The following is a 176178-nucleotide window of genomic DNA, read 5'->3' as shown; positions in this document are numbered from 1 at the left end:
CGCGCTTCCGGCATCGTCAGGTCGCCGCGCACCCACGCTCGGGCGGCCTCGATCGCCGAGGCCGGTCGCGGATCCTGGGGTCGCGCGCGCTCGAAAAGCGGCAGCACATGCTCGGCGCATGCGGCCGCCCACAGCGCCAACGCTGTGTGGTCGACCCTGTTGAGGGTCACCGACCCGCTCTGATCGCCTCGGTCCGCACAGGCTTTTCCCCTTCTCGACGCAAGTGGTCGCCGATGCCGGGCCACGTCCAGTTACCTTGTGCCGCAAGGGCCATCACTACCAGCGCAGCACTGCGCCGCTAAGTCATCCTACGACTTTCTGCCCCGTCGCGCAGCCCCCGCGTTCGTCCCCGGTTCACGGTTGCAGATAGCGCACCTGACGCGGTTTGGCCGCGGTGTAGGCGGCGCGGCCGGACAGGTATTCGGGAACACCGACCTCCCACCAGGCACCCGCCTCGGTCCAAGACGACGGCTGAGTGCGGATCACCAGCACGGCTGGGCGAGATTCACGGACCGCGGCCTCCCGCGCGCGGGCGTAGGCGTCGCGGAACTCGGACAGGTCGGCGGCGGTGAAGACGGCACAGCCCAGCGCGCGAGCGTGCGCGGCGAAGTCCACCCGCGGCGGCTCGTCGTGGGCGCTGCGGCAGTCGGCGTAGAAATTGTTGAACGGCGCGCCGCCTTGGCCCTCCTGAAGACGGGCTATCACCGCGTATCCGTCGTTGTCGCAGACGACCGCGACGAACGGGTGTCCGGCGAAGGCCGCGGAGAACAGTTCGGAGTTCAGCATGAGGTATGAGCCGTCGCCGAGCATGGTGGTGACCAGGCCGTCGGTGTGCGCCATGGCCGCGCCCCAGGCGCCGGCGAGTTCGTAACCCATGCAGGAGAAGCCGTATTCGACGTCCATACTCGGGGCGCCGCCGGTGGCGCGCCAGCCGCCGACGAGTTCGCCGGGCATGCCGCCCGAGGCGGTCATGACGTAGTCGTTCGGTCCGCTGAGATCGTTGACGATGCCGACGACCTGGGCGTAACTGGGTGTGCCCGGGGTGTGCGCGCGCAGTTTGTCGATGTGGGCGTCCCAGGTGCCGCGCTGGGCTGCGGCCCGGGCGGACCATTCGGATTCGACGCGCCATTCGCGCAGGTGATCGGCCAGATCGCGGACCGTCGCGGCCGCGTCGCCGACTACCGCGAGCGCGCCGTGCTTGACGGCGTCGAACCGTGCGGCGTTGATCGTGACGAGGCGAACTTCTGGTGCGAAGACCGTCCACGAGGCGGTGGTGAAATCCTGCAGGCGGGTGCCGACGGCGAGGACCAAGTCGGCTTCGGCGGCCATCGTGTTCGCCGAGGTCGAGCCGGTGACGCCGAGCGGACCGGCATAGAGCGGATGGTCGTGCGGCACCAGGGTCCGGCCCGCCGTCGTCTCCACGATCGGAATCCCGTGGCGCTCAGCGAATTCGAGAGCTGTGCGTCCCGCACCCGAGTAGCGGACACCGCCGCCGAGCACCAGCAGCGGACGCACCGAGTTACGCAGTGCCGCAGCGGCGTCGGCCAGCGAGCGCTCGTCGGCGCGCGGGCGCAAGATGCGATGCACGGTCGGTTCGAACAGGGTGTCGGGGAAGTCGTAGGTCTCGGCCTGGACGTCTTGGGGTAGGGCGAGGGTTACCGGACCGACCTCGGCCGGGTCGGTGAGCACCCGAACCACCTGGGGCAGTGTGGAAATCAGCTGTTCAGGGCGGGTGATCCGATCGAAGTACCGGCTCACCGCGCGGAAGGCATCGTTGACCGTGGCGGTGGCGTCGCCGAAGTGCTCGACCTGCTGGAGCACTGGATCGGGGGCGCGGGTGGTGAAGGTGTCACCCGGAAGCAGCAGCAGCGGAAGGCGATTGGCGTGCGCGACACCGGCGGCAGTCACCATGTTCAGCGCGCCGGGCCCGATCGACGAGGTGGCCACGCCGACCTGCCGCCGATGGGTCGCCTTGGCGTAACCGACGGCCGCGAGAGCCATGCCCTGCTCCGTGTGCCCGCGCCAGACCGGGATATCGTCTTTGCGCTCTTGCAGCGCGGTGCCGAGGCCGAGCACGTTGCCGTGCCCGAAGATGCCGAAAACCGCAGGGAACAGCGGCACTTCGTGGCCGTCGAGGGTTTCGGAGCGTTGGGCGACCAGCCAGGCCACCAGCGCCTGTGCCGCAGTCAGTTTCATCCGAGCCGTCCTTCGTGGTTGGTGATCGGGCAGCGCGGATCGCGGACTTCGGTGTCCCAGGTGCCGCGCACCCAGCTGTGCACCGGGTCGTCACAGAAGGCCATCGAGCGCTCCGGGGCGGGGCCGGCGAGCACGTTCAGGTAGTACATCGGGTAGCCCGGCGCGGCGATGCACGGGCCGTGGTAGCCGCGTGGGACGAGGAAAACATCGCCGTCGCGCACCACGACGTTTTCGTCCAACTCGCCGTCCGAGGTGTAGGTCCGGTGGATTCCGAATCCGTCACGTGACGGAGTGGTGCCGTCCCGTCCGGCGATGCGGAAGTAGTAGATCTCCTCGTTCACTACCTCGCAGTCGCTCGCTTCGTCGTGCTTGTGCGGCGGATAGGACGACCAGTTGCCGTCCGGGGTGATCAGCTCGCAGGCGTTGAGTTTGTCGGCGTGGTCCCAGATGCCGGGGACACCGAAGTTGGTGACCTGACGGGTGGCTCGGCCCGCGCCGCGGATGTCGATCGGGACCTGTTCCGCAGGGCCATATTTCGGGTCGAGCCGGTTGGCGCAGCGCGCCATGGGCAGGGCGAGCTCCACCGCCGCGTCGGCCGTCAGTTCGACCTCGGCGTCGCGCGGGATGTACGCGAAGTCAGTCACCCGGGTGAATACCGATTCCCGGCCGGACAATTCGAACGTCATGCCGTCGACACGGACGGTGCACGCGCCGGCCAGCGGCAGTACGAACGCTTCGTACTCGCCGGTCTCCAGCTTTCGGGTTTCCCCGGCGGCCAGGCGCAGCACCCGCAGGCCCGTGTACGTCCACCCGGCGTCCTCCGGGGCCAGGCGGACCGGATCGCCGCCGTCGCTCAGTGTTCCAGCTGGTCTATGCAGCCTCATCGCAATTCCCGCCTCGATTCAGGACGATCAATTCTCATCGCGTCTCCTTCAGCATCTTGGCGGCTGCGTCGACGGCTGCGCCGACGTCACCGTCGGGCGGATACAGCAGGGTCCGGCCGACGACCAGGCCGCGCACCACGTCGTGGCCGAGGGCGCCGTCCCAGAACGCCAGGTCGGCGACCGGGTCGCCGGAGGGGGCACCGCCGAGGACGACGACCGGTAGCGTCGTCGCGTCGAGGACCGAAATATCTTGCGGGGCAGGAATCTTGAGCCAGGTGTAGGCGGAGGTGACGCCGAGGCCGGAAGCCACCGTGATCGCCCGGGACAGGGCAGGCGCATCCTTGGCCATCACCAGGGCGCCGGATTCGTCGCGGTGGTACGGCAACGGCTCGACCATGGCCATGAGCCCGTTCGCCGCGAGTTCGGAGACCGCTTGTGCACACGCCTGCAAAGTCGGGACCGTGCCCGCGTCCGAATCGACGAGGCGCAGCAGCATTTTCCCGCCGTCGAGGCGGAACCGGGCGAGCGAGTCGGCGTCGTACCCGGTGAAGCGGTCGTCGATCTCCCACTCGGCGCCCGCGAGCCCGCCCCGGTTCATGGATCCGATGACGACCTTGTCGTCCAAGGCATCCAGCAGCAGCAGCTCCTCGACCACGTCCGGCGAGCCGAGCACGCCGTCGACGTCCGGGTGGCCCAGCGCGATCAGCAGCCGCTCCAGCAGCGTCCGCCGGTCCGCCATGGCGGTCAGGTCCGAGCCGACGCCGAGGGCGCCGCGGGCCGGGTGGTCCGCGGCGACCAGGAACAGAGTGTCCTTGTCCGCCAGCAGGTTCGGGCGGCGGACGCGTTTCGCATAAGCCCGTTCGACCGCCGCCGGGTCCGTCGCGCGGACGCGCAGCAGCTCACGCCAGCGTTCGTCGGTCAAATGCACCGTAGGTTCTCCATTTCTGTCTCGTGCGCCGCCTCAGCGGCACAGCAGGTCCTCGATCTCCGCATCCGTCGGCATGGCATCCGCGCATGCCAGCCGCGACGCCACCAGGGCGCCTGCGGCATTGGCGTAGGTGGCGATGCGGTGCGGATCCCAGTCCGCGAGCAGGCCGTGGATCAGCGCACCGCCGAAACCGTCGCCCGCACCGAGTCCGCAGACCACCTCGACACGGCACGGCGGCACCGTCCACCGTTCGTACTCGGTGGCCACGAGCACGCCCTCGGCGCCGCGCTTGATCACCGCGAGCCGGACACCGCGCGCGAGCAGGCGGTCGGCGGCCTCGTCGGGATCGGCTGTCCCCACGGCGACTTGGACCTCGGCACGGTTACCGACGACCACATTGACGTGGTCGACCATCCAGCCGATCTCGGCTCCGGCGGTGTCGACATCCGGCCAGAACATCGGCCGATAGTCGAGGTCGAGCACGGTGTGCCCGTGGCGATTCCGCCGTTCGAGAATGCGGCGCTGGGTGCTGCGTCCGGGCTCCGCGCTCACGCCGGTGCCGGTAACCCACAGCAGCGGAACCGAATCCACCACGTCCCAGGGCACCTCGTCCTCGGTGAGGGTGAGGTCCGGGGCGATGGGCGCGCGATAGAACAGCAGCGGCGGGTCGGCGGGCGGCTTCAGCTCGCAGAAGACCACGGGCGTCAGGAGATCCGGCGCCGTGCCCACGTAGTCCGCCGAGACACCGAAGTTCGCCAAGGCCGTTCGCACGTAGTCGCCGAAGCCGTCCGGGCCGACTTTGGTCAGTACGGCGCTGCGGCGGCCCAGTCGCGCGGCGGCCACCGCAACATTGGTCGCGGTGCCGCCCAGGAACTTCGCGAAGGACTCGACCTCGGCCAGACCGACGCCGCTCTGTTGCGGGTAGAGGTCCACGCCGACGCGTCCGATGGTCAACGCTTCCAAACCGGTCACGGCAGCACCTTTCGCCGCGGTGCGCTGTTCACGACACGACCCGCTGCAGTTCGTGCTGCAACGCGTCCAGCTCGGCGCCGCCCGCCATCTGCCTCGTCAGCTCCGACAGGTCGATCTCGTCCTTCTCGTACGAGCCGAGCATCGTGCCGCGTTTCAGCAGCAGGAAACGGTCGCCGACCGGGAAGGCGTGGTGCGGATTGTGGGTGATCAAGATGACACCCAGGCCCCGATCACGGGCCTGCACAACATATTTGAGCACGACCCCGGCCTGCTTCACGCCGAGCGCGGCGGTCGGTTCGTCCAGGATCAGCACCTTGGCGCCGTAGTGCACCGCCCGCGCGATGGCCACGCATTGGCGCTGCCCGCCGGACAGCGTGCCGACCGGCTGCTCCATATCGCGGATCTCGATGCCCATGTCCGCCAGCCCTTGCCGGGCGATCTCGCGACCCTTGCGACGGTCGAGCAGCCGGAGGAAGCCGGTGGTCGGCTCCGAACCCAGCACGAAGTTGCGCCAGACGCTCATCAGCGGCACCACCGCGAGATCCTGGTACACCGTCGCGATGCCGTGATCCAAAGCCATCCGCGGCGAGGACATCCGGACCGGTTGTCCGTCGATCCGCAGCTCGCCGCGGTCGTGCTGGTGCACCCCGGCCAGGATCTTGATGAGCGTGGACTTGCCCGCACCGTTGTCGCCGAGGATGCAGGTGACCTGGCCCGCGTTGACCACGGTCGACACGTCCTCCAAGGCCACGACGCCGCCATAGCTCTTGCCGATATCGACGGCCTCGATGAGGGGGGTCGGCCCACTCGCTGGTGCACTCATCGGCGTACCCTTTCGGCTCGCTTCTGGAATCTGTTGTTGACCAACACCGCCGCCAGCAGCAGCACGCCGAGGAACAGCATGAACCAGTCACTGTCCCAGCGCGCGAACACAATTCCCTGACGTGCCATGCCGAAGATGAGGGCGCCGATGGCGGCGCCGATCGCCGAGCCGAACCCGCCGGTCAGCAGGCAACCGCCGACGACAGCGGCGATGATGTAGTGCAGCTCCAAGCCCACCCCTTGGTTCGCCTGCACGCTGGCGAAACGCAGAATGCCGCAGGAGCCGACCACCCAGCCGGCGAACGCGGTGGTCATGAAGAGCACGATCTTCGTCCGGTCCGCGGGGACGCCGACTGCCCGTGCGTTGGTGAGTGAGCCGCCGACCGCGAAGATCCAGTTGCCGAACTTGGTGCGCACCAGCACGATCGCGGCGATCGCGGTCAGCACGATCCACCAGATGACCGAGGCTTGGATGCGGGCCTCACCGATGTTCAACGTCGAGGCGAAGACCCAGCCTGCCGAGTTGTAGCCCTCGGCGCTCCGAATCCCGGACACCTGAACGGTTCCGGTGACCAGTCGAGTCACGCCGAGGTTCAGGCCTTGCAGTGCAAGGAAGGTACCGAGCGTGACGATGAAACTCGGTAGACCCGTGCGCATCACGAGCCACCCGTTGAATGCGCCGACCAGCAACGCCAGTAGCAGCGAGGCCAGCAGTGCGAACCAGACGTTCCAGCCCGCGTGTACCGCGAGCAGCGCGGTGACCAGCGCGGTCGACGCGGTCATCACGCCGGCCGACAGATCGAATTCACCGCCGATCATCAACAGCGCCACCGCGACCGCCATGATGCCGAGGGTGGACGAGTCGTCGAGCCAGGTGGCGATGCCCAGCGGGCTCAGGAACCGCTCGGTGATGATCGAGAAGAACACGAATACGAGCAGCGCGCCGAGCGCGGCACCGATCTCCGGCCGGACGATCAGCCGCTGCATGAGCGTCGGCCCTTGGGATTGCGAGGCCTCGGATGGTTTTGTGGCAACAGTCATTTCATCTACTCCCTGACCTCAGCGGGTGCCCTGTGCCACGAGCGCGGCGACGGCATCGACGTTGTCCTTGTCGACGAAGGCCGGACCCGTCTGCACCGGTGCGCCACCACCGACTGTGTTCAAATTCGTCCGGTAGGCCTGCAACAGCACCACGGGCAGATAGCCCTGCTCGTACTGCTGCTGGTCGACGGCGAACAGCAGCTTGCCCGCCCGGATGGCCTCGACCACATCGGTATTGAGGTCGAACGTCGCAACCGTCGCGCCGGACTGCGATTCCTTCACCCCGTCCACCGCACGCGCGGCGACCTGCGAATTCAGCGTCAGCACCGCGTCGATGGTCTTGTCGGCCTCCAGCGCGCCCTTGATCCGGGACTGCGCGTCGGTCGGGTTGTTGATGTCGACCTGCAGCGTCGTGCCGTTGCCGAAGGCCTTGGTCGCGCCGTCGCACCGCTGGGTAGCGCCGATATTGCCCGCCTCGTGGATGACGCAGAGCAGCTTGGTCTTCTTGGCATCGGCCAGCCGCTTGCCCGCCGCCTGGCCGGCCAGCGACTCGCTCTGCCCCACATGGCCGATGGCGCCGTACTTGACGCTCTCGTTCTCGCCGGAGTTGATGGTCACCACCGGAATGCCTGCGGTGACGGCCTTTTCGATCGAGGGTCGCAACGCGTCCGGGTTGGCCATCGAGACGACGAGCCCGTCCACGCCCTGCGCCACCGCGTTGTCGATCAGCTTGGCCTGCTGGCCGGGATCACCGGCCGAGTTGTACTCGACCCGGACGCCGAGATCCTTGCCCGCCGCCTCCGCGCCGTTCTTGACGACGTTCCAGAACGCGTCGCCGGGGCTGCCGTGCGTGACCACCGCGACGGAGTTCAATTTTCCTGCGGCCACCGGGGAGTTGGTCGGGGCAGGCACGTCGGCGCCCGGCCCGCTACAGGCGGCCAGCACCGTGGCGGCGGCGAGCCATGGCAGCAAGCGGCGCGAGCGCTGCCATCCTCGGCCGAGTCGTAGAGACATCGTTGTCATCACTTCCCCACTAGATTCGTGCGGCCACGAGGCCCGCGAGATGCCGCAGGCTGCGTTCGGTATCCCGGCTCGGCATCTCCGCCGAGTCGGTCGGTCGCAGGGCGGTGTCCTGCTCCATGACATACCAGCCCCGGTATCCGGCGGCGTGCATGCTGCGCACCAGGGCGGCGATGTCGACGTCGCCCTCTCCCAACGGGGCATACAGTCCGCGCCGCACGGCCTCGCTGTATTCCACTGTGCCGCCGCGTACTTCGTCGGCGACCGCGCTGCGGACGTCCTTCAGGTGAATGTGCCCGATCCGACCGGCGTGTCGCTGTGCGAGCTGCACCGGGTCGGTGCCGCCGATCAGCAGGTGACCGGTGTCGAGGCAGATGTCGAGATCGGAATCGGCAAGGAACCGTTCGACTTCGGGCTCGGTCTCCACATGCGTGCCGACATGCGGGTGCAGCACTGTGCGCAGCCCGCACTCGGCGGCGACGTCGCGGATCGCGGCGGCGGTGCCGATGAGCGTGCGCCACTCGGACTCGCTGAGTTCCGGGCGGGCGTCGTAGCCACCCAGACCGGTCGCGGCGGCGAGCACCAGCACGTCGGCGCCGGTGGCCGCGAACAACGCGGCAGTCTCCTTCGCCGCCGCTATCGCCCGCTCCGGCTCCGCGTGCAGCACCTGCGCCAGGAACCCGCCCACCGCGGCGATGCCGAATGTTTCGAGCAGCGACCGTAACTCGTCCGGGTCACGCGGAAGATAGCCCGGCGGGCCCAGTTCCGTCGCGGCCAAGCCGAGTGCGGCCATCTCCGAGAGCACGGTGCGCGCGTCGAGGACATGACCCCAGCCGGGAACTTCGCACACTCCCCAGGAGATGGGGGCGGCCGCGATGCGCAGCGGGTAGAGCGGTTCGGTCATCAGGACTTCTCCGACCTTCGATGTCGAGTTGGAGCGCTCCAAGCGATTGGAGCGCTCCAACTATGTAACGTGGGTCATAGCGTGTCAAGAGGTTCCACGTTGTCCAGAATATCGCTACTACCAGGTAATATCCGCACTTCCAGCAGATATGCCGGGAACTCACCGACGAAGATTGTCGGATTAGAGCGCTCTATTGATTAGCGCGCGCCGACCTTGTAACGTCCGACACGGCACGGCTCATCGAACGCGGAACGGAGGCGACATGGCGCGACCCACCATGGAAGACGTCGCTGAACGCGCCGGCGTCTCCCGCGCCCTCGTCTCCCTCGTCATGCGCAACTCACCGAAGGTCAGCGATCATCGGCGCCGCGCCGTGCTGGAGGCCGCGAAAGACCTCGGCTACCAGCCGGACATCATGGCCCGCTCGCTGGCCAGCCGAACCTCGAACATCGTCGGCGTCATGGTCTCCGACCTGCGCAACGCCTTCTTCGCCGATGTCGTCGAGGGAATGGACACCGCCGCACAGGAATCCGGCCTCGAGCTGATCCTCAACACCGGCCGCCGCAGCGCCGCCCGCGAACGCACCGCACTGGAAAGCCTGCTCGCCTTCCGCCCCGGCGGCATCATCCTGCTCTCCCCCATCCTGCCCGCCGCCGCCATTCGCGATGCGGCACAACAGGCTCCGCTGGTGCTGGTGTCGCGCAGCACCGCCATCACGGACGTCGACACCATCAACGACGACGGCGAAACAGGTGCCGCGCTCGCCGTCGATCACCTTGCCTCCCTGGGCCATCGGCGCATCGTGCACCTGGACGGCGGCACCGCGTTCACCGCCGCCCCCCGTCGCAGGGGCTATCGCGCCGCGATGGAACGGCACGGCCTCGAACCGATGGTCATCCCCAGCGAACACACCGACTCCGCAGGCCTGGCCGCCGTCCAGAAACTGCTCAATCTCTTCACCCGCGACAACTTCCCCACCGCCCTGGTCTGCGGCAACGACTTCAACGCCGTCGGCGCCATGTCCGCACTGGAAGAAGCCGGATTACGCGTCCCCGACGACGTCTCCATAGTCGGCTACGACAACACCTCCCTGGCCGCCCTCCGCCACGTCTCCCTCACCACGATCGACCAGCCCCGCGTCCAAATGGGCCGTCTCGCAATCGAAGCCCTCGTCGAACGCCTGCGCGCCGACCGCACCGCCCCGGTCCGTCGCCGCCTACAGCCTTCCCTCGTCGTCCGCGCGACCACGAGCGCCCCCACCCACTGAAACTTCCACTGCCCCAGGCAGTTCCGCACCGCACGTTCACCAGGAGGAAAGTCGATGACATCCCACAAAGCCGTCACCCTCGGCCTCGCAGGCACCGGCCGCATCGGCACCTCCCACGCCGAAACCCTCAAAAACCTCCCCAACGTAGCCAACGTCCTCCTCGCCGACGCCGACCCCGACCGAGCCCGCACCACCGCCACCAAACTCGGCCTCGAATTCACCCCCGACCTCGACACCCTCTTCGCCGCCGACCTCGACGGCCTCATCATCGCCACCGCCACCGACTCCCACCCCGACCTCATCTGCCGCGCCGTAGACGCAGGCATCCCCGTCTTCTGCGAAAAACCAGTAGCCGCCGACATCGAAGGCACCCTCGCAGTCCTCGACCACATCCAAAACTCCCCCACCCCAGTACAAATCGGCTTCCAACGCCGCTTCGACGCCGGCTACCAAGCCGCCCGCACCGCCATCACCTCCGGCTCCCTCGGCTGGCTCCACACCCTCCGAGCCACCACCCTCGACCCCACCCCACCCCCCGCCGACTACATCCCCCGGTCGGGTGGCATCTTCCGCGACTGCGGAGTCCACGACTTCGACATCATCCGCTGGGTAACCGGTCGCGAGATCGTTTCGGTGTACGCCACCGGATCCAACCGCGGCGACTCCTTCTTCACCGACGCCGGTGACGTCGACACCGCTGCGGTGCTGTTGCGTCTGGACGACGATTCCCTCGCCACCGTCTCTTTGACCCGCTACAACGGCGCAGGTTACGACGTCCGCCTCGAAGCCCTCGGCTCCAAAGGCAACGCCATCGTCGGCCTGGACGACCGCTCCCCCTTGACCTCAGTCGAACCCGACTACATCCCCTCCACCTTCCCCGCCTACCCAGGGTTCATGGACCGCTTCCGTCGCGCGTACACCGACGAACTGGTCGCGTTCGTCTCCGTAGTCAACGGAGATCTCGAAAACCCCTGCAGCCCAATGGATGCCCTCGAAGCCTTCTACGTGGCCGAGGCTTGCGAACTCTCCCGCCGTGAAAGCCGTCCCGTAAAGGTCACGGAAGTTCGACACTGATTACTCGATCGCAGGTTGACCGGCGCTTGTGAACAACTGCTGGCGACCTCGTTCGAACATGGTCCGAAACAGCTTGGTCATATTTTCCAAGCGTCGTATGGCGGCGGCCGCGCCTAGTCACCGCGCCAGCATGTCGTGTGCCGCCCACCATCAGGTCGGGTATCGTGCCGCGGACTCGGCTATTGCCTCAAAGACGTTCCGGGTGCATCGCTCGTATCCGAACAAGAGTGATACACGTTTGATGACATCATCCAGCTCAACATCTGGCTCGGCTTCCTGCAACATACGGACAGCAGCCGCGATCTCACGCTCCGGTATCTCGTCAAGTTCCCGTGGCCCACGCTCACGGAGGACACAGATCGGATGATCGGGGAGCCTCAACGTGGCGCCTGCGAAGCCGTTGCGGCCCAAGTGGTTCTCCGCGTCAATCATGTTCTCGCGCTTCGCGTACTTGGTCGCTTCGACTAGTGCAGTCCGGGCATTGTCCCGTAGCCTGCCACCGTTCAGGCGGGTGATCAGCCGATATACACGCTCCGCCCGGACAGGGCCTTCCACTGACACTACTTCGGTGACGGCGTCAGCGAGGGCCCTCAATCCGAGCTCTCGTGGATCTCCGAACGACTGCCCTTCGTATGCCTTATACGACTGAAGCGGTTCGACCTCCGGCACAACTTGCTGCCAGATCGGTTGCGGTTCTGCGGCTGCCGCGTGCTCGGTCGATGCGACTGGATCAAGCGAGAACATGGACCTGGAGACAGAACTGTCTCGTCGACGACGCATAGTACGGACAGAATCTGGTAGCGGCGAGATCTGAGGGGCACTTCCGGCGTCCGTCAAGACATGAGCTACCCGAACCACTGCCTCTTCTTCCGGCATTCCCGCGTTCACCAACATTGCCGAGAGTGCTTCCTCGGCAACGGCTCGAAGCTCCGTGACCAGCGCCTGTTCTTCTACCGCTTCGAAGATGACAAACGGTGCCAGCCGCAACAACCGCTTGAGGAAGTCCTGAAGAACCGCACGTTCGGAAACGCCGGTCACACCGCGCGAGAAGTCTTGGAAGTCAAGACTGTTCCACACCCGCAGGATCGACTTGACTAGATGTGGACTGCCGCCCAGGGCAGTGCGGCGAGCATAAATCTGGTCGAACGCTGCCTCGCCCAAAACGGTCAAGGCCGCATACGGTTCCTCATCCTCAGGTGCATATATCAGGTAAGCGCGCCACCACAGCCGACCGAAGACGTGGCGTGTCAGGTCAGTGCCGCGGACCCGGTCCCCGGGCGGGTTCGGATACCTCCAATGGGCGACGTCTGGTAGGACGATCAAGGCGAGGAATGCCCAAATATCTCCTGCAGCGGCTTCAGCGGGATCGATCCCCATCTCAGAATGCAGCAGAACGGCAAGTGCAAGGTCGAACGACGATTTTTGTTGTGCGGAAGGTTCATTGGGGAATCCTGAACTGTGTGCCAGATCGACCACCAGTTCGCGTAGGTCAGCGAGCTTCGCGGCAGGCACCCGATCCCCGCCGGTAGCAACATAGACAGCCGACTCATCACTTGTAGTCCAGCTGCCGGCCAACTCGGCCGCTGAGAGTTCTCTGTACTGCTTTGCCAGCTCCCTGGCAGGAACTCTGAGTAGCCGCGGATAAAGGAAGCTCACTCGACATCCTCAAAAATACGGACCGCAGACTGCAACTCGGACGCGAACAGGCTTGGGGACTGTTGGGCGCGCAGGCGCACATCCTCGATCGATCTATCCGGAAACAGCCGCCCGAACAGCTCGAGCAATGTCGCGCCCAGCGTTTCATCGTGGACCGTCATGTCATCGTTGAAGTCTTGAAGACTCAAGGCATGCTCAACCATCACCCTGGCAACGTCACCGTAGATCATCGACAGCACGATCTTGTCTTGGAGTCGTGGGTTTCCTGCATTTTTCAGGGCTTCTGCCGCTATGTTCTTACTCTCGTTGACAAGTAGCAGGAGGGAGCCCATTGTCGCTGCTTCCAGGTTGGTGCCGATATCCAGATGCCAAGCAGCGCCCTCGGAGTAATTTGTCTTGGCAAAATCGATGACGGCCATGGGAAACTGAGGCGCATCCCCTTGCAATCGCATTTGGCGACGGTCGCCCCACAGCACTGAACCAGCGCGCCGCGCGGCGACCGGACGATCTGCACCGACCCGGCGCTTTGCCAGAACAAGCGCTGTATCCAACAGCAGCACACCGCCGAGATCCGATCCAGGCAAATGTGTTTCGAGCGTTATCGAACCGGACTGGCGCACGGTTGTCCTGGCCGCCGTACCCTTGAGCTTCGATCCGGTGGCAGTCCATACAGCGGCGAGGGCGAGCTCCGTCCCCGGGGCCAAGCGGGACTCCGCGAGAGCACGATCGAGATCGATCTGCACCTCTCGCCGTAGCGTGAGGTCCGTCTGATAATCCCAGTGCGGCAACGCTTCAGGCAACGGAATCTCTCCGTCGTCGATGACCAAGAACCAATTCTTGGCCGTCACAACCGCCTCCGACGGAGTGCGATACGGAAGTGCACGCTGCACCATCAGCCCTTCACCGCCTCTACACCGAGAGAAATATCAGTCACAGTGTCGGCAGCGGGCTTAACGACCGCTTTCCATATCCTGCCGTCGCCCCCGGCGATCACGAAGGTCGGAGACGCAATCAGGACGCCGCTGTCGTCCTCCCATCCGACGAGGCCCGGCATCTCCGCGCCGGCAGGAGGATCTGTCTCGCGTCCCCCATCGGTCGTCAAGGCCACAGCCACTTCGGCTTTGACGCGTTGAACGATCTGGACGGGTAAGCGAAAAGGCTGGATCAGAACCGCCGCTCCCGAATACTCATCGAGGTACGGATCACCCACGTACTCGACCTTGGGCCGCCGGAACCGCGGTGCTGACGGCTGGCTCCCATCTGTTGCATTGCCACTCCCTTTGCCGTCATATCCACCGGGACCTGCAGGCGTGCTTCCGACCTCAGCCTCTGGTGATCCAGAATCGTCGTCGCGCCCTCGCGGAGCCGGACCGGGCCTCGGCCGTGGAGTCGGCGCTTGGACGTCACCCGGGCGCCCGTAATCGGTCGCGGCGCCGATACCCCAGGCACCACCTATCAGCGGGGACAACTTACTACTTGCGGCCCCAAGTGATACCTGCGCGGCGCCAACCCCCACGCCACCGCGGAGGTCGAGCAAGCCCTCGATCGCTTCACCGAACCGCTTGAAGGTGGTCCTGACGTAGGTGCTGTCCGGATGCTCGAGGGACTGATGATTCCAACCATCATGAGTCGGTGGTTCAGCCGCTGCATAGATCTCGTCCATTGCGTCATCAGCTCGGAAGACACCAGCATAAGACACCAGCTCGCTGGGCGGCTTCGGGCCCCTCCAGTAGTTGACTACCAACTCTGCCGGCCGCATGAGACAAACATGATGAGTCAGTCCCGACACCCCCACCATCTCGGCTACGTCGGAAGGCTCAAATTTCGGAACAACCCGTTTTTCCAACGCCATTTTGCCGAGCAGCTTCTTCGGCTTGCCACAATACAATTCTCTACTCTCGACCTCTGCCAGCTTTCGGTACGCGGCCACGAAAAGACTCAGCGGGCGAGTTTCAGCAGGATCAGGCACGGGGTAACTGATGCCGTCACAGGTCACGGCGAACCGCATAGGTAGGACCCCCGATCGGTTCTCGAGCATCTTCGGCCACAAGTGCCAAGCGATGGTGTCTGCCAGATATCCTGCCGCACGCGCGGGCTCTCGTTCTTCCAGATTGGGATCGATCACGAGGATCGTCGTGCCGGTTTCCGATGCACCGAATGCCTGAAGCCCGAGTGCACGTGCCATCGACTCCGCTGCCGCTCCAGTCAATGGCTCTACAACATCGCCTGTCGTGTCCCCCCACCAGTGCCGTCCGGTGTATCGACGATTATCTGCCAGCCGAGTGAAGTCATAGCTTTTCCATAGCGCGGCACCCATGAGTCGGGTTTCGAATCCTCCATCTACCTGGCACCGCGTATGTACGAGGATCACGCCCGGGCGTGAGACAAGGTAAAGAATCCCCTTCCCGAATCCATACGTACCACCGCCCAGTGCTCTGTCTCGTGGCTCACCGATGTTGCGCATAAAGGTGACGAAGTCCCGGCGAGTGCTGGAAATGACATCCGCCCGAGTCGGACCACCGAGTCCTCGGGTGCCCCGGTCAGAGATCGACATGACACGGATTGTTGGCTGTGTCAAAGCCTTTCGCAATGGAAGGTGGTCCTCAGCCGGTACCCCCCGCAGGAATTGCTCTCGCCATGCAGGCGCGTCCGCTGCGCTGATTGTTCGAAGATCAATCCGATAGTCGACCGTACGATCGTCGGATATCCTTGCATCCCAACTGTTTTGAGCTGACTCGCGGACCAGAATCGTGAGGTGGTCCAGTTCAGGCTTGCCCAGCTGGTTTCTGATTCCCTCTGCGGCACTGGCACCCTCCGGTGGGTACGGCTGGGAGAACCATGCAGGTGCGATCATGCCGGCTCCTCGATCATCGCACGGAGATGCCGACTGACCGACTGCTCGTCCAATGGGAAAGGTGGTTCCGAAGTCAACTCGATCGTGTACTCGACGTCCTGTACTCGGATCACGACCCCCGCAGCGATAAGGTCACCTCTGGTCAGCCTTGGAAAGGCGATATCGACTCCATACCAACGCGCTTCGACTACCTCGAATCTGCACTGCCGATAGTGTTCAGCATCAACTGGACGGTAGCCTGCGGCAGCCAGCAAGCTGAGTACCGCATACTCGTCATCGCATTGCTTCAGCACCTGGTTTACTAGATCCTGGAACCCGACACCTCTACTGGACGTAGATTCTAGACGCAACCAAACGAGCTCGAGAGCCCCGCCAGGAGGTGGATCCAGTTGCTCCAAGCCGTGAATTCGCACCCACCTTCCCTCGGTGATCATGGAGGTTTTGACCTCCACGGCCGACCCACCGGATGCGAAGTCGTGGCGGCCACCGAGCGGCCCTCGCCACAGGCGATGAGCACTACGATCTATGTCGAGCATCTGTTGCAGCACAATGAGTTCTCCGAAAAGGCCGGCAAGCTTTTGGGGCCCTAAGGGAACGCCGACTCCTTGGAACAACGCTTTCCACTGGTCCAGAACCCGATACAGTCCCTTGATCGGATTGTCAGCCGAAACCTGGACTGCCTGCAAGATTTCCGCACTCAGTGACGTGAACACCTCATTCAGATCCGTCTGCAAACAGCCGAGGTCAGCGAACTGTTGATACGACTCCTCGGTTTCCAGCGCTCGCTTTCTCAGCTGCAGTGCCGGACCGTTCAACCCTTTCCTGACCGACTGATGGGAGTCCACCGGAACCAAGATGTGGCGGCCACCGTCGAAATCCACGGCGGCCACCAGCGGGCCGCATACTGTCTCAACCGGTAGCTCGGATGTCCGCACAGCACTCTCAGAGGTGACAGTCTCCGCTTCCAGAAGTCGCCAGTGCTCGTCGATGATGTCTCGGAGTGCATCTGTCATTCGGAATCCTCGGCTTCGAGAACGCTGTAGTCCTCCTCTTCGCGCTCCACACCTGACAAATCTGCAGATATATATTTGACCTCTCCTTTGACTTCACTGTCTCGCTCGCCCGGACGTGGGAATACCAAGCCGACACCGATCACATGCTCTTCGACATCGAGGGCCAACCGGAATTCCTCCCTGCCCTTGCTGGGTCGAGATGCCTTATCGATGGGATAAAGGACAACGAGGCCAGTGTTAGGGAGACGTTTTGCACGCTCAGCTACGATCTTCTTTTCTTCCCAATCTTCCACATCATCATCGTTGATATCCACTACAGCGTCACGTCGACTCATGAGAGTTTTTATGTCTGCGAAGTTGGCCTCCGAAGTCCGCATACGAGCGCGAGAAATGCGCCTCACGGCTACACCTTCAGCAAATTCGAAGTTTTCATCAGGCTCGCCGACAGGCCTACCGACAATGGCCACATTCCATTGACGCAACGAACCAGCGACTCGTATTCGTTTCTCGATATAGTCAACGATAAGTTTTGAGTCACACTCCAACGATCGTTCATGGAACTGATAGTCACGAAGGAAGCGAAGAACAAAATCGCTGGCTACGTTATGGAATATGTAGCGACCTTTGTTCGGATGCGCCTCTGTTCTCTGCCCGCTCCTGAGAGCATCCACAACTAGCCGGCTGGTGGCTCGTTGGTTCGCAAGCAGCCAATCCGATTTGGTATGGAAGTAGTGTGTCTGAATTCGCAATCCACCGTAGGCAGAAGCCGCCACCACCGCATCTTTCATTTTGGCGGCGGCTGTCACCCTGAGGGCGGGATGCGTACGAATCCGTACAGCAAATTCACGAGGAGATTTGTTTTCCGTGAGATATATATCAATATCACGGCGCATTTCCGTCTCCACAGTCGCCAGGTGCCGGAACCAATCTTCGATCTCCGCCGTCATCCAGATCCTCGGCAAATCAGCGTATCCGTTCCGATAGCCGAACCAACGACCCATCTGCAACAGGGTGTCATATGCCGATACAGCGCGCACAAAATAGCTAACCGACAAGCCTTCGAGGGTCAAACCACGTGACAATGTATTTCCGCCGACGACTACGGCGACCACGGGGCCGTTCTCATAGTCCAGGCGGTCAATACTCTCCGAGTTGTCCATAACAACCCGGGAGTCAGCCAAGACACCTGGGAGCTCGAGGAGCAGCTGGTCAAAGCCGACGGGTGACTCTCCGAAATCTTCTGCGAGCACCCGCTTAGTCTCGCTGTCCCAGAGAAATTTCAAATCGTCCCTGATATCAGAGTCGGACAGGTTCCTTGCGAGTTCACTGCGAAAATTTTCGAGCGGACTTCGGAAGCTATTGTGAACCGAGGTACGAACACTGGTATGGATCAACATCGTTGAATGTGGGTTTCCGGACCCGCGAACACGACGGGCCGCCGTTGTCATCCAAAAGTACTGCAAAGCGCTGGTCAGTGTCTGAGTCAACTCAGGTGCGAATCCGTCTACATCAGCCTTGGTTTTAGGTCTGACGAACTCGACATCCCTATCTGGAATGATGCGTATCATATCAAACCCATCGTCGACCTCCGAAGGATCCTCGCCATCCAGCGCATACCGGCCGAAGAGAACCTCCGTACCAAAATGACCACTCGGCTTGGGCAAGCTTACGATGAAATGCTCCGGATACAAATCCTTTACGGAAGGGTCGATAAGTAGATTCGCGAAGGGCGAAGCCGTATAGCCAACGTACGCAGACTTGGGCAGCCGGTCGAGAATTTGCCTGATCAATGGGTTGATCGACTTCGTGGCCACAGTAGCTTGGTCTGCTTCATCATCAATGATCAGTGCCGGACAGTCGATCAGATAGCCCGAGGCGTTCTCCAGCCATTTAGTCAGCTTCCGCAGTACTGGAGCATTTTTCTTAACTACACACAGCACGTGCGTTTTGTTTGCTTTGCCGAAGAAGCTTGCCGGATTGGCCGTAGGTCTGAAGTCTCGGTCCAGATCGGTAATCTGGGTCCAGCGACTAGGATTCGGCTCGACAAGCTGCTGTATCAACCTGGCCTGGGTCTGACGTCGCAAGCCATTATGGATACCAGCCAGTACAATAAAGAGCTTATAACCCCGGTCGGCCGCTTTCGCCATGACTGCGGTGAAATTTGTGGTCTTACCGGACTGGACGTAGCCGACGACAAGACCTCGAGTTGAGAAGCTTTTTTCCTTCGGATGGCTCAGCAGCGAGACGATACGAGTCGAACAGTCGTTCAAGTCGCTGATCGAGGGCACCGCCTCCCAACCCTGGGCGTGAAGTATGTCCACGACGGCCGGCCAGCACTTGTCGCCCGGACGAGGGCCTGCATACCAAGTGTCCCGGTTATCCATAACAACGGACCGGGGCTCGTCCATCTCTCTGATCCGGATCATCTGCTGCTCATGGCGTTCAACGATCTGCTGGATCGTAGCCTCGCCGACGCCCAGTATCGAAAGCTGCTTGACAGCATCGGCCGGAGTGGTGGAATCCAAAAGCATCTTGAAGACTTCGTACTGATCATCGATTTGGTCTGCCATCGGTTCTCCCCACGCCTCGGACTACTACCTCAAGGAGGTGAGTCTCGAATGGCCCCCTGAGTGTTACGGCTAACACTAGGCGTCGAGGCGGCCAGGGGGACGGTGTCCGCGGTAAATCACTCGCAGTACAGGCGTTTCACATTGATGGCGACGTTAGCGAAGGCAGCTGCTGAGCTGCTCACGAGTGGTTTTGAATCTGAAAGAATGATTGTCCAGACTTTGGCTGATCTACGCGAGCCGTTGCGCCTACTTGGAGATCGTGGCCGAATCGATATCAAACAGCGTCGCCGCATCTTCGTCGGCCCGGAACTCGGGCAGCTCCAAGTCGTCGTGATCGGGAAGCAACCGATATGAACCTTGCTTCGCGAGCATCCACGTCCCAGCCACTGCAGCATCGAGGGCTTGCGCCTCCGGCTTCCGTCCGAATATCGCCTCGCACAACACATGAGCGGCCAGGCGGGGAGGTATGGCATTGCCGATCTGCTGAGCGATGTCTCTGCCCGACCATGGGTAGTCGCGCGGGAAGGTTTGCAATAGACCGGCATCTTCGGTCGTGAGGTTGCCCAAATGGCTTCCGTCGACGCTGAACTTATTCCGTGACACTTTCCCTGTAACGGTAAAAGCTGGCTCATCGTGCCTGCGTTCGCCCCTGGCTTCGGGCACGCCACCCGTGCCGTAGTTCGAGACGACGATGAACTCGTCCTCTCGACCCAACGCGTCCCCTATGGAACGCCATTCCAACAGGTTCTGTTTTCCATCACTGCGTCTCAGACCTTTTTGAAACTTGCGATGGGTTGGTTCCAGTCGCTTTGGTGCACGGTGTAGGTGGGCTATGAGTACAGCTCGACGGCGAGTTTGCGGCACACCGAACTCTTCGGTACGGAGGATCTGGCATTCGACCTTGTAGCCTCGCGCACTCAGCGCTTCACCAACTTCCATCCACACCGGCAGCACGGTCGGAACCTGCTCCAGCACTATCACCTCAAACGGCCGAGTCCACTCGATCGCTTCCAGTGCCCATCGCAGGGGTTCGAGCACTAAGCCCGTCCGCTCGTCCTCTAGTTGCGCAAGGTCTGCCCGGACATCGTCACCTGCACCCATCCGCTTCACAAAAGCAAGCACCTGGTCGAGAGCTCGACGTCCCGCGCCTGATCCGGCCACCGAAAAGGTCTGGCACGGCGGCCCTGCCGTCAACACCCGCGCCTTCGGAAAGTGGCAGGGATGCAGCTTACGAACATCCGTCTGCCTCGTCGTCAACCCAGCCTTACGGCGCGTCGCGCATGCGTTACTGTCCAGCTCGATTCCCACCGCTGGCACCCCGAGCCAACTCGCTGCAACATCCAGTCCCCCCGGTCCCGCGAACAGATCGATCATCTCTGCTCGCGCAGGGTCCACAGCATCGAAGGGCATCGTGGAATCCTAGCCGGCCGAGCAAATTTGCGGACACCGCACCGCCGAAGCCCTCGAGCAAGAATCGTCCACTGCTGCCAAGATCACGATGGGGACCATCCAACTCTGTGACACGGGCACTCGATCATCACCATGAATCTACGGCGCCGCGTGCTCGAACGTTCAGTTTTCGACAGCGGATCTGCCTTGTATGCCACTAAAAGCGATACAGGTCATACAGGTAGGAGACGGGACACTACCTCGGCCAACTGCTTGACGTTTCGGCACTCGTGCATGGTGATGTGCTCGGCGTAGACGTGGGCGGCGGAGTCGCCGGTGGACCAGGAGCGGGCGGGTTCTGGGTTGAGCCAGTAGGCGTGTTTGGCTCTGTCGCACATGGCCTGCAGCGCATCGAGGTTCGGGGCAGTGCGGTTGGTGCGGGCGTCGCCGAGGATGAGGAGAGAGGTGCGGGGGCCTAGGGCGTCGAGGTAGTTGTCGGTGAAACCCTGGAGGGCTTCGCCGTAGTTGCTGCTGCCGTAGCAGGCGACGTTGGAGTCGCGGATGATGTGGGCGGCTAGGCCTGGGGTTGGCGGTTCACCTGGGGTGAAGAAGTCGGTGATCTCGTCGCAGGTGTCTATGAAGCCGAAGCTGCGGACCTTGGTGAATTGGTCTTGGAGAGCTTGGATCAGCTGGAGGGTGAATTCGGCGAAGCCGGTTACTGAGCCGGAGAGGTCGGCTAGGACTACCAGGTCGGGGCGGCCGTGTTTGCGGGAGCGGAGGACGGGGGTGATGGGGACGCCGCCGGTGGACATGGAGCGGCGGAGGGTACGGCGCATGTCTATTTGGCCGCGGACGGATTTGCGGCGGCGGGCGGCTAGGCGGGTGGCTAGTTTGCGGGCCAAAGGGGTTACCAGGCGGCGCATTTCGGCTAGGTCTTGTTCGCGGGCGCCTAGGAAGTCGACCTGGTCGGGGCTGGATTCGACGCCGCGGCGGGCGATGTATTCCGTGCCGCGGAGTTGGGCGGAGCGGAGGCGGGCTTCGGTTTGGACGGCGGTGCGGAATTGGGTGAGGCGGCGGTTGGCTTCGATGGTGCGGACGGCGGCGTCGAGGGGGGATGCGGCGGTTGTGGCTGCGGTGATGCGGTCGATGAGGTCTTCTGTGCGTAGGGATCTCATGGTCAGGTAGGAGGACCAGCCTGCGCCGGAGGCGGTGGTGACGGGGGCGGAGGTTTGGCCGGTGCCTGCTCCGCCGTAGGCGCCGAGTTGGGTCAGAGCTTGGCGGGCCAGGTCGGCTGTGGCGGCGGGGTCGTCTTCGGTGAGGGCGGTGGTGAGGCGGTCTCGAAGCGACTCAATGGATTCCGGGGTTGCAGCAGGTGCTGGTTGAGGCTGTTCGGTGGTCAAGAAGTAGAGGTCGAAGAGTTGGTTGAAGACTGCGCGTTGGCCGTTGCGGCGGAGGAGGCAGGCGGCCATTCCGGACCGCAGTCGGTTGCGGTCGGATAGACCGAGGGCGAGCATTGCTTCTGCGGCGTCGATTGTTTCGCTGGGGCCGGCGTTGATTCCGTGGTCACGGAGTAGGCCGACGAATTCGACGAGGCGGTCGGTGATCGTGTCGGAAGGCTGTTGGGGGACAGAGTTACGGCGCGACGGTGTCATGCCGCGGTCCCCTTCCAGGCCAACACATTCGGAGCGGAGAACATGGAGCCGTCGGTGATCGTGGCGAATGCCTGCTGTGGAGCACGGCGCGACGGTGTCATGCCGGTGCTGCTTTCCGCGCCGCAAGGGTCAATGTGAATAGCACGAAGCGCTCGGTGCGGCTGATAGTCGCCTCCTCGGCCGGGACCAGGCGAAAATCCGACGCCGGCGATCGGAGTCGAATCCGGTGACGCATCAACATCACGGTCGGTCGATAGATGTGCGCACAGCGGCGGGCGGGATTCGGAACTCGCTGTCCGCTCACTCCCCCGGTCCCTCATCGGTATCCAAAGACAGACGCTCAGCCGCAATTCGATGGTCCGCTTGATACTTCAGCAGTACACCGAGGGTCGAGCGCACGACACCGCCGGTCAAGGAGCGGGTGCCGAGCGCTACGAGAGTTCTTGCCCAGTCGACGGTTTCGGCGATAGACGGCGGTTTGCGAAGGGACAGTTCGCGTAACGCGCCGACGACTCGGACTACGGGTTCGCCCAATGCCTCGTCCAGCTCCGGGACCTTCATGCGGACGATGGCTCGCTCCAATTCGGCTGTGGGGTAGTCGATGTGGAGGTAGAGGCAGCGTCGCTTGAGCGCGTCGGAGAGGTCGCGGTTGGCGTTGGAGGTGACGAGGACGAAAGGTTCGCGGACGGCGGTGATGGTGCCGAGTTCGGGGATGCTGACCTGGTAGTCGCCGAGGACCTCCAGCAGCAGACCTTCCAGCTCGACGTCGGCCTTGTCTAGTTCGTCGATGAGCAGCACGGTGGGGTTCGGGTTGCGGATGGCGGCGAGGAGGGGGCGGGCGAGGAGGAACTCTTCGGTGAAGACGTGGTCGCGGGTGGTGTCCCAGCCTTCGCGCTCAGAGGTGATGCGGAGGAGTTGTTTGGCGTGGTTCCACTCGTAGAGGGCGCGGGCCTCGTCGATGCCTTCATAGCACTGCAGGCGGACGAGGTCGGCGGTGGTCGCGGTGGCGACGGCTTTGGCGAGCTCGGTTTTGCCCACACCGGCCGGCCCCTCGATCAGGAGGGGTTTGCCGAGGTGCCCGGCTAGGAAGACGGCGGTGGCGATATCGAGGGACGGGAGGTACCCGGCCTCGGTGAGCCGCTGCGTGACTTCGTTGACGGAGCCAAAGAACTTACTCATCAGTAGACAGTGTAGATCGCCCGGCTACCAGGCCTTCGTCCCGCGACCCACATGTCCGACTTGAACTGAACAGCACTTAAGGTTTTATGGTCGGCCCATGATCTTTACCGACGTCGAACGCGCTTATCTCAGCGGGCAGGGGCTCGCCCGGCTCGCCACCGTATCGCCCAGCGGTGCACCGCAGCTCGTGCCGCTGGCCTTCCGCCTCAACCCGGACGACACGATCGATATCGGCGGGCCGAATCACGCGGCGACACAGCGCTATCGGAACATTCTCCAGAACCCGAAAGTCAGCCTGCTGATCGACGACATGACGCCGGATGAGCCCGGCGCGGTCAAGCCGGGTTGGGGCCGGGGCGTCGAGATCCGCGGCGTGGTGGAGACGCTCACGCTGGACTCTCCCCCGGTCGCCGAGTGGTTCTCCAACGATGTCATCCGGATCCACCCGCGCCGCATCAAGAGCTGGCACATCGACCCGGCTAACCCGGACGGCAGCAGCCGCACCGTCGCGTAGCGGGACCACGACAAGTCGGTCGCCCTCTCACGTTGATCATGAACTCCCGAGTTGAACCAGCCAGGATCCACCACCCCGCGTAAGCTCTGCGTTTGCTGTCAGCATGCCGACAGCAAACGCAGGAGGTCGAGGTCCACCAGGGCTGTCCGAATCGGGAGACTCATGTTAATTGCGATCGCCGCGACGATGACGGTCATCCTGGTCTGGTCATGCCTGTCGCGATCGATGGCGCGTTGGAAGGTGACCGCCCCACTGGCCATGGTCGTGGTCGGCGCGCTGATCAGTTGGGGCAGCGACCACTGGCTGGCCAACGCGATCAACACCGACACGGCGCAGCGGATCGTCGAATTCATCTTGGCGCTGTTCCTTTTCACCGATGCAACCGAGGTGCGCGACGGACTGTCCGGTCGTCGGCACACGGGCATCTTCCGGCTGCTGTTCATCGCCTTCCCGCTGAGCCTCGCCGCCGCGTATCTGCTGGGATTCGCGCTGCTGCCGGGTGTTTCGTGGACGGTGCTGCTGTTGATCGCGTGCATCGTGATACCCATCGATCTGGTGCCCGCCCAGGCGATCGTGCGGGATCTGCGTGTGCCGGAACGGGTTCGGCATGCGCTCAATGTGGAGAGCGGGTTCAACGACGGACTGGTCGCGCCGATTTTCCTGTTCGCGCTGGCGGCGGCGGAGGCCAGTGCCGAGTCGGATCAGGCGGTGCACGCGCTCGGGCAGGCGGTGCCCGCGGTGCTGAAGTCGATAGTGATCGGCCTGGCGGTGGGCGCGCTGGCCGGATACTGCATGTCCTTCGCCATCCGTAAACGCTGGACCGACGCGCGGGCGGTGCGCATCGGGACGATCGCGATCCCCGTGCTCACCTACAGCATCGCGGTATGGGTGGACGGCAACGGATTCGTGGCGGCGTTCCTCGCGGGCATCGCCTACAGCACCACTCGGCGCGAATTGCCTGGTGAGCCACTGCAATCGACCGAGGACGTCGCCGAATTCTGTGGGCTGGCAATGTGGTTCGTGGTCGGTAACGTCGCGGCGGCGAGCTTCGGCTGGCTCAGTTGGCAAGTGTTCGTCTACGGTCTGCTCGCGTTGACGGTGGTGCGGTGCGTTCCGGTAGCGATCTCGTTGCTGGGTTCACCTTTCACGCAACGTGAACGGCTCATGCTCGGTCTGCTCGGGCCACGTGGCGTGGCGTCGATCGTGTTCGCGCTGCTCGCTTTCAACGGACTGCACAAAGACGACGACGCGTACCTCGTGATCGGTGTGACCTTGGTGGTCGTCGTCGGCAGCGTCGTCCTGCACGGCATCGGCGCACCACTCACCGCGGAATACCTCGGAAAACGCCGCCGAGACAAAGCAATAGGCGACGCCTAGGGTCTGTCGCAAAATCCGGCCGGTTGCCTCCCGGGCGCTGGATCCGTCGCCTGGCAAGGCGGAGTAGTTGCCGGTACCGGGTTGTATCGGCAACGACGACAACGCGGCGATCCAGCCCCCGGAGGCGCCGATCAGACTTTGCACCAGCGTGAGTGGCACATGGTCGCGGCATACTTCGAGAAGGTCACTCCATGGTGTGCCACTCAACGCGAATCAGTCGGGTGCCGTTGCGTCAGTGGGGGTTAACCCCTAGTACCAAGGGTGGAAATCTTCCGCAGACCTGCCTGCACCCGTGACCTTTCGGGCGAAATGCGTAAGAGTGAGACCGTGCAGTCGGTGTTGTGCCGGGCGGGGGCCCGCAAAGCAGCGGCGACACAGTCGATCCCGACCTGCCGACGAGGTGCAGTACGCCACGTGGGCAGACCACAGCGGGGGATGGTGAACGAGCAGTTCACCGCAGAGTGAAAGGATCCACGTTGTTCTCCACAACCAAGTCCACGACTTCGCGCCGCATGCTGGCCCGAGTGGCTGTCGCCGGTGCGATCGTCGCGGTTCCGTTGACCGCCTTGGCCATTCCCGCATCGGCAAGCCCGAGCGTCGGCGTGCCCGGCGTCACCGACGTCCGGCATCCACACCACGATCGCAACTGCGACTTCGGCCCGTTCAAGAACTGGAGCTGCAACAACGGCCCGTTCGACCGCGGCCACCACGACGATCCGTTCTGGCAGTTCCGGCAGAACCGCCCGCACGGGTTGTTCGGCAGCAGCTAACACAGCGCGGCCCGGCATCACTATGGTGCCGGGCCGTTCCGTACCCACCGGCAGCCGCACACTTCCTGATTTCCCGCACCGGGAATCGCATGCGATTTCGTATGCGCGAAATCAGAAGGTGTGCGGGGTGGCCGTGCGAACTGCGCCTGACGATCGCAACGCCGAACCTGCCACACCTACCGACGACAACGGTCCGGCACCAATCGGTGCCGGACCGTTAACAGTTGAAACTCAGGCGGTCTCGGTGATCGGCCGGTCGACCCAGCTCATCAGCCCGCGCAGCTTGGCGCCGGTGACCTCGATCGGGTGCTCGGCGTTCTGCTTGCGCAGACCCTCGAGCTCCTTGTTGCCACCCTCGACGTTGGCGACGAGACGCTTGACGAAGCTGCCGTCCTGGATGTCCTTGAGGATGTCCTGCATGCGCTTCTTGGTGTCGGCGTCGATGACCCGCGGGCCCGACAGGTAGCCACCGAATTCGGCGGTGTCGGAGACCGAGTAGTTCATCCGGGCGATGCCACCCTCGTACATCAGGTCGACGATGAGCTTGAGCTCGTGCAGCACCTCGAAGTACGCCATCTCGGGCGCGTAGCCTGCCTCGACCATGACCTCGAAGCCGGTCTTGACCAGCTCTTCGGTGCCGCCGCAGAGCACGGCCTGCTCGCCGAACAGGTCGGTCTCGGTCTCTTCCTTGAAGGTGGTCTTGATGACGCCGGCGCGGGCACCACCGATCGCCTTCGCGTAGGACAGGGCGAGCGCCTGGCCCTCACCCTTCGGGTCCTGGTCGACGGCGATCAGGGCGGGCACGCCCTTGCCGTCGACGAACTGACGGCGCACCAGGTGGCCGGGGCCCTTCGGGGCGACCATCGCGACGGTGATGAACTCCGGCGCCTTGATCAGGCCGAAGTGGATGTTGAGGCCGTGGCCGAAGAACAGCGCGTCGCCGTCCTTCAGGTTGGGCTCGATGTCGTTGGTGAAGATCGACGCCTGCGCGGTGTCGGGGGCCAGCACCATGATCACGTCGGCCCAGGCCGAAACCTCGGCGGGGGTGCCGACGGTGAGGCCCGCCTCTTCGGCCTTCGGCCGCGACTTCGAACCCTCCGCGAGGCCGACCCGGACCTCGACGCCGGAGTCGCGCAGGCTCAGCGAGTGCGCGTGGCCCTGGCTGCCGTAGCCGATGACAGCGACCTTGCGGCCCTGGATGATCGACAGGTCGGCGTCGTCGTCGTAGAACATCTCGACTGCCACTTGGTTGGTTCCCTTCTGGATTCTTCTGTTTAGGTCTGAAAGTCGCGTCCCCGTCCCGGTTTTCACCGAAACGCTGTGGCGCGATCCTCGCGTCGAGCCCACATCGGTTGCGGGCGCACGCTATTCAACTGTTCTGCTGCGGTCGGCCCGAAGGCGCGATGCCGGCGAGCGCTATCGCGTCGCCGTGATCGACTTCGGTCCGCGACCGACGGCCACCACACCGGACTGCACGATCTCCCGGATTCCGTACGGCTCCAGCATGCGCAGCAACGCGTCGAGCTTGGACCGGGTTCCGGTCGCCTCGACGGTGAGGGCGTCCGGCGAGACGTCGATCACTTTCGCACGGAAGAGCGTAACCGCCTCGATCACCTGGGTCCGCACGCTGGCGTCGGCGCGGACCTTCACCAGGATCAGTTCGCGGGCCACCGAGGTGTCGGAATCCTGCTCCACGATCTTGATGACGTTCACCAGCTTGTTGAGCTGCTTGGTGACCTGCTCGAGCGGCAGATCCTCGACGGTGACGACGATGGTCATCCGGGAGATCTCCGGGATCTCGGTGCCGCCGACCGCGAGCGACTCGATATTGAAGCCGCGGCGGGAGAACAGCGCCGCGACCCGCGCCAGCACGCCAGGCTTGTCCTCGACAAGCACGCTCAGCGTGTGCGTAGTACTCATGCCTCCACCTCGCTAGCGCTCGGCTCCAGCACGAGCACTCTCGTAGCTGTGTCGATTGTTCGCTCGCTGCGCTCGCTCATTCCGTCACCTTGTTCTTCTCATGAGACATCGCTTCGTGGATAACGGCGGGCTCCGCGGCCTGCTCGTCGTCGTCGAACAGCGGGCGGATGCCGTGGGCGGCCATGATCTCGTCGTTGCTGGTGCCCGCGGCGACCATCGGCCACACCTGGGCGTCCTTGCCGACGATGAAGTCGATCACCACCGGCCGGTCGTTGATGGCCTGCGCCTCGCGGATCGCGGCCTCCACGTCCTCCTCGCGCTCGACCCGGATGCCGTGGCAGCCCAAGGCTTCGGCGAGCTTCACGAAGTCGGGGATGCGCAGGGTGTGCGTGCCGAGATCGGTGTTGGAGTAGCGCTCCTGGTAGAACAGCGTCTGCCACTGGCGGACCATGCCGAGGTTGCCGTTGTTGATCAGCGCGACCTTGATCGGCACGCCTTCCACGGCGCAGGTGGCCAACTCCTGGTTGGTCATCTGGAAGCAGCCGTCACCGTCGACCGCCCACACCTCTTTGTCCGGCGCGCCCATCTTGGCGCCCATGGCGGCCGGGACGGCGTAGCCCATGGTGCCGAGGCCGCCGGAGTTCAGCCAGGTACGCGGCTTCTCGTACTTGATGAACTGCGCGGCCCACATCTGGTGCTGGCCGACGCCGGCGCAGTAGATGGCGTCGGGTCCGGCCAGGCGGCCGAGCGCGTCGATGACGAACTCGGGCGAGAGCGAGCCGTCGCTGGGGGCGGTCCAGCCGAGCGGGTAGCTCTTGCGCACACCGTCCAGGTACTTCCACCATTCGGTGAGGTCGAGCAGTGGAGACTTGGCCGCCGGATCGGCCTTCAGGGTCTCGATCAGCTCGATGATCACCTCGCGGCAGTCGCCCACGATCGGAACGTCCGCGTGCCGGTTCTTGCCGATCTCGGCCGGGTCGATGTCGGCGTGGATCACCCTGGCGTCGGGTGCGAACGAGTCGAGCTGACCGGTCACCCGGTCGTCGAAGCGGGCGCCGAGGGTGATCAGCAGATCCGAGCGCTGCAGTGCCGCAACGGCTCCCACGGTGCCGTGCATGCCGGGCATGCCCATGTTCAGCTGGTGGCTGTCCGGGAACGCGCCGCGCGCCATCAGCGTGGTGACCACGGGGATGCCGGTCATCTCGGCCAGCTCGAGCAGCTCGGGCGAGGCGTCGGCCTTGATCACGCCGCCGCCGACGTAGAGCACGGGCGACTTGGCTTCCAAGATCATCCGGGCGGCCTCGCGCACCTGCTTACCGTGCGGCTTGGTCACCGGGCGGTAGCCGGGCAGGCGCATCTCCGGCGGCCAGCTGAAGGTCGTCTGCATCTGCAGCACGTCCTTCGGGATGTCCACCAGCACGGCGCCCGGACGACCGCTGGCGGCGAGGTAGAACGCCTCGGCGAGGATGCGCGGGATGTCGACGCCCTCGGTGATGAGGAAGTTGTGCTTGGTGATCGGCATGGTGATACCGGAGATGTCCGCCTCTTGGAAGGCGTCCGTGCCGATCAGGCCGCGGCCGACCTGGCCGGTGATCGCGACGATCGGCACCGAGTCCATCTGCGCGTCGGCGATCGGCGTGACCAGGTTGGTTGCACCCGGACCCGAGGTCGCCATGCACACGCCGACCTTGCCGGTGGCCTGCGCGTAGCCGGTCGCGGCATGACCCGCGCCCTGCTCGTGGCGGACCAGCACGTGGCGCACCTTGGTCGAATCGAACAGCGGGTCGTAGACCGGAAGGATCGCGCCGCCGGGAATGCCGAATACCGTGTCGACGCCGAGCTCCTCGAGCGACCGGACGACCGACTGCGCGCCGGTGACCCGCTCGGGCGGGACCTGGCGGCGGTTGGCCGACGTCGTCGAGCTGCCAGTGCTCGGCTGATTCGCCGAAGGCGCTGGCCTGCGGGCCGATGGCCCGGGCCGTGCGGTAGGTGCACTCACCGTCTTCGTTCCTAACTGCTTGTCGTTCTGACCCCGGATTTGTGTCTGACATGCGGTGTCTTGCGACTCGCCCATGCCGGACATTTGTCCGAACACAAAAAAGCCCCCGTCAGCCCATGGCTGATCGAGGGTGGCGCGTCGCAACGCGAGCTGACGTATTCGACTCAGATAGTCAGGCTCAACGCTGGACGCGCCGGCCGATTACGAGAAGCTCGTTTCGATTCACGCGCATGACGGTATGTGTGCGTGAGCCGAAGAGTCAAACAGGTCCCATTATGTGGGATAGTGCGGCTGCTTGGGTCCTTCACCAGGATGCGAGGATGGTGGTGTGTCATCACCGCATCAGTCCGTGCCACCGGCTAAATCGTCCCACACCGCGCCCGAGGGATCGGACACGGGTGGCGGCTCGGCCGCCACTGTGATCCGCATCCCACGCCTGGCCTTCCTAGGTGTGTTCATCCTGTTCATGTGCGTGTTCTTCATGTTCGTCGGCTGGCCCTCCGGACTGTGGTGGATGCTGCTGATCCCCATGGCGGTGAGCGTGTGGGTGCTGCGGACGCAGACGACGGTCTCCGAGAGTGGGCTGGATTTGCGGACCGTGTTCAAGTCGCGGCATCTCGACTGGTCTCAGTTGAAGGGGGTGCGTATCCCGAAGCGTGGATACGTGCGAGCCGATTTGGTCGACGGGACCGAGGTGAAACTTCCCGCGGTGAGTTATGACCGGGTGCGGGATTTGGCGATTGCGTCGCAGGGGCGGATTCCGGATCCGTATGCGGTGCCGCCGGGTGATGCCGGTTCGGCGAAGTCGGCGGACGCGAGTGCGGCGGGCGCTGACGCGGATTCGGCGAAGTCGGACGACGCGGGTACTTCGACCACCGACGCGGCTGCGACCGAGACGGACGACGCAGAGGCAACGACCGCCGACGCTACGGTGGCGGACAGTGGCGCCCAGGGCGCGACGGACGAGGCCGGGACTGACCGCGACGAGGGCGAAGCTTCCAGCAGCATTGCCGAAGACGATGACACTCGCGGCAAGGACAGTAACAAGCAGTAGGCGCACACGCGGGAGCAGGAACAATCGCCGACGCTAGGATGTTGTCGGCGATGTGTCGGCAGACCGATCTCCGACTCGCACAGCGCGGCCCGACGCCTCCGGCAACTCCGGTGACACCGTCAGCGTCGACGAGAACCACTCGCGGCGACACCGGCACGCGGCACCGACTGACACCAGAACGGACCGGGACGACGGCCACGAGCCGCGCTGACCGGCAGGCCGGCCGATACCCACGCGGGAGTACCGTGGAGCGGCCGCCGAGCTGACTCTGCGCAGTCGCATCCCAGCCCCCCGCGACCAGACCGAGGACCATCAATGCCACCGCTTCGTTCACGCACCACCACCGTCGGCCGCAATGCCGCAGGCGCCCGCGCACTCTGGCGCGCCACCGGCATGACCGACTCCGACTTCGGCAAGCCGATCGTCGCCATCTCGAACTCGTACACCCAGTTCGTGCCGGGTCACGTGCACTTGAAGAACGTCGGTGACATCGTCGCCGACGCGGTGCGCGCCGCGGGTGGCGTGCCGCGCGAATTCCACACCATCGCCGTCGACGACGGCATCGCGATGGGTCACGGCGGCATGCTGTACTCGCTGCCGTCGCGCGAGATCATCGCCGACTCCGTGGAATACATGGTGAACGCGCACACCGCCGACGCGCTGGTGTGTATCTCCAACTGCGACAAGATCACTCCGGGCATGCTGAATGCCGCTATGCGACTGAACATTCCGACGGTGTTCGTCTCCGGCGGGCCGATGGAGGCCGGCAAGGCCGTGGTCGTCGGTGGCGTCGCGCAGGCGCCGACCGACCTGATCACCGCGATCTCGGCGAGCGCGAATCAGGCTGTGTCCGAAGAGGGTTTGAGCGAGGTCGAGCGGTCCGCCTGCCCGACGTGTGGCTCCTGCTCGGGCATGTTCACCGCGAACTCGATGAACTGCCTCACCGAAGCGCTCGGACTCGCGTTGCCCGGCAACGGTTCCACGCTGGCCACCCATGCCGCGCGCCGGGCGCTGTTCGAGCGCGCGGGCACCGTGGTCGTCGACATCGCCAACCGCTGGTACCGCGAGGACGACGCGTCGGTGCTGCCTCGTAATGTCGCCAACGCCAAGGCTTTCCGCAATGCGATGGCGCTCGACGTGGCCATGGGCGGGTCGACCAATACGGTTCTGCACACCCTCGCCGCCGCGCAGGAGGGTGAGGTCGACTTCGATCTGCACACCATCGAGGAGACCAGCCGCCGGGTGCCCACCCTGTCGAAGGTGTCGCCCAACTCCGATTACCACATGGAGGACGTGCACCGGGCCGGTGGCATCCCCGCCATCCTCGGCGAGCTGCGCCGCGCCGGTCTGCTGGAGACCGACGTGAGCACCGTGCACACGCGCAGCTTCGACGAGTGGCTCGACACCTGGGATATCCGCTCCGGCAAGGCTTCCGAGGAAGCCATCGAGCTGTTCCACGCCGCGCCGGGTGGGGTGCGCACGGTCGAGCCGTTCTCCACCGAGAACCGCTGGTCCTCGCTCGACACCGACGCCGCCGGTGGTTGCATCCGCGACTTCGAGCACGCCTACACCCGGGAGGGTGGGCTGGTCGTGTTGCGCGGCAACATCGCTCCCGACGGTGCCGTGCTCAAGACCGCGGGCATCGACGAGGAACTGTTCACCTTCCAGGGACCCGCGCTCGTCGTGGAATCCCAGGAGGAAGCCGTCTCGGCCATTCTCAACAAGAAGATCAAGGCTGGTGACGTGCTGGTCGTCCGCTACGAGGGTCCGGCGGGCGGGCCGGGCATGCAGGAAATGTTGCACCCCACCGCCTTCCTGAAGGGCGCCGGGCTCGGCAAGCAGTGCGCGCTGATCACCGACGGCCGCTTCTCCGGCGGCACCTCGGGCCTGTCCATCGGCCACATCTCCCCCGAGGCGGCCAGCGGCGGCACCATCGGCCTCATCGAAAACGGTGACCAGATCCGCATCGACGTCAGCACCCGCACCCTCGAGGTCCTCGTCGACGATGCCGTCCTCGCCGAACGCCGCGCCAAAATGGAAGCCTCCGAACGCCCCTGGCAACCCCTCAACCGCGACCGCCCCGTCACCACCGCCCTGCGCGCCTACGCCGCCCTCGCCACCTCAGCCGACAAGGGTGCAGTCCGCTATGTGCCGTAGTGGTTGCGGGTTTCGCCCAGACCAGCTGACCGGTAAACCCTAGCTGGACTTTGACGGGGCACCTCCCCGTCGTTGGCCGCCACCATGTCCCGTTCGCCGCAACCAACCGCCACACGTAGCGGCGAACGGGACATGACGCAGCGCCCACCCGACATTCACCGCCACCACGTCCCCCAACTGCCCGCGCATAGCAGCGAGCGGGACCTGACGGAGCGGCCACTCGACATTCGCCGCCACCACGTCCCATTCGACCCCTCACGTAACGGCGCACGGGGACATGACGGCACGCCCCTCGACACTCGCCGCCACGATGTCCCGCTCGAGGCAACCACCTCACATAGCGGCGAGTGGGACATGGGGCGCGGCTACTTCGGCAACTGCCGCCAACGCGTCCCGCTCGACCCCTCATGTTGTCGCGAACGGGACATGTGGGCGCGCCCACTCGACATTGGCCGCCACCACGTCCCCCAGCTGCCCGCGCGTAGCAACGAACGGGACCTCACGGCACGGACACTCGAAGATCGCCGCCACCACGTCCCGGCAACCGCCCGCGCGTAACAGCGAACGGGACCTCACGGCGCGCCCACTCGACATTCGCAGCCCCCACGTCCCGCAACTGCCTCGCGTAGCAGCAAGCGGGACCTGACGGCGCGGTCACTCGACAACCGCCTCCGGTCGCGGCATGCAAACAAGACTGCGCCCCTCGGAAGTCCGAGGGGCGCAGGGGGTTCGGGGTCAGTCGAAGGGGCCGATGCCGGTCAATGGGTTGCCGCCGTGCAGGTACCAGTAGGTGAAGATGGCGGCGGCTATGGCCAGGAGCAGGACTACGAAGGAGCCGGCGAAGGGGCGGGTAGCCCAGCCGCGGTTGCGGTCGAGGGCCCAGCGGCCGGGACCGGTGAGGATGATGACGGCGGCGACGCCCGCCAGGATGCTCTCCATTTCGACGCCGGTCGGGACGGAGGCCTTGTATTGGAAACCGGGGATCATGCCTTGCTTCCAGGCCCAGGCGTCGAGGATGACGGCGAGGACGGCACCTGCGGCGAGCGGGGTGGCGAGGCCGAGGACCAGGAGTGCGCCGCCGCCGACTTCGCCGATGGTGACCAGGATGGCCGACACGGTCGGGTGGTCCCAGCCGCCTTTCTCCATCATGTCGCGGGTGCCGTCGAGGCCGGGGCCGTTGAACCAGCCGGTCAGCTTCTGCAGGCCGTGGTAGATGAAGGTGCCGCCGACGATCAGTCGCAGCAGGAACAGACCGAAATCCAATGTGCCGCGGCGGTTCTCGCCGTTGCGGCGACGCAGCCTGCCGGTGTCGGTCGGCGCGTTCGCGGCGGGCGGGATGCTGGCGTAGGCATAGGCGGGCGACGCGTCCGGCGCGGTGCCGCTCGCGCCGACCGGCGGAACATCGGGATCCAGGCCGAGCTCGTCGTCGGTGCGCGGCACGTCCTTGGACAGCCTGGGGAACTGCTCGGTCGGCGAATCGAACGGGCTGCTGACGCCTCGACCGGTGGACGACACCGCCGACTGCTCGGCCGTGGACGGCGCTGAACGCTGGGCCGCCGAGGGGTCGGATGTGTCTTTCGGCTTCTCGGTCACGGCCAATACCCTATGCTGCGCCGCGCAACAGCGGGCACCAAACACTATTGGCGTGTCAGTTCCCGACAAAATACAGGTGCGCGGCCGGAATTCGGGGGCGCACCGGACCCGGGAGCGGCGGTGTCGGACGGTTTTCCGTAACGTCTGAGCTATGAGGTTGGTTGTCGTGGGTCGCGTTGCGGCGAGCTTGGTGCTCGGGTCCGTGCTGGTGTCCGGCTGCGCGCGGTTCGATGATTCGGCGTCGAGCCCGTTCACGCCGGAGCCGACGCTGCACGGGGCGAACATCGACCCGAAGAAACCGGGACAGGAGCAGACGTCGACCACCCGGCCCAGCGGGCCGTGCATCGACCCGGATCCCGCGGTGGTGGCCACCTGCCTGGACACCACGGGTGGACTGGTCGCGCTCGGCGACGGCGCGCTGGTCGCCGAGCGGCGCACCGGCCGCATCCTGAAGGTCGCGCCGGAAACGCCGCCGAGCGAGTACGCGCGGGTGGAGGTGGACGGCTCCGGCGACGGCGGTCTCAGCGACCTCGCGCTCTCCCCGACGTTCCGGGAAGACGGCCTGATCTACGCCTACATCACCACGCCCAGCGACAACCGGGTGGTCCGCATCGCCCAGGGCGGCGGCCCGCCGAAGGACATCCTCACCGGAATCCCCAAGGGCGCCACCGGGAACCACGGCGCCATCGACTTCGTCACGCCCACCCAGATGCTGGTGCTGACCGGTGATGCGGGCAACCCCGACGCCGCGAACTCCCCGTCCTCGCTGGCGGGCAAGCTGCTGCGGGTCAACTCCCCCGCCCCGGGCGCCGCCGCGGAGATCGCGGTGTCCGGCATCGGCGTCGCCGGCGATATCTGCCGGGACAGCAAGGACAGCGTCTGGATCACCGATCGCACCCCCGTCGAGGACCGGTTGCAGCGGCTCGGCGGCGACGGTGCGGTCACTACGGCGTGGACCTGGCCGGACCGCCCGGGCGTCGCAGGCTGCGCCGCCGCGACCGACGGTGTCGCGATCGCGCTGACCAAGGGCAAGGCCCTCGCCATCGCGGCGGCCGACGCCAACACCCACGAGGTCACCTCGGCGCCGACCCTGATCGCGCAGGACAAGTACGGACAGCTCGGCGGCGCGACCGTCGGCGCGGACGGCGCCATTTGGGTGGGCACCGTCAACAAGACCGACGGCCAGCCAGGGCCGAATGACGATCGGGTAGTACGCATTCCGCCGCCGCAGTCCGGTGGGACCGGACCGGACTAGACTCCGGCGAACGGTAAACGGGCCGACTCCACGGAGTCGGCCCGTTTACATTGCGAAGGTGGTTGCGTCCGAACAGGTCCGGCGGATGAGCCGATCCCCGCGCAGCAGACGCAACGGAGAGTCGGCAGTGCCCGACTACAGCCCAACCGTTGCGAGGCAACGCAACCCGTCGATGCGCCTGACTGCCGCGCCGCCGAACCTTCGCGAGGCAACTCAACCAGTCGGCAGCCCACGTCGTGTCGAACTGCCTAGCGGCAAACCTCGTCAATGCCTGCAACCCCCTGCAGGCCAGCAGGTTCAGCTGCAGGCCGCCAGCACGAGCTCCCGCACGCGCGCCGCATCCGCCTGTCCGCGAGTCGCTTTCATCACGTCGCCGACGATCTTGCCCGCGGCCTGCACCTTGCCGGAGCGGATCTTCTCGGCGATATCCGGGTTCGCGGCGAGCGCCTTCTCCACCTCGGCCTGCAAAGCGCTGTCGTCGCTGACCATGCCGAGCCCCTTGGACTCGACGATCTGGGCGGGCTCGCCCTCGCCGGCCAGCACGAAGTCGACAACCTGCTTGGCGACCTTGTTGTTCACCGTCTTGGCCTCGACCAGGTTGATCACCTCGGCGACCTGGGCGGGGGTGATCGGCAGATCCTCCAGCGCGACCTCGCGCTCCTTAGCCTTCTCGGTCAGGTAGGCGACCCACCAGGAGCGCGCCTCGTTGGCGGGGGCACCCGCGTCGACGGTGGCGATGATGAGGTCGAGCGCGCCCGCGTTGACGAGGTCGCGCATCACCTCGTCCGACAGTCCCCAGTCGGACTGGATGCGGGACCGGCGCAGCCACGGGTACTCCGGGATGGTGCCGCGCAGTTGCTCGACCCATTCCGCCTCGGGCGCAACGGGTTCCAGGTCGGGCTCAGGGAAGTAGCGGTAGTCCTCGGAGGTTTCCTTGATCCGGCCCGGCGAGGTGGTGCCGTCGGTCTCGTGGAAGTGCCTGGTCTCCTGCACGATGGTGCCGCCACCGGCCAGCACGGCGGCCTGGCGGCGCATCTCGAAGCGGACGGCGACCTCGACGCTGCGCAGCGAGTTCACGTTCTTGGTCTCGGTGCGGGTGCCGAATTCCTTGGCGCCGATCGGCATCAGTGACACGTTGGCGTCGCAGCGCAGCGAACCCTGCTCCATCTTCACGTCGGAGACGTTGAGCGACCGGAGCACCTCGCGCAGCGCGGTGACGTACGCGCGGGCTACCTCGGGGGCGCGCTCCCCTGCGCCGGTGATCGGCTTGGTGACGATCTCGACCAGCGGCACACCGGCTCGGTTGTAGTCGAGCAGCGAGTGGCTGGCGCCGTGGATGCGACCGGTCGCGCCGCCGACGTGGGTCGACTTGCCGGTGTCTTCTTCCATGTGCGCACGCTCGATCTCCACCCGGAAGGTGCTGCCGTCGTCGAGCAGCACATCGAGGTAGCCCTCGGTGGCGATGGGCTCGTCGTACTGGCTGATCTGGTAGTTCTTCGGCTGATCCGGGTAGAAGTAGTTCTTGCGCGCGAACCGGCCCCACGGAGTGATCGAACAGTTCAGCGCGAGCCCGATGCGGATCGCCGACTCGACGGCCTTCTCGTTCACCACCGGCAGCGAACCGGGCAGACCGAGGCACACCGGGCACACCTGGGTGTTCGGGCCAGCACCGAATTCGGTCGGGCACCCGCAGAACATCTTGGTCGCGGTGGACAGCTCGACGTGGACCTCCATGCCAAGCACCGGCTCGAACCGGGCGATGACATCGGAGTAATCCATCAAGTCGAGTGTGGGTGTGCTCATGGCTGACATTCTATGTAAAGCCCCGCACGGGAACGCACGGGCTCACACCCACGCCTACTTCGGTTGGACCCGCTGGGTCAACCAGCCAGTGACATAGGTGAGTACCTCCGGCGAGACAGTCGTCTCGATCTCGCTGTACTCGTCGGGACGCCCGGTCTCGGTGGGTTGCATCAGGTGATTCAGACCAGGGAACACATGAACGGTCGCATCAGGGTTGGCGGCGAGGGCGGCTCGCATCGCGGGCTCGCTCTGGCCGGGCGGCACCTGCAAGTCCTTTTCGCCGAAGAACGCGAGCACCGGAACGCGCAGCGCCGACAACGCCGGGGCCGGATCGTAGGCGACCAGAGCGGCCAGGTACGGCGTGATCCCGGCGGTGACCTGGGATTCCGGGGCACGCTGGTCGGCGGGCTTGGCCTCGTTCTGCTTGCGCACCAACTCCTTCGCCCCCGCCAGGTCACCCGCTTTCAGCAGTGCCGCCAGTTCGGCGGTTTCCCGGACCTGTTTGTCGACGGCGTCGGCGGGGGCGCCGCTGGCGGCGGTGATCAGCCGGGTTTGCTCGACGAGCACGTCGGCACCCGAGACGCCCGGTCCGGCCATCAGGATGAGGAAGGCGACACCGCTGTCGGGCCGCGCGGCGACCATCGGCGCGAGGTAGCCGCCTTCGCTGTGCCCGAACAGGCCGACGCGGGCCGGGTCGATGTCCGGGCGACCACGCAGGAAGCCGACGCCCGCCGCGGCGTCATTGGACAGATCGGTGTAGTTCGCGTCGTCCAGCTTGCCGCCGGTGCCGCCGACGCCGCGGTCGTCGACCCGGAGGACGGCGTATCCCGCCCTGGTCAACGTGTCGGCGATCAGCAGGAAAGGCTTGTGGCCGAGCAGTTCTTCGTCACGGTCCTGTGGTCCGCTGCCGGTGATCAACAGGACCGCCGGGAAAGGTCCGGTGCCCTCGGGCTTGGTCAGGGTGCCCGCGATCGTCAGGTCACCGTTGCGGTAGGTGACGTCCTCGGCCTTGTACGGGAACGGCGGCTTCGGCTCCTGCGGGCGGACCGGCGGAGGCAGTTTGCCGCGCTGCAGCACGAGCCGGAACGTCTCGCCGCCCTGGAGGAAATCGCCGGTGATCTGGTCGGGGCCTTGTTCGTACTCGCCACGGAACTTCGGGTCGCCTGGGACATCGGCGATCGCGAAAGACACCCCGCTCCGATCGGACTTCACGTCCTTCAACTCCACCGACTTGACGCTCTGCGACGGGATGTCGATGGTGGCCGTGCCTTTGTCGGTGAACGTCACGCCGATCTGAGTCGGCCGCCCCGGCACCTCGATCGCACCGTGCCAGTCACCGGTTGTCGGCTCTGGTGGATTCGAGTCCGATCCCGAAGAGCAGCCCGCGACCAGCGTCGCAATCACGAACAGTGCCAACGCGATCAGTCGCCCAGTGCGCATGTCCCAACAGTACCGATCCCCGGTGACACCTTCGGCGTGGCGCGGGCGGACGACCAGACTCGTGCCAAGTCCAGCAGCTGGCGGAGTTCGGTGTCGAAGTCCTGCGCGGGCGGAAAGGGTTGCTGCACAAGGCCTGTGTTGGAGGGCGGAACTCCGGCCCGCCGGGCACCGGCCGCCAGTGCGAGGCGGTTCGCGTAGTCCCTCAGCTGTACGTCCTGGTGAGCCGCCGGAGACCTGATGTGCGCGGGAGGCAGGTAAGGCCCGAGATGCAGTAGCGCCGTCCCGTATCTCGACGGTCATCCGTAGGAGACGGGCGGTCGTGTCGCGCCGAGTCAGCCCGTCACCCGCGGGGAACATCACGATCTCCGGCACGGCCGCGGTGACGTCGCGCCACAGCGGACGCAAGCGACAGCAGATCCGTCCGTCACGGTCCAGGCCCGCGTATTCCAGCAGATGTCCGACCACCGGACCCGCGACGAGTGTGCTAGCGAGAACGGCCGCGAAGGTGAAGGCGATCTCCGCCCGGCCGACCGGTGGATACCCCAGGTCCCACCCGAGGACTATTTCGCCGGCCATGAGCACCAGTGCCACGTACGTCGGCACATAGGCCAGCAGCATCAGCGCACCAACCGCTTTCGCAAGCGGTTTCCGGTTTTCCCGCCGGAGTTCTCGAAGAGCCAGCCGGGTCTGCACCAGGGTTGTCGCCGCCAGGGGAACTCCCTGTGCGGCCCAGACGACGAGCCCACCCCAGTTCAGGTTCGGGTCGGGCAGTTGTTCGGCACGTCCGGCGGTCGGCCCGGCGATCAGTGTCAACACCGCCGCCAGCAAGCCGACCGCACTGTAGATCCGCTGACGCCGCCAGGTCACCGCCGGGTCGGCGCCGGGTTCCCACAACCGGGCGAGGCCGTAGAGGTGCATGACGAACATGACGATGCAGCCCAGCGCGAGCTGGTTCGCCACACTGCTGATGCTCGTGGTCTGCGTGCAGCGAAACAACACCAAGCCGCTCAGGCCCCACAGGAACGAACGATTGACCAACTGGTCGGAGATGGTGTTCCTGGTGAAGAGCAGTCTGCCCGCGCCGACGATGGCGATGTAGCCGATTACCGGCCACGCGATGAGCCCGGAGATCGGCGATGTCAACACTGCCCCTTACTGACCGACCAGTCCGTCGGGGGCGGAGTTTACCTACCGGTTCCGTACAGAGTCGACCGTACGGAACTCGTCATTCCCCGCGCGCGTAGCGGACCGAGGCGGCGACGGCGTCCATGTCGAGGTTCAGACTCGGGTCGCGATCCTGGGCCTCGTGGAATTCGAGCATGACGTCGTCGAAGGTGCTGCGTCGGGCGGAGGTGATCAGCGACTGGCGGACGTAGTCGCTGAGCGGCAGGCCGGTGGCGTAGGCGCGGCGACCGAAGGTACCGAGGGCGTCGGCGGGCAGGTCGTAGACGTCGATGAGGGCGACGGCGGCGGCATCGATCTCCGGGATGAGCTCGCGGCCTTCGGACTCCAGGAACTCCACGACCGTGTCGTCGGCGGTGCGCTTACGGGCCAGCGCGATGAGCTCTTCGCGCACGTAACCCAGCAGCGGGAGTCCGGCGGCGCCTGCCCGACGCCGCAGCACGGCGACGTCGGCGTCCGGCAGGTCGTTCACGTGTAAGTCGGCCATGCCCGCCAGCGTAACCCGGCGGCCCCGGCCGCACCGCCGAGCATCCGCTGATCGGCTGGGTCCCTGGCGAATTCGGGTCAGCCGAAGAAGGCCTCGGCCTCGCGATAACGCTCGTCCGGCACCCGCTTGAGCTGCTTGGTGGCCTCGGCCAGCGGCACCAGCTCGATGGCGCTGCCGTGCAACGCCACCATCTGCCCGAACTGACCCGCGTGCACGGCCTCGGCGGCGTGCAAGCCGAATCGAGTGGCCAGCACCCGGTCATATGGGGTGGGGCTGCCGCCGCGCTGCACATGGCCGAGCACCGTGGTGCGGACCTCCTTGCCGATGCGGCGTTCGATCTCCGCGCCGAGCTGCTGGGCGACACCGGTGAACCGTTCGTGCCCGAATTCGTCGATACCGCCCGCCCGCAATGCGAACCCGGAATCCTCGGCGGGATGCGAGCCTTCGGCGACGACGCAGATGAAGTGCTTGTCCCCGCGCTGGAAGCGGCGCTTGATCATGGCGCACACCTCGTCCACGTCGAAGGGCACCTCGGGCACCAGCGTCAGGTGTGCGCCCGCCGCCATGCCCGCGTTGATCGCGATCCAGCCCGCGTGCCGGCCCATCACCTCGACCAGCATCACGCGCTGGTGCGACTCCGCGGTGGTGTGCAGCCGGTCGATCGCCTCGCTGGCGATGCTCAGCGCCGTGTCGTGGCCGAAAGTGACGTCGGTGCAGTCGATGTCGTTGTCGATGGTCTTGGGCACGCCGACGACCGGCACCCCTTCGTCGGCCAGCCAGCTGGCCGCGGTGAGCGTGCCCTCGCCGCCGATCGGGATGAGTGCGTCGATGCCGTTGTCGTCCAGGGTTCGTTTGATCCGGCCGAGCCCGGCGCGCAGCACGTCGGGATTGGTGCGGGCGGTGCCGAGGATGGTGCCGCCCTTGGTGAGCAGCCGGTCGGTGCGGTCGTCATTGTGGATCTGGATCTTGCGATCCTCCAATAGACCGCGCCAGCCGTCCTCGAACCCGACGATCGCGTCGCCGTAACGTCCGTTCGCGGTGCGAACGACAGCACGAATGACCGCGTTCAGTCCGGGGCAGTCTCCGCCTCCGGTCAAGACTCCGATGCGCATGGCCGCTATCTTGCCCCGCCCGGCCCGGTTCGGCAGGCCGACCCCCGGGTGGGCCAACCTCTTTCGCGAAACTCAGTAGATGTAGACGATCGCGTTCTGCCCGCCGGTGCAGGTGACCAGGCCGTCCAGGGTGACGCACTCCATGGTGAAGTTCTGCCGCAGGGGCGGGCTGAACGCGGTCACCTGGCGGGTGCCCGCGGCGTCGGATCCCTCGCCGTAGGCCTTGCGCAGCTCCTCGGCGAACTCACACGAGGTGACCTCGGTGCCGATCGCCGAGTAGAGGAAACGGCCGGCCGGCGGATATTTCGTCTCGCAACCCCTGGCGGTGGCCGGGACCGGGGCGAGCGTCAGCGACGCAGGGCCGGAACTGAAGGAGCCTCGACCCAGCCAGCCGACGACACCGGTCAGCGCGAGCACGACGATGAGCGCACCGACCACCGGCAGCCACCTGCGCCGCGACCGGCGCTGCCGCGGCGCGACCTCCTTTTCCGGGGTCACTACGGATTTCGCGCCGGTATCCGCGTCGGGGCTCGGCTCGAGAACGCGATGTGGTTCGCGCAGCACGACTTCGCCGCGCGGGCCCTGCCCTCGATTCGGTTCCGGCCGCATGATCCGGCCGGCACCGGGCCGCCCATTGACCGGCGGCCGCACGATCGCGTCCGTCGGCAAGGCGTTCGGACTCCGCTGTTCCGGGCCGACATTCGGAAACACCACGGTAGGCGGCGCTTTCGGCAGCACGGCGCCCATCTGGTCGGTCGGCAACTCGGTGACCGCGACGACCGGCCGACCGGTGAGTGCCGACTTCGCCGCCGACGCCAGCCCGCCCGCGGTCGAGTAGCGGTCCGTCGGCCGCTTGGCCATGCCCCGCGCGATCACCTCGTCCAAGGCGGCGGGCACCCCCGCCCGGACCGCACTCGGGCGCGGCGGCGGCATCGAAAGATGTGAGTGGATCAGCACACTCATCGCCTCGGCCCGGAACGGTGTTGTGCCGGTGAGGCATTCGTAGAGCACACAGGCCAGCGAGTAGACGTCGGCGGTGCCGGTGACCGGACCGTTCTCGAAGCGTTCCGGCGAGATGTAGCTGTAGGAACCGACCGCGGCCTCGCCGGTGCCGGTCATGTTGGGATCGTTGGCGGACCTGGCGATGCCGAAATCGGCGAGGTACGCGAAGTCCGAGGCGGTGACGAGAATGTTGGCAGGCTTGACATCCCGGTGCACCAACCCCTCCGCGTGCGCGGCGTCCAGCGCGGCGGCGATCTGCTCGACGATGCCGATCGCGCGCGCCGGTGTCAGCGGTCCCTCGCCGCGCAGCACCGAGCGCAGATCGTGGCCGCGCACCAGCCGCATGTCGATGTACAGCACGCCGTCGATCTCGCCCCAGTCGTGGATCGGGATGACGTGCGGCTCGGCCACCCGCGCGGCCGCCTGCGATTCCCGGCGGAACCGCTGCTGGAACATCGGATCTTGCGCGAGCTCGGTCGGCAACAGCTTGACCGCGACGACCCGGTCCTTCACCGTGTCGTAGGCCTCATAGACCTCGCCCATGCCCCCGCGGCCCAGCAGCGAGCGCAGCTCGTAGGGACCGAATCGAGTTCCGATTCTGGTCCGCGGTCCGTCCACCCGTCACCTCCACCTCACATGCGCGACCCGGCGCACTGTAAGCCCGGTGGCCTACATCCGATACGTCGGGATTTTCAGGGGTTGCCGTTACCCGGTCGAACTCGGCTGATCAGGCAGGACAGCGACCGCCGGACAGCTCGTCCAAGTGCTGGGAGATAACGGTGGACAGCTTGTCCAGCATCGTCATCCCGTCGGAGAACGCACCGGAGTCCGGCTGTGCCGCGAATGCGATCGCGATCTGTCCCGACGGCGTCGAGATCAAGCCGAACTGCCGGACCAGGTACGCGCCCGAGGCGTCCGGACCCCAGCCACCCTTGAACTCGGCGCCGCTGAACGCGCCGAGGCCCCAGCGCTGGGCCGATTGGACCTGCTCCATCAGGTTGATCACGGTCGCGGACTGCGGCAGGCAGGGCAGTCGCGAGGCGAACCGAACCTGTTCGGCCAGTGACCATTCCGCCTGGCCGAAGGCCGAATGCTCGGACCTGGTTCTGGCGGCGGGCACGGTGGTCTTGCTGTCGCCGCCCTCCCGGAGCACCGACTGAACCGCCTGCGCCGCTTCCTGATTCGTGCCGAGCGATTGCCACAGCGTGTCGGCGGCGGCGTTGTCGGACGCGGTGATGGCGGCCGACACCGCGTAGGAGGCGTTACCCGGGTTGCGCCGCAGGGCGGCAATGGTCAACGGCACCTTCATGGTCGACCAGGCGGGGCCGGTGGTCCAGTCGCCGAAGCTGACCACCTGGTCGCCGCCGACCGGCATGATCGCCAGACCGAGGTGTCCGCGCACCCCGGCCTGTAGTTCCGCGACGCTCGCGGCCAGGGTGCCGGGGACGGTGATGGACAGGCCTTTTTGGTCCGCATGCGACGCGGCCTCGGTAATGCTGGTCTCGTCCGCGTCCGAACGGTCGGCGCCCGACCCGCATCCGGCCACCAGGAACATGGCTAATGCCGCACAGCTCAATGCTTTTCGGACACGAGCCGCGCGGGATCGATCAATATACATACACCACCGCATTTTCGCCGCCACTGCACGTGACGAGCTGGCCTTCACTGAGGCAATTCATCGTGTAGGTCCGGCCGGTCACCGGGCTGGTCGCCACCACGGTGCGCGGTGCGTTCCGCGAGGTGGTGCTTCCGGGGCTCGCCTCGGCGTATGCCCGCCGGACTTCCTCGGCGAACGCACACGTCGTCGCGGCGGAGCCGGTGGCGGACTTGGTGAACGCACCCGAGCCCGAATCGCCCTGGGTACACGGCTTCGCACCGGCGGGCAGCGGAACCGCCGTGGTCGTCTTGGCCGGGGCGGAGGAGGTGACCGGCGGTGCCGACGGACTGCCCGGCGCCTGCGGTTGCGGACTGGCCGTCGGTACCGGAGCGCCGGCCTGCTGGTCGGTGGGCTTCGCGACATTGGTGGAGGTGAACACCTGCCAGCCCACCACTCCGACGACCGCCACCACGACGATCACCACCACCGCGATCAGGATGGGCAGCACGATGGACCGGCGCTTGCCGGTCGAGTAGGGCTCTTCCTCCGGGTCGTAGTCGTCGTACTCCGGCGCGTAGCCCTGCTCCGGGTACTCGCTGCGGCTTGCATAGTTGCTCTGCGGCGGATAGTCGACGCGAGCGTGACCGCCGGGCTCGGAAAACCTTGCGGGATCGTAGTAGTCGTCCGGTGCGGAATAGGCTTCCGGCGGCGTGTACCCGCCCGGTGCCGCGTAGACCTCGGTGGGCTGGTGATCGTCGGGATAGTCGTCGGAGGGATAGTCGCCGGCGCCCGGGGGTCGCCCGAAGCCGGGTTCATCAGGGAAGCGCGTCGTCTCGTATTGCTGGGCGGCCGAGTATGCTTGACCGCCGACGAAGGGCTTGTCCTCCGAATATGCCTGCGCCCCAGGGTGTTCCGCATACGGCTGGCCGGGCTCGGCCGAATAGGCTTGCGCACCTGGATGCCCCGGATACGGCTGTCCCTGGCTGTCCGAATACGGTTGGCGACCCGGCTGACCCGAGTAACCCGGCCCCTCCGAAGGATCCGAGAACTGCCGCCCGCCCGGCTGATCCGAGTACGGCCGGCCCTCAGGTCGATCCGAGTCCGGCGGTCCCTGAGGCTGGTCCGGATACGGTTGCCGGCCGGGCTCGTCCGAGTACCTTTGCCCCCCGGCCGCACCTGAATAGGGCAGTGCTCCGGGCCGACCCGAATACGGCTCGCCACCGAGCGGCTCCGCGTCATTCCGGCCGGGCTGTTCCGAGTACGGCTGTCCGCCAGGCTGATCCGAGTACCGCTGCCCACCGGGCCGCTCCGAGTAAGCCGGTCCCCCGGCAGGACCCGGATACGGCTGTCCGGACTGATCCGGATACTCCGGTCCCCCACCATGCTCCGAATACACCTGTCCCCCGGACTCCTCCGAGTACAGATGCGCGTCGGGGAACGGCCGCACCGGCGGCAGACCCTGATCGGGTGTCCACCGCGGCGTCGGTCCGAGCGGCGGCGTGGGTTCCTGCGCGGACGACAGCGTCGTGAACTGGATCTCGGTCGGCCGCACCACGGTCGGCGCGCTGGGCAGGATCACGGCGGAGATCTCCCCCGTCGACTCCGGCGGCACCCCACCCGCGCCGGGCGCGCGAACCACCAGCATCGGACCGGTAGGCGGCGGTACGTTGGGCGCCCCGATCGGCGGCGACACATTCGGCGCACCCGCCGAATTCGCACCCGTCGACGGCGCACTCGCCTGCGGCACGCCGGTCGAGGGCGCACTGCTGAGCGCGGCCCGCGCCGCCAGCGCCATGGCGGATGCGGTCGGCCACCGATCGGCCGGATCCTTGGCCATGCCGCGGCTGATCACCGCGTCGAGTCCGGCCGGGATGCCCGCCTGCTGGGAGCTCGGCCGCGGCGGTGTCTCGGAAAGATGCGACCGGATCAGCACGTTCATGCTGGCGGCCGGGAAAGGTGAAGCACCCGTCAGGCACTCGTGTAGCACGCAGGACAGCGAATAGATGTCGGCCCGGCCGGTCACCTGGGCGACGTCGAAGCGTTCCGGCGCCATGTAGATGTAGGAGCCAACGGCCATGCCGACCATCGTGACGGCGCTGTCGCCTTCGGTGTGCGCGATGCCGAAGTCGGCGAGGAAGGCGTGATCGGCGGCGGTGACGAGAATGTTGGCCGGCTTGACGTCGCGGTGCACCAGTCCGCCCGCGTGCGCAGCGTCCAGCGCCGAGGCGATCTGTTCGACGATGCCCACCGCGCGAACCGGACTCAGCGGTCCTTCCTTGCGCAGCAGGGTGCGCAGATCGACGCCGGGCACCAACTGCATGTCGATGAACAGCACGCCGTCGATGACGCCCCAGTCGTGGATGGGCACGATGTGTGGCTCGGCGACCCGCGCGGCCGCCTGCGATTCGCGCCGGAACCGCACCTGGTACGCGGGGTCACCGGCGAGTTCCTCGTGCAGCAGCTTGACCGCCACCACTCGGTCTTTCACCGTGTCGTAGGCCTCGTAGACCTCGCCCATGCCCCCCTTGCCCAGCAGTGACCGCAATTCGTACGGCCCGAACCGTGTACCGGTTCTGGGCCCAGGTGCCTCCACCCCGTCAATCCTCCACATCCCGGGCCGGATGTGCACGCATAACTCTCACAACACCGGCCCGTCAAAGAGTGGATTCTCCGGGTGTCACCACCCCGTGGTCAAACGCAAAGACGATCGCGGCGGCCCGATCCCGCAGCTCTAGCTTGCCGAATATGTGTCCGACATGGCTTTTCACGGTCACTTCCGAGATACCCAGTTCGCGGGCGATCTCCGCGTTCACCCGGCCGCGTCCGATCAATTCGAGCACCTCGTACTCGCGCGCTGTGAGATCGGACAACCTCGCGCTCGTGCGTGTCGCGCTCGGCCGCACGGTGCGATAGGCCGACAGCACCCGTTCGGTGACCGACGGGTCGAGCCAGGCGCCACCACCGGCGACCATCCGCACCGCGCGAATCAGATCCTCGGCCGGCGAATCCTTGAGAATGAACCCCGCCGCGCCTGCGCGCAGCGCACCGGACAGCAGCTGATCGTCGTCGAAGGTGGTCAGCACCAGCACCGGCGGTGATCCGTCGCGCGAGCGCAGCAGGCGGGTGGCGTCGATGCCGCCGACGCGTTTCATCCGCAGATCCATCAGCACCACGTCGGGCCGCGCGGCCGCCACCGCGGCGACCACCTCGTCGCCGTCGGCGCATTCGCTGACGATGAATCCGTCCCGGCGGCGCAGGATCCGGCGCAGTCCGCCGCGAACCAACTCCTGGTCGTCGACTACCAGGACGGTCACCGCGTCTTCCGCGGGTGATGCCGCTGTCACAGGGCCTCCCGTACGTTGCGGGGAGCGCACCCCGTCTGTGGAGTGCGGCGGGCCGTCATCCCGCCTCCCGGTTCACCGCCGCGCCGCCGAGCGGAATGCCCGTCAGGAGGCACGCACCGCGCACCGGAGCCAGCGGGATGGACGCACGGACCGACCAGCCGCCGTCGCACTGGCCCGCAATGATCCGGCCGCCGAGCAGTTCGGCCCGCTGCACCATCCCCGACAGGCCCATCCCGGTGCCCGGTTGTGCGGGCAGGCCGGCGGGCAACGTGTTGTGCACCGTCAGTGTCACCGCGGCCGAGTCCACCACCACCTGCATGAGCGCGGACCCGCCCGGCGCGTGTTTGACGACATTGGCCAGCGACTCCTGCCCGATCCGATACAGCGCGAGCCCGACCGCGGGTGAGACCGCACGCAGGTCCTCGGCGCACACGTAGCGCACGTCCAGCCCGGCTCTGGCGAAGTCGCCGACCAACGTCGCGATGTCCTCCACACCCGGTTCCGGCACGTGTTTCGACGGTCGCGCGTCGAGCAGCCCGACGGTGCGCCGGATATCGGCCATGGCCTGACGGCCGAGTTGCTCGGCGTCGGTGAGCGATTCCACCGCCTCGTCGACCTCGCGGTCGGTCTGCAGCGCGTGCCGTGCCGCGGTGAGATGCAACAGCGTGATGCTCAGCGAGTGCGCGATCACGTCATGCACCTCGCGGGCGATTCGGCGGCGTTCCTCGTCGGCGGCCTGGGCCGCGCGGATGTCTTGGTAGCCGCGCTCCTGATAGAGGAAGCGCCGCTGATATTGCAGCAGCACACCGACCATCCACCCGAACGCAACGGTGACGAGATAGGTCGGCAAACCCTCCGACAGGTTCCCGTAGATGTCGAACAGGACCAGTTCGAGCATCATCGCGGCGGTCACCGGCACGCTGATCCGCTTGGCCGTGATCGCCGACACCTCACCAGCCGCGGCGACGAGCACGAAAGGTGCGAGATCCGGCGAGACCGGCTGGAGGAGAAACAGCGCCTCGGCCGCCATCGCGAACAACCCGAGCGTCACCGGCCGTGGCATCACCCCGAGGAACGCGTACATCGGGCCGAACGCGGAGGTCAGCAGCACGGCCAGGATCGGAAGGGCGGTCGGAAAGTAGCTGTGCCGCTGGATCGCCGCGCCGATGGCGACGATGACCAACGCCAGATCGACCGCGATGATGACCGACGGCGGATAGTCGAAGGGCAGTTCCTCGACCCGCCGCTGGAACGAGGTCACCGGTTGTCTGGCGAACTCGGCGATCCGTTCCCCGCTGCGGCGCAGACCGACAACCACGCGCCGCCACACGCGGGTCACCAGCCTCGGCTCGCCGGCCGGGGCGGAGACGCCGATCACACCCATGCGGTAAGGCTAACCGCCCGCTCGCGGCCCGTACATCGTTCCTGAAGCGGGTCGCTTCTCCTACCGTGGGCGGAGATCTATTCGGGTCCGTGGCACGAAGACAGGTGGACCGGCTCGTCCGTAACGTGAGTTGCAGCGTCACAGGGAGGCGAGGCTCATGTCCTGGAAAGATCAGCACGCCCGCACAGAAGTTGTGCACACCGTCCTGGCCCGGGCCGCCGTCGATCCGGGCGATCCGCACCTGTTCACCGGGATTCCGGAGCTGGAGCGGCTGTTCGGCGGCGCGGAGGGTTTGCTGCTCGCGCTGCGCTATCGCTGGAATATCCACCTCGACGCGAAGCTGGACCAGGCGATGGCCCAAGGACAGTCGGCCATCGATGCTTATCTGGAGCTGGCCGCCGAGCAGCCGGTGCTGCGCGCAGTCCTCGACGCACAGTATCGTCGCCGCCACCACGCGCCGGAGGCCATGGCGCGCTAGCGCGGCGGACGAACATCTGACCGACCGAACAGAGTGGGGGCAGCGATGCCGGATCCGGCGATGCTCGAATTATCCGACGTGACCAAGGAATACCGAGTCGGCGGGCAGGCGGTCCGCGCGCTGGACACGATCAGTCTGCGCATCGAGCCGGGCGAGTTCACCTCGATCATCGGGCCGTCCGGCTCCGGCAAGAGCACGCTGCTGCACCTGCTCGGTGCGCTGGACACTCCGGACGCGGGCTCGATCCTGTTCCAGGGCACCGAGATCGGCGGGATGGACGACGAGCGCCAGTCCGAGTTCCGCCGCCACCGGGTCGGTTTCATCTTCCAGTTCTTCAACCTGCTGCCCACATTGTCCGCGTGGGAGAACGTCGCGATCCCGAAGCTGCTGGACGGCACCGGGTTACGGAAAGCCAAGCCGCGCGCGCTGGAGCTGCTCGACCGCGTCGGGCTGAGCGATCGAGCGAGCCATCGGCCCGCCGAACTGTCCGGCGGTCAGATGCAGCGGGTCGCGGTGGCCCGGGCGATGATCATGGATCCGCCGTTGATCCTGGCCGACGAGCCCACCGGCAACCTGGATTCCAAGACCGGCGCATCCATCCTGGAGCTGCTCGGCGAGATCGCCGGTTCGGGTAATTCGGTGGTGATGGTGACCCACGACATGAGCGCGGTGACCTACTGCGACCGGGTGATCACGTTGCGCGACGGCAGGATCGGGTCCAACGATGCCGCCGAGCGGTCGGTCAGCGCATGATCGGCGCCGCATGGGATCGCTTGCGGCTGTTCAATATCGGGGAACTCCTCGTCCACCGCGGGCGCACCGCCCTGTCCCTCGTGGTGATGGGGGTATCGGCGGGGCTGCTCGTCGCGGTGCTGAGCATCTCCGGCTCGGTCACCGGGTCGGTGGATCGATTGACGCACAGCCTCGGCGGCCGGGCCGCGCTCGAGGTCACCGGCGTCACCGACGCGGGCTTCGATCAGCAACTGCTGCAACGTGTCGCGGCCACGCCCGGGGTGGACAAGGCGGTGCCGATGGTGCGCGCGCAGATCGGTTCGGGCGCGGACCGGGCCCTGCTGATCGGGGCCGATCAGAATATCGGCGCGCTGGGTGGCGAGCTGGCCGGGCCGATGACCGCGCACGTCGGCAAGCTGCTCACGGTGCCCAACGGTGTCCTGGTCGGTGCCGCCATGGGACATGCGGAGGGTGCGCGGTTCGCCCTGGGCTCCGAAACCGTCACCGTCGCAGGCGTTCTCGACGAGGAGACGTCTGAGCAGCTCAACGGCGGTCATCTCGTCGCCGCACCGCTCGGGCTCGCCCAGCAGGTCACCGGGCGGAGCGGCCGACTGGATTCCATTCAGGTCGTTCCGGCGCAGGGCATCTCGGTCGAGGCCTTGCGTGCCGAGCTCACCGAGGCCGTCGATGGTCGCGCGGTGGTCGCCGACCCGAGCCTGCGCACCGCCCAGGCAGGCAGCGCCGTGCAGCTGGTGCGGTACTCCACCATGATGGCTTCGGCTGCGGCGCTGATCGTTTCGGCCTTCCTCATCTACAACGCCATGAGCATGGCCATTGCCCAGCGCAGACCCATGCTGTCGCTGCTGCGGGCCATCGGCGGCAAGCGCGGGCCGATGGTGCGGGATCTGCTCGCGGAGGCCGCGCTGCTCGGCCTGCTCGGCGGCGCCGTCGGCGCGGTGCTCGGTATCTTCATGGGGCGCCTCGCGATCGACCAGTTGCCGGTCGCCATCATGTCGTCGGTGGAGGCGCGCACCGAGTATCTGGTGCCCGGCTACGCGATTCCGGTCGCTATCGCCGCCTGCGTGATCGCCAGCGTGATCGCCGCCGGGTTGGCCACCCGCCAGGTGTACAAGGTGGAGCCCATCGAGGCGTTGGTCCCGGTCGGTGTCAACAGTGCGGATACGACGAGCCCGCTGCTGCGCTGGGCCGCGGTCGTCGCGGGTCTCGGGCTGGCCGCGCTGGCGGTCGCGATCGCCACGGCGGACCTCGGCCGCTACTCGCTCGGCGCCATCTCGACCGCGTTCGTCGCGGCCATCGCGCTCTGTTTCGCCGCCACCGGTCCGCTCGTCCGAGCGGCAGCGACCATCTCGCGTGCGTTCGGTGCGCCCGGTGCGCTCGGCGCGACCACGCTGGAACGCGCACCGCGCCGGGTGTGGGCGACCGCGATGACCGTGCTGATCGGGGTTGCGGCGACCGTCGCGATGAGCGGGGCGTCGAACAATATGGTGGATTCGGCCACCACCACGTTCGACGACCTGGCCAGAACCGATCTGTACGTCAGCCCCGCCTCGAGGGCACAGTTTCCGACCGGCCCGCTGCTGCCCGCCGGACTAGCCGACCGGATCGCGGCGGTCCCCGGCGTGGCCGAGGTCAGTCCGGCCCAAATGGCTTTCGCCACCCTCGGCAGCGGCCGAGTGATGTTGCAGGGCTTCCCGCCCAGCGCCCGGCAGACCCGAATGCGCATGCTGGACGACGCGGTCGCCGCAGGGCTGTCCGCCGGTGCGGGCGTGGTGATCTCGCGTGACGTGGCGAAGTCGCTCGGCGTGGACGCCGGCGCCCAGCTGACCCTGCCCACCCCCACCGGCCCACGCACCGTCACTGTGCTGCAAGTGATTCCGTACTTCTCGGCGATCTCCGGCGTCGTGATGATGGATCTCGACCTGCTGCGCACGTGGTACGAGCGACCCGGCGAAACTATCGTCGCGGTGAACATCGCATCCGGCGCGGATCCCGCGGCCGTGCAGGCGGCGATCCGGCAACTGGTACCGCCGGAGATGCACGTGGACACCGGAGCCAACGCGGTCATCGCAGCCACCGCCAGCATCGAACAGGGCTCGGCGATGAGCAATGCCATCCTCTGGATCGTGGTGCTGGTGGCCACGGTGGCCCTGCTGAACACCTTGATGCTGTCGGTGCTCGAACGCCGCAGGGAACTCGGCGTGCTGCGGGCCATGGGCACCAGCCGCCAATTCCTGATGCGTTCGGTGCTCGCCGAGGCGGCGGGCATCGGATTGACCGGCGCGGCACTGGGTCTCGTCGTCGGCATCGCCGTGCAATACCTGGCTACCCTCGCCATGGCGCAAGCGCTCACCATCGACGTCGTCTACCAGCCGAGCCCGATGCTGCTGGTCTACGGAACCATCGCGCTCGCGCTCGCACTGCTCGGTTCGATCCCGCCCGCACTGCGGGCGGGACGGCTGCCGATCGTGGCGGCGCTGGCGGTCGACTGAATACCGTTGACTACAGCGGCAATCCGGTGAACCAGGTCTTGAACTTCTGCTGGGTCATGCCGAATCCGGATTCCGGCTGGCTGTCAGTGAGCGTCACCTTGGCGAAGAACAGGTAGTTCGACCGCGCCGGATCGGATTCGAAGCTCACCAGCAGGAACCCGTCGGGGAAGCCGCCGTCGGCCTTCTGCCACCGATAAGTGGTGTAGGACTTGCCGCCGTTGCGTTCGGTCGCCTTGGTGTTGGACGGCAGATCGCGCACTGCAGCCTTGGCATCCTCAGGCGTCTTGAAGGCGACCACAATGAAGTCCGGCTCGGCGATCGGCACGCCCCAGCAGTTCCAGCCCGTCTCCCACTTCGGGAAGGCGGGCACGTCGTCGTCGCTGGAGATCTTCTCGCCCGCCTTGGCGGTGTCCAGGAAGCAGGTCTTGTCGTGATAGCCCTTGCCGGTGCCGATTCCGTACTGGGTGTCGACGCCCTGCGGGAGGATCTTCGGGAAGGCCTTGGCGACGAGGGACGGATCGGCGGACGTGTCCGCCGTGGGGGGCTTACCGACGTCCAGCGGGGCCGCCGAGTCCGAATCCAGCAGTTTCATCAGCACAACCCCGGCGACCACCAGCACGACCACGACGGCCAGGGCGATCACCGCGACCAGGCCGGTGTTCGAGCGCCGGGCTTGCGGGCCGGGGTAGCCAGGGGCGGCACCCGACGGGCCGTAGCCCATCGGCGGGAAAGCTTGCCCGGCACCGGAATTGGGCGGATAGCCACCACCGGCCTGGCCCACCGGTGGAAACGACTGGTCAGCGCCGGAACTGGGCGCGTAGCCGCCGGCCTGACTCACCGGCGGGAAAGTCTGTCCGGCAGCGGAATTAGGCGGCGGATAGCCAACGCCGGCCTGGCTGACCGGCGCGAACGACTGTCCAGCAACGGACTGCTGCGGCGGCGTCGAATAGCCGGTTCCGGCGGACGGGAACTGTTGCCCGGCAACAGCACCCGCCGTGTACTGCGGCACAGCGTAGGTCGGGGCCGGGCCTGCGTACGAGGGTGGTGCCTGGTACGAACCCTGGCTCGGCGGCTGCGCCAGCACCGTCGGGGCAGGCGGCGCGGTGTACTGCACCGCGGTGGGCAACTGCGGCAGCTGCCCGGCGAGCGCTTGCTTTGCGGCAGTGGCGAAGTCGAGGCACGACGCGAACCGCTGATCGGGACGTTTCGCCATCGCCACCGCGATGACCGCGTCCAACGCGGGCGGCAGACCGGCCCGCAGCGCGGACGCGGACGGCGGCGGTAACTGCAGGTGCCCGCGGATGATGTCGGCCGGGGCGGGCGCGTCGAACGGCGCGACCCCGGTGAGCAACCAGTACAGCGCGCACGCCAGCGAGTACTGGTCGGAGCGGTGATCCAGGTGCGCGCCGGTCATCTGCTCCGGCGAGGCGTAGGCCAGGGTCGCGGTGAACATGCCGGTCTGCGTCAGGTGCGTGGAATCCTCGCGCAGCCGGGCGATGCCGAAGTCGGTGAGGAACACCCGCTCGCGATGCCCGCCGCTGGACCGGGCCAGCATGATGTTGGCCGGCTTCACGTCGCGGTGCAGCACGCCCATGCCATGCGCGTAATCCAGCGCCCCGGCGACGCCTTCGATGATCTGCACGGCCCGTTCCGGCGGCAGCTTCTGCGGCGTCACCGTCGCCGCGTCGATGCCGTCGACGTACTGCATGGAGATCCACAGCTGGTCGTCCTCGGTGCCGCGGTCGTACACCGCGACGATATTCGGATGATCGAGCTGGGCGGCCAGATCGGCTTCCCGCTCGAACCGCGCCCGCACCTCGGTATCGGTGAACAGCTCACGGTTGAGCAGTTTCAGCGCGGTCTGCCGTGGCAGCCTGGGATGGCGGGCCAGATACACCGAGCCCATGCCGCCCTGCCCGAGCAGCTTCTCGATGGTGAATCCGGCGAAAACCTCACCGCTGGTCAGCAACACGTTCCCTTCAGGTCGACCGCGGCCCCCGGATGTCACGTCCGAGCGCGTCACACAGAGCTTGGAGCATAACCGGTAACCCCGTGGCCACGCCGTTTCGAATTCTTACGGGAAATCGGTGAAACTATGGTGGAGACATCATGGTCACGTCAACGATCTATGACGCGTTCATAATGTCCGCACGCCCGGTTACCGATCGGGTCGACCGGATGAGCTAAATTTTGCACCGCCGACTGACAGCGATGACACGCAGAGCGGGTGGTGGGGAGGACGCGTGGTGAAGTCGACGGGAACCGGATCTGTGCTGCGCAGATTACTGCGCGGCACCGCCCTGGTCACCTTGCTCGCCTTGACCTCGTGCGCACTGCTCCCCGGCGACCGCAACCACAACGATCGGCCCGCTGTCGTCGTCGACACCGCCGGATCCTTCCGGCCCGGCCTCTCGGTGTCCATCCCCGATTCGCTGGCCGCCGACTTCACCCAGCTGCAACCGAGCCTCGGCGGGCAGGTCGGCCTGGCGATCATGCCGGTCGGCGGCGGCCGGATGACCATCTTCGGCGACTGGACCAGCGGCATCGCCTGGTCCACCATCAAGGTCCCGCTGGCCATCGCGGCGCTGCGGCACGACTCGGACCGCAGCATCCTCGAGGAGGCCGAGGCGGCCATCACCGTCTCCGACAACGATGCGGCCGAGCAACTCTGGCAATCGCTCGGCGACGGTCTGGAGGCCGCCCAGGCGGTGCAGGACGTGATCGACGAGGGCGGCGACTCCACGACCGGCGTGGCCGGGCCGCGAACCAGGTTGGACTACACGGCATTCGGGCAGACCGAGTGGACGCTGGCGAACCAGGTGCGGTTCGCCTCGCGGCTGCCGTGCCTGCCGCAGACGTCCGAGGTGACCGCGCTGATGTCGGAGATCACGCCCGAACAGTCCTGGGGGCTGGGCACTTTGCCGGGTGCCGCGTTCAAGGGCGGCTGGGGTCCCGACGACGACACCGGCATCTACACGGTCCGGCAATTCGGAGTGGTGCCGACGGAGTCCGGGATGGTCGCCGTAGCCCTTGCGGCGCAAGCCGATTCGGGGACCTACGACGACGCCACCGCCATCCTGAGCCGGCTGGCCGTGCTGCTCGGACGGCACCTGAACGAACTGCGCGGCGGCAGCTGCACGCCATGACCCGTCAGCCGGGCGTGACCAGTCCGGATTCGTAGGCCAGCACCACGGCCTGCGCCCGGTCGCGCAGGTTCAGCTTCGAAAAGACCTTGGAGACATGCGTTTTCACGGTCTGCTCGGCGACGAACAGCGATTCCGCGATCTCGGTGTTGGACATGCCCTTCGCGATCAACTCCAGCACCTCGCGCTCACGGGGCGTCAGCGAGGTCAGCGCGGGGGCCGGCTTCGCGCGGGCGGCGGAGCGGCGGCGGGTCACGTCGGCGATGAGGCGCCGGGTCACCGTCGGCGCCAACAAGGCCTGGCCGTCGGCGACCACCCGGACTGCACGCACCAACTCCTCGGCGGGCGCGTCCTTGAGCAGGAAGCCGCTGGCACCGATGCTCAGCGCCTCGTACACGTAGTCGTCGATGTCGAAGGTGGTGAGCATCAGCACCCGCACCGGCGGCTCGAACCCGGCGGCCAGGATGAGCCGCGCCGCGTCCAGTCCGTTCATCTCCGGCATGCGCACGTCCATCAGGACCACGTCGGGGCGCAGGCGCTTGGCCTCGGCCACCGCGATCTTCCCGTCCTGCGCGTCCCCCACCACGCTGATGTCGGGCTGGGCCGCGAGCAGCGCACCGAAGCCCTGCCGCACCATTGCCTGATCATCAGCGATCAACACCGTTATTGCCACCGCCCTACCCTAAGGGGAGGTAGTGCTCGACAGCGAGACGGTTCAGTTGGCGGCTTGCTCGACCAGGACCGGGTCCAGCGTCGTCGTCGGGTTGAGCGGAATCCGGGCGTGCACCTCGAAACCGCCGTCGGGGCGCGGACCCGCGGTCAGGTCGCCGCCGACGGCGAGTGCCCTGGCCTGCATGCCCGCGATGCCGTGGCCGCCGTTGCCGACCGGGCGAGCGACCGTGGCGGTGGGGCCGTTGCCGACGACAAGCTCCACGAGCGGGCCGACGCGCAGGTGCACCTGGACCGGCGCCTCCGGTGCGTGCCGTGACGCATTCGACAGCGACTCCTGGGTGATCCGGTACAGGGCCAGGCCTGCGCCGTCGGGGACGGTCTCGAGCTCGCCGTCGATCGTCCAGGCGATCCGCACCCCCGCCCGCAGCGCGCCCTCGAACAGGCTCGGCACATCGGTGGCCTTCGGCTGCGGGGTGTGCTCGGGCGCCTGGCCGTCGCTGCGCAGCACGCCGAGCATGCCGCGGATCTCGTTGAGCGCCTCGCGGGCGGTGGCGCCGATGGATTCGAATTCGGCACGAGCGGCCGGGGTTACGCCCTCCACCCGGTACGGCGCGGTCTGCGCCTGCACCACCACCAGCGACATGTGATGCGCGACCACGTCGTGCAGGTCGCGGGCGATGCGCGCCTTCTCTTCGAGGATCACCCGGCGGGCCCGCTCGACCTCGTTCTCCTCTTCCTGGCGCACCAACTGCTTGCGTGACTGCACCAGCCACCGCACGAGCAGGCCGAACAACACCACCGCGCCGAGCGCGATCGGCCAGCCCCACACCGAACTCGCCACACCGCCCTCGTTCGACATCGTGGTGCCGAGCAGCAGCGAGGTCGCGACCCAGGCGACGCCGATGATCGGCACCGTCGTCCGCACCGCCACCGCGAGCAGCAGCACGAACAGCGACAGGATGTGCACGACCTGCATCGGCATGTCGTTGTTCGGCTGGTGCGGGATCGCCAGGGCGATGAGCATGCCGGAGCCCGCCGAGATCGCCCAGCCCAGCGCCGGATTGATCCGGACCAGCAGCACCGGGAACGCGGCGAGCGCCGCCATGAACGGCTGCACCGCGGGCGGCACCGCATGGGTGATGTGCAGGGTCGGCCAGGCCACCGTGAAGAAGATGAGGGCGACGACCACGGTGGCGGAGTCGAACCACATCTGGGCGCTCATTTGCCGGACCCAGGCACGGCTCTGCTGCTTCATAGTTACGACCCTAGAAAGTCCAGCGTGCTACCACGTCATACCCCCGGGTGATTTCGCACCCCGTACCCAGGTGGGAGGGCATGGCCGGGCTCCCCCGGGGGCATGTCCCCGTAAACCGGTCTCCGGCGTGAGGCCCACGAGCGGGTCGGATTCCTAGCGTCTAGCTCATGAGCACACCGACCACCGCAGGACCCGCAACGGCGCGGTCCGCACAGGCCGCAGGCGCCCCCCGTTCTTCCTCCGCCGCAACCGGTTCCGTGACTTCCGCGACGCGGCGGGCGGCGGCACTGACCGCCGCGGCACTGACCACCATGGCCGCCGCCGTGTTCCTGGCGCCCGCACCGCACGCCGCGGCGGCGAGCGCGTCCGCACCGGTCGAGAACGCGGTGGCGGGTGCGGCGGTGGCCGACCTGACCTCGGGCGGTCCCGGTTCCCCCGCCGCCATGCCGGACGACTTCGCCGCACAATTCGGGTATCGGCCGAGCGCCGTCGACGGATTGCTGGCGAACCCGCAGGGTGACTGCTCATCGCCGGTGACCTTGCCCGTGGAGTTCGAGACGGCGTGCAAGGCGCACGACCTGGGGTATGACCTGCTGCGCTATGCCGAGCAGCGCGGTGAACCGCTCGGGCCGTGGGCGCGGCAGGCGTTGGACAGCACGCTCGATCGGCATATGCACGAGTCGTGCGAGAGCCGGGCGGATCCGTTCTCGCGGACCAGGTGCAATGCCATGGCGGCGATTGCGAGCACGTTCGTGGATCTGAATTCGCGTCGGCAGGGCTATGGGGCGCCCGTAGTGGAGTCGACGTTCGGTGCGGCCGACGCCGATTCGGCGACGAACTGGCAGTTGCTCGGGGTGGTCGGTGCCGGGGTGGCCGGGCTCGGTGCGGTGCTCACGATGCGGCGGGCGACGCAGACTGCCGGTGTTCCCTGGTCGATGAAAGCTACTGCGGTACAGGGGGTTCAGTGATGACCAGCACACTGTCGAGAGCTGTCGACACCGAAGTCATGGACGATGCGCTTGCCGACGGGGCAGTGCTGGGCTTCGATGACCTGCGGGCACGCAGGCGGCACGGTGCGGTCCGCCGGAAGTTGAGCACCGCGCTATCGGCTGCGGCACAACGGTTCTCGGTGCCGCGTGCCGGTACTACGGTGGCGATCGGCGTGGGCACGCTGGTCTCCCTCGCTCCGGGACTGCTGCCGCGGACGCCTGGGGCGCAGGCGATATTGACCGGATTACTCGTGGTGCTTTCGTTGGGTATTGCCGGGCTCGCTCGGTTCGTGGTGCGGCGCTCCGGTTTCGATGTCGATCACAAGCTGGCGCGGGCCCGGCTACCGTTGCTGATCGGGACCGTCTCGCTGGTTCTCGGCGCGGTAGTACTGGCCGGGGATTGGCAGAACTCGTTGCGGGCGGCCATGAGTACGGCGCCGATCGGGGCAGGTTACTGGCTGCGGTGGCTGATCGAATCGGTGCTGATCGTCGGCGTGCTGCTGGGAATCACCCGTTCGATCGGGTGGGTACTCCGCAAACTCGGCTGGGCGCGGGGGTTTTCGCTGGCCGTGGTCGTGGCGGGGTTCCTGTATCTCGTCGCGGCACCAGCGGCGGTGGGTTGGCGGCAGGCCGCCTACGCCGGTGCCAATGCCGCGCTGGATCCGGCTCTGGTGCAGCCGGACTCGGGCGCCAGGTCCGGTAGTGCGGCATCGGCCGTGAGCTGGTCTTCGCTCGGTGCCGAGGGACGCAAATTCGTCAGTGGTGCGCCTGCCGGGCCGCCCCGGGTATACGTCGGGGTGGAGTCGGCGCCGGATCTGGATTCCCGTGTCGCGCTGGCCGTTCGGGAGTTGGAACGCTCCGGCGGTTTCGAGCGGTCGAACCTGGTGGTGATGGTGCCGACCGGTTCGGGCTGGATCGACAGCAACGCGGTGCGCGGCTTCGATCAACGCTTCGGTGGCGACGTCGCCCTCGTCGGCTTGCAGTACTCCTACGCACCCAGCTGGGTGACCTTCGTCTTCGGCCGCGACGATGCCGTCGATGCCGCGCGGGCGCTGTTCACCGCCGTGGAGGACCGGATCCGCACGCTCGAGCACAAGCCCGAGCTCTACCTGTACGGGCAGAGCCTCGGCGCGATCGGCGGCAGCTCGGTCTTCGCCGACGACGCCGATCAGGATCGTCGCACCTGCGCCACGCTCTGGGCCGGACCGCCCGCCGGGCAGGTCCATCGCGCAGGCGCGACCGTGCTGGCCAACACCTCGGACCCGGTGGTCCACTGGTCCCCCGCCTTGCTGTGGCGCGCACCCGACCTGACCGGCGCCCGCACGGATGCGCCACTGCCCCAGTGGCTTCCGGTGGTCAGCTTCGTGCAGGCGACCGCCGACCTGCTCGCCGCACTGAACGCGCCCGCGGGACACGGTCACCGCTACGGCACCGATCAGGGCACCGCCATGGGCAGCTGCTGACATAGAACGTGTTCTAATTGGACATGGCCTTTGTCATCGACGCCACCGTGGACATCGACGCGCCCGCCGAGCTCGTCTGGCAGGTGATCACCGACTTTCCTCGCTACGGCGAGTGGAACCCCTTCGTCAGCGAATGCCGCAGCTCGCTGGTGCCCGGCGAGCCGATCGACATGGTCGTCCACCTCGGACCGCGACCGCGTCGGCAGCGCGAATGGATCCGCTCGCACACACCGGGGCACGAGTTGAGCTATTCGATGAAGCCGGTGCCGCTGGGCACGCTCAGCAGTCTCCGCTCGCACACGATCACACCGATCGACGGGGACCGCACTCGGTACGAGTCCCACTTCGAGCTGAACGGCTGGTTGCGACCGGTGGTGGTGGCGTTGCTCGGCAAGCACCTCCAGCGCGGTTTCGCCGGGATGACCGCGGGGGTCAAGGAGCGCGCGGAGTCTCTGCGCGCCAGCTGAACCCGCCCAGCACGGCCACATGGGGCCCGCTATGCCCTGCACTGGGTGGCCCGCAGAGCTCGCCGGACCTGACGCTCAGCGCGCCAGTTCGCGGAGCGGCCAGGCCGCCGAACTGCGGAGTCGCGAGACATTACCCCCGGCGCTCGGCGCAGTCAGGCGCGGAGGTGGGCGAAGGCCGCGGCGAGGGCGGCGTCGACGTAGGACTCGGTGAGGCCGCCCGAGGCCTAGGGACCAGCGGCTCCGGATCGGGCCGAGTAGGAGGTCGGTGGCCAAGGCGTCCGCGGTAGCCGGCACCGATTTCCGGGTCCTGCTGGATCTCGATGCACGCCGAGCGGAGGAAGATTCGAAGCCGGGCTCAGTGGAGGGCGGTGATCGAGCCGCACAGCTGGGCGCGCAGGTCGGCGGCGATGTCGCCGGTGTTCGGGAGAGCCAGACCGTGCGGGCCCGCGTCGAGTTCGAGCATGGCGTCGAAGACGACCGCGCCCTGTGCGGCCACCAGCGGTAGATGGCCTGTTTGCCGACGCCCGCGCGGGCCGCGATCGCCTCGACGGTGAGCTTCGCGTAGGACACCTCGCGAAAGTGCTCGGTGGCGGCGGCGATGATCGCGGCCCGAGCGCGTTCGCTGCGGCGGGTGGCGCTGGGTGTCCGGCATGCGACCAGGCCAACACGAACGAGACGATACGTCTCGTATTGACAACGTCGAATCGGCGATGCATTCTCTTCAAACGAGACGGAGCGTCTCGCGACGAAAGGATCTCCCCATGACCAGAACTTGGCTCATCACCGGCGCCAACCGCGGACTCGGCCGGGCCTTCACGCTGGCCGCGCTCGCCGAGGGTGACCGCGTCGTCGCGACCGCTCGCGACCCGCGGTCCATGGCCGATCTGGCCCAGGATCGACTGACCGTGCTGCCGTTGGACGTTCGCGGACGCGAAGACGTAATCGACACCGTGGACGAAGCTTTCGCACTGATGGGCACGATCGACGTGATCGTGAACAACGCAGGCTACGGCCTGGTCGGCGCGATCGAGGAATTGACCGAGTCCCAGATCCGCGATCAGATGGACACCAATTTCTATGGTGCCCTGTGGGTTTCGCAAGCAGCCGTGCCGCACCTGCGCGCGCAGGGCTCCGGCCACATCGTGCAGATCTCGACGGTCGGCGCGGTGGGCAGCCTTCCGCTGTTCGGCATGTACAACGCGAGCAAATGGGCACTGGAAGGATTCAGCGCGTCGCTCGCCGACGAGCTGCGTCCTTTCGGCATCGCCGTAACCCTCGCGCAGATGGGCGGTTTCGACACCGACTGGGCGAAGACGAGCATGAAGTTCGGCACCGCGCTACCCGCCTACGAGCAGGTGCGCACCGCGATCCTCGGCATGCCGGACTACCCGGACCCGAGCGCGCCGCCGCCGGCCACCGACTATGAATCCGAATGGCAGGAGGCCGCACCGGAAGTCGGCGCGGCGGGGCTCATCGAGCTGGTGAACATGCCCAACCCGCCGATCCGCAAGATCATCGGGCCCGGCGCGCAGCAGATGGTCTCGATGGCGTTGGATCAGCGCCGTCAGGACTATCTGACGGATCCCGAATTCACCTGGCCTGTCTAACTATTGAGCGCCAGGACTTCGCACACCCGGCAGCTGGCTGTCCGGTGTGCGAAGTCCTAGGCGGGTGAAAGCAGGTCAGGCGATGGCGCCGCGGGCAGCTTCGTAGGCGGCACCGACGCGGTACAACCGGTCGTCGGCCAGTGCGGGAGCCATGATCTGCAGGCCGACCGGCATGCCGTCGTCCTTGCTCAGCCCGGACGGCACCGACATGGCGGGGTGGCCCGCCATGTTGGTGGGCAGGGTGCACAGGTCGGACAGGTACATGGCCAGCGGGTCGTCGACCTTCTCACCCAGTTTCCACGGGGTGAACGGACTCGTCGGGGAGACCAGCACGTCGACCTGTTCGTAGGCCTTGTCGAAGTCGCGCGCGATCAGCGTGCGGACCTTGAGCGCCTGACCGTAGTAGGCGTCGTAGTAACCCGCGGACAGCGCATAGGTGCCGATCATGATACGGCGCTTGACTTCCGGGCCGAACCCGGCGGCACGGGTGGCCGCCATGACCTGCTCGGCGCTGTGCTGCCCGTCGTCGTCGACGCGCATGCCGTAGCGCATCGCGTCGAACCGGGCCAGGTTCGAGGACACCTCCGACGGCATCACCAGGTAGTAGGCCGACAGCGCGTAATCGAAGTTCGGGCACGACACCTCGATCACCTCGGCGCCGAGTTCCTTCAGCACCGCTACGGCGGCGTCGAAGGATTCGAGCACGCCCGGCTGGTAGCTGTCGGAGTGAAGTTCCTTCACCACACCGACTTTCAGGCCACTCAGGTCACCCTTGGCGCCCTCGCGAGCGGCGGCGACCACCGCGGGCACCGGCACATTGCGCGAGGTGGAATCGCGTGGATCGTGTCCCGCGATCACCTCGTGCAGCAGGGCCGTGTCCAGCACGGTGCGTCCGCAGGGACCACCTTGATCCAGCGAGGACGCACACGCGACCAGCCCGTACCGGGACACCGTGCCGTACGTCGGCTTCGTACCGACCGTGGCGGTGACCGAGGCGGGCTGCCGGATCGACCCGCCCGTGTCCGTGCCGATCGCCAACGGCGCCTGATGCGACGCCAGCGCCGCCGCCGAACCACCACCCGAGCCACCCGGAACCCGGGTGACATCCCACGGGTTGCGGGTCGGGCCGTAGGCGGAGTTCTCGGTGGACGAACCCATCGCGAACTCGTCCATGTTGGTCTTGCCGAGGATCGGGATGCCCGCCGCGCGCAACCGGGTGGTCAGCGTCGCGTCGTAGGGCGATACCCAGCCCTCGAGGATCTTCGACCCGCAGGTGGTCGGCATGTCGGTGGTGGTGAAAACGTCCTTGAGCGCCAACGGAACTCCGGCCAGCGGCGAGGCGGGCGCGGTGCCGGAGCCGATCGCGGAGTCCACGGCTGCGGCGGCTTCGAGAGCCTGCTCCCCCGCCACGTGCAGGAAAGCGTGGTACTCGCCGTCGACCTCGGAGATCCGATCCAGGTGCGCCTGGGTGACCTCGACCGAGGACACCTCGCCGCCGTGGATCTTGTCGGCCAATTCGGCAGCCGACAGACTGGTCAAGTCGGTCATTCGGCCTCTCCCAAGATCTGCGGAACCACGAACTTCTGCTCCTCGGCCGCGGGCGCGCCGGACAGCGCCTCCTGCGGGGTCAGGCAGGGCACGACCACGTCGGGACGGGTCACGTTGGTCGTCGGGTTCGGCGACGCGGTGGCCGGGACATCGGCGGCGGCGACCTCGGAAATGATCCGCACGTGGCTCAGGATCGAATCCAGCTGACCGGCGAACTGATCCAGTTCGGCTTCGGACAGCGCGAGCCGGGACAGCCGGGCGAGGTGTGCTACCTCGTCACGGGAGATGGCGGGCACCGCGGGACCCCTTTCGGCTTCGGTTTCAACAGTTGGGATCGCGTCACAGAGACGCAATAGGATACGACGCATCCGATCGGCTACATCTGATCCGATCCCACAGCCTAGCCACCGACAGCGCGGCCACACCGGCCGCCCATGTCTCGGCCAGCGAGATCGCGTCGCAGGGACGCAATACGATACGACGTATCCGATCGGATATGACCTATCGGATCGAGGCGGACCGACCATCGCGACAGCGGGACACCCGCCGCCGATGTCTCCGCCCAGCGGTAGGCTGGTCGGGCCTCCCACGGTGCTGATCCGATTACCGGATTCGACGACACGGTTTCCCAACTAGCTCGACACGCCGTATTGTCACGAAATCGCCGCGTGGCGTACATCACTGGCCGCACTTCCAGTCGATTACTGGGGCGGGGGAGTGTAAGGATTGCGTGACCCGGGTATTCGTTCAGAGCCTCGGCCGCTTTAGGAAAGGAACGCACGTGTCGTATCTGCTCCGCGTGCAACTTCCGGATCGACCGGGAAGCCTCGGCGCACTCGCGCTCGCACTCGGCTCCGTCGGCGCCGACATTCTCTCGCTGGATGTGGTCGAACGCGGCGCCGGTTTCGCCGTCGACGACCTCGTCGTCGAGGTGCCCCAGGGCGCGCTACCCGACACCCTCATCACCGCCGCCGAATCGATCGGCGATGTGCGGGTCGACTCCATCCGTCCGTACTCCGGCGTGCTCGACACCCACCGCGAACTCGAACTCATCGACCAGGTGGCCAGCGCCAAGGACGACCGGCTGCAGGTGCTCGTCGACGGCGTGCCCCGGGTGCTGCGCGTCGGCTGGAGCACCATCATCGACATGGGTCCGCAAGGCGCCTACCGCGTGGTCGGCAGCCCGAGTGCCCCGGAGACACAAGCAGGTTCGGCACCATGGATGCCGCTGGAGAAGCCCGCCATCCTCGACCCCGAATCCGAATGGGTCCCCGAGATCTGGCGCGACATGGACACCAAACTCGCCGCCGCCCCCCTCGGCAACACCGGCAAGGTTTTGCTCCTCGGCCGCCCCGGCGGGCCGGATTTCCGCCCTTCGGAAGTTGCCCGCCTCGGGTACCTCGCCGGAATCGTCGCCACCGTTCTGGGGTAGCTCCCGCGAGTGGCACATGGCTGCGGCGAAACGCGGGAAGCACTCAACATCGTGTGCCACTCACCAACCAGTTCAGCCCACAGGCAAACAGCGTGCGCGAGTACCACATGGCTGCGGCAAATCGCGAGATCCACTCACCGTGGTGCGCCACTCATCGGTTCAGCCTGTACGCAATCCACGCGCGAATGGGACGTAGCTGCGGCACAGTACGAGTAGCGGCGACCCGGCGCAGGAAATGCTGCGCCGTACGGGACATCAGGGCGCGGAAGTGCGAGTGACGATGACGTCATGTCCCGTTCGGCACCACAGCGCGCGCACCTCGGGACATGGGGGCGCGGACGTGTGGGTAGCGACGATGTGATGTCCCGTTCGGCGTCAGGGTTGCAGGTTTAGGCGGAGGACGTTGAGGAGTTCGCCTGCTTCGGTGCGCCAGTCACGGTCGGGGGTGGGGACGAAGCCGAAGCGGTCGTAGATGCGGCGGGCGTCGGACATGGCGGCCATGGTGGTGAGGGCGACGGCGCGGAAGCCTTCGGCCTCGGCCATGTCGATCACGGTGCGTACCAAGGCGGTTCCGGCGCCGAGACCACGGGCCGACTTCGACACCGCGAGCATCCGGAATTCGAGTTCGCCGGGGCGGGCGATCTCCGCGTACGGCGTGCCGGGGCGGGCGACGGTCAGCGATCCGACGATGCGGTCGGCGTGAATCGCAACCAGAATCTGCGCCGAGGCGCCGCGATGCGCGGTGTCCGCAAGGGCCGCCGCGTACGGACTCCCTTCTTGCACAAAGCCTTCGCCGACGTAGACGTCCACGGTCAGCGCGCCCACCGCCGCGTACTCGTCCGGCTCGGCCGTCCGGATGACCAATCCCGTGTCCTTCGCATCCATACCCGGCATCGTGCCATTCGCCGTAGAACGGTCTACGTCACACATGCCGTTGGCGCGGGTGAGGAGCCGGGAACCGAGACTCGGGACTTGCCCGGCATGGGCGCGCAGCACCAGCACCGATGGCTGGAACCCGGTTCGAGCAGGGGTTCGCGACACTGAGGACCGACACTCGCGATCCGCCGACACGCAGCGTCAGGAACCGAGACCTGGGCGGGCGCCGGGGTGCGCGATCTGCCAGCGTTCGGGCTTGCCCGACGGGTAGACGACGGTGAGCAGATCGCCGATGGACGGCCATGCGTTGACGTCCCAGGCGAACCGGCCGTAGACGACGGTGCCGGGTTCTGTCGGGCCGGTCAGGTTGCCGGTGATCGTCACGTATTGCTCGCCGACGGCGCCGTCGGGTGGCGGGCTCACGCCGGTGACGTAGAGGGTGCCCGTCTCGCCCTGTGCGGGGCGCATCTTGCCGCGCCCGCGCAGATAGATCATGGCGATGCCGACGGCGGCGACGATCATGATCAGCAGCATTCCGAACTCCAGCATGGCCCCATGCTATTGCGCCGGGCGGGCAAACCCGGCACACCGCCTACACCGTGGCGAGCTCGCTGGTGCCGTGCTCGGTCCGGCGGATCTGCCAGACCGCGCTGCGGGTGCGCGACGACCGCCCGTTGCCGCGATCGATCAGGGCACGATTGTTCGTGGTGTAGATCAATTGGGCGCCACGGGAATTGGTTTCCGGGTTCTGGAACAGCTGGATGAGCCGGTCGGTCTCCTCGGCGGGCAGGTGCGCGCCGATGTCGTCGACGGCCAGGACACGGCCGGAGTCGAGGGCGTCGAGCATGGTCGGCAGGACACGCAGCAGCGACTGTGTCGCGGTGGATTCATCGGTGATGTCGAACGGGTTGGCAATGCCGTCGTGGACCAGGCCGAGCCCGACGCCGCGCCGGGCCACCATCCGTGCGTACAGCGCGTCCCTGGCAGCTTTCAGATTGGTCAATTCGCGTTCCAGCAGCATCGGGGTGAAGCCGTTCTCCTGCAACAGCCGATCGGCGAAATCGGGCGAGGTGGCGCACAGTTCGATCTGCTTGCCGAGTGCGGCGATGTCGGCGTCCAGCTCGCGCAGATAGTCGGCGTACATCGGATCGTTCTCGGCGAGAAGCAGATCGGTGATGCCGAGGCCCGCGGTGCGCAGCAGCAGGAGCAGCCGCCCCGCGTTCTCCGGCGACCGCGAGAGATGACTGCCGAGCCGGTGCGCGATGGCGGCCGGATCGGCCGGGCCGAGCTGCACTTCCAGCATCGATTCGAACCAGCGGTAGGCGGGCACCAACGCGTCGGCGTACATCTGCCCTGCGAGGCTGAGCAGCAAGGCATTCGGGCGTACGAGCGGCACCAACGCGGCGATCCCGTAACGCGCAGCTTCGAACATCGGACCGATCTTTATCTGTTCGCCGTTGCGCTCGAACACGATTCGCTTACGCGAGCGCGGCTGGGTGTACAGCCACTCGGCGGTGACGTCGGCGTTGTCGAGCCGGAAACCGTAGGTGTAGGGCACGCCCTCGGCCACGAACCCGACGACGAATTCCGAAGGGCGGTCCGGGAATCCGAGGTGCGGTGCGCGGACCGGTCCGGCGTAGGGATCCCAGCCGGTGACCGAATGCAGCACGGCGTCGCGCATCTGCGCGAGCGCGTCGATCAGGTTCGTCTTTCCCGCCGCGGCGGCACCGTGGATCGCGGTCACCGGCACGGCCACCGGCCCACTCCCCTTCGTCAGCCGTAGTTCCTGCCCCTCGGCCAGCGATCTGTGATTCGTCACCTGAAAACTGCGCAGCATCCCGCCATCCTTTCGTCCCGGCCGCCACGCCGCGACGGCAGGGCTTATCCGCGCGCCGAACAGGTCGGAAACAATTCATAGCGAATGCGTATAGCGCGAGCGTCGGCCGGTGCTGCCCGCCGATCGCCCGACAAAGACGCTGGTTACGGGTTAGCATGCTGGGCGCCACGACTTGTTCGTGTGCCGTTATTGCTGGAAACGTTCGAAACTGATGGGTAACGATAGGTATGACGGTTCGTCGTATTGCAGTCCGAAGCTCCGTCGCCGCCGCCATCGCCTTGGGGTCGATCGTGGTCATCGCGCCACAGGCCGCCGCCGAGACGTGCGCCGACGGCTCCGCTCGCATCTTCTTCTCCAACAGCGAGCCCTCGTGCCAGACGGGCAGCGCGAGCTATAGCGAGCAGACGGTCGCGAAGGTGTGCTCGATGGCGGGCGCCGACGTGGTCGCCGAGGCCACCTACCTGAACGCCAGGAAGAAGACCGTCACCCAGCGGCTCGAACTGAGCAACGGGCGCTGCGGGCGATTCGAGATCGCCGGCCAGCAGAGCGCCACCGTCTCGGTCACCCCGAACTGAGTTAGCCGGCACAGCCTTCCGCGCAGCTCAGCCGCGCAGCAGCAAGGCACTGTCGCCGAATTCGTGCCAGAGGTATCCGGTGTCCAACGCCACCGAGTAAGCCGCGTGGACGGTGGTCTCCCCTGCCACTGCGACCAGCAAATCCAAATGTGAGGCGCCGGGTGCGTGCCAGCCGGTGATCAGGCCGTCGACCACGCGGGCCGGGCGATCTTCGCCGAGGACCAGTTCGGTCCACCCGTGCGCCGGATGAACTCGGCCCGACGGGTCGGCAGCGGTTTCCAGGGCTCGGGTAACCGTGGTGCCGACCGCGATGACGCGGCCGCCGGCGGCTTTGGTGTCGTTCACTGTGCGGGCGGTCGCATCCGGGACGGCGAAACGTTCCGGGCTCGGGGGTTCACCCGCTTCGGGCGAGGACACCCCGGTATGCAACGTGATCGGCGCGATCCCGATGCCCGCGGCAATCAGGTCCAGCACCAAGTGTTCAGTGAACGGTCTTGCGGCGCTGGGCATTTCCGCGCTTCCTAGGATGCGGCCGAAGACGGTTGAGTAGTAGGAAGCGGACCATCGTTGCGGCACATAGGAATAGGTGATCGGGTAGCCGTAGACGTCCAGTAGGCGGCGCGGATCAGTGGTGACATCGGCGATCCACAGGCGGCGGGCACCGGCCAGCCACGGTTCGCGCAGCGTCGCGTGCGCCCCCTCCGGCAGCTGAATCCGCATACCTGCCGAAAGCTCTTCTGCGGGAACGGGAGTGCGTGCAGTGGTGCGGAGCTCGACCACCCAACCACCGTCGTCCAGCCACGTCGCGAAATGCACAGCGATCGGCCCGCTGTCCATCCGCCCGTCGATTGCCGCCGCGAGGGTCGCCGAATTGTTCACCACCACGAGGTCGCCTGGTGTCAGATGCTGCGGCAGCTCACAAAAACGCGCGTGGGTCAAGCTATCTCCCGCCACGAGCAGCCGAACCCCGTCCCTTGCCAGCCCGCGCGCCTCCGGCGGGGCGACCGCATTGCGTTCGGGTGGCAGGACGAAGGACGGCTGCGCCAGCGTGACCGTCATGACGGGCGTCCGACCGCGAAATCGGCGGCGGCATACCGTCCGTTCTTGGGCTTCTCCGCCAGCAGCCGCAGCAGCGCGGGCACCACCGTGCCGGGTTCAGGACGGTCCGAGATGTCGTCACCGGGGAACGCCGCCTGATGCATCTCGGTGCGCATATCGCCCGGGTCGAAGGCATAGACCGACAGCTCCGGATGCTCTGCACCCAGAATCGCGGTCAGCTGATCGAGCGCGGCCTTCGACGAACCGTAGCCGCCCCACGCGGGGTACGGCTCGACGGCGGCGTCGGAGCTGATGTTGACCACGCCGGCACCCGGCGTCAGCAGCGGCAAGGCGAATTGCAGAATCGCCAGCGGGGCGAGGACGTTGGTCCGGTACACCAGTTCTAGCTCATCGAGCGGATAGTCGGCGAGCTTGCCGAGCGGGCTCGGCCCGAGTCTGCTCGCATTGTTCACGACCAACGCGAGTTCCCCGGGGCCGCTTACCGTTTCGGCCAGCAGCGACCGGTGCGCCGGGTCGGTCACGTCACCGGGGACCGCGATGAATGCGGCGCCGAGCTCCTCGGAGACCCGCGCCAACCGATCGGTCCGCCGGGCGGTGCCGATCACGCGCCACCCGCGTTCGACGAGTGCGCGAGTGAGCGCCAGCCCGAACCCGGCGGACGCGCCGGTGACCAGTGCGGTGGAACGAGCCATGAGAACCTCCTGGTAGTTACCTACCGCTCAATCCTCATACCTGAAGTGAGGTTCAGGTCAAGCCCTCACTATCGACCGCACACATCGATCACCGAAAACCGTTGGCTCGCCTACTCTTCCGCTTCAGCATCGGCGCCTGCCGCAGCCGGCGCGACCGCCTCCGGCCCCGATTCCAGCAGCAATCGGAAGCCGGCTTCGTCGAGAATCGGCACGCCGAGCTCCTCCGCCTTCGCCGCCTTCGTCCCCGGCGAATCACCGATGACCACGAACGCAGTCTTCTTCGACACCGATCCGGCGGCCTTCCCGCCGCGCAGCAGGATCGCCTCCTTGGCCCCGTCACGCGAGAACCCCTCCAGCGATCCGGTCACCACGATCGACAGACCTTCGAGCGTGCGCTCGATGGATTCGTCGCGCTCGTCGGCCATTCGCACGCCCGCCGCGCGCCACTTGTCCACGATCGCGCGGTGCCAGTCGACGGTGAACCATTCCGCCACTGCGGCCGCGATAGTCGGTCCGACCCCGTCGGCGGCGGCCAGTTCCTCTGCCGAGGCATCCTGGATCCGGTCGAGACTGCCGAATTCGCGGGCGAGAACCCGGGCGGCGGTGGGACCGACGTGCCGGATGGACAGTGCGACGAGCACCCGCCACAGCGGCCGATTCTTGGCCGTCGCCAGGTTCTCCAGCAGCCGTTTGCCATTGGCGGACAGGCCGCCGTCCTTGTTGACGAACAACGTGGTGGTGAGCAGCGTCGCCTCATCGAGGTCGAACAGGTCACCCTCGTCGGTGATCGCACCTGACTTCAGCAGATCGTTCGCGGCCTCGTAGCCGAGCGACTCGATATCGAACGCACCGCGGCCTGCGACGTGATAGACCCGCTCCCGCAGCTGCGCGGGGCAGTACTGCTGGTTGGGGCAGCGGATGTCGGCGTCGCCCTCTTTCTGCGGTGCCAGCTCGGTGCCGCATTCCGGACAGTGCGTGGGCATCACGAATTCGTGTTCGTCACCGGTGCGGGCGTCGACCACCGGGCCGAGCACCTCCGGGATCACGTCGCCCGCCTTGCGGATGGTGACCGTGTCGCCGATCAGCACGCCCTTGCGTTTGACCTCCGAGGCGTTGTGCAGCGTGGCCATCGAGACCGTCGAGCCTGCGATGGAGACCGGCTCCATCACCGCGAACGGGGTGACCCGGCCGGTGCGACCCACGTTCACCGCGATATTCAGGAGCTTGGTCGTCGCCTCCTCCGGCGGATACTTGTAGGCGATCGCCCAGCGCGGGGCTCGTGAGGTGGAACCGAGGCGGCGTTGCAACGCCATCTCGTCGATTTTGATCACCTGGCCGTCGATCTCGTGCTCGATATCGTGGCGGTGCTCGCCCCAGTATTCGACGCGCTCGATGACGGCGTCGATGCCCTGCACCAGCTTGGTGTGCTCGGACACCGGCAGACCCCACGCGGCGAGCGCGCGGTAGGCCTCGTGCTGCGAGGACGGGGTGTAGCCCTCGATCCGGCCGAAACCGTGGCAGATCATCCGCAGCCTGCGGCGCGCGGTGACCGACGGGTCTTTCTGTCGCAGCGAGCCCGCCGCGGTGTTGCGCGGATTGGCGTACGGCGGCTTGCCCTCGGCCACGATCGACGCGTTGAGCGTCTCGAAATCCTCGAGCCGCATGTATGCCTCGCCGCGCACCTCGAGCAGCGTCGGGAGGGGAAATTCGTCGGTGGGTGTCAGCTCGCCGGGGATGTCTTCGATGGTGCGCGCGTTGAGGGTGACGTCCTCGCCGGTACGCCCGTCGCCACGGGTGGCGCCGCGCACCAGCCGACCGTTCTCGTAGACCAGGTTGAGCGCGACGCCGTCGATCTTCACCTCGCACAGATAATGCAGGTTCGGTCCGGTCTCGGCCTCCACCCGGCTCGCCCAGGTGCGCAGCTCGTCGAAGTCGAACACGTTGTCCAGCGACAACATCCGCTCGAGGTGATCGACGGCGGTGAAATCGGTGGCGAACCCGCCACCGACCAGCTGGGTCGGCGAGTCCGGCGTGAGCAGATCGGGATGCTCCTCCTCCATCGCCTGCAACCGGCGCAGCAACGCATCGAACTCCCCGTCGGAGATGATGGGTGCGTCCCGCACGTAGTAGCGGAACTGATGCTCACGCACCTCGTCCGCCAGCCGCTGCCACTCGACGCGCTGCTCCGCCGTCGCCGGGCTCGCGTCTTTCCCTACCGCACCGCTCTCACTCACCCAACGCACATTAGCGCAGCCCACCGACATCCCCCGGCACTGTTCCCGCACGTCGCCGCACTGGATATGCAGTTGAGTCGTGCCGGCTGTCAGACCGGCCGGGTGCGTGTGAAGGGGTGGGTCAGGCGGTGCTCGAGGGTTCCTCGAAGGTGAGGGATTCGGGGTCTTCGGCGTAGGCGCGGGCTACCTCGGTGGCGAGGGTCAGGGCCTTGCGGGCCCAGGTGAGGGGGGTGTTGCCGAGGCCGCAGGCGGGGGCGACGAGGACTTGGGTGGCGAGGGTGGTGCGGGGGAAGCCGAGGCGGTCGATGAGGCGGACGCCGGGTTCAGCGATGTCGCGCCAGGTGGGTGGGGTCGCGGGGGCGGTGGTGGGGACCAGGCCGAGTACCAGATGTTTGCCGGCGTCGAGGAGTTCGCCGATGCTGTCGAGTTCGCGGGTGCCGATGGTGGCGATGTCGAAGCCGACGGCGGCTGCGGTAGTGCCGCGCAGGAGGGCGAGGGCGGGTGGGGCGGCGCAGCTGTGGATCAGCACCGGTGCGGACTGGGTGGCGATCACGGTGTTGAGCACGGTGAGTGCTTCGGGTTCGGGCATCGCGCGGACGCTGTCGAGCATGCTGACCGCGCTGAGCGAACCCTCGAGCACCGCCGACAGGGACGGTTCGTCCAGTTGCAGAACGACTTCCGCGCCGAGGCGTTTACGCACCTCGGCGACGTGGCTACGCAACCCCTCGGCGAGGGACTCCGAAAGGTCGCGCAGCGCACCGGGATCGGTGAGCGCGAGATGCCCGCTGGGCAGCTCGACCTGCGCGGCGAGCGTCAGCGGACCGGCCACCTGCAACTTGATCGGGCGGCCCGTGCCGGCCGAACCCGCTGCCTCCCAAGCTTCTTCGAGCGTGTCGAGGTCCGCGCGGAGCAGATCACGGGCCCGCCGGGACACGCCGCCGGGGCGTGGGGCGAGCCGGTATCCCCGGGTGGTGGTGTCGAATCGCATGTCGACCAGCAGCGCCGACATCCGCCCGATCAGATCCGCGCCGACGCCGCGGCCGGGCAGTTCCACCAGGTGCGGCAGGTCGGGCAGCTCACCGAGGATGGTCGCGGCCGATTCCCGCGGATCGGTGCCGGGCCACGAGCCGACTGCGGTCGCGGTGCCACCGCGCAACAGCTCGCTGTTGTCCGTGACGACGGAATCTTTATCCACTGTGCCGTCTTGCTTCACCGTAGTCCGCTCCGTTGGTCGATCGTCGTGCGCACCAACTGCCCGGATGCGCGCTGACCACTATGCGCACCAGGCAGATTCGCCGAGCCGGCGGAATCCGACCCGGATCACCGCGTCCGGACCGAATCGGTCCGGCTCACCCTCCCACACCGGTACACCGGCGCGGCTCACCGCGTGGCGGAACCCGCGTCGCTGCCCACCGGAGTGCTGTCGACGCCGCCGGTACCGGAGATGGTTCCGCTGCCGATCACCTCGTCCCCCAACGGATCCGGGCGATACAGCACGACCGCCTGGCCGCGGGCGACGCCGGTCAGCGGTTCGCGCAGGCGAACCGAGAGCCCGTCGCCGACCGCCTCGGCGATCGCGGGAGCGGTGCCGCCGTGCGCGCGCACCTGCGCGACACACTCGATCGGCCCGTCCGGCGCGGCGCCGGAGGTCCAGATGGCGCGCTCCGCCGTAACGGTCCACACCTGCAGGTCCTCGACCGAGCCGACCCGGACGGTGCCGGAGTCGGGATCGATCCCGGTCACGTAGCGCGGCTTGCCGTCAGCGGCGGGCCCGGGCAGCCCGAGCCCCTTGCGCTGACCGATCGTGAACCCGTGCACGCCTTCGTGATCCGCGAGCTTCTGACCATCGGCATCCACCACCGCACCCGGCCGGATGCCGATCTTCGCGCCGAGGAACGCCTGGGTGTCGCCGGACGGGATGAAGCAGATGTCGTGGCTGTCCGGCTTGTTCGCGACGGCCAGCCCGCGCTCGGCGGCCTCCTCGCGAATCCGCGGCTTCGGGGTGTCGCCGACCGGGAACATAGCGCGGGAGAGCTGCTCGGCGTTCAGCACGGCGAGCACGTAGGACTGGTCCTTGTCGGCGTCGACGGCCCGGCGCAGCACGCCGTCGTCGAGTCGCGCGTAATGACCGGTGACCACGGCGTCGAAGCCGAGTGCGCGGGCGCGGTCGGCGAGGGCGGAGAACTTGATCTTCTCGTTGCAGCGCAGGCACGGGTTCGGCGTCTCACCGGCCGCGTAGGCGGCGACGAAATCGTCGATCACGTCTTCCTTGAAGCGATCGGCGAAATCCCAGACGTAGAACGGGATGCCGAGCACATCGGCGGCCCGCCGGGCGTCGCCCGCGTCCTCCTTCGAGCAACAGCCACGCGACCCGGTCCGCAACGTCCCCGGCGACGCGGACAGCGCCAGATGCACGCCTACCACCTCGTGACCAGCGTCGACAGCACGTGCCGCCGCTACCGCCGAATCAACACCACCGCTCATCGCGGCAAGTACTCGCATCAAACACCTCCCTTCGCACCGGCCAGACCCGCGGCCCTGGCCCGATCAACCACCTGGGGCAGGACACCCAACAGCGCGTCCACATCGGCGCGAGTCGAGGTGTGCCCCAACGAAAACCGCAGCGACCCGCGGGCCTGCCACTGCTCGACACCCATCGCGATCAGCACGTGACTCGGCGACGCGACGCCCGCGGTGCAGGCCGACCCGGTCGAACACTCGATCCCCGCCGCGTCCAGCAGCATCAGCAGCGAATCTCCTTCGCAGCCAGGGAAAGTGAAGTGCACGTTGCCGGGTAGCCGCCGCTCGCCGGGTGCGCCGTTGAGTACGGCGTCCGGCTCGATGGCCAGCACACCGTCGATCAGCGCGTCCCGCAACGCGATCAGTTCCGGAGTGCGCGTCGGCAATTCGGTCACCGTCTGGTGCAGCGCGGTGGCCAGGCCGACCGCCGCCGCGGTGTCCGAAGTACCCGAGCGCAGGTCGCGTTCGTGTCCGCCGCCGTGCAGCAGCGGCACACACGGCACCTGCCTGCCGAGTAGCAGCACGCCGATCCCGTGCGGCCCACCGACCTTGTGCCCGGCGAAACTTGCTGCGGACAACCCGCTCGCGGCGAAGTCGATCGGCAGCTGCGCCGCGGCCTGGACCGCGTCGCTGTGCATGGGTACGCCGAATTCCTGTGCCACGGCAGCCAATTCACCGATCGGCTGGACGGTGCCGACCTCGTTGTTGGCCCACATGACGGTCACCAGGGCGACATCGTCGGGATTCGCCGACAGCGCGGATCGCAGCGTGCGCGGCGAGACGGTGCCCTCGGCGTCCACCGGCAACCAGGTCACCCTGGCGCCCTCGTGCCGCTCCAGCCACTCGACCGCGTCGATCACCGCGTGATGCTCGACCGAGCTGGCGATGATCCTGGTCCGGCGCGGCTCGGCGTCGCGGCGCGCCCAGTAGATGCCCTTGATCGCCAGATTGTCGCTCTCGGTCCCGCCGGAGGTGAAGATGACCTCCGAGGGCCGGGCGCCCAGATCGGCGGCGATCGACTCCCGCGCCTCCTCCAGCGTCCGCCGGGCGGCGCGACCCGACCCGTGCAGCGACGACGCGTTCCCCACGATGCCCAGCGCAGCCGTCATCGCCTCGATGGCGGCCGGGAACATCGGGGTGGTAGCCGCATGATCGAGGTAGACCGTATGGGCCGCCGCACCGTGGACCGGACCCGCAAAAGCCGCCTTCATGACCGATAAAGCCTATCCCACCGTTGACCTGCGCTTCTTTGGGGTAGCCCCCCGGTTTCTGCGAATTCTGCAGAACTTCGCTTACGAGTCGTAACCCGCTGAGCGCAGCGCGGTATTCCCGCGGCAGGGTGTCGCCTGGTTCGGCGCGGCGTGCAGGTCACCACCAGGACATCGCGGCACCCCGATGAATTCGGCTGTGTGTGCGCGCCGGGGGAAACGACGCAGGACCGTGCTTACCGGCTAGGTGAGCGACATTATTCGGGTGTCGGCTTCCGGAGTACCTCGATCAGCGCCGTGATGCTGTGCTCCCCGTGTCCCGCCGCGACCGCGCGCCGCAGCAGGTCATCCATCGGTTCGTGCCAGGACATGTCGACCCCCGCTTCCGCGCCGAGTTCGGCCTCGTTGCCGATGCCCTCGTGGAACAGGCCGACCGACGACCCGAGCTTCGTGTAGTCGACGGTGTCGATCTCGTCGGCCATGATCGGCAGCAACGACTCGATCATCTGCAACCATTTGGTCGCGTAGGGGACCATCGACCCGGCGGTCAGGCCGCGCGCTGTCAGTACGGCGGCACCCTCGAAGAAGCCCAGCAAGGCCGGAAGCAGCGTCGCTCCGACCGCCGACTCGTACAGTGCCGCGAGGTCGGGCTCCGGACCGAGGTGGACGGTGTCGCCGCCGAGTACGCGCAAGGTCGCCACGTGCTCATCGAAGGTCGTCCGGTCACCGCCGTAATAAAGCAGGGTGTCCGGCTTGCCTACGGCCGTAGGCACGTTCTTCACCGCGCCGGCAAGGTAGCGGGCACCGTGCCCGGCCACCCAGTCGGCGAATCCCCTTGCCGCTGCCGGGGTTCCGCTGTTCAACGTGACCACTGTCCGGCCGGACAACGCCGCACTCGCCGGGGCCAAGGCCGCCTGTGTAGCGGTGAATGTGGTCAAACAGGAGACGACGAGCGAGCTCTCGCGCACCGCGTCCTCGATCGTGGACCGGTGGATCGCTCCCGCGGCGATCAAGGGTGCCGCCTTGTCCGGGCTCCGGTTCCATACGGTGGTCGGATGCCCGGCCGCGAGGAACGCCTCGGCCAGCGCCCGCCCCATCGATCCCAATCCGAGAACTGTCACCGGTACCCGCGTGCCATCGGTCATCGTGGTCGCCTTCCAAATCGTTTGCCCCCGTGCGGGACAAGCCTCGGCGGCGCCGGAACAGCCGACAAGTACGCACTTTTCGGTCGAATACGCACGTCGAGGTAAGCAACCAGCTCGCCCGCTGCCCGCTGCCGCGCCGCATGATCAGCGTCACTCCGGGCGTGCTTCTCTCGAAGTGCATGTCACACCTCTGCAGGCTGTGTCGTCCATCAGGCGAACGGGCAGAAAGCCTGATGAGGAAAGAGGATTGCAATGAACGTCGCCTACTACATCGTCGGTGTGCTGGCTGCCCTGTGGATCGGGTTCTCCGGGTACTCGTTGTTCTCGCAGCAGCAGTTCGTGGTCGAACCGCTCGAGCAGTACGGGGTGCCGCGGGCGTGGTGGAACTGGTTGGCGATGGCGAAATCGGCTGGGGCACTCGGCTTGGTCGTCGGGTTCTTCGTGCCCGTCATCGGTGTTGCGGCGGCGGTCGGCCTGATCCTGTACTTCGTCGGCGCGTCGGCGACCGCTATTCGGGCACGCTCGTACCAGACTGCGGTGTTCCCGGTGCTGTATCTGGTGCCGGCGGCGGCCACGCTCGCGCTGCAATTGGCCAGATAGTCAGCGAACGACAGAGCAGCCGCAGGTCACTGACCTGCGGCTGCTCGTGTGTCGAAGATCAGGCGCTGCTATCCGCCGATTCGACCTTGCGACTGCGACCACGCAATACGGGCCGGAGGCGTCGAGAAGGTCTGCGAACCTCCGGTGCGTCCGAGGCCACCGTCGGGTCCTGCACTCGAGTCTTGCCCGCCTCGATCCACACCGTGGCATCGCGCACGCCGTGCCGCGACAGTTCGGTACCGCGCACCGCGGCCTCACAGCGGCGCGCGAGATCTCGCCGATCACTGCCCGGCTGCTGAACCTCTTCCAGCACGATCTCCGCGACCATGCCGCGCGAGCGAAGCACCCGGCGGGCGGACGAGCCGAACGAGTCCGCACCGACGAATCCCGGCACAGTGCACTGAGCCCCATGCCGATCCAGGTAGCGCAACCGCACCGGCTGCACCGGAGTCTCGGTATCGATCGCCGCCTGGAACAACGCGGGCCGCATGCTGCCGTACGCGCGGCCACACCAGGTGGTCCCCTCGGGGAACACCGCGATCCGATCGCCCGCCGTCAACCTGGCACCGATCTGCGCCACCACGCCGGGCAGCGCACGCAACTTCTCCCGTTCGATCGGGATGACTCGCATCAGCGTTGCCAGCTTGCCGAGCACCGGCCAGTCGACCATGTCCGCACGGGCGACGAAGCCGAGCGGCTGCACCGCGGCGAGCGCGACGATATCGGTCCAGCCGATATGCCCGACGACGACCATGACACCGTTTCCGGGCTCCCCGTAAACGGAACGCGCGGTGCTGCCCTCACCGACAGCACCGCGCGTGTTCTGGTCGATCCGGCGATCGACGATCCGCAATTCCATTCCGAGACAACTCAACAATGTGCGCGCGTACCCGCGCTGCACGCTTTCCCGTTTGCTTTGTGGCGTCACCAGATTCACCATCGGAAAGCTGATCAACAACCCGGCGACGCCGAGTAGCCGGCCGAGCACCCGGCCGGTGCCGACCTCATCGATCGACTCGATGCAGCCGGCCCCACACGGGCTCGACGGCATCCACGCGTGTGCGGAGGCCTTTGCGGGCGGCGCGTCGAAGACCATGGTCCTCACCGTCCCCCGTCGAAGGTCGCGGCGGCGTCTTGTAATCGGTTCAGGTAGCGGGTGTTGATGGTGTCCAGGCCGAGGATGGCGACGAAGTCGGCGACGCCGAAGTCCGGATCGTGCGCGGGTTCGCCGCAGATCTCGGCGCCGAGGCGCAGGTAACCGCGCAGCAGCGGCGGCAGCTTGGGGCGTGCGGGCGGGGTCATGTCGTCGAGGGTCTTGCCGTCGACCACCACCGGGCGCAGCGGGTGCACCCGCTGTTCGGGATCCGAGGCGTGCCTGCCGAGCAGCATGTCGCGGACGCCGCGCACGTTCACGCCGGGCTCGTCGGCGGGGCTGTCCTGCATCGGCACCGAGACGCAGCCCATCACCCAGTCGTAACCGGTGAGCTGGATGTAGTGCAGGATGCCCGCCCACATGAGCGTCAGCACCGAACCGTTGCGGTGATCGGGCACCACGCAGGCGCGACCCATCTCGACGATCCGGCGGCCTGCCGGATCCAGTTGGGTCAGATCGAATTCCGTGGCCGTGTAGTAGCCGCCCGCCGCGGCGACCTTGTCCGGCGGCAGCATCCGGTAGCAGCCGACGAAGTCTTCGGTCAGGTCGTCGCGGACCAGCAGGTGGTCGCAGTGGTCGTCGAATCGGTCGGCATCGAGGCCGGTGCCGTTGTCGGGGATATGGAACCCGGGCTCGCCGGCGAACACGCCGTAGCGCAGTCGCTGCGCCGCCGCGCGATGCTCTGCGTCGGACGAGACGACCAGCGAGTACCGTGACCGTTCCACCCCGGAGTCCGTCGAGCGCGCCGGGGCTGTCAACACGGACGTAATAGTCATATTGCTGATGAAGCCAGTCCGAGACTGCGCTGGAGCAACCTCGAAGTGTCTCGATGATGCCGACTCGGTGAACGAGGTAGGGATCACACCGTGCGTTCATCCGACCGTCGCGATGTGTTCGCGCGGTAGCGCCGAAATCGCGTTCTCCGGTTGATCAATGGCTTCACGTCGAATGCATTCCGAGCGCGAGTTGCCGCTGACCAACCTTCGCGGCGAGCGTACTCCACATGTGTCGTGCTGCCGATCAACCTTGTCGGCGAACGCATTTCGAGCGTGTCCTGGCGCCGATCACTCCTCTCAGCGGCGTATTTCGAGCGCCCGGACAGCGCGAAAGCCGCGTCGCACGGTTATCGCGACGCGGCTTTCGATGAGCGAACGGCGCTAAGCGGCCGTACGTTCGGACACCGGCGACAGCTTGGCTGTCTTCTCCACCTCGGCGAACCCGGGCCGCCCGGTGCCGATGAAGGCGACCAGCCACGACGCCACAGCGGCGAAGCGGTTACGGAAACCGACCAGGTAGAACAGGTGCACCGCGAGCCACATGAACCAGGCGATCAGCCCGCGGAAGGTGATCTTGTCGTTCAGCTTGGTCACCGCGCTGAACCGGCTGATCACCGCCATGCTGCCCTTGTCCCAGTACTTGAACGCGGTGCCCGCCTGCTTCTTTCGGCGAATGATGTCGGCGGCGTGCCTGCCCTCCTGCATGGCCACCGGCGACTGGCCCGGGTAGCCGTTCAGCGAGGTCATGTCGCCGATCGCGTAGATGTCGGCGTAGCCGCCGACGGTCAGGTCGGGGTTGATCAACAGCCGTCCGGCCCGGTCGGTTTCGACGCCGGTGGCCTCGGCCAGCACCTTGGCGAACCCGCCCACCTGCACACCGGCCGACCAGACGATGGTCTCGGCCGCGATGTCGCGTTTGACGCCGCTCTTGTCCTTGACGGTGACCTTGCCGTGCTCGATGTCGGTGACGAAGGTGCCGAGCAGCACGTCGACGCCGGTGCGGGTCAACGACTTCTTCGCGTACTCCGACAGCCCGCCGCCGAACGGTGGCAGCACCTCACCGGCACCCTCGACCAGGGTGACCGAAACTTCTTGGTGGTAGTACCTTTTCGCCAGTTCCTTCAGCTGCCCGGCCACCTCGACGCCGGTCGCGCCCGCTCCGACGACCACGAAGCTCAGCAGCCTGCGCCTGGTCTCCTCGTCGGCGCCCGCGGCCTCGGCGAAGACCCGCTGGATCTGCGCGCGCAGCAGTTTCGCGTCGTCGATGGTCTTGAGCGAGAAGGTCTTCTCGGCGAAATCGTCACGGCCGAAGTAGGACTGGCTGGCGCCGGTGGCGGCGATCAGCGAGCCGTACCGGATGCGGCGCTGCTCGCCGTCGTGCTCATAAGTGACGATCGCCTTGTCCGGGTCGATCGCCACGACCTTGCCGAGACGCACATCGGCCTCACGGTGACGGCGCAGAATGGAGGCGATCGGCGGCGCGATCTCCTCCGATGCCAGCACACCGGTCGCTACCTGGTACAACAACGGTTGGAACAGGTGCTCCGGCGTGCTGGAGATCAGCACGTAATCGATACCCGACTTGGCAAGTTGCTTGGCGGCGGAGAGTCCGCCGAACCCCGATCCGACGATGACGACACCCGCGGTTTCGATTCCCGCATCCACGTACTGCATGACAGCCTCCTTCTCTCATTACCAACCGTCATCGGGAAGCGAGATATTTCAGGTGTTAGGGCGCATAATGCAGATGACTCTTATCTCGATCCGTCATTAATCGGAGGCGCTGTGGAACTTCGGCAGCTCACCTACTTCGTCGCCGTCTGCGAGGAGCTCAGCTTCAGCGGTGCCGCCGCACGGTGCTTTATCTCACAGTCGGCGATCAGCCATCAAATCTCCCGGCTCGAGCGCGATCTGGGCGTCTCGTTGTTCGAGCGCTCCACAAGATCAGTCGTACCCACCGACGCCACTGCACGGCTACTTCCCCTTGCGAAACAGATGCTGAGCCTCGAGTCGGCCATCCGGGCCGCGGTACGCACCGTCGGGCCGCGCATCCGGCTCGCCGCGAACATGTCCTTCGCGACGAGGTCGCTCTCGGCGATCGCGGGCGCCCGCGCCACGCATCCCGAGGCGGAGATCGAGTTCGTGATCAAACCGTTCCGGCAGCGGATCACCGCGGTCGCCGACGGCGACTGCGATCTCGCACTGATCCGCGGCAGCGTCGATCAGCCCGGCCTCGAGGTCGAGCAACTGTGGGTCGAGGATCTGGTCATCGCCACCTCGAGCGCCCACCCGCTCGCCACCAGAGAAACCGTCACCCTGTCCGACCTCAGCCGGTATCCCCTACTGCTGCCGCCGGAGCAGGAACAAGTCTTGCTACACACCGTGATTCGGTCCGCGTTCGCCGAGCTCCCCACCGGCCCCACCTTCGGCCCCCCGATCCCACCCGACCACACCGCAACCATGGAACTCATCAACCGCCCCGACGCCTGGACGGTCCTCTACGCCGAAAGCCCCACCGAGGGCCTCGTCGTCCTGAAACTGGCCGAACACAAACTCCGCATCCCCGTCTCCGCCGTCCTCCGCAGCGACGCCCGCCGCTCCCCCATCCTCACCACCCTGCTCGCCGCCCTACACCGCACCTGACCCACCGGTGCGGGCGTGAGTGTCAGGGCTGGCGGTCTATGAAACTCGGGTCCACGCTGATGTCTCCGGTAAGCCGCCAAACACCACGTTCGAAGATCAAATCACCCGACACAACGATCGGTTGCCTGCTCTGGTGCGCACGAATCGCCCAGCCGTATTCCTGGCCCGCCAGTGGGACATGGACCTTCCGCGGGCGGCCGTCCACATGTGTCGACAGCACAATGCTGGTGGCTTCCTGATCCTCGTCACCGAGGTCATCCCGGTTGAGTGTGCGCACAGTGCCGAGCAGCGTCGTGTAGCGCGGCGGCTCCTCGCGTCGGACCAGCCGTTCCCGGACGCGAGGCAAGCCGGCCATTGCATTGCGATCGACGATGATTCGCGACGTGCTGACCTCCGGTGGCGGCTCCGCGGCCGCCCAATCGAACGATAGGTCAAGTGCGCGTAGCGTTTCCGGCTGAGTCAACTCCAGCACCGACTCCACCAAGCCGGCGCTGAGCCCCAGCTGCCCGGACCGGTCGAGCGCGCTCTCGTCCCAATCGAGCGCCAGCTGCTTGGTGGACTGCAGACCCGTGGCCAACGTTGTCATCACCTTGCGCGGGAAAGGTACGGTCGGCGACCCGTCTTCGTGTGGCGGCAGGACATCACCGAGACGGGTTACGACTGTGAATACGAAGCTGCCGGGTTTCGTGTGCCCGAGACGGACATCCTCTTCCAGGAATTCGGTGACCTTAGCCGACCTTCTACCGCGGTGCGAATGAGTCGGGTCGTCAGCAGTTGTCGCGGCGGCCCGCATCATGATTAGTAATGCTTCCAGCGTCGCTTCTCCCTGCCGAAACGGGATCGTCCCGTCGGTCATTTCCTGGTCGAGCCGCACGAAGAAGAGATCGGCACGCGCTGCGGTGATGCGTTCCGCCAGATGCGCGGGATCCCAATCGTAGATCGCGGCCAGAGCTTGGAGGGTGTCCCGAAAACGCGTTGGAAAGTCGACGTAATCGGTAGCCAACGGCAGCATCACCCGACCGAGGAGGCCGTCCTCTCCCGGCAACCGCCAGATCTCCTTGACATTGTGGTCGCGAGCTTCCAGCTGCCAATCGTGGCTCGCAAGGTATTGGGACACGGCCGGAGGCGACAAAGAGGACGCGATCTCCTGGAGAGCATCGAGCGGGATCTTCCTCACCACTGACCTCCTTCGCCGATTACCTGCATGATGCCCCGAAGACTGCCCACGTCGAACAGATTGCTTCGGGGCAGGTGGACCGTTTTGCTGGCCTTCCCATCCTCGATCCCGCCGAGCTTCTTCGCATGTTCCCAGTACATGCGGCTCGAAGTGGTCAGGCCTGCCTCGGAAAGGTCGAGTAGTTGATCAGGATCCTCCGGTATGAGCAGGACGCCGAGTATCGCCGGCGTGAAGCGCTTGGGGCTCCCCAGTTTGAGGAAGTGGTCGCGCTTCATCGACCATGCCAGATGGTCGGCCTGGAGCAGCCGACTCTGCGTGGTGCACTTGAGCTGCATCTCGAATTCTGGACAGTAGTATCTCGCATATTCTGCGGACGCGACGATCGTGATGTCGACTCCGTCGTAGTCGGTCTCATGGCCCTTGATCGAACAGCCCGCAGCGGCGGCAACCATACGAATAAAGGCCAGACTGAATTGTTCCTGTCGAGCAGACATCGGCAGGCCACCGTCCAGTGTCGGTGCCGCCGACTCCGTTTGCAGACTTCCCCCGCCATCGACATCAACCATGCAGCCCTCCCCCGATGTCCGCAGAACCCGCGCAGCGCGTGCCCCCCGAAAACACTAGCTGCTCTCGTCATCGGATCACCCAGCAACGACAAGGTGGCCCCGACTGAATTTCAGTCGGGGCCACCATGTTCGAGCGAGCTGAGGTTATCTCAGCCCTTGTGCGACTTGACCGCTTCGGTCAGTTGCGGGGCGACGTTGAACAGGTCGCCGACGATGCCGTAGTCCGCGATCTCGAAGATCGGGGCCTCTTCGTCCTTGTTGACCGCGACGATGGTCTTCGAGGTCTGCATGCCTGCCCGGTGCTGGATGGCGCCGGAGATGCCGAGGGCGATGTAGAGCTGCGGCGAGACGGTCTTGCCGGTCTGGCCGACCTGGAACTGGCCCGGGTAGTAGCCCGAGTCGACCGCGGCACGCGAGGCGCCGACGGCGGCACCGAGCGAGTCGGCCAGTTCCTCGACGACCGAGAACTTCTCGGCGGAACCGACACCACGACCACCGGAGACGACGATGTTCGCCTCGGTGAGCTCCGGGCGGTCACCGGCGACGATCGGCTCGCGCGCGGTCACCTTGACCACGCCGTCTTCCTGCGCGGGCACCTCGACGGTGACCTTCTCGCCGGCACCGGCCTGCGCGGACGCCTCGATGGCACCCGGGCGCACCGAGATCACCGGCACGTCGCCGGTGGCCTTGGCGTCGACGGTGAACGCGCCACCGAAGATGGAGTGCACGGCGGTGCCGTCGGACTTGACGTCGATGACGTCGACCAGCAGACCGGAGCCGATGCGCGCGGCGAGGCGGCCCGACACCTCCTTGCCGTCGGCCGAGGCGGCGACGATGACGGCGGCCGGGGAGACCTGCTCGGTCAGCGCGGCGAGCACGTCGATCTTCGGGGTCAGCAGGTAGTTCTCCACGTCGTCGGATTCGGCGATGTAGATCTTCTCCGCACCGGCCGCGGCGAGCGCGTCGGCCAGCTTCTCGCCGGTGCCCGCGGTGCCGAGCACAACGGCGGCGGGCTCACCCAGGTTGCGGGCGGCGGTCAGGAGCTCGGTGCTGACCTTCTTGAGCGCACCGTCTGCGTGCTCAACGAGCACAAGTACTTCAGCCATTTGTGTTCTCTCCTAAGCAGTCTCGGACCGGCGAACTCAGATGATCTTCTGACCGACGAGGTACTGAGCGATCTTGGTGCCGCCGTCGCCTTCGTCCGCGATCTTCTCGCCCGCGGTCCGCGGCGGCTTCGGGGTGGCGCCGGTGACGGTGGTGCCCGCGTTCGCGACACCGACGGTCGACGGGTCGACGCCCAGATCGGCCAGCGTGAAGGTCTGCACTTCCTTCTTCTTCGCGGCCATGATGCCCTTGAAGGAGGGGAAGCGGGGTTCGTTGATCTTCTCGGTCACGCTGACGATGGCCGGGAGGGTGGCCTCCAGCTTGAAGACGCCATCGTCGGTCTCGCGCTCGCCGGTGACCTTGTCACCGTCGACGGTGAGCTTGCGCAGGTGGGTCAGCTGCGGCAGGCCGAGGTACTCGGCGATGATGGCGGGCACCGCACCGGCGCGACCGTCGGTCGCCTCGTTGCCCGCGATGACCAGCTCCACGCCCTCGACCTGGCCGAGCGCGCTCGCCAGCACCCAGGCGGTCTGCACGGCGTCGGAGCCGTGGATCGCCGGGTCGTTGATGTGGATGGCCTTGTCGGCGCCCATGGACAGCGCCTTGCGGATGGCCTCGGTGGCCCGGTCCGGACCGGCGGCCAGCACGGTGACCTCGCCGCCCTGCGCCTCCTTGATCAGCAGCGCTTCTTCGACGGCGCGCTCGTTGATCTCGTCGAGGACGGCGTCGGCGGCTTCGCGATCGAGGGTGTAGTCACCATCGGTCAGCTTGCGCTCGGACCAGGTGTCGGGAACCTGCTTGATGAGTACGACGATGTTCGGCATCGGTCTTCGTCGACCTCCTGTTCTGGTTACACGTATGGGCGGTCGCACGAGCGGGCCGTACGTCCGTGTGAGTAGCTCAGGGCGTGACACTACCCTACGTTAAGTTACTCATGGGTAACTTAGTCGCTTCTCTCTCACAACGCCAGTCCCGGCGATATCGTGCCGGGCTGGAGCCCAGCCTCGCGACCCCCGCATGACGGCGCATCGGTACTGGGTAGGGGTGTCCCGGTGACCGGGTGCGGGTATCCCGCGAACCTCCGGTACCAGTAACGTCGGAACGATGAGCGAGGCTGTGATCCCTGCCGCATTGCACGACTTGACGGGCATGACCGACGCCCCGGCGACGACCGGCGGTGCCGTCGAACCGCTGCCGTTGACCGGCGAGCGCACCGTCCCCGGCATCGCCGAGGAGAACTACTGGTTCCGCAGGCACGAGATCGCCTATGCCCGGCTGCTCGACCGCTGCGCCGGAAAAACCGTGCTGGAGGCGGGATCCGGCGAAGGCTACGGCGCCGACATGATCGCCACGGTGGCCACCAAGGTCACCGGCGTGGACTACGACACCGGCGCCGTCGAGCACGTGCGCGCGAGGTACCCACGCGTGGAGATGATCCAGGGCAACCTCGCCGCGCTGCCGCTGCCCGACGCCTCGGTCGACGTCGTGGTGAATTTCCAAGTGATCGAACATCTTTGGGACCAAGGTCAGTTCCTCCGGGAGTGCCTGCGGGTGCTGCGCCCTGGCGGCGAGCTGCTGATCAGCACGCCGAACCGGATCACCTTCTCCCCCGGCCGCGATACCCCGCTCAACCCGTTCCACACCCGCGAGCTGAACGCCGCCGAGCTCACCGAGCTGCTGGTCGAGGCCGGGTTCGAGGTCGCGCAGATGACCGGCGTGCACCACGGCCCGAGCCTGAAAGCGTTGGACGCCAAGCACGGTGGCTCGTTCATCGATGCGCAGATCGAGCGGGCCCTGGCCGGCGAGCCGTGGCCCGCCGACCTCACCGCCGACGTCGCGGCCGTCACCATCGACGACTTCGTGCTGATCGCCGAGGACATCGACGCGAGCCTCGATCTGGTCGCCATCGCGGTGAAGCCTTGAGTAAGGCGGTTCCCGGCCAGTTCACCCTGGTCCTGCACTCCCACCTGCCCTGGCTGGCGCACCACGGCCGCTGGCCGGTCGGCGAGGAGTGGCTCTACCAATCCTGGGCCGCCTCATACCTTCCGCTGGTCCAGGTGCTGAGAACCCTTGCCGCCGAAGGACGTTCACATCTGCTCAGCCTCGGCATCACGCCGGTGCTCGCGGCCCAGCTGGACGACCCGCACTGCCTGGCCGGGATGCACCACTGGCTGGGCAACTGGCAGCTGCGCGCCGACGAGGCCGCGATGGCGGGCAACATCGCCCTCGGCAGACACGAACATCGTTTGGCCACAGCGGCTTTGGCGGACTTCGAGCAGCGCTGGCGGCACGGCGCCGCCCCGGTCTGGCGCGAGCTCATCGACGCCGACACCATCGAACTGCTCGGCGGCCCGCTCGCCCATCCGTTCCAGCCGCTGCTCGATCCGCGACTGCGGCAGTTCCAGCTGGTCGAAGGCCTGGACGACGCGCAACATCGCTGGGGCCACACACCCACCGGCATCTGGGCTCCGGAGTGCGGCTACACCCCGGGCATGGAGCTCGGCTACGCCGCCGCCGGTGTGACCCATTTCATGGTCGACGGTCCCGCGCTGCGCGGCGACACCACCCTCGGGCGACCGGTGCGCGAGTCCGATGTGGTCGCGTTCGGGCGCGATCTCCAGGTGAGCTACCGGGTGTGGTCGCCGAAATCGGGCTACCCGGGCCAGAGCGCCTACCGTGACTTTCATCACTACGATCACGCGACCGGACTCAAGCCGTCCCGGGTCACCGGCAAGACCGTCGACGGTCCGGACAAGGCACCCTACGACCCGGAACTCGCGGCCGCGGCGATCGGCCGCGATGTCGACGACTTCGTGCAGACGGTGCGCCAGCGACTGCTCAGCGAATCCGAGCGCATCGGTCGACCCGCGCTCGTGGTGGCCGCTTTCGATACCGAATTGTTCGGTCACTGGTGGCACGAGGGGCCGCAGTGGTTGGCCCAGGTGTTGCGGGCGCTGCCCGAAGCGGGCGTCACGATCGGCACGCTGGCCGACGCGCGCGAACGCGGATTCGTCGGTGCGCCGGTGCCATTGGCCGATTCGTCCTGGGGCTCGGGCAAGGACTGGCGGGTCTGGGCCGGCGACCAGGTGAGCGACCTGGTGGAACTCAATGCCGACATCGTGCGGCTCACCCTCGACACGATCGACAAGATGCGCGCCGCCGACGGCGGGCCCGGCCTGCGCGACAACGTCGCCGACCAGTTGCTGCGCGAAGCCATCCTCACCGTGTCCAGCGACTGGGCCTTCATGGTCAGCAAGGACTCCGCCGCGGGTTACGCGCGCGACCGCGCACACCGGCACGCGCACGCCGTGCGGGAGATCGCGGCCGCCGTCGGAGCGGGCCAACTCGCGAAAGCACAGCAGTTGGCGGCAGGATGGGGGGCGGCTGACGGACTCTTCCCCGGTGTGGATGCGCGACGGCTCGGCGGCGCCGGGTCCGGAGGAAGCTTCGCCGTGGCTGCTCAGCACGCCGCGTCCAGCGCAGAAGGACATGCATGAAGATTTTGATGGTGTCGTGGGAGTACCCGCCGGTCGTGGTCGGCGGGTTGGGCAGGCATGTGCACCACCTGGCGACCGAGCTGGCGGTGGCCGGCCACGAGGTGGTCGTGCTGGCCCGGCGCCCCTCCGGCACCGACTCCTCGACCCATCCCACCCACTCCTTCATCGCCGAGGGCGTGCTGGTGGTCGCGGTCGCGGAGGATCCGCCGGTCTTCGACTTCGGCGAGGACATGCTGGCCTGGACGCTGGCCATGGGCCACGCGATGGTGCGGGCGGGCATCGCGCTCGGCAAGCCGGGCATCGGTGACGGCTGGGCGCCCGACGTGGTGCACGCGCACGACTGGCTGGTCGCCCACCCGGGTATCGCGCTGGCCGAGTACTACGACGTGCCGCTGGTGTCGACCATCCACGCCACCGAGGCAGGCAGGCACAGCGGCTGGGTCGCGGGCAAGGTCAACCGGCAGGTGCACTCGGTCGAGTGGTGGCTCGCCAACGAATCCGACGCGCTGATCACCTGCTCGGCCTCGATGCAGGACGAGGTGGAGCGGCTGTACGGCCCGGAGCGGGTGCCGATGACGGTGATCCGCAACGGAATCGACGTGGGCGCCTGGACATTTCGGCCGCGCGCGCCGCGCACCGGGCCGCCGCGGCTGCTGTATGTCGGCAGGCTCGAATACGAGAAGGGCGTGCAGGACGCGATCGCCGCGCTCCCGCGCATCCGACGCGCGCACCCCGGCACGACGCTCACCATCGCCGGTGTCGGCACCCAGTTCGAATGGTTGCGGGAACGGGCGCGGGTGCACCGGGTGGCCCGTGCGGTGAACTTCGCCGGCCAGCTCGACCACGCCGAACTACTCGGTTGGCTGCACGGCGCCGACGCGATCGTGCTGCCGAGCCGGTACGAACCCTTCGGCATCGTCGCGCTGGAGGCGGCCGCCGCGGGTACCCCGCTGATCACGTCCTCGGCGGGTGGGCTCGGTGAAGCGGTCATCGACGGCGTCACTGGCGCGTCCTTCGCACCCGCGGACGTCGACGGCCTGGTCGAGGCCGCGCGTGCCACCCTCGATGATCCCGTCGCTGCTCAGGACCGCGCGTACGCCGCGCGCGAGCGCCTCACCGCGGACTTCTCGTGGGACGTGGTTGCGGCCGAGACCGCGCAGGTCTACCACTCCGCCAAGCGCCGAGTCCGCAATCCGCTGGGCCGCCCGACCATCATCGAACGCCCGCTCCCGGAGCGCGACCCTAAGTAGTCGCACCGCGCGGGAGTCAGCGTCTGAGCTAAGTCGCGCGGAACTGACGCCGCGCGACAGTCAACGTTTCGAAGTAGATCGCGCCGAGCTGCGGGCGTGCGGGAGTCTGCGTCCCGAAGTAACTCGCGCCGTCCCGCGCCGGAGTCACCGCCTGAATCAGGTCGTCGCCGAGCCGATCTCGCGCCGGGGTCAGCGTTCGGGCTCGAAAACGAAGAGCTCACCGATGCGGGTGGCGACGACGACCTCACCCTGCGCGCCGACGGAGGTGCCGGTCGTGCTGCCCTGCGCCCCGGGCAGCACATCGGAATCGATGGTGGCACCGGTCTTGGTGTCGAAGGTGATCAGGTTCAGGCCCTCGCCGATCGCGGCGGGGGTATAGCCGGTACCGCCCGCGGTCTGCACCGGGACACCGCGCAGTCCCAAATCCTTACGCTCCCAAGCGAGTTCGGCGACATCGCCCTTGTCGCGCAGCGCGAGCAGATAGCCGTCGTCGCCGGACGGGATGATCAGGCCGTCGCCGGACACCGAAATACCGCCGCGCGGCGTCCATTCCAGCGGCTGCACCCACTTGGTACGACCGTCGGCGGCGTCGACGGCGATCAGCCGGTTGCTGTTGTCTCCCACGTAAACGGTCTTACCGTCGGGCGAAAGGGTCGGGCTGGTCGCGCTACCGCCGAACAGCAGGTCGGCGCTCCACTCCTGCTCGATCTTGTTGTCCGCGTAGCGAAGTGCGACGAGCGCGGCGGTCGGCTTACCCGGCTTCCATACCGTGACGAAGAAGCGTCCGCTCGCGGTGTCGACGGCCGAGATGTTCGCGACCGGGCACTGCGGTTCGCCGGCGTGGCAGTCGTCCAAGCCCTGTCCGGCGGCAGGCCAATCGAGGTTGGGGTTGTCCAGGAAGTCGGGCTGACCGAGCAGTTGCACCGTGGGCACGATGCGCTGGCCGGTCTGGCGCGAGAGCACGTCGATCTGGCCGGATTGGGTGACCGTCAGCAGGTTTCCGTCGCCGGTGAACTGCGAGGAGACCGGGGCACCGGCGACCGGGGTGCGCCACCTCGGTTGCCCGAGGTAGTTGAAGGACATGACCGCGCCGACGTTGTCCGTGTCGTCGCCGACGTAGACGTTCGTCATGCCGTCCACCACCGACGGTGTCGCGACGGCGGTCGCGCCGAGCGGAGTGCAGAAACGCTTGCGCCCGGTGGCCATCTGGAAGGAGAAGATCGAGCAGCCGGGCGCTCGGGTGGTGAGGAACATCTGCCCGTCGGGGCCGATGGTCACCGGCTCGGCGACCGGCCCACCGATCGGGCGTGACCAGCTCAGCGCGACTTTCTTGGCGCCGACCACCGGACTGCTGCCACCATTGCGGCCGTCGTGGTACGCGGCGGGCCAGCCCTTGCCCGAGCCGACCGTGATGTCGTCGACGTCGGTGCCGCACCCGGTCAACGCCAGCGCACCGACCGCGGCCAGCGACGCAACTACCCGCAGCCGGGACGGTCGCCACATGGAACTAGCCAGTACGCCGCTTCGCACCTGCTGCACTCCTGTCGTCGTTTCCGCTCGCACGAGACTAAAGCGTGCCGAACCACCGCGCTGGCGCGACCCGGTTCGGGTGTACGCGTGGTGGATTCGCCGGGCGCCGCCCGCGGCGCCGCAGTCACTGTACGGTAGGGGCCCGCGCGGGTGTGCGAGTCCCGCCGTTGCGCAGCGCGGGTTGCCCGCACCCGCGTGCGCGGATCGCCCTCGAGCGCGCCCGTTATGCTCTACCCGTCGCCCGCCGAGGCAGGCGACGAGCCGTTGGACCACGACAGGAGAGCCGTTCGTGACGAGCATGTGGGGCGCACCGTTGCGCTCGCGCTGGCGGGGATCGCGTCGCCGGGATCCGCAGCAGGCGCGCTTTCTGACCGTGGCGTCGCTGCGCTGGGTGCTCGCGAACCGGGCGTACACGCCCTGGTATCTGGTGCGCTACTACCGGCTGCTCAAGTTCCGGCTGGCCAACCCGCACATCGTGCTGCGCGGCATGGTGTTCCTCGGCAAGCGGGTGGAGATCCACGCGACCCCCGAGTTGGGCCGGATGGAGATCGGCCGCTGGGTGCACATCGGCGACGGCAACGCCATCCGCTGCCACGAGGGTTCGCTGCGCATCGGCGACAAGGTGGTGTTCGGCAAGGACAACGTGGTCAACACCTACCTCGACATCGAGATCGGTGAATCCACCCTGGTCGCCGACTGGTGCTACATCTGCGACTTCGACCACAAGATGGACGACATCACGCTGCCGATCAAGGATCAGGGCATCGTGAAGAGCCCCGTCCGGATCGGCCCCGACACCTGGATCGCCGCCAAGGTCACCGTGCTGCGCGAGACCCGGGTCGGCCGCGGCTGTGTGCTCGGCGCGCACGCCGTGGTCAAGGGGGAGATCCCGGACTACAGCATCGCGGTCGGCGCGCCGGCCAAGGTGGTCAAGAACCGCAAGGACGCCTGGGAGGCGAGCGCCGAGGAGCGCGCGAAATACCTTGCGGCACTGGAAGATATCGAGCGCAAGAAGAACGGCGCCAAAACGGCGTAGCGCGTCGGTTCGCGCCGACTGTCCGTGGCGTTGGGTAGGTTCCCCGATATGAATCGCTATGCCGCACTGTTGCGGGGGATCGCGCCGAGCAATCCGAACATGAGCAACGAGAAGGTGCGCGGCGTCTTCGAGGGGCTCGGGTTCGAGCAGGTCGCGTCGGTGCTCGCCAGTGGCAACATCGTGTTCCAGAGCGCGGAGACCGACGTCAGCGAGCTGGAGGCCCGGATACAGCAGGCGCTCAATGCGCAACTCGGCATCGCAGGCGGCACGATCATCCGCAGCTACGAAGAGCTGCGCGCGCTGCTCGACACCGACCCGTTCCCCGGCCTCACCCATGGACGCGGCACCTACCTGGTGGCCACGTTCCTCAAGAAGCGCAAGAAGGCCCCCGGCAAGCTGCCCGAACAGCCCGACCCGCTCACCCGGGTCGTCGGCTACGACAAGGCGTGCGACGCGTTCCTCGCGGTGGTCGACAACAGCGAACCCGGTAAGACCCCCGACTTCATGGCCTGGCTCGACAAGACCTACGGCAAGGACATCACCACCCGCACCTGGCTCACGGTGCAGCGCGTGGTCAAGAAGATGGAGTAGTAGGCGGCACCGGTGCGACAGCGGTGCACAGGAAAGCCGTCGGTGTGCGGCCGATCCGGGTGATCACCAGGGTGAAAGGTTGGCTGCCTTGGGGTTTGAGGGCGCGGCGGAGTTTGTCGGGGTCGACGTCGACGCCGCGCACCAGGATTTCCAAAGGCCCGCAGCCGTGGCGGCGCAGTTCGGTGCGGAGGGTTTTCTCGCGGTAGTCGAGGCGGTCGACGATGCGGAAGCCTCGGGTGCCGGGCGGGACGGCATTGCCGGTGAGGTACGCGATGCGCGGATCCAGTTGCCAGAGGCCATGTTTCGCGGCGTAGTGGCGGACCAGACCGGCCCGTACGACAGCACCGTCGGGATCGACGATCCAGTCGCCGGGTTCCTGTTCGGGAATGTCGTCGGAGTCCGCGTCGGTGAGGGTGAAAGACGTTCCAGCCGAGGACGTTACGGTCGCGCGACGGGCGACCGACGGACCGCTCAGGCCGGCCGACCACAGGCACGCCTCGCGAACAGCTCCGTCCAGGGAGACGACTTCGACCTCACCGGACCAGTCGAGTCGATCGAAATCCAGTCCAGGAGCGCACTTCACCGCGATGTCCCGACCGGGATAGGCGGCGAGCAGGTCCGGCAGCGGCGGTTGCAGTTTGGCCGGATCGTGCGTGCGCCTGCCGTCCGCTCGTCGGGCCGGATCGGCGACTACGACGGTGTCCCTGCTCACCGGCACCAGCGCATCCGCCTTGGCCAGCAATACATTTCGAGATCCGGCGAGGTTGTGCGCGGCCATCGACAGCCGCGCATCGTCCAGGTCGCTACCGAGCACAGCGGGACAGACTCGCGCCAGCTCGGCGAGCTCCGCCCCGATCGAACACGTCACGTCGTGCACCGCGCGACCGGCCAATCGGGCGGCCCGGTGCCGGGCGACCAGCGTCGGAGTCGCCTGCTGCAACGCATCGTCGGTGAACAGCCACTCCCCCGCGCCGACGAGCTTGGCACCCGCCTTGCGCCGCAAACGCACCGTTTCGACGAGCGCCGCCGCCCGATCCCCGTGGTCGCGCCGCACCCGCGCCAGATCGCGCAGGTGCGTCGCCTGGGTCAGCTCCAGCCGGTCTACCTCGGTCAGCGCGGCTGTGCCCGCCGAACTGCCGAGGTATGCGACATCCTCGCGACTGAAGCCGTAACCCACTACTTGGCAGACGTGCCCGGCTTCACGCCGGTGATCATCGCGTTGTAGAAGAACTGCCGCGGCACCACCCGGCGCATGATGTTCTCGTCCAGCCAGCTCAGTCGCAGCCACGCGTTGTACATGGCCAGCCGGTAGCCCATGGTCAGCTTCTCGTCGGGCACGGCCGCCTCGAAGGTGCGCACCGGCCAGCCCCACAGCGCGGCCGCGAACTCTTCGGTGGTCGCCTTGACGTCGACGGCACCGGCCGAGCTCGCCATCCGCTCCAGGTCGCTGGGGTCGAAGGTGTGCAGGTCGACGACCGCCTCGAGCGCCGCGGCCCGCGAGGACTCGTCGAGCTCGGTCTGCGGCCGCCGCCAACCGGCCAGCTGCGGCAGCTTGGTGACGGTGGTGGTGGCCTTCCAGGTGATCCGGCCGAGCCAGCGAGCGTAGAAGTTGCCCGCGGTGGTCGGCTCGCCGGCGAAAACGAAGCGCCCGCCGGGCTTGAGCACGCGCAGGCATTCCTTCAGCGCGAGCTCGACATCCGGGATGTGGTGCAGCACCGCGTGGCCGCATACGAGATCGAAGGTGTCGTCCTCGTACGGGATGGTCTCGGCGTCGGCGACCCGGCCGTCGACGTCCAGGCCGAGGTGCTCGGCGTTGCGCAGCGCGACCTTGACCATGCCCGGCGACAGGTCGGTGACGGAGCCGGTCTTGGCCACGCCACCCTGCATCAGGTTCAGCAGGAAGAAGCCGGTGCCACAACCGAGTTCGAGGGCCCGCTCGTACGGCAGCGGGGCGGGGCCGACGGCCGCGTCGAACCGGCCGCGGGCGTATTCGATGCAGCGTTCGTCATAGGAAATCGACCATTTGTCGTCATAGGTCTCGGCTTCCCAGTCGTGATAAAGCACCTGGGCGAGCTTCGTATCCTTGCGCGCTGCCTCGACCTCGGCCTCGGTCGCATGCGGGTTAGGCGCTGGGTCGTCGGGACGTACCGTCATGGAGGCTAAGCCTAGCCGACCCTTCGCTCCGCGATTTAGGCCATACGAGTAAGAGCCACGCCCGTCGTGCGGCGGACCGGCGGACCCGAACATGGTCCGGTTCGGGCGGACCCGACGAGTTACCCATGTACTGCCGAAACCCGTGGTCACCCCCGCATATCGACGGCCGACAACCCAGCCGTGGCGCGTATCCGGGACTCCGGCCGGAGACAGGAACGCGTGCCATTTTCAGCGCACCCGCGTGATCAACACCACACAGCTGTCGCGTCGGCCGCGAGCAAGGCTCAGCGGCCGACGAAGGCCGCCGAGCCGGGGCCGTCGGCCAGGTAGGACTCGGTCCCGATGCGACCATCTTCGGTGGCGAACAAAGCAGACCACTCGGTCTGGGCGCGGTCCAGGCCGTGTGGGCCCGCCTCGAAGACGGCTTTCGCAGCGGCCAGGGCGCGGGCCGGGCCGTCGGTGAAGCGTTGCGCCCAGGTGAGCGCTGCGGTGTAGACGTCGTCGGGTGGGACGACCTCGTCGACCAGGCCGAGGGTGCGGGCCTCCTCGGCTTCGACGAAGCGGCCGCTGTAGACGAGATCCTTGGCCGGGCCCGGCCCGATCAACAGGGCGAGGCGGCGGATTCCGGCGAGCGGGATCAGCCCGGCCTTGATCTGCGGCAGACCCAGCTTGACGTTGTCGCCGATGATGCGCCGATCCGCACCGAGCGCGAGTTCCAGCCCACCACCGAGGCAGTAGCCGCTGATCGCCGCGACCGTCGGCTGCGGCAGCCGGGCCAGGCAGCCGAAATCGCGCTGCACATCGGCCGCCATCGCCCGCGCCTGATCTTCGCTCAGGCCGGCCAGCTCGGTCAGGTCGTCACCTGCCGAGAACACCCGCTCGTCGCCGTAGAGCATGACCGCAGCCACCGTCGGGTCCGCGGCGACCGTCTCGGCCGCTGCCGCCAGCTCGCGCACCAGCTGTGCGTTCAGCAGGTTCATCGGCGGACGGGCGATCCGGAGGACGGCGACGCGGCGCGCGCCGGCACCCTCGAGCAGATCCAGGGTCACGAATTCGGCCATGGGACGCCACGCTACCGGTCGCCGGGCGACTTACTTGCGGACGGATCCCTTGAGCCTGCTCGCATCCGGGAGACCGGCGAAGTACTGATCATTACCCGGGAAGGCCAGCCCGCGCCGCCCCTCGCCTTCGCGCAGCACCGGCATGATCGGCTCGATCACCACGTCGGCGGCGAGAATCTCTGCGGTGGAGCCGAACTCGGCGAGTGCGAACAACTGCGACCAGGTGGGCGGCAGCAGAATGTCGGTACCGGCCCGCCATCGGTCCAGTGCCTCCGCGGGCGTGCGCCAGTGCACTTCCGCGGCCTCGGAGGTGGCACCGTCGGCCAGCTGCCCCTCGGGCAGTACGGCGACGAAGAACCTGGTGTCGTAGCGCCTCGGCTCGACCACCGGGGTGATCCAATTTGCCCACGGCCGAAGCAGATCCGCGCGCAGCACCAGCTTTTCCTGCGCGAGGAAATCGGCCAGCGAGAGCTCGCGCCGCTCCAGCTTGCCGCGCGACTCGCGGTAACCGGCGGTGTCGGAGACCACGCTGTCGGCGGTCGGACCGGCAAGCAGCACACCGCATTCCTCGAAGGTCTCGCGCACGGCGGCGCAGACCAGCGCCTTGGCCCGCGGCTCGGTGGTGGCGAAACGCGCTGCCCACCAAGCAGGTTCGGGCCCGGCCCACTCGATCTCGGCGGTCCCGTCGGAGGGGTCGACGCCGCCGCCGGGGAACACGGTCATCCCCGCCGCGAACGCCATCGCACCGACCCTGCGCTGCAGGAAGATCTCCGGCCCGGCAGCGCCGTCGCGCACCAGCATCACCGTCGACGCGTCCTTCGGCGCCGACGGCTGAGAGTCGGCCTGCGGGTTTGTCTCACTCACTCCTGCACACTAACCCGCGCACGGTGAGCGCCGTCACGGCGGCGGGTCAGCGGGTGCGGTGCTTGCCCGCGCGACGTGCGCGGCGGGCGAAGTAGCGGCCGTCCACCCGGTCGAGGGCGATCGACTGACGGAAGGCGTCGCTGAGGTTCTCCGAGGTCAGCACGTCGGTGAGCAGACCTTGCGCGACCACTTCACCCTCGTTGAGCAGCAGGCCGTGGGTGAAGCCGGGCGGGATCTCCTCGACGTGGTGGGTGACCAGGACGATGGCGGGTGAGTCCGGGTCGGCGGCCAGATCACCGAGCCGCTCCACGAGTTCCTCGCGCCCGCCCAGGTCCAAGCCGGCCGCCGGTTCGTCGAGCAGCAACAGCTCGGGGTCGGTCATCAGCGCGCGGGCGATCATCACCCGTTTGCGCTCACCCTCCGACAGCGTGCCGTAGGTGCGGTCCGAAAGATGTTCCGCGCCTAGGCTTTCCAGCATGTCCACGGCGCGGTCGGTGTCGATGTCGTCATAGCGTTCGCGCCAGCGGCCGAGCACCGCGTAGCCCGCCGACACCACCAGGTCGCTGACCTTCTCGTCGCGCGGCACCCGGCCGGCCACCGCGGCGGAGGACAAGCCGATCCGCGGCCGCAGCTCGCTGATGTCGACCTTGCCGAGCACCTCACCGAGCAGATGGGCGGTGCCCGAGGTCGGGTGCAGCTCGGCGGCGGCCATCCGGAGCAGGGAGGTCTTGCCCGCGCCGTTGGGGCCGAGCACGACCCAGCGTTCGTCGAGCTCTACCTGCCAGTTAACGGGGCCAACGAGGGTGTGGCCGGAGCGGCGAACGGTGACGTCGGTGAAATCGATGAGCAGATCGGGATCGGGTTGCGGCACGCGGTCCATCTTGGCCCACTCGACGGGCTGCTCGCCAACGCGGGCGGGGTGCGGGCAGCGTGTCGCTCGGGTCAGCGGCGACGATCGAGTACGAAGTCGTCGTGGAGCTGCTGGTCGTCGCCCTGATCGGGCTCCGGATGCTCCTCGCCGTCGGACTTGTGTAGCAGTCGGGCCACGAGAAGGGCCAGTGGAACCGAGAGGAGCACCCACAGGACGAGAATCACCAGCAACGTCGTCATAGCTGGTCCTTCCTTCGGTCGGCGAGGCCGCAATGCCTCGATACGACGAGCCTCCGCCTGGAGAGCTCAGCGCGGGTAGGGCACAACGTCCTCAGAGGAGTAGACCGAAGACATACCCCAATCGGCCCTGCGCAACGCGCATTCCATGCAGGTGATTTTCCGGTGTGCGGCAGTCGCGACCGGCAAGCCCGCCCAGCGGCCGCACGCATCCGCGACGCACCAGGGCTCCCCTCACCAGGATCGCGCGAGGACCGCGATCACGGTCATCGAGCCGGGCGCAACCTCGGTGAACCCGGCATCGCGCACCGCCACCGCCGTGCCACGCGCGACTTGATCGGCCAACGTCCGCCATAGTCGTTCGTCGGCATCCCGTACCGAGCAACGGAATTCCCGCTCGGCCCACCGCAGCGCCTGCGCCGCGCTCAACGCCCCCGCGAGCAACATGCTCGCGTGACCGACCTGCGCGGCCGCCTTGCCCACGGTCATGCCGAGCGCCGAATTCACCCACAGCACCGGCAGTTCCGGGTCGGCGGGGCCGGGGTTGTCGTGCTCGAGGTCGGTGCCGCCGATCTGCAACCGCTTGATCCGCGGATCCACCTCGCCGACCGGCCCCGGGACCAGCGCCCTGGCCTGCGCGCCCTCGACCTCGACCGTGACGCCGTCCACCTCGTTGGCCGCGAGCCACTGAGCACCGCGGGCACGCCTGCTCACCTTGCGAATACGTGAGCGCTTCCACGCCAGATAACGCTCCGCCCACTCGCCGCCGGGCCCGACCCGCTCGTCCAGGCACAGCGCCACCGACGCGGTCGCCGCCGCGGCCAGCACCGCGCTGCGCGGCGGCGGGTCCACCTTGGGCAGGTGCAGCACCATCTGCATGGCCTGCACCATGGCCGGGTCGTCGGGATCGCCCGCGCCGCCGTAGCCCTGCGCGAGTTCCGCGTGCCGGACGCGGAAGCCAGCCTCGTCGAACTCGGCCGGCTCGATCGGGTCTGCCACGGCGTCCCGGACTCCGGCACCACATTCCGGGATGCTCGACATCACTCCACCTTGATCGTCAACGAATACGTCTGTGCGGGTTCGACACCCTGTTCCCACGGTCGCAGATACTGCATCGAGAGCTTGGTGCTGCCCGGGGCCTTACCGGCGAAGGTCCACACCGAACTGCCACCGGCACCGGGGGCGACCGGCACGTTCGGGTCCGTCTCGAACCCTGGGTCACCTTGCGCCTGAAGCACATTCGCATCGACCTCGGAGATCTGCCACAGGTATCCGGTGGACGGATTCGCGGGCAGCGTCACCACCAGGTGCTGTCCGACGGCGAGCCGGCGTTCCTGACCGTTGTCGGCCTCGGTGGCCGTCACCGCGGCAGGCCCGGGAGCCGACGTCGGCGCGGCCGAGGAGGTCGCGTCCGCGTCGGTCGAATCGTTGTTGCCGCAACCCACTACAGACAAGCCGAGCAGCAGCACAAGCAGAGATTTCCGCAACGCACCCTCCGATTCACCCGACGATCCTGGTCGGCGCCAGCCTACCGACGGCGGCCACCGGACCAGGTCTACGACACCGGGTACGCCGTGGTCAGCTCAGCGGTACCCGGCGCAGCAATCCGTCACGGGCGTCGGCGGCCTCCACCTCGTGCCGGGTGACGCCCAGGACGTACAGCACCGCGTCCAGGAACGGATGCGACAGCGCCGCGTCGGCGATCTCGCGCAGTGCGGGTTTGGCGTTGAACGCCACCCCGAGCCCCGCCGCGTTGAGCATGTCGATGTCGTTGGCGCCGTCGCCGACCGCGACCGTCTGTTCCATCGGCACGCCCGCCTCGGCCGCGAACTTGCGCAGCGCGGTGGCCTTGGCCGCACGATCGACGATCTCACCGACGACCCGGCCGGTCAGCTTGCCGCCCTTGATCTCCAGGGTGTTGGCCTGCACGAAATCCAGCTCGAGTTCGTGCGCCAACGGCTCGATCACCTGGCGGAACCCGCCCGACACCACGCCGCAGCGGAAACCGAGCCGACGCAGGGTGCGGATAGTCGTGCGCGCGCCGGGGGTCAACTCGATCTGGTCGGCCACCTCCTCGATCACCGACTCGTCCAGACCCTCGAGCGTCGCGACCCGCTGCCGCAGCGACTCAGCGAAGTCGATCTCGCCGCGCATGGCGGCCTCGGTGACCTTGCGGACCTCTTCCTCCACCCCGGCGTGGGCGGCGAGCATCTCGATCACCTCGCCCTGGATGAGCGTCGAGTCGACGTCGAACACGATGAGTCGCTTGGCCCGGCGGGCCAGTCCGGCCCACTCCACCGCGACGTCGACCTGCTCGGCGACCGCGATCTCCGCCAGTGCCGTGCGCAGCCGTGCGTCGGTGTCCGCGCTGGTGTCGGCCGCGGTGACCAGCAGCTCCATTCCGGTGACCGGGTAGTCCGCGATGCCGCGAATGGAGTCGATATTGGCGCCGAGGGCAGCAAGCCGCCGGGAGACCGTGCTGAACGCGTGCGCGGTGACCGGCGCGCCAAGGACGACCACCGCGTGGGTGGACATCGGCTGCCTGCCGATCGCCGCGTCGACCTCGACGTCGACGTGCATGCCGACGGTAGTCATCGCCTCTTCGAGTTCGTCCTGCAACGACTCGGGGTCACCCGGACAGGTGACCAGCACGCCGAGGGTCAGCCGACCGCGGATGACGACCTGCTCGACGTCCAAAAGACTCACCTGGTGCCGGGACATCGCCGCGAGCAGTACGGACGTCACACCGGGACGGTCGGGCCCGGTGACGGTGACGAGAACGGTTGTGTCGGCCAACTGTGTGTACTCCAGATTCGAAGTTGCCGTAGCTGTTGCTGGACCTCGTTGTCACGCGCTCCGGTACTGCACAAACGAGTGTGCACCCGCTGGTCACCAGCAGGTGCACACTCGTCGTCGTTACTGATTCCTACTTCGTTGCCACTGCGCCTTCGTGCACTTCGGTGGCGTGCTTACCCGAACCCCAGCCGACGTGCGCCTCGGCGCGCATCCGGTCGATCATGTGCGGGTAGTGCAGCTCGAAGGCCGGGCGCTCGGACCGGATCCGCGGCAGCTCGTAGAAGTTGTGCCGCGGCGGCGGGCAGGTGGTGGCCCATTCGAGCGAGTTGCCGTAGCCCCACGGGTCATCCACGGTGACGACCTCGCCGTACCGGAAGCTCTTGAAGACGTTCCAGACGAACGGCAGCATCGAGGCGCCCAGGATGAACGCGCCGATGGTGGAGATGGTGTTCAGCACGGTGAAGCCGTCGCTGGGCAGGTAGTCGGCGTAGCGGCGCGGCATGCCCTCGGCGCCGAGCCAGTGCTGCACCAGGAAGGTGGTGTGGAAGCCGACGAAGGTGGCCCAGAAGTGCCACTTGCCCAGGCGCTCGTCCATCATCCGGCCGGTGATCTTCGGGAACCAGAAGTAGATGCCCGCGAAGGTGGCGAACACGATGGTGCCGAAGAGCACGTAGTGGAAGTGCGCGACCACGAAGTACGAGTCGGTGACGTGGAAGTCCAGCGGCGGGCTGGCCAGGATGACACCGGACAGACCACCGAAGAGGAAGGTGACCAGGAAGCCGATCGACCACAGCATCGGTGTCTCGAACGTCAACTGACCTCGCCACATGGTGCCGATCCAGTTGAAGAACTTCACACCCGTCGGGACGGCGATCAGGAACGTCATGAACGAGAAGTACGGCAGCAGCACGGCACCGGTGGCATACATGTGGTGCGCCCACACCGCGATCGAGAGCGCCGCGATACCGAGCGTCGCGTAGACCAGCGTGGTGTAACCGAAGATCGGCTTACGCGAGAACACCGGGAAGATCTCGGACACGATGCCGAAGAACGGCAGCGCGATGATGTACACCTCGGGATGGCCGAAGAACCAGAACAGGTGCTGGTAGAGCAGGATGCCGCCGGTCGCCGGGTCGTAGATGTGGCCACCGAGGTGTCGGTCGAAGGCGAGTCCGAACAGCGCGGCGGTGAGCAGCGGGAAGGCAAGCAGGACAAGCACGCTGGTGACGGCGATGTTCCAGGTGAAGATCGGCAACCGGAACATGGTCATGCCGGGCGCACGAAGGCAGACGACCGTGGTCAGCATGTTGACGCCACCGAGGATGGTGCCCAGACCGGAGACGGCCAGACCCAGGATCCACAGGTCGGCGCCGACGCCGGGCGAGTGCAGGATGTCGGTGAGCGGGGTGTAGGCGGTCCAGCCGAAGTCCGCGGCACCACCCGGGGTGATGAAGCCCGCGGTCGCCATCGTGCCGCCGAACAGGTACAGCCAGTAGCTGAACGCGTTCAGTCGGGGGAAGGCGACGTCGGGGGCGCCGATCTGCAGCGGCAGCACGATGTTGGCGAAGCCGAACACGATGGCCGTCGCGTAGAACAGCAGCATGATCGTGCCGTGCATGGTGAACAGCTGGTTGAACTGCTCGGGCGAGAGGAACTGCAGGCCAGGGCGCGCCAGTTCGGCCCGCATCAACAGCGCCATCAGACCACCGATGAGGAAGAAGCTCATCGCGGTCACCAGGTACATGGTGCCCAGGACCTTCGGGTCGGTGGTGGTGACCATCTTGTAGAGATACGAACCCTTCGGCCCGGTCCGCGCCGGATACGGCCGAGTCGCTTCCAACTGCTGGACTGGCTGGGGCTCTACCGCAGTCACTGATCCTCCTGAAGGTGCCTTTAGGTCGCTCCGCAGGCTCCGCTGCTTGCATCCATCCCCATGTCGGAACAGACGACAGTTCGCTTGCGCTTCTGGAATCGTAAACCGTGCTGCCGCAGCAATCCGCACGGGTCCTACTCTGTGTCGTATTTCGTTGGTCCGGGTGGACCGGGCCGCCGCGATGAGTTTCGGGCGCGGCAGGCGTCTATATCGGTGATCAGTCTTCCACCCTTGTCCAGGAGACCAGCTATGACCGACCAGAACCAGCCCAAGCCCGGCGATCCCTGCTGGGTCGATCTCTACTCGTCCGACCTCGACCGCAGCATCACCTTCTACAGCGAACTGTTCGGCTGGACCGCCGAGCGGGCCGGCGCGGAGTTCGGCGGCTACGTCACCTTCCGCAAGGACGGCCTCGCCGTCGCGGGCGCGATGGGGCGGATGGACGGCGACGTCGACAGCCCGGAGCTGTGGACGATCTACCTCGCCAGCCCCGACGTGGAGGCCACCGTGGAAAAGGCGGTCGCACAAGGCGCTTCGGTGGCCTTGGCGCCGATGCCGGTCGGCGATGTCGGCAAGATGGCGGTCCTCGGCGATGTGGGTAGCGCGAGCATCGGCATCTGGCAGGCAGGCCAATTCGCCAGTTTCGAGACCCGAGCCTTGGTCAACGACGGGAAGTGGCGCGACCACGCGGGCGCGCCGTCCTGGTTCGAACTGCACACCCGCGCCTACGACGCCTCGCTCGACTTCTACCGCACCGTGTTCGACTGGCAGGACCCGTTCACCATCTCCGACGCACCGGAGTTCCGCTACACCACGATCCACTCGCAAAGCCCGATGCTCGGCGGGGTCATGGACGCTGCCGCGTTCCTGCCCGAGGGTGTGCCCGCGAGCTGGACCGTGTATTTCGGTGCCGAGGATGTGGACAAGGCGACCGCGAAGGTCGTCGAGCTCGGCGGCACGGTGCTGTCCGCGCCGCAGGACACCCCGTACGGCCGGATGGCGTCGGTCGCCGACGTCACCGGCGCGCGCTTCAGCATCGGCGGGGACAGCGCCTGAGGCAGCGGCACGGAATCCTTTGGCGCATCCAGGGTTCCGCGCGGCCGTCGGCGCGGCCATCGCTATAGGCACGCGGGCACGGTGGGCACTTCCCGCCGCGCTCCCGGCACGCATGTACCCTCACCCGCATGCCGCTGAGCGCCTACGTTCGCACCGGAAACCGCACAGCCTCTCCCCGATCCGGCACCGCCCGCGTGGCGCGGCGCCGGATCGGCGCCGTCGTCGCGTTGTGCGCGACGGTCGTCGTGGCGGGGTGCAGCAGCACGCCCGACGACGCGAGCAGCATCGTGCGCACCACCACGAACATCGCCGGCGCCGGCGTGGTCGGGCTCGAACGCGACACCAGCAAGGCCTGTGCGCTGCCGAGCGCGCCCGATCCGGCCAACGGCAGCACGCGCACCGTCACACACGCCGCGGGCGTCTCGGAGGTGCCCGCCGACCCGCAGCGCATCGTCGTACTCACCACCTCGGCGCTGGACGCGGTCTGCGCGGTCGGTCTGTGGGAACGCGTCGTCGGCGCGGTCACTCTGGACGGCCCGAGCCCGCAGCCCGCCTATCTCGGCACCGGCGTGCTGAAGATCCCGGGCGTCGGCTCCGCCGCGCAGCCCGATCCGAAGCTCATCGCCGACCTGCACCCGGACCTCATCCTCGGCGATATCCCCACTGCCACCGCGAGTTTCGACGCATTGCGGGCCATCGCGCCCACTGTGCTGGTCGGCGCGAACAACAGCTGGCAGGCCGAATTCACCGCGCTCGCAGCGGGATTGGGTCGGCGCGCGGCCGCGGACACCGCGCTCGACGACTATCGCACCCAGGCGACCACCACCGGCAACGACATCGCCGCCAATCAAACTCAGGCCTCGCTCATCCGATTCACCGCCGAGACCAACGAAGTTCAGGGCAACAACAGCTTCGCGGGTCAGGTCATCGGCGACGCGGGTGTGCAGCGGCCGACCGCGCAGCGCGGCGCCTCGTTCGATGTCACTCCGGACCAGTTCGCCACCAAGGTGGAAGGCGATCTGATCTACGTGCTCCTGGCCGGTGAAGAGGGCAAGAAGCGCGGCGAGACGGTGCTGCGCACCGAGGAGTGGAAAGACCTGGGCGCCGCGACCGACAAGCGGGTGTTCGCCGTCGAGGACACCGTCTGGCACGGCAATGGTCTCACCGCCGCCCGCGCGCTGCTCGCCGATCTGAGCGGCACGCTCAACGGGTTCGTCACCGACTGAGCCTGTCCAGCTCCGCAGTACCCCCTGGGGTGAAAATTTCCCCACCCTGGGAGGTACCTCGACCAGCGCTTGGGTTGCTGTCGAAGTTTCGCCTCGTAGACGAGATTTAGAGGTACGCAAGAGAACCTCTTCACCGAGACTTCGAGGAACAACCACCATGCATACGCTGACCGAATCGCTCGACAACATCCGCCTGCTGCCGCTCGCGCGGCCCGTCGCCGAGGTCGATCCGAACGCGGTTGTGGTGTCCACCGGCGACTGCACGCTCACCTACGCCGAACTGGACAGCTGGTCGAACCGGCTGGCTCGGCTGCTGCTCGGGCTCGGCGCCACCGCCAACACCCGGATCGCGATCGCGATCACCGATGAGATCGAGTCCGTGGTCGCCGAGCGGGCCATCGTCAAGATCGGCGCCACTCCCGCGCCGATCACCGACGACGGATCGTTCGCGCTGGGTACCGCCCTCGGTGTGACGACCAAGTCGCAGCGCGGCGAGCTCACCGACGCGATCTCCTGGCTGGTGCTGGACGACCGCTCGACATTGCAGCGCTACCTCGCGGGCTCCGATGCACCGCTTACCGCGGCCGAGTTCGCACTGCCGAAGTCGGCCTGATTTCCCCACGCGCGCCCCGGACGGTGTCCGTTCGGGACGCGCCTGTCGGCATGTTCGGACCGCATGTCGGCAATCGCCATCGGTGCACACGTCATCGGTTCAGAATGAATCTTGTCGCGAGCTGTGCGGCAAGTACTACCACTACCGCGGTGGCTCAGCGGCGGTCACTCCGCGGCAGCTGCGGGCGGTAAAAACGTAGGACTATTCATGCAACAGCCTCTCCCCTCGCCCACCGAATCCGGCAGCGCTCTGCCCATCGACGCCCGCGCCCTGCCCATCGACGCCTTCGAGCTGTCCGCGGCGCAACGCGGCATCTGGTTCGCCCAGCACATCGCCGGCGACACTCCGATCTCCATCGCCCAGTACGTCGAGTTGAGCGGACCGATCGACCTGGACCGGCTCGCCGATGCGGCGCGCCAGGCGGGCCGCGAGTTCGGCACCGGGTATCTGCGGCTCGTCGAGGTCGACGGCCATCCGTACCAGTTCGTGGACACCACCCTCGACGACACCCTGGACACCCTGGATCTGCGCGGTGACCGTGATCCGGTGGCCGCCGCGCACGCGTGGATGCGGGCCGAATACGACGCTCCGCTCGACCTGACCCGCGACCGGTTGGTACGCGTCGTCATGCTGCGGGTCGCCGAGGACCGCTGGTACTGGTACTCCCGGATCCATCACATCGTGCTGGACGGCATGGGCGCGCTGACCATGGTGCAGCGCACCGGGGAGCTCTACAACGCGGCGATCGAGGGCAAGGAGCCGCCCGCCGCGAAGGCCGAGGATCTGCGCCGGATCGTCGAGGCCGATGCGGCGTACCGCAGTTCGGATCGGTTCGGCACCGACCGCGAGTACTGGCTCGAGCATCTGCACGGGATGGCCGACCCGGTGAGTCTCGCCGGTCGCACCGCCGCTGTCGACGCGCATCCGAGTCGCGTCGCGGGTGCGCTGCCCGCGGCGACCACCGCGCTGATCGACGACGTCGCGAAGGCGGCCTCCTCCGGTGTCGCGCCGACGGTGGTCGCCGCATTCGGGGCGTATCTCGCCGCGATGACCGGTGCACCCGAAGTTGTGCTGAGCCTGCCTGTTTCGGCGCGCACCACGGCGGTACTGCGCCGGTCCGGCGGGATGATCGCCAATGTCGTTCCGCTGCGGTTGACCATGACGCCGACCACCACGGTCGGCGATGTCATCCGGGCGGCCCAGGGTGAGCTGACGGGGGCGCTGCGGCGGCAGCGTTACCGCCAAGAGGACATCTTCCGGGATCTGGGCTGGCCGATGGACGAGACCGCGTCGTTCGGGCCCTCGGTGAATTTGATGATGGTGGACACCAGGATTCAGCTCGGTGCGGTCACCGGCCGCTTGCACGTGCTGACGTCCGGGTTGATCGATGATCTGTTCGTCAACGTATATCCGGGCGTGGGCGGCGAGAGCACCCACATCGACTTCCAGGCCAACGGAAACCTCTACACCGACGCGGAATTGGCGGCGCACCATCGCCGGTTCCTGCTGTTTCTGCACGAATTCCTCGCTGCGGGAACGGAAGCCGCGCTGTCGACGGTGCCGGTGGTGTCCGACGACGAGCGGGCCGAGCTGATGCCCGCCCGCGGGCCCGCCGGGGTCACGCCTCGCACCCTGCCGGAAATCCTCGCGGCCGGTGCGGCACTCGATCCCGATGCGGTGGCGATCCGAGCCGGGGCTACCGCATTGACCTACCGTCAGGTCGACGAGTACACGAACCAGCTGGCCAGGGTGCTCATCACGAACGGCGCCGGACCGGAACGCGCCGTGGCGATCTCGATCCCCCGCTCGGCAGAGTCGGTGCTGGCGATGATCGCGGTGGCCAAGACCGGTGCGGCGTTCGTGCCGATCGATCCGACCTATCCCGCCGACCGGATCGAGCACATGGTCGGCGACAGCGGCGTGGTCGCCGGGGTGACCGTCGCGGCCGCCCGGAAGTCGTTGCCGGAGCGGGTGACCTGGCTGATCCTCGATGACGAGGCGACCACTCGCAGCGTGCGCGAGCAGGAAACGACGGCCGTCACCGTCGCCATGCATCTCGATCAGGTCGCGTACGTCATCTACACCTCGGGATCGACCGGATTGCCCAAAGGCGTGCTGGTTTCGCATCGCGGATTGGCCAACCTCGCGACCGGTTCCGGAGCCGGATTCGGCGTGACCGCCGATTCCGTGGTGGCGCATGCGGTCTCGCCGAGCTTCGACATTTCGGTCGAAGAGATACTGGTGACCTTGGCCTGCGGCGCCGCGCTGGCCGTCGTGCCGCCCGCCGCGTACGCGGGCGAGGAGATGGCCGAAGTGCTGCGCAGCCATCGCGTCACCCATCTCAATGTCACACCGACAGTTGTGGGATCGCTCGATCCGGCGGCCCTGCCGGAGCTGCGCACCGTGATCGTCGGCGGCGATGCCTGCCCGCCCGAGCTGGTGGCCAAGTGGTCCGGTCGCACCCTGCTGAACGGGTATGGCCCGACCGAAGCCACGGTGACCGCGACGTTGAGCGAAGGGCTCGTCCCTGGCGCACCGGTCACTATCGGCCGTCTGGTGCCCGGTGTCGAGGCTGTGGTGCTCGACCCGTGGTTGCGGCCGGTACCACTCGGCACCATCGGTGAGCTCTATTTGGCTGGTGCCGGACTCGCGCGGGGCTACCACCGGCGCAATGGGCTCACCGCGGAGCGTTTCGTGGCGAACCCCTATGCAGCCGGGGCGCGCATGTACCGCACCGGCGACCTGGTGCGCTGGCGCAGTCACGGCGGCCGCCTCGAGCTGGAGTACCAGGGACGCAGTGACTTCCAGGTCAAGGTCCGCGGCTTCCGCATCGAGCTCGGGGAGATCGATGCCGCGCTGCAACGGCATCCGGATGTCGACTTCGCGATCACGGTCGGGGCCGAGACGGGATCCGGTGCCACCGCGCTCGTTTCATACGTACTGCCGAAGCCTGACGCCGAGGTACATCCCGAGGCGCTGAAAGCAGCTGCCGGAGAGACTCTTCCGGCATACATGGTGCCTGCGGTGGTGATGGTGCTGGACAGCATCCCGCTCACACCGCTCGGCAAGGTGGACCGCAAAGCCCTGCCCACACCGGATTTCGGGGCGCGGGAGATCGTCAGCCGCGCGCCGTCCACCCCGCGCGAAGAGGCGCTGGCCGCGCTGTTCGCCGAGGTACTCGGGTTGGAGTCGGTCGGGGTCGACGAGAGCTTCTTCGCGCTCGGCGGGGACAGCATCGTGTCCATCCAGCTGGTGTCGCGGGCCAAAGCCGCGGGAATCGGGCTCAGTGCGCGGGATGTGTTCGAGCGCAAGACCGTTGCCGCGCTGGCCGCCGTCGCCACCGAGGTGCAGGCGCAGGTGGTGCACGAGCTGCCCGGCGGCGGGGTCGGCGCGGTCGCGCTCACGCCGATCGTGCACGCCATGCTGGATCAGGGCGACAGCTGGCGACGATTCGCTCAGGCGGTGCTCGTCGGACTGCCCGCCGGGTTCGAGCGGACTCGCCTCGTCACGGCGGTGCAGGCGCTGCTCGACCAGCACGATCTGCTGCGCTCGTCGCTGCGGCACACCGCGGGGAACTGGGAATGGGTGGTGGCCGAGCGTGGTTCGGTGGCTGCCGAATCTTTGGTGGATGTCGTCGCGGCCGGACCGGATATCGAGGAAACGTACGAGCGCGAGTTGCAGCGCGCCGCCGATCTGCTCGATCCCGCCGCAGGGATCGTCGCCCGCTTCGTGCTGATCGAGCACAGCGCTGCGGAGCCCGTGCTCTGGCTGGTGCTGCACCACCTGGTGACCGATGGGGTCTCCTGGCGCATCCTGCTGCCCGATCTGGCCACCGCCGCGCTGGGCGGCACCCTCGCACCGGTCGGCACCTCGTTCCGGCGCTGGGCCCACGGCCAGGTGGCTCAGGCGGGCGAACGGGCCGCCGAATTGCCGCTCTGGCAACGCATCCTGGCGACCCCCGATGCCGCGCTCGGTTCGGATATTCTGGACCCGGCCGTCGATGTCGTCGCGACCATGGCGCACCGGCAGACCGTCGTCACGCCCGATATCGCGCACACCGTGCTCAGCACGGCACCCGATCGATTCCATTGCAGCGCAGACGATGTGCTGCTCGCCGCGCTCGCCATGGCGATCGGGCGGTGGCGCGAGCGGACCGCGACGCTGTTCACCCTGGAAGGGCACGGACGGACGGAGGCGATCCTGCCCGGCGCCGATGTCGCGCGCACGGTGGGCTGGTTCACCAGCGTGTATCCGGTGGCCGTCGATCTGACCGGGATCGATCTCGCCGACGCGTTCACCGGTGGCGCCGCGGCGGGCACCGCCATCAAGACCACCAAGGAACAGCTGCGGGCGGTACCGGACAAGGGTGTCGGCTTCGGCATGCTGCGCTACCTCACCGACGACACCGCCGCCGTCCTCGCCGAAGGGCGCACGCCGCAGATCAGTTTCAACTACCTGGGCCGGGCGACCACCGGCGCCGACACCGGACCCTGGCTGCCGCAACGCTTCGCGGCCACCCAGGACGATCGGGCGCCGCTGGCCGCCGTCGTCGATATCAACGCGGTACTCACCGACACCGGCTTGGAAGTGACCTGGGCGTACGCATCTCGGCTGCTCGACGCGGCCGACGTCGAGCAGCTCGCCGAGCTCTGGACCGAAGCACTGCGAGCACTCGCGGCGCATGCCGAGTCCGCAGGCTCGGGCGGGCGCACACCGTCCGACTTCGAACTCGTCCCGATGACTCAGTCGCAGATCGACACCTGGGAACGCGACTATCCGAATCTCACCGACGTGTGGCCGCTCTCGCCGCTGCAATACGGCCTGCTGTTCCACGCACTCTACGACTCCGATACCGCCGACGGTTACACGGTGCAGTCGCTGCTCACCCTCGCAGGCACCGTCGACGCGACCCGGTTGCGGACCGCCGCACAGGCTTTGGTGGCTCGGCACGAGAACTTGCGGGTCGCCTACGTGGAAACCGACGACGGTCCACGCCAGCTCGTCCTGGCCGACGCCGAAATACAGTGGCAGGAAGTAGATCTGGCCGGCATCGACGATGCGGAGCTGCGGCAGCGCGAACTCGACCGGGTGATCGCGCTGGACGCCCGCACCCGCTTCGAGCTGACCCGGCCGCCGCTGGTGCGCTTCACGCTGATCCGCACCGCCGCCGACGCTTACCGATTCGTGCTCACCAATCACCATCTGGTGCTGGACGGTTGGTCGACGCCGCTGCTGGTGCGCGAGCTGCTCGCGCTCTACGTCACCGCGGGTCACGTCTCGGCCCTGCCACCTACGCACTCCTATCGCGAATTCCTGTCCTGGCTGGACGAGCGGGACGACGCCGAATCGATTGCCGCGTGGCGGGAATCGCTCGCCGGCATCGATACGCCCACCCGCGCGGTGCCGACCTTGGCGGGCATCGAATCGACCGAGACCGGCATGCTGTCCACCGAGCTGTCCGCCGCCACCGTCGCCCGCTTGGAAGCGACCGCTCGCGAATCCGGCGCCACGGTCAACACTCTCGTGCAGGCGAGCTGGGCGATGCTGCTCGCCATGCGCACCGGCCGCACCGACGTGGTGTTCGGCGGCACGGTCTCCGGTCGGCCGCCGGAGCTGGCCGGTGTCGAAGAGATGGTCGGCCTGTTCATCAATACTTTGCCGGTGCGGGTGCGCCTGGATCCGGCGGAGAAGGTGGTCGACCTGCTCGCCCGCCTGCAAGCCGAGCAGGCGCGGCTGATGGATCATCAGCATGTCGGACTGGCCGCCATCCATCAGGCCGTCGGCCTCGCCGAATTGTTCGACACCCTCACCGTTTTCGAGTCCTACCCGATCGACCGGGAGGCGCTGTCGCAGGCGCTGGACATCGCGGGCATGCGGGTGCTCGACGTCGAAGGCACCGACGCGACGCCATACCCGTTGAACCTCATGGTCATTCCGCTGCGCGGCCCGGACGGTCGCGACACCTTGCGCGTCAGCCTGAAATTCATGGCCGATCAGCTCGATGCCGCGGACGCGCGACCGCTGCTGGATCGCTTCGTCCGGTTGCTCACCCAACTCGCCGACAATCCGCGCGCCTTGGTCTCGCAGGTGCAGTACTGCGACGACGCCGAACGTGCCGCGCTGCTGCCGGTGCGGGGGCCGGAGTCGCTGCCCGTGCGCACGCTGCCCGACATCCTCGCCGCCGGTGCGGCCATCGACGGCGATGCCATCGCGGTCAGCGCGGGCGAGCTCACCATGTCCTATGGCGAGCTCGACGCCTGGTCGAACCGGTTCGCGCGGCTGCTGCTGAGCCGGGGCGTCGGGCGGGAGGTGTTCGTCGTGCTCGCGCTCACCCGCTCGCTGGAGTCGGTGGTCGCGGTGTGGGCGCTGGCCAAGTCGGGCGCGGCGTTCGCGCCACTGGACCCGCACTATCCGGTCGAGCGGATCGAGCACATGCTCACCGACTCGAAGGCGCCCATCGGCGTGACGGTCACCGCGACCGGTGAGACGCTGCCGGGCAGCATCGACTGGCTGCTGCTCGACGACCTCAACACCATCCGCCGGGTGATGACGGTGTCTGCCGATCCGATCACCGACGAGGAGCGCGGCGGCCCGATCGATGTCGATCAGACCGCCTACCTGATCTATACCTCCGGTTCCACCGGCAAGCCCAAAGCCGTGCTGCTCAGCCATCGGGGTATCGCGAATCTGGTCGCCACCCAACGGGACTCGCTCGCGTTGGATCCGACGGCGAGTGCGTTGCAGGTGGCGTCGCCGAGCTTCGATGCTTCGGTGTTCGAACTGCTGACCGCGCATGGCTCGGGTGCCAGGTTGGTCGTATCCCCGCCGGATGTCTACGGCGGTAGCGAACTCGAACAACTGCTGCGTATCGAGCGGGTCACCCACGCGGTGATCACGCCGTCCGCGCTGGCCACCATGGACCCGACCGATCTCGACCACCTGCGGGTGCTCTCGGTCGCCGGAGAGGCGGCCACGCCCGAGCTGATCGAGCGCTGGTCCGCCGGGCGGCGGATGGTGAACCTTTACGGTCCGACGGAGTTCAGCATCTGGGCCACCGGTCCCGCGGAACTCGTTGCGGGCGAGCCGATCACCATCGGCGGTCCGATCCGCGGCGCGGCGAACATGGTGCTGGACACCTGGCTGCGGCCGGTGCCCGTGGGGGTCGCCGGCGAGCTCTACTTGGCCGGACCTGCCCTTGCCCGCGGTTACTTCAACCGGTTCGAGATGACCGCGAGTCGCTTCGTCGCCGATCCGTTCGGCGAGCCGGGCGAGCGGATGTACCGGACCGGCGACATGGTGAGCTGGGTGGTCGGCCGCGATGGCGGTTACGAGCTGGAGTACCTGGGGCGCAGCGACTTCCAGGTCAAGATTCGCGGTCTGCGCATCGAGCTCGGTGAGATCGACGCGGTGCTCTCGCGTGACGAGCAGGTCGAGTATGCGGTGACGATCGGGCGGACCGGGCCGGCGGGCGCGACCGTGCTGGTGTCGTATGTGCTGCCCGCCGAGGGGGTCGAACTGGATACCGAGCGATTGCGCGTCCAGGTGGCCGCCGAGCTGCCCGGGTATATGGTGCCCGGCTATCTCGTCGTGCTGGACTCGATTCCGTTGACGCCGGTCGGCAAGCTGGACCGCAAAGCCCTTCCCGTGCCCGACTTCTCGGACACCAACCGGCCCTACCTCGCGCCGCGCACACCGGTCGAGCAGGCGGTGGCCGAGGTGTTCGGTGACGTGCTCGGCCGCGAGCGGGTCGGTGTCGACCAATCGTTCTTCGAGCTCGGCGGCAACTCGCTCAGCGCGACCAAAGTTGTCGCCCGGGTCAATTCGGCGCTGGGTTCGACGATCGCACTGCGTGACCTGTTCGACGCGCCCACCGTCGCCCAACTGTCCGGGCGCGTGGTCCCGGCGACCGACGGCAAGCCCGGCCGCTTCGCGCTCGCACCGCGGATCCGGCCGGACCGCATCCCATTGTCCCCCGCGCAGCAGCGGATGTGGGTGCTCAACCGGCTCGACCCCACCTCGTCGGCGTACAACATCGCGGTCGCGCTGCGGCTGACCGGCATGCTCGACGTGGACGCCATGCGGTCGGCCCTCGCCGACGTCGTCGACCGGCACGAAAGCCTGCGCACGATCTACCCGGCCGACTCGGATGGCCCCCGACAAGTAGTGATGAGCACCGAGATGGCCGCTCCTGCAATGACATTGGTCGATAGCGAAGACGGCGCGCCGCTGCGCGCGCGAATCAACGCATTGGCAGGCAATGGATTCGACATCGCCAAGGAGCCGCCACTGCGCGTCGGGTTGTTCCGGATCGTCACGGCGGACGCAGACAGCGCAAATTCCGCCCCGGCCTCGGCCAGCACGTTCGCGGGTTCCGCACCGATGGCGTCAAGTCCTTCCGCAGACGGCACTCCGGTCACGCCCGGTCCCTCGGCAGGCGCCGCACCGGTGACGTCCAGCCCGTCGGCGGGCGGCTCACCCGTGCCGTCCGGCCCATCCGCAGGCGTTCCACCCATCACGCCCAGCCCATCGGCAGGCGGCCCAGCCGTGGCGTCCAGCCCCTCCGCAGGCGGCGCACCAGTCACTTCCAGCCCATCAGCGGGCGTTCCACCGGTGACCTCCAGCCCATCGTCGGGCACCCCACCGGTATCGTCGGGCCACTCGATGGCCACAGCTCCGGTGGCAACCGACCACTCCCCCGGTACCAATACTCCTGCCGTGCACATCGTCGTCCTGGTGGTGCACCACATCAGCGCGGATGGCGCGTCCATGGCACCGCTGGCGGCCGATCTGGTCGCCGCGTATTCGGAGCGGGTCAGTGGCGCGGAGACGACCAGGGTTCCGATGGGCGTGCAGTACGCCGATTTCGCGCTGTGGCATCGCGAACTGCTCGGTAGTGAGTCGGATCCGGACTCGATGGCGGCGCGGCAGCTGCGGTTCTGGAACGACACGCTTACCGGGGCGCCGGATGTGCTGGAGTTGCCCAGCGATCGGCCGCGACCTGCGGTGCAGACCATGCGTAGTGCCGACGTCGAGTTCACCATCGACGACGAATTGCACCGCACCCTGGTCGAATTCGCGGCGGCGCACAATGTCAGCCTGTTCATGGTCGTGCACGCGGCGCTCGCGGTGCTGCTGGCGCGGCTCGGCGGTACCGACGATGTGGTGATCGGCACGCCGGTCGCCGGGCGCGGGGAGCAAGCGCTGGACGAGTTGGTCGGGATGTTCGTCAATACCCTGGCGCTGCGCACACCGGTCGACCCGGGCGCCGGCTTCGGCGACTTCCTGACCGCGGTGCGCGCCGTGGATCTGGATGCGTTCGCGAATGCCGACGTGCCGTTCGAGCGCCTTGTGCAGGTGTTGAATCCGACCCGCTCGACGGCGCATCATCCCTTGTTCCAGGTGTCGCTGACGTTGCAGAACTTCGTCGAGCCGGTGCTGGAGCTGCCAGGACTGCGGTTCGAGGTGGAGGACTTCGACCGGCGCACTTCACAATTCGATCTGACCCTCGATCTGCGCGAGCGCTTCGGCGAGACGGGTCCGGCCGGACTGTCCGGGGTGCTGACCTACGCAACGGACCTGTTCGACGCGGCAACGGTAGCGGCGTTCGCCACTCGATGGCGGCGCGTACTCGCGACCGTGCTGGCCGAGCCGGACACAAGGCTCGCCGATATCGACATCCTCGACGATACCGAACGCGCCACCCTGGTGCCGGTGCGCGGACCCGAGAGTGCCGGGACGGCAACGCTTCCCGAGCTACTCGCACGGACAATGGACCGGCACCTGGACCGGCCCGCCGTGGTCGCCGCCGGACACACCACGACCTATCGGGAACTCGACGCACACACCAACCGACTGGCCCGCCTGCTGCTGGAAGCCGACGTGGGCGCGGAATCCGTAGTCGCCCTCGGCCTTCCCCGTTCGGCCGAACTGCTGACCGGCATGTGGGCGGCGGCGAAGGTCGGCGCGGCCTTCCTGCCGGTCGACCCGAAGCATCCGGTGGAGCGCATCGACCACATGCTCACCGATTCCCAGGCCCGCGTGGGTCTCACGGTGGCCGCCTACCGGCCGCTGCTGCCGGACAGCACGCACTGGCTGGTGCTGGACGATGTGGACCTGGTCGGCCGCTGGTGCCAGGCGAGTGCGAGTCCGCTGGACGACGGAGATCTGCCGAGCCCGATCCGGCCGGACAACCCGGCGTGGATGATCTACACCTCCGGTTCGACGGGGACACCGAAGGGCGTCTCGGTGTCGCATCGCGGCCTCACCGACTTGATGGTCGCGCAACGTGAGTCGCTCGGACTCGATGAGCACTCCCGGGTATTGCAGGTGGCTTCACCGAGTTTCGACGCGTCGGTCTTCGAGGCGCTCATGGCCTTCGGCTCCGGCGGCGCCTCGGTGGTCGCGCCACCAGAAGTATTCGGTGGCAGCGCGCTCGCCGAACTGATTGCGGCAGAGCAGGTCACCCACATGGTGATCACACCGTCGGCGCTGGCCACCCTCGATCCCGGCGAGGTATCGAGTGTGCGGGTGCTCGCGGTGGCGGGTGAGGCGGTCGGCACCGAACTGGTCGAGCGTTGGGCCGCCGATCGCACCATGGTCAACCTGTACGGGCCGACCGAATTCACCATCTGGGCAACGGGTTCCGCGCCACTGGTAGTCGGCGAGCCGGTGTCCATCGGCACGCCGGTGCGCGGGGCCGCCACCCTGGTCCTCGACGATCGGCTGCGTCCGGTGCCGGTCGGCGTCGCGGGTGAGCTGTACCTGGCCGGACCCGCCTTGGCCCGCGGTTACCACGCTCGACCCGGTTTGACGGCGGGCCGCTTCATCGCCGATCCGTTCGGCGAAGCGGGCGAGCGGATGTACCGTACCGGCGACCTGGTCCGCTGGACGCGGACCACCTCGGGCTTGATGTTGGAGTACCTCGGCCGCACCGACTTCCAGGTCAAGGTGCGTGGTCAACGCATCGAACTCGGCGAGATCGACGCGGTGCTCGGCCGGGTCGACGGTGTCGATTTCGCGGTGACGCTCGGTGTCCCCGGCCCGACCGGTGCGACCGCGCTGGCTGCGTATCTGGTGCATACGCCGGGCGTCGAGCTCGATCTCGCGCAGGTCCGGGCCGTCGCCGCCGACACGCTGCCCGCCTACATGGTTCCGTCCGCCTTTGTTGTGCTGGATGCGATCCCGCTTACCGCGGTCGGCAAGCTCGACCGAAAGGCGCTGCCCGCACCGGAGTTCACGGCCGATCGCACCGAGTACCGTGCGCCGTCCACGCCGACCGAGGAGACCTTGTCCGGGATCTTCGCCGAGCTGCTCGGGCTCGACAAGGTCGGCGCCGACGACTCGTTCTTCGCGCTCGGCGGCGACAGCATCCTCGCCATCCAACTCGTCTCCCGCGCAAAGCAACACGGCGTGCACTGCACACCGCTGCAGGTGTTCGAGCACCGGACTGTGGCCGCACTGGCCGCGGCGGCCGACGCCGCGGGCGCGGTAGTCATACTGGACGAGCTGCCCGGTGGCGGTGTGGGCGAGCTGCCGTTGACGCCGATCGTGCGCTACATGCTCGAACGGGGCGGCGACTACCGCCGCTTCGCACAGACGGCGGTGCTGGAGCTGCCCGTCGGCATCGATCGAGCGCAGATCGTCGCCACGCTGGCGGCGGTGGTCGACCGGCACGACATGCTGCGTGCCCGGCTTTCCCCGGACGAGCACGGTGCGCCGTGCCTGCGGGTCGGCGAAGTCGGATCGGTCGAGGTGGACGCGCTCGTGCACCGCATCGAGTTCGACGCCGCCGCCGACTCGGTCGAGCTGCGCGAATACGCGGTGACCGAGCTGGATGCCGCGATGAACCGGCTCGATACGGCCGACGGTGTTGTGCTCCAGTTCATTTGGCTCGACCCGGTGGGCGATGGCGGAACCCGCACGCGCGCCGGACGTTTGATCGTCGTGGCACACCATCTCGTCATCGACGGTGTCTCCTGGCGCATCCTGGTGCCGGACTTGGCCGCCGCGTGGGCGCAGGTGTCGGTCGGCAACACCCCGGTGCTCGCCGAGACCGGTACGTCGATGCGGCGGTGGGCGCATGCCCTGGTCGACGAGGCGCACACGGACAAGCGGGTTTCCGAGCTCGGCTACTGGCAGGACGTCATCACCGGCGCCGATCCGCTGATCGGTTCCCGCCCGCTGGACCCCGCCGTCGACCAGGCGCACACGTTGCGCATGCTCGACCGCGAGGTCCCCCCGCAGGTCACCAACGCGCTGCTCACCACATTGCCCGGGTTGTTCCAGGGCGGGGTGAACGACGGGCTGCTCGCCACGTTGGCGATTGCGCTGGTGCGCTGGCGGTCTCGTGCCGCCGGAACCGCCGAGGCACTGATTCGGCTCGAAGGACATGGCAGGCAAGAGGAAGTGATCCCCGGTGCCGATCTGTCCCGCACGATCGGCTGGTTCACCAGCATCTATCCCGTCCGGCTGAGCCTGGATGGCATCGACCTCGACGACGTGCTCGCCGGTGGTGCGGCGATGGGCACGGCTATCCGCGCAGTGAAGCATCAGCTGCTGGCGGTGCCGGACAAGGGCATCGGCTTCGGACTGTTGCGCTACCTTAATCCGGCTACGGCCGAACAACTTCCGGCTGGACTGCCGGGCCAGGTCAGCTTCAACTACCTCGGCCGGTACTCGACCGGTGACATCCCCGCCGGGCTCGAAGGACTCGGCTGGCTGCCCACCGACGAACTCGGCGACCTACACGCCACCGAACACCCCACTGTGCCACTGCAATCGGCGATCGACGTGAACGCCGTGGTGGTCGGTGACCGGTTGCAGGCGAGCTTCGGCTTCCCCGCAGAGCTCTTGTCGCAGGACGAGGTCGCCGAGTTGGCCGATTTGTGGGTCGAGACGCTGCGTGCCGCCGCCGAATTCGCGCAATCCCCCGCCGCACGCACCGCGGCGGACGACGAGACCGCCGCCATCGCCGCGCAAGCCGCGGCACAGATCACCACGGCGGCACCCACCGGGCTCGGTCTGGACGTGGTGCTGCCGATCCGCCCCGACGGCGCCGAACCCGCATTGTTCTGCATCCACCCGTCCTCCGGGATGTCTTGGACCTATTTGGGATTGGCGGACGCGCTGCGGCCGGGCAGGCCGATCTACGGTCTGCAAGCGCCCGATCTCGGCGGCCACGAACCACCGGCCCGCTCGATCGAGGAGTTCGCCGACCGGTACGTGCGCGAGATCCGCGCCATCCAACCGAGCGGCCCGTACCACCTGCTCGGCTGGTCGTTCGGCGGACTCATCGCGCACGCCATCGCGGCCGAGCTGCAACAGGCGGGCGAGACCGTCGGCGTTGTCGCCCTGCTGGACGCCGACACCGCCGATATCGACGGCGACAGCATCGAACGGCTCAGCGCCGGCGCGTTCGTCAACTCCTTCGGCTCGGTCTTCGGCATCGACGACGTTCCCGCCGAGGCGACCGCACAGGAGGCCGCCGACCTGATTCGGGAACGGCTGGGCGGTGTTTCGCTCATCGACGCGGACACCATCGAGCGGATGGCCGCCTCCTACAACGCGTCGGCGCGGACCCGCACCGGCTATCGACGACCGGTATACGACGGCGACATCGTGTATTTCAGCGCGACCGTCGATACCTCCGACATCTTCGGTCCGGACGGCTGGCGGCCGTACGTGACCGGTGAGATCAGCAACCACGACGTCGAGGTCACCCACGACGAACTGACCGCACCGCACGTGCTGGCGATCATCGCGCGCGTGCTCGACGAACATCTGGGAGGCCGAGGATGAACCCCGAACAAGGAGTCGTCGTCGAAGGAATCGAGAAGTCCTTCGGCGCCGTAAAAGCTTTGCGTGGCGTCGATTTCGTCGCCGATCCGGGCGAGGTGCTCGGTATCCTCGGCCCGAACGGCGCCGGGAAGACGACCATGGTGAACGTCCTGTCGACGCTCATCACCCCGGATCGGGGACGCGCGGTGGTCGCCGGGCACGACGTGGTCGCCGACCCGGCGGCGGTGCGCCGGTCCATCATGCTGACCGGGCAGTACGCCGCCCTCGACGACATGCTCAGCGGTTACGAGAATCTGGTGATGTTCGGCAGGCTGATGGGTTTGCGCAAGCGCGCCGCCCGGGCCAGGGCGGACGAACTGCTCGCCGAGTTCGATCTCGTGGGCGCGGCGGGCCGCCGGGTCGGCACGTACTCGGGCGGCATGCGGCGGCGCATCGACATCGCGTGCGGGCTCGTTGTTCGCCCGGATGTGGTGTTCCTGGACGAGCCGACCACCGGCCTGGATCCACGTAGCAGACAAGGGGTTTGGGATCTGGTGACCAGCTTCAAGAAGGCGGGCATCACCACCCTGCTCACCACACAGTACCTGGAGGAAGCGGACGCGCTCAGCGACCGGATCATCGTGATCGACCACGGTGTGGTGATCGCGCAGGGCACCGCCGACGAGCTGAAGTCCAGGACCGGTGGAAGTTACTGCGAGGTGGTGCCGCTGGATCTCAAAGATCTGCCGGTCATCGCCGATGCACTCGGTTCGCTACTGCCGGAGGACATTCGGGCCGCGATGACGCCGGACTCGGACCGGATCGCGATCCCGGCGCCGGACGGTGCGAAGACCCTCGCGGAAGCGTTGCGCCGCCTCGACGGCGCGGACGTCGAACTGGTCGATATCGCGCTGCGCAGGCCGTCGCTCGATGATGTGTTCCTCCAGCTGACCGGTCATCTGGCCTCCACTGATGGAGCCGACGCCGACATGAAAGCTGTTGATGCGGAGCGGGTCTCATGACCGCAGGCACCTGGCTGACGCAGACCCGGGCCACGCCGGCGCGGGCACAGCAGTGGTGGGTGCTGACGACGCGACTGATCGTGCCGTCGGTGAAAACCGGTGAGGTGCTCGCCTCGATCCTGGCACCCGCGGCCTTCACGGCCAGCTTCTACATTCCACTGAAGACGGTGATGACCTTCGCGGGCACCGGATTCAGCAGCTATGCCCAGTTCATGATGCCCATCGTGGTGTTGCAGGCCGCCGCGTTCACGGCCATCTCGGCCGCGTTCCGGGCGGCGACCGACTCGGTTGCGGGGCTCAATCGACGCTTCGGGTCCATGCCGGTCGGGCCGCTGGTGCCCGTTGCCGCGCGCATGTCCGGCAATCTGTTCCGGCTGGCGATCGCGCTGGTCACCGCGGTTATCTGCGGTCATGTGATCGGCTTCCGGTTCCGTCTCGACACCGTGCACACCATCGGCTTCCTGCTGTTCGCAATGCTCGTCGGGCTCGCGCTGATGCTCGGCGCCGACGTGATCGGCACGGTGTCGCGCAGTCCGGAGGCGACGACCCAGGCGTTGGTGTTGCCGCCGTTGATCTTCGGCATGCTGTCGACGGGATTGGCTCCGGCCCATCAGTTTCCGGCCTGGGTGCAGCCCTTCGTGCGCAACCAGCCGGTGTCCCAATTCGCGATCGGGTTGCGCGCGCTGGCCGGTGACACGGTGGGCAACGCCGGCCAGGTGACCTGGTCGTTGATGGGGCCGCCGCTGGCGTGGGCGATCGCCATTCTCGCCCTGTGCATTCCGCTGACCATCCGACTGAGTTCGAGGAGGGCGTGATGACGCTGCTGGCTCAACCCACCACAGATACCCGCACCGGTTCGGAGGTGTCGGTCGCGTCCTTGGTGCAGCACACCATGATTCAGACCCAGCGGTTACTGCTGCGCTGGACGCGCAATCCGATCACCCTGCTGGAAACCCTGATCATCCCGTGCCTGCTGCTGATCATGCTGGAGACCGTCATCGGCGGCCAGATCCGTAAGTTCACCGGGGAGAGCGCACTCTTCGGTTCGGTACCGATGGTCACCCTCGTCGGTGCGCTGTCCGGCGCGGTCGCCGGTGGTGTCCTGCTCGGCCGCGAGCGGGACGCAGGTCTGCTCGCCCGGTTCTGGGTACTGCCGGTACACCGCGCATCCGGCCTCGCCTCCCGCATCCTCGCCGAGGGATGCCGCATCTTCGCAGGGACCCTCGCCATCATCCTCGTCGGCTACCTGCTCGGCTTCCGCTTCCACCAGGGCATCCTCGCGACGCTCGTATTCCTGCTCATCCCAGTACTTTTCGGGCTGGCCTTCGCCACCGTCGTCACTGCCGTGGCCGTCTTCACCGCCAAAGCCACCCTGGTGGAAGCCATCACCATCCTCACCTCCCTGATGATGTTCTTCAGCACCGGCTTCGTCCCCCTCGCCGCCTACCCCCAATGGATCCAACCCATAGTCCGCAACCAACCCATGTCCGTCGCCGTAGACGCCATGAAAGCCCTAGCCCTCGAAGGCCCCCTCGCCCGCCCCCTCACCCTCACCCTGCTCTGGTCCCTCGGCGCCATCCTCCTCTTCGCCATCCCCGCCACCATCGGCTACCGCCGGGCCAGTAGGCGCTGACACTGCCGCGATAACTCGACCGGCTACACAGCAGAGTCCCAGCGGGCACGCAGGCAGACCCGAGGTGGCGTTCCTATCGTCGGTGGAATGATCCGAAGGACAACCCAGTGAGCAGACATTTCGCACCTCGCGGCGACAACGAGGTACCCGAGCACGAGCGCGGGCTCACCCACGATCTGGGCGTCATGGTGTCGCGGCGGCGAGCAATGTTCTTCCTCGGTGCCGCCGGTGCCGCGACCGTCGCGGCAGGGTGCGCGCCGGCGACGACCACGGAGGTCGGCTCGACCACTGCGACCGCCTCCGGCGCGACGAACGGCACCGCGGCCGCGCCACAGGAGACCGCGGGACCGTATCCGGGTGATGGATCGAACGGACCGAATGTCCTCATCGAGTCCGGCGTGGTGCGCAGCGACATCACAACCAGCTTCGGCTCGTACTCCGGTACCGCCCAAGGCGTTCCGATGAACTTGCACATGACACTGCACGATCTGGCGAAGGATGGCGCAGCCGGTGCCGGCATGGCCGTCTATGTGTGGCACTGCGATCGAGCGGGAACCTACTCGCTCTACAGCGAAGGTGTCACCGACCAGAACTACCTGCGCGGCGTCCAAGTAGCGGATGCCGCAGGCAAGGTCGCCTTCACCTCGATATTCCCGGCCTGCTACGCCGGCCGCTGGCCCCACATCCACTTCGAGGTCTACGACTCCCTGCAAACCGCGGTTGCAGGCGAAAACGCCCGCCTCACTTCACAAATCGCCATCCCGCAAGACGCCTGCACCCAGGTCTTCGCCTACGACCCAGGCTACCAACAAAGCATCAGCAACCTGTCCCACATCACCCTCGCCTCCGACAACGTCTTCGGCGACGGATGGGACGCCGAACTAGCCACAGTCTCAGGAAATCCCGCAACCGGCATGACGGTCGCCCTGACCGTTGGTGTAGCGGAATAGCCGACAGATACCCAGTCCGGCAACTGCTCTGCCGGACAACCAGGTCCAGGCTCCGGACCCGTCGGCGATCGACCACCAACTCCCGGATAGAACCACACGTTGTCCCCCGCTGTGCTGAAATCCGTTGCTCGCGTCGCCCCGCCTCGATACCGTTGCGGCATGCCAGGTTGACGCTAGAGATTTCGATTCGTCCGGGGGCCCCGGGCTCCGCCTTTTCGTCCGTTCAGTCGCTGACCGATGGAACGAGACGAAGGGATTGCTATGGAAATCAGGCGGATTGCACGAGGTGAGGGTGCTGCGGTCGGCAAGCTGTGGGATCGCATGTGCCGGGAGTTGGTGGACGGCGGCCCGCTGACCGAGCGGGGATTGGTCGAACTGTCACGAATGCTCGATATGAGTGCGTGGCATCGGGACGCGTTCTGCCTTGTCGCGGTGGTGGATTCGACGATTGTCGGGTTCGTCAACGGGCGGGTCGACACAGGTGACGGGCTGCTGCCCGGGATGTGCGGCGAGATCGACTCGCTGTATGTGGTTGCCGGGCACCGCGGTTCGGGAATCAGCCGGGCGCTGGCGGAGGCCGCTGTCGCCTGGTTGCGCGACCGGGGCGCCGCCCCGATTCGCTATCTATCCTGCGCTGAGGCCCATGATGACCACCGCTTCTGGGTCGGTCTCGGATTCGAACCGGACATGATCTGCCTATCGCTCTATTCCAGCGAATAGTAGGCCGCAGTCGCTCGGCGAGTGGCACGTGGCTGTTTGGTTCACCGAGAAGACCTCTCCGTGGTGTGCCACTCGACGAGCAGGCGAGGACGTGAATCGGCCCCGGCACGCCGAAAGGGGTGCCGGGGCCGCGGGATTCGAGAGTTACCGGGCGGCGAGTTGGCGGGCCAGTGCCCAGATGACCAGGACATCGATGGCGATGATGACCAGCGCCCAGAAGGGGTAGATGGGGGCGAAGAGGAAGTTGTCCAGGATGCTGACCGACGCCATGACGATGCCGGCGAGGTAGCCCCAGGTTTTGCCGGTGACGATGCCGAAGCCGGCGATCAGCACGAGCACGGCGATCACCAGGTGGATCCATCCCCAGGCCGAGACATCGACCAGGAACACCTGATCCTCGGTGACCACGAAGATGTCGCGGCCTGCGATGGCGGCGACGGCGGTCAGCAGGTGCAGCACGCCGGTGATGAGGATCAGCACACCGGCGAAGATGGTCATGTCGTTGAGCACCGGGCCGGTCCGGACGGGGCCGGGACTAGTCATAACACACACTCCTTCCGAAACGCGTGGTACTTCTATCCGCCCAACGTAGCCCCTGATCAGGCAAAACCTGAGCAGGTGGGCGGGTGGGTCATCGGCGAGCGCTAACTACCGGGCCGGGCCGGGCAAACGTGCCGCGCCCCGATCAGGTCGTGGTGCCCCGCACGCGCCGAGCCACGGGCGGACGATTGGCAAACAATTGGCGATCTCACGCGGCGCGCCAGCACCGATGTGGCTGTTCGCGCGATCGTGCCGCAGAATAGGGGGCCGCACGCGATGGCTCCCGGCGTTTCTCGCCTCGGTGACACGCATCGCTGCGACACAAGGTGTTGTGCTGCACGGACTTGTCACCCACTAGGAGTAGTGTCCGGTGGAGAGAAGATCCGTCACGGCAGCGGGCTCGGGAAAGGTGTGGAGGCAGGATGAAACTGATCGATCGGGTATCGGCCATCAACTGGAATCGGGTGCCCGACGAGAAGGATGCCGAGGTCTGGGACCGGCTGACCGGCAACTTCTGGCTGCCCGAGAAGGTTCCGGTGTCCAACGACATCCCCTCGTGGGGCACGTTGACCACCGATGAGAAGCAGCTGACCATGCGGGTCTTCACCGGACTCACGCTGCTGGACACGATCCAGGGCACCGTCGGCGCGGTGAGCCTGATCCCGGACGCGCTGACCCCGCACGAGGAGGCGGTGTACACCAACATCGCGTTCATGGAGTCGGTGCACGCCAAGAGCTACAGCTCGATCTTCTCCACGCTGTGCTCGACCAGGGAGATCGACGACGCGTTCCGCTGGTCGGAGGAGAACCGAAACCTGCAGCGCAAGGCCGAGATCGTGCTGGACTACTACAACGGCGACGATCCGCTCAAGCGCAAGGTGGCCTCGACGCTGCTGGAGAGCTTCCTGTTCTACTCCGGCTTCTACCTGCCGATGTACTGGTCCTCGCGGGCCAAGCTCACCAACACCGCGGACCTGATCCGGCTGATCATCCGCGACGAGGCCGTGCACGGCTACTACATCGGCTACAAGTACCAGAAGGGTCTGGAGCTGGTCAGCCAGGCCGAGCGCGACGAGCTGAAGAACTACACCTTCGAGCTGCTGTTCGAGCTGTACGACAACGAGGTCGAGTACACCCAGGACCTCTACGACGAGGTCGGCCTCACCGAGGACGTCAAGAAGTTCCTGCGCTACAACGCGAACAAGGCGCTGATGAACCTCGGCTACGAGGGACTGTTCCCGAAGGACGAGACCGAGGTGAACCCGGCCATCCTGTCGGCCCTGTCCCCGAACGCGGACGAGAACCACGACTTCTTCTCGGGTTCGGGTTCGAGCTACGTCATCGGCAAGGCTGTGAACACCCAAGACGAAGACTGGGAGTTCTGAGCGATACCCCACTCGGCACGGCGGCGGATGCTTTCCGCCGCCGTTCCGCGTTTCGGGGATGGCGTGCGACGACGCAAACCCCTTGGCGTACCCCAGCTGCCGATCCACATCGGCGGCTCGAGTCGCGCCGCCGCGCGCCGGGCAGGCCGCCGCGGCGACGGATACTTTCCCGGCGGCATGCTCGGGCCGCACGAACGGGCGCGGCAACTCGACCTTGCCCGGACGGAAGCCGTTGCCGCGGGCCGTGATCCGGGAGCACTCGAGTACACCCGTTGGGGTTCGATCGACATGCCTGCCGAACGCGTCGACGGTCTCGCCACGGAAGGGGTGACCCGGATCGTCGTCGGCAGCACCGATCCCGACAACCCGTTCGACGAGCTGTCGCGCTTCGCCGAACGATTCGAGCTCGGCGGCTGACCCGCCGACCTCCCGGCCGCCGTCCTGCACCAGGGCGGCCGGGAGTTGGTGTGCACCGCGACGGTTTCGCCCCTGCCGCGCCTATGCCGAGTCGCGTTCCTCGAACCACCCCTCGCCGTAGACACTCCGGAGAATGTGCAGCACGTCCGCGCTGTCCGCGGCGAGGCCGTCGACGGCGAACCGGATAGCACCGACCGCGACGGTCAGCGAGCGCAGTTGCTCATCCATTCTTCGTGCTCGGTCGGCCAGTGTCGACAGTCCGAACTCCATGTGGGCCTCGCGATTTTCCATGGCTTCCAGTTGCCATTTCAGGTCCGCGTCCATCGTTATACAGCGCCTTTCCTGGAAGGAATTTATATTCTGGATTGTTCCTGTTGTGTTGTCGCACTGAGCAATTCGGCGAATCCGTAAACCTCCATTACAGTCTGCTGGTTGGATGAGCGCGGAAACCGATTCGCCGGGCGTAGGGGCTGGTCGGCTTTCCGAACACATGCAGTGCAACACCGCAGCCACACCGTCGGCACCCTTCCGAGACTGAGCTCTGTCGGTATTTCGGTGAGGTTCCACAGTCGCTGCCGCACTTGGGTTCCAAAATAGACCGCCATTCTTCAGCGACCCCTCGGAGATACAGCTATGACGACTGGCTCGACCCTTCCCCGTAGGCTATTGGCCCGCGAGCTCCGCCGAGCTCGCGCAGCGGCGGAGGTCAGCTCGGAAACCGCGCGGAACGCCATCGGCGTCAGCAAGCAAACGTTCTGGCGAATGGAGAGCGGGATTCCGATCAGGTTGAATCCGTTGTTCGTCAAACGGTTATGCGAGCTCTACGAGGTATCACCGGGGCTGACCCAGGTGCTACTGGCGCTGACCGAGGAGACGAAGACCAAAGGGTGGTGGCACACCTTCGACGAGTCGATACCCAGGGACTTCGGGCTGTTCGTCGGCTTGGAAGACGCGGCGCACCACATCATTTCGTATCAGACAACGTTTATACCTGGAATGTTGCAGACCGATGAGTACCGGCGCGCAATGATTTGGGTGGAATTTCCCAATATGCCGTCGCCAGAGGTGGAGACGACAATAAGGATTGCCGCACTGCGCCGGGACCGGCTGCACAGTGATACCAATCCCGTGACCCTGGATGTGCTGATCGATGAGTCGGCGCTGCGTCGTCCTACCGGCGGCACTGCGGTTATGGCCGGTCAATTGCGGCATCTCGCCGATGTCGCACAGCTGCCGAATGTTTCGGTGCGCGTGATGCCGGCATCGACTGGAACGTATCAGGGTTTGACAGTTGGAACATTCGTATTGCTGGAGTTCCCGCCGCACCCGACCGCGTATTTGACTGAGCCACCGGTGGTTTACGTCCAAGGTTTCACCGGAGATTTGTATTTAGAACGCCCGGAGGAGATTGCGGCGTATCGTGTTGTGTACACAGACCTCAAGCGTCTGGCGTTGGGTGAGACCGAAAGTCGCACTCTCATTCGAGAAATAGCAGAGGAGTTCTCCGCATGTACGATATGACTGACGCACACTGGTTCAAGAGCACCCACAGCAGCGCTGTGAAAGATTGTGTCGAGGTAGCACATCTCGACGGCGGATCGGTCGGCGTTCGCGACTCCAAGAACCCCACCGGCCCTGCCCTCGTCTTCAGCCCCGCCGCATGGGACACCTTCACCTCCAGCCTCGCGCAAGGTGATCTCGACAATCCGTAAATCCACCGTTCCACGAGACCCCCACTACCCGTGGGGGTCTCGCGCTGTGCGCTGTACACAGGCGTGCTCGCATCCCAAGTACCGACACATCTCGGCGATCACGTCTCGGTCCGCCACCACAGACCGCCCACTGAAGAGCGAGCCGCCGACATCCGAACCCTGCTGTCGCCGAGGTCAGATGCTCAGATCGTTCGCTTCCCGCATCGCATCGGCGGCGGCTTCCTGACCGTCGGCACCCATCCCTGAGATGACCCCACCGATGTCTGCGGCAGCACGGTTCTGGCTGAGCTTGAACTTGGCCTCCATGCGGGTGATCGACAATTCGATTCCGACAATGGCGTGCAACTGACCCGCGATGAACCGCTCCGGGGCGTCGTCGACCGACCATGGTTGTGGCCGCCCGGCCTCGTGGCGATCGGTAAGGTCACGGACAAGCCGCTCTACCCAGCCAGGGTCGTCGTGCACGGTGAGCTCCCCGTAAACGTGTGCCGTGACGTAGTTCCAGGTGGGCACCACGCGCCCGTGCTCGGCCTTGCTCGGGTACCAGGCCGGAGAAACGTACGCATCCGGGCCGCGCACTATGGCCAGCGCCTCGCCGATCACAGGTCGCCGCCACTGATCGTTGTTACGGGCGAGGTGACCACGAAGTTTCCCTGCTGCGCCGTCGTAGACGAACGGCAGCATGGTGGCGACCATGCCGTCAGGTGTCACGGTGATCAGATCCGCGGCACCCTGCTGGGTCAGCAGGGCGTCGACGGCCTGTTCGTCGGCGGCGAAATGTGCGGGTACGTACATTTTTCCAGCCTCATCCGCCGAGCTCCCCTACGCCAGTGCCGCTTCGACCACAGTGGACTGACGAATCGGTGAATCAGCCGATGGCGGCGAGGTATTCACCGTAGAACAGCATCAGCCCGACGGCGGCGGCGACGCCGGCCAGCAACCAGAAGCGGATGATCACGGTGGTCTCGGCCCACTTGCTGAGTTCGAAGTGGTGGTGGAACGGTGCCATCTTGAACAGTCGGTTGCGGGTGGTGCGGAACACCACGATCTGGAGGAGCACCGACAGGATCTCGGCGAAGAACAGGGCGCCGACCACCGCCATCAGCAACTCGGTACGGGTGGTGATGGACAGACCGGCCAGCAGGCCGCCCAGCGCCAGCGAACCGGTGTCGCCCATGAAGATCTTGGCCGGAGCGGCGTTCCACCACAGGAATCCGGTGCAGGCGCCGACACCGGCGGCACAGACCACCGCCAGATCGAGCGGATCGCGCACGTTGTAGCAGCCGGCGCCGGGCGTGACCGCGCAGGCATTGGTGTACTGCCAGAAGGTGATGATCACGTAGGCGCCGAGCGCGAAGCTCATCGATCCGGCGGCCAGTCCGTCCAGGCCGTCGGTGATGTTCACCGCGTTGGACCAGGCCACCACCAAGAAACTGACCACCAGCAGAAACCCGATCACGCCGAACGACACGGTGGCCACGTCCCGGACGTAGGACATGTGCCTGCTGCCCGGCGTCAGACCCGAACTCGCGGGGTAGCGCAGCGCGAGCACACCGAAAACCACTGCGGCGGTGAGCTGGCCGATGTACTTGCCGGTCGCGGTCAGGCCGAGATTGCGTTGCCTGCGCAGCTTGATGAGGTCGTCCAGGAAGCCGACCACGCCCAGCGCGGTGGCCAAACCGAGCACGAGCAACCCGGAGGCGGATACCCCCTCCCCGTCGTGCCGGATCCCGATCAGATGCGCCCCCAGGTATCCCGCCCACATGCCGACCAGGATCGCGATGCCACCCATCGTGGGCGTGCCGCGCTTGGCCTGGTGGCTGACCGGTCCGTCGGCCCGGATCTCCTGCCCGACATTTCGCCTGGCAAACAGCATGATCAGCAATGGTGTCAAGGTGATGGAAACCGCCAGCGCGATCATCGCCGAGAACAAGATCTGTCTCATTCGCCCCTCATGCGGCCGTCATCGAACTCTTCGTTCATTGAAACATCAACGCGCGGACTCGCTTTCACTGCCCAGCCGCCCGGCCACTGCTGCGGATCGCACCGCACAGCGCCGAGCGTCCAAGATCGCCCTCGCGAATGCACGACGTTAGCAAGCGTGCGAGATATGTGCTGTCACGTGAAGTTCCGCTACATGCCGAAGCCGCGGCCACCTTGGTACGGGTGGCCGCGGCTTGCCTGGGAGATCCGGTCAGCGCGAGTCGAACATGCGCCGACCAGCGCTCAGATACCGAGGACCAGCTTGGCGGTGGTGAAGTAGATGATGAGCCCGGTGGCGTCGACCAGGGTGGTGACCATGGGTGCGGACACCACTGCAGGGTCGATCCGCAGCTTCTTGGCGAGCAGCGGCATGGTGCCGCCGATGGTGGCGGCCCACCCGCAGATCAGCACCAGCGTGATGCCGACGACCAACGCGACGCGCAGGTCGACGAACAGCCCGCCGATCACCAATCCCGCCGCGGCGAGCATGGATCCGAGCACCAACCCGACCCGGCACTCGCGCCAGATCACCTTCAACAGGTCGGTGACCCGCACCTCGCCGACCGCGAGCGCCCGCACACAAGCGGTGGCGGCCTGGGCGCCCGCGTTGCCACCCGCGCCGATGAGCAGCGGAATGAACAGCGCGAGATGGGCGGCCTGCTGCAGCGTGCCCTCGAACATGTCGGTGACGCTGACCGTGAGGGTGGCGGCGAACAGCAACAGCAGCAACCACATCGCACGGTAGCGGGCCAGCTGGAACACCCCCGCCGCCATGTAATGGCCCTCCCACGGCGCCGAGCCGGCCTGCCTGGCCACGTCCTCGCTGTCCGCAGCCTCGATGACCTCGACGGCGTCGTCGATGGTGAGCAGGCCGACGAGCCGGTTCTCGCTGTCGACGACGGGCATGTTGATGTCGTTGGTCTCGCGCATCAGCCGGGCCGCCTTCTCCGCGGAGTCGGTGGCGCGGGCGCAGACGGGTTCGGTGACGACCAGCTCGGCGATCATCGTGTCCGGCTTGCTGAGCACCAGCTCACGCAGTTCGACGATGCCGGTGAGCCGCCTGCCCGCGTCCACCACGGGCAGCGTATAGACGGTTTCGGCGTTGGCACCCTTGGCGCGCACCATGCTCAGCGCCTCGGCGACGGTCAGGTTCTGCGGCAGCGCGACCACCTCGGGGGTCATGTACTGGCCCGCCGAACCCTCCGGGTAGCCGAGCAGCGCGGCGGTCATCCGGCGCTCGCGCGGGCTCAACCCGGCGAGTACCTTCTTGGCGACCTTGGCGGGGGCCTCGCGCAGCATGCGGGCCCGGTCGTCGGGCGCCATGCCCTCGATCAGGTCGCGGAAGCTCTGGTCGCGCAGGCCCTGCAGGATCTGCTGCTGGTCGACCGGTTCGAGTTCTTCGAAGACGGCCAGCGCCAGGTCCTTGTCGAGCAGCCGGAACGCCATGCCCGCCTGGACGGCGTCCATCCGGGCCAGCTGGTCGGCGATGACGTGCGGCGGATGGGTGTCGAGCCAGGCCAGCGCGGCGTCGACGCGGTGGGTGTCGGCGATGTCCTGCAGCGATTCGGACAGCGACGGACGTACTTCGATGACATCGGTCTGCGACATGGGGTGTCCTCAGCAATAAGCGTGAGTGAATGGGAGCGCGAAAATTCACACCGCGCGGGCGTCGGCCCCCACCGTCGCTGACTACTCAGGAATGCGAAGGGGCGACGCCGCGCGGCCTTCGACTGGGAGGTTCGCTGCGCATGGCAACCCCACCTCCTTCTCGTCGCTGCCGCAGACCTGACGTGTCCGCACCATCACTGAAACGTTGATCGGATGCGAAAGCATCCCTGTGCAGGATACAGCCAATCGGTTGAAGTGCTCACCACGAACGATCGTGCTGGTCAGTTGACCACTCCGGCGTGAGCGTGGCGGTGACGGCGGTCTCCGTGGCTAGCCAAGTGGGCACGTGATGCACCCAGTCGGGCACCGGACCTGCCTGCGCGCCGAAGAGGAAGAGGTGTGGCACGTGGTCACGCAGATGGTTGTGTACCTCGATGCGGTCATCGATCATGTGTGTGATGCCGAGGTCCGCGCAGTGCCCCGCCTTGTCGGCGCGCTTGCGGCAGAAGCGCAGGTTGTCGCGCGGGATTCCGGTGTGGTCATAGAAGTCGTGGTGGTCGAGCCATTGCCGGGTGCGCTGTTCGATCCGCACCCCGCACTTGGAGATCACCCACGCTCGACCTCCGAAGCGCCGGACCAGCCGGGGCAACACGTCGAAGGCGTCGGGGCTGGGCGGTGTGCGCAGTGCCTCGCCGAGGCCGCCGGAGAGGAATACCGTGTCGTCATCCCCCGGTCGCAGGGCTGCCCCCTGGATGACTCGGCCGAAATCGACGCCGAGTCGAGGTTGTTTCGCTGTTTTCATGTGCGTTCGAGCATGACTCGGACTACCCGGCCGACGCCAATGAATTTCGGGCCGCAGCGACGGCAGCGGTTCATCGACAGCAGCGGTCCGTGAAACCGACATGCCCAGCACGGGCAGCCAGTGATTTGCTGAGGACGAGTCATGCGTTCGAGGACTTTGCGGACCATGCGCCTCCTCCGCCGACAGCCAACAGACCGACTACTGGTCAAACGGTCGAAAACCGGTCTCATCAAGCGCAAAGTCCTCATCAAACCACATGCAACGATCCGGCTCTATGGCCGATAACGCATGGCCAGACGGGTGACGAAGCTATTAGCTACAAGTTAGCCTGTCGTATGACCAAAATACTGGCGTTCACGTCACCGGCCAAAGGACACCTGTATCCGGTCGCACCGGTTCTGGCTGAGCTGGTATCGCGCGGCCACGAGGTGACCGTGCTGACACTGCCCGGCAGCCGAGAGGCCTTGGATCCGTTCGGCATCACCGTGCGCGAACTGCCGCCCACGCTGGCGGCGAACACGCTCGACGACTGGGCGACCACGTCGCGGATCCCGGCCCTGCGCGCAGCCGTCCGCGCGCTGGTCGCCCGCATCCCGGACGAGATCCAGGCCCTGCGCAGCGCGATCATCGCCGAGCGGCCGGACGCGCTGCTGATCGACGTCACCGCACCCGGCGCGCAGATCCTGGCCTCGGCCAGTGGGCTGCCGTGGGCATCGTGGGCCGCGATGCTGCTGCCGATCCCCTCGCGCGACTCGCCACCGTTCGGACCTGGGTTGAGACCGCAGACGGACCTGCTCGGCCGGGTCCGCGACCGCAGCTTGCGCTGGTTTCTCACCCGGCGATGGAACGAAGTGCTGCCGCAGCTCAATCACATGCGCCAGTACTACGGACTGGATCCGCTGGACAACACCGAGGACTACCTGCGCCAGCCCACGCTGACGCTCAACTTCACCGCGCCGCCGTTCGACGACGTGCACAGCGACTGGCCGCCGACGGTGCACCAGATCGGGCCGGGCCTATGGGCGCCGGACGCCGAGCCACCGAGCTGGCTCGACGAGATCGACCGGCCGCTGGCAGTGGTCACCTGTTCGACCGAGTTCCAGGACGACGGCAGACTCGCGCAGGTCGCGATGGACGCGCTGGCCGACAGTGGGCTGTACACCGTCGTCACCGCGGGCGCCGTCGACGCCGCGACGTTGACTGTTCCGCCGAACGCGCGGGTCGAACAGTTCGTGCCACACCATCTGTTGCTGGATCGGGCTGCTGTCGTGGTCACACACGGCGGTATGGGCATTACCCAAAAGGCTTTGGCCGCAGGGGTTCCGGTGTGTGTGGTGCCGTTCGGGCGGAGCCAGTCCGAGGTCGCGCGGCGGGTGGTCACCAATGCGGCGGGCACCTGGCTGTCCGCCAAGCGGCTCACTGTCGCGCACCTGCGCGCCGGGATCGAAAAGGCGATGACCTGCCGGGACGGTGCGGCCCGGGTGGCCGCCGGATTTGCCGCTGCGGGCGGCACATTGCGCGGTGCCGAGCTGCTGGAACTGCACTTCGCCGGGCACGCGATCGAACACACCGCGTGGACCGGAACTACGCCGACGCACAGTTCGCACGTTTATCCGACGAACGAGGTGGCGCCGGAGATCACGCCCGAGCCGGACCCGATTGTCCTGCCGCCCAAGGATTCTCCGCCTACCGATGATCAGTACTGGACGACTTGGCAGCGTCGTGATCGTTGATCGGTCGGGATCGAACGCATAGTCGCACACCGCTGACCGTTCGGCGCGCTGCGATGTAACCGTATGAACCTACTGCCCGTTCGGCGGCCGCTGCACGCAGTCGGCTCGCCACACCGACGACATAGCGGTCGGCACACCGACGTCGCGGGGCGAGTGGATACCCGCGAGCCGGGCACCCTCGACACGACCGCGTGAAAAGCACGTGCGCCGTGCGCATTCGGCGCGGTACGTTCCGGCTATGGACGATCACTTCGGCGAGCAGGTAGCGGCACGGTACGACGAGTCGTCTGCAGCGATGTTCGAACCGGACGTCGTCGGACCGGCTGTCGACCTCCTCGCGGAGCTCGCCGACGGCGGCCGAGCCTTGGAGTTCGGCATCGGCACAGGCCGCATCGCGCTACCGCTCGCGCGCCGCGGCGTCCCGGTGCACGGCATCGACCTGTCGCAGGCGATGGTCGCCCGGCTGCGCGCCAAGCCCGGCGGCGACGCGCTCGATGTCACGATCGGCGACTTCGCGACCACCCGCGTGGACGGCCCATTCTCCGTCGCCTACCTCGTGTTCAACACCATCATGAACCTGACCACCCAAGCCGATCAGGTCGCCTGCTTCGCCAACGCCGCAACCCATCTCGCACCCGGCGGCTGCTTCGTCATCGAGGTCGGCGTTCCCGACCTGCGCAGTCTGCCACCCGGCCAGACCATGGTCCCGTTCCAGCGCAGCCCCACCCGCTGGGCCTTCGACCACTACGACGTCGCCACCCAGCAGATGAGCTCCAACTACATCGAAGTGATCGACGGCCGCGGCGAATTCCGATCCATCCCGTTCCGCTACGTATGGCCCGCCGAACTGGACCTGATGGCCCAACTCGCCGGCCTCCGCCTACGCCACCGCTGGACAGACTGGACCCGCACCCCCTTCACCCACGAAAGCCGCAAGCACGTCTCCGTCTGGGAGAAACCAGCAGCTTGATCAACCGGCCGACCGCTCCCCCACCCCGTCCCGCGCGACCAGCGTTGCGCCTGTCACCGCGCCTCGGTCGGCCCATCACGGGATGATTGGTTAGGTTTGGGGTACATACACGAAGGAGAAATCTGTGCGCTTCGGCATCTTCATCCCGCAGGGCTGGCGGCACGACCTGGTTGGTATCGAACCGGCGGAGCAGTGGCGGGTGATGCGGGACCTCGCGCAACGCGCGGACGCCGGTGACATCTGGGAGTCGCTGTGGGTGTACGACCACTTCCACACGGTTCCGGTGCCGACCGAGGAGGCGACGCACGAGGCGTGGACGCTCATGTCGGCGTTCGCGGCGTCCACCTCGCGGATCCGGCTCGGGCAGATGTGCACCGCGATGAGCTACCGCAATCCGGCGTATCTGGCGAAGGTCGCCGCGACCGTCGACCTGATCTCCGGCGGCCGGGTCGAGATGGGCATCGGTGGCGGCTGGTACGAACACGAATGGCGCGCTTACGGTTACGGGTTCCCGACGGCAGGCGAACGGCTCGCCCGGCTCGACGAGGGCGTGCAGATCTTCCGGCAGGCCTGGACCGAGGGCAAGGCCACGTTGAACGGCGTCCACTACCAGGTCGACGGTGCCATCGTGCGGCCACTTCCGTTGCAGGAAGGCGGGATTCCGCTGTGGATCGCGGGCGGCGGTGAGAAGAAGACGCTGCGGATCGCGGCGAAGTACGCCCAGTACACCAACTTCAGCAATGTGCCGGAAGAGTTCACGCAGAAGTCCGAGATCCTGCGCGCCCACTGCGCCGACGTCGGCACCGATTTCGACGCCATCGTGCGCTCCTCGAACTTCAACGCGGTGCTCGCTGCCACGGAAGCCGAGGTCGAAGAACGTCTTTCGGCGATCCAGGCAAAGTTGGTCCCGGCGATCGGCGACGATCAGGCCAAGGGTTACGTCGACGGCATGTTCCGCACCTCCGCCGCCACCGGCACCCCGGAGCAGGTCATCGAAAAGCTGTCCGCCATACGGGATCTCGGCCTCGGCTACGCCATCTTCAACTTCCCCGAGTCGGCCTACGACACCTCGGGTATCGAGCTGTTCGAGCGCGAGGTCGCGCCCGCTCTGCGCTGAGTGTGTGCGTTAGGCGGTCGCCCCGGAGGTGACCGCCTAACGCGTTCGCGCGACGAGGCAAGAGCAGACCGTCAGGAATGTGACGCCGGACACATTCTCCATCGCCATGGAACCGTCTCGGATGCTGCACGTCTAAAGCCATGAAAGACAACAGCATTCGAGACAGGAATTTCTATGAGACTCCGCACGGCCATCGTCGTCGCGTCCGCCGCGATCATGGGCTCCGGCCTGATCGCCGCCGGATCGGCCGCCGCCACCCCCGCCGCACCAGGTCTGCACGTACAACTGGACCAGCAGGCCGCCCCGTCGAACAACGGATGCGTGCCCCCACCGCTGGGCGCCGACGGCAAGCCCCTGCCCCCACCCCTCGGCCCCGACGGCCGCCCGCTGCCGCCCCCGTCCGACCTCGACGGCAAGCCCTGCCCGCCCCCTCCTGCCTGAGTTCCTGACCGCAACCGCTAGCGGGGGAAACAGGCGTGCCCCGGCCGTTGGCTCACGGCCGGGCCGCACAATTTCTCCGCCCAGGTAGGTTTCTCCACTCGTGCGCGGGAACGCTCAGGGTCGCGGGGTCTTCGCTCCGTGGACACGGAGGTACTCGATCGCCAACCAGTCGGCGAGGTCGTCGATGAGGAGATCCAGAACGGCGCAGTCGGCGGTCGGAGTGCGTGCGGTGGTAGCAGCAAGCCGCATCTGCGTTCCGCGTTCCGGGTAGTAATGGGCGAAGATCTCGGCCGATAGTTCGAGATCACTTGTCCAGCCGCCCCATTGCGGCATCACCAGGGTCAAGCCGGTGCGCACGATTCGGCGGGCGGCGGATCGGCTGAGACGCAAGGACTGGGCGGTGGTAAGTCCTGCGACGCGCTGGTCGCGCCAGGACGCGATCGCGTCGGGGAGATCCCCGTTGGTCTCCCGGGCCAGCATCGTGGTCGGCCGATATCGAGGAAGTTGCCGGGCAAGATCCTCGCCGAGTAGCGGAGTGCACAAGCACGCGACGAACCAACCAAGGTTGTACCGTTCCAGCTCACTCAACAACTTCGACGTGCTGGCGAGCTCTATTCCGACGCCATTGATCTGAGAGAAGGCATCGAGGGCTACGGCGAGATCGTCGGCGGCCGAGCGGTCACCGTCAGTGGGTTCGTCACGTAGCGCGATCAGCAGATCGAGGTCCGAGAGTGCCGGTATGGCGGTGCCGCGGGGGACGCTGCCGTACAGGTAGGCGCTGTGCATCCGGCGAACGCTGAAGCTCTCGGCAATCAGCGAACGTGCCCGATCCACGACCGGGACGAACTCAGGCTGCACCGCGCTCAGCGACCCTTCTCGCACAATGAATCCCGCATCGTCCACCCCTACCGCTCGCACATTGTCACCATGCAGGTGATCGTCTTTCCAGGCAACCGTATTGATGTGTCCAGACCCCGGTAACCGAGGCATGGAGATCACGGGAAATCACCATGCATTGGCACTGCTGAGTGGCGGCCAGGCGCGGCCATGACGATCGTAGTTTTTGACTGGCGGTATTCGAGAGACCCTGTTGGACAGGGGATCACGGCCTGGTGGCGGCGCCGTGCCACCACCAGGTCTCCGTGATCGGTCGACCGACGGCTCATGGGTTCGGTGTGCTGCCCAGCCGTGTTTCCGCTGAATTCCTCAGCGCGACATGCTGCTCAGTGCGGAACCTTCTGCGTCAGTGCCGAGAGGGAAGGTGGGGGTGGTTTTCTTGCTGTCACCGAGGATAAGGAAAGCACCGCATAGCAGGAGGGCCCAGGCGGGGGACGCGGGGACTGCGGTGGTCAGGAGTAGGGCCCAGATGAGGATTAGCCAGCCGATCCATCCTGGTACGCGGTGGTTTTGGCGGGCTGACCAGAGGATGTAGCAGCCGAGGACGAAGATGGGGACGCCGAAGCTGGCGAGGGAGATCCAGAGTGCTTCGGAGCGTTCGTATTGGGCGAGGGTGGTCGACTCATCGAGGGTGAAGGTGTTCCACCAGCCGTCCGACACGGCCTGCGACCACGTGTCGCGGACGCCCACCGGGGAGAGAACGATGTGCACGGCGCCGAAGGCGGTGGCTATCCAGCCGGCGACCTTGGTCGATCGCATGCCTCTCCAGCCGGCGGAGATGCGCTGTTCGGTGAGTTCCATGTGTCCTCCATCTGTCTGACCAGGCAAACGCCGCGATCAGATACGAGACTGTCAGTATCGATACTGACAGTCTCGTATGATGCCAGCATGTCGAAACCGAAACAAGCGGGAGGGCGTCCTCGGGATAGTCGGGTAGATCACGCCATCGCCGCTGCGGTCCGATCGCTGCTGGCCGAGCAGAGTTACGCGACGCTCACCGTCGATGCCGTGGCCGCGCGCGCCGAGATCAGCAAGGCGGCGATCTACCGCAGGTATGCGACCAAACAGGAGATGATCTTCGCTGTCCTGCTGCACGACCTGGACGAGGCCCCACCGGCCGATACCGGCTCACTACGCGGCGACATCACCGAGTTGGTCACCCGAATCAGCGACCAGCTCGCCCAGTCCGCCGCCGGTGTGATGGCCGGGCTGCTCGCCGACATCCACGCCGATTCGGCGCTGGCGGTCCGCTTCACCGATTCCTATCTCGCCGTGGAACGTTCGGTCATCACCACACTGCTCGACCGTGCGGTAGCGCGCGGCGAACTACCGCACCGCCCCGACCCCGCCCTCGTGCACGCCCTGCTCTTGGGCCCGCTCTTCGCCTGGCAGATCATGCTGGACGAAGACCCCACCCGCACAACAGTTCTCGCCAACGCGGTCGCACAGTCCGCCACCGCTGCCTTGACTTCAGGTGCCTTACCACCCAGCTCTACCTAGCGCCCGTGCCGAAATCGACTGGCAGGATGTCCACGACGGCGGGCTAAGGCAGGCATGAGGAAAGGTTGAACGTGGGCTGGAAAGTGAACGGCTTGATCGTCGAGGGATCGTTGGATCCGGCTCGGCTACCCGGACAACCACAGGACACCGGTGAAACCGTCGACCTGGACACCGTGCATCGGCGACCCTGCGACTATGGCATCACCGAGCTCGACGGCTGGACCTTCATCGCCGATCCTGCCCTTCGCGCGGCCTTCAATGATGAAGCAGCACTGGCACTTACATCCACCGGCCGCACGCTGGCCTGGGTGACGAACAGTGTCGCGACATTGCACGGCTTCGCGTGGTACGTCGACGGGAAACCCGTGCGCCGAATCATGTATGCCGAAGGCGTGCCGGTCGACGAGTTCGGCGACAGCCTCTCCGAGGAGGTCGCGGCGCCCGCCCCGCTCGGTGAGGACTACGTCTTCGAGATGATGCAGCGACTGACCGGGCGGGCGTGGGGCGACGCAGCGGACGCTCCGTACCACGTCTGGACGTGCACCGCATAGACCGTTCGACCGCGAAAGCCTCAGTGCGGCAATGGCACTGAGGCTTTCGCGAGTTACGGATCGGGTGTGTCTCCTACAGCATGCAGGACACGCAACCCTCGACTTCGGTTCCCTCCAAGGCCATTTGGCGCAGGCGGATGTAGTAGAGGGTCTTGATTCCCTTGCGCCACGCGTAGATCTGCGCGCGGTTGAGGTCGCGGGTGGTGGCGGTGTCCTTGAAGAAGAGGGTCAGCGACAGGCCCTGGTCCACGTGCTGGGTGGCGGCGGCGTAGGTGTCGATGATCTTCTCGTAGCCGATTTCGTAGGCGTCGTCGTAGTACTCGAGGTTGTCGTTGTCGAGGTAGGGCGCCGGGTAGTAGACGCGGCCGATCTTGCCTTCCTTGCGGATCTCGATCTTCGACGCCACCGGGTGGATGGAGCTGGTGGAGTGGTTGATGTAGGAGATCGACCCGGTCGGCGGGACGGCCTGCAGGTTCTGGTTGTAGATGCCGTGCTCCATGACCGAGGCCTTGAGCTCGAGCCAGTCGGCCTGCGTCGGGATCTGCACCCCGGCGTGGGCGAAGAGCTGGGCCACCCGCTCGGTTTTCGGCTCCCACACCTGATCGGTGTACTTGTCGAAGTACTCACCGCTGGCGTACTTGGACTCGGGGAAGCCACCGAAGTAGGTGCCGCGCTCCTTCGCGATCAGGTTCGACGCCCGAATCGCGTGGTAGACCACGGTGTAGAAGTAGATGTTGGTGAAGTCGATGCCTTCTTCGGACCCGTAGTGCACCCGCTCGCGAGCCAGGTACCCGTGCAGGTTCATCTGGCCGAGGCCGATGGCGTGCGACTCGTTGTTGCCCTGCTCGATCGAGGGCACCGAGTAGATGTGCGTCTGGTCCGACACCGCGGTGAGCGCCCGGATCGAGGTCTCGATGGTCTGCGCGAAGTCGGGTGAGTCCATCGTCTTGGCGATGTTGAGCGACCCGAGGTTGCACGAGATGTCCTTGCCCACCTTGGCGTAGGACAGGTCGTCGTTGAACACCGACGGCGTCGACACCTGCAGGATCTCCGAGCACAGGTTCGAGTGGGTGATCTTGCCCGCGATCGGGTTGGCCCGGTTCACCGTGTCCTCGAACATGATGTACGGGTAACCGGATTCGAACTGCAACTCGGCGATGGTCTGGAAGAACTCGCGCGCCTTGATCTTCGACTTGCGGATCCGCTTGTCGTCGACCATCTCGTAGTACTTCTCGGTGACGTCGATGTCGGCGAACGGCTTGCCGTAGATGCGTTCCACGTCGTACGGCGAGAACAGGTACATGTCCTCGTTCTTCTTCGCCAGCTCGAAGGTGATGTCGGGGATCACCACGCCGAGCGAGAGGGTCTTGATGCGGATCTTCTCGTCCGCGTTCTCCCGCTTGGTGTCCAGGAACCGGTAGATGTCGGGGTGGTGCGCGTGCAGATACACCGCGCCGGCGCCTTGGCGCGCGCCGAGTTGGTTGGCGTAGGAGAACGAGTCCTCCAGCAGCTTCATGATCGGGATGACGCCCGAGCTCTGGTTCTCGATCTTCTTGATCGGCGCGCCGTGCTCGCGAATGTTGCTGAGCAGCAGCGCGACACCGCCGCCGCGCTTGGACAGCTGCAGCGCGGAGTTGATGGAGCGCCCGATGGACTCCATGTTGTCCTCGATGCGCAGCAGGAAGCAGGACACCGGCTCGCCGCGCTGCTTCTTGCCCGAGTTGAGGAAGGTCGGGGTGGCGGGCTGGAAGCGGCCGTCGATGATCTCGTCGACCAGCTTGCCCGCGAGCACCTCGTCACCGGCGGCGAGGGTGAGCGCGACCATGCAGACGCGGTCCTCGAACCGCTCCAGGTAGCGCTTGCCGTCGAACGTCTTCAGCGTGTACGAGGTGTAGTACTTGAACGCGCCGAGGAAGGTGGGGAACCGGAATTTCTTGGCGTACGCCTGCTTGAACAGCTGCTTGACGAACGGACGGCTGTACTGGTCCAGTACCTCCGGCTCGTAGTAGTTCTCCTTCAGCAGGTAGTCCAGCTTCTCCTCCAGGTTGTGGAAGAAGACGGTGTTCTGGTTGACGTGCTGCAGGAAGTACTGATGCGCGGCCTCGCGGTCCTTGTCGAACTGGATCTCGCCGTTCGGGCCGTACAGGTTCAGCATGGCGTTGAGGGCGTGGTAGTCCATGACCTCGGCGGTGTCCGCACTGCGGGCGGCAGACTGCTCTAAGCGAGCCGTTTTTCCGGCCGGTGCTGTCGTTGTTGTTGCCAAAACAATCCCAATCCTTCTCGGACGCGCTCGACGTCCTCGGCGGTTCCCATGAGTTCGAAGCGATACAGGTACGGCACGCCGCATTTGCGGGAGATCACGTCTCCCGCGTAGCAGTAGGTATCGCCGAAGTTCGTGTTTCCCGCCGCGACCACGCCGCGCAGCAGGGCGCGGTTGTGCGGGTCGTTGAGGAACTTGGCGACCTGCCGCGGCACGAAATCCTTGTCGGATCTGTTCCCACCCAGAACGTGCCGACCGCCCCCGTAGGTGGGGACGATCAGCACGAAGGGTTCGTCGACGCGCAGCGAATCGGCGGTGTGCAGTGGAATGCGAGTTGCCGGGAGACCCAGCTTCTCGACGAAGCGATGCGTGTTCTCCGAGGCGCTGGAGAAGTAGACCAGTGCCGGAGCGGCGGGACCGTAAGCATTGTCGTCGGACACGGTCACCTCTCCTCTCGGAGGACGGAGTGCGCGAGCGGTCAGGCCGCCACGGTGGCGAGCGACTTGATGCGATCGGGCCGGAAACCGGACCAGTGATCCTCACCGGCCACGACGACCGGGGCCTGCAGGTAGCCGAGGGCCATGACGTAGTCACGTGCCTCGTCGTTCTCGGAGATGTCGATCACCTCGTAGTCCACCCCGGCCTTGTCGAGCGCCTTGTAGGTGGCATTGCACTGGACGCAAGCGGGCTTGGTGTACACGGTGACGGTCATTGGTCTCCCTCTTCTCCTTGTGCCTGATCCACAGCCTGTGATCCGTATGTGCACGATCCGACCTTGCTGCGCAAACTCCTGGATCTGGCCGCGAATCCCCTGCTCAGCCCTTTCGGGCCGAGGCTCGCAGAGCGGGGTGTCATGCCGTCTTCCAGTACCGAAGACACTACACCTAGTGGCCGACAGATTCATCCGACACGACATGTTGCGAGTCACATTGGTGAAATTCGAACGCGGTAAGTACCTGGATGCTCGATTCGCAACCCGACACGACCGTGGTGCAGATCACAATTTCGTACCGTAGCTGATTTCCAGCAAACTCCCTGCGCAGACGAAGAGGGCCACCTCCACCGCGTGGAGATGACCCTCGAGAAGACCGGAGCGGAAGCTTACACGGCGGCCAATTCACCGCGAGTGGCCTGGACCAGCTCGTGCACGGTGGCGGCCAATTCCGTGAGCGCTTCGGCATCCTCACGCGGGTGTGTCGTGCCGAATCGCTCGCCGATCGTGGCGAAGTGCAGGTGCGCGGACTCCACCACGCGGGCACCCGCGACGCCGAGCACCTTGACCGTGTCGCCGTGCGCCCACTGCGCGGCGTTCGGGCTGATCGACGCGCTCACCACGGCGGCAGGCTTGTCCTTGATCGCGCCGACGCCGTACGGACGGGAGACCCAGTCGATGGCGTTCTTCAGCGCGCCCGGCAGGCTGCCGTTGTATTCGGGAGTCACGACGAGCAGACCGTCCGCTGCGGCGACAGCGTCACGCAGCGCCTGGGCCGCGGCGGGCACGGAACCCTCGGCATCGATGTCCTCGTTGTAGAAAGGAATATCGGCGAGACCTTCGAAGAGGGTGATCTCAACGCCCTCCGGCGAGGTTTGCACAGCGGTCTCGGCGAGCTGACGGTTGATAGAAGCGGCACGCAGGCTTCCGACGAGAGCGAGGATGCGGGTCTGACTCATGACGACTCCTGGTGTACTGAGTGGGTAGTGTCCGAACTTTCACTGACAGATAACCGGACCACGGTCCGATTACTTCCCGCGGAGATTGCGTGAGTGCTGTGAGCTACCCCATATCGGATCTCCCCGCCCCAGGGGAGCGTCCGCTGCTCGGCATCGGCGCGCCCCTTCCCGGCACGTCCGAACCCACCGAACGCGCCGACGCGGCACGCAACCGGCAGTTACTGCTCGACGCCGCGCAACAACTGGTGCGCGAGCAGGGGGTCGACGGGCTCACGATGGACGCGCTGGCCAAGCGGGCCGGGGTCGGCAAGGGCACCGTCTTCCGCCGGTTCGGTAGCCGGTCCGGACTGCTGATGGCGCTGCTGGATCACTCCGAACGCAAAGCCCAGCAGGCGTTCATGTTCGGGCCGCCGCCGCTGGGACCCGGTGCGGAGCCGGTGGAGCGGCTCGTCGCGTTCGGCCGCGCCCGCCTGCTCGACATCGATGTGGAGGGCGAGCTGTACCGAGCCGCGGAGATCGGCGAGGCGGGCGACCGCTACTCCGGCGCGCCCTACATGCTGCTCAAGGCGCACGTGACGGTGCTGCTGCGCGAGGCGAAAGTGCCCGGCGAGCTCGCGCTGGTCGCCGACAGCCTACTCAGCACACTCAGTGCCGCGCTCGTCATGCATCAGATGCGCGCGCAGGGGTATAGCCGCGATCAGATCGGCGACAACTGGGAAGCAATCGTTCGTCGCGTTGTCTCACGGTGAATCGACAGTAAAGTGGGCTGCCATGCGGAACCTGCGCGAACAGATCATCACCGAGTTGGGCGTTCAACCGAGCATCGAGCCGAAGGACGAGGTACGGCGCCGGGTCGATTTCCTCAAGGACTATCTGAACGCCACTCCCGCAAAGGGTTTCGTGCTCGGCATCAGCGGCGGGCAGGACAGCTCGCTGGCGGGCCGGTTGTGCCAGCTCGCGGTCGAGGAACTGCGGGCCGACGGCGCGGACGCGACGTTCGTCGCCGTGCGCCTGCCTTATGGCGTGCAGTCCGATGAGGCCGATGCGCGCGCCGCGCTGCGCTTCATCCAGCCGGACAAGACGGTATCGGTGAACGTGCGGCCGAGTGCGAACGCGACCGCGGGCGAGGTGGCCTCCGCCCTCAAGATCGACAAGCTGCGCGATTTCGTGCGCGGCAACATCAAGGCGCGCGAGCGCATGGTGATCCAGTACGCGATCGCCGGGCAGCAGAATCTGCTCGTGGTCGGTACCGACCACGCCGCGGAGGCGGTCACCGGTTTCTTCACCAAGTACGGCGACGGCGGCGTCGACCTCACCCCGCTGACCGGGCTCACCAAGCACCAGGGTGCGGCGCTGCTGCAGGAGCTCGGCGCTCCGGAGAGCATCTGGTCGAAGGTGCCCACCGCCGACCTGGAGGACGACAAGCCCTCGCTGCCCGACGAGGAGGCCCTCGGCCTCACCTACCGCGAGATCGACGACTACCTGGAGGGCAAGGACGTCACCGCCGAGGTCGCCGAGCGGATCGAGTCCATCTACCTCAACACCCGGCACAAGCGGACCGTCCCGGTCACCCCGCTCGACACCTGGTGGCGCGACTAGCCGACAACCGCACCACTTCTGATGTCCCGCACCGGGAATCGCATGCGATTGTCGGTGCGGGACATCGAAAGGTGTGCGGCTGGTCCTATCGCCTGCCGACGGCGGGTACGAAGCGGCCGACCTCAGCGACGTAGGAGCGGTAGTGGTCGCCGTGGACCTTGTGCAGGTACGGCTCCTCCACCACTCGTACCTGTAGTTCGATCGCGCCGACGAGTAGCAGGAAGCCCACCACCGCAACAGGATTGGGCACCATCAGCGTGACGCCTACCGCGAAGGTGAACATTCCGGTAAAGATCGGGTTGCGGACCAGGCCGAAGACGCCGGATCGCACCAGGGTCGTGCGCTCCGTGGCGTCGACGCCGATTCGCCAGGACTCCCCCATGTCTCGCTGCGCGTACAGCGTGCCCACGATGCCGGCTACTGCGACAACGACCCCGACCCAGGACACGAACTTCTTGTCCAGCAACGGAATCGGGTCCAGCACGTCCGTCAGCTGAAGTATCGGTGCGGCCAGCCCGACGGCGAAGGCCACGACGACCCCCACGCCGGCCAGCCATTCCAGCGAACCCGGGCGACCGCCGATGCCACGGAACCCGGTCGACCCCGTGCGGCGCCACTGCCACCAGCTCCGCCAGCCGAACGCCGCCGCGGCGAAGACCACATACAAAATCAGTGCGCCTACTGCCATCGCACTCTCCCTCCTTGTGTCGCCACCAGGATATATAGATGAATGCGCATGTGTCTATGGCTTTGTAAGATCTTGTCCCGCAGCTGTTTCTACTTGGGCGAGGCGCCGAGACAGGAAGCGGCGGACTTGCTCGTTGGCCGTGCGCTCCAGTGCGACGCGATAGTGCGTCACGGACTCCGCATGGCGCCCCGCGCGGCGAAGCAGGTCGGCGCGGGTCGCGGCGACGAGATGCGAGGCGACCAGGCGCGGATGGTCCGCGATCTCGTCGAGTGCGGCGAGACCGCTGTCGAACCCGCGCAGGAAGCCGACGGCGATCGCCCGATTCACCGCGACCATCGGCGAGTCCGAGTATCCGAGCAGCTCGTCGTAGCCGGATACTATTGCGGCCCAATCAGTTTGCTTCCACGTCGGCGCGGTGGCATGTGCGGCAGCAATCCTCGCTTGGGCAAGGTAGGGACCGGTACCGTCCGCGGCGGCGGAGACCAGACAGCGCAACCCCGCGGCGATCTGGGCCCGATTCCACGCGGACCGGTCCTGGTCCTCGATCGGCACCAATTCTCCTCCGGCACTGCGGCGTTGGTCTCTGCGGCTGTCATTGAGCAGCATCAGCGCGAGCAGTGCCCGCGCCTCCGGCTCGTCCGGCAGCAGCCCGCACAACAGTTTGCCGAGCCGAATCGCCTCGTCACACAGTTCATCTCGGACAGCGGCCGGTCCCGAGGTGGCGAAGTAGCCTTCGGTGAAGACCAGATAGACGCATGCCAGCACCACGGGCGTGCGTTCCGCCAGCAGGTGCGCGGGCGGCACCCGCAGCGGAATACCGGCCGACCTGATCTTCGCCTTCGCGCGGGTGAGACGTTGGGCCACAGTATGTTCCGGCTGCAGGAAACCTCGGGCGATCTCCGCCGTCCGCAGCCCGCACACCAGCCGCAGCGTCAGCGCGACCTGCGACTCGGGCGACAGCGCCGGATGGCAACAGGTGAAGATCATGCGCAGCTGATCGTCGGCCACCGGCGACACGTCCATCTCCTCGTTCGGCGCGCCGAGCGGACTCGGCGCGGTCAGCAGCACGGCGTCCTGCTCTTTGCCACCCCGGAGCGATTCACGCCGCAGCCGGTCCAGCGCGCGATTGCGCGCCGCGGTGGTGATCCAGGCGCCCGGATTCGACGGCACGCCCTGGCTCGGCCAGCTGCGCAGTGCGTCGGCGAACGCCTCGTGCACCGCGTCCTCGGCCAGCCCGATATCGCCGACCAGCCGGGCGAGCGTGGCCACGGCCCGGCCGAATTCGGCGCGGTAGACGCCGTCGATCGATGCGGCCGAGCCAGGCACGGTCAGAAGCCGACGTCGACGATGCGGCGAACTTCGGTACGCCCCTTCGCCCCGCGCGGAATCTCGGCCGCGATCTCCACGGCCTGTGCGGGGCCGGTCGCGGTGAAGACGTAGACGCCGTCGACTATTTCCGCGCCCTCGGTGTACGGCCCGTCGGTACGCAACAGTTGCCCGTCGCGCATCCGCACGGTGACCGCGGTCGCCGGTGGCCGCAATGCGCCGCCGCCACGGATCACGTCACCGACCTGTTCGCCGAACCGCTCGTGTTCGGCGACCGCAGCGGCCCATTCGGGGGTGTCCGGTTCGATCACGTCGCTCTCCCACAGCAGCGCGGTCCACCAGTCGGCGCCCGGCTGCTCGTGCGGCGTCCACATCGCCATCGGACGCACCTCGACCGAACCCCGCGCGGCCGTCGGAATCCGACCGGCGAGTTCGACGGCCGTGTCCAGATCCGGGCAGTCGAAGACATAGAAGCCGCCGACCACCTCCGATTGCTCGGTGAACGGCCCGTCGGTGACCAAGAGTTGGTCCCCGTCGCGCCGGACATTGATCGCCGTGTCCACCGGGAACAGCGGCGCGCCGCCCGCGATCGCCGCCGCGGCCTGCTCCTGGAATGCCGCGTACTTCTCGACACCTGCGGCGAACTCGGGTGTGCCCGGCTTGTTGGCGGGGTCTGACTCGCTGCTCACGATCGTCGCAAAGTAGTGCATGGTCGCCCAACCTTCCTCGAATAGAGGGGTCCGATACCCGTCCCTACCCAGACGACGAACGGTGCGTGCATTTTTCTACTTGCCCTACGCCGCGCAGGTAGACCGATCGAGACGCGCGGCCGGAACCGTCGAAAAAAATCGGCACTGTCACTCTTCGAGGTCGACGAGGTGACGCAGTTCCACCCGTCCGGTCGCGCCACACGGAATCCGGGCGGCGATCTCGGTCGCCTCGGCCTGGTCTTTCGCCACGAACATATACAGTCCGTCGATCACCTCGGCCTCGGCGAAGGGTCCGTCGGTGAGCAGCAATCGGCCGTCCCGGACCCGCACCGTGGTCGCGGTTGTCGGCGGCTGCACCGCGCCGCTGCCGCGCAACGCCGCCGCAGCGGCCGTACCGAACTCCTGATGCAGGGCCACCGCCGGATCCCATTCGGGTGTGCCCGGCGCGATGACGTTCTCCGGCCGCTCCCAGAGCAGCGCGAGCCACCAGTCCGCGCCCGGCAGGCCTTGCGACTGCCACTGGATCATCGGTCGCAGTTCGACCGCACCCTGTTCGGCCGCGGGTGCCTGGCGTGCGAGCTGGATGGCGTCGTCGAGATCCTTGCAGTCGAACACGATGAAGCCGCCGACCACCTCGGCCTGCTCGGTGAACGGACCGTCGGTGATGAGCGTGCGGCCGCCGGCGTGCCGGATGTTGACCGCGGTCTCCACCGGATACAGCGGAGCGCCGCCGGCGATCGCCGCACCCGCGTTCGCCTCGAACACCTCGTACTTCTCGACCTCGGCCACGAACTCCGGCGAGCCGGGCTCCACCTCCGGCTCGTCGCCGCGTCCTACCAATGTCGCCAGGTAGTGCATGATCGTCATCCTTCCCGGAATCCGAGGAGTCCGATACCCCTCGCTACCTGGACGACGAACGCGACAGTGGTTTCTCTACATGCGGTACCCGGTCACCCGCCTGCGAACGGTGGCAGCACATCCACCTGCGGCGTCAACGCCATCTTCGGATCGCGGGTCAGCTCGTCACCGACCAGATAGGCGCAGGCGGACAGCATCTTGTCCAGATCCGGCCCATACGAGGCGGACAGCATCGAGCGCAGGTCGGCGACGGTGGCGCCGACCGGGAACTCGAGCGTCTCGCGGTCCTTGCCGACGGCGTCGGCGATGGCGGCGAAATAGCGGATCTCAACCACCGATAGCTCCCATCGTGCGTTCCGGCGGGACGAAGCCCTCGGCGTCGATGCCGTGACCCGCCCACTTGTTCCACATCGCGCCGCGCCACAGCGTGGCGAGTTCGGCATCGTCGGCGCCGGCGCGCAGGGCCTGGCGCAGGTCGTATTCCTGGTCGCTGAACAGGCAGGAGCGCAGCATGCCGTCGGCGGTGAGGCGGGTGCGGTCGCAGGTATCGCAGAACTTGCGGGTGACCGAGGCGATGATCCCGACGGTGCCGGGGCCGCCGTCGACCAGCCACGTCTCGGCGGGAGCGGACGGGTCGGCGCGGCCTGCCGCGGTGAGCTCGAAACGAGCGCCGAGCACGTCGAGCAGTTCGGCGGCGGTGACCATGTTGGCGCGCGCCCATTCATGGTCGGCGTCGAGCGGCATCTCCTCGATGAACCGCAGCGCGCACTGCTCGTCCAGGCACCATTGCAGCAGATCCGCCGCGCCGGACAGCGTTTCGCGCATGAGCACGGCGTTCACCTTGACCGGGGCCAGCCCGGCATCGCGGGCGGCCCGAATGCCTGCCAGCGCGGAGCCGAGCCGGTCGCGGCGGGTCAGCTTGGCGAACCCGGCCCGGTCGACCGTGTCCAGCGAGACGTTCACCCGGTGCAGCCCGGCGGCGGCGAGCGCGCGGGCGCGATGCTCGAGCCCGACGCCGTTCGTGGTCATCGCCAGCGGCGTGTCCGGCACCTGTTCGTGACAGCCCGCGATGATCTGTTCGAGGTCGCGCCGCATCAACGGCTCGCCGCCGGTGAACCGGACCTCCTGCACCCCGAGCTCGCGGACCGCCAGGGTCACCAGGCGCACGATCTCCGCGACGGTCAGCAGCTCGTCCTTCGGTATCGCGGGCAGCCCTTCCTCAGGCATGCAGTACGTACAGCGCAGCGAGCACTTCTCGGTGATGGACACGCGCAGATCGCGGGCCACCCGGCCGAATCGGTCCAGCAGGAAGGGCGTATCGGGGCGCCCATCGAGCGAGGGACGCCCGGAACGCACGGCAGGTATCCCCATCTCGACCAGAGTCACCTGTCCATTATGACCTTTGCTCGCCGTTGGTCAGTCGCGGAAGGTACGGAATCGCGCACTGCACGCACCTTGCGATTGTGAGGTTCGCACAAGCCGGACAGCCTATTGACGCCGTTGCACGGACGTTACGCTTGCCGAATGAACCCTCGGCCTGCCAGCGTCTCGGCCCGGCCCGTCGACGAGTACCGGGACAGCATCGAACAGCTGCTGCGGCCACTGGCCGCGCGCTCGGTCGAAGCCGCCTCGGTACCCGCCGCACTGGGCAGGCAGCTCGCCGACGATGTCCGTTCGCCGGTCGACCTGCCGGTGTTCCGTAATTCGGCGATGGACGGCTACGCGGTGCGCGCCGAGTCCGTGGCGGCCGCACCGGTAACGCTGCGGCTGGCCGGGATCGTCGCGGCGGGCAATGCCGGACAGACACCGCTGCCGCCCGGCGCCGCGATCAAGGTGATGACGGGCGCGCCGATCCCACCCGGCGCGGACTGTGTGGTCCCGGTCGAAGACACCCACGCCGACGACGGCACCGTCACCATCGAACGTGGGCGCGGCACCGGCGAATTCGTGCGCGAGGCGGGCACCGATGTGCGAGCCGGTGACCTGCTCATCGACGCGGGCACCAGGCTCGAGCCGCGGCACATCGCGGCGCTCGCGGCGGTCGGCTTGCCCACCGTGTCGGTGTTCAGCGCGGTGCGCGCGGCGGTCATCACCACCGGCGACGAACTGGTCCCGGCGGGAAGTGCGCTGCGCCCCGGGCAGATCTACAACTCCAACGGCATCGCGCTGGCCGCCGCGCTCACCGCGAACGGGGTCGACGTCGTCTCGGTCGAGCACAGCACCGACGATCCCGACCAGTTCCGCAAGCTGCTGGGCGCCGCGACCGACTCCGCCGATGTGGTGTTCACCTCCGGCGGCGTGTCCAAGGGCGACTTCGAGGTGGTCAAGGATGTCCTCGCGCCGCTCGGCGGACTGTTCGGCTCGGTCGCCATGCAGCCCGGCGGGCCGCAGGGGCTGACCGTCGTCGATGGTGTTCCGGTGCTGAGTTTTCCCGGTAATCCGGTGAGCACCATGGTGTCGTTCGAGGTGTTCGCCCGGCCGATACTGCGTCGCCTCGCGGGGCTGGCGCCGGTCGACAGCTACGAGCTGCCGCTGCGCAACGAGGTGGCCCGCTCGCCGGAGGGCAAGCGACAGTTCCTGCGCGGCAAGCTGATTCGCGCGAAGTCCGACCACCTCTGCACGCCGGACGCGGTGGAGTTGGTGTCCGGGCCCGGATCGCATCTCGTCGCGGGGATGGCCTGGGCGGACGTGCTCATCGACGTTCCGGCCGAGGTCACCGCGCTGCCCGCGGGCAGCGCTGTGCGAGTGTGGTCGCTGTGATCCGCCGTGTCCCAGGAGTATTCGATGAGTGAGTTGTCCCATGTGGACGGCGAAGGCCGGGCCCGCATGGTCGACGTGAGCGCCAAGTCCGACACCACCCGGATCGCGGTGGCCGCCGGAGAGCTGCTGACCACCGCCGAGGTGATCGCGCTGGTGCGCGCCGACGACATGCCCAAGGCCGACGTGCTGTCCACCGCACGGATCGCGGGCATCGCCGGTGCGAAGAAGACCTCGGAACTGATCCCGCTGTGTCACCAGCTGGCGCTGTCCTCGGTGAAGGTCGAGTTCGGTTTCACCGACAGCTCGATCACCATCGAGGCGACCGCGAAGACCAAGGGGCCCACCGGCGTCGAGATGGAGGCGTTGACCGCCGTTGCGGTGGCCGGGCTGACGCTGCACGACATGGTGAAGGCGGTCGATCCGGCGGCGACGCTGAACGGAGTGCGGCTGCTCACCAAAGAGGGTGGCAAGCACGGGCACTGGGTGCGGCCGGATTCCGATGCCGATGATGCCGACTCCATCGGGCATGTCGGCAAGGCCCGCGAGTCCAGTTCCGCAGCAGGCGGCCATCATTCAGCTCCCCCGACCTCGGAGTCCGCCCAGAGTGCTTCCAGCCCAGCACATCTGGCCGAAACCGAAGTCGAAGCGAGCGATGCGAAAACCCAACCTGCGCAAAGCTTTATCGAAGCCAACTCGCCCTCTGCCGTCGTCCTCGTCGCCTCGACCGGCGCCGCCGCGGGCACCCGCATCGACACCACCGGCCCCGTGCTCGCGGAATGGCTTGCCGGACTCGGCTTCTCGGTGCGCGGACCGCTGGTCTACGCGGACGCCGACATCGCCGTCGGTTTGGCCGACGCGCTGCGCCTCGAACCGGCGCTGGTGATCAGCACCGGCGGCACCGGCGCCTCCCCCACCGATGCCACCCCCGAGGCCACCCTCGCCGTGCTGACCCGCGAACTGCCCGGCGTCGCCGAGGCCATTCGCCAGCGCGGCACCGCGAAGTTCCCGCTGGCCGCGCTCAGCCGCGGCGTGGCCGGACTGGCCGGTCGATCTGTGGTCGTCAACCTGCCGGGCTCCCCCGGCGGCGTCAAAGACGGCATCGCGGTGCTCGAACCGCTGCTCGATCATCTGCTCGCGCAAGTCGCCGGAGGCGGAAACCATGACAACAACTGAGCCCACCGTCCGGCTGGCCCGGATCAGCGACCAGCCGCTGGACCCCGCTGCGGTCGAGGCGGCGGTGACCGGCCCGCACTACGGCGCCGTCGTGGTGTTCACCGGCAAGGTGCGCGACCACGATGGCGGACAAGCCGTCTCCGCGCTGGAGTACTCCGCGCATCCCGATGCCGAGCGCTTCCTGCACAAGATCTGCGCCGAGCTGGCCGAGTCCTCGGGTGTACCGGTGGCCGCCGTGCACCGGGTCGGCGCGCTGACCATCGGTGACGCGGCGATCGTCGTCGCGGTCGCCGCCGCACACCGCGCCGAGGCCTTCACCGCCTGCGCCGAGCTGGTGGACCGGATCAAGCACGATGTGCCGATCTGGAAAAGGCAGTTGTTCGCCGACGGGCTATCCGAATGGGTCAACGCGTGCGGTTAACCAAGCCGTGACATGAACCCCATGACGAATCAACACGCTGGCGATAGCGTTGCCGCACACACAGTTCGGCGGCGGCGCGGGAGGACGCGATGGGCACCGATCAGGTTTTGCTGCACCGGTTCGTCATCTCTCAGCTCAGCGCGGCCGGTCTCGATCGAGATCGGCTGATCCGCGAGACCGGGCTGCCCGAGTGGACGATGGCCGGGGCCGACGTGCACCTGCCGAGCCATACCTTCTCCCGGCTGTGGGAACTCGGCGAGCACGGCCTCGGCGATCCGGACGTCGCGCTGAACGTGGCCCGGCGCTATCAACTGCCGACCCTCGGCCTGTACGACTACCTGTTCTCCACCGCCCCCACCCTCGGCGCGGGCCTGGCGACCTGCGGGCCGTACGTCACCGCGGTCACCACCAACCATCGCTTCGACCTGATCGCCGAGAACGACGGCGAAGTGACGCTCTATCTCGACATGATCCGAGGTGAGGGCCGCGGCCGCGACCTCACCCAGCTGTGGGGCTTGGCCGCCGTGCTCAGCCGTGCTCGACGGGTGGTCCGCGAGCCGGTTGTCCCGCTGCGGGTTTCGCTGCGCCAGTCCGCACCCGCCAGAGTGGACACGTTCGTGGAGGTGTTCGGCACCACCGCTATCGATTTCGACGCTCCGGTGGACGCGATCGTCTTCCGCGCAGCGGACATGGAGCTGCCGCTGACCACCAGCGATCCGGTGCTCGCCGCGATTCTGCAGCCGCTGGCCGAGGCCTTGCCGCCACCGCCGCCGCTGGCCACCGCCTGGCCGGAGCGGGTCGCGGCGGCGCTGGCCGACGCGCTGGAAACCGGTGACGTCTCGCTCGATCAGGTGGCGCGCAGGCTGGCCACCAGCCCGCGCACGCTGCAACGCAGGCTGATGGAGGCGGGCACGACGTGGCGGCGGGAACTGGATCGGGCGCGTACGGCCCGGCTCAGCGAAGCGACGTCCGGCGGACCGCTCAGCCGATCACGTCAGGCCGAGTTGCTCGGCTACTCCGATGCGGGGTCGATGCGGCGCGCGGCGCGACGGTGGTCCCTGACGCCGCGCGTGCGGCAGGCTGCCGCCTTCGACTAGGCGGCGATCCAGGCCCGGATTCGACATAGGGCCGACCGGCAATTCGACACAACCCGGCTGGGAGTCGGCGCAGCGCCTTGTGCTCTCACGACTTCAGGAAGCGCGCCACGATCCCCCAGAACGTGGCGTTCTCGATCGCGCGGAAATTCCAGCTGTTGGCGACGGCATGTGACTCGGCCACGATCCCCGGAACGTCGAAGTCGTCGCGCGTGGCAGTGCCTTTGGCCTCCAGCACTTCGATCACGTACGCGGTGGCGCTCTCCAACGAATCTGACACGGAAAACTCCCATCGGTCGCAGAACGAAACGTCTCGATCATGATTCGGTGCGCCGACCCGACACCACGCACGGCAAGTTCGCACCATTGCGCACGTGCCGACGCGGCGGGCACCAGGACAGTCTCGTGTCCGCCCGGCGCCGCCGCCAGCACCGAACGCGCCAGTTTCGGACCGAACGCGCCAACCTCGTCGGTCAATGCGGCGTATAGCGCCACACACCCAGCAAGGTCTGCGGATCGAGCGGGTCGTCGTCGAGGTACACGGCGTCCTGCAACCGCTTCAGCGCAAGGTCGATGTCCAGGCCGGCCCCGATCAGCACCAACTGGGTCGTGCGGGATTCGCCGCGCGCCCAGTTCTCCGGCTCGAACACCAGGTGCCTGCCGACCAGGTGGAACACGAACTTCCGGCGCTCATCGGCGATGGGGAAGGCGACGAAGCCCTTGGCGCGGAACAGGCCGGGCGGCGGATCCTCCAGGAAACCGATCAGGCCGCGCGGGTCCAGCGGGCGTTCGCTGGTGAAGGAGACGGTGACGTAGTCGTCGTGCAGATGGTGATGCTCGATGTGGTCGTGATCGTGGTCGTCGAGCAGCTCGTCGAAGCTCAATTGCTCGGCGACCCGTGCGGTTTCGCGCATCGGCTCGTCGAACAGCAGGCCGGGCTCGATGCGACCGTGCGTGGTCGCGTACACCGGCACCTGCCCGATCAGCTCCGCGATGTCCTGCCGCAAGGTGTTCACCTGCGCGGCGGGCACCCGGTCGGCCTTGTTGACCATCACCAGGTCCGCGAGCCGCAGATGCGTGGTCAGCTCCGGATGGCGCGCACTGCTCTCCGGGAACTGCTCGGCATCGACCACCTCCACCAGCCCGCCGTATCGGATGCGCGGATTCTCGCTGCCCACCACCATCCGGATGAGATTGCGCGGCTCGGCCAGCCCGCTGGCCTCCACCACGATCACGTCGATCTTGGCGCGCGGCTGCGCGAGCCGAGTGAACAGGTCGTCCAACTCGCCGACGTCGACCGCACAGCAGACACAGCCGTTGCCGAGCGAGACCATCGCGTCGACCTGACCGGCGACCAGCATCGAGTCGATATTGATCGCGCCGAAGTCGTTCACGACCACGCCGATTCGGGTGCCGCGGCTGTTGCGCAGCAGGTGGTTGAGCAGCGTTGTTTTCCCGGAACCGAGAAACCCAGCGACGATGACAACAGGAATCCGGTCAGCCACGCCGACCACCCTACTGCGCGGCGCGACGGCCTCGGGAAAGCCGAACGTCACCCTCGGCGAGGGTGACGTCCGGTCGTTGCTGGGGTTACTTGGCGGGAGCGATGAACTTCGCCGCCAAGGCGTAGGCGAGGTTGATCAGCTCGGCGGTGACCATGTTGTTGTCCACGCCGAGCGCCTTCGCCAACGGCATCAGCATGGTCAGCACCATGTCCATGATCTCGCGGACGGCGGACATGTCGGTCGACTCGTCCACTGGTGGTTTGGTTCCCGGCAGGCTCGGGTTCTGCTGGGTGCCCGGTGTGGTCGGCGACTGCTGGGTGCCCGGCGCGGTCGGCGACTGCTGGGTGCCCGGGCCCGGGGTGAACGGCGAGGACTGACCTTGCGGTGCGGTCTGCGCCTGCGGTGCCGGTGCGGACTGTCCGGGCGGATCAATCGACGCCGGAGACGGTTGCCACTGCGGCGAGTTCGGTTGCGGAGCGGCCTGCGGTGCCGGCGCCGATTGCGCGGGCGGCTCGGTCGATGCCGGATGCGGCTGGAGCTGCGGCGAGTTCGGTTGCGGAGCGGCCTGCGGTACCGGCGCCGATTGCGCGGGCGGCTCGGTCGCCGCCGGATGTGACTGGAGCTGCGGCGGATTCGATGCCAACTGCGGTTCGATCGCTGGCGGAGACGGCTGCGACGGTGAGTCGGCCGGTGGGAGCGCCAGTTCCTGCGGTGCCGTCTGCATCGGTGGTACGGCCTGGGCCTGCGGGTCCGGTACTGCCTGCGGTACAGCTTGGGCCTGCGGGTCCAGCGCGACCTGCGGCGCCGCCAGGGCCTGCGAGTCCAGCGCAGCCTGCGGCGCGGCCTCAGCCTGCGGGTCCAGCGCAGCCTGCGGTGCCGCCTCAGCCTGCGGGTCCAGCGCGGCCTGCGGTACAGCTTGTGCCGGCAGGTCCGGCGCAGTCTGCGGTGCGGGTTCGACCGCGGCAGGCTGTGGTGCTGGTATCCCAACCGCAGGCTCGGTCGCCGCCGGCTGCGGCACGGGTGCCGCGACAGGCTGCTCGCCCGCCACATTCGGCGTCACCGCTTGCGGGCCGAGCAGATAACTCACGAGCCCGGTGGTGATGGCGACGGCGTGCCTGAGCTGTCCTTCCTGGCTCTCCAGCAGCGCGGCGTCCTCGGCGTTGGCCCCGTTACCCATCTCGAGGAACACATCGGGTACCGCGGTGAGCGCGGGCCCGGCGACATCCCGGCGCGACTGCAAACCGTGCGGGCTCGCGTACGCCGCAGGCACGAATCCGGCCTGCACGTACGCGTCGCGCATCGCGGTCGAGGCGGCCAGCCCGGCAGTGGACTGGATGTGGTTGATCGTCGGGTCGGGAATGGGCAGCTCGGGCACGATCAGATGGAAGCCGCGCTGGTCGGCGGGCGCGCTGTCGGCGTGAATGCTCACCGCGACGGCGGCGCCGGATTCGTTGGCGGCCCTGGCACGGTCGTCGATGCAGCCGCCCCAGCCCACGTCGTCCTGGCGGCTCAGCACCACCTGCGCGCCGAGTTGCTCCAGCGAGGTCTTCACCAGCTGCGCGACATTCCAGTTGATGGTGTGCTCGGGCACGCCGTGCACCGTGGTCATGCCGGTCGTCTGGCAGTCCTTCATGCCGCCGCGTCCGTCGCTGACCTGCTTGACGACGTTCTCGCCGTGTCCGGATCCTTGATGGCCGGGATCGACGAACACGGTCTTGCCCGCGAGTTTGGTCGCCGCCTCCGACTGCGCCGGAGTGGCGGTAGCGGTGCCCGGAACCACACCGGACAGCGTCACCGTGACCGCGGCCGTGACGGCGGACCCGAGGCCGGCCCGGACGATGCCTGATTTCGCAAAGAACGCCTGGTAGATAGACAAAGCAGCTCCCTAGTCCCGTGATGGTCCCGTGAGCCGTTCCAGCCCGTCGAGCTAAGCGGAATCGCTCTCGGTGTTACTGCTGGTGCTGTTGTTACAGGAGAGCATAGCGTCTACCGGCTGGCGAGTCCGCGACTCGTGACCTCGAAGAGATGCGCATGCGCCTTCCCCAGGCAAGTGACGAACAAGTCGCTTCGGCACGGTCTTCGCAGCGGCGTCGGCATCAGCGCGGACGGGTACTGCCGGCGAACGTCGGGCCCGCGAACGAGTCGAAGATACCGATACGAGATGTCTTTTTCGACTTCTCATCAATACACAGGCCGATACGGAATAGGTTCGCGAACTGGATCGAACTATCGGTCAACCCCCGGAAAGTGTTGTCTATAAAGGCTCTTCAAATGCTGCTAACGTTTCGAGCTAGCCTGGTCACCAACCCAGCGGAGGGCAGTGGCGCACCTCGGCGCAGGTCAGCGGAAGAAGATATACATGCATTACCAAGCTTCCGGCAGTTTATCTCGCCAGGAATTCGAGATGCTGCGCGCGCTATCGACCGGCAGCCGGGATGAAGTCGTCGCACGGACCATGAATGTGAGCGTCCGAACGATGCGGCGGCGGTTCGCCGAAATCATGGACGATCTGCAAGCGCACACACGCTTCCAGGCGGGATTCATGGTCGCCCGAGCAGGGTGGTTGCCCGGCTACGGAGTCGAATGCTCCTTCACTTTGACAGATTCACACCTCGACCTGCGCTTCCATGAGTTCTAGCTACTGCAGAGGGTCGTAATGCAATCATCCGGCTGCAGGAATGAATCGCACAGGCAATTCAGCGAGACTTCGCACGGTAGCCGTACGCTTACGGATCGGAATGCCGGCCAGTTGCAACTCCGCAGGATGACGCAGCAACGTACGTATCAGCACCTGAAGAACTATTTTGGTGAACAGGTTTCCGATACATGAGTGCGGACCGCGGCCGAACGAAAGATGCTTGTTCGGCGACCTGTCCAGGAGTAGCGTGTCCGGATCCTGGAACTCCGCTGGATCTCGATTCGCCGATCCGAACAGCATGAGAACGATCTGACCAGCCTCTACCACGGTATCGTGAATCAATGTCGTTTCCGTAGCTGCCCTACTGGTGCCCTGTACCGAGGAATCGTATCTCATCAGCTCTTCGAACCCGGTGGAGATTATTTTGGGATCACGCATACGTTCGATAGATCCGGGATGCTCCAAGAGGGCGAGCATCATGTTGCCCGCGCCGGCTACGATCGAGCTGTACCCGGATTGGAAAACGATTCTCGTCGTATTCCTGATATAGGGCTCCGGCAGGTCTGTGAAAACCTTTGTTCTGGTTACTTCCGACAGCAGTCCAGGTCTGGGATCGGCCGCGAACCATGCATCGACCAGTTCGTTCAGCCGGGCACGCGCCGCAACGCCGGCCGACTTGACCGAGGGATCCAGCCCGGCGTCCATGCTGCGCACAATGGCGTCGGAGATGGCGTCGTACAGGTCCAGGGCCGGGCACGGGGTCCCGACCAGGTCGGACACCGTGCGCAACGCCAAGGGGGCGATAATGCGGTGGATCATGTCGAACTCCTCGCCCGCTGTCACGGAGTTCAGCAAGGACTCCGCGGTGTTCTCCGCTCGACGCGTGAGGCCTGCGAGATCTTGTGCCCGCAGCGCATTGGTGAACAGGCTTCGCAGTGGGCCATGATCCGGTGGATCGAGAAGTTGCAGGCCGAGTTGGGGGTCCGGCACGTCCTTTCCGATTCGTCGCCAGTCGGAGGCGAAAACGCCGTTGTTGCGCAGAACAGCCTGGCAATCACTGTAGTGGGTGAGGACCCAGCAGTGCATCCGTTCATGCCAGAATATCGGGCCGGCGGACCGGAGTTCCGCGTACACGGGATAAGGATTATCCAGCACAGCGGGATCCAGTGGATCGTACGCGAGTATTTTCGTCACACCAGCTCCTGAGGTGGCGAGTAATGATCTTTTACCTATTGCGACGTCGATAAAGCCGGACCCGAGGTGATCGGGCCCGGCTGCGCTCATTCTCACTCGCTGTACAGCATGCCGCCACCCCCTCGAATGGTGCTGGTTCCCGATTTGTTGCCTCACCGAGTCTGCCAGCGCTACCGAGCGGGGATCAACCGCATCGCGGATGCTGGCATAAAGTTGCCAGTGTGGTCTAGTCCCATTGTCCGATGTTCCCACAGCGGAGCGCGACGCAGTATGATCGAAAATCGCATCGGCAATCGCCAGACCAACGGATATCGGATATGGTGAAGAGTAAATCTGCGACTACCGGGCACGCAGACGATTCCCGGTTACGATATCGCGATGCGTTTGCGGTGCCCGAGTTCCGGGTCCTTTTCGCTTCGCACGTCATTTCCATGCTGGGCACGGTGATAGCCGAGTTTTCGCTGAGCGTTCTGGTTTATCGGCGCACCGGCTCTCCGCTGCTTACCGCGCTGGTCTTCGCGCTGGCATTCACGCCGCACCTGTTCGCCGGAGCATTGTTCTCCTCGCTCGTGGACAGGGTTCCGGCGCGACGACTGCTGGTGTCCTGCAACCTGGCCACCACACTGCTGGCGGCCGCGATGGCGATGCCGGGAATGCCGGTCTTCGCTTTGCTGTGCCTGGTGTTCGTCATGGGCTCGATAAGTCCGATATTCGCAGGCACCCGAGCAGCCACGCTCGCGGAGATTCTCCCGGATGCCGCGTATGTACCAGGCAGAAGCCTGTTTCGCCTGGTCGCCCAAGGAGCACAGATCGTCGGTTTCGGCGGCGGCGGCCTACTGCTCGTTGTCATGTCGCCGTCGAGCGCACTCTGGATCCAGTCGGCCATGTTTCTCGTCTCGGCGGTGCTGCTACGGCTGGGCACTGCGAGGCGTCCCGCCGGCGGCCGCACCGACAGTTCCCTGCTGCGGGACTCGATCACCGGCCTCCGTGGGATTCTGGCCATCGCGCCGTTACGGCGGATCTTGTTTCTGGGCTGGGCGGTCCCGGCCCTGTCCGTCTTCGCCGAAGCGTTGGCCAATCCCTATGCCCACGCGCACGGTTTCACCAGCGTCGAGCTCGGCATCATGATGGCCATGCTCCCCTTGGGGACCGTCCTAGGGGAGTTTCTGGCCATGTGGCGGCTCACCGCGAGCCGGCAGCGCGGACTGGTGCCCTATCTCGCGGCGTTGGTCTTCGTACCGGTGCTGAGCTTCTGGTTCCAGCCGAGCTTGGCGATCGTCGCGCCGATCCTGCTGTTGTCCGGGATGGGCTTCGCCTATCACCTCGGGCTCGACCGACTGTTGATCGAAGTGGCCCCGGAACACTTACGGTCTCGTGCCCTTGCGGTGCAGACCGCCGGCCTGATGTTCTGGCAGGGGCTGGGATTCGTGACCGCGGGGGCTCTTGCGCAATTCGCGCCCGCCAGCGCGGTTGTCTCGGTCAGCGGAGCAGTCGGCCTGCTCGCCACCCTCTGCCTGCGTCCCCGAACCGAAGACACGCAGCCGTCGCGTCCGACCGCCGTCGGCAACCCTCGGGATCAAGCGCCGCGCGGGAGGCTGCGCAGCGACCGCAGGGCGTAATGCACCCGCGTCTTCACCGTGCCGACCGGGACCCCGAAGTCATCGGCGACCTCTTGATAGGCGCGATCGCGCAGGATCACCTCGACCACGGCGTCGCGCTGCGGTGCGGGCAGCCGGGACAGCAGGTCCGCGACCAGCAGCCCGTCCACCAGGCCCTCCGTGAAATCGGGGTGGGCGTAGCGGATGTCGCTGAGCTCGCCCACTTCGTCCCAGCCGGTGTCGCCCGGCCGCGCGGCCCGCGCGCGGATCATGTCGATGAGGACGTTGCGCAGAATCGTCAGCAGCCAGGATCGGACGCTGCCCTTGGTCTCGTCGAAGAACGCGCACGAACGCCAGGCCCGCAGCAGTGACTCCTGCACCGCTTGCTCGGCCAGCCCGCTGTCGTTCAGCGCACGCATCGCTCGCCAGTGCAGCAGGGCCCGGTCCGTCGCCAGCAACGCGGCCAGTCCCGAGTCGGTGCACAAACCCGCGCACTGCGCGTCGCAGGACCTCGGCCGTCGAATCTTGCGGCCGGACCCGAGCTGAGCACATGTCATACCTCGGATATCGCGGCGGCCCAGGTCGATGACAACATCGTGCGCGATTTGGCTATGCACCGACACAAGAAAAGTGAATACGCCCACATTCTTCCGAGGTGTCTGGTAGATCTTGGCCCCGGAGATTCGGGGATCCCCAGGTCAGCCGCTGCGTGGCGGTTGCAGCACGACTCGAGGAGAACGTCGCCATGCGTGCACATGCCTTCCTGATCGCCGGCGCCATGACGTCCGCGATGACCCTGCTCGGCGCCGCGACGGCGGCGGCCGAGCCCGCGAACACGATGCCCGAGGACGGCCTCTACCTGGTCGGGATCGACATCTTCCCCGGCATCTGGGAGGCGCCGGGCACGCCCGACCCGGCCTACGCCTGCGATTGGCGCAGGCTCTGGAAGGTCGAGGGCGACAACACGAATATGCAATACATCATCGGCAACAACTTCACCCGGCTCGGTCCGATCCGCGCCGAGATCAAGGCGACCGACGTGGCCTTCAAGACCGTGAATTGCGGCCCGTGGCGCCTGCTGCCCCCGCAGCCGAGCACCGGATCGGCAGGCGGCTGACCCGGTCTTCTCGCTAGGTGTCGAAGTCCGGCCGGATGCATCCGGGGCTGGATGGGACTTCGGCCCAGGGCCTAGGGTCAGCCCATGACGAGGACGAAGATTCTGATCACCGGTGCGAGCGCGGGTCTCGGCGCCGGCATGGCGCGCGACTTCGCGAGCAAGGGCCGAGATCTCGCCCTGTGCGCTCGACGGCTGACCGCGCTCGAGGCGCTGCGCGACGAGCTCGTCGCGGCCCATCCGGGGATCACCGTGGCGATCCGCGCGCTCGACGTGAACGAGCACGCGGCCGTGCCGCGGGTATTCGGCGAGCTGCGCGACGAGCTCGGCGGACTGGACCGGGTCATCGTCAATGCGGGGCTCGGCAAGGGCGCGGTCATCGGCAGCGGCCGGGCCGCCGCCAATATCGCCACCGCGACAACGAATTTCGTCAGCGCGCTCGCGCAGGCGGAGGCGGCGCTGGAGATCTTCCGCGCACAGAACGCCGGGCACCTGGTGCTGGTGTCGTCGATGAGCGCGGTGCGCGGGCTGCCGGGTAAGAAGGCCGCCTACTCGGCGAGCAAGGCGGGCCTGGACGCGCTCGGACAGGCGCTGTCGACCGAGCTGGCCAAGTCGCCGATCGCGGTCACCACGCTGCTGCCCGGGTTCATCGCCACCGACATGGCCGCCAAAGCGGGCGATGCGCGCCTGGTGGCGCCGCTGGACAAGGGCGTTGCCGCGATGGTCGGTGCGATCGAGAAGGAACGGCGGCGGGCGTTCGTGCCGGCATGGCCGTGGCGACTGCTGGGTCTGGCGCTGCCGCTGCTGCCCGGTGCGGTCGTCGGCCGCATCAGCTGAGCCGCTGCATCCATTTGTGCAATAACGTGTCGCGCGCCACATTAATAGATGCTGAGAGTTAGCTAAATGTCTGAATTTATGTTTCTTTAACACAGATCACTTCTATTTGACGCTTTCCTGGCGCCTCCTGTTACTTGTTTGAAACAAAGGGCGACGAGCCTGTTCAGAGGTTCGTATTGATGGGCCGCGCCGGCTCGAGCCCCCTGCGGGCCGACGGTGCTCCTGCTGAGGAAAGTGTCTGAAAAGTATGAGGGTCAAGAAGTTTGCTGCCGCGTCCACCCTGGTCATCGCGGCTATCGGGATCACGAGCGGCACCGCGTACGCGGAACCTGCCGCGCCGGCCCCTGCCCCGGGGTCGACCGTGCAAACCGACATTCTGCCCGGCATCCACTACACCGCGAATGTGGTCGACAAATCGGTCGTGTTGAAGACCGACGCCGGGTCACTGACGACCCAGGGCACACAATTCCAGGTGCTGGACAATCAGGGCCGCCTGGTTGCTGGCATGCCGCTGACGTATCTCAAAGACGGTATGGAATGGCCGATTGCGGCTCAAATCGACGGTAATACCGCTACTTTCACCCCGAGCACCGATGCGGCTGACGCCCACCCCGCGTCGATGCTGCAGCCGGTCGCCGCGAAGGATGTCGCGGGCGCCGACTTCAACACCGCGCTGAGCACCGCCGCCACCCAGTTCGGCCTGGCCACCGCCATCGGCACCCTGGTCGGCACCATCGTCGGCGGCGCGCTCGGCTGCGTCGCGGGTGCGATCATCGGCGCTCCGCTGGTCGTGCCGACCTTCTTCGCCGGTCCGATCGGCCTGTGCATCGCGGGCGCGGGCGTCGGCATCGCGCTCGGCGCCGCGGCGGGCATGATCGTGCTCGGCGTTCCGGTCGGCATCGCCAGCGCGATCCAGTTCTACAACTCCGTGTACGAATAAGCAGCAGCGCACACCGCAGAAGCCCGGCAGGCGACGTGTCCCCCACGTCATCTGCCGGGCTTTGTCGTATCCGGGCAGCGCATTCGCCCGGGTCACGGGAATATTCATCCGCCAGGGGTCGTTGAGCTGGTAGCAGACGATGGTGTGTGGCTGCAGCCGCCCGTCCGGAGCCCGGTGCACGACACCATTGCGCGCCGAAGATCGAACCTGTACTCTCGGCCACGTCTTCTACTTGTGGATGTAGCTAGTTCTCCCGCAAGAATTCTGAGATCCCCCCTTCCGACCCGGTCGACAGAGCCGTTCCGGAATACCCCGAGGATCTTGCTCGCGACGCTCGTCGTCGCCTTCACGGCTGTTTCGCCGTACTCACTCCTCTGTAAGGAAAACCCATGAACCCCCACACAATCAACGACAACCCCACCGAAGCCGGTGCGGCCGAACAAGACCCGGCCCGCACCGTCACCGGCATCCTCGACCTCACCGACAACCGCGGCACCCTGCGCCTCGACGGCTATCTGCCCGGACCGAGCGACATTCCCGTGCCGCAACGACTGATCCGCGAACACCACCTGCGCCGCGGCGACTTTCTCACCGGCACAACACAATCTGCCGGTGGCAACGGCAAACCCGCACCGCTGCGCACCGTCGACACGGTCAACGGGCAGCACCCGGACAAGATCGCCCACCGACCCGCCTTCAACGACCTGGTACCGATCTACCCCAACCAACGCCTCCGCCTGGAAACCGAGCGGCACGCCATGACCACCCGCGTCACCGACCTGGTCATGCCGATCGGCAAGGGCCAGCGCGCGCTGATCGTCGCGCCGCCGAAAGCGGGCAAAACTTCTGTGCTGCAAGCGATATCGCACGGCATCGCGAAGAACCACCCCGAGTGCGAGCTCATGCTCGTCCTGGTCGGCGAGCGCCCCGAGGAGGTCACCGACCTGACCAGGGCCGTCCCCGCCGACGTGGCCGCCGCTACCTTCGACCAACCCGCCCGCGAACACATCGCGGTCGCCGAGCTCGCCATCGAACACGCCAAACGGCTGGTCGAAATGGGCCGCGACGTCGTCGTCCTGCTCGATTCGCTGACCCGCCTCGCCCGCGCCTACAACCTGGCGAGCCCCGGCTCCGGCCGGGTGCTGTCCGGTGGCGTGGAAGCCTCCGCGCTCGCCCCGCCCAAGCGGTTCCTCGGTGCCGCGCGCAATATCGAGAACGGTGGCTCGCTCACCATCATCGCCACCGCCTTGGTGGAGACCGGCTCACTGGCCGATACGGTGATCTTCGAGGAGTACAAGGGCACCGGCAATGCCGAGCTCAAGCTCGACCGCGCCGCCGCGAACCGCCGGGTGTTCCCCGCCGTGGACATCGGTCAGTCCAGCACCCGCAAGGACGAACTGCTGCTCGCACCCGACGAGCTGGCCGCGACCCACACCCTGCGCAAGACCCTCGCCACCCTGGACGCCCCACAGGCGCTCGACCTGCTGCTGGAGGGGCTGCGCAAGTCCGAGACGAACGCCGAATTCCTCGCCCCGATGCGCACCGGGCGCGGCTGAGCGGGTTTTCGCCCTGGATACGGTGGTGGCGTAAACCCGCCGGATCAACGGTCGACCCGCTGGTGAACTGGGCGCCGTGTCCACGGTTTTCGCACCTCCTTCGGTATCCCCCCGCAGCACGCTGACCGGCTGGCTCGCCGTCGTCTCGGTGATGCTCGCGATCTTCTCGATCGTCACCGCCGAGATCCTGCCGATCGGCCTGCTCACCTCGATCGGTGCCGACTTCACCATCTCCGATGGTATGGCCGGGCTGATGATGACGATGCCCGGACTGGTCGCCGCTGTCGCCGCGCCGGTCGCGATCGTCACCGCCGGACGGATCGATCGGCGAATCATGTTGTGCCTGTTCATGTTTCTGCTTGTGCTCAGCAACGCGCTGGTGGCATTCGCACCTGCGTACTGGGTGGTGTTGGCGTCCAGGGTGCTGGTCGGCATCTCCATCGGCGGGTTCTGGTCCATCGCGGCCGGGCTGGCCCACCGGCTGGTGCCCGAGGTTGCGGTGAGCCGAGCCAACGCGGTGATCTTCGCCGCGGTTCCGCTCGGATCCGTGCTGGGCGTGCCGGCAGGCACGTTTCTCGGCGAGATCGCGGGCTGGCGAACGACATTCGTGGTGGTCGGGATGCTCGCGACCGGAGTGCTGGGCATGCTGGTGATGTTTCTGCCGCCGCTACCCGCTCAACAGACGACCCGAGTTGCCGTATTACGCGGGCTACTTCGCGGCGTAGACGTCCGATTCGCCTTGCTGACAACATTTCTCGTAGTGCTCGCGCATTTCGGCGCCTACACCTACGTCACTCCGTTTCTCGAACAGGTGACTCATCTCGGGCCGGGCATGGTCACCCTGCTGCTCCTGATCTACGGTGCCGCAGGCATTCTCGGCAATTTTTTGGGCGGCGCGGCGATCGAGCAGCATCCCCATGCCACCTTCGGCGGTGCCGCCGCACTTTTGGCGGGTGCCACCCTGCTGCTACCCCTGCTCGGCCAGTGGCAGGCCGGCGCGCTGGTGCTCCTGATCGTCTGGGGTATCGGGTACGGCGCGGTGCCGGTGTCGTCGCAAGCCTGGTTCGCCAAGGCCGCGCCTGATACACCAGAGGCGGCCTCGGTGCTGTTCACCGCTTCCTTCCAGGCAACGATCTCGCTCGGCGCGCTGGCCGGCGGCTTCGTGGTGGACCGCGGCTCGCCCACCAGCGTCATGCTGTACGGCGGGCTCACGGCGACCCTGGTGATAGTCGTAGTGGGCACCCACGCCGTACGACGCAGCCGATCGGACCGAGAAGGATTACCTCGCGGGTAATCGACCGGGCGCACCCGGTCGGGCAGGATCGCGAACATGATCGATGAGACGGGCACCGAACTGTTCCACCAGACCATGCCGTTCACCGAACGGCTCGATATCGAGGTGCTCCAGCACGGCCCCGACCTGGTCCGCAGTCGCATCGCCCGGAACGAATCCCTGTGCACGCTGGGCGGTGTACTGCACGGCGGCGTCCTGATGTCACTGGCGGACGCAACCGGCGCGGTGTGCGCCTACCTGAATCTGCCGGAAGGCAGGGCAGGCACCACCACCGTCGAATCGAAAACCAACTTCGTCAGGGCAGTTCGCTCCGGCTATGCCACCGCCTCGTCCACCCCCTTGCACGCGGGGCGTTCATTCATAGTGGTGGAGACCGAGATTCGCGATGACGCGAACAAGCTCGTCGCCAAGGTGACACAAACCCAAGCCGTGCTGTAACCCTGTTGTCGCCGGCCAGGCGCGATGCATTCTAGGTCTGCGAGCCGCTTCTTGACGGATGACCGAACCGGCTGGAACTGCTGATGCCGACTGGCGGCACCGGAGAAGGCCCGCCTGCGCAACGTCTTTCGTTGCGCAGGCGGGCTTGTCCGGTGCTCAGGCGAATAGGACCACACCCAGCGACGCGATGAAGAGAACCTGGACCAAGGCGCGCAGCGGTAGGGGCATGGTCTTGATGCCGAGGTCCGCTTTTGCGGCGCGAATGTTGGCTGGGAACAGGGAGATCAGCAGGAGGATCAGGGCTGCGGCGGCGAGTTTCGCGGTGGCGGGGATGAGCAGTCCGGCCGCGCCGGCCAATTCGAGGACGCCGGTGAGGGCGACCAGGGCGGCTGGGTTGGGCAGGTTCGGCGGCACCATCGCCACCAGTGCTTCGCGGCGCGGCGAGAGGAAGTGGGCGCTGGCGGTCAGCGCGAACATGGCTGCGAGACCGAGCGCGACGGCGTGGGGCCACGAGTCGAGCCAGTCCGGTCCGGCCAGCCGGCCGATGAGGCGGGCCAGTGCGGTGACGACGGCGAGTACAACCAGCGGTGCCATCAGGGTCTCCTACGTTCTAGCGATCAATCTTGACACTGGAAAGATAAGGTCCGACCCGCCAACTTGTCAATGACTAGATTCTCGGGCACCATCGAGGCATGGCGAAAAGCGGCTATCACCACGGCGATCTGCGGGCCACCATCCTGGCCGCGGCGGCCGACCAGATCGCGAGCGACGGGGTCGACGCGGTGTCCCTGCGCGAATTGGCCCGCCGGGCCGGGGTCTCGCACGCGGCGCCCGCGCACCATTTCGGCGATCGCGCGGGGGTGCTGACCGCGCTGGCCATCGACGGATTCGAACTGCTCGCCGCCGAACTGACGCAGGCCGGTGCCGACTTCCGCGAGGTCGCCGTCGCCTATATCCGTTTCGCGCGCGAGCACCCCGGGCATTTCGACGTGATGTTCCGGCACAGCCTGCTGCGGGCCGACGATCCGCGCCTGGCCGAGGCGCGCACGAAGTCCGCTGCGGCGCTGCGCTCCGGCGTGTCCGCCAACCTGCCCGGCGACGTCGAGCAGCAGCAGGCCACCCAGCTGGCCGCCTGGTCGCTGGTGCACGGTTTCGCCGCGCTGTGGCGCGAAGGGGCGCTGGATAATTCGAGCCTCGCCGACGGGGCCGACCCCGAACTGCTGGCTCGCCGTATGCTCGCCACCGTGCACTTCGACCGTCCGGCAAACTCTGCCGTCCGATAGCAAATCCCGGACAACGCGAGCAGCCGCCGCGCGCGTACGGCACAGTGGGGCACCAGGATTGCGGAAAGGAGTTGGCGCCACCGCCGGTGGCCGCCGTCGACACCATGGACATCCATGCTTACCCGACCGAGTGCACCACCCCGGTGACCCTCGCCGAGGCCGAACGCCTCACCGAGCGCTACCTGTCCTTCGACGACGACGCCGGGCGCGGGATCACCAATCGGATCACCGAATTCGACAGCTGTTTCGTCGTCGTCGCCATCTTCACGCCACCGCCGCCCACCGAAAACCGCACTCCGCCAAGCCCGCTGCCCATCGGCGGCACGGTGAGCACCATCGACAAGGCCAGCGGCGCCATCACCCTCTGGCCGACGTACCCGGCCGACCTGGTCGCCGAGCACCACGCGGCCGCGGTGCGCGCCGGCCGACTGATCATCGAGGAAAACTGGCCTGCGAGCGGCTGATCAAGCCAGCGCGGCGGTGATGCGCCTGCGGTCGTCCTCGGTCGACGGCAACTGCACGACCAGGAGCAGGTCCGGGTTCTCGACCAGCCTGAGCTGGAAGAGCTCGAGGTCGAGAGCGCCCGCCGTGGGATGGTCGATGCCGATGGTGGCGGCGCGGAATTCCTGGACCGGGTACTCCGACCACCAGGTGCGGAATTCGACGCTCACCTCGTTCAGCACCGCAACCAGCGCGGCCAGCCGCTCGTCGTCGGGGCGACGGCCGACCACGGCGCGGAACTGGCTCAGCACCGCGCGGGCGGCAGGCTCCCAACGGCGCATGGCTTTTCGGTTCGTCTCGTCGGTGAACATCATCCACACCATGTTGCGGCGTTCGGGCGCGAGCTCGGCCGGGTCGATCCGGATGCGTGCGTAGGCGTCGTTCCAGACAACGAAATCGAAACGGCCGTCATGGATTCCGGCCGGGCTCGGCATCATCGAATCGACCAGCCGTTGCAGCCGCGCCCGCTCCTCGCCCGGCTGCGGGGCGGCGACCGGATCGGCCAGCCCTGCCAGCCTGCGCAGGTGCCGGTGCTGACCGGTATCGAGGCGCAGTGCGCGGGCGAGCGCGTCGACCACCTGCGGGCTGGCCGCGATCTTGCGGCCCTGTTCGAGCCAGGTGTACCAGGTGAGGCTGACGCCGGCGAGCTCGGCGACTTCCTCGCGGCGCAGACCGGGGGTGCGCCGCCTGCCCGGTTCCATATCGGGTGGCAGTCCGACGTCGGCGGGCTGCACCCGGGAGCGCTGTGCGCGCAGGAATGCCGCGAGTTCGGCGCGGTGGTTTTCGGTCATCGAATTCCCTTTGTGGGTAGCAGTATTGGTAACAGGACCAGACCGCCGCCCGTCTCTAACGTCTTACTCAACAGGAGAACACCCGAAGGAGTTTGACATGAACAGCAACAAAGGACCGGTTCTGGTCATCGGCGCCACCGGACAGCAGGGTCGGGCGACCACCGTGCAACTGCTCGAACGTGGCTGGGAAGTGCACGCTTTCGTTCGCGATCTCGACGCACCGGCGGCCCGCACGCTGCGTGCCTCCGGGGCCAACCTGATCGAAGGCGACCTGGACGATGCCGATTCCGTGCGAGCGGCCATGGACGGCGCGTACGGCGTCTTCATGATGTTGACGATGATGACCGGCGTGCACATCACCAGCGCGGGCATCGAGGCGGAGCAACGACGCGGCAAAGCGGTGGCCGACCTCGCGAAAGCGTCCGGTATCGAGCATCTGGTGTACAGCTCGCTCAAAGGCGCGGACGAGAACTCGGGCGTCGAATATTACGCGGCGAAGACGGCCATCGAGGCGCACATCGCCTCGCTCGACCTGCCTGCCACTGTGTTGCGCCCGGTCTTCTTCATGGAAAATTTCAACGCTTTCAATCGACCCATTGTCGACGAAAACGGTGAACTGGTGCTGAATCTCGCGGTCCGCGCCGATATCCCGCTCTCGCTCGTCTCGGTACAGGACATCGGCGTCTTGGCCGCCCTCGCATTCGACCGTCCCGCCGACTACCTCGGCCGCGCCGTCCCCCTCGCGGGCGACCGCCTCACCCCACCCCAGATCGCCGAGACCTTCGGCCGCGTCGCAGGCCTGCCCGCCCGCAGCAACCAGGTGCCGATCGAGCAGGTCCGCGCCTTCGACGAGCAGGTGGCGCAGATGTTCGCCTACTTCAACGACGGCCCCGACGAACCCATCGACACCGCCGCCCTCCGCAAAAATCACCCCGCCCTGCAGACCCTCGAAACCTGGTTGCACACCACCGACTGGAAGCCGTGACCCGGTCAACGGACGCGGGAACAGTTTCTGGCCGAGCAGGTGGGCTGATGAGCACCGAAGTGGCTGCGGCCCAACCTCACCCGTAGGGATGAGGACGGTATCAGCCTGGAGAGTGAGGCGACGAAGCTCGCGGGCCGACCAGACTGAGCGCTTGTGAGGCTTACCAGCCCGGCGACCCGGGGCGTCATCGAACGGTTCCCGCCCCACGCGGTCGATGCCGTACTGACCGTGGTGATCACCGTGGCCGGCGTCGGACCCGAGACCTCAGCGAAAGTGTTGGTGCGCACCATGTTCGATGTCGACGAATATGTCTACGATGCCCTGCGGGCCGGATCCGGCGGGTTCCTGCGCGACGATGTTCGCCGCGACGAGCTGGCCGACGCGGTGCGCGTCGTCGCCGCCGGCGAGGCTCTGCTGGCGCCGACGGTGACCAGGCGCTTGATCGCCGAACTCACCGAGCGCGGACGTCCACGGCCCGAATTGGCCTGCCGTCTGGACGAACTGACCGAGCGGGAGCGAGACACGTTGCGCCAGCTGGCCCGTGGCCTCTCGAACGCCGAGGTCGCCGCGGCGCTGACGGTCAGCGAGCACACGGTGAAGACCCATGTCAGCTCGGTGCTGTCGAAACTCGGTCTGCGCGATCGGGTGCAGGCGGTGGTGTTCGCCTATGAAGCAGGTTTGGTCAAGCCGGGGGCCGCCGCGGCAACCGGGTGACCCACCGGATGCGCGAGACCGAACTCGGCCACCGGCGGCGCGAAGAGGGCGACCACGCAGAGTTCGGCGACAGAAACGTGCGCGAGGTGTTCACCGAGCCAACGCTGGCGATTTTCGGTCCGTTATCAATTCGTGACCATCCTCACAACCACCCCCTCCTCCGCAGGTCGCAGCACTCGTAAGAGGTGGGCACACCGGGATGCCCTGTTTGCGTCGGATGAAACGTGGGTATCGGTCTATTTCGTGCCCAGTCTCTGGTGTCAGGACCCGGAGGCGGGCCGAAACGAGGTCCGTTCAACGGGCTGGAGAGGACGCGCACGTGAGTGATGGGGACCCGGGGAGTTTTCCACTACGGCGATCGGTCGCCGCTTCCGCAATGGGCAATGCCACCGAATGGTTCGACTACGGCGTGTATGCCGCGACGGCCACCTACCTGACCGACGCTTTCTTCCCAGGCGACTTGGGCACGCTCGGCACCATGCTCGGCTTCGCCATCTCGTTCCTGCTGCGCCCGCTCGGCGGCATGGTGTGGGGTCCGCTCGGCGATCGGATCGGCCGAAAAGCGGTGCTGGCCACCACGATCCTGTTGATGGCCGCGGCCACCGGCGCCATCGGCCTGCTGCCGACCCATTCCCAAGTCGGTGTGCTCGCGCCGATCCTGCTGATCGCGCTGCGCGTCGTGCAGGGCTTCTCCACCGGCGGTGAATACGGTGGTGCCGCAACATATCTGGCCGAATGCGCCAGTGACAAGAAGCGCGGCTTCCTCGGCAGTTTCCTCGAATTCGGCACGCTCGCAGGCTTCGTCGGCGGGTCGGCGACGGTGCTCACCTGCCAGCTCGCGTTCGGCTCGGCTGCCATGCACGACTGGGGTTGGCGCATCCCGTTCCTGCTCGCCGTGCCACTCGGCCTGGTCGGTTGGTATCTGCGGTCGAAACTCGACGAGAGCCCGGTGTTTACCGAAGTCGCTGAGGAGGAGAACCAGCCGCCCGGCGGCCTGCGTGGCCTGCGCGAGCTGGTCACCACCTACCGGCGCGAGCTGCTCACGCTGGCCGGTCTGGTCGTCGCGCTCAACGTCGTGAACTACACCCTGCTCACCTACCAGCCGACCTACCTGCAGAAAACCATCGGCATGGGCGAGTCCGACACCACCGCGATGATGCTGATCGGCCAGACGGTGATGATGCTGGTGCTGCCGTTCTTCGGCAGGCTGTCCGACAAGGTCGGCCGCCGCCCGATGTGGCTGTTCTCGCTGGTCGGCCTGGCCGCGCTGGCCGTCCCGATGTATTGGCTGATGGGGCAGGGCACCGTGTGGGCCATCACCGGCTTCGTGGTGCTCGGCCTGCTGTACGTTCCGCAGCTGGCGACCATCAGCTCCACCTTCCCGGCGATCTTCCCGACGCACGTCCGCTACGCCGGCTTCGCGCTCGCCTACAACCTCTCCACCGCCGCCTTCGGTGGCACCGCCCCACTGGTCAACGAGGCCGTCATCGAGGGGACCGGCTGGTCGCTGTTCCCGGCCGTCTACATGGTCGGCGCGAGCCTCGTCGGCCTGGTCGCCTGGTGCTTCCTCCGGGAGACCGCAGGCACCTCCCTGCGCGGCACCGAGGTGCCCGACGCGGGCGACAACATCGCGCTCGGCGCGCTGGTCCCCGCGAAGGCAGCCATAGCTCCGTAGTTCGACACGGAACGGGACATGACCGGGCATCTGTTCGGTCATGTCCCGTTCATTGCCAATGATTTCGGTTGCGGGGGTTTAATTATCCGCCGTGGGGGAACAGGCGTATCCGGTGTATTGGTAGGCGCCATACCAATTGGAATTACCGGTATGTGGGCTGGTGCGCGCAAGCGAAAGGGACTTGCCTACGGTACCGACGTCCTGCTCATTTCGAAGGATCACCATTAACGTGTTGAACGTTTGATCAGCATGTACCACTTCGAAACGAGAAGGGGCTACACATATGATTTGCAAGATCGGAGCCGCGGCCGCAGGGCTGACCGCGACACTATTGCTAGCCGGTGCCGCCGGGGCGAATACATTCCAGACCGAGGATTCGGTCGGCGGATTCACGAGGGTGAGCCAGACCGCACCCAAGGAGTGCCCAGAGAGCAAGAGCGGTACCGAAGACCCGGCCAAGAACAAAAAGAAGCCGAGCGAACCCAGCACCAGCGAGAGCGACCCGAGCGGTGCAGGCAGTGACAACGGCACCAGCGGCGACAACGGGGCCGACAGCGACAACGGCACCAGCGACGAGAGCGGCACCCAGCCGGATGGCGCGCCAGCCGGCTTGCCCAGCTCCGGCAGCGCCGGCCTGCCCGCCAAAGACGACGAAGCGCCTGCCGAGTCGACCGAGCCGGCAGAGTGCCCGAGCACCGGCGCTGATCAGGACGCAGACAACGGCGGCACCAGCCCGGGCGCAGGCACCGGCACCACCCCAGGCGCAGGCACCAACACCAGCCCAGGTGCAGGCGGCGCCCCCGGCGCGGGCGAAGGCACGGGCACGGGCACGGGCACGGGCACGGGCACGGGCACGGGCACGGGCACGGACGAAGGGACAGGCACGGGGACCGGCACCGGAGCAGGCGCCGGCACGAGCCCGGGCGCAGGCACCGGCACCACCCCAGGCGCAGGCACCGGCACAGTGGGCTGAGAACAGCCCTGAACCTGGCAATTTCGCATTCTCCGTGCAGACTCACCGCGGTGCAGTCTTGCGACTGAGCAGTCGATCGGCTCGCCCGCGGCGTTCACCCCAATTCGCGTAATAACCTTTCCGCAGTAGGGGTCGGACGTCGCGGCAAACCGCACTGTTCGGCGTCGCCGCCACGCTTCGGCGCGGCGGCGACGCGCACGGGCTTCGGCTCCGCTGTCCGACGCGTCGAGCCGACCGGCATTCCGGGCCGTAACCGCCCGACAATTCGACTTTCCTGCCGCAAGACGACGTCGGCGGGCCTCCCCGAAACCGACCGAATTCCCGACTTCGATCCCATTTCATACCGACCAGTTTTGCTGATTGTGATCTGAGCCACTACTGTGTTGAACGTTTGATCAGCATGTACGCATGTACCACTTCAACACGAGAAGGGGCTACACACATGAATCGGATCATCGCAGCCGCGGCCGCCGCAGGAGCGACCGCAACACTGCTCTTCACCGGCGTCGCCGGTGCCAGTGCCTACCAGCCCGAACCGCCGGCGGGGGGCGCACAAGGTGGCGCTCAGGGCGGAGCACAAGGCGGGACGCAAGGCGGCGTCCTGACCCCGCAGGGTGGCGCGCAAGGCGGGGCTCAGGGTGGCGCACAAGGTGGTGCCACGGCTCCGCAGGGCGGCGCGCAGGGCGGCGCAGAAGGCGGCGCACAGGGCGGCCTCCAAACCCCGCAGGGCGGGGCGCAAGGTGGCGCTCAAGGCGGCACGCAAGGCAGCACGCCACCATTGCCTCAGGTTCCAGGCATGCCCTCGCTGCCGCAGTTCCCAGGCGTACCGCCGTTGCCCCAGATCCCCGGATTCGGATAGTCCTCGATAAGGCCTGGTGCCTTCCGAGGTGAACAGCCGATCGGTTCACCGACGCATTCCTCGACACACCGCCGCTAGGTGGTCGAATGGTTTGTCCGATGCCGAAGCGAAACCCGAACTGTTCGTCGTCGTCGCCGAGCCTCGCGCTCGGCGACGACGACCACCAGGCACAAGTCCGACGGCGGAATACGTGAGCCCCAGCAGGGGCCGATCCCCGATCAGTACGGTGTCGAAGGGCTTGCTCGCGGTCATGCGCGCTCAGCGCGTCGAAGATTCGAACTACCTGGACCACTTCGAGATAAGAAGGGGCTCTACATGAAACGCACGATCGGAACCGCGGCCATCGCAGGCCTGACCACGACACTGTTGTTCGCCGGCATCGCCGGAGCCAATGCCTTCCAGCCAAACGGGACCGCGCCTGGTGCACCGGCAGCACCTGC

The 176178-nt window shown here is 66.9% G+C and carries 153 protein-coding genes and 1 pseudogene; 65 read left to right on the top strand and 89 right to left on the bottom strand.

All coding sequences use genetic code 11. The features are described 5' to 3' along the window. From NN4_RS46870 to NN4_RS07455, 9 genes are all read right to left on the bottom strand, one after another. Window positions 1-170 (bottom strand): putative immunity protein (locus NN4_RS46870; protein ID WP_371865630.1); only part of this gene is annotated, 170 nt, incomplete at its 3' end. A 184-nt stretch (window positions 171-354) separates the two neighbouring features. Then, a complete protein-coding gene (iolD, locus tag NN4_RS07490) occupies window positions 355-2196 on the bottom strand; it encodes a 3D-(3,5/4)-trihydroxycyclohexane-1,2-dione acylhydrolase (decyclizing) (RefSeq protein ID WP_147129221.1) in 1842 nt (613 codons plus the stop codon). Beyond that, window positions 2193-3080: a 5-deoxy-glucuronate isomerase gene (gene iolB / locus NN4_RS07485; protein WP_147129220.1), complete on the bottom strand. Its 888-nt coding sequence runs from the start codon at window positions 3078-3080 to the stop codon at window positions 2193-2195. The genes iolD and iolB overlap by 4 nt, the downstream gene beginning before the upstream one ends. Window positions 3081-3114: 34 nt before the next feature. Then, complete coding sequence (locus tag NN4_RS07480) at window positions 3115-4008, bottom strand: Cgl0159 family (beta/alpha)8-fold protein (protein ID WP_147129219.1); 894 nt, start codon at window positions 4006-4008, stop codon at window positions 3115-3117. Between the two features lie 33 nt (window positions 4009-4041). Further along, window positions 4042-4980, bottom strand: coding sequence for a 5-dehydro-2-deoxygluconokinase (gene iolC, locus NN4_RS07475; protein WP_147129218.1), 939 nt, complete (start codon window positions 4978-4980; stop codon window positions 4042-4044). Between the two features lie 28 nt (window positions 4981-5008). Beyond that, complete coding sequence (locus tag NN4_RS07470; protein WP_147129217.1) at window positions 5009-5803, bottom strand: ATP-binding cassette domain-containing protein; 795 nt, start codon at window positions 5801-5803, stop codon at window positions 5009-5011. Further along, the gene (locus NN4_RS07465) at window positions 5800-6843 is read right to left on the bottom strand and encodes an ABC transporter permease (protein WP_147129216.1); all 1044 of its coding nucleotides are present in this window, start codon (window positions 6841-6843) and stop codon (window positions 5800-5802) included. Before NN4_RS07465 ends, NN4_RS07470 begins: the two co-directional genes overlap by 4 nt. Before the next feature lie 18 nt (window positions 6844-6861). Continuing rightward, window positions 6862-7866, bottom strand: a complete 1005-nt coding sequence (locus NN4_RS07460; RefSeq protein ID WP_234391160.1) for a sugar ABC transporter substrate-binding protein — start codon at window positions 7864-7866, stop codon at window positions 6862-6864. Window positions 7867-7876: 10 nt separating this feature from the next. Continuing rightward, window positions 7877-8767, bottom strand: a complete 891-nt coding sequence (locus NN4_RS07455) for a TIM barrel protein (RefSeq protein WP_147129215.1) — start codon at window positions 8765-8767, stop codon at window positions 7877-7879. A gap of 262 nt (window positions 8768-9029) precedes the next feature. Between NN4_RS07455 and NN4_RS07450 the strand changes: the two genes are divergently transcribed. Beyond that, window positions 9030-10034: a LacI family DNA-binding transcriptional regulator gene (locus tag NN4_RS07450; protein ID WP_147129214.1), complete on the top strand. Its 1005-nt coding sequence runs from the start codon at window positions 9030-9032 to the stop codon at window positions 10032-10034. Between the two features lie 54 nt (window positions 10035-10088). Beyond that, window positions 10089-11108: a Gfo/Idh/MocA family protein gene (locus NN4_RS07445; protein WP_147129213.1), complete on the top strand. Its 1020-nt coding sequence runs from the start codon at window positions 10089-10091 to the stop codon at window positions 11106-11108. 150 nt (window positions 11109-11258) lie between these two features. Here NN4_RS07445 and NN4_RS07440 read toward each other — a convergent pair whose 3' ends face one another. From NN4_RS07440 to NN4_RS07405, 8 genes are all read right to left on the bottom strand, one after another. Beyond that, entirely contained in the window at window positions 11259-12764 is a 1506-nt protein-coding gene (locus NN4_RS07440) for a DUF6339 family protein (protein WP_147129212.1), read from the bottom strand. Beyond that, on the bottom strand, window positions 12761-13612 hold the full coding sequence (locus NN4_RS45670) for a hypothetical protein (RefSeq protein WP_222595005.1): 852 nt from the start codon (window positions 13610-13612) through the stop codon (window positions 12761-12763). The genes NN4_RS07440 and NN4_RS45670 overlap by 4 nt, the downstream gene beginning before the upstream one ends. 44 nt (window positions 13613-13656) lie before the next feature. Continuing rightward, window positions 13657-15618, bottom strand: a complete 1962-nt coding sequence (locus NN4_RS07430) for a hypothetical protein (protein ID WP_147129211.1) — start codon at window positions 15616-15618, stop codon at window positions 13657-13659. Next, entirely contained in the window at window positions 15615-16631 is a 1017-nt protein-coding gene (locus NN4_RS07425) for a PD-(D/E)XK motif protein (protein ID WP_147129210.1), read from the bottom strand. The genes NN4_RS07430 and NN4_RS07425 overlap by 4 nt, the downstream gene beginning before the upstream one ends. Further along, window positions 16628-19201: a Z1 domain-containing protein gene (locus NN4_RS07420; RefSeq protein WP_147129209.1), complete on the bottom strand. Its 2574-nt coding sequence runs from the start codon at window positions 19199-19201 to the stop codon at window positions 16628-16630. Before NN4_RS07420 ends, NN4_RS07425 begins: the two co-directional genes overlap by 4 nt. Before the next feature lie 246 nt (window positions 19202-19447). Further along, window positions 19448-20611: a DNA cytosine methyltransferase gene (locus NN4_RS07415; RefSeq protein ID WP_147129208.1), complete on the bottom strand. Its 1164-nt coding sequence runs from the start codon at window positions 20609-20611 to the stop codon at window positions 19448-19450. Between the two features lie 212 nt (window positions 20612-20823). Next, window positions 20824-22242: a vWA domain-containing protein gene (locus tag NN4_RS07410; protein ID WP_147129207.1), complete on the bottom strand. Its 1419-nt coding sequence runs from the start codon at window positions 22240-22242 to the stop codon at window positions 20824-20826. Between the two features lie 300 nt (window positions 22243-22542). Then, the gene (locus tag NN4_RS07405) at window positions 22543-23421 is read right to left on the bottom strand and encodes an AAA family ATPase (RefSeq protein WP_147129206.1); all 879 of its coding nucleotides are present in this window, start codon (window positions 23419-23421) and stop codon (window positions 22543-22545) included. A 97-nt stretch (window positions 23422-23518) separates the two neighbouring features. Between NN4_RS07405 and NN4_RS07400 the strand changes: the two genes are divergently transcribed. The 3 genes from NN4_RS07400 (at window position 23519) to NN4_RS07390 (ending at window position 26082) form a co-directional block, all read left to right on the top strand. Beyond that, entirely contained in the window at window positions 23519-23935 is a 417-nt protein-coding gene (locus NN4_RS07400) for a PPOX class F420-dependent oxidoreductase (protein ID WP_147129205.1), read from the top strand. 162 nt (window positions 23936-24097) lie between these two features. Then, a complete protein-coding gene (locus tag NN4_RS07395; RefSeq protein ID WP_147129204.1) occupies window positions 24098-25312 on the top strand; it encodes a cation:proton antiporter in 1215 nt (404 codons plus the stop codon). A gap of 476 nt (window positions 25313-25788) precedes the next feature. After that, entirely contained in the window at window positions 25789-26082 is a 294-nt protein-coding gene (locus NN4_RS07390; RefSeq protein WP_147129203.1) for a hypothetical protein, read from the top strand. A 231-nt stretch (window positions 26083-26313) separates the two neighbouring features. Here the strand turns inward: NN4_RS07390 and ilvC are convergent, their stop codons facing one another. The 3 genes from ilvC to NN4_RS07375 all read right to left on the bottom strand — a co-directional run bounded on the left by ilvC (window position 26314) and on the right by NN4_RS07375 (window position 30001). Next, entirely contained in the window at window positions 26314-27393 is a 1080-nt protein-coding gene (gene ilvC, locus NN4_RS07385; protein ID WP_281289334.1) for a ketol-acid reductoisomerase, read from the bottom strand. Between the two features lie 105 nt (window positions 27394-27498). Beyond that, complete coding sequence (gene ilvN, locus NN4_RS07380; RefSeq protein ID WP_107658505.1) at window positions 27499-28002, bottom strand: acetolactate synthase small subunit; 504 nt, start codon at window positions 28000-28002, stop codon at window positions 27499-27501. Between the two features lie 76 nt (window positions 28003-28078). After that, window positions 28079-30001 (bottom strand): acetolactate synthase large subunit, encoded by a 1923-nt coding sequence (locus NN4_RS07375; RefSeq protein ID WP_147129202.1) that lies wholly within the window; start codon window positions 29999-30001, stop codon window positions 28079-28081. A gap of 328 nt (window positions 30002-30329) precedes the next feature. Here NN4_RS07375 and NN4_RS07370 point away from each other — a divergent pair, with 328 nt between their 5' ends. Both NN4_RS07370 and ilvD read left to right on the top strand, forming a co-directional pair. Then, on the top strand, window positions 30330-31055 hold the full coding sequence (locus NN4_RS07370; RefSeq protein WP_186818312.1) for a PH domain-containing protein: 726 nt from the start codon (window positions 30330-30332) through the stop codon (window positions 31053-31055). A 315-nt stretch (window positions 31056-31370) separates the two neighbouring features. Beyond that, window positions 31371-33212, top strand: a complete 1842-nt coding sequence (ilvD, locus tag NN4_RS07365) for a dihydroxy-acid dehydratase (protein WP_147129201.1) — start codon at window positions 31371-31373, stop codon at window positions 33210-33212. A gap of 735 nt (window positions 33213-33947) precedes the next feature. Here the strand turns inward: ilvD and NN4_RS07360 are convergent. Beyond that, a complete protein-coding gene (locus tag NN4_RS07360) occupies window positions 33948-34805 on the bottom strand; it encodes a DoxX family protein (RefSeq protein ID WP_147129200.1) in 858 nt (285 codons plus the stop codon). 151 nt (window positions 34806-34956) lie between these two features. Here NN4_RS07360 and NN4_RS07355 point away from each other — a divergent pair, with 151 nt between their 5' ends. Next, window positions 34957-36060, top strand: a complete 1104-nt coding sequence (locus tag NN4_RS07355; protein ID WP_147129199.1) for a PQQ-dependent sugar dehydrogenase — start codon at window positions 34957-34959, stop codon at window positions 36058-36060. 297 nt (window positions 36061-36357) lie between these two features. On the opposite strand, the gene gatB is transcribed toward NN4_RS07355, so the two are convergent. From gatB to NN4_RS07310, 9 genes are all read right to left on the bottom strand, one after another. After that, window positions 36358-37863: an Asp-tRNA(Asn)/Glu-tRNA(Gln) amidotransferase subunit GatB gene (gene gatB / locus NN4_RS07350; protein ID WP_186818311.1), complete on the bottom strand. Its 1506-nt coding sequence runs from the start codon at window positions 37861-37863 to the stop codon at window positions 36358-36360. Window positions 37864-37917: 54 nt separating this feature from the next. After that, window positions 37918-40446 (bottom strand): alpha/beta fold hydrolase, encoded by a 2529-nt coding sequence (locus NN4_RS47110; RefSeq protein ID WP_246180756.1) that lies wholly within the window; start codon window positions 40444-40446, stop codon window positions 37918-37920. 82 nt (window positions 40447-40528) lie between these two features. Beyond that, window positions 40529-40972, bottom strand: a complete 444-nt coding sequence (locus tag NN4_RS07340) for a hypothetical protein (RefSeq protein WP_147129197.1) — start codon at window positions 40970-40972, stop codon at window positions 40529-40531. 77 nt (window positions 40973-41049) lie between these two features. After that, entirely contained in the window at window positions 41050-42084 is a 1035-nt protein-coding gene (locus NN4_RS07335; protein WP_147129196.1) for an ATP-dependent 6-phosphofructokinase, read from the bottom strand. A gap of 72 nt (window positions 42085-42156) precedes the next feature. Continuing rightward, window positions 42157-43704 (bottom strand): serine/threonine-protein kinase, encoded by a 1548-nt coding sequence (locus tag NN4_RS07330; protein WP_246180755.1) that lies wholly within the window; start codon window positions 43702-43704, stop codon window positions 42157-42159. A 109-nt stretch (window positions 43705-43813) separates the two neighbouring features. Next, the gene (locus NN4_RS07325) at window positions 43814-44641 is read right to left on the bottom strand and encodes a serine hydrolase family protein (RefSeq protein ID WP_147129195.1); all 828 of its coding nucleotides are present in this window, start codon (window positions 44639-44641) and stop codon (window positions 43814-43816) included. Window positions 44642-44693: 52 nt separating this feature from the next. Beyond that, window positions 44694-47276: a serine/threonine-protein kinase gene (locus NN4_RS07320; protein WP_246180754.1), complete on the bottom strand. Its 2583-nt coding sequence runs from the start codon at window positions 47274-47276 to the stop codon at window positions 44694-44696. A gap of 61 nt (window positions 47277-47337) precedes the next feature. Continuing rightward, window positions 47338-48027 (bottom strand): response regulator, encoded by a 690-nt coding sequence (locus NN4_RS07315; RefSeq protein WP_147129193.1) that lies wholly within the window; start codon window positions 48025-48027, stop codon window positions 47338-47340. A gap of 55 nt (window positions 48028-48082) precedes the next feature. Next, entirely contained in the window at window positions 48083-49411 is a 1329-nt protein-coding gene (locus tag NN4_RS07310) for a sensor histidine kinase (RefSeq protein WP_147129192.1), read from the bottom strand. A 157-nt stretch (window positions 49412-49568) separates the two neighbouring features. On the opposite strand from NN4_RS07310, the gene NN4_RS07305 reads away from it, so the two are divergent. The 3 genes from NN4_RS07305 to NN4_RS07295 are packed head-to-tail and all read left to right on the top strand — an operon-like array spanning window position 49569 to window position 53131. Beyond that, complete coding sequence (locus NN4_RS07305) at window positions 49569-49889, top strand: hypothetical protein (RefSeq protein ID WP_147129191.1); 321 nt, start codon at window positions 49569-49571, stop codon at window positions 49887-49889. A 45-nt stretch (window positions 49890-49934) separates the two neighbouring features. After that, a complete protein-coding gene (locus tag NN4_RS07300) occupies window positions 49935-50642 on the top strand; it encodes an ABC transporter ATP-binding protein (protein WP_147129190.1) in 708 nt (235 codons plus the stop codon). Next, complete coding sequence (locus tag NN4_RS07295; protein ID WP_147129189.1) at window positions 50639-53131, top strand: ABC transporter permease; 2493 nt, start codon at window positions 50639-50641, stop codon at window positions 53129-53131. The genes NN4_RS07300 and NN4_RS07295 overlap by 4 nt, the downstream gene beginning before the upstream one ends. Before the next feature lie 10 nt (window positions 53132-53141). On the opposite strand, the gene NN4_RS07290 is transcribed toward NN4_RS07295, so the two are convergent. Then, window positions 53142-55103, bottom strand: coding sequence for a serine/threonine-protein kinase (locus NN4_RS07290; protein ID WP_246180753.1), 1962 nt, complete (start codon window positions 55101-55103; stop codon window positions 53142-53144). A 274-nt stretch (window positions 55104-55377) separates the two neighbouring features. On the opposite strand from NN4_RS07290, the gene NN4_RS07285 reads away from it, so the two are divergent. Continuing rightward, window positions 55378-56277, top strand: coding sequence for a serine hydrolase (locus tag NN4_RS07285; protein WP_246180752.1), 900 nt, complete (start codon window positions 55378-55380; stop codon window positions 56275-56277). A gap of 4 nt (window positions 56278-56281) precedes the next feature. On the opposite strand, the gene NN4_RS07280 is transcribed toward NN4_RS07285, so the two are convergent. Both NN4_RS07280 and NN4_RS07275 read right to left on the bottom strand, forming a co-directional pair. After that, a complete protein-coding gene (locus tag NN4_RS07280) occupies window positions 56282-56947 on the bottom strand; it encodes a response regulator (RefSeq protein WP_135232589.1) in 666 nt (221 codons plus the stop codon). Between the two features lie 42 nt (window positions 56948-56989). Beyond that, on the bottom strand, window positions 56990-58201 hold the full coding sequence (locus NN4_RS07275; protein WP_246180751.1) for a sensor histidine kinase: 1212 nt from the start codon (window positions 58199-58201) through the stop codon (window positions 56990-56992). A gap of 167 nt (window positions 58202-58368) precedes the next feature. Between NN4_RS07275 and NN4_RS07270 the strand changes: the two genes are divergently transcribed. From NN4_RS07270 to NN4_RS07260, 3 genes are read left to right on the top strand one after another with little or no spacing between them, the layout of a single operon-like run. After that, entirely contained in the window at window positions 58369-59169 is an 801-nt protein-coding gene (locus NN4_RS07270) for a hypothetical protein (RefSeq protein WP_246180750.1), read from the top strand. Continuing rightward, window positions 59169-60653: an alpha/beta-hydrolase family protein gene (locus NN4_RS07265; protein WP_246180749.1), complete on the top strand. Its 1485-nt coding sequence runs from the start codon at window positions 59169-59171 to the stop codon at window positions 60651-60653. The genes NN4_RS07270 and NN4_RS07265 overlap by 1 nt, the downstream gene beginning before the upstream one ends. Window positions 60654-60676: 23 nt before the next feature. Continuing rightward, a complete protein-coding gene (locus NN4_RS07260; protein ID WP_147129187.1) occupies window positions 60677-61120 on the top strand; it encodes an SRPBCC domain-containing protein in 444 nt (147 codons plus the stop codon). A 355-nt stretch (window positions 61121-61475) separates the two neighbouring features. On the opposite strand, the gene NN4_RS46000 is transcribed toward NN4_RS07260, so the two are convergent. Then, window positions 61476-61616, bottom strand: a complete 141-nt coding sequence (locus tag NN4_RS46000) for a hypothetical protein (protein ID WP_246180761.1) — start codon at window positions 61614-61616, stop codon at window positions 61476-61478. A 265-nt stretch (window positions 61617-61881) separates the two neighbouring features. Between NN4_RS46000 and NN4_RS07250 the strand changes: the two genes are divergently transcribed. After that, window positions 61882-62727 (top strand): SDR family NAD(P)-dependent oxidoreductase, encoded by an 846-nt coding sequence (locus NN4_RS07250; protein WP_147129186.1) that lies wholly within the window; start codon window positions 61882-61884, stop codon window positions 62725-62727. A 75-nt stretch (window positions 62728-62802) separates the two neighbouring features. On the opposite strand, the gene gatA is transcribed toward NN4_RS07250, so the two are convergent. Further along, window positions 62803-64275, bottom strand: a complete 1473-nt coding sequence (gene gatA, locus NN4_RS07245) for an Asp-tRNA(Asn)/Glu-tRNA(Gln) amidotransferase subunit GatA (RefSeq protein WP_147129185.1) — start codon at window positions 64273-64275, stop codon at window positions 62803-62805. Further along, complete coding sequence (gene gatC, locus NN4_RS07240; RefSeq protein WP_147129184.1) at window positions 64272-64571, bottom strand: Asp-tRNA(Asn)/Glu-tRNA(Gln) amidotransferase subunit GatC; 300 nt, start codon at window positions 64569-64571, stop codon at window positions 64272-64274. Before gatC ends, gatA begins: the two co-directional genes overlap by 4 nt. 485 nt (window positions 64572-65056) lie before the next feature. Between gatC and NN4_RS07235 the strand changes: the two genes are divergently transcribed. Next, window positions 65057-65707 (top strand): ACT domain-containing protein, encoded by a 651-nt coding sequence (locus tag NN4_RS07235; RefSeq protein WP_014987212.1) that lies wholly within the window; start codon window positions 65057-65059, stop codon window positions 65705-65707. Window positions 65708-66082: 375 nt separating this feature from the next. Here the strand turns inward: NN4_RS07235 and NN4_RS07230 are convergent, their stop codons facing one another. The 3 genes from NN4_RS07230 to NN4_RS07220 all read right to left on the bottom strand — a co-directional run bounded on the left by NN4_RS07230 (window position 66083) and on the right by NN4_RS07220 (window position 68420). Beyond that, window positions 66083-66601: a GNAT family N-acetyltransferase gene (locus tag NN4_RS07230; RefSeq protein WP_147129183.1), complete on the bottom strand. Its 519-nt coding sequence runs from the start codon at window positions 66599-66601 to the stop codon at window positions 66083-66085. A 183-nt stretch (window positions 66602-66784) separates the two neighbouring features. After that, on the bottom strand, window positions 66785-67132 hold the full coding sequence (locus NN4_RS07225; RefSeq protein WP_147129182.1) for a hypothetical protein: 348 nt from the start codon (window positions 67130-67132) through the stop codon (window positions 66785-66787). A 43-nt stretch (window positions 67133-67175) separates the two neighbouring features. Further along, window positions 67176-68420: an AAA family ATPase gene (locus NN4_RS07220; RefSeq protein ID WP_147129181.1), complete on the bottom strand. Its 1245-nt coding sequence runs from the start codon at window positions 68418-68420 to the stop codon at window positions 67176-67178. A 227-nt stretch (window positions 68421-68647) separates the two neighbouring features. On the opposite strand from NN4_RS07220, the gene NN4_RS07215 reads away from it, so the two are divergent. Continuing rightward, window positions 68648-68995: a hypothetical protein gene (locus tag NN4_RS07215; protein ID WP_147129180.1), complete on the top strand. Its 348-nt coding sequence runs from the start codon at window positions 68648-68650 to the stop codon at window positions 68993-68995. A gap of 27 nt (window positions 68996-69022) precedes the next feature. Here the strand turns inward: NN4_RS07215 and NN4_RS07210 are convergent, their stop codons facing one another. The 7 genes from NN4_RS07210 to NN4_RS07180 all read right to left on the bottom strand — a co-directional run bounded on the left by NN4_RS07210 (window position 69023) and on the right by NN4_RS07180 (window position 77853). Beyond that, window positions 69023-70054 (bottom strand): S-adenosylmethionine:tRNA ribosyltransferase-isomerase, encoded by a 1032-nt coding sequence (locus tag NN4_RS07210; protein WP_147129179.1) that lies wholly within the window; start codon window positions 70052-70054, stop codon window positions 69023-69025. Further along, window positions 70051-70746: an SDR family oxidoreductase gene (locus NN4_RS07205; RefSeq protein WP_147129178.1), complete on the bottom strand. Its 696-nt coding sequence runs from the start codon at window positions 70744-70746 to the stop codon at window positions 70051-70053. Before NN4_RS07205 ends, NN4_RS07210 begins: the two co-directional genes overlap by 4 nt. 110 nt (window positions 70747-70856) lie before the next feature. After that, window positions 70857-72980: an NAD-dependent DNA ligase LigA gene (ligA, locus tag NN4_RS07200; RefSeq protein ID WP_147129177.1), complete on the bottom strand. Its 2124-nt coding sequence runs from the start codon at window positions 72978-72980 to the stop codon at window positions 70857-70859. A gap of 121 nt (window positions 72981-73101) precedes the next feature. Further along, the gene (locus tag NN4_RS07195) at window positions 73102-74175 is read right to left on the bottom strand and encodes a methionine synthase (RefSeq protein WP_246180748.1); all 1074 of its coding nucleotides are present in this window, start codon (window positions 74173-74175) and stop codon (window positions 73102-73104) included. Between the two features lie 185 nt (window positions 74176-74360). After that, window positions 74361-75482: a tRNA 2-thiouridine(34) synthase MnmA gene (gene mnmA, locus NN4_RS07190; protein ID WP_147129176.1), complete on the bottom strand. Its 1122-nt coding sequence runs from the start codon at window positions 75480-75482 to the stop codon at window positions 74361-74363. Continuing rightward, window positions 75482-76711, bottom strand: a complete 1230-nt coding sequence (locus NN4_RS07185) for a cysteine desulfurase family protein (RefSeq protein WP_147129175.1) — start codon at window positions 76709-76711, stop codon at window positions 75482-75484. Before NN4_RS07185 ends, mnmA begins: the two co-directional genes overlap by 1 nt. Window positions 76712-76965: 254 nt before the next feature. Further along, a complete protein-coding gene (locus tag NN4_RS07180; RefSeq protein WP_147129174.1) occupies window positions 76966-77853 on the bottom strand; it encodes an NAD(P)-dependent oxidoreductase in 888 nt (295 codons plus the stop codon). A 252-nt stretch (window positions 77854-78105) separates the two neighbouring features. Between NN4_RS07180 and NN4_RS07175 the strand changes: the two genes are divergently transcribed. Continuing rightward, entirely contained in the window at window positions 78106-78453 is a 348-nt protein-coding gene (locus NN4_RS07175) for a DoxX family protein (protein ID WP_147129173.1), read from the top strand. Window positions 78454-78511: 58 nt separating this feature from the next. On the opposite strand, the gene NN4_RS07170 is transcribed toward NN4_RS07175, so the two are convergent. The 3 genes from NN4_RS07170 to NN4_RS07160 form a co-directional block, all read right to left on the bottom strand. Further along, window positions 78512-79558 carry a lysophospholipid acyltransferase family protein gene (locus tag NN4_RS07170; RefSeq protein WP_147129172.1) on the bottom strand — a complete coding sequence of 349 codons (1047 nt, stop codon included), beginning with the start codon at window positions 79556-79558 and terminating at the stop codon, window positions 78512-78514. Beyond that, complete coding sequence (locus tag NN4_RS07165) at window positions 79555-80382, bottom strand: GNAT family N-acetyltransferase (protein WP_135232607.1); 828 nt, start codon at window positions 80380-80382, stop codon at window positions 79555-79557. Before NN4_RS07165 ends, NN4_RS07170 begins: the two co-directional genes overlap by 4 nt. Before the next feature lie 381 nt (window positions 80383-80763). Beyond that, a complete protein-coding gene (locus NN4_RS07160; protein ID WP_147129171.1) occupies window positions 80764-82056 on the bottom strand; it encodes an NAD(P)/FAD-dependent oxidoreductase in 1293 nt (430 codons plus the stop codon). Between the two features lie 111 nt (window positions 82057-82167). On the opposite strand from NN4_RS07160, the gene NN4_RS07155 reads away from it, so the two are divergent. Further along, on the top strand, window positions 82168-83025 hold the full coding sequence (locus NN4_RS07155) for a LysR family transcriptional regulator (protein ID WP_135232609.1): 858 nt from the start codon (window positions 82168-82170) through the stop codon (window positions 83023-83025). A gap of 22 nt (window positions 83026-83047) precedes the next feature. Here NN4_RS07155 and NN4_RS07150 read toward each other — a convergent pair whose 3' ends face one another. The 4 genes from NN4_RS07150 to NN4_RS07135 form a co-directional block, all read right to left on the bottom strand. Then, window positions 83048-84202, bottom strand: a complete 1155-nt coding sequence (locus tag NN4_RS07150) for a hypothetical protein (RefSeq protein WP_147129170.1) — start codon at window positions 84200-84202, stop codon at window positions 83048-83050. Next, entirely contained in the window at window positions 84199-84768 is a 570-nt protein-coding gene (locus NN4_RS07145) for a DUF4365 domain-containing protein (protein ID WP_147129169.1), read from the bottom strand. The genes NN4_RS07150 and NN4_RS07145 overlap by 4 nt, the downstream gene beginning before the upstream one ends. Before the next feature lie 149 nt (window positions 84769-84917). Continuing rightward, window positions 84918-85874: an electron transfer flavoprotein subunit alpha/FixB family protein gene (locus NN4_RS07140; RefSeq protein WP_107658546.1), complete on the bottom strand. Its 957-nt coding sequence runs from the start codon at window positions 85872-85874 to the stop codon at window positions 84918-84920. A 36-nt stretch (window positions 85875-85910) separates the two neighbouring features. Next, a complete protein-coding gene (locus NN4_RS07135; RefSeq protein WP_107658547.1) occupies window positions 85911-86696 on the bottom strand; it encodes an electron transfer flavoprotein subunit beta/FixA family protein in 786 nt (261 codons plus the stop codon). A gap of 280 nt (window positions 86697-86976) precedes the next feature. On the opposite strand from NN4_RS07135, the gene NN4_RS07130 reads away from it, so the two are divergent. The 3 genes from NN4_RS07130 to NN4_RS07120 are packed head-to-tail and all read left to right on the top strand — an operon-like array spanning window position 86977 to window position 90619. Beyond that, entirely contained in the window at window positions 86977-87795 is an 819-nt protein-coding gene (locus NN4_RS07130) for a class I SAM-dependent methyltransferase (protein ID WP_147129168.1), read from the top strand. After that, entirely contained in the window at window positions 87792-89369 is a 1578-nt protein-coding gene (locus tag NN4_RS07125) for a 1,4-alpha-glucan branching protein domain-containing protein (protein ID WP_147129167.1), read from the top strand. Before NN4_RS07130 ends, NN4_RS07125 begins: the two co-directional genes overlap by 4 nt. Beyond that, complete coding sequence (locus NN4_RS07120; RefSeq protein WP_147129166.1) at window positions 89366-90619, top strand: glycosyltransferase family 4 protein; 1254 nt, start codon at window positions 89366-89368, stop codon at window positions 90617-90619. Before NN4_RS07125 ends, NN4_RS07120 begins: the two co-directional genes overlap by 4 nt. 189 nt (window positions 90620-90808) lie before the next feature. Here NN4_RS07120 and NN4_RS07115 read toward each other — a convergent pair whose 3' ends face one another. Then, window positions 90809-92149, bottom strand: coding sequence for an outer membrane protein assembly factor BamB family protein (locus tag NN4_RS07115; protein ID WP_425574270.1), 1341 nt, complete (start codon window positions 92147-92149; stop codon window positions 90809-90811). 289 nt (window positions 92150-92438) lie between these two features. Here NN4_RS07115 and NN4_RS07110 point away from each other — a divergent pair, with 289 nt between their 5' ends. Both NN4_RS07110 and NN4_RS07105 read left to right on the top strand, forming a co-directional pair. Further along, complete coding sequence (locus NN4_RS07110) at window positions 92439-93185, top strand: acyltransferase (protein WP_147129165.1); 747 nt, start codon at window positions 92439-92441, stop codon at window positions 93183-93185. Window positions 93186-93233: 48 nt separating this feature from the next. Beyond that, complete coding sequence (locus tag NN4_RS07105) at window positions 93234-93776, top strand: DUF1697 domain-containing protein (RefSeq protein WP_147129164.1); 543 nt, start codon at window positions 93234-93236, stop codon at window positions 93774-93776. On the opposite strand, the gene NN4_RS07100 is transcribed toward NN4_RS07105, so the two are convergent. The 10 genes from NN4_RS07100 to ctaD all read right to left on the bottom strand — a co-directional run bounded on the left by NN4_RS07100 (window position 93760) and on the right by ctaD (window position 103631). Further along, entirely contained in the window at window positions 93760-94953 is a 1194-nt protein-coding gene (locus tag NN4_RS07100; RefSeq protein ID WP_147129163.1) for a class I SAM-dependent methyltransferase, read from the bottom strand. The two genes, NN4_RS07105 and NN4_RS07100, sit on opposite strands and share 17 nt — an antisense overlap. Then, window positions 94953-95930 carry a class I SAM-dependent methyltransferase gene (locus NN4_RS07095; protein ID WP_147129162.1) on the bottom strand — a complete coding sequence of 326 codons (978 nt, stop codon included), beginning with the start codon at window positions 95928-95930 and terminating at the stop codon, window positions 94953-94955. The genes NN4_RS07100 and NN4_RS07095 overlap by 1 nt, the downstream gene beginning before the upstream one ends. 284 nt (window positions 95931-96214) lie before the next feature. After that, window positions 96215-96991 carry an enoyl-CoA hydratase-related protein gene (locus NN4_RS07090; RefSeq protein WP_147129161.1) on the bottom strand — a complete coding sequence of 259 codons (777 nt, stop codon included), beginning with the start codon at window positions 96989-96991 and terminating at the stop codon, window positions 96215-96217. A gap of 30 nt (window positions 96992-97021) precedes the next feature. Continuing rightward, entirely contained in the window at window positions 97022-97792 is a 771-nt protein-coding gene (locus tag NN4_RS07085; RefSeq protein ID WP_246180758.1) for an NUDIX hydrolase, read from the bottom strand. A gap of 109 nt (window positions 97793-97901) precedes the next feature. Then, window positions 97902-98735, bottom strand: coding sequence for an ABC transporter ATP-binding protein (locus NN4_RS07080; protein WP_147129159.1), 834 nt, complete (start codon window positions 98733-98735; stop codon window positions 97902-97904). A 62-nt stretch (window positions 98736-98797) separates the two neighbouring features. Then, window positions 98798-98965 carry a hypothetical protein gene (locus NN4_RS44850; RefSeq protein ID WP_186818310.1) on the bottom strand — a complete coding sequence of 56 codons (168 nt, stop codon included), beginning with the start codon at window positions 98963-98965 and terminating at the stop codon, window positions 98798-98800. Between the two features lie 231 nt (window positions 98966-99196). Further along, entirely contained in the window at window positions 99197-100003 is an 807-nt protein-coding gene (locus tag NN4_RS07075; RefSeq protein ID WP_147129158.1) for a peptidyl-tRNA hydrolase, read from the bottom strand. Further along, a complete protein-coding gene (locus tag NN4_RS07070; RefSeq protein ID WP_186818309.1) occupies window positions 100003-100449 on the bottom strand; it encodes a protease inhibitor I42 family protein in 447 nt (148 codons plus the stop codon). The genes NN4_RS07075 and NN4_RS07070 overlap by 1 nt, the downstream gene beginning before the upstream one ends. A 91-nt stretch (window positions 100450-100540) precedes the next feature. Next, the gene (serB, locus tag NN4_RS07065; protein ID WP_107658561.1) at window positions 100541-101758 is read right to left on the bottom strand and encodes a phosphoserine phosphatase SerB; all 1218 of its coding nucleotides are present in this window, start codon (window positions 101756-101758) and stop codon (window positions 100541-100543) included. A 130-nt stretch (window positions 101759-101888) separates the two neighbouring features. Continuing rightward, window positions 101889-103631 (bottom strand): aa3-type cytochrome oxidase subunit I, encoded by a 1743-nt coding sequence (ctaD, locus tag NN4_RS07060; protein WP_135232624.1) that lies wholly within the window; start codon window positions 103629-103631, stop codon window positions 101889-101891. A 249-nt stretch (window positions 103632-103880) separates the two neighbouring features. Between ctaD and NN4_RS07055 the strand changes: the two genes are divergently transcribed. From NN4_RS07055 to NN4_RS07015, 9 genes and pseudogenes are all read left to right on the top strand, one after another. Further along, on the top strand, window positions 103881-104687 hold the full coding sequence (locus tag NN4_RS07055) for a VOC family protein (protein WP_147129156.1): 807 nt from the start codon (window positions 103881-103883) through the stop codon (window positions 104685-104687). A gap of 128 nt (window positions 104688-104815) precedes the next feature. Continuing rightward, window positions 104816-105913: an ABC transporter substrate-binding protein gene (locus NN4_RS07050; protein WP_147129155.1), complete on the top strand. Its 1098-nt coding sequence runs from the start codon at window positions 104816-104818 to the stop codon at window positions 105911-105913. A gap of 157 nt (window positions 105914-106070) precedes the next feature. Continuing rightward, window positions 106071-106526 (top strand): AMP-binding protein, encoded by a 456-nt coding sequence (locus tag NN4_RS07045; protein WP_147129154.1) that lies wholly within the window; start codon window positions 106071-106073, stop codon window positions 106524-106526. 207 nt (window positions 106527-106733) lie between these two features. After that, the gene (locus NN4_RS45990; protein WP_147129153.1) at window positions 106734-120323 is read left to right on the top strand and encodes a non-ribosomal peptide synthetase; all 13590 of its coding nucleotides are present in this window, start codon (window positions 106734-106736) and stop codon (window positions 120321-120323) included. After that, window positions 120320-121324, top strand: a complete 1005-nt coding sequence (locus NN4_RS07035; RefSeq protein WP_147129152.1) for an ATP-binding cassette domain-containing protein — start codon at window positions 120320-120322, stop codon at window positions 121322-121324. Before NN4_RS45990 ends, NN4_RS07035 begins: the two co-directional genes overlap by 4 nt. After that, window positions 121321-122139 carry an ABC-2 transporter permease gene (locus tag NN4_RS07030; protein WP_147129151.1) on the top strand — a complete coding sequence of 273 codons (819 nt, stop codon included), beginning with the start codon at window positions 121321-121323 and terminating at the stop codon, window positions 122137-122139. The genes NN4_RS07035 and NN4_RS07030 overlap by 4 nt, the downstream gene beginning before the upstream one ends. After that, on the top strand, window positions 122139-122957 hold the full coding sequence (locus NN4_RS07025) for an ABC transporter permease (RefSeq protein ID WP_147129150.1): 819 nt from the start codon (window positions 122139-122141) through the stop codon (window positions 122955-122957). Before NN4_RS07030 ends, NN4_RS07025 begins: the two co-directional genes overlap by 1 nt. A 185-nt stretch (window positions 122958-123142) precedes the next feature. After that, window positions 123143-123997, top strand: a pseudogene (locus NN4_RS07020) (dioxygenase family protein). A 171-nt stretch (window positions 123998-124168) separates the two neighbouring features. Beyond that, window positions 124169-124627: a GNAT family N-acetyltransferase gene (locus NN4_RS07015; RefSeq protein ID WP_186818308.1), complete on the top strand. Its 459-nt coding sequence runs from the start codon at window positions 124169-124171 to the stop codon at window positions 124625-124627. 144 nt (window positions 124628-124771) lie between these two features. Here the strand turns inward: NN4_RS07015 and NN4_RS07010 are convergent, their stop codons facing one another. Beyond that, window positions 124772-125170 carry a DUF7144 family membrane protein gene (locus tag NN4_RS07010; protein WP_135232633.1) on the bottom strand — a complete coding sequence of 133 codons (399 nt, stop codon included), beginning with the start codon at window positions 125168-125170 and terminating at the stop codon, window positions 124772-124774. A gap of 419 nt (window positions 125171-125589) precedes the next feature. On the opposite strand from NN4_RS07010, the gene nrdF reads away from it, so the two are divergent. Together nrdF and NN4_RS07000 are read left to right on the top strand one after the other, a co-directional pair. Next, window positions 125590-126552, top strand: a complete 963-nt coding sequence (nrdF, locus tag NN4_RS07005) for a class 1b ribonucleoside-diphosphate reductase subunit beta (protein WP_107658570.1) — start codon at window positions 125590-125592, stop codon at window positions 126550-126552. A gap of 63 nt (window positions 126553-126615) precedes the next feature. Then, window positions 126616-126969 (top strand): LLM class flavin-dependent oxidoreductase, encoded by a 354-nt coding sequence (locus tag NN4_RS07000; RefSeq protein ID WP_246180746.1) that lies wholly within the window; start codon window positions 126616-126618, stop codon window positions 126967-126969. Between the two features lie 81 nt (window positions 126970-127050). On the opposite strand, the gene NN4_RS06995 is transcribed toward NN4_RS07000, so the two are convergent. Next, the gene (locus NN4_RS06995) at window positions 127051-127293 is read right to left on the bottom strand and encodes a hypothetical protein (RefSeq protein ID WP_107658573.1); all 243 of its coding nucleotides are present in this window, start codon (window positions 127291-127293) and stop codon (window positions 127051-127053) included. A gap of 309 nt (window positions 127294-127602) precedes the next feature. Here NN4_RS06995 and NN4_RS06990 point away from each other — a divergent pair, with 309 nt between their 5' ends. Then, a complete protein-coding gene (locus NN4_RS06990; RefSeq protein ID WP_147129147.1) occupies window positions 127603-128490 on the top strand; it encodes a DUF5753 domain-containing protein in 888 nt (295 codons plus the stop codon). Then, complete coding sequence (locus NN4_RS06985) at window positions 128478-128681, top strand: DUF397 domain-containing protein (RefSeq protein WP_228541263.1); 204 nt, start codon at window positions 128478-128480, stop codon at window positions 128679-128681. Before NN4_RS06990 ends, NN4_RS06985 begins: the two co-directional genes overlap by 13 nt. Window positions 128682-128855: 174 nt before the next feature. On the opposite strand, the gene NN4_RS06980 is transcribed toward NN4_RS06985, so the two are convergent. The 4 genes from NN4_RS06980 to NN4_RS06965 form a co-directional block, all read right to left on the bottom strand. Next, window positions 128856-129476 (bottom strand): FMN-binding negative transcriptional regulator, encoded by a 621-nt coding sequence (locus NN4_RS06980; RefSeq protein WP_147129146.1) that lies wholly within the window; start codon window positions 129474-129476, stop codon window positions 128856-128858. A gap of 73 nt (window positions 129477-129549) precedes the next feature. Beyond that, on the bottom strand, window positions 129550-130626 hold the full coding sequence (gene mraY / locus NN4_RS06975) for a phospho-N-acetylmuramoyl-pentapeptide-transferase (protein ID WP_147129145.1): 1077 nt from the start codon (window positions 130624-130626) through the stop codon (window positions 129550-129552). Between the two features lie 281 nt (window positions 130627-130907). Then, a complete protein-coding gene (gene mgtE / locus NN4_RS06970; protein WP_147129144.1) occupies window positions 130908-132272 on the bottom strand; it encodes a magnesium transporter in 1365 nt (454 codons plus the stop codon). A 259-nt stretch (window positions 132273-132531) separates the two neighbouring features. Then, complete coding sequence (locus tag NN4_RS06965) at window positions 132532-133074, bottom strand: hypothetical protein (RefSeq protein WP_186818307.1); 543 nt, start codon at window positions 133072-133074, stop codon at window positions 132532-132534. Between the two features lie 335 nt (window positions 133075-133409). On the opposite strand from NN4_RS06965, the gene NN4_RS06960 reads away from it, so the two are divergent. The 4 genes from NN4_RS06960 (at window position 133410) to NN4_RS06945 (ending at window position 137335) form a co-directional block, all read left to right on the top strand. Then, entirely contained in the window at window positions 133410-134807 is a 1398-nt protein-coding gene (locus tag NN4_RS06960; protein WP_147129143.1) for a glycosyltransferase, read from the top strand. A 238-nt stretch (window positions 134808-135045) separates the two neighbouring features. After that, window positions 135046-135777, top strand: a complete 732-nt coding sequence (locus NN4_RS06955; RefSeq protein ID WP_147129142.1) for a class I SAM-dependent DNA methyltransferase — start codon at window positions 135046-135048, stop codon at window positions 135775-135777. 124 nt (window positions 135778-135901) lie between these two features. Then, complete coding sequence (locus NN4_RS06950) at window positions 135902-136894, top strand: LLM class F420-dependent oxidoreductase (protein WP_147129141.1); 993 nt, start codon at window positions 135902-135904, stop codon at window positions 136892-136894. Between the two features lie 174 nt (window positions 136895-137068). Next, complete coding sequence (locus tag NN4_RS06945) at window positions 137069-137335, top strand: hypothetical protein (RefSeq protein WP_147129140.1); 267 nt, start codon at window positions 137069-137071, stop codon at window positions 137333-137335. A gap of 114 nt (window positions 137336-137449) precedes the next feature. On the opposite strand, the gene NN4_RS06940 is transcribed toward NN4_RS06945, so the two are convergent. Next, window positions 137450-138253, bottom strand: a complete 804-nt coding sequence (locus NN4_RS06940) for a nucleotidyltransferase domain-containing protein (RefSeq protein WP_147129139.1) — start codon at window positions 138251-138253, stop codon at window positions 137450-137452. A 288-nt stretch (window positions 138254-138541) separates the two neighbouring features. Further along, entirely contained in the window at window positions 138542-139033 is a 492-nt protein-coding gene (locus NN4_RS06935) for a DUF6463 family protein (RefSeq protein ID WP_147129138.1), read from the bottom strand. A gap of 87 nt (window positions 139034-139120) precedes the next feature. Between NN4_RS06935 and NN4_RS06930 the strand changes: the two genes are divergently transcribed. Beyond that, window positions 139121-139732, top strand: a complete 612-nt coding sequence (locus NN4_RS06930) for a TetR-like C-terminal domain-containing protein (RefSeq protein WP_147129137.1) — start codon at window positions 139121-139123, stop codon at window positions 139730-139732. 71 nt (window positions 139733-139803) lie between these two features. Further along, window positions 139804-140283 carry a hypothetical protein gene (locus tag NN4_RS06925; protein WP_147129136.1) on the top strand — a complete coding sequence of 160 codons (480 nt, stop codon included), beginning with the start codon at window positions 139804-139806 and terminating at the stop codon, window positions 140281-140283. Window positions 140284-140356: 73 nt separating this feature from the next. On the opposite strand, the gene nrdE is transcribed toward NN4_RS06925, so the two are convergent. The 4 genes from nrdE to NN4_RS06905 all read right to left on the bottom strand — a co-directional run bounded on the left by nrdE (window position 140357) and on the right by NN4_RS06905 (window position 144214). After that, window positions 140357-142462: a class 1b ribonucleoside-diphosphate reductase subunit alpha gene (nrdE, locus tag NN4_RS06920; RefSeq protein ID WP_222595004.1), complete on the bottom strand. Its 2106-nt coding sequence runs from the start codon at window positions 142460-142462 to the stop codon at window positions 140357-140359. Between the two features lie 38 nt (window positions 142463-142500). Beyond that, on the bottom strand, window positions 142501-142983 hold the full coding sequence (gene nrdI / locus NN4_RS06915; RefSeq protein WP_147129134.1) for a class Ib ribonucleoside-diphosphate reductase assembly flavoprotein NrdI: 483 nt from the start codon (window positions 142981-142983) through the stop codon (window positions 142501-142503). Between the two features lie 38 nt (window positions 142984-143021). Next, window positions 143022-143255, bottom strand: coding sequence for a redoxin NrdH (locus NN4_RS06910; RefSeq protein ID WP_069163300.1), 234 nt, complete (start codon window positions 143253-143255; stop codon window positions 143022-143024). 389 nt (window positions 143256-143644) lie between these two features. Continuing rightward, complete coding sequence (locus tag NN4_RS06905; protein WP_147129133.1) at window positions 143645-144214, bottom strand: NAD(P)H-dependent oxidoreductase; 570 nt, start codon at window positions 144212-144214, stop codon at window positions 143645-143647. Between the two features lie 152 nt (window positions 144215-144366). Between NN4_RS06905 and NN4_RS06900 the strand changes: the two genes are divergently transcribed. Beyond that, window positions 144367-144963, top strand: a complete 597-nt coding sequence (locus NN4_RS06900) for a TetR/AcrR family transcriptional regulator (RefSeq protein WP_147129227.1) — start codon at window positions 144367-144369, stop codon at window positions 144961-144963. Between the two features lie 22 nt (window positions 144964-144985). Continuing rightward, a complete protein-coding gene (nadE, locus tag NN4_RS06895) occupies window positions 144986-145813 on the top strand; it encodes an NAD(+) synthase (RefSeq protein WP_147129132.1) in 828 nt (275 codons plus the stop codon). A gap of 85 nt (window positions 145814-145898) precedes the next feature. Here the strand turns inward: nadE and NN4_RS06890 are convergent, their stop codons facing one another. The 6 genes from NN4_RS06890 to moaA form a co-directional block, all read right to left on the bottom strand. Further along, on the bottom strand, window positions 145899-146501 hold the full coding sequence (locus tag NN4_RS06890; RefSeq protein ID WP_147129131.1) for a methyltransferase family protein: 603 nt from the start codon (window positions 146499-146501) through the stop codon (window positions 145899-145901). 54 nt (window positions 146502-146555) lie between these two features. After that, complete coding sequence (locus NN4_RS06885; protein WP_147129130.1) at window positions 146556-147827, bottom strand: RNA polymerase sigma factor; 1272 nt, start codon at window positions 147825-147827, stop codon at window positions 146556-146558. A gap of 2 nt (window positions 147828-147829) precedes the next feature. Next, window positions 147830-148516 carry a YciI family protein gene (locus NN4_RS06880; RefSeq protein WP_246180745.1) on the bottom strand — a complete coding sequence of 229 codons (687 nt, stop codon included), beginning with the start codon at window positions 148514-148516 and terminating at the stop codon, window positions 147830-147832. 168 nt (window positions 148517-148684) lie between these two features. Further along, window positions 148685-149395: a YciI family protein gene (locus tag NN4_RS06875; protein ID WP_147129128.1), complete on the bottom strand. Its 711-nt coding sequence runs from the start codon at window positions 149393-149395 to the stop codon at window positions 148685-148687. Window positions 149396-149487: 92 nt separating this feature from the next. Next, window positions 149488-149730 (bottom strand): MoaD/ThiS family protein, encoded by a 243-nt coding sequence (locus NN4_RS06870; RefSeq protein ID WP_147129127.1) that lies wholly within the window; start codon window positions 149728-149730, stop codon window positions 149488-149490. Further along, on the bottom strand, window positions 149723-150781 hold the full coding sequence (moaA, locus tag NN4_RS06865) for a GTP 3',8-cyclase MoaA (protein ID WP_246180744.1): 1059 nt from the start codon (window positions 150779-150781) through the stop codon (window positions 149723-149725). Before moaA ends, NN4_RS06870 begins: the two co-directional genes overlap by 8 nt. A 138-nt stretch (window positions 150782-150919) precedes the next feature. On the opposite strand from moaA, the gene NN4_RS06860 reads away from it, so the two are divergent. From NN4_RS06860 to NN4_RS06845, 4 genes are all read left to right on the top strand, one after another. Next, window positions 150920-152155 (top strand): molybdopterin molybdotransferase MoeA, encoded by a 1236-nt coding sequence (locus tag NN4_RS06860; RefSeq protein WP_147129126.1) that lies wholly within the window; start codon window positions 150920-150922, stop codon window positions 152153-152155. A gap of 24 nt (window positions 152156-152179) precedes the next feature. Then, window positions 152180-153328 carry a bifunctional molybdenum cofactor biosynthesis protein MoaC/MoaB gene (gene moaCB / locus NN4_RS06855; protein WP_147129125.1) on the top strand — a complete coding sequence of 383 codons (1149 nt, stop codon included), beginning with the start codon at window positions 152180-152182 and terminating at the stop codon, window positions 153326-153328. Further along, a complete protein-coding gene (locus NN4_RS06850; protein WP_135232657.1) occupies window positions 153315-153749 on the top strand; it encodes a molybdenum cofactor biosynthesis protein MoaE in 435 nt (144 codons plus the stop codon). The genes moaCB and NN4_RS06850 overlap by 14 nt, the downstream gene beginning before the upstream one ends. Before the next feature lie 89 nt (window positions 153750-153838). After that, window positions 153839-154846: an AraC family transcriptional regulator gene (locus NN4_RS06845; protein WP_147129124.1), complete on the top strand. Its 1008-nt coding sequence runs from the start codon at window positions 153839-153841 to the stop codon at window positions 154844-154846. 85 nt (window positions 154847-154931) lie between these two features. Here the strand turns inward: NN4_RS06845 and NN4_RS06840 are convergent, their stop codons facing one another. From NN4_RS06840 to NN4_RS46850, 3 genes are all read right to left on the bottom strand, one after another. Further along, window positions 154932-155123: a hypothetical protein gene (locus tag NN4_RS06840; RefSeq protein ID WP_147129123.1), complete on the bottom strand. Its 192-nt coding sequence runs from the start codon at window positions 155121-155123 to the stop codon at window positions 154932-154934. Window positions 155124-155316: 193 nt separating this feature from the next. Continuing rightward, window positions 155317-156348 carry a CobW family GTP-binding protein gene (locus NN4_RS06835; RefSeq protein ID WP_147129122.1) on the bottom strand — a complete coding sequence of 344 codons (1032 nt, stop codon included), beginning with the start codon at window positions 156346-156348 and terminating at the stop codon, window positions 155317-155319. Window positions 156349-156433: 85 nt separating this feature from the next. Beyond that, complete coding sequence (locus NN4_RS46850) at window positions 156434-158224, bottom strand: N-acetylmuramoyl-L-alanine amidase (RefSeq protein WP_371865627.1); 1791 nt, start codon at window positions 158222-158224, stop codon at window positions 156434-156436. Between the two features lie 444 nt (window positions 158225-158668). Here NN4_RS46850 and NN4_RS06820 point away from each other — a divergent pair, with 444 nt between their 5' ends. After that, window positions 158669-158986 carry a LuxR C-terminal-related transcriptional regulator gene (locus NN4_RS06820; RefSeq protein ID WP_147129121.1) on the top strand — a complete coding sequence of 106 codons (318 nt, stop codon included), beginning with the start codon at window positions 158669-158671 and terminating at the stop codon, window positions 158984-158986. Between the two features lie 24 nt (window positions 158987-159010). Here the strand turns inward: NN4_RS06820 and NN4_RS06815 are convergent, their stop codons facing one another. Further along, window positions 159011-160180, bottom strand: coding sequence for a cytochrome P450 (locus tag NN4_RS06815; RefSeq protein ID WP_186818306.1), 1170 nt, complete (start codon window positions 160178-160180; stop codon window positions 159011-159013). A 242-nt stretch (window positions 160181-160422) separates the two neighbouring features. Here NN4_RS06815 and NN4_RS06810 point away from each other — a divergent pair, with 242 nt between their 5' ends. Then, window positions 160423-161799, top strand: coding sequence for an MFS transporter (locus NN4_RS06810; RefSeq protein ID WP_147129119.1), 1377 nt, complete (start codon window positions 160423-160425; stop codon window positions 161797-161799). On the opposite strand, the gene NN4_RS06805 is transcribed toward NN4_RS06810, so the two are convergent. Beyond that, window positions 161757-162395: a sigma-70 family RNA polymerase sigma factor gene (locus NN4_RS06805; RefSeq protein ID WP_246180742.1), complete on the bottom strand. Its 639-nt coding sequence runs from the start codon at window positions 162393-162395 to the stop codon at window positions 161757-161759. The two genes, NN4_RS06810 and NN4_RS06805, sit on opposite strands and share 43 nt — an antisense overlap. Before the next feature lie 128 nt (window positions 162396-162523). On the opposite strand from NN4_RS06805, the gene NN4_RS06800 reads away from it, so the two are divergent. From NN4_RS06800 to NN4_RS06775, 6 genes are all read left to right on the top strand, one after another. Then, window positions 162524-162895, top strand: a complete 372-nt coding sequence (locus NN4_RS06800) for an Rv1352/Rv1906c domain-containing protein (protein WP_246180741.1) — start codon at window positions 162524-162526, stop codon at window positions 162893-162895. 84 nt (window positions 162896-162979) lie between these two features. Then, complete coding sequence (locus tag NN4_RS06795) at window positions 162980-163729, top strand: SDR family oxidoreductase (protein WP_147129118.1); 750 nt, start codon at window positions 162980-162982, stop codon at window positions 163727-163729. A 247-nt stretch (window positions 163730-163976) separates the two neighbouring features. Continuing rightward, window positions 163977-164669, top strand: a complete 693-nt coding sequence (locus NN4_RS06790) for a DUF8020 domain-containing protein (protein ID WP_147129117.1) — start codon at window positions 163977-163979, stop codon at window positions 164667-164669. Between the two features lie 389 nt (window positions 164670-165058). Beyond that, window positions 165059-166225, top strand: a complete 1167-nt coding sequence (locus tag NN4_RS06785) for a transcription termination factor Rho, short form (RefSeq protein WP_147129116.1) — start codon at window positions 165059-165061, stop codon at window positions 166223-166225. A 76-nt stretch (window positions 166226-166301) separates the two neighbouring features. Beyond that, a complete protein-coding gene (locus tag NN4_RS06780) occupies window positions 166302-167519 on the top strand; it encodes an MFS transporter (RefSeq protein WP_246180740.1) in 1218 nt (405 codons plus the stop codon). 36 nt (window positions 167520-167555) lie between these two features. Further along, window positions 167556-167957, top strand: a complete 402-nt coding sequence (locus NN4_RS06775) for a PaaI family thioesterase (RefSeq protein WP_147129115.1) — start codon at window positions 167556-167558, stop codon at window positions 167955-167957. A 156-nt stretch (window positions 167958-168113) separates the two neighbouring features. On the opposite strand, the gene NN4_RS06770 is transcribed toward NN4_RS06775, so the two are convergent. After that, on the bottom strand, window positions 168114-168551 hold the full coding sequence (locus NN4_RS06770; protein ID WP_147129114.1) for a DoxX-related protein: 438 nt from the start codon (window positions 168549-168551) through the stop codon (window positions 168114-168116). A 98-nt stretch (window positions 168552-168649) separates the two neighbouring features. On the opposite strand from NN4_RS06770, the gene NN4_RS06765 reads away from it, so the two are divergent. Next, a complete protein-coding gene (locus NN4_RS06765; RefSeq protein ID WP_147129113.1) occupies window positions 168650-169240 on the top strand; it encodes a TetR/AcrR family transcriptional regulator in 591 nt (196 codons plus the stop codon). 71 nt (window positions 169241-169311) lie between these two features. Continuing rightward, entirely contained in the window at window positions 169312-169704 is a 393-nt protein-coding gene (locus NN4_RS06760; RefSeq protein ID WP_135232669.1) for an SUKH-4 family immunity protein, read from the top strand. Here the strand turns inward: NN4_RS06760 and NN4_RS06755 are convergent, their stop codons facing one another. Further along, window positions 169705-170532, bottom strand: a complete 828-nt coding sequence (locus NN4_RS06755) for a helix-turn-helix transcriptional regulator (protein ID WP_147129112.1) — start codon at window positions 170530-170532, stop codon at window positions 169705-169707. 97 nt (window positions 170533-170629) lie between these two features. Between NN4_RS06755 and NN4_RS06750 the strand changes: the two genes are divergently transcribed. The 5 genes from NN4_RS06750 (at window position 170630) to NN4_RS06730 (ending at window position 175738) form a co-directional block, all read left to right on the top strand. Next, window positions 170630-171517, top strand: coding sequence for an NmrA/HSCARG family protein (locus NN4_RS06750; protein WP_147129111.1), 888 nt, complete (start codon window positions 170630-170632; stop codon window positions 171515-171517). A 153-nt stretch (window positions 171518-171670) separates the two neighbouring features. Then, window positions 171671-172231, top strand: coding sequence for a LuxR C-terminal-related transcriptional regulator (locus NN4_RS06745; protein ID WP_147129110.1), 561 nt, complete (start codon window positions 171671-171673; stop codon window positions 172229-172231). A gap of 376 nt (window positions 172232-172607) precedes the next feature. Then, the gene (locus NN4_RS06740) at window positions 172608-173906 is read left to right on the top strand and encodes an MFS transporter (protein ID WP_147129222.1); all 1299 of its coding nucleotides are present in this window, start codon (window positions 172608-172610) and stop codon (window positions 173904-173906) included. Window positions 173907-174189: 283 nt separating this feature from the next. Continuing rightward, window positions 174190-174879, top strand: a complete 690-nt coding sequence (locus NN4_RS06735; RefSeq protein ID WP_147129109.1) for a hypothetical protein — start codon at window positions 174190-174192, stop codon at window positions 174877-174879. 442 nt (window positions 174880-175321) lie between these two features. Beyond that, window positions 175322-175738 carry a hypothetical protein gene (locus NN4_RS06730; RefSeq protein ID WP_147129108.1) on the top strand — a complete coding sequence of 139 codons (417 nt, stop codon included), beginning with the start codon at window positions 175322-175324 and terminating at the stop codon, window positions 175736-175738. The last annotated feature ends 440 nt before the right edge of the window (window positions 175739-176178 follow it).

It is taken from the genome of Nocardia ninae NBRC 108245, from assembly GCF_007990755.1.
Taxonomy (GTDB): domain Bacteria; phylum Actinomycetota; class Actinomycetes; order Mycobacteriales; family Mycobacteriaceae; genus Nocardia; species Nocardia ninae.
This window is presented reverse-complemented; position numbering and strand designations above follow the sequence as displayed.

Coding starts and splice junctions, on each gene's coding strand:
- NN4_RS06955 (WP_147129142.1), top strand. CDS start 135,046: ATGGACGATCACTTCGGCGAGCAGGTAGCGGCACGGTACGACGAGTCG.
- NN4_RS07305 (WP_147129191.1), top strand. CDS start 49,569: ATGTCCTGGAAAGATCAGCACGCCCGCACAGAAGTTGTGCACACCGTC.
- moaCB (WP_147129125.1), top strand. CDS start 152,180: ATGAGTGAGTTGTCCCATGTGGACGGCGAAGGCCGGGCCCGCATGGTC.
- NN4_RS07120 (WP_147129166.1), top strand. CDS start 89,366: ATGAAGATTTTGATGGTGTCGTGGGAGTACCCGCCGGTCGTGGTCGGC.
- gatB (WP_186818311.1), bottom strand. CDS start 37,863: ATGAGCACACCCACACTCGACTTGATGGATTACTCCGATGTCATCGCC.
- NN4_RS07160 (WP_147129171.1), bottom strand. CDS start 82,056: ATGCAGTACGTGGATGCGGGAATCGAAACCGCGGGTGTCGTCATCGTC.
- NN4_RS06750 (WP_147129111.1), top strand. CDS start 170,630: ATGAACAGCAACAAAGGACCGGTTCTGGTCATCGGCGCCACCGGACAG.
- NN4_RS07220 (WP_147129181.1), bottom strand. CDS start 68,420: ATGCTGCGCAGTTTTCAGGTGACGAATCACAGATCGCTGGCCGAGGGG.
- ilvD (WP_147129201.1), top strand. CDS start 31,371: ATGCCACCGCTTCGTTCACGCACCACCACCGTCGGCCGCAATGCCGCA.
- mnmA (WP_147129176.1), bottom strand. CDS start 75,482: ATGCGAGTACTTGCCGCGATGAGCGGTGGTGTTGATTCGGCGGTAGCG.
- NN4_RS07425 (WP_147129210.1), bottom strand. CDS start 16,631: ATGACAGATGCACTCCGAGACATCATCGACGAGCACTGGCGACTTCTG.
- NN4_RS07450 (WP_147129214.1), top strand. CDS start 9,030: ATGGCGCGACCCACCATGGAAGACGTCGCTGAACGCGCCGGCGTCTCC.
- NN4_RS07175 (WP_147129173.1), top strand. CDS start 78,106: ATGAACGTCGCCTACTACATCGTCGGTGTGCTGGCTGCCCTGTGGATC.
- NN4_RS07265 (WP_246180749.1), top strand. CDS start 59,169: ATGACCAGCACACTGTCGAGAGCTGTCGACACCGAAGTCATGGACGAT.
- NN4_RS06860 (WP_147129126.1), top strand. CDS start 150,920: ATGAACCCTCGGCCTGCCAGCGTCTCGGCCCGGCCCGTCGACGAGTAC.
- NN4_RS06810 (WP_147129119.1), top strand. CDS start 160,423: ATGTTCCCACAGCGGAGCGCGACGCAGTATGATCGAAAATCGCATCGG.
- NN4_RS07445 (WP_147129213.1), top strand. CDS start 10,089: ATGACATCCCACAAAGCCGTCACCCTCGGCCTCGCAGGCACCGGCCGC.
- NN4_RS06965 (WP_186818307.1), bottom strand. CDS start 133,074: ATGAAAACAGCGAAACAACCTCGACTCGGCGTCGATTTCGGCCGAGTC.
- nadE (WP_147129132.1), top strand. CDS start 144,986: ATGCGGAACCTGCGCGAACAGATCATCACCGAGTTGGGCGTTCAACCG.
- NN4_RS07420 (WP_147129209.1), bottom strand. CDS start 19,201: ATGGCAGACCAAATCGATGATCAGTACGAAGTCTTCAAGATGCTTTTG.
- NN4_RS07430 (WP_147129211.1), bottom strand. CDS start 15,618: ATGATCGCACCTGCATGGTTCTCCCAGCCGTACCCACCGGAGGGTGCC.
- NN4_RS07105 (WP_147129164.1), top strand. CDS start 93,234: ATGAATCGCTATGCCGCACTGTTGCGGGGGATCGCGCCGAGCAATCCG.
- NN4_RS07300 (WP_147129190.1), top strand. CDS start 49,935: ATGCCGGATCCGGCGATGCTCGAATTATCCGACGTGACCAAGGAATAC.
- NN4_RS07295 (WP_147129189.1), top strand. CDS start 50,639: ATGATCGGCGCCGCATGGGATCGCTTGCGGCTGTTCAATATCGGGGAA.
- NN4_RS07180 (WP_147129174.1), bottom strand. CDS start 77,853: ATGACCGATGGCACGCGGGTACCGGTGACAGTTCTCGGATTGGGATCG.
- NN4_RS07460 (WP_234391160.1), bottom strand. CDS start 7,866: ATGACAACGATGTCTCTACGACTCGGCCGAGGATGGCAGCGCTCGCGC.
- NN4_RS06905 (WP_147129133.1), bottom strand. CDS start 144,214: ATGAGTCAGACCCGCATCCTCGCTCTCGTCGGAAGCCTGCGTGCCGCT.
- NN4_RS06960 (WP_147129143.1), top strand. CDS start 133,410: ATGACCAAAATACTGGCGTTCACGTCACCGGCCAAAGGACACCTGTAT.
- NN4_RS07340 (WP_147129197.1), bottom strand. CDS start 40,972: ATGGCCGACTTACACGTGAACGACCTGCCGGACGCCGACGTCGCCGTG.
- iolD (WP_147129221.1), bottom strand. CDS start 2,196: ATGAAACTGACTGCGGCACAGGCGCTGGTGGCCTGGCTGGTCGCCCAA.
- NN4_RS07205 (WP_147129178.1), bottom strand. CDS start 70,746: ATGGCTCGTTCCACCGCACTGGTCACCGGCGCGTCCGCCGGGTTCGGG.
- NN4_RS07270 (WP_246180750.1), top strand. CDS start 58,369: ATGAGCACACCGACCACCGCAGGACCCGCAACGGCGCGGTCCGCACAG.
- NN4_RS07055 (WP_147129156.1), top strand. CDS start 103,881: ATGACCGACCAGAACCAGCCCAAGCCCGGCGATCCCTGCTGGGTCGAT.
- nrdF (WP_107658570.1), top strand. CDS start 125,590: ATGAAACTGATCGATCGGGTATCGGCCATCAACTGGAATCGGGTGCCC.
- NN4_RS06770 (WP_147129114.1), bottom strand. CDS start 168,551: ATGGCACCGCTGGTTGTACTCGCCGTCGTCACCGCACTGGCCCGCCTC.
- NN4_RS07230 (WP_147129183.1), bottom strand. CDS start 66,601: ATGCCGGGTATGGATGCGAAGGACACGGGATTGGTCATCCGGACGGCC.
- NN4_RS06795 (WP_147129118.1), top strand. CDS start 162,980: ATGACGAGGACGAAGATTCTGATCACCGGTGCGAGCGCGGGTCTCGGC.
- NN4_RS06875 (WP_147129128.1), bottom strand. CDS start 149,395: ATGCACTACCTGGCGACATTGGTAGGACGCGGCGACGAGCCGGAGGTG.
- nrdE (WP_222595004.1), bottom strand. CDS start 142,462: ATGGACTACCACGCCCTCAACGCCATGCTGAACCTGTACGGCCCGAAC.
- NN4_RS06790 (WP_147129117.1), top strand. CDS start 163,977: ATGAGGGTCAAGAAGTTTGCTGCCGCGTCCACCCTGGTCATCGCGGCT.
- mgtE (WP_147129144.1), bottom strand. CDS start 132,272: ATGTCGCAGACCGATGTCATCGAAGTACGTCCGTCGCTGTCCGAATCG.
- NN4_RS07335 (WP_147129196.1), bottom strand. CDS start 42,084: ATGCGCATCGGAGTCTTGACCGGAGGCGGAGACTGCCCCGGACTGAAC.
- NN4_RS07310 (WP_147129192.1), bottom strand. CDS start 49,411: ATGGGTGTGATCGGCGTCTCCGCCCCGGCCGGCGAGCCGAGGCTGGTG.
- NN4_RS07080 (WP_147129159.1), bottom strand. CDS start 98,735: ATGGACCGCGTGCCGCAACCCGATCCCGATCTGCTCATCGATTTCACC.
- gatA (WP_147129185.1), bottom strand. CDS start 64,275: ATGACCGACTTGACCAGTCTGTCGGCTGCCGAATTGGCCGACAAGATC.
- NN4_RS06995 (WP_107658573.1), bottom strand. CDS start 127,293: ATGGACGCGGACCTGAAATGGCAACTGGAAGCCATGGAAAATCGCGAG.
- NN4_RS07035 (WP_147129152.1), top strand. CDS start 120,320: ATGAACCCCGAACAAGGAGTCGTCGTCGAAGGAATCGAGAAGTCCTTC.
- NN4_RS07455 (WP_147129215.1), bottom strand. CDS start 8,767: ATGACCGAACCGCTCTACCCGCTGCGCATCGCGGCCGCCCCCATCTCC.
- NN4_RS07030 (WP_147129151.1), top strand. CDS start 121,321: ATGACCGCAGGCACCTGGCTGACGCAGACCCGGGCCACGCCGGCGCGG.
- NN4_RS07400 (WP_147129205.1), top strand. CDS start 23,519: ATGATCTTTACCGACGTCGAACGCGCTTATCTCAGCGGGCAGGGGCTC.
- NN4_RS07210 (WP_147129179.1), bottom strand. CDS start 70,054: ATGACGGTCACGCTGGCGCAGCCGTCCTTCGTCCTGCCACCCGAACGC.
- NN4_RS06735 (WP_147129109.1), top strand. CDS start 174,190: ATGATTTGCAAGATCGGAGCCGCGGCCGCAGGGCTGACCGCGACACTA.
- NN4_RS07275 (WP_246180751.1), bottom strand. CDS start 58,201: ATGAAGCAGCAGAGCCGTGCCTGGGTCCGGCAAATGAGCGCCCAGATG.
- NN4_RS44850 (WP_186818310.1), bottom strand. CDS start 98,965: ATGACGACGTTGCTGGTGATTCTCGTCCTGTGGGTGCTCCTCTCGGTT.
- NN4_RS06930 (WP_147129137.1), top strand. CDS start 139,121: ATGTCGAAACCGAAACAAGCGGGAGGGCGTCCTCGGGATAGTCGGGTA.
- NN4_RS06740 (WP_147129222.1), top strand. CDS start 172,608: ATGGGCAATGCCACCGAATGGTTCGACTACGGCGTGTATGCCGCGACG.
- NN4_RS06985 (WP_228541263.1), top strand. CDS start 128,478: ATGTACGATATGACTGACGCACACTGGTTCAAGAGCACCCACAGCAGC.
- iolB (WP_147129220.1), bottom strand. CDS start 3,080: ATGAGGCTGCATAGACCAGCTGGAACACTGAGCGACGGCGGCGATCCG.
- NN4_RS06765 (WP_147129113.1), top strand. CDS start 168,650: ATGGCGAAAAGCGGCTATCACCACGGCGATCTGCGGGCCACCATCCTG.
- NN4_RS06785 (WP_147129116.1), top strand. CDS start 165,059: ATGAACCCCCACACAATCAACGACAACCCCACCGAAGCCGGTGCGGCC.
- NN4_RS07085 (WP_246180758.1), bottom strand. CDS start 97,792: ATGCTGGTGCGCGACGGCGCTGCCGGGCCGGAGATCTTCCTGCAGCGC.
- NN4_RS07250 (WP_147129186.1), top strand. CDS start 61,882: ATGACCAGAACTTGGCTCATCACCGGCGCCAACCGCGGACTCGGCCGG.
- NN4_RS07075 (WP_147129158.1), bottom strand. CDS start 100,003: ATGTCGAGCATCCCGGAATGTGGTGCCGGAGTCCGGGACGCCGTGGCA.
- NN4_RS06945 (WP_147129140.1), top strand. CDS start 137,069: ATGAGACTCCGCACGGCCATCGTCGTCGCGTCCGCCGCGATCATGGGC.
- NN4_RS07130 (WP_147129168.1), top strand. CDS start 86,977: ATGAGCGAGGCTGTGATCCCTGCCGCATTGCACGACTTGACGGGCATG.
- NN4_RS06755 (WP_147129112.1), bottom strand. CDS start 170,532: ATGACCGAAAACCACCGCGCCGAACTCGCGGCATTCCTGCGCGCACAG.
- NN4_RS06980 (WP_147129146.1), bottom strand. CDS start 129,476: ATGTACGTACCCGCACATTTCGCCGCCGACGAACAGGCCGTCGACGCC.
- NN4_RS07355 (WP_147129199.1), top strand. CDS start 34,957: ATGAGGTTGGTTGTCGTGGGTCGCGTTGCGGCGAGCTTGGTGCTCGGG.
- NN4_RS07090 (WP_147129161.1), bottom strand. CDS start 96,991: ATGGCCGAATTCGTGACCCTGGATCTGCTCGAGGGTGCCGGCGCGCGC.
- ilvN (WP_107658505.1), bottom strand. CDS start 28,002: ATGAGTACTACGCACACGCTGAGCGTGCTTGTCGAGGACAAGCCTGGC.
- NN4_RS45990 (WP_147129153.1), top strand. CDS start 106,734: ATGCAACAGCCTCTCCCCTCGCCCACCGAATCCGGCAGCGCTCTGCCC.
- NN4_RS07015 (WP_186818308.1), top strand. CDS start 124,169: ATGGAAATCAGGCGGATTGCACGAGGTGAGGGTGCTGCGGTCGGCAAG.
- NN4_RS07165 (WP_135232607.1), bottom strand. CDS start 80,382: ATGACTATTACGTCCGTGTTGACAGCCCCGGCGCGCTCGACGGACTCC.
- NN4_RS06910 (WP_069163300.1), bottom strand. CDS start 143,255: ATGACCGTCACCGTGTACACCAAGCCCGCTTGCGTCCAGTGCAATGCC.
- NN4_RS07050 (WP_147129155.1), top strand. CDS start 104,816: ATGCCGCTGAGCGCCTACGTTCGCACCGGAAACCGCACAGCCTCTCCC.
- NN4_RS06845 (WP_147129124.1), top strand. CDS start 153,839: ATGGGCACCGATCAGGTTTTGCTGCACCGGTTCGTCATCTCTCAGCTC.
- NN4_RS07025 (WP_147129150.1), top strand. CDS start 122,139: ATGACGCTGCTGGCTCAACCCACCACAGATACCCGCACCGGTTCGGAG.
- NN4_RS06850 (WP_135232657.1), top strand. CDS start 153,315: ATGACAACAACTGAGCCCACCGTCCGGCTGGCCCGGATCAGCGACCAG.
- NN4_RS07415 (WP_147129208.1), bottom strand. CDS start 20,611: ATGCCCTTCGATGCTGTGGACCCTGCGCGAGCAGAGATGATCGATCTG.
- NN4_RS07465 (WP_147129216.1), bottom strand. CDS start 6,843: ATGACTGTTGCCACAAAACCATCCGAGGCCTCGCAATCCCAAGGGCCG.
- NN4_RS06800 (WP_246180741.1), top strand. CDS start 162,524: ATGCGTGCACATGCCTTCCTGATCGCCGGCGCCATGACGTCCGCGATG.
- NN4_RS07395 (WP_147129204.1), top strand. CDS start 24,098: ATGTTAATTGCGATCGCCGCGACGATGACGGTCATCCTGGTCTGGTCA.
- NN4_RS07045 (WP_147129154.1), top strand. CDS start 106,071: ATGCATACGCTGACCGAATCGCTCGACAACATCCGCCTGCTGCCGCTC.
- NN4_RS07225 (WP_147129182.1), bottom strand. CDS start 67,132: ATGCTGGAGTTCGGAATGCTGCTGATCATGATCGTCGCCGCCGTCGGC.
- mraY (WP_147129145.1), bottom strand. CDS start 130,626: ATGAGACAGATCTTGTTCTCGGCGATGATCGCGCTGGCGGTTTCCATC.
- NN4_RS07185 (WP_147129175.1), bottom strand. CDS start 76,711: ATGAAGGCGGCTTTTGCGGGTCCGGTCCACGGTGCGGCGGCCCATACG.
- NN4_RS07405 (WP_147129206.1), bottom strand. CDS start 23,421: ATGAGTAAGTTCTTTGGCTCCGTCAACGAAGTCACGCAGCGGCTCACC.
- NN4_RS07215 (WP_147129180.1), top strand. CDS start 68,648: ATGACGGTTCGTCGTATTGCAGTCCGAAGCTCCGTCGCCGCCGCCATC.
- NN4_RS07095 (WP_147129162.1), bottom strand. CDS start 95,930: ATGACGGTACGTCCCGACGACCCAGCGCCTAACCCGCATGCGACCGAG.
- NN4_RS06990 (WP_147129147.1), top strand. CDS start 127,603: ATGACGACTGGCTCGACCCTTCCCCGTAGGCTATTGGCCCGCGAGCTC.
- NN4_RS07145 (WP_147129169.1), bottom strand. CDS start 84,768: ATGGTTGATGTCGATGGCGGGGGAAGTCTGCAAACGGAGTCGGCGGCA.
- NN4_RS07325 (WP_147129195.1), bottom strand. CDS start 44,641: ATGTTCCTGGTGGCCGGATGCGGGTCGGGCGCCGACCGTTCGGACGCG.
- NN4_RS07410 (WP_147129207.1), bottom strand. CDS start 22,242: ATGACACCGTCGCGCCGTAACTCTGTCCCCCAACAGCCTTCCGACACG.
- NN4_RS07470 (WP_147129217.1), bottom strand. CDS start 5,803: ATGAGTGCACCAGCGAGTGGGCCGACCCCCCTCATCGAGGCCGTCGAT.
- NN4_RS07260 (WP_147129187.1), top strand. CDS start 60,677: ATGGCCTTTGTCATCGACGCCACCGTGGACATCGACGCGCCCGCCGAG.
- NN4_RS07135 (WP_107658547.1), bottom strand. CDS start 86,696: ATGCCGAACATCGTCGTACTCATCAAGCAGGTTCCCGACACCTGGTCC.
- NN4_RS06890 (WP_147129131.1), bottom strand. CDS start 146,501: ATGGCAGTAGGCGCACTGATTTTGTATGTGGTCTTCGCCGCGGCGGCG.
- NN4_RS06935 (WP_147129138.1), bottom strand. CDS start 139,033: ATGGAACTCACCGAACAGCGCATCTCCGCCGGCTGGAGAGGCATGCGA.
- NN4_RS07010 (WP_135232633.1), bottom strand. CDS start 125,170: ATGACTAGTCCCGGCCCCGTCCGGACCGGCCCGGTGCTCAACGACATG.
- NN4_RS06730 (WP_147129108.1), top strand. CDS start 175,322: ATGAATCGGATCATCGCAGCCGCGGCCGCCGCAGGAGCGACCGCAACA.
- NN4_RS07140 (WP_107658546.1), bottom strand. CDS start 85,874: ATGGCTGAAGTACTTGTGCTCGTTGAGCACGCAGACGGTGCGCTCAAG.
- NN4_RS06775 (WP_147129115.1), top strand. CDS start 167,556: ATGATCGATGAGACGGGCACCGAACTGTTCCACCAGACCATGCCGTTC.